General features: G+C 46.2%; 226 protein-coding genes, 7 tRNA genes, 7 pseudogenes and 1 riboswitch (3 of these 241 running past the window's edge). Of the genes and pseudogenes, 180 read left to right on the top strand and 60 right to left on the bottom strand.

The features are described from left to right. From LA360_RS08905 to LA360_RS08720, 38 genes and pseudogenes are all read left to right on the top strand, one after another. Positions 1–992, top strand: partial view of an AAA family ATPase gene (locus LA360_RS08905; RefSeq protein WP_225537475.1) — the 3' portion only. The gene continues 217 nt to the left of window position 1, outside the view; only the last 992 of its 1,209 coding nucleotides appear in the window; the start codon falls outside the window, past its left edge; its stop codon occupies positions 990–992. Next, on the top strand, positions 985–1,695 hold the full coding sequence (locus tag LA360_RS08900; RefSeq protein WP_112483017.1) for an RloB family protein: 711 nt from the start codon (positions 985–987) through the stop codon (positions 1,693–1,695). The genes LA360_RS08905 and LA360_RS08900 overlap by 8 nt, the downstream gene beginning before the upstream one ends. Beyond that, on the top strand, positions 1,661–2,158 hold the full coding sequence (locus LA360_RS08895; RefSeq protein ID WP_225537806.1) for a hypothetical protein: 498 nt from the start codon (positions 1,661–1,663) through the stop codon (positions 2,156–2,158). The genes LA360_RS08900 and LA360_RS08895 overlap by 35 nt, the downstream gene beginning before the upstream one ends. Then, positions 2,155–3,615, top strand: coding sequence for a hypothetical protein (locus LA360_RS08890; RefSeq protein WP_112483021.1), 1,461 nt, complete (start codon positions 2,155–2,157; stop codon positions 3,613–3,615). Before LA360_RS08895 ends, LA360_RS08890 begins: the two co-directional genes overlap by 4 nt. A gap of 195 nt (positions 3,616–3,810) precedes the next feature. Then, positions 3,811–6,057, top strand: coding sequence for an ATP-binding cassette domain-containing protein (locus LA360_RS08885; RefSeq protein ID WP_089775162.1), 2,247 nt, complete (start codon positions 3,811–3,813; stop codon positions 6,055–6,057). Positions 6,058–6,161: 104 nt separating this feature from the next. Further along, positions 6,162–7,052, top strand: coding sequence for a helix-turn-helix domain-containing protein (locus tag LA360_RS08880; RefSeq protein ID WP_081031236.1), 891 nt, complete (start codon positions 6,162–6,164; stop codon positions 7,050–7,052). Between the two features lie 34 nt (positions 7,053–7,086). Then, positions 7,087–7,830: an ABC transporter ATP-binding protein gene (locus tag LA360_RS08875; protein WP_207737837.1), complete on the top strand. Its 744-nt coding sequence runs from the start codon at positions 7,087–7,089 to the stop codon at positions 7,828–7,830. Beyond that, the gene (locus LA360_RS08870) at positions 7,827–8,570 is read left to right on the top strand and encodes an ABC transporter permease (protein WP_057572636.1); all 744 of its coding nucleotides are present in this window, start codon (positions 7,827–7,829) and stop codon (positions 8,568–8,570) included. Before LA360_RS08875 ends, LA360_RS08870 begins: the two co-directional genes overlap by 4 nt. Positions 8,571–8,658: 88 nt before the next feature. Continuing rightward, complete coding sequence (locus LA360_RS08865; protein ID WP_057572635.1) at positions 8,659–9,495, top strand: AraC family transcriptional regulator; 837 nt, start codon at positions 8,659–8,661, stop codon at positions 9,493–9,495. 30 nt (positions 9,496–9,525) lie between these two features. Continuing rightward, positions 9,526–10,251, top strand: coding sequence for a DNA alkylation repair protein (locus LA360_RS08860; protein WP_057572634.1), 726 nt, complete (start codon positions 9,526–9,528; stop codon positions 10,249–10,251). Between the two features lie 109 nt (positions 10,252–10,360). Further along, positions 10,361–10,735: a TetR/AcrR family transcriptional regulator gene (locus LA360_RS08855; RefSeq protein WP_243271722.1), complete on the top strand. Its 375-nt coding sequence runs from the start codon at positions 10,361–10,363 to the stop codon at positions 10,733–10,735. Next, the gene (locus LA360_RS08850; protein WP_225537474.1) at positions 10,729–10,875 is read left to right on the top strand and encodes a hypothetical protein; all 147 of its coding nucleotides are present in this window, start codon (positions 10,729–10,731) and stop codon (positions 10,873–10,875) included. The genes LA360_RS08855 and LA360_RS08850 overlap by 7 nt, the downstream gene beginning before the upstream one ends. A gap of 1 nt (position 10,876) precedes the next feature. Next, entirely contained in the window at positions 10,877–11,278 is a 402-nt protein-coding gene (locus LA360_RS08845) for an SRPBCC family protein (RefSeq protein ID WP_089775161.1), read from the top strand. 101 nt (positions 11,279–11,379) lie between these two features. Beyond that, entirely contained in the window at positions 11,380–11,958 is a 579-nt protein-coding gene (locus tag LA360_RS08840) for a TetR/AcrR family transcriptional regulator (protein ID WP_057572631.1), read from the top strand. A 54-nt stretch (positions 11,959–12,012) separates the two neighbouring features. Next, positions 12,013–12,724 (top strand): annotated as a pseudogene (locus LA360_RS31115) (thiamine pyrophosphate-dependent enzyme); the annotation flags it as partial. After that, positions 12,721–13,221 (top strand): acetolactate synthase small subunit, encoded by a 501-nt coding sequence (gene ilvN / locus LA360_RS08830; protein ID WP_089775157.1) that lies wholly within the window; start codon positions 12,721–12,723, stop codon positions 13,219–13,221. The pseudogene LA360_RS31115 and the gene ilvN, both read left to right, overlap by 4 nt. Positions 13,222–13,379: 158 nt before the next feature. Then, positions 13,380–14,060, top strand: coding sequence for a thiaminase II/PqqC family protein (locus tag LA360_RS08825; RefSeq protein WP_112483028.1), 681 nt, complete (start codon positions 13,380–13,382; stop codon positions 14,058–14,060). Between the two features lie 194 nt (positions 14,061–14,254). Next, positions 14,255–14,873 (top strand): annotated as a pseudogene (locus tag LA360_RS31110) (ABC transporter ATP-binding protein). Next, positions 14,870–16,462 carry a hypothetical protein gene (locus LA360_RS08815; protein ID WP_057572625.1) on the top strand — a complete coding sequence of 531 codons (1,593 nt, stop codon included), beginning with the start codon at positions 14,870–14,872 and terminating at the stop codon, positions 16,460–16,462. The pseudogene LA360_RS31110 and the gene LA360_RS08815 overlap by 4 nt, the downstream one beginning before the upstream one ends. 26 nt (positions 16,463–16,488) lie before the next feature. Further along, the gene (locus tag LA360_RS08810) at positions 16,489–17,091 is read left to right on the top strand and encodes a TetR/AcrR family transcriptional regulator (protein WP_057572624.1); all 603 of its coding nucleotides are present in this window, start codon (positions 16,489–16,491) and stop codon (positions 17,089–17,091) included. Positions 17,092–17,114: 23 nt separating this feature from the next. Further along, complete coding sequence (locus tag LA360_RS08805; RefSeq protein WP_057572623.1) at positions 17,115–17,861, top strand: CPBP family intramembrane glutamic endopeptidase; 747 nt, start codon at positions 17,115–17,117, stop codon at positions 17,859–17,861. Then, complete coding sequence (locus tag LA360_RS08800) at positions 17,851–18,528, top strand: HAD family hydrolase (RefSeq protein WP_057572622.1); 678 nt, start codon at positions 17,851–17,853, stop codon at positions 18,526–18,528. The genes LA360_RS08805 and LA360_RS08800 overlap by 11 nt, the downstream gene beginning before the upstream one ends. A 7-nt stretch (positions 18,529–18,535) precedes the next feature. Then, positions 18,536–19,126 (top strand): hypothetical protein, encoded by a 591-nt coding sequence (locus tag LA360_RS08795; RefSeq protein ID WP_138262828.1) that lies wholly within the window; start codon positions 18,536–18,538, stop codon positions 19,124–19,126. A 587-nt stretch (positions 19,127–19,713) separates the two neighbouring features. Beyond that, on the top strand, positions 19,714–20,862 hold the full coding sequence (locus tag LA360_RS08790) for a cobaltochelatase CobT-related protein (protein ID WP_225537473.1): 1,149 nt from the start codon (positions 19,714–19,716) through the stop codon (positions 20,860–20,862). 12 nt (positions 20,863–20,874) lie between these two features. After that, complete coding sequence (locus LA360_RS08785; RefSeq protein WP_006775503.1) at positions 20,875–21,606, top strand: hypothetical protein; 732 nt, start codon at positions 20,875–20,877, stop codon at positions 21,604–21,606. Positions 21,607–21,727: 121 nt separating this feature from the next. Beyond that, the gene (locus tag LA360_RS08780; RefSeq protein ID WP_057572620.1) at positions 21,728–21,982 is read left to right on the top strand and encodes a UPF0175 family protein; all 255 of its coding nucleotides are present in this window, start codon (positions 21,728–21,730) and stop codon (positions 21,980–21,982) included. After that, positions 21,975–22,472: a PIN domain-containing protein gene (locus LA360_RS08775; RefSeq protein WP_057572619.1), complete on the top strand. Its 498-nt coding sequence runs from the start codon at positions 21,975–21,977 to the stop codon at positions 22,470–22,472. The genes LA360_RS08780 and LA360_RS08775 overlap by 8 nt, the downstream gene beginning before the upstream one ends. 674 nt (positions 22,473–23,146) lie before the next feature. Continuing rightward, the gene (gene ltrA, locus LA360_RS08770; protein WP_002578445.1) at positions 23,147–24,427 is read left to right on the top strand and encodes a group II intron reverse transcriptase/maturase; all 1,281 of its coding nucleotides are present in this window, start codon (positions 23,147–23,149) and stop codon (positions 24,425–24,427) included. Positions 24,428–24,954: 527 nt separating this feature from the next. After that, positions 24,955–26,346 (top strand): group II intron reverse transcriptase/maturase, encoded by a 1,392-nt coding sequence (gene ltrA, locus LA360_RS08765; RefSeq protein WP_225537472.1) that lies wholly within the window; start codon positions 24,955–24,957, stop codon positions 26,344–26,346. A 116-nt stretch (positions 26,347–26,462) separates the two neighbouring features. After that, a complete protein-coding gene (locus LA360_RS08760) occupies positions 26,463–26,762 on the top strand; it encodes a helix-turn-helix domain-containing protein (protein WP_039892437.1) in 300 nt (99 codons plus the stop codon). Beyond that, on the top strand, positions 26,759–27,610 hold the full coding sequence (locus LA360_RS08755; RefSeq protein WP_057573194.1) for a DUF5688 family protein: 852 nt from the start codon (positions 26,759–26,761) through the stop codon (positions 27,608–27,610). Before LA360_RS08760 ends, LA360_RS08755 begins: the two co-directional genes overlap by 4 nt. A gap of 29 nt (positions 27,611–27,639) precedes the next feature. Then, positions 27,640–28,008 carry a hypothetical protein gene (locus tag LA360_RS08750; protein WP_089775175.1) on the top strand — a complete coding sequence of 123 codons (369 nt, stop codon included), beginning with the start codon at positions 27,640–27,642 and terminating at the stop codon, positions 28,006–28,008. A gap of 166 nt (positions 28,009–28,174) precedes the next feature. Continuing rightward, on the top strand, positions 28,175–29,056 hold the full coding sequence (locus LA360_RS08745; protein WP_089775177.1) for a phosphoadenosine phosphosulfate reductase family protein: 882 nt from the start codon (positions 28,175–28,177) through the stop codon (positions 29,054–29,056). Positions 29,057–29,348: 292 nt separating this feature from the next. Beyond that, a complete protein-coding gene (locus tag LA360_RS08740; protein ID WP_225537471.1) occupies positions 29,349–29,948 on the top strand; it encodes a hypothetical protein in 600 nt (199 codons plus the stop codon). A gap of 11 nt (positions 29,949–29,959) precedes the next feature. Beyond that, a complete protein-coding gene (locus LA360_RS08735; protein WP_002591452.1) occupies positions 29,960–30,379 on the top strand; it encodes a hypothetical protein in 420 nt (139 codons plus the stop codon). 56 nt (positions 30,380–30,435) lie between these two features. After that, positions 30,436–30,705 carry a hypothetical protein gene (locus LA360_RS08730; RefSeq protein ID WP_057573192.1) on the top strand — a complete coding sequence of 90 codons (270 nt, stop codon included), beginning with the start codon at positions 30,436–30,438 and terminating at the stop codon, positions 30,703–30,705. A gap of 86 nt (positions 30,706–30,791) precedes the next feature. After that, on the top strand, positions 30,792–31,262 hold the full coding sequence (gene tnpA, locus LA360_RS08725) for an IS200/IS605 family transposase (RefSeq protein ID WP_057571327.1): 471 nt from the start codon (positions 30,792–30,794) through the stop codon (positions 31,260–31,262). Between the two features lie 222 nt (positions 31,263–31,484). Further along, positions 31,485–31,760, top strand: coding sequence for a hypothetical protein (locus LA360_RS08720; RefSeq protein WP_002583244.1), 276 nt, complete (start codon positions 31,485–31,487; stop codon positions 31,758–31,760). Here LA360_RS08720 and LA360_RS08715 read toward each other — a convergent pair. The 6 genes and pseudogenes from LA360_RS08715 to LA360_RS08690 all read right to left on the bottom strand — a co-directional run bounded on the left by LA360_RS08715 (position 31,757) and on the right by LA360_RS08690 (position 36,432). Further along, entirely contained in the window at positions 31,757–31,969 is a 213-nt protein-coding gene (locus tag LA360_RS08715) for a hypothetical protein (RefSeq protein WP_002583243.1), read from the bottom strand. The genes LA360_RS08720 and LA360_RS08715 overlap by 4 nt on opposite strands. A 45-nt stretch (positions 31,970–32,014) precedes the next feature. After that, positions 32,015–33,220, bottom strand: coding sequence for an IS256 family transposase (locus LA360_RS08710; RefSeq protein ID WP_173876956.1), 1,206 nt, complete (start codon positions 33,218–33,220; stop codon positions 32,015–32,017). Positions 33,221–33,459: 239 nt separating this feature from the next. Continuing rightward, a pseudogene (locus tag LA360_RS08705) lies at positions 33,460–34,482 on the bottom strand (transposase); the annotation flags it as partial. A gap of 386 nt (positions 34,483–34,868) precedes the next feature. Next, the gene (locus LA360_RS08700) at positions 34,869–35,402 is read right to left on the bottom strand and encodes a permease (protein ID WP_022201206.1); all 534 of its coding nucleotides are present in this window, start codon (positions 35,400–35,402) and stop codon (positions 34,869–34,871) included. Further along, positions 35,399–35,887 carry a permease gene (locus tag LA360_RS08695; RefSeq protein ID WP_089776627.1) on the bottom strand — a complete coding sequence of 163 codons (489 nt, stop codon included), beginning with the start codon at positions 35,885–35,887 and terminating at the stop codon, positions 35,399–35,401. The genes LA360_RS08700 and LA360_RS08695 overlap by 4 nt, the downstream gene beginning before the upstream one ends. Before the next feature lie 17 nt (positions 35,888–35,904). Continuing rightward, positions 35,905–36,432, bottom strand: a complete 528-nt coding sequence (locus LA360_RS08690; protein ID WP_022201204.1) for an ECF transporter S component — start codon at positions 36,430–36,432, stop codon at positions 35,905–35,907. A gap of 103 nt (positions 36,433–36,535) precedes the next feature. On the opposite strand from LA360_RS08690, the gene LA360_RS08685 reads away from it, so the two are divergent. The 37 genes and pseudogenes from LA360_RS08685 (at position 36,536) to LA360_RS08505 (ending at position 77,442) form a co-directional block, all read left to right on the top strand. Continuing rightward, a complete protein-coding gene (locus LA360_RS08685) occupies positions 36,536–37,195 on the top strand; it encodes a Crp/Fnr family transcriptional regulator (RefSeq protein WP_089776626.1) in 660 nt (219 codons plus the stop codon). Positions 37,196–37,367: 172 nt separating this feature from the next. Then, a riboswitch (TPP riboswitch) is annotated at positions 37,368–37,473 on the top strand. Between the two features lie 276 nt (positions 37,474–37,749). Further along, on the top strand, positions 37,750–38,571 hold the full coding sequence (gene thiM / locus LA360_RS08680) for a hydroxyethylthiazole kinase (protein ID WP_022201202.1): 822 nt from the start codon (positions 37,750–37,752) through the stop codon (positions 38,569–38,571). Continuing rightward, positions 38,558–39,199 (top strand): thiamine phosphate synthase, encoded by a 642-nt coding sequence (thiE, locus tag LA360_RS08675; RefSeq protein WP_022201201.1) that lies wholly within the window; start codon positions 38,558–38,560, stop codon positions 39,197–39,199. The genes thiM and thiE overlap by 14 nt, the downstream gene beginning before the upstream one ends. Continuing rightward, positions 39,196–39,855, top strand: a complete 660-nt coding sequence (locus tag LA360_RS08670) for an HAD family hydrolase (protein ID WP_112481723.1) — start codon at positions 39,196–39,198, stop codon at positions 39,853–39,855. The genes thiE and LA360_RS08670 overlap by 4 nt, the downstream gene beginning before the upstream one ends. Before the next feature lie 78 nt (positions 39,856–39,933). After that, complete coding sequence (gene thiD, locus LA360_RS08665) at positions 39,934–40,740, top strand: bifunctional hydroxymethylpyrimidine kinase/phosphomethylpyrimidine kinase (protein ID WP_022201199.1); 807 nt, start codon at positions 39,934–39,936, stop codon at positions 40,738–40,740. Continuing rightward, positions 40,740–41,402, top strand: coding sequence for a thiaminase II (gene tenA / locus LA360_RS08660; RefSeq protein ID WP_022201198.1), 663 nt, complete (start codon positions 40,740–40,742; stop codon positions 41,400–41,402). Before thiD ends, tenA begins: the two co-directional genes overlap by 1 nt. Before the next feature lie 128 nt (positions 41,403–41,530). Beyond that, positions 41,531–42,178: an MATE family efflux transporter gene (locus LA360_RS08655; protein WP_089776625.1), complete on the top strand. Its 648-nt coding sequence runs from the start codon at positions 41,531–41,533 to the stop codon at positions 42,176–42,178. Between the two features lie 830 nt (positions 42,179–43,008). Next, on the top strand, positions 43,009–43,503 hold the full coding sequence (locus tag LA360_RS08650) for a helix-turn-helix domain-containing protein (protein WP_112481404.1): 495 nt from the start codon (positions 43,009–43,011) through the stop codon (positions 43,501–43,503). Continuing rightward, positions 43,473–44,258 (top strand): transposase, encoded by a 786-nt coding sequence (locus tag LA360_RS08645; RefSeq protein WP_112481403.1) that lies wholly within the window; start codon positions 43,473–43,475, stop codon positions 44,256–44,258. The genes LA360_RS08650 and LA360_RS08645 overlap by 31 nt, the downstream gene beginning before the upstream one ends. A gap of 46 nt (positions 44,259–44,304) precedes the next feature. After that, positions 44,305–44,511 (top strand): helix-turn-helix domain-containing protein, encoded by a 207-nt coding sequence (locus tag LA360_RS08640; protein WP_034534641.1) that lies wholly within the window; start codon positions 44,305–44,307, stop codon positions 44,509–44,511. Positions 44,512–44,525: 14 nt separating this feature from the next. Then, positions 44,526–45,719, top strand: a complete 1,194-nt coding sequence (locus LA360_RS08635; protein ID WP_022201197.1) for a site-specific integrase — start codon at positions 44,526–44,528, stop codon at positions 45,717–45,719. Further along, the gene (locus LA360_RS08630; RefSeq protein ID WP_089776243.1) at positions 45,716–46,999 is read left to right on the top strand and encodes a tyrosine-type recombinase/integrase; all 1,284 of its coding nucleotides are present in this window, start codon (positions 45,716–45,718) and stop codon (positions 46,997–46,999) included. The genes LA360_RS08635 and LA360_RS08630 overlap by 4 nt, the downstream gene beginning before the upstream one ends. Positions 47,000–47,316: 317 nt before the next feature. Next, a pseudogene (locus LA360_RS08625) lies at positions 47,317–47,586 on the top strand (DEAD/DEAH box helicase family protein); the annotation flags it as partial. 278 nt (positions 47,587–47,864) lie between these two features. Continuing rightward, positions 47,865–49,022, top strand: coding sequence for a MarR family transcriptional regulator (locus LA360_RS08620; RefSeq protein WP_225537470.1), 1,158 nt, complete (start codon positions 47,865–47,867; stop codon positions 49,020–49,022). Next, a complete protein-coding gene (locus LA360_RS08615) occupies positions 49,019–49,558 on the top strand; it encodes a hypothetical protein (RefSeq protein ID WP_225537469.1) in 540 nt (179 codons plus the stop codon). Before LA360_RS08620 ends, LA360_RS08615 begins: the two co-directional genes overlap by 4 nt. A gap of 234 nt (positions 49,559–49,792) precedes the next feature. Beyond that, positions 49,793–50,530 (top strand): DUF6577 family protein, encoded by a 738-nt coding sequence (locus LA360_RS08610; protein ID WP_225537468.1) that lies wholly within the window; start codon positions 49,793–49,795, stop codon positions 50,528–50,530. A 4-nt stretch (positions 50,531–50,534) separates the two neighbouring features. Continuing rightward, entirely contained in the window at positions 50,535–51,581 is a 1,047-nt protein-coding gene (locus LA360_RS08605; protein WP_225537467.1) for a nucleotidyl transferase AbiEii/AbiGii toxin family protein, read from the top strand. A 213-nt stretch (positions 51,582–51,794) separates the two neighbouring features. Continuing rightward, the gene (locus tag LA360_RS08600; RefSeq protein WP_225537466.1) at positions 51,795–52,052 is read left to right on the top strand and encodes a hypothetical protein; all 258 of its coding nucleotides are present in this window, start codon (positions 51,795–51,797) and stop codon (positions 52,050–52,052) included. A gap of 248 nt (positions 52,053–52,300) precedes the next feature. After that, entirely contained in the window at positions 52,301–52,927 is a 627-nt protein-coding gene (locus LA360_RS08595; RefSeq protein WP_225537465.1) for a DUF6088 family protein, read from the top strand. 187 nt (positions 52,928–53,114) lie between these two features. Further along, positions 53,115–54,929, top strand: coding sequence for a PIN domain-containing protein (locus tag LA360_RS08590; RefSeq protein ID WP_225537464.1), 1,815 nt, complete (start codon positions 53,115–53,117; stop codon positions 54,927–54,929). 220 nt (positions 54,930–55,149) lie between these two features. Then, the gene (locus LA360_RS08585) at positions 55,150–57,072 is read left to right on the top strand and encodes an ATP-dependent nuclease (RefSeq protein ID WP_225537463.1); all 1,923 of its coding nucleotides are present in this window, start codon (positions 55,150–55,152) and stop codon (positions 57,070–57,072) included. Positions 57,073–57,086: 14 nt separating this feature from the next. Further along, complete coding sequence (locus tag LA360_RS08580; protein ID WP_225537462.1) at positions 57,087–59,003, top strand: UvrD-helicase domain-containing protein; 1,917 nt, start codon at positions 57,087–57,089, stop codon at positions 59,001–59,003. Positions 59,004–59,080: 77 nt separating this feature from the next. Continuing rightward, positions 59,081–60,628 (top strand): metallophosphoesterase family protein, encoded by a 1,548-nt coding sequence (locus tag LA360_RS08575; RefSeq protein WP_225537461.1) that lies wholly within the window; start codon positions 59,081–59,083, stop codon positions 60,626–60,628. 488 nt (positions 60,629–61,116) lie between these two features. Continuing rightward, a complete protein-coding gene (locus LA360_RS08570) occupies positions 61,117–61,320 on the top strand; it encodes a hypothetical protein (RefSeq protein WP_225537460.1) in 204 nt (67 codons plus the stop codon). A gap of 336 nt (positions 61,321–61,656) precedes the next feature. After that, positions 61,657–64,155 carry a metallophosphoesterase family protein gene (locus LA360_RS08565; protein ID WP_225537458.1) on the top strand — a complete coding sequence of 833 codons (2,499 nt, stop codon included), beginning with the start codon at positions 61,657–61,659 and terminating at the stop codon, positions 64,153–64,155. Positions 64,156–64,997: 842 nt separating this feature from the next. Then, entirely contained in the window at positions 64,998–65,156 is a 159-nt protein-coding gene (locus tag LA360_RS08560) for a hypothetical protein (protein ID WP_160116316.1), read from the top strand. A gap of 2 nt (positions 65,157–65,158) precedes the next feature. After that, the gene (locus LA360_RS08555) at positions 65,159–66,223 is read left to right on the top strand and encodes a YqaJ viral recombinase family nuclease (RefSeq protein WP_112481621.1); all 1,065 of its coding nucleotides are present in this window, start codon (positions 65,159–65,161) and stop codon (positions 66,221–66,223) included. A 23-nt stretch (positions 66,224–66,246) separates the two neighbouring features. Next, positions 66,247–66,414, top strand: a complete 168-nt coding sequence (locus LA360_RS08550; protein ID WP_160116317.1) for a hypothetical protein — start codon at positions 66,247–66,249, stop codon at positions 66,412–66,414. Positions 66,415–66,418: 4 nt separating this feature from the next. Then, entirely contained in the window at positions 66,419–68,695 is a 2,277-nt protein-coding gene (recD2, locus tag LA360_RS08545; RefSeq protein ID WP_112481622.1) for an SF1B family DNA helicase RecD2, read from the top strand. A 66-nt stretch (positions 68,696–68,761) separates the two neighbouring features. Further along, positions 68,762–70,099: a hypothetical protein gene (locus tag LA360_RS08540; protein ID WP_112481623.1), complete on the top strand. Its 1,338-nt coding sequence runs from the start codon at positions 68,762–68,764 to the stop codon at positions 70,097–70,099. Positions 70,100–70,151: 52 nt separating this feature from the next. Beyond that, a complete protein-coding gene (locus LA360_RS08535; protein WP_112481624.1) occupies positions 70,152–71,780 on the top strand; it encodes a YodL domain-containing protein in 1,629 nt (542 codons plus the stop codon). Positions 71,781–71,851: 71 nt separating this feature from the next. Further along, positions 71,852–72,805 (top strand): PcfK-like family protein, encoded by a 954-nt coding sequence (locus tag LA360_RS08530; RefSeq protein WP_112481625.1) that lies wholly within the window; start codon positions 71,852–71,854, stop codon positions 72,803–72,805. A gap of 430 nt (positions 72,806–73,235) precedes the next feature. Continuing rightward, positions 73,236–74,837: a PcfJ domain-containing protein gene (locus LA360_RS08525; RefSeq protein ID WP_225537456.1), complete on the top strand. Its 1,602-nt coding sequence runs from the start codon at positions 73,236–73,238 to the stop codon at positions 74,835–74,837. 64 nt (positions 74,838–74,901) lie between these two features. Beyond that, positions 74,902–75,222, top strand: a complete 321-nt coding sequence (locus LA360_RS08520; protein WP_112481626.1) for a hypothetical protein — start codon at positions 74,902–74,904, stop codon at positions 75,220–75,222. A 116-nt stretch (positions 75,223–75,338) separates the two neighbouring features. Next, on the top strand, positions 75,339–75,965 hold the full coding sequence (locus tag LA360_RS08515) for a DUF4120 family protein (protein WP_112481627.1): 627 nt from the start codon (positions 75,339–75,341) through the stop codon (positions 75,963–75,965). 150 nt (positions 75,966–76,115) lie between these two features. Next, entirely contained in the window at positions 76,116–77,030 is a 915-nt protein-coding gene (locus LA360_RS08510) for a ParM/StbA family protein (RefSeq protein ID WP_112481628.1), read from the top strand. A gap of 4 nt (positions 77,031–77,034) precedes the next feature. Next, positions 77,035–77,442, top strand: coding sequence for a hypothetical protein (locus LA360_RS08505; RefSeq protein WP_112481629.1), 408 nt, complete (start codon positions 77,035–77,037; stop codon positions 77,440–77,442). Positions 77,443–77,455: 13 nt separating this feature from the next. Here LA360_RS08505 and LA360_RS08500 read toward each other — a convergent pair whose 3' ends face one another. Continuing rightward, positions 77,456–77,800, bottom strand: a complete 345-nt coding sequence (locus LA360_RS08500) for a helix-turn-helix domain-containing protein (protein WP_112481630.1) — start codon at positions 77,798–77,800, stop codon at positions 77,456–77,458. Between the two features lie 173 nt (positions 77,801–77,973). On the opposite strand from LA360_RS08500, the gene LA360_RS08495 reads away from it, so the two are divergent. The 4 genes from LA360_RS08495 to LA360_RS08480 all read left to right on the top strand — a co-directional run bounded on the left by LA360_RS08495 (position 77,974) and on the right by LA360_RS08480 (position 80,969). Next, positions 77,974–78,321, top strand: coding sequence for a DUF6809 family protein (locus LA360_RS08495; protein WP_112481631.1), 348 nt, complete (start codon positions 77,974–77,976; stop codon positions 78,319–78,321). A 346-nt stretch (positions 78,322–78,667) separates the two neighbouring features. Further along, positions 78,668–79,513: an RNA polymerase sigma factor gene (locus LA360_RS08490; protein WP_112481632.1), complete on the top strand. Its 846-nt coding sequence runs from the start codon at positions 78,668–78,670 to the stop codon at positions 79,511–79,513. A 13-nt stretch (positions 79,514–79,526) separates the two neighbouring features. Next, complete coding sequence (locus LA360_RS08485; protein WP_112481633.1) at positions 79,527–80,210, top strand: DUF2461 domain-containing protein; 684 nt, start codon at positions 79,527–79,529, stop codon at positions 80,208–80,210. 102 nt (positions 80,211–80,312) lie between these two features. Next, positions 80,313–80,969 (top strand): TetR/AcrR family transcriptional regulator, encoded by a 657-nt coding sequence (locus tag LA360_RS08480; RefSeq protein WP_160116318.1) that lies wholly within the window; start codon positions 80,313–80,315, stop codon positions 80,967–80,969. A 320-nt stretch (positions 80,970–81,289) separates the two neighbouring features. Here the strand turns inward: LA360_RS08480 and LA360_RS08475 are convergent. After that, positions 81,290–82,676 (bottom strand): annotated as a pseudogene (locus LA360_RS08475) (transposase). Between the two features lie 169 nt (positions 82,677–82,845). Between LA360_RS08475 and LA360_RS08470 the strand changes: the two are divergent. From LA360_RS08470 to LA360_RS31105, 12 genes are all read left to right on the top strand, one after another. Next, on the top strand, positions 82,846–83,337 hold the full coding sequence (locus tag LA360_RS08470) for a hypothetical protein (RefSeq protein WP_112481636.1): 492 nt from the start codon (positions 82,846–82,848) through the stop codon (positions 83,335–83,337). Positions 83,338–83,595: 258 nt separating this feature from the next. After that, the gene (locus LA360_RS08465) at positions 83,596–84,144 is read left to right on the top strand and encodes a hypothetical protein (protein WP_112481637.1); all 549 of its coding nucleotides are present in this window, start codon (positions 83,596–83,598) and stop codon (positions 84,142–84,144) included. Between the two features lie 291 nt (positions 84,145–84,435). Beyond that, positions 84,436–85,164 carry a hypothetical protein gene (locus LA360_RS08460; RefSeq protein WP_225537454.1) on the top strand — a complete coding sequence of 243 codons (729 nt, stop codon included), beginning with the start codon at positions 84,436–84,438 and terminating at the stop codon, positions 85,162–85,164. A 129-nt stretch (positions 85,165–85,293) separates the two neighbouring features. Next, positions 85,294–86,133 (top strand): N-acetylmuramoyl-L-alanine amidase family protein, encoded by an 840-nt coding sequence (locus LA360_RS08455; RefSeq protein WP_112481638.1) that lies wholly within the window; start codon positions 85,294–85,296, stop codon positions 86,131–86,133. A 98-nt stretch (positions 86,134–86,231) separates the two neighbouring features. Then, positions 86,232–86,642, top strand: a complete 411-nt coding sequence (locus tag LA360_RS08450; protein WP_112481639.1) for an SdpI family protein — start codon at positions 86,232–86,234, stop codon at positions 86,640–86,642. A gap of 271 nt (positions 86,643–86,913) precedes the next feature. Beyond that, on the top strand, positions 86,914–87,456 hold the full coding sequence (locus tag LA360_RS08445) for a DUF3795 domain-containing protein (protein ID WP_112481640.1): 543 nt from the start codon (positions 86,914–86,916) through the stop codon (positions 87,454–87,456). A 51-nt stretch (positions 87,457–87,507) separates the two neighbouring features. Next, the gene (locus tag LA360_RS08440; protein ID WP_112481641.1) at positions 87,508–87,984 is read left to right on the top strand and encodes a VOC family protein; all 477 of its coding nucleotides are present in this window, start codon (positions 87,508–87,510) and stop codon (positions 87,982–87,984) included. A 10-nt stretch (positions 87,985–87,994) separates the two neighbouring features. Then, on the top strand, positions 87,995–88,420 hold the full coding sequence (locus tag LA360_RS08435; RefSeq protein WP_112481642.1) for a pyridoxamine 5'-phosphate oxidase family protein: 426 nt from the start codon (positions 87,995–87,997) through the stop codon (positions 88,418–88,420). 139 nt (positions 88,421–88,559) lie between these two features. Continuing rightward, positions 88,560–89,039 carry a GyrI-like domain-containing protein gene (locus LA360_RS08430; protein WP_112481643.1) on the top strand — a complete coding sequence of 160 codons (480 nt, stop codon included), beginning with the start codon at positions 88,560–88,562 and terminating at the stop codon, positions 89,037–89,039. Between the two features lie 106 nt (positions 89,040–89,145). Then, positions 89,146–90,186, top strand: coding sequence for a MerR family transcriptional regulator (locus LA360_RS08425; RefSeq protein WP_112481644.1), 1,041 nt, complete (start codon positions 89,146–89,148; stop codon positions 90,184–90,186). Positions 90,187–90,270: 84 nt separating this feature from the next. Further along, positions 90,271–91,527, top strand: coding sequence for an MFS transporter (locus LA360_RS08420; RefSeq protein WP_112481645.1), 1,257 nt, complete (start codon positions 90,271–90,273; stop codon positions 91,525–91,527). Continuing rightward, a complete protein-coding gene (locus LA360_RS31105) occupies positions 91,524–91,610 on the top strand; it encodes an ATP-binding cassette domain-containing protein (RefSeq protein ID WP_334294058.1) in 87 nt (28 codons plus the stop codon). The genes LA360_RS08420 and LA360_RS31105 overlap by 4 nt, the downstream gene beginning before the upstream one ends. A 339-nt stretch (positions 91,611–91,949) precedes the next feature. On the opposite strand, the gene LA360_RS08410 is transcribed toward LA360_RS31105, so the two are convergent. Then, positions 91,950–92,309 carry a helix-turn-helix domain-containing protein gene (locus LA360_RS08410; protein WP_112481646.1) on the bottom strand — a complete coding sequence of 120 codons (360 nt, stop codon included), beginning with the start codon at positions 92,307–92,309 and terminating at the stop codon, positions 91,950–91,952. 562 nt (positions 92,310–92,871) lie between these two features. Here LA360_RS08410 and LA360_RS08405 point away from each other — a divergent pair. Continuing rightward, positions 92,872–93,282: a sigma-70 family RNA polymerase sigma factor gene (locus LA360_RS08405; protein WP_112481648.1), complete on the top strand. Its 411-nt coding sequence runs from the start codon at positions 92,872–92,874 to the stop codon at positions 93,280–93,282. Continuing rightward, positions 93,279–93,461 carry a helix-turn-helix domain-containing protein gene (locus tag LA360_RS08400; protein ID WP_112481649.1) on the top strand — a complete coding sequence of 61 codons (183 nt, stop codon included), beginning with the start codon at positions 93,279–93,281 and terminating at the stop codon, positions 93,459–93,461. Before LA360_RS08405 ends, LA360_RS08400 begins: the two co-directional genes overlap by 4 nt. Positions 93,462–93,613: 152 nt before the next feature. On the opposite strand, the gene LA360_RS08395 is transcribed toward LA360_RS08400, so the two are convergent. The 13 genes from LA360_RS08395 to LA360_RS08335 all read right to left on the bottom strand — a co-directional run bounded on the left by LA360_RS08395 (position 93,614) and on the right by LA360_RS08335 (position 104,282). Continuing rightward, complete coding sequence (locus LA360_RS08395) at positions 93,614–94,294, bottom strand: hypothetical protein (protein WP_174713909.1); 681 nt, start codon at positions 94,292–94,294, stop codon at positions 93,614–93,616. Further along, positions 94,291–94,671: a DUF4313 domain-containing protein gene (locus tag LA360_RS08390; RefSeq protein WP_112481650.1), complete on the bottom strand. Its 381-nt coding sequence runs from the start codon at positions 94,669–94,671 to the stop codon at positions 94,291–94,293. Before LA360_RS08390 ends, LA360_RS08395 begins: the two co-directional genes overlap by 4 nt. 21 nt (positions 94,672–94,692) lie before the next feature. Then, positions 94,693–95,223 carry a decarboxylase gene (locus LA360_RS08385; RefSeq protein WP_112481651.1) on the bottom strand — a complete coding sequence of 177 codons (531 nt, stop codon included), beginning with the start codon at positions 95,221–95,223 and terminating at the stop codon, positions 94,693–94,695. A gap of 121 nt (positions 95,224–95,344) precedes the next feature. Further along, positions 95,345–97,228, bottom strand: coding sequence for an SNF2-related protein (locus LA360_RS08380; protein WP_225537452.1), 1,884 nt, complete (start codon positions 97,226–97,228; stop codon positions 95,345–95,347). Between the two features lie 85 nt (positions 97,229–97,313). Continuing rightward, positions 97,314–98,402, bottom strand: coding sequence for an N-6 DNA methylase (locus LA360_RS08375; protein ID WP_225537450.1), 1,089 nt, complete (start codon positions 98,400–98,402; stop codon positions 97,314–97,316). A 14-nt stretch (positions 98,403–98,416) separates the two neighbouring features. Beyond that, positions 98,417–99,313 (bottom strand): hypothetical protein, encoded by an 897-nt coding sequence (locus LA360_RS08370; protein WP_112481652.1) that lies wholly within the window; start codon positions 99,311–99,313, stop codon positions 98,417–98,419. Between the two features lie 98 nt (positions 99,314–99,411). Continuing rightward, positions 99,412–99,666, bottom strand: coding sequence for a hypothetical protein (locus tag LA360_RS08365; RefSeq protein WP_112481653.1), 255 nt, complete (start codon positions 99,664–99,666; stop codon positions 99,412–99,414). Positions 99,667–99,716: 50 nt separating this feature from the next. Continuing rightward, on the bottom strand, positions 99,717–100,256 hold the full coding sequence (locus LA360_RS08360) for a sigma-70 RNA polymerase sigma factor region 4 domain-containing protein (RefSeq protein WP_112481654.1): 540 nt from the start codon (positions 100,254–100,256) through the stop codon (positions 99,717–99,719). A 101-nt stretch (positions 100,257–100,357) separates the two neighbouring features. After that, positions 100,358–101,197, bottom strand: coding sequence for a hypothetical protein (locus LA360_RS08355; protein ID WP_112481655.1), 840 nt, complete (start codon positions 101,195–101,197; stop codon positions 100,358–100,360). Between the two features lie 43 nt (positions 101,198–101,240). Then, positions 101,241–102,311: a DUF932 domain-containing protein gene (locus LA360_RS08350; protein WP_112481656.1), complete on the bottom strand. Its 1,071-nt coding sequence runs from the start codon at positions 102,309–102,311 to the stop codon at positions 101,241–101,243. A gap of 32 nt (positions 102,312–102,343) precedes the next feature. Next, entirely contained in the window at positions 102,344–103,156 is an 813-nt protein-coding gene (locus tag LA360_RS08345) for a hypothetical protein (RefSeq protein ID WP_112481657.1), read from the bottom strand. 141 nt (positions 103,157–103,297) lie between these two features. Continuing rightward, positions 103,298–103,711, bottom strand: a complete 414-nt coding sequence (locus LA360_RS08340) for a single-stranded DNA-binding protein (protein WP_112481658.1) — start codon at positions 103,709–103,711, stop codon at positions 103,298–103,300. 388 nt (positions 103,712–104,099) lie between these two features. Then, positions 104,100–104,282, bottom strand: a complete 183-nt coding sequence (locus tag LA360_RS08335; RefSeq protein ID WP_112481659.1) for a hypothetical protein — start codon at positions 104,280–104,282, stop codon at positions 104,100–104,102. A gap of 137 nt (positions 104,283–104,419) precedes the next feature. Here LA360_RS08335 and LA360_RS08330 point away from each other — a divergent pair, with 137 nt between their 5' ends. After that, complete coding sequence (locus tag LA360_RS08330; protein ID WP_112481404.1) at positions 104,420–104,914, top strand: helix-turn-helix domain-containing protein; 495 nt, start codon at positions 104,420–104,422, stop codon at positions 104,912–104,914. Further along, on the top strand, positions 104,884–105,669 hold the full coding sequence (locus LA360_RS08325) for a transposase (protein ID WP_112481403.1): 786 nt from the start codon (positions 104,884–104,886) through the stop codon (positions 105,667–105,669). The genes LA360_RS08330 and LA360_RS08325 overlap by 31 nt, the downstream gene beginning before the upstream one ends. On the opposite strand, the gene LA360_RS08320 is transcribed toward LA360_RS08325, so the two are convergent. The 18 genes from LA360_RS08320 to LA360_RS08235 form a co-directional block, all read right to left on the bottom strand. Further along, positions 105,666–106,166 carry a hypothetical protein gene (locus tag LA360_RS08320; RefSeq protein WP_112481660.1) on the bottom strand — a complete coding sequence of 167 codons (501 nt, stop codon included), beginning with the start codon at positions 106,164–106,166 and terminating at the stop codon, positions 105,666–105,668. The genes LA360_RS08325 and LA360_RS08320 overlap by 4 nt on opposite strands. A 49-nt stretch (positions 106,167–106,215) precedes the next feature. Continuing rightward, positions 106,216–106,794 (bottom strand): sigma-70 family RNA polymerase sigma factor, encoded by a 579-nt coding sequence (locus LA360_RS08315; RefSeq protein WP_112481661.1) that lies wholly within the window; start codon positions 106,792–106,794, stop codon positions 106,216–106,218. A 16-nt stretch (positions 106,795–106,810) separates the two neighbouring features. Further along, positions 106,811–107,227 (bottom strand): zinc-finger-containing protein, encoded by a 417-nt coding sequence (locus LA360_RS08310; protein ID WP_112481662.1) that lies wholly within the window; start codon positions 107,225–107,227, stop codon positions 106,811–106,813. A gap of 56 nt (positions 107,228–107,283) precedes the next feature. After that, a complete protein-coding gene (locus tag LA360_RS08305; RefSeq protein WP_112481663.1) occupies positions 107,284–107,634 on the bottom strand; it encodes a hypothetical protein in 351 nt (116 codons plus the stop codon). 183 nt (positions 107,635–107,817) lie between these two features. Further along, a complete protein-coding gene (locus tag LA360_RS08300) occupies positions 107,818–108,039 on the bottom strand; it encodes a DUF6133 family protein (protein WP_112481664.1) in 222 nt (73 codons plus the stop codon). 50 nt (positions 108,040–108,089) lie between these two features. Continuing rightward, positions 108,090–108,239 (bottom strand): hypothetical protein, encoded by a 150-nt coding sequence (locus LA360_RS08295; protein ID WP_160116319.1) that lies wholly within the window; start codon positions 108,237–108,239, stop codon positions 108,090–108,092. 153 nt (positions 108,240–108,392) lie between these two features. Then, entirely contained in the window at positions 108,393–109,271 is an 879-nt protein-coding gene (locus tag LA360_RS08290) for a hypothetical protein (RefSeq protein ID WP_112481665.1), read from the bottom strand. Then, positions 109,268–110,200 carry a type II secretion system F family protein gene (locus tag LA360_RS08285; protein ID WP_112481666.1) on the bottom strand — a complete coding sequence of 311 codons (933 nt, stop codon included), beginning with the start codon at positions 110,198–110,200 and terminating at the stop codon, positions 109,268–109,270. Before LA360_RS08285 ends, LA360_RS08290 begins: the two co-directional genes overlap by 4 nt. Beyond that, complete coding sequence (locus LA360_RS08280; protein WP_112481667.1) at positions 110,201–111,571, bottom strand: CpaF/VirB11 family protein; 1,371 nt, start codon at positions 111,569–111,571, stop codon at positions 110,201–110,203. It lies immediately after the preceding gene. Further along, positions 111,564–112,460 carry a CpaE/TadZ family protein gene (locus LA360_RS08275; RefSeq protein ID WP_330411160.1) on the bottom strand — a complete coding sequence of 299 codons (897 nt, stop codon included), beginning with the start codon at positions 112,458–112,460 and terminating at the stop codon, positions 111,564–111,566. The genes LA360_RS08280 and LA360_RS08275 overlap by 8 nt, the downstream gene beginning before the upstream one ends. Continuing rightward, positions 112,405–113,295: a Flp pilus assembly protein CpaB gene (gene cpaB / locus LA360_RS08270; protein WP_112481668.1), complete on the bottom strand. Its 891-nt coding sequence runs from the start codon at positions 113,293–113,295 to the stop codon at positions 112,405–112,407. The genes LA360_RS08275 and cpaB overlap by 56 nt, the downstream gene beginning before the upstream one ends. 67 nt (positions 113,296–113,362) lie before the next feature. Next, positions 113,363–113,890: a prepilin peptidase gene (locus LA360_RS08265; RefSeq protein WP_225537448.1), complete on the bottom strand. Its 528-nt coding sequence runs from the start codon at positions 113,888–113,890 to the stop codon at positions 113,363–113,365. Then, positions 113,832–115,457, bottom strand: coding sequence for a DUF8193 domain-containing protein (locus LA360_RS08260; RefSeq protein WP_166433697.1), 1,626 nt, complete (start codon positions 115,455–115,457; stop codon positions 113,832–113,834). The genes LA360_RS08265 and LA360_RS08260 overlap by 59 nt, the downstream gene beginning before the upstream one ends. Positions 115,458–115,542: 85 nt before the next feature. After that, the gene (locus tag LA360_RS08255) at positions 115,543–117,387 is read right to left on the bottom strand and encodes a reverse transcriptase domain-containing protein (protein ID WP_112481736.1); all 1,845 of its coding nucleotides are present in this window, start codon (positions 117,385–117,387) and stop codon (positions 115,543–115,545) included. A gap of 969 nt (positions 117,388–118,356) precedes the next feature. Then, entirely contained in the window at positions 118,357–118,935 is a 579-nt protein-coding gene (locus LA360_RS29960; RefSeq protein WP_112481670.1) for a hypothetical protein, read from the bottom strand. 234 nt (positions 118,936–119,169) lie between these two features. Continuing rightward, a complete protein-coding gene (locus tag LA360_RS08245) occupies positions 119,170–119,664 on the bottom strand; it encodes a hypothetical protein (RefSeq protein ID WP_112481727.1) in 495 nt (164 codons plus the stop codon). A 29-nt stretch (positions 119,665–119,693) separates the two neighbouring features. After that, entirely contained in the window at positions 119,694–120,128 is a 435-nt protein-coding gene (locus LA360_RS08240) for a DUF4320 family protein (protein ID WP_112481671.1), read from the bottom strand. Positions 120,129–120,449: 321 nt separating this feature from the next. Continuing rightward, positions 120,450–121,322 carry an FRG domain-containing protein gene (locus LA360_RS08235; protein ID WP_112481672.1) on the bottom strand — a complete coding sequence of 291 codons (873 nt, stop codon included), beginning with the start codon at positions 121,320–121,322 and terminating at the stop codon, positions 120,450–120,452. 404 nt (positions 121,323–121,726) lie between these two features. Between LA360_RS08235 and LA360_RS08230 the strand changes: the two genes are divergently transcribed. The 7 genes from LA360_RS08230 (at position 121,727) to LA360_RS08200 (ending at position 122,546) form a co-directional block, all read left to right on the top strand. Then, positions 121,727–121,798: transfer RNA gene (locus LA360_RS08230), tRNA-OTHER, on the top strand. Between the two features lie 43 nt (positions 121,799–121,841). Further along, a complete protein-coding gene (locus LA360_RS08225; RefSeq protein ID WP_112481673.1) occupies positions 121,842–122,096 on the top strand; it encodes a helix-turn-helix domain-containing protein in 255 nt (84 codons plus the stop codon). A gap of 51 nt (positions 122,097–122,147) precedes the next feature. Continuing rightward, a tRNA-Glu gene (locus tag LA360_RS08220) sits at positions 122,148–122,220 on the top strand. 4 nt (positions 122,221–122,224) lie between these two features. Next, positions 122,225–122,297, top strand: a tRNA-Glu gene (locus tag LA360_RS08215). 2 nt (positions 122,298–122,299) lie between these two features. Beyond that, positions 122,300–122,370 (top strand) — tRNA-His (locus LA360_RS08210). Between the two features lie 3 nt (positions 122,371–122,373). Then, positions 122,374–122,456 (top strand) — tRNA-Tyr (locus LA360_RS08205). 5 nt (positions 122,457–122,461) lie between these two features. After that, positions 122,462–122,546 (top strand) — tRNA-Ser (locus LA360_RS08200). 85 nt (positions 122,547–122,631) lie between these two features. Here LA360_RS08200 and LA360_RS08195 read toward each other — a convergent pair. Beyond that, on the bottom strand, positions 122,632–123,960 hold the full coding sequence (locus LA360_RS08195; protein ID WP_160116320.1) for an AAA family ATPase: 1,329 nt from the start codon (positions 123,958–123,960) through the stop codon (positions 122,632–122,634). A gap of 226 nt (positions 123,961–124,186) precedes the next feature. On the opposite strand from LA360_RS08195, the gene LA360_RS08190 reads away from it, so the two are divergent. From LA360_RS08190 to LA360_RS08180, 3 genes are read left to right on the top strand one after another with little or no spacing between them, the layout of a single operon-like run. Next, positions 124,187–125,131: a ComEC/Rec2 family competence protein gene (locus tag LA360_RS08190; protein WP_112481675.1), complete on the top strand. Its 945-nt coding sequence runs from the start codon at positions 124,187–124,189 to the stop codon at positions 125,129–125,131. Then, complete coding sequence (locus tag LA360_RS08185; protein ID WP_146774926.1) at positions 125,106–125,678, top strand: hypothetical protein; 573 nt, start codon at positions 125,106–125,108, stop codon at positions 125,676–125,678. The genes LA360_RS08190 and LA360_RS08185 overlap by 26 nt, the downstream gene beginning before the upstream one ends. Then, positions 125,654–126,151, top strand: coding sequence for a phosphohistidine phosphatase (locus LA360_RS08180; RefSeq protein WP_112481676.1), 498 nt, complete (start codon positions 125,654–125,656; stop codon positions 126,149–126,151). Before LA360_RS08185 ends, LA360_RS08180 begins: the two co-directional genes overlap by 25 nt. Positions 126,152–126,280: 129 nt before the next feature. Here the strand turns inward: LA360_RS08180 and LA360_RS08175 are convergent, their stop codons facing one another. The 10 genes from LA360_RS08175 to LA360_RS08125 all read right to left on the bottom strand — a co-directional run bounded on the left by LA360_RS08175 (position 126,281) and on the right by LA360_RS08125 (position 139,270). Then, positions 126,281–127,768 carry a S1 RNA-binding domain-containing protein gene (locus tag LA360_RS08175; RefSeq protein WP_112481677.1) on the bottom strand — a complete coding sequence of 496 codons (1,488 nt, stop codon included), beginning with the start codon at positions 127,766–127,768 and terminating at the stop codon, positions 126,281–126,283. 69 nt (positions 127,769–127,837) lie between these two features. Then, positions 127,838–129,811 carry a VirD4-like conjugal transfer protein, CD1115 family gene (locus tag LA360_RS08170; RefSeq protein ID WP_112481678.1) on the bottom strand — a complete coding sequence of 658 codons (1,974 nt, stop codon included), beginning with the start codon at positions 129,809–129,811 and terminating at the stop codon, positions 127,838–127,840. Between the two features lie 23 nt (positions 129,812–129,834). Continuing rightward, complete coding sequence (locus tag LA360_RS08160; protein ID WP_225537442.1) at positions 129,835–130,956, bottom strand: hypothetical protein; 1,122 nt, start codon at positions 130,954–130,956, stop codon at positions 129,835–129,837. 143 nt (positions 130,957–131,099) lie between these two features. Next, complete coding sequence (locus LA360_RS08155) at positions 131,100–131,768, bottom strand: DUF6100 family protein (protein WP_263870220.1); 669 nt, start codon at positions 131,766–131,768, stop codon at positions 131,100–131,102. A 79-nt stretch (positions 131,769–131,847) separates the two neighbouring features. Beyond that, complete coding sequence (locus tag LA360_RS08150; protein ID WP_318653983.1) at positions 131,848–132,384, bottom strand: DUF5697 family protein; 537 nt, start codon at positions 132,382–132,384, stop codon at positions 131,848–131,850. 106 nt (positions 132,385–132,490) lie between these two features. Continuing rightward, positions 132,491–135,700 (bottom strand): VirB4 family type IV secretion system protein, encoded by a 3,210-nt coding sequence (locus LA360_RS08145; RefSeq protein ID WP_112481679.1) that lies wholly within the window; start codon positions 135,698–135,700, stop codon positions 132,491–132,493. Positions 135,701–135,737: 37 nt separating this feature from the next. Beyond that, complete coding sequence (locus LA360_RS08140) at positions 135,738–137,114, bottom strand: C39 family peptidase (RefSeq protein WP_112481680.1); 1,377 nt, start codon at positions 137,112–137,114, stop codon at positions 135,738–135,740. Further along, the gene (locus tag LA360_RS08135; protein WP_112481681.1) at positions 137,115–138,110 is read right to left on the bottom strand and encodes a hypothetical protein; all 996 of its coding nucleotides are present in this window, start codon (positions 138,108–138,110) and stop codon (positions 137,115–137,117) included. A 25-nt stretch (positions 138,111–138,135) separates the two neighbouring features. Next, positions 138,136–138,846 carry a hypothetical protein gene (locus LA360_RS08130; protein ID WP_112481682.1) on the bottom strand — a complete coding sequence of 237 codons (711 nt, stop codon included), beginning with the start codon at positions 138,844–138,846 and terminating at the stop codon, positions 138,136–138,138. A 31-nt stretch (positions 138,847–138,877) separates the two neighbouring features. After that, the gene (locus LA360_RS08125; RefSeq protein WP_112481683.1) at positions 138,878–139,270 is read right to left on the bottom strand and encodes a fimbrial protein; all 393 of its coding nucleotides are present in this window, start codon (positions 139,268–139,270) and stop codon (positions 138,878–138,880) included. Positions 139,271–140,000: 730 nt separating this feature from the next. Between LA360_RS08125 and LA360_RS08120 the strand changes: the two genes are divergently transcribed. The 7 genes from LA360_RS08120 to feoB all read left to right on the top strand — a co-directional run bounded on the left by LA360_RS08120 (position 140,001) and on the right by feoB (position 148,813). Then, positions 140,001–140,216 (top strand): DNA-binding protein, encoded by a 216-nt coding sequence (locus tag LA360_RS08120; protein ID WP_225537440.1) that lies wholly within the window; start codon positions 140,001–140,003, stop codon positions 140,214–140,216. Continuing rightward, complete coding sequence (locus LA360_RS08115) at positions 140,203–141,426, top strand: site-specific integrase (RefSeq protein ID WP_112481684.1); 1,224 nt, start codon at positions 140,203–140,205, stop codon at positions 141,424–141,426. Before LA360_RS08120 ends, LA360_RS08115 begins: the two co-directional genes overlap by 14 nt. Then, on the top strand, positions 141,420–142,721 hold the full coding sequence (locus LA360_RS08110) for a site-specific integrase (protein ID WP_112481685.1): 1,302 nt from the start codon (positions 141,420–141,422) through the stop codon (positions 142,719–142,721). Before LA360_RS08115 ends, LA360_RS08110 begins: the two co-directional genes overlap by 7 nt. A gap of 259 nt (positions 142,722–142,980) precedes the next feature. Further along, entirely contained in the window at positions 142,981–144,975 is a 1,995-nt protein-coding gene (uvrB, locus tag LA360_RS08105) for an excinuclease ABC subunit UvrB (RefSeq protein WP_174713911.1), read from the top strand. A gap of 145 nt (positions 144,976–145,120) precedes the next feature. Further along, positions 145,121–146,305 carry a PspC-like choline-binding domain-containing protein gene (locus LA360_RS08100; RefSeq protein WP_022201194.1) on the top strand — a complete coding sequence of 395 codons (1,185 nt, stop codon included), beginning with the start codon at positions 145,121–145,123 and terminating at the stop codon, positions 146,303–146,305. A gap of 178 nt (positions 146,306–146,483) precedes the next feature. Continuing rightward, positions 146,484–146,720 carry a FeoA family protein gene (locus LA360_RS08095; protein ID WP_002566972.1) on the top strand — a complete coding sequence of 79 codons (237 nt, stop codon included), beginning with the start codon at positions 146,484–146,486 and terminating at the stop codon, positions 146,718–146,720. Continuing rightward, positions 146,717–148,813, top strand: a complete 2,097-nt coding sequence (gene feoB / locus LA360_RS08090) for a ferrous iron transport protein B (protein ID WP_022201193.1) — start codon at positions 146,717–146,719, stop codon at positions 148,811–148,813. The genes LA360_RS08095 and feoB overlap by 4 nt, the downstream gene beginning before the upstream one ends. A gap of 56 nt (positions 148,814–148,869) precedes the next feature. Here the strand turns inward: feoB and LA360_RS08085 are convergent, their stop codons facing one another. After that, positions 148,870–149,799, bottom strand: a complete 930-nt coding sequence (locus LA360_RS08085; RefSeq protein ID WP_002583978.1) for a DUF5688 family protein — start codon at positions 149,797–149,799, stop codon at positions 148,870–148,872. A gap of 413 nt (positions 149,800–150,212) precedes the next feature. On the opposite strand from LA360_RS08085, the gene LA360_RS08080 reads away from it, so the two are divergent. The 11 genes from LA360_RS08080 to LA360_RS08030 all read left to right on the top strand — a co-directional run bounded on the left by LA360_RS08080 (position 150,213) and on the right by LA360_RS08030 (position 161,599). Beyond that, positions 150,213–151,010, top strand: a complete 798-nt coding sequence (locus LA360_RS08080; RefSeq protein ID WP_057572883.1) for a threonine/serine exporter family protein — start codon at positions 150,213–150,215, stop codon at positions 151,008–151,010. Next, positions 151,004–151,444: a threonine/serine exporter family protein gene (locus LA360_RS08075; protein WP_022201191.1), complete on the top strand. Its 441-nt coding sequence runs from the start codon at positions 151,004–151,006 to the stop codon at positions 151,442–151,444. The genes LA360_RS08080 and LA360_RS08075 overlap by 7 nt, the downstream gene beginning before the upstream one ends. Positions 151,445–151,491: 47 nt before the next feature. Next, positions 151,492–151,563: transfer RNA gene (locus LA360_RS08070), tRNA-Arg, on the top strand. Between the two features lie 477 nt (positions 151,564–152,040). Continuing rightward, on the top strand, positions 152,041–153,414 hold the full coding sequence (locus LA360_RS08065; RefSeq protein WP_022201190.1) for an alanine/glycine:cation symporter family protein: 1,374 nt from the start codon (positions 152,041–152,043) through the stop codon (positions 153,412–153,414). A 270-nt stretch (positions 153,415–153,684) separates the two neighbouring features. Beyond that, the gene (locus LA360_RS08060) at positions 153,685–154,557 is read left to right on the top strand and encodes a hypothetical protein (RefSeq protein WP_022201189.1); all 873 of its coding nucleotides are present in this window, start codon (positions 153,685–153,687) and stop codon (positions 154,555–154,557) included. 21 nt (positions 154,558–154,578) lie between these two features. Then, positions 154,579–155,643: a tRNA preQ1(34) S-adenosylmethionine ribosyltransferase-isomerase QueA gene (gene queA, locus LA360_RS08055; RefSeq protein WP_057572882.1), complete on the top strand. Its 1,065-nt coding sequence runs from the start codon at positions 154,579–154,581 to the stop codon at positions 155,641–155,643. A gap of 19 nt (positions 155,644–155,662) precedes the next feature. Further along, a complete protein-coding gene (locus LA360_RS08050) occupies positions 155,663–156,418 on the top strand; it encodes a pseudouridine synthase (RefSeq protein ID WP_022201172.1) in 756 nt (251 codons plus the stop codon). A gap of 13 nt (positions 156,419–156,431) precedes the next feature. Next, on the top strand, positions 156,432–158,387 hold the full coding sequence (gene ligA, locus LA360_RS08045; RefSeq protein ID WP_022201171.1) for an NAD-dependent DNA ligase LigA: 1,956 nt from the start codon (positions 156,432–156,434) through the stop codon (positions 158,385–158,387). A gap of 79 nt (positions 158,388–158,466) precedes the next feature. Next, positions 158,467–159,384 (top strand): homoserine O-acetyltransferase MetA, encoded by a 918-nt coding sequence (gene metA, locus LA360_RS08040; RefSeq protein WP_022201170.1) that lies wholly within the window; start codon positions 158,467–158,469, stop codon positions 159,382–159,384. Between the two features lie 338 nt (positions 159,385–159,722). Continuing rightward, positions 159,723–160,418 carry a DUF1835 domain-containing protein gene (locus tag LA360_RS08035; protein ID WP_057572879.1) on the top strand — a complete coding sequence of 232 codons (696 nt, stop codon included), beginning with the start codon at positions 159,723–159,725 and terminating at the stop codon, positions 160,416–160,418. 923 nt (positions 160,419–161,341) lie between these two features. After that, the gene (locus LA360_RS08030) at positions 161,342–161,599 is read left to right on the top strand and encodes a hypothetical protein (RefSeq protein ID WP_225537438.1); all 258 of its coding nucleotides are present in this window, start codon (positions 161,342–161,344) and stop codon (positions 161,597–161,599) included. A gap of 348 nt (positions 161,600–161,947) precedes the next feature. Here the strand turns inward: LA360_RS08030 and LA360_RS08025 are convergent, their stop codons facing one another. Genes LA360_RS08025 through LA360_RS08015 form a run of 3 tightly spaced genes read right to left on the bottom strand, consistent with a single transcriptional unit; the run spans position 161,948 to position 165,600 of the window. Beyond that, positions 161,948–162,574 (bottom strand): CatB-related O-acetyltransferase, encoded by a 627-nt coding sequence (locus LA360_RS08025; protein ID WP_002583967.1) that lies wholly within the window; start codon positions 162,572–162,574, stop codon positions 161,948–161,950. Position 162,575: 1 nt separating this feature from the next. Next, positions 162,576–164,201, bottom strand: coding sequence for a ribosomal protection-like ABC-F family protein (gene abc-f / locus LA360_RS08020; RefSeq protein WP_089776240.1), 1,626 nt, complete (start codon positions 164,199–164,201; stop codon positions 162,576–162,578). Positions 164,202–164,217: 16 nt separating this feature from the next. Then, positions 164,218–165,600 (bottom strand): MATE family efflux transporter, encoded by a 1,383-nt coding sequence (locus LA360_RS08015; protein WP_089776239.1) that lies wholly within the window; start codon positions 165,598–165,600, stop codon positions 164,218–164,220. Between the two features lie 489 nt (positions 165,601–166,089). Here LA360_RS08015 and LA360_RS08010 point away from each other — a divergent pair, with 489 nt between their 5' ends. After that, the gene (locus tag LA360_RS08010; RefSeq protein ID WP_065551312.1) at positions 166,090–166,392 is read left to right on the top strand and encodes an FMN-binding protein; all 303 of its coding nucleotides are present in this window, start codon (positions 166,090–166,092) and stop codon (positions 166,390–166,392) included. On the opposite strand, the pseudogene LA360_RS31825 reads toward LA360_RS08010, so the two are convergent. Next, positions 166,387–168,082 (bottom strand): annotated as a pseudogene (locus LA360_RS31825) (PucR family transcriptional regulator). The gene LA360_RS08010 and the pseudogene LA360_RS31825 overlap by 6 nt on opposite strands. Before the next feature lie 298 nt (positions 168,083–168,380). On the opposite strand from LA360_RS31825, the gene LA360_RS07995 reads away from it, so the two are divergent. From LA360_RS07995 to LA360_RS07870, 26 genes are all read left to right on the top strand, one after another. Further along, positions 168,381–169,637, top strand: coding sequence for a M20 family metallo-hydrolase (locus LA360_RS07995; RefSeq protein ID WP_002583963.1), 1,257 nt, complete (start codon positions 168,381–168,383; stop codon positions 169,635–169,637). A gap of 69 nt (positions 169,638–169,706) precedes the next feature. Beyond that, positions 169,707–170,426 (top strand): DUF5058 family protein, encoded by a 720-nt coding sequence (locus LA360_RS07990; RefSeq protein ID WP_002583962.1) that lies wholly within the window; start codon positions 169,707–169,709, stop codon positions 170,424–170,426. Between the two features lie 17 nt (positions 170,427–170,443). Further along, the gene (locus LA360_RS07985; RefSeq protein WP_022202036.1) at positions 170,444–171,109 is read left to right on the top strand and encodes a hypothetical protein; all 666 of its coding nucleotides are present in this window, start codon (positions 170,444–170,446) and stop codon (positions 171,107–171,109) included. Between the two features lie 47 nt (positions 171,110–171,156). After that, the gene (locus tag LA360_RS07980) at positions 171,157–172,335 is read left to right on the top strand and encodes a M20 metallopeptidase family protein (protein ID WP_022202035.1); all 1,179 of its coding nucleotides are present in this window, start codon (positions 171,157–171,159) and stop codon (positions 172,333–172,335) included. Between the two features lie 30 nt (positions 172,336–172,365). Next, positions 172,366–172,635, top strand: coding sequence for a preprotein translocase subunit YajC (gene yajC, locus LA360_RS07975; RefSeq protein ID WP_002583959.1), 270 nt, complete (start codon positions 172,366–172,368; stop codon positions 172,633–172,635). A 255-nt stretch (positions 172,636–172,890) separates the two neighbouring features. After that, positions 172,891–173,739: a helix-turn-helix domain-containing protein gene (locus tag LA360_RS07970; protein WP_002583958.1), complete on the top strand. Its 849-nt coding sequence runs from the start codon at positions 172,891–172,893 to the stop codon at positions 173,737–173,739. Then, positions 173,732–175,852 (top strand): HelD family protein, encoded by a 2,121-nt coding sequence (locus LA360_RS07965; protein ID WP_002583957.1) that lies wholly within the window; start codon positions 173,732–173,734, stop codon positions 175,850–175,852. Before LA360_RS07970 ends, LA360_RS07965 begins: the two co-directional genes overlap by 8 nt. A 183-nt stretch (positions 175,853–176,035) precedes the next feature. Beyond that, complete coding sequence (locus LA360_RS07960) at positions 176,036–176,869, top strand: class I SAM-dependent methyltransferase (RefSeq protein WP_112481733.1); 834 nt, start codon at positions 176,036–176,038, stop codon at positions 176,867–176,869. 156 nt (positions 176,870–177,025) lie between these two features. Further along, positions 177,026–177,379, top strand: a complete 354-nt coding sequence (locus LA360_RS07955) for a YqfO family protein (protein ID WP_002583955.1) — start codon at positions 177,026–177,028, stop codon at positions 177,377–177,379. Positions 177,380–177,399: 20 nt separating this feature from the next. Further along, entirely contained in the window at positions 177,400–178,224 is an 825-nt protein-coding gene (locus LA360_RS07950) for an MBL fold metallo-hydrolase (RefSeq protein ID WP_002583954.1), read from the top strand. Positions 178,225–178,258: 34 nt separating this feature from the next. Then, a complete protein-coding gene (locus LA360_RS07945) occupies positions 178,259–179,332 on the top strand; it encodes an acyltransferase (RefSeq protein WP_112481686.1) in 1,074 nt (357 codons plus the stop codon). Between the two features lie 73 nt (positions 179,333–179,405). Beyond that, the gene (locus tag LA360_RS07940) at positions 179,406–179,813 is read left to right on the top strand and encodes an ACT domain-containing protein (RefSeq protein ID WP_002583952.1); all 408 of its coding nucleotides are present in this window, start codon (positions 179,406–179,408) and stop codon (positions 179,811–179,813) included. Between the two features lie 15 nt (positions 179,814–179,828). Continuing rightward, positions 179,829–180,464, top strand: a complete 636-nt coding sequence (locus tag LA360_RS07935) for a GNAT family N-acetyltransferase (RefSeq protein WP_089776608.1) — start codon at positions 179,829–179,831, stop codon at positions 180,462–180,464. A 185-nt stretch (positions 180,465–180,649) separates the two neighbouring features. Then, positions 180,650–181,108 carry a hypothetical protein gene (locus LA360_RS07930; protein ID WP_002583950.1) on the top strand — a complete coding sequence of 153 codons (459 nt, stop codon included), beginning with the start codon at positions 180,650–180,652 and terminating at the stop codon, positions 181,106–181,108. A 227-nt stretch (positions 181,109–181,335) separates the two neighbouring features. Then, positions 181,336–183,174: a sensor histidine kinase gene (locus tag LA360_RS07925; protein ID WP_089776607.1), complete on the top strand. Its 1,839-nt coding sequence runs from the start codon at positions 181,336–181,338 to the stop codon at positions 183,172–183,174. After that, entirely contained in the window at positions 183,168–184,745 is a 1,578-nt protein-coding gene (locus tag LA360_RS07920; RefSeq protein ID WP_089776606.1) for a response regulator, read from the top strand. Before LA360_RS07925 ends, LA360_RS07920 begins: the two co-directional genes overlap by 7 nt. Before the next feature lie 170 nt (positions 184,746–184,915). Beyond that, complete coding sequence (locus LA360_RS07915; protein ID WP_089776605.1) at positions 184,916–186,337, top strand: ABC transporter substrate-binding protein; 1,422 nt, start codon at positions 184,916–184,918, stop codon at positions 186,335–186,337. A gap of 70 nt (positions 186,338–186,407) precedes the next feature. After that, entirely contained in the window at positions 186,408–187,292 is an 885-nt protein-coding gene (locus LA360_RS07910; RefSeq protein WP_002583946.1) for a carbohydrate ABC transporter permease, read from the top strand. Beyond that, the gene (locus LA360_RS07905) at positions 187,282–188,118 is read left to right on the top strand and encodes a carbohydrate ABC transporter permease (protein WP_002583945.1); all 837 of its coding nucleotides are present in this window, start codon (positions 187,282–187,284) and stop codon (positions 188,116–188,118) included. The genes LA360_RS07910 and LA360_RS07905 overlap by 11 nt, the downstream gene beginning before the upstream one ends. Before the next feature lie 51 nt (positions 188,119–188,169). Further along, on the top strand, positions 188,170–189,411 hold the full coding sequence (locus tag LA360_RS07900) for an amidohydrolase family protein (RefSeq protein ID WP_002583944.1): 1,242 nt from the start codon (positions 188,170–188,172) through the stop codon (positions 189,409–189,411). Between the two features lie 11 nt (positions 189,412–189,422). Next, positions 189,423–190,529 (top strand): D-TA family PLP-dependent enzyme, encoded by a 1,107-nt coding sequence (locus LA360_RS07895; protein WP_002583943.1) that lies wholly within the window; start codon positions 189,423–189,425, stop codon positions 190,527–190,529. 25 nt (positions 190,530–190,554) lie between these two features. Next, positions 190,555–191,685: a M20 family metallopeptidase gene (locus LA360_RS07890; RefSeq protein ID WP_002583942.1), complete on the top strand. Its 1,131-nt coding sequence runs from the start codon at positions 190,555–190,557 to the stop codon at positions 191,683–191,685. A 9-nt stretch (positions 191,686–191,694) separates the two neighbouring features. Then, complete coding sequence (locus LA360_RS07885) at positions 191,695–192,168, top strand: RidA family protein (protein ID WP_022201073.1); 474 nt, start codon at positions 191,695–191,697, stop codon at positions 192,166–192,168. Between the two features lie 124 nt (positions 192,169–192,292). After that, positions 192,293–193,237 (top strand): 2-hydroxyacid dehydrogenase, encoded by a 945-nt coding sequence (locus LA360_RS07880; protein WP_002583940.1) that lies wholly within the window; start codon positions 192,293–192,295, stop codon positions 193,235–193,237. A gap of 7 nt (positions 193,238–193,244) precedes the next feature. Beyond that, positions 193,245–193,517 (top strand): acylphosphatase, encoded by a 273-nt coding sequence (locus LA360_RS07875; RefSeq protein ID WP_002567039.1) that lies wholly within the window; start codon positions 193,245–193,247, stop codon positions 193,515–193,517. Positions 193,518–193,533: 16 nt separating this feature from the next. Beyond that, positions 193,534–194,373, top strand: a complete 840-nt coding sequence (locus LA360_RS07870; protein WP_002583938.1) for a YihY/virulence factor BrkB family protein — start codon at positions 193,534–193,536, stop codon at positions 194,371–194,373. On the opposite strand, the gene LA360_RS07865 is transcribed toward LA360_RS07870, so the two are convergent. After that, positions 194,327–194,617, bottom strand: a complete 291-nt coding sequence (locus LA360_RS07865) for a hypothetical protein (RefSeq protein WP_225537430.1) — start codon at positions 194,615–194,617, stop codon at positions 194,327–194,329. The genes LA360_RS07870 and LA360_RS07865 overlap by 47 nt on opposite strands. A 107-nt stretch (positions 194,618–194,724) precedes the next feature. Here LA360_RS07865 and LA360_RS07860 point away from each other — a divergent pair, with 107 nt between their 5' ends. The 9 genes and pseudogenes from LA360_RS07860 to LA360_RS07820 all read left to right on the top strand — a co-directional run bounded on the left by LA360_RS07860 (position 194,725) and on the right by LA360_RS07820 (position 204,159). Then, positions 194,725–196,470, top strand: coding sequence for an ABC transporter ATP-binding protein (locus LA360_RS07860; protein WP_022201075.1), 1,746 nt, complete (start codon positions 194,725–194,727; stop codon positions 196,468–196,470). Then, positions 196,460–198,226, top strand: a complete 1,767-nt coding sequence (locus LA360_RS07855) for an ABC transporter ATP-binding protein (RefSeq protein ID WP_089776604.1) — start codon at positions 196,460–196,462, stop codon at positions 198,224–198,226. The genes LA360_RS07860 and LA360_RS07855 overlap by 11 nt, the downstream gene beginning before the upstream one ends. Positions 198,227–198,277: 51 nt before the next feature. Next, positions 198,278–199,192 (top strand): YitT family protein, encoded by a 915-nt coding sequence (locus LA360_RS07850; RefSeq protein WP_002583935.1) that lies wholly within the window; start codon positions 198,278–198,280, stop codon positions 199,190–199,192. Positions 199,193–199,311: 119 nt separating this feature from the next. Next, positions 199,312–200,649: a hemolysin family protein gene (locus tag LA360_RS07845; protein WP_022201078.1), complete on the top strand. Its 1,338-nt coding sequence runs from the start codon at positions 199,312–199,314 to the stop codon at positions 200,647–200,649. Positions 200,650–200,682: 33 nt separating this feature from the next. Continuing rightward, complete coding sequence (locus tag LA360_RS07840) at positions 200,683–201,831, top strand: sodium ion-translocating decarboxylase subunit beta (protein ID WP_022201079.1); 1,149 nt, start codon at positions 200,683–200,685, stop codon at positions 201,829–201,831. A gap of 57 nt (positions 201,832–201,888) precedes the next feature. After that, positions 201,889–202,029, top strand: a complete 141-nt coding sequence (locus LA360_RS07835; RefSeq protein WP_022201080.1) for an OadG-related small transporter subunit — start codon at positions 201,889–201,891, stop codon at positions 202,027–202,029. A 20-nt stretch (positions 202,030–202,049) separates the two neighbouring features. Beyond that, positions 202,050–202,626 (top strand): annotated as a pseudogene (locus tag LA360_RS31100) (MerR family transcriptional regulator); the annotation flags it as partial. A gap of 70 nt (positions 202,627–202,696) precedes the next feature. Then, entirely contained in the window at positions 202,697–203,419 is a 723-nt protein-coding gene (locus LA360_RS07825; protein ID WP_089776603.1) for an ABC transporter ATP-binding protein, read from the top strand. Next, entirely contained in the window at positions 203,416–204,159 is a 744-nt protein-coding gene (locus tag LA360_RS07820; protein ID WP_022201083.1) for an ABC transporter permease, read from the top strand. Before LA360_RS07825 ends, LA360_RS07820 begins: the two co-directional genes overlap by 4 nt. A 223-nt stretch (positions 204,160–204,382) precedes the next feature. Here the strand turns inward: LA360_RS07820 and ychF are convergent, their stop codons facing one another. After that, positions 204,383–205,480, bottom strand: coding sequence for a redox-regulated ATPase YchF (gene ychF, locus LA360_RS07815; RefSeq protein ID WP_022202029.1), 1,098 nt, complete (start codon positions 205,478–205,480; stop codon positions 204,383–204,385). 1,266 nt (positions 205,481–206,746) lie between these two features. Here ychF and nox point away from each other — a divergent pair. The 13 genes from nox (at position 206,747) to ftsZ (ending at position 223,218) form a co-directional block, all read left to right on the top strand. Continuing rightward, positions 206,747–208,084, top strand: a complete 1,338-nt coding sequence (gene nox / locus LA360_RS07810) for a H2O-forming NADH oxidase (RefSeq protein WP_057571586.1) — start codon at positions 206,747–206,749, stop codon at positions 208,082–208,084. A gap of 146 nt (positions 208,085–208,230) precedes the next feature. Then, on the top strand, positions 208,231–209,121 hold the full coding sequence (gene lgt / locus LA360_RS07805) for a prolipoprotein diacylglyceryl transferase (protein WP_022203321.1): 891 nt from the start codon (positions 208,231–208,233) through the stop codon (positions 209,119–209,121). Between the two features lie 365 nt (positions 209,122–209,486). Further along, positions 209,487–209,912 (top strand): division/cell wall cluster transcriptional repressor MraZ, encoded by a 426-nt coding sequence (gene mraZ / locus LA360_RS07800; RefSeq protein WP_002567056.1) that lies wholly within the window; start codon positions 209,487–209,489, stop codon positions 209,910–209,912. Then, positions 209,912–210,859 carry a 16S rRNA (cytosine(1402)-N(4))-methyltransferase RsmH gene (gene rsmH / locus LA360_RS07795; protein WP_022203320.1) on the top strand — a complete coding sequence of 316 codons (948 nt, stop codon included), beginning with the start codon at positions 209,912–209,914 and terminating at the stop codon, positions 210,857–210,859. Before mraZ ends, rsmH begins: the two co-directional genes overlap by 1 nt. Positions 210,860–210,968: 109 nt before the next feature. Next, positions 210,969–211,499 carry a septum formation initiator family protein gene (locus LA360_RS07790; protein WP_057571587.1) on the top strand — a complete coding sequence of 177 codons (531 nt, stop codon included), beginning with the start codon at positions 210,969–210,971 and terminating at the stop codon, positions 211,497–211,499. A 13-nt stretch (positions 211,500–211,512) separates the two neighbouring features. Next, positions 211,513–213,912 carry a penicillin-binding transpeptidase domain-containing protein gene (locus LA360_RS07785; protein ID WP_089774584.1) on the top strand — a complete coding sequence of 800 codons (2,400 nt, stop codon included), beginning with the start codon at positions 211,513–211,515 and terminating at the stop codon, positions 213,910–213,912. 71 nt (positions 213,913–213,983) lie between these two features. After that, the gene (locus LA360_RS07780) at positions 213,984–215,774 is read left to right on the top strand and encodes a peptidoglycan D,D-transpeptidase FtsI family protein (RefSeq protein ID WP_089774582.1); all 1,791 of its coding nucleotides are present in this window, start codon (positions 213,984–213,986) and stop codon (positions 215,772–215,774) included. Between the two features lie 70 nt (positions 215,775–215,844). Further along, entirely contained in the window at positions 215,845–216,813 is a 969-nt protein-coding gene (gene mraY / locus LA360_RS07775) for a phospho-N-acetylmuramoyl-pentapeptide-transferase (RefSeq protein WP_002583918.1), read from the top strand. Positions 216,814–216,883: 70 nt separating this feature from the next. Continuing rightward, positions 216,884–218,242: a UDP-N-acetylmuramoyl-L-alanine--D-glutamate ligase gene (gene murD / locus LA360_RS07770; RefSeq protein WP_022203316.1), complete on the top strand. Its 1,359-nt coding sequence runs from the start codon at positions 216,884–216,886 to the stop codon at positions 218,240–218,242. A gap of 13 nt (positions 218,243–218,255) precedes the next feature. Continuing rightward, positions 218,256–219,485 carry an FtsW/RodA/SpoVE family cell cycle protein gene (locus tag LA360_RS07765; RefSeq protein WP_002583916.1) on the top strand — a complete coding sequence of 410 codons (1,230 nt, stop codon included), beginning with the start codon at positions 218,256–218,258 and terminating at the stop codon, positions 219,483–219,485. A gap of 93 nt (positions 219,486–219,578) precedes the next feature. After that, positions 219,579–220,859, top strand: coding sequence for a UDP-N-acetylglucosamine 1-carboxyvinyltransferase (gene murA / locus LA360_RS07760; RefSeq protein ID WP_022203315.1), 1,281 nt, complete (start codon positions 219,579–219,581; stop codon positions 220,857–220,859). An 8-nt stretch (positions 220,860–220,867) separates the two neighbouring features. After that, positions 220,868–221,599 (top strand): cell division protein FtsQ/DivIB, encoded by a 732-nt coding sequence (locus tag LA360_RS07755; protein WP_022203314.1) that lies wholly within the window; start codon positions 220,868–220,870, stop codon positions 221,597–221,599. Between the two features lie 308 nt (positions 221,600–221,907). Continuing rightward, positions 221,908–223,218, top strand: a complete 1,311-nt coding sequence (ftsZ, locus tag LA360_RS07750) for a cell division protein FtsZ (RefSeq protein ID WP_022203313.1) — start codon at positions 221,908–221,910, stop codon at positions 223,216–223,218. Positions 223,219–223,364: 146 nt separating this feature from the next. Here the strand turns inward: ftsZ and LA360_RS07745 are convergent, their stop codons facing one another. Together LA360_RS07745 and LA360_RS07740 are read right to left on the bottom strand one after the other, a co-directional pair. Continuing rightward, on the bottom strand, positions 223,365–223,703 hold the full coding sequence (locus LA360_RS07745) for a helix-turn-helix domain-containing protein (protein WP_002583912.1): 339 nt from the start codon (positions 223,701–223,703) through the stop codon (positions 223,365–223,367). Between the two features lie 147 nt (positions 223,704–223,850). Continuing rightward, positions 223,851–224,198: a helix-turn-helix domain-containing protein gene (locus LA360_RS07740; RefSeq protein WP_089774586.1), complete on the bottom strand. Its 348-nt coding sequence runs from the start codon at positions 224,196–224,198 to the stop codon at positions 223,851–223,853. A 155-nt stretch (positions 224,199–224,353) separates the two neighbouring features. Between LA360_RS07740 and LA360_RS07735 the strand changes: the two genes are divergently transcribed. Beyond that, complete coding sequence (locus LA360_RS07735; RefSeq protein ID WP_002583910.1) at positions 224,354–224,548, top strand: hypothetical protein; 195 nt, start codon at positions 224,354–224,356, stop codon at positions 224,546–224,548. Positions 224,549–224,586: 38 nt separating this feature from the next. Then, positions 224,587–225,699, top strand: a complete 1,113-nt coding sequence (locus LA360_RS07730; RefSeq protein WP_089774579.1) for a DctP family TRAP transporter solute-binding subunit — start codon at positions 224,587–224,589, stop codon at positions 225,697–225,699. Between the two features lie 92 nt (positions 225,700–225,791). Further along, the gene (locus LA360_RS07725) at positions 225,792–226,301 is read left to right on the top strand and encodes a TRAP transporter small permease (protein ID WP_022203310.1); all 510 of its coding nucleotides are present in this window, start codon (positions 225,792–225,794) and stop codon (positions 226,299–226,301) included. Beyond that, complete coding sequence (locus LA360_RS07720; protein WP_022203309.1) at positions 226,301–227,590, top strand: TRAP transporter large permease; 1,290 nt, start codon at positions 226,301–226,303, stop codon at positions 227,588–227,590. The genes LA360_RS07725 and LA360_RS07720 overlap by 1 nt, the downstream gene beginning before the upstream one ends. Before the next feature lie 10 nt (positions 227,591–227,600). Next, positions 227,601–228,266, top strand: a complete 666-nt coding sequence (locus LA360_RS07715) for a class II aldolase/adducin family protein (RefSeq protein ID WP_022203308.1) — start codon at positions 227,601–227,603, stop codon at positions 228,264–228,266. Next, positions 228,263–229,786: a xylulokinase gene (locus tag LA360_RS07710; RefSeq protein ID WP_002583905.1), complete on the top strand. Its 1,524-nt coding sequence runs from the start codon at positions 228,263–228,265 to the stop codon at positions 229,784–229,786. The genes LA360_RS07715 and LA360_RS07710 overlap by 4 nt, the downstream gene beginning before the upstream one ends. Further along, positions 229,786–230,686, top strand: partial view of a sugar phosphate isomerase/epimerase family protein gene (locus tag LA360_RS07705; RefSeq protein ID WP_022203307.1) — the 5' portion only. It continues 2 nt past the right edge of the window; only the first 901 of its 903 coding nucleotides appear in the window; its start codon is at positions 229,786–229,788; its stop codon straddles the right edge of the window (only 1 of its three bases is visible, at position 230,686). The genes LA360_RS07710 and LA360_RS07705 overlap by 1 nt, the downstream gene beginning before the upstream one ends. Next, positions 230,685–230,686 carry a 2-nt sliver of a transketolase gene (locus LA360_RS07700; RefSeq protein ID WP_022203306.1) on the top strand. It continues 826 nt past the right edge of the window, so only 2 of the gene's 828 nt are visible here; its start codon straddles the right edge of the window (only 2 of its three bases are visible, at positions 230,685–230,686); its stop codon lies off the right edge, out of view. Before LA360_RS07705 ends, LA360_RS07700 begins: the two co-directional genes overlap by 4 nt.

Raw genomic sequence — 230,686 nt, 5'->3', positions numbered from 1 at the left:
ATAAGGAGGAACGTATATTTCTTCAGAAAAGGCTGCTCATCGAACCTTTTGCGTTCTCAAAAGAAACGAAAAGCCAGCCAACAGAGTTTGAAATTTTTTTCCGTACAGAAATCGCGGAGTATCGATATAAACTCCATATAATGAAGGATGTTGTAAATTATGAAAGTCTGGACCGTGTAAGATTGGACACGGGGCGACGTTCAGCGCTGTTCGAACGGGATACGGAAGAAATTTCTTTAAAAGGTGTATTTTCCAAACTGAAAGCCAGTGAGGACTTGTCCGCAACATTACCGTTGCTGTCTTATCTTGGGATCACTTATAAAAAAAATGAGGTAGTAAAGGATGTTCTGGATTGGTTTGAATATGGAATTGATTTTTTAAACTATGGTAATCCGATTGAAGAACTTCGTATGGCAGTGTCAAATTCAGAGGATGTGAAGCAGCTCATGCTTGACATGATACAGGAAATGGATCTGGATATCGTGGATTTTCGTGTAGTTGAAGATGAAAATGACAGAATCGATGTGTATACAAAGCATTTGGTGGATGGCTATGAGACGGAGTTAAACTTACTGGAAGAATCCAGCGGGACAAAGAAATTATTTGGCTTAATGCCATTTATTGCCGGATGTTTACTTACAGGAACCGTTTTGGTTATTGATGAACTGGATGCAAAGATACATCCCGTTTTGCTGCGCCATATTATTATGATGTTTAATGATATGAGTATTAATAAAAAGAAAGCACAATTAATCTTCACATCCCATGATTTGTCTACAATGAGCAATGAAGTGTTTCGAAGGGATGAAATCTGGTTCGTGGCAAAAGGTAATGCTCAAAACTCTAAATTGTATTCATTGGTGGAATTTAAGAACGAAAAAGGCGAATCTGTTCGTAAGGATGCCAAATTCGATAAGCAATATCTGGAAGGAAAATATGGCGCTGATCCGTATCTCAAAAGAATTATAGATTGGGAGAAGGTCAATGCCTAAAAAAGCTGGAATGGAGAAGTGGAAAAAGAAGCGCCGTCAGGAGTACCTGGAAATGAAGCGGTACAGATATTATATCTTCTGCGAGGGGCAGCAGACAGAGCCTCTGTACTTTGTGGGATTCAAAAAGCTGATTGAAGATAATCCGATTTACAAGGATATGGTTCTAATTGAAATAGAACCCTGTCAGGCAGAAACGATGCGAGTAATCGGAATGGCGGAAAGATATGTAAAGAAGAACAAAATCCAAAAGGGCCAGATTTGGTGCGTTTATGATAAAGACAGCTTTCCGGCAGATGATTTTAATGGTGTTGTCAATCGGGCAGAGAACTTAAATAAAGAAAATTCTCAACTTCAATATCATACAGCATGGAGTAATGAATGTATTGAGTTCTGGTTTCTTTTGCATTTTGCATATTATACAGCGAATAATCACAGGAGGGAATACATAGCATTCCTGAATGATAAATTCAGGGAATTGGGGATTGGAAAATATCAGAAAAATATGAAAGATATTTTTGATATTTTGACGGAAAAAGGGAATCCAAAGCTGGCAATTCGATATGCCAGACGTATCATAAATGATGGTAAAAGTAAGACACCAGCAGAAATTGCGCCGGGAACGAAGGTGTATGAGTTGGTGGAAGAACTGGTTAAGTATTTGCCGGAGCATGTTGCACAGAGATTTAAGGAAGCTTGCAATTAAAGGGGGAGAGTATTTGGATACATCAGTAAAAAACAAAAAACTACAAACTTTGCCTTGGTATGCCTTACATGATATTGCAGTAAAAAAGGGAATAGAAGAAAAAGAAGTTAATGGGAAGGAAAAGAATACAATAATAGATAAGATATTATCTTATGGGATCCTTTCGGATGAGGAAATAGAGCAATATGTAAATGATTATATTTATGGTGACCGAGTAACGTTTACGTTATGGACATTTCAATCATCGTTGAAAGATTCAGATTATGGTATTGTTAATTCCCTGGAAAATGTGGAGGAGGAATATCTTTCTGTTTCTGGATATAGAAAATTAAAAATTTTATCTGTAAAAGAATATGAGAACCGTACAGAAGTTTTATATGTTTATAGCAAAGAATATGCTTACATTAATGAGGATGGGCAAAATGCCAGTGTATGGGAACAACATAGAGGACGGCTTTTATGACAAAATACATTGCTGATTTATTTGAAAACCCGGTAACACAAATAAAGCCCCCAAAATCAGCAATTGACAAATGCACAAATTCTAAGGCCATAAGCAGAATTGTGTTGCAGGGAAAAGGTGGAGAGAAAACGATTGTGTCAAGAGCTGGGGGAATTACGCCTGTTCAGGAAGAAGAGATTAGCAGAATTCGTTCTGAGAGAATTGATACATCTGGGAGTTTTATCTCGGCAATTACCGAGAATATTGATGCTACGATTAAATATAATGTTAGAAACGGCAGTATTGGAATTTATAAACATTTGCCAGCTTCTGTCCTGTTTGAGTGGTCTGAAAATTCGATTAAAATTATTTTGGAGGAAATTGATAAATTAAAAGGGAAGCCAGCTGAAGAAATTTTTAAAGAAGTAGGACAGGAAATAAAATGGACAGGGGCAAGCGGAATTGAAATTACGCAACTGAATTGGTATTTGACACAAATTATAGCTTCTCTTGATAGAGACGAGTATGAGTTCCAGATTCCGGTAGATAAATTATCGGTATTGGATAATAGTAAATGGTTTATCAAGTTTCCGAGAATATATTGCAAAACTTGTGATTCTTATGAGACTCCATATTGCACTGAATGTGGAGCAGAGTTGAAGATGGGAAGGGGGATAATAAAAGAATGTGAGTGTGGGGCACCATTAAAAATTAAATGTGCGGATGGTCATGATACTTGTGAGATTGTAAATTGGTATGTTCCAAAATCTATATTGGTAAGTATGATCAATAAAAATATTCAGAAAATATTTAAAGACTATTCTTTAGAATATAATATCTGCATTGTAGGCGATATGGGATATATTGTTAATGGAACAGAGAATTTGCAAACAGAAGTTGAAATTCCATTTGCAACAATAGAATGCTTTAAACATGATTCAGTGGCCCTTACGCATAGAGTGAAAGCTTATGCGGTAAATATGAATGAGAAATGTGGTTCTGGAACCTGTTCATATGCAAAAATTGAAAAATGTACTGAAAATGATGGAATGGCATGTTTACCTAAAGTTTTTTATACCATTTTACCAGGCTATCGTCCACAACCTCATAAAGGCATGGAGTATGGGGATGTTGCTGCGGAAGTGAAAATTGGAAATAAAGCTTATGATTTAAAGGGTATCATAAAAAAGAATAGTGAAAACCGACCTAGAAAATCTGTTAATGATGATGAAAAAATAAGAAAACCACTATTATCAACATCAGGAGAAGGGCAGGAGATAATTCGCCAGTTTGTGGAGCAGGGAATGATAGATGCTCGTTGTCAAATAATAGCAGTAGTCGTTCCGCAATATATTGATGCAGGATTTAAAGGAACTTTGAGACACTTGGCAAGGTTGTCTGGAAAGAAAGTAACATTTATTGAATTGGACGAGTTATCCGAGCTGATTTCAATTAACAAAAAAATATTGGTATCATAATGCAATGGGAACCTTTGGAAAAATCCAGAGGTTCTTATTGTTACTATACGCTATTAAAGATTTGGCGGAGGACCCGAAAATAAAGAAGTGGGGATGAAGTTTGTCTGTTCTGAAAAGGGCAAAAAAAGTCGAGTACATTTTCCGACATGCTGTTATACTACTAAGACCAGGCCAAAGGTCAGAAAGGAGAACATCATGCCAGATCAGAATCATATCGTTATTCAAGGCTTATGCCAGAACAATCTGAAAAATATTTCCTTAAAAATACCAAAAGAAAAGCTCATTGTATTCACCGGGGTCTCCGGATCCGGGAAATCCAGCATCGTGTTTGACACCATTGCGGCGGAGAGCCAGCGCCAGATGAACGAAACCTACAGCGCTTATGTCCGGGGCAGGCTCCCGAAGTATGAGAAGCCAAAGGCGGAAAGGATTGAAAATCTCTCCCCCTCGGTCATCATCGACCAGAACCCTCTTGGGGGCAACGCCCGTTCCACGGTGGGGACCATCAGCGACATGTATTCCGCCCTGCGGCTGCTCTACTCCCGGATTGGGGAACCCTATGTGGGAACGCCCTCCTGCTTTTCCTTCAACAGTCCAGGGGGCATGTGTCCGGAGTGCTCCGGTTTGGGGAAGGTGATGACGCTGGACATCCTTCCTCTTATTAGGGAAGATAAAAGCTGGAATGAGGGGATGGTGGAACTGCCCACGTTTCGTGTGGGGAACTGGTACTGGAAGCAGTACACAGACAGCGGCCTGTTTGACCTGGATAAAAAATGGCAGGACTATTCCGAAAGGGAACGGAATCTTCTGCTGTATGGTTCGGAGGAACCGGGCGGGAAGCGGGTGTCAAAGCAGGTGGAGGGCATCCACAACATGATGAGCCGGCTGCTGTTAAAACGGGACAGCTCGGAGCTTGGGGAAACTTCCGCAGGCCGGCTGGCAAAATATGTCCGGGAATCCGACTGTCCCCTCTGTCACGGGAAACGCCTGAACGGGGCGGCTCTGTCCAGTAAGATTGCCGGGTATGACATCAGCGAGATGTGCGGGATGGAACTGACCAGGCTCAGACAGGTTCTGGAGGCGGTCACAGACCCAAGGGGCAGGTCCGTGGCCGAAAGCCTGGTTATGACCCTGACCCGCATGATCGAGATCGGCCTCCCTTACCTTTCCCTGAACCGGGAAGCGGCCACCCTGTCCGGCGGAGAGGCACAGCGCCTGAAGCTGGTGCGCTGCATGGGGAGTGCCCTCACGGGCATGCTCTATATTTTCGATGAACCAAGCACCGGGATGCACCCACGGGATGTACACCGGATGACCAGGCTGCTGCGTGCCCTCCGGGATAAGGGGAATACGGTCCTGGTGGTGGAGCATGATAAGGATGTGATCTCCATTGCGGATGAAGTGATTGATGTGGGGCCGCTGGCAGGAAAAAACGGCGGGGAGGTTCTCTATCAGGGCAGCTATCAGGGGCTCCTTGGTTCCGGCACATTAACCGGGAAGGCCATGAAGATGGAGATACCCTTTAAGGCGGAGCCAAGGAAACCCAAAGGATTCCTGCCTGTTAAACATGCCAGCCTGCACAATCTGAAACATGTTTCCGTTGATATCCCCCTGCATGTGCTGACTGCGGTGACCGGTGTGGCCGGTTCCGGGAAAAGCTCCCTGATCCGGGACGTGTTTGCCGGGCAGTATCCGGAACAGGTCATCCTGGTGGACCAGTCCCCGGTGACAGCCACCGGGCGCTCAACCCCGGCCACCTTCCTGGGATTTTTCGATGATATCCGAAAACAGATGGCGAAAGAAAACAACGTGAGCGCCGCCCTGTTTTCCTTTAACAGCAAAGGCGCCTGCCCGGTCTGCAAGGGACGGGGGGCTGTCACCACCGAGCTGGTCTTCATGGACCCGGTGACGACCACCTGCGAAGCCTGCGGTGGGAGTCGCTACAGTGATGAGGCGCTTTCCTATTTATACAAAGGAAAAAATATTGTGGAGCTTCTGGATATGAGCGCAGGGGAGGCCGAAGACTTCTTTTCCGGCTGTCCGAAAATCCGCAGGGCGCTGCACGCCATGGTGGAGGTGGGGCTTTCCTACCTTTCCCTTGGACAGCCCTTATCCACTCTGTCAGGAGGCGAGCGGCAGCGGGTAAAGCTGGCAAAATACCTGGGGCAGAAGGGGAACATCTATGTGCTGGATGAACCCACCACCGGGCTCCATGCCTCCGATGTGAAGACAATTATGAAGCTTCTGGACGGCTTTGTGGAGCAGGGGAACACGGTGGTGGTGATCGAACATAACATGGATGTGGTAAAGCTGGCGGATTACGTGATTGATATGGGGCCGGACGGGGGTACGCTGGGAGGCGAGGTAGTCTTTACCGGAACCCCGCAGGAGCTGGCGGAATATGGACAGACCATTACGGCTGATTATCTAAGGAAATGCTGATTAAATCAGCATTTCCTTAAGAAAACCTGAAAACAGCAAAAAAAGTCGAGACAAAAAGCGGGTATCATTATAAAATAGTAACTCCAAGAAGGAGGTGGTTTATTTTGAAAGAACAGACAGCGGCGGTCCAGAGGATGCAGGATTATATCGAAGCCCATCTGGAAGCGGATATCACACTGGCACAGCTGTCAGCCGTCTCCCTGTTTTCCCCCTGGCATTCCTACCGGCTGTTTAAGGAGTTTTTGGGGGTGACGCCGGCAGAGTATATCCGCAGGCTCCGGCTTTCCCGGTCCGCCATGCGGCTGAAGGAGGAACAGTGCCTTGTAACGGAGGCGGCCTTTGACTGCGGGTTTGGCAGTGTGGACGGGTATACCCGTGCCTTTTACCGGGAATTCGGCTGCAGGCCGGGGGAATATCTGAAGGACCCGGTGCCGATTGCCCTGTTTATCCCATACGGCGTAAAATTCAGAGAACTGAGGGAGGATGTTTTGGATATGGAAATGAAGAATCTGCAGAGCGTATTTGTCCAGGTAATCCGGAAACCGGAGAGAAAAGTCATCATCAAACGGGGGATAAAAGCGGAAGATTATTTTGCGTACTGTGAAGAAGTGAGCTGCGAGGTCTGGGGGATATTAAAAAGTATGGATTCCCTCTGCGGGGAGCCGGTCTGCCTGTGGCTGCCGGAGGCCTATAAAAAGCCTGGCACTTCCACCTATGTACAGGGGGTGGAGGCAGAGGCGGATTACGAAGGGGAAATCCCGGAGGGGTTTGATGTTATTTCCCTGCCTGCCGCCGAGTATCTGGCAGTCCAGGGAGAGCCTTTCCGGGAGGAGGATTATTCTCAGGCGATTCTTGCCGTACAGTATGCCATCGACCACTATGACCCGACTGTAATTGGATACGAGTGGGATGAGGAAAGCCCCCGTATCCAGTTGGAGCCCAGAGGGGAGAGGGGATATATTGAGCTTCGGGCAATTAAAAAGCAGCAAGCGTAACGGTGCATACCGTTACCGGAAAAAGGAGGATAAGATGAGCGAAACCATAAAAAAGATAGAAGAGGCTGTCCTGACAAAGGGCCTGACCAAAAGCTATCGGGGAAGAACCGTGCTGAAAGGTCTGAATCTGTCGGTCAAGGCCGGCACGGTCTTTGGCCTGCTGGGGGCAAACGGCGCCGGAAAGAGTACCACCATCGAATGCATCCTGGGAACGAAACAGGCGGATGGCGGAACTGCCCTGGTATTGGGGCGGGATGCAAAAAAGGACCGGCGCGCCGTATTTCAGAAAGTGGGCGTCCAGTTTCAGGAAGGGGATTACCAGCCGGAGATTAAGGTATCCGAGCTTTGCGGGGAAACTGCCTGCCTGTATGAGAGGCCGGCAGACTGGCGGAAGCTGTGTGAACGTTTCGGAATCGGGGATAAGATAGGTCATGCCGTGAAAAGTCTTTCCGGCGGGGAGCGCCAGCGGCTGTTTATTGTCCTGGCGTTGATACCGAACCCGGAGCTTGTGTTCCTGGACGAGCTGACTACCGGGCTGGACGCAAGGGCACGCCGGACGGTGTGGAAAATCCTTGAGGATTTAAAGGGCGAAGGGCTGACCATCTTCCTTACTTCCCATTTCATGGATGAGGTGGAAGCCCTCTGCGATGAAATCTGTATCCTGAGAAAAGGGGAGGCCGTGTTTTACGGCACTGTGGAGCAGGCGAAGGCCCAGAGCGGCTGTGAACGTCTGGAGGATGCCTATTTGAAATTTGCGGACGAGGAGGTTGTGGCATGAGAACTTTTTTCAGTCTTTTAAAAACAGAACTGAAGCTGAATATCCGGAATATGAACATGGTGATCTTTGCCATCATTATGCCGGTTGTGGTACTGGTCATCCTTGGTTTCATTTACCAGGCAAAGCCCGCTTTTCCGGGGGCGGAGTATACGTTCCTGGAGCAGTCCATGAGCGCGGTCTGCACCATCTCCATCTGCGCCGGGGGCCTGATGGGGCTGCCTCTGGTGGTAGCCGGGTACCGGGAACGGAAAATCCTCAAACGGTTCCGGGTGACGCCCATCAGCCCGGTTATGCTGCTGGGGGTGGAATTTACCATCTATGTGCTGTATGCTGCGGTTTCCATGGCTTTGGTTTTTCCGATGGCGGCTGTATTCTGGGGCGTAAGGCTTCCCGGCAGCCCGGCGGCATTCCTTGGGAGCTGGCTCCTTACCCTGGTTTCCACCTTAAGCATCGGGATGATGGTGGGCGGCATTGCGAAAAATGAAAAAATGGCCAGTGTGATCGCCTGCCTTTTGTACTTTCCCATGCTGATTTTTTCCGGGGCTACGCTGCCCTTTGAGGTGATGCCGGAGATGATGCAGAAAATCGTAGCCCTTTTCCCGCTGACACAGGGGATACAGCTTATGAAGGCGGCTTTTCTGGGGATGCATACGGAACCTGTCTGGGCACCGGCAGCGGTTATGGGGATTGTTACTATTCTGTGCGCAGGTGCGGCGGTGAAATTTTTTAAATGGGAGTGAGTTCTTTCGGGCTATCAATTCGTATCGTTCAAATGCGAGGTTTTTTGTGAGAGAATCGGCTATACTTAAAACAGCAGGAGGGAACACGATGGACTGGATAAAACGGTTGAACCAGGCGATTGATTTTATAGAAGAGAACCTGGATGGGGAACTGGATTATGAAGATGTAGCCGGGATTGCGGGCTGCCCTTCCTACTATTTCCAACAGTTGTTTTTATATATGACAGACATGACATTGCGGGAATACATACGGCGGCGCAGGCTGTCTCTGTCCGCCGTGGAACTGCAAAAAGGAAATGGGAAAGTAACGGATATTGCCATGAAGTATGGTTATGAATCTCCCACCGCATTTACCAGGGCTTTTAAGAATTTTCATGGAATCACGCCCTCTGCTGTAAAAACGGAACCGGTATCCTTTCAGGCATATCCGCCCATTTCTTTTTCCATGGCAATCCACGGAGGGGTGCCGCTGCAATTCAGGATAGAGGAAAAAGAAGCGTTCCGGATACTGGGACTGTCCTGTCCCCTGTCGAAAGAACTGACAGAGAATTTTGAAAGAATACCAACGGTATGGGATGCCGCACTGGCAGACGGAACACTTGCCAGATTAATCTCCATGGCAGAGGGAAAGCCGGAGGGACTTCTCGGTGTCAGTATCCATCATACGGAAGACTGGAAATATCTGATTGCTGTCCGTTCCGATCAGAAGCCGGGGGAATACGAAGAATATCAGATTCCGGCATGCAAATGGGCGGTTTTTGAAGGAAAGGGGACGAACCGTACTCTTCAGGAACTGGAAAGGCGTGTCATTACCCAATGGCTCCCTACGTCTGGCTACACCTACGCAGATATACCGGATATTGAGGTGTATCTCCATGCAGACCCGGAAGACGCAGTCTATGAATACTGGCTTCCTGTACGATAAGAAGGGCATGGAACCGGAAGGAGGATACCGATGGATTGTCAGGAGATGATAAATGAGCTTAGGGCACAGGCTTCTGAGAAATACAGGGAAAATATGATTCGGATGGGGATACCGGCCGAAAACAGTATTGGTGTGGCAACGTCCGTGGTAAGGGGCCTTGCAAAGAAAGCCGGGAAATCGCAGGAGCTGGCATCTGAACTGTGGAATACAAAATACCACGAGGCAAGGATGCTGGCGGTCTTGTTGATGAACCCGAAGGTGACAACGGATGCTGAGGCAGAGAGGCTGCTCCTTGATGTGGTTTCCTGGGATTTATGCGACCACCTGTGTAAAAATTTATTTTTGAAGATGAAAAACAGGGATATTTTTATTGCGGAGTGGATACAGGAACCTCAGTTATATAAAAAAAGGGCGGCATTTGTGCTGATTGCAGCTTCTGTGATACATGACAGGAAGCTGACGGATGAAACGGTGGACGGCTATCTGGAGCTGGTTACGCAGTATGCGGATGATGGACGGGAGCATGTAAAAAAGGCGGTTTCCACTGCCTTGAGAGAAATCGGGAAAAAGAGTTTTCATTATAACGAAAAGGCACTTTTGCTGGCGCATGAGTGGATGGAGGGAGAGAGCAGGACATTGAGGTGGATTGGAAAGGATGCGGCGAAGGAACTGGAAACCATGGTAAAGGCAGAAGGGCGGGGACGTCTGATTTCCGCAAATACCAGGATGGGAAAGGAATCAGGAGGTTCGGGATGAACAAGAAATTTTTTGCGCTTCCGCAGGAAAGGCAGGAACAGATCATAAATGCGGCATATGAAATGCGGCATATGAAGTGTTTTCCAGGAACAGCTATAAAAATACGTCCATGTCCAGGCTTGCGGATGCCGGCGGCGTATCCAAATCCCTGCTGTTTCATTATTTCTTAAATAAAAAGGAACTGTATCTGTACCTTTGGGAGCATGCAGGCAGGCTTTACCGTGAAAAAGTAAGGAAGGGAGATACGCAGACCACGGATTTGTTTGAGATTCTCTGCCAGAGGGTTCTGGCAGGCTGTGTCTTTATGAGGGAGACCCCGACCATATACCTGTTTATATTGAGGGCATTTTTGAGGAAAACCAGGAAATCAGGGAAGAACTTCAGAATAATTATAAGACAGCGTTTTTTCACGGAACAGAGGATATACGGGGGCCGGCAGATATGGACCTGTTCCGGCCGGGTATTGATACGCAGCTGTTGTTAGAGGAGATTAACGGTTATCTTCTCAGCTGTTACTGGAAGATGTTTTCAACCGGGGAGCTGGACCCGGATTTTCTGGAGAAGGACTTCCTGAAAAGAGTTGGACAGTGGAAAAGGGTATACCTGAAAGAAAGGAATCATTAAGATGGCAGTTTCAAATATAAGGGCAGATTTTCACGCAGAACTGCAAAAGGTTTGGGAGTTTGTGACTTCTCTGGAGGATACGGCGTGGCGCAGCGATCTGAGCAGGGTTGAGATTATAGATGATAAGCAATTCGTGGAATATACAACATCCGGCTACCAGACCATCTTTACCGTTACAGTGAGGGAAGAATGCAGGCGCTGGGAATTTGATATGGAGAATGACAATATGCATGGGCATTGGACAGGGATTTTCTCCGGCGAAGGCGGCGTGACAACGATTGATTTCACGGAGGATGTTACAGCAAAAAAATGGTTTATGAAACCGTTTATCGGGGCATATCTGAAAAAGCAGCAGGATTTATATATATCGGATTTAAGAAAAGCTTTGGAGCATACCTCATAAGAAGCCTCATAAGAAAAGCAGGAGGAATTATCTTTTCTATTGACTTTTTACAAAAAGGAGAATAGAGTGATAGCAAGCACTTGCGTGTAAGAGGTGGGAGAATGGACGAAACAAGCCAAAAAATCATTGATGCAACCATGTCTCTGATTCGTGATAAAGGGTATGTTGCCACGACGACAAAAGATATTGCACGTTTAGCCGGCGTAAACGAGTGTACGCTGTTCCGTAAATTTCAAAATAAAAAAGATATTGTACTCCATGGTGTATCTCAGGAAAAATGGAGAGCGCATGTTACGCCGGAGCTTTTTCAAAATGTGCAATGGGAGTTAGAGCCGGATTTAGAGATGTTTATGAACGCATATATGGATAAAATCACTCCGGATTTTGTAAATCTGTCCATTGGCTTAAGAGCGCCGCAGCTTTATGAAGAAACTGCCTCTATGATTATGAAAGTACCACAGGCATTTATTTCTTCTCTGACAGAATACTTCAGGAAAAAGGAGGAATTGGGGGAAATTCCCCATTATGATTTTGAAAGTCTGGCGATGACTATTTTTTCTTCCACGTTTGGTTATACATTTTTAAATGCGTCTTTGGGCCAGAACCTTACTGAGGTGGGCAGAGAAGAATTTATCAAAAACAGTGTAAAGATATTTGTGAATGGGATTGTACAGAAGTAAAAATGGTACTGTATATTCAGTGCCATTTTATCATACCTAACTACAAGCAACTATGCACATTCGGAAATGCTGAAGCTTGCAGAAATGACAGGGGTTCCTGTTATTACTACCATAATGGGAAAAGGGGCAATTCCCACAACCCATGACTTGTACATCGGGAATCTGGAAATCCATGGGAGCTACGCGGCGAATACAGCGATCAGTAATTGTGATGTCCTCTTTTCTATCGGGACGAGGTTTAATGACCGCATAACAGGAAAAATCGGACACTTTGCCACCCATGCGGCAATCATTCATATAGACATAGACTCCGCTTCGATTTCCAGAAATATAGAGGTAGATATTCCCATTGTTGCGGACGCAAAAACGGCTCTTTTGGCATTGCTTGAAAAAGCGCAGAAATTAGATACGCAGGAATGGCTGGGGCAGATCAGGCAGTGGCAGGAAATGTTTTTTTGACAGGCGTTATTCCAGCACCTGTATGCGGTACAGAAAAAGCTGCCCCAGTAGCTGTAATGCCCCGACAGAGTGCTGCCCGGAATATACGCCGGATTTCCTTAAATTGGCGGAAAGCTACGGGGCAAACGGTATCCGCGTAACAAAAGAAAATGAGATTGCCGCTGCCCTTGAAACAGGAAAAAACACGTTAAAAGTACCTACTGTCATTGAATTTATCATTGAGCCAGAGGAAAATGTTATGCCGATTGTTCCACCCGGCAATGCTTTGGACGACATGATACTGGAAAGCGGGGATAAGGGAATATGAAAAAGAGATGGATTTGTTTATTTGTTGAAAATGATATAGGGGTTCTTGCCAGAATATCGGGATTGTTTTCCGGAAAGTCCTATAACCTGGCCAGCCTGACCGTGGGAACAACCGAGGACAGAACGCTTTCCCGTATGACAATCAGCTTAACCAGTGATGACAGAACATTTGAACAGGTAAAGAAGCAGCTGGGCCGATGTATTGAGGTAATTAAGGTAGTTGATTACACGGACATTGCTATTCATATGAAAGAGCTGATGTTTGTAAGAATAAATAACTGCTCGGATCGGGATATTGACGAGATATTCAAGATTTCGCAAGTATTTCAGGTATCGATTATTGATTATTCCCCGGCGACAGTGCTGATTGAAAGTGTGCATACAGAAAACCGTAATAATGCTCTGATCGCGTTACTGGAGAAATGCTATGCAAATCGAATTGAAATTGTTCGAGGAGGCAGTGTTGTTGTTGAAACATTAAGCATAGCTGATCGATAAAGAGGAATGGGTCTTCTCAAAATTGGTCAATGGGGTGATAATATAACGAAAGTGAATCAGAGAGGGCAAGTTATTATCCTATAATTTTTTACGCCGCAGTGCGCAGTTTCCTTTAAAAGCATAGAAATGGGCAGTTAGAATACAGGAGGAGAAAGGGCATGTCATTTATGAAGGAAATACTGGAAAAGAATATCCCCATCTGGGAGGAATGTATTGCAACACCCTTTATACAGGATCTGCAGGCGGGAACAATGCCGATAGAATGTTTCAAAAATTACATGATACAGGATAGTATTTATTTAAAGCACTATGCCAGGGTTTATGGAAAAATGATCTACCATGCTCAAACCTTACAGGAGATTCAGTTATATTATTCCATCCTGAGCTTTGTTACGGACACAGAATCTGCTGTGAGGCTTCAATACCTGGAGCAGTTGGGAATGACGGATAGGGATATGGAGCATATCATGCCGTTACCGGAAAACCAGGATTACATTGACTTCCTGTTGGAAACGGCAGAGGGTGGAGATGGGAAAGAAATGCTGATGGCAGTACTCCCCTGCATGATGAGCTACAGCTATATCTTCCGCAGGCTGGCCATCAGTTCGACAAGCAGAAATTCCAGGTACTGGGACTTTATCGAGGACTATGCGGATGATTCTTATGCAAAAGGATGCCAGGAGTGGTCAGATTTCGCGGATTGGAAATGCAGGGGGATTTCCGGGGCAGAAAAAGCGAAGCTGAGCAGCATCTTTGAAAAGGCGAGCCTTCTGGTACTGGAATTTTGGAAGATGCCGTATCGGAATCAAAACACTGAAAATAGGGATGAAATGAAGTAAACATTTGAAAAAGATGTAGAGTGAAGGTTAAAACTGTGATTCATAATCAGGAGAACTGGCTATGAATGCGATATAAGAATGATACCTGTATTTTGTGACCATAATGTTTATATTGACATTAGCAGCATTGCCGTTACCTGGAATAAAATCAGCAAACATGTTGAATGAAACGGAGTTACGAAAGGAGTTTACCAATGCTTCACATTGAACATTATTCTAAAACTTATCCCGGCGGGAAGAAGGCGGTGGATGATTTGACTCTGCATGTCCGTCCCGGTCAGATCTATGGATTCATCGGCCATAACGGAGCAGGCAAAACCACCACACTTCGGGCTGTGGCCGGGGTGATGGACTTTACCGAAGGCACCATCACCATTGACGGCCACGATATTAAGAAGGCTCCTGTGCAGGCGAAACGTGTCACCGCTTTTCTGCCGGACAACCCGGACATCTATGAGTTTATGAAAGGGATTGATTACCTCAATTTCATTGCCGATCTGTATGACATTTCTGCCAAGCAGCGCACTGCCGACATTGGCAAATATTCCGATGCTTTTGAACTCACAGACAATCTGGGCTCCCCCATTGGCAGCTACTCCCATGGGATGCGGCAGAAGCTGGCTTTGATTTCCGCTTTTATCCGGCGGCCCAGCGGTATTTTTTTCCACTCATGTACTGGAAGTGGCAGAAAAGCTGTGCGATCAGATTGCCATTATCAAAAACGGGAAACTGGTGCAAAGCGGTCCCACGGCAGAGCTGGTGGGGGATTCCTCCCTGGAAAGCGTATTTTTAGAACTGGAGGGAGAGCGATGAAAAAATTTTTTGTCCTGTTGAACGTCAGCCTCCGGTCCATGCTTCTTTCCTTAACCAATTCCAGGGGACGCAGTAAGAGAAAAGCGGCTACAGGACTGGGCGCGGTCTTTCTCATTGCCTTTCTGGGGCTGTATCTGTCCGGGCTTTACAGTTATATGCTGATGAAGGCGCTGGCGCCATCCAATATGGAAGTGCTGGTATTTGTATTCATGGGCATGGCCGCACTGGTGGGCGGGCTTCTGTTTACCACCTTTGCGGTGAAGGGCGTGGTATTTGGCGGAAAGGACAATGACCTGTTGCTGAGTATGCCGGTGCCCGCAACCATGCTGATGGCCAGCCGGGTAACCGCCATTTATCTGGAGAACCTGCTGTTTGCCATTTTCGTACTGGTTCCTGCCGGGGTAATCTGTACTTTTATGACACAGAACGGTGTGGGGTACAGCCTGCTGTTCTGGATGCGGCTGGGGACCTCGGTGCTGGCCCTTCCGCTGCTGGATACGGCGCTGTCCGTATTGTTGGGGGCGCTGGTCGCCTTTCTGTCTGTTCGGGTGTCCCGCAGAGCATTGGGACAGAATATTGTGATGGGAATATTCATGGCAGCAGTGTTCTATTTCTCGTTTCACCTAAGCGGTATGATAAACAGTCTTGCTGAGAATGCCGCCGGAGTGAAAAACTCCCTTACCTGGGCGGCGCCCATGCTGTGGATGGGGGAAGGCATTATGGGAGACGGGAGGCTGCTGCTGGCCTTTGTCCTGTGCTGCGTGTTCCCTTTTGCCCTGGTGGTAATCGGCCTTGGCCGGGGATACCGTCAGGCCGTGACTGCTTTTGCCGAGCGATCCGTACAGAGCAATTACAAACTCTCGGCGCAGACTGCCTCCGGACAGAAGAAGGCTTTGCTGAAAAAGGAAATGCAGCGCTTTTTTGGTACACCCATGTACTTCTGGAATGCCGGTATCGGTCTGATTATGCTGCTGGCCGCAGGGGTAGCCTCCCTGGTTATGAGAGATAAACTGTTAGCTTATATGGAAATGGCCGGGTATCCTTTACCGCTGCTTCCTATGGCGGCAGCGGTGATTGGTTTCTGCCTCTGCACCTGTCCCATCACTGCGCCTTCCATCAGTCTGGAAGGAAAATACCTGTGGATTTTGCGGGAATCCCCCATAGAGGAAAGGTCCCTGCTCTGGGTTAAGGTTGGCTTTCAACTTCTGCTGACCCTGCCCTGTACTGTAATTGCCGGGATGTGTATTTCGATTGCTTTTGGTTTTCCTTTGTGGCAGGGGGCGGTGCTGCTCATTGCCACACTGCTTTTCGCCGTAGGGCATGCTGCCTTTGGAATGCTTATGGGCCTGTGCTTTCCGAAGCTTGACGCAGTGAATGAAACGGTCGTTATCAAGCAGTCTATGGCCACGGTACTGGCAATGTTCGCTTCCATGGCGGTACTGGGGGTGGCAGCGGGATTCTATTATCTGGGCAGTAAAACAGCTCCCTGGACTGCGCTGGCGCTGCCCATAGGGGTATTCGCCTTGTTTGCGGCGGTATGTATCGTGATCCTTACCAGACAGGGACCCTCACTGCTGAGAAAACTATAGACAAAAAACAGATACAGGGGGTTTCGATGAACGGGAAATTTTTTACGCTGCCGGAAGAAAAGCAGAAGCGGATTATAAATGCTGCGTATGTGGTATTTGCCAACAGCAGTTACAAAAAGGCATCCATGTCCCGGATTGCGGCTGCCGGCGGGATATCAAAGTCTCTGCTGTTCCACTATTTCCAGAATAAGAAAGAGCTGTATTTATACCTCTGGGAGAATATCAACAGGATATCCTGTGAAATAGAATTAAAGTATTACAGGGAAACAACGGATTTTTTTGAAATCATGACCCAAAAGATTCTGGCAAGATGTGAGTTTATGAGAACGGCCCCTGATGAATATTTATTTTCCATACGGGCCCTTTTTGCGGAACCTTTGGAAATCAGGGAGGCAACCGGGAAGTCATATAAAGAAGTATATGAAGATGCAGCAGGTGAGCTGCTGGGGTCCGTGGACCTTTCCGTGTTCCGCCCGGGTGTTGACGTGGGAATGCTGCTGGAGGAGATTGACAGCTATCTGTTTCACAGTCTCTGGCAGATGCTTTCAGCCGGGAAGCTGGACCCGGACGGCCTGGAAAGGGATTTTTTGAAAAGAGTCGGGCAATGGAGAATTGCTTATTTGAAGTAGGCTGCATTGTGGGGAGAAGAACAATGGATATCATTTTATTTGTGAGTGTAATCGTCTACCTTATTGTAACAGCATATGCAGGGTATGCGGCGATAGAAAAATTAAAAGGGGACGAGCTGTCAGAAGAAAAACGGATACAAAGATACCGGTTTTCCTTTCTGTGGAATGTGGCTTCCGGGGGTGTTGTTATGTTACTTATTGTTATGGGACCGGCTACCCTGGAGGAAACAGTCTTCCGACCGATCAGCTTTTTGCAAGGAAGCCATAGGTATCTGGCGTTTGGCACATGGATTTTATGTGGTCTGCTGGGTACGGTATTTATTTTTCAAATAGCTGTGTTTTTGATAAATCCGACCTACAGGGACTCTGTTTCGAAACAGATAGAGGAAAAAACACATTCAGGGAAAGTCTATGATCGTGTTGTAAACGGACTTATTCCAAGAACCAGGCGGGAGAAGAGCTATTTTACTGCAACGGCACTGGCAGCAGGTATCTGCGAAGAGATTGTATTCAGGGGATTTTTGTTGTATGTTTTGAGGAGAATTTTCCCGGAATTATCGCCGTTTCTCCTGGCAGCTCTGGCAGGTACCTGCTTTGGGGCAGCCCATTTTTATCAAGGTATCAAAGGCGTGATAAAAACAGGGCTTCTGGGTATATTGTTCGGATTCTTGTATATCAGCACAGGTTCATTGTATTTGTGTATGGCAGTTCATTTCCTGTTTGATATTTCAGCCGCATTTTTATGTGAGGAGGACAAATATGAGGTTTGAAGCCGTAATTTTTGACCTGGATGGTACGCTGCTTGATTCGATGGATGTCTGGGAGAAGATTGATATTTGTTTTCTACAGAAGCGTGGACTGCCGGTTCCGGCAGATTATGTGACTGAAATCTGTGCCCGCAGCTTTGAGGAAGCGGCGCAGTATACAATAGACCTGTTTGGACTTTCCGAAAAATCGGAGGATATCATCAGGGAATGGAATGAGATGGCAGTTTATGAATATGCCCATCATGTGAAATTGTCGCCATACGCCCTGGAATATCTTATCGAGCTTAAAAAACGTGGCATGAAACTGGCGGTTGCCACAGGGCTGCCAGGAGAATTGTTTCTTCCCTGCCTTGAACATAATTCTGTTTTGGAATTGTTTGATATTCTCTGCTCCACCGATGAAGTAAAACGTGGAAAAGAGTATCCGGATGTATTTGAACTTGCGGCGCAGAGGTTAGGGGCAGCCCCTCAGCACTGTCTGGTCTTCGAGGATGTTCTGCTGGCTGTCAAAAGCGCAAAGCAGGCCGGAATGCTGGTATGCGCTGTATATGACAAATATTCTGCCCGGTACAGGGTGCAGATGGAGCAGGCAGCGGATTTTTACATAGCAGATTTCAGAGATGCTCCTTTACCAGATGCAGATTTCGAGGATGAAAATGAAAAGGAGTGAACAGAAATTGAACATAGCAGGGGTTAAATTCGGGATAATCTTAATCATGACAGCCATGTGTCTGGCAGGATGTACGAAAGAGGAAGCGTTTGTTGACAGCTGTGATTCGGAAATAGCAGAGCAGGTAACCAGTATTATGCAGGAATCCCAGAAGGGATGTTATAACCTGGAGAACTGTGAGGTCTTTGTTACGGAAGAGAGTAAAAAGGATGGATATGTGGTCCGGAGAATGACATTCCAGGCAGATTGGAAGCGGGTCAGGGAACCTATAGATGATCCATTGATCCAGGGAATGCTGCAGGCCAGGGATGAACTGGAATCGCCTGAGGAAAAGGAGGCTGCAGGGAAAATCATCGATGGATATATCGTGGAAATGAATAGTGAACCGGAATCGGAAAGGATAGAAACAAAATTTGTTGCACAAATTTCTCCGGAAAACGAAACATTGGAACTGTTTTATCCGTTTGTACAGGAGGGAAAGGAAACGCTGCTTCCATTCCGGGAGTATGCGGAAGAAAACTGGTTTGAAAATGCTGAAAAGCGGATGCAGGAGGGACGCAGGCGTTTGATTGTTGAAGTCACAGGGGCAGATGAATAAGGACAATGAGTGATTAAGGAGCAGACTATGAATAAAGATTTGGGTAAAGAAAGTAAAATTGGGATTATGTGTGCAACGGCCAGGGAACTTGCCCCATACCTGTCCGTTATGCTGAATGCGGCCATCTTAGATGTTCGGATATAAATAACGTACTGGAAGATGTGTATATTGAAAGTTTTATGTGCCAGAAGTATCCAGGCAGTATTCAAAATGGAATTCAACGTAATGCTGCGCTTATCATTCATCATATTCCAACGCAGGAAGCGCGTAAGGCAGAAAAGAGCGATGGACTGACCATTATGCTGGATATGATTTTCCGCTATGCCAGAGCCGGAAGGACAGAGGCAGAAAAAGAATATGATAAACAGTATTGTTCCCGCTTAAATTCCTGCCGTAAAATCATTGATGAGGCAGTGGTAAGCGCTGACCCGGATATTCGCTTTTATGCTACGAACCGCCTGATGCTAAAGTTGTGGAAATACATCAGACAGGCCATTAAAACAGCGGCAAAGAGCCTGAAAAATGAAATAAACCGGCTTTCGGAGGAAGAACTGAGTAAGAAAATTCAGGAGTATTTAAATCGGAAAATGTTATGGGTGGCACTTTCAGAGACCATCGGTGCTTCGGAAGAACAGAATGAAGTGGAAGAGGAAATTGAAGGCTGGGACGGGGAGCTGGAAGGGGAACCGGAATCTCAAAATCAGAACGGTAAGAACGAAGAATTAGAAAATGCACTTGAGAAAATGCGAGATGGGCAGAGGCAGGAAGGAGGAGAAGAGGAAACAGAGGAAGGAACGGAGATAGATGAGACATTATCTAATCTTTTGCAGAAAATAGCAGAGGAGAAGTTTCTGCAGGATGAGGAATCGGATTTAAAAAGGAATCTGGAGGAGGAGGCAGCAGATTTTAAATTGGACGGTATCCACAAAGATTCAGTGATTGAAATGCACCGGATGACAACAGTTCCCCTGCGATTGGAAAAAGAATATAAAATGATTGCTCCAGAAATAAACCGAATCACAAAACGGCTGGAAGCATCGCTTGAAGATGTGCTGGAGCGGCTGGAGGGAGGTACGCAATCAGGTCTTTACATGGGGAAACGTTTAAGCCGTGGAAATCTGTACCGGCTAGATGATAAGATTTTTGAAAAAACAATAAAACCGGAAGATGGATTTTCAATCGCATTTGCGGTTCTGCTTGACCTTTCAGGTTCTATGTCATCCGGTGGCAGGATTGAGTCTGCACAAAAAGCGGGTCTTGTCATGTATACGTTTTGCCGGAATCTGGGAATACCGGTTATGCTGTATGGCCATACAACCCATGATACGGGATATACGGAAGTGGTAGACATTTACTCTTTTGCAGATTTTGATTCTGTAGACAATCAGGATTATTTAAGAATCATGAGTGTTAGTACCTATGATTGTAATAGAGATGGAGTAGCACTTAGATTTGTAGGACAAAAACTGCTAAACCGGCCAGAGGATATAAAAATATTATTAATGATTTCCGATGGACAGCCTTATGCCCAAGGATATAAAGGCGAAATTGCAAAAGCAGATTTGCAAGAAGCCAAATATAGCCTGGAAAAAAGAGGAGTTAAGTTGTTTTCCGCAGCAATCGGTGATGACCGTAAGATGATTGAGGAAATATACAAAGATGGATTTCTGAATATTGCAGATTTCAATACAATGCCAGTCAAACTGGCAGGTCTCATCGCCCGGTTCATCAGATAGAGGAGGAGACATATGGCAGAAAGGGAAGAACGGGACTGGTCTAACGTAGTATCCGGTCAGATTGCAGTGTATAAAACAGATAAGGCACTGTTAGAGCTCATGGATAATTTAAAACCAGCGTCATATTTATTTCCGGCTCATATCCATGCGTCCGGAGACGTGTCAGAAGTTGGGGAAAGGTCCTTAATCCGTCTTAATATGCTGGATTACAGCAAAGGAACAGGGGATAATACAGTGAGTGTCTATGCCAATATCAGCCCAGAAGAAGCTAAATACATATACTCGGCGCTCTTTAATCATCTGTGGGAATTTGATTATCCCCAGGAAAAGATTTTTGGTAATCCAGATAAGGAGGGTTACAGTATTGTCACAAAACTTAATATTGTCCGGTATGATACTGATTCCCAGGGGAATAAACGTAATTACCCATGGTTTGTAGAAATACAAAACGGACGCGGCATTGCAATGAAAAATTCCAATGGTGGTCGGTATTGTAAAAGGAACAGTTATATCTGTGACAAGAAAGCCAGTCTGTACATCAATGATAAAGACCTGTTTATCCTATTTTGCAAGACAGACGCTTATATACGCGCATTTGAGATGGAGTATGCATTTCGGGAAAACAGGATCGGAAACTTTACCAGCTTGTATGGTCTTTTAAAGAATGAGATACAGGGAGCAGCCGACAGACTGCTCACTTGTATCCATAGGGAAGATGAGGAACCTATGAAAAAGGCAGGATGATTTAGTTCTAAAGGCCCAGGCTAAAGACCCTGTAAAAGTTGTTTGCTTGAATAAGAAGGGCAGATATGATATATTAGATTTGTAAAAGCATAAATTGTCTGGAACAGAAAGGAGGGCTTCTATGTGCCAGATCTCAATCCGCATACCGGATGCAGTTATGTATGATACACATATGAGTGAGGAGGAGGCCGCTGCATTTGCCAGATGTATGGTAGCAGTAGGATATTATACGCAGAATAATGTGTCCATAGGATACTGTGCCCAGATAGCCGATATGACAGAAGAAGAATTTATTAAATATCTGGGAAAGCGGAAGGTCAGTATTTTCCAGTTTGACAATAACGCAGAGTTTTTGGAGGAACTGGAGAATGCGTAGAGTGATTGTAAATTCCACCCCCATCATTATACTTTGTAATATTGGATTATTGGATATACTGAAGGCGCTCTATGCAGAGATTTGTATCCCGGAGGCTGTGTACCGTGAGGTGACAGAGAAAGACGATTCGGCATGTCAGGTATTAAAGACTGCATTGAATTGGATACATGTGGAAAAAATTGCAAACCAGTCAGATAAAAAGATGTATAAGGCGAAGCTTCACGATGGAGAAGTGGAAGTCATGATTCTGGCCCAGGAGGGGACAGCGGACGATTTAGTCGTGATAGATGACAATGCTGCTAAAAAAACAGCAAAATATCTCGGTCTAAAAGTTACCGGAACAATCGGAGTCCTTTTGAAAGCCAAGAGAGAGGGGATTATCCCGGAGATTGCTTCCATTCTCGAAAAAATGAAAAAGAACGGATTTTATATCAGCGAAAGCCTGGAACAACTGGTACTGGAACAGGCAGGAGAACAACACAATATATAGTGCAATGAAGTTGACAAAAACTATATATGGTGGTAAAATGAGTGAGAAAGCTGATTTATGTAATCCAAAGATTACAAATGGTTTTTGTTCCGGTGTTTAACTGGAAGCATGATTTTTGAAGTAACAGAATAAGAGCAGCTATTGTGCTGCGGGAATGAAGAGACATCAAAATGAATTGTTTTGGTGTCTCTTTTGTTTGCCCAGCATGGGCGTTTTCTAATGGGTGAAAGTCCCAAGTGCGCGTAGGCAACAACGAAGCACATAGCCGAACAGCAAGGGTGTCCGCCGTGAGACGGAATCTGAAAGAAGCTGTAAGCAAACCTCTGACCTGACGGACAGGAACCGCATATAAGGCTCGGAAATACGGATAAGGTGGCAAAAGGCACTGAAGTCCAAAAGGTTGCCGGAAGTACGAGTAAATGCGGCAGGTACATGGAGGAAAAGAACACGCACCTTAACTGGGGAGGTCTCACAGGCGGTCTCATTAGCCGTAGTAACAACGAATTGTGAGAAGTCAGCAGAAGCCATAGTAGTGAGGAAGTTCCTGTAATGGGGACGGAGCGAAGGGCTGAACAATCAATCAGTTGAAGTACGTTCCACTTCGTAGCCGGAGCATACGCCTGTCGATGACTTCAAAGGCGGCAAAGGCAAAAGGGGCAGAAAGGAAACAACGCATGGACACAAGCAGTCTCATGGAGCAGATATTAAGCAGGGATAATCTAAATGCGGCGTATCTGCAAGTCGTAAGGAATAAAGGAGCGGCAGGCGTGGACGGGATGACCGTTGAAGAACTTGGCGCATATCTTTCGGAAAACGGCGAAAACATTAAGGAACAGTTGCGGACGAGGAAGTATAAGCCGAAGCCAGTCCGCAGGGTGGAGATACCCAAACCCGATGGTGGTACAAGAAATCTTGGAGTGCCAACAGCAGTAGACCGCTTTGTACAGCAGGCGGTGGCACAGGTGCTTACCCCGATATTTGAGGAGCAGTTTCACGACCACAGCTATGGATTCAGACCCAAGCGGTGTGCACAGCAGGCAGTCCTTAAAGCATTGGAAATGATGAATGACGGACACAACTGGATAGTGGATATCGACCTAGCGAAATTCTTTGACACAGTAGACCATGACAAGCTGATGACGATTTTCGGACGGACAATAAAGGACGGAGATGTCATATCGGTGGTAAGAAAGATTCTGGTCAGCGGCGTAATGATTGATGATGAGTATGAAGATACGGTAGTCGGCACACCGCAGGGTGGAAATATCTCGCCGCTGTTAGCAAATATCATGTTAAATGAGCTGGACAAAGAACTGGAAGCAAGGAGGCTGGATTTCGTCCGGTATGCAGATGACCTTATTATAATGGTCGGGAGCAGACAGGCGGCAGAGCGGGTAATGAAGAGCGTGGCTCGGTTTATAGAGGAAAAGCTTGGACTGAAAGTGAACGCGGAAAAGAGCAGGGTTGATAAACCAAAGGGCATTAAGTATCTGGGGTTTGGATTTTACTATGACTCATTTGCCAAAGGGTACAAAGCCAGACCACACCCGAAAGCGGCAGCAAAGTTCAAGGCGCAGATGAAGAAATATACAAGCAGGAGCTGGGGAGTGGGCAATGGTTATAAAATTGGGAAACTCAACCGGCTTATCCGAGGGTGGATAAATTATTTCAAAATCGGAAGCATGAAAAGGCTGTGCGCAAAAATGGACGGACAGATTCGGTATCGACTGCGCATGTGCATATGGAAACACTGGAAAACGCCAAAGAACAGGGAAAAGAATCTTATCAAACTTGGTCTGCCGCCAAATGCGGCACATGGCATTTCATATGCCAAAGGATATGCCAGAGTGTGCAGAAGCTGGAATCTCCACATTTGTATCAGTAAAGAGAGACTAGCTAAGTTTGGTCTTGTATCCATGGAAGACTACTACGCCGAAAAGGCTGTTACATGTTAAGTTGATTGAACCGCCGTATACCGAACGGTACGTACGGTGGTGTGAGAGGTCGGAAGGCGAAATAATCGCCTTCCTCCTACTCGATTTGTTGTGCGCCTGGCGGCGCACGTTTCTAACGGGTGAAAGTCCTGAATCCACCTGGTAGCGGGAAGGATATAGCCGAAGGCAAGGGTGTTGCAGGTGACTGCAAATCTGAAGGAAGCCGGATGTGGGGAACGAACCCATGGGCAAACCTCTGGTCTGACGGACAGAAACCGTATAGAAGGCTGTACATGAGGGTAAGTCTGCAACACAAGATGAAGCCCGATAGCTACACGGAATCGTGTACAGTAAATGCGGCAGATAGATGGAGGGAAAGAAACGTGTGGTACCCAGGGAGGTCTGTACGGAATGCTCTGAAAGGAGTAACCATTGCCGAGAGGTAATGCTGAGCGTACAGAAGTCAGCAGAGGTCATAGTAGCTGTTTTCAGTGAAGGACCGAATCAATAGGAGTCTTTAGTACGACAGGGAAAGGAGGAATGGGCAGATGGGTACAGAAAACAGAGAAAGCTGCTCGCAAAGAGATAGCGCGGAACGCAAAGGGTATGTGAGAGCGCACCGCTCATTCAACCGGATATGGAAGGAAAGAGACAGTGCAGAGCCAGACATCTTAAGTAAGATACTGAACAAGGAAAATCTGAACAGGGCTTACAAAAGAGTGAAGGCAAACAAGGGAGCGCCGGGAGTGGATGGAATGACCATTGAAGCGGCGTTACCATGGCTGAGGGAGAATAACTATGAACTGGTAGAGAGAATCAGGAAGGGGAAGTATACCCCATCTCCAGTCAGGCGTGTGGAGATTCCGAAGCCGGAGGGAGGGATACGAAAGCTTGGTATCCCCACCGTAATAGACCGTATCATCCAGCAGGCAATGCTTCAACAGCTCATGCCAATCTACGAACCATTGTTCTCGAAAGACAGCTTCGGCTATCGTCCGGGACGAGGAGCAAAAGACGCCATTCTCAGGATAAAGGAGTATATCGAACAGGGATACACGAGGGCAGTAGTTCTCGACTTATCGAAATACTTTGATACGCTGAACCATACGATACTGCTGAACCTGTTGAGGAAACAAGTAAAAGACGAAAGAGTGGTGCAGATGGTGAAGCGGTACCTGAAAAGTGGAGTGATGGAAAACGGTGTTGTGACAGAAACGAAGGAAGGCTCCCCGCAGGGAGGAAATCTATCCCCACTCTTAGCAAACGCGTATCTGAATGAGTTCGACTGGGAGTTCCACAGACGGGGCGTACCGTGTATCCGCTATGCAGACGACATCGTACTGCTGGCAAAGAGCGAACGGGCGGCAGAACGACTGCTGGAATCCAGCACGAAATATCTGGAGGCAAGGCTGAAACTGAGAGTGAATCGGGAAAAGAGCCGAACGGTCAGTGTGTTCGCAATCCAAAATTTTAAGTTCCTTGGTTTTTGTTTTGGGAAGAACGGAACAGGGACCTATATCCGTGTCCATGGAACGTCATGGAAGAAAGCCAAGGAGAAACTGCGCAGGCTTACTTCCCGGAGCAGGTGCGGGAGTATCATCCGAACCAAGGAAAAGATAAAAGTCTACATGAGAGGATGGCTGAACTACTATGGGATAGCGGACATGAAGAAAAACATCGAAAGCCTGAATGGATGGTTGTACCGCCGGATACGGATGTGTATCTGGAAACAGTGGAGACTGCCCAAAACCAGAATGAGGAAACTCATAGGACTGGGAGTAGACAGCCATTATGCGGCAACAATAGCCTACGACCGCAAGGGATACTGGTTCAATGCCGGAAACAAGGCGGTCAACTGGGCATTAAGTAAAGAAAGACTGATAAACTGGGGCTTTTATGACTTAGCCGCAGCCTATCAGTCTCTGCACACCAACTATTGAAAGCGCCGTATACGAGAACCGTACGTACGGTGCTGTGAGAGGACGGCGGTTAATCACCGCCTCCTACTCGATTGCAGAAAGGAGGAAGAAGCCAGAAGGCGGAAAGGAGGGAGCGGATGAGAGATTCTTACAATCCGGAGGGATATCATTGCCTTATCATTGCAATCTTAATGGGAGTCAATGCAAGGGAGGCCCGGTTTCTGTATGAACATGGCCTGAATAATCCGATTTCCCAAAAAATCTTAAAAAAGAAGCATCCCAAAATTGTGCGGGTGTCAACAAGAAAGGAGAGAAAAGAAGTTATACAGCAACTGAGAAGCGAGGGTTACAGTATAGAGGCTATCGCAGATATTTTAAACTGTGACCATTCCACTGTGAAACGAAATTCTAAATTGAAAAGGAGATTCACATCATGATGACATTAGAAAAATTTGCCGAAGCTGTCAGCTCTGAAGTAGCCAAAAGATTAGGGGCCGGTTTCCATGTGCATGTTCTGAAACCGGTTATCAACAATGGCATAGTCCAGACACAGTTGTGCATTGAAAAAGAGGGGCAGCAGTTTCGCCCCTCTATTCACTTGAAAGATTTTTTTGAGTGCTACAAAAAAGGAACAGGGCTTCAAGCGATTATTGATGAGATTCTGGAATGCTATGCATCGGCGCCAGATATACCGGCTGGTATGCAGGAGATTGTAAATGATATGAGTTTTGAGAAAATCAAAGACAAAATCATGTGTAAACTGGTAAATACCCACGACAACGCTTCTATGCTGGAGAACATCCCAAACATTCCATATCTGGATTTATCCGTTATATTTTTATCATTATGTGAAGAAACAGAAGAAATAGCAGCAACCTTAATGATAACAAATAAACATTTGAACTATTGGTCTGTGGACAAAGAGGAATTGTATCAGAGAGCATTGGTCAATATGGTAAATAAGTATCCACCAGTGCTTATGAAAATAACGGACATGATGTATGTGTTAACAAACCGGATTCACTTTTGGGGTGCCGAAGTCTTACTCTATCCCGGGCTCATGAGATACTGTGAATTACATGTGGGAAAGGATTTCTTAATCATTCCTTATAGTGTAGATGAAGTGATTCTGTTTCCGACCCTGGGTGTTGAAGATGCTGTAGTTTCTCAGGAACTGGCGGATTTGATACAGTCCATTAATGCAGAGGAAGTTCCGGCAGATGAACGGTTATCCAATCATGCATATAGATATTGTTCCGCTGAGGATAAGGTTATATGCATTTAAGGTGACTTTCATTAGGATAGGAGAGGTTTATGCATATTCATAAATTTGCAGATATCGCCTCGTTTGCAGAGATTGGGGTTGGAGGGAATCTTCCGGCAACAGAAGAGTACCGGGAATTCATCAAAAAGCTCCACCCTACACAGTTCCTGACAGGACGGCTGACAGCTCCGTTATATGAAGTAGAGTATTCCTATGTAACTGTGCGGGGAAATTACCGAAAGGCTTATAAATATATCCTGCTGCGTTTGGAGCATGATGATCTGGACCTGGAGATTGAAATGATATTCTCAGACTGGGTAGAGGAATTAAACCGTATATGTCCATACCGGCGTATTTTAAATGCACAAATTCTTAAAATAAAGCCCATAGCGTATGCAACAATCCCATTTGAAATCTAAAAAGGTTCCATTCCCTCATTTCCCGGAGAAAACTCCTGGTTGCCGTTAAAGGCCAGGTTACTGCGGACCGAGGCCTTGAAAGAAGAGCGGTTAGCGGCGTAAAAAGACACACCGGAAAGAATGGCTTTTCCGTCAATAGCAGAATAATTGCGAAGGACGGGAGAGAATGGAACAATACAGACTTTTTGATGATTTTTCAGATAAGGTAAAACGGGCAATCCAGTTGTTTCAGATGTTTGAAGATGCTGCGGTCCGGTATCATAAGGATGGTTATTACCTTGCCTTCAGCGGCGGAAAAGACAGTGTTGTGCTTTATGTGCTTGCAAAGATGGCCCATGTGAAGTTTCAGGCACATTATCATTTGACAACAGTAGATCCTCCGGAGCTGGTGCGGTTTATACGGGAGGCATTTCCAGATGTCAAGGTTGAGTATCCGGAGCTGACCATGTGGGATTTGATTGTCAAGAAGCAGATGCCGCCGCTGCGTACAGCACGCTACTGTTGTGAAGTGCTGAAAGAAGGAGGGGGCGAGGGAGCCTTTACGGTGACCGGAGTCCGCTGGGAAGAAAGCAGGAAAAGAGCCAACCGGGATTTCTTAGAGATTCATAAGAAGAAAGGGGCTATTTATCTAAATTGTGATAACGAGGAAGACCGTAGAAAATTAGAAATATGCAGCTTGAAGGGAAAAAGAATATTAAATCCCATCATCGACTGGACAGAGGAGGACATCTGGTGCTTTATCCGTAAGTATCAGGTGCCTTATTGCTGTCTGTATGACCAAGGCTTTTGTAGGATTGGGTGCATCGGTTGCCCTCTGGCAAGCATAAGAAGCCGGGAACGGGAATTTGAGCGATATCCCAAGTACCGTGATGCTTACATAAGAGCCTTTGACCGTATGGTAAAGGCTCGTACCGCCAGTGGAAAATCTAAGGGAAACTGGAAGGATGGTGAGAGTGTGTTCCGCTGGTGGATGTATGGAAATGAAAAAACAGATAAACAGGTTGCAGGTCAGATGGAGCTAAAGGATTTTATCGACATGGCGGCTTAGTCACTTCACTGGGTTCGTAAAAGACATCAATGAGTGGAGTAAAACGTATTGCACGTAAGCACCCAATACGGCCGTAATGTACGTATAACGAAAGAAGGAGGACCAAATGAAAAAACAATCGTGTAGGAACTGCCACAATATTGATCTGAATAAAAAAGAGGAAACAGAAGGAAGGCTGAGTGGACGCTACCGTTATGGCTGCACCGTACAAAGAAGCGGGTTTATATGCGGCTTTATCATCAGCGATGAGAAACTGGAAGCTTTGGTTTGTCCAAACTGGAAAGGAGGGAAGATGGAGGAGGCAGACTACGAAAGGCTGGCGGACGAATTTGGGGAAAGGCTTCAAACTCTGTATGACCGGTGGAATATGTGGAAAATAAGGGGGTGCCCGGAGGCGGATGTGCCTGACGGAGAATATTTAAATCGACTGCGCAGTGGAATAGAAGCAATGATGAGGCAGATTGAGAATACCTTCGTTGAGGCAGATTACCCAGAATGTTATTATGCTCCCCTTCCTCCGGTTATGGATGTGGATTACATGGCGAATTGCCAGCAAATTAAAGAATCCGCAATTCGTGCGCTTGAAGAATACCGAAATAATAAGGATTATTTATGGTTAGCAGACCATATCCAACATTTGGATAATGAGGACAAAGAAAACAGTGAGGCTTACCGTCTCTTGTGTCATGTACAAAGTTTGGAAGAAGCGATTTGCGAAGATGCCTACTTGCAGATGAAGAGAGTGAGCTTCCAGGAAAGCCTGTATGATGACCTGGCTAACTGTAAAAGGCGTATTTTGAAAAGAAAGCGCCGGCCATCAAATAGGAAATCGAAAAAAAATAGCCCGCAGATTGTTGGCCAGTTAAGAATCGGTGATTTGAAGGCTTCATAAGGAGGAAAAGAATGGACCATCTTATGTTAGTAAAAAATCTGTTCAATGATATGTTTGTGTTTCTTAATGGTACTCAACCGCTGCCTTTAGAATCGCTGGATGATGTCTACCAGGGGGAACCACTATTTCTGGCGCTGATTGGAGGATTGGACCAGGCACTTTTGGTTGATTATAATAGCGCAATGCAGGAAAGCTATGGATTCTATAAGAAGTATTGCGGCAGAGAACTTACTGAAGAGGAATGGGAACAAGTGGTAGAAGAAATCCAGATGTTCATTGATAAATGGAACAATAGCTGGTGTAAGGGAATGATTTTGGCGTTATTGGCGTTGATGGAACAGGAAGAGGACGAGCGGAAAGGAGAAGGAAAGATGGAGCAGGCAGAAAGTTCCGGAGATGAAGAGTTGGATAGCATAGATAATGCTGCATAAAGTCAGTATAGCCGGGGAATGGTGAATTCTCCGGCTGAATTTAAAGGAGTATGACAATGATAGAAAAATTATATAAAAAGGTTAAGAATATTCAAGATTTTAACGAGACAGCCAGTAAGTTGCGTCAAATGGGACTAAAGGATGAACTTAAAAATCTTGCCGGGAAATATAAGGTTCCTGAAGTGGATTTGAAAGAGTTCCTCTCTGGAAAGCGGTATTTCCTGATAGACGGAGGAGAGACGCAGAAAGATTATATGTCAGCCCGGAGTAAGCTGTTGGATGAAATGTTTAATCAAAAAGAAGGTTTAATCAAAAAGAGGGTTTAATTCCCCGCAGCTTGCTGCGTAACAAACTTTTTCAAGACATGGAGGAAGTGATATACTAGAGGAAAAAGGAAAGGAGAAATTGTGCGATGAGTGAAACAATACGCAAGTCACACAATGTATCAGTACTCATGTATCATTTCGTATGTCCAGCAAAATATAGAAGAGTAGTAATAGATGAAGATGTAGATAGGGTAATCAAAGAAACGTGTGAGGGAATTCAGGAAAGGTATGAAATAAGATTTTTGGAAGTAGGTACAGATAAAGACCATATACATTTTCTTATCCAGTCAGTGCCTGCATATAGTCCAAAAAAAATCATCCAAATAGTGAAGAGCATCATAGCCCGGGAGGTGTTCGCGAAATGTCCACAAGTGAAGAAAAAATTGTGGGGAGGAGAATTCTGGACAGATGGCTATTACGTAGCAACGGTGAGTGAACATGGGAATGAGCAAATCATAAGTAGATATGTGAAAGAACAGGGACAGGAAAAAAATTATAAAACAATCTATAAAAACGTAGAGAAAACAAAGCAGTATAGCATATGGGATTATATGTAGAGGTTGCAACCTTCGATGGGGCTGTGAAGAAATAGAGTAGATGAGAGTATGAAAAAAAGTCTGTAAATTGAGATCTTCTATGATAAGTTAATGAGAAAGGTAGGTGGATGTCGTGACCACCTACCTTTACTATACGGATGCTTTTGGATTCTGTCAAGATGTATTGGAAAATCCCATCAAATTATGGTACACTTCTTACAGGAAAACATCAGGAGGTGTGCCATGAAGCTAAAAACAGACGATCCCTTTGTACCTGAAGATATCAGGGCAAAGATCAATGGACTGCAGTCCCTGCTGGATCATGCAGCCGACTTATACAGTGATATCTATAGCTGGTATGACAGTGAACTGAAATCCTATGACCCGAAAGCCACCGCAGACGATGAACTGTTTGACCCTGGCACAGGGACTGTTGTGGAGGGGATCGATTACCTGTCTATCATGGAATCCCTGTCAGAGCTGCAGACAGCCAACGAATGTAAAATGCAGAGGGATTAACCTTGTGTCCCATCGGCCTGGCCTCTGGCGATGTCTTCCCGTATCAGGGCCTTGATGGCCCCTTGGACGGAAGTGTCCCTGCCATATTTGTGCTGTCTGACCCAGGCCAGGATATCTGCATCTGTCTTCATATTCAGTTTTAACTTCACCTGTACAGTATTATAGCTGTCGTACCTGTCCTGAGCATCGTATTTTGAAAATCCATACATGGAAAGCTCCTTTCCGGATAGGTGTACACCTATGCCTGTGCGCTCTTATTCCGGCAGTCTGCCTTCGTACATAATGGACAGTTCCCCATAGACCTGCCCCCAGTTGCGGATGGGCATGGTCCACTTCTTCGTCGCCTCGAACGTGGCCAGGTACAGAGCCTTTAAGAGCGCCGTGCTGCCCGGGAACACGCTCCGCTGGCGGTTGAGCTTCCGGTAGGTAGAGTTGAGGCTCTCGATCGCGTTGGTAGTATAGATCACCTTCCTGACCTCCATGGAAAACTTGAAGATGGGGGATACCACATCCCAGTTGTCATGCCAGCGTTTCATTGAGTTGGGGTACTTTGGCGTCCACTTTTCCGTCACCTTCTCCAGCGCCTCCAGCGCCTTTTCCTCGTTTGCGGCATGGTAGATGGTTTTCAGGTCCGTGGCAAATGCTTTCCGGTCCTTGTCGGAGACGTATTTCAGCGTGTTCCGTACCATATGTACGATGCAGCGCTGCTGCTCCGTCTTCGGGAATGCCGCCGTTATGGCTTCCTTAATGCCCGTGAGCCCGTCCGAGCAGAGAATGAGGATATCCTTCACACCGCGGTTCTTCAACTCGTTCAGAACGCAGAGCCAGTACTTGGAGCTTTCATTCTCCCCGATCTGTATGCTCAGGACTTCCTTTTTACCTTCCAGCGTAAGGCCGAGGATGACATAGGCGGCAAGCTTGCGGATTACCCCGTCCTCCCGCACGGAATAATGGATTGCGTCGATGTAGACCACGGGATAGACTTCCTCCAGCGGGCGGTTCTGCCAGTCTTCAATCTGCGGCAGTATCTTGTCCGTCACGTCCGAGATGAACCCTTCCGAAGCCTCAAAACCATAAATGTCCATCAAGGTATCCGAGATTTGGCGGGTTGTCATGCCTTTTGCATACATGGATATGATCTTCTGGTCAATGCCGGAAATGTCCTTCTGGCGCTTTCTTACCACCTGGGGTTCAAACGTGGACTTCCTGTCCTGGGGCACCTGGATGTCCATGCTCCCGAAGCTGCTGTTGATCCGCTTGGGCTTGTAGCCATTGCGGTAATCATCCGAATCCGACCGTTCTGACCTCCCATAGCCGAGATGCTCATCCATCTCCGCTTCCATCATCTCCTTCAGGGTGCTCCCCAGCAGGTCTTTGAGGGCTTCCTGGATATCCTCCGCAGTCTGGATGTCATACTCTTCCAGGAGCTGATGGACGATGTTCCTTTTCCCCTCCGTCATGACTACTTTGTGTACGGGCTGTTTTTCTCTTCTTGCCATAATAATAGGCCTCCTTATGATAATAGATTTTATCATAGAAGACCTAATGCTTAATAGCTATTTACAGAAAAACTTTCATACTCTCGAGTAGATGGACTCTATTTCCCACAGCCCTCCCACTTTTTGATCCAGAAGTCTGTTACTTTCCTAAAAAAGCATATACCTCCCCCTTACCCCCATAGAAAGCGGGCCCTTCTTTTTTATGCCGCAACAGCAGCCCTTTTCTTTTTATTCCTGAATTTATAGAGATTATGGCCTATTGATACCAAATATATTTCCAGACTCACTCGGTTTAGCTTTCTTCTTACCACACGTTTGTACCATTGGTCATACTTTATGATTCCAAACGTCCCTTCCGCTTGTATCGAACGGTTCATCCGCAGCAGCGCTCCCTGGATACTTTCCAGGTTTTCGACTACTTCCTGGTGCATACAGCTCAGCTCCCGGTTCATACACACCATACGGTTCTTATCTGTCTTTTTACATTGTTCCTTATAAGGACATCCTCCACAGTCCTCACATGTATAGTACTCTTCCTGGCGTCCATATCGGTTCCCTTTTACTGCTTTCCTGTATGCAAAATGGAACTTCTTTCCCCATGGGCACATCAGGGTCCCATCCGGGCCCGGCTTAAAGTTCACCGCACGAAACGGGTTCTCATGATATTCTTTATCTTTTGTCTCTTTTTTGTACATCGGAAATTTCATGTACTTTTCCATCCCGTGTTCCTGACAATAAATATAATTGTTGTACGAGCCGTATCCCGCATCTGCTACCGGATATTTCGGGTAAAACCCATACAGTTCCCTAAATTTCTCCATCAACGGCACAAAGCAGTCCATATCCGAGCGGTACTGCTTCACGTCGATGACCGCTATATATTCATCCGCTGCCCCGATCTGAATGTTATATGCCGGGAGCAGCTGGTCGTTTCCCATGTAGTCCTTTTTCATCCGCATAAACGTGGCATCATGGTCCGTTTTGGAATAGCTGTTGCGTTCCGGACCGCAGATCCGGATCTTTTTCACATATTCTTTCAGTTTCTCCGTGTATTCTTTCAGCTTCTCGTAATATCTCTGCTCCCTGGTCTTTCGGTGTCCCCTGCCGTGGACAAACGCTTTTTCGTCGATCCGGCACTGAAAAGCGTATCGTCCAAGAATCATCTCCAGACCTTGCGGAGTATATTCCGTGTTCGTCTCAACCTTCAGCCCGGTATAGGCCAGCACGCCGGACCTACTCAGTAGGAAGCAGCAGCGGCTTCCGAACCCATACCAGGACCAAAACGGGGAGCCGCCTACATTTCTAAGCTGTGTCAATGCGACCTCGACAATTTGAGCATCTCCGGCCCCCTAATAGACGAATATCTTGCTGACCAACGTGCGGGAATACATATATCCGCCCACATTGGCCTATTCCTCTGGCAGAATTCAGAGAAAAAATACTATATGATGCAGTAAAGGACGTATATTCCTGGCCCCTATAAAAGCCAGATAGAGCTTCCTTCGAGCCGGCCTCGTATTCCTGCGCAGAGAACAACAACGGCGCAAGAGAATGAATGATTAGCTATGGTCGATGCCAAAGGACGCTAGTAGTAATTTGACAATTTGTATTACAGGTTATTTGCATTTTCATAGATTTCCTTTCTATCCTTATCGGATAACAGCCCTTCAGTGATAAAGGCAATCGCAAAAATGACGAACAGATTTAGCCCAAACCGTATCAGTGTAAAGGACACACCCAAAGAGGATATTTCAAAAAGGAGTAAAGGAATGCGGATACTGGCGCTTGTGCATAGGAAAAGCAGCACGTTTGAAATCCTGCAGCCCTTTTTCAACAGTACCCCGGCAACAGGCAGCAGCGCATATATGGGAACGGCTGTTATCGTTCCAGACAATATGGCTACGGCAACACCTTTCACACCGGAATTCGCTCCCATAATTCGTATCATTTTTTCACGTTCAACCCATACGTCCATCAGGCCAATACAGATGAATACAGGCGTAAGTATAAAGAGGAAGTTGATAAAGTTCTTTCCGCTAAAGGCCAATGCTGTTTTTCCAATCTCCGGGTCATAGAGCCAAATGATGAGATTACAAAGCACCATTACAAATAAAAACCAATACTTTTTTATCGCTGTTTTCATTTGAGCAACACCCCCATTAGGTAAGCTGTGATAAAGGAAAATACAAATGCAAGCATATTCCGAAGAACGGCTATTTTCTTACCCAGATATTTTGTCTCTATCGGGATCGTGATCAGCCCAACCGTAGTGAGCGTAGAAACAAATACCGCCATTTGGATTATGCCCGCGCCGCTTTTCAGAAGTTCCGAAACAATGGGGAAAGCAATCATAACGGGTACTAACGAAAACGCACCAACAAGCGAAGCTAAGAGCATGCCGATAAAACCCGTTTCTTCGCCTATCATGCGTCTGATTGTCTCCGGCGAAAGCACCGCAAGCGCCACCCCAACAAAAAGCAGGATAGCAACAAATTGCGGCAGGACGCCTGTAAACATCTTCCACGCCTTTTTTAAGGATAATAGTGTTTTTCTTTTGTCTTTCAAAAAAGAGAAAAGCAGTAAAAGTGCTGCTAAACCATAGAACGAATAGGTAAAAACTGTGTTCAACTCTGTTCACGCCCTCCCTAGATTGCTTTTTTTAACGGCGAAAGTACCAACAGCGCAACACCGCCGCCCAAAAGGGCTGTTAGCAGCTGTGGTATAGAGAACATATTCGAAATCACCGCCGCCTGCGGAGCCGGTAATCTTAAAAAGAACGGCACGGCTATTTGCGCGATTCCAAGGTATAGGACCAAGAATTTGGCGGCTGCCGCAGCTGCCAAAGCAATCATTGGTGCGGTATATTTATGCCCCCAACGCCTGTTGCCAATGAAGTGCCAAATCAGCACGAGGGTAATGTTTCCTGCCACGATAAAGGGGATCAGGCTCCAAAGAGGGCCTATTCCAATCAGCTTCGCCATAACAGGCGAAATGACAGCAACGCAAAGTCCTGACATCATGCCGCAGGTCATAACGGAAACAATCATCAGCATATTCACAACAGACCCAGTAATAATAGTGCTCCCTAATGCTCCGGTAGCCGCCTGCAATACGACAAGTAAGGCGATAAAAACTGCTGTGCGGGTAATCCAAAGCGTTCTTTCTTTGATCATAATTTTGAGATTTCCTTTCTCTTCTCTTGTTTTTCAGATTTTATTATAGTACAATTTTGACAAATGCCTTGTTGCACACGCAACAAAAAACGAGGTTATTGTGATGCGTGAGTTTATAGAAGATTTAAAGCAGACAAATCTATTTTTCGCCATTGAACCAGAGGAAATTGATGGGCTCCTTTATTGCCTCTGTGCAAAGTATGTCCGGTACGCCAAAGGCGACTATATCATTGAGGAAGGGAACAAGGTATACGACTTCGGAATTATGCTATCAGGGCATGGACGCGCAATAAAGTGGGATCCCTCTGACAGAGTGATTCTTATTTCTCTTCTGAAAAAGGGAAGCGAGATAGGGGTTATTTTAGCGGCAAGTTTAGAACACAAAAGTCCTGTTACTGTACAGGCGGAGGATGATGTCCTGGTATTGCAAATCCCTTTTGAACGCGTATTGGCCCGGTGCGAAAAGGCCTGCCCCCGGCATGACAGGCTATTACGCAACTATATAAGCATTGTTGCCAAAAAGGGGCTTGTACTGCACGAACGTATAGATTGTCTGCTGCGTCCGACAATACGGGAGAAAATATTGACCTACTTACAGTGTATAGCCCGCGAACAACAAAAAAGAACATTTACGATTCCGATGAATAGAAACTCTATGGCAGAATACCTCAACGTGGAGCGCAGCGCACTTTCACGAGAGCTGTCCTACATGAAGCGGGACGGGATTATTGATTATCATAAAAACACGTTTAGACTGATTTGAGATGCATAGAAGCAGAGGTTCTTGTAAGCACTTTGTAGGAAGTTATGTGATTGAGGAAGAGGAATTGTTGCAGACAATGGAGGAGTGGTTTTCTAAAAAGCGCTGATACCAATCAAGTTTTCCTGCGGCCGCCACTTGCAAAGCAAAAACTGGAATGCTATAATAGCGCTAACAGAATAAACAGGGGAGCTTGTGTGACAGGCTGAGAGGAAGGTAGACCTTCGACCCTTGAACCTGATGCGGATAATGCCGCCGGAGGAAGTCGTGGAGATTGGTACTTTTTCAGGGGGCATCCTATGCAGGTGTCTCCTGTTTTTTTGCGCTTTTTGAAGGAAAGGATGTGAGAACAGCAACCGCGGTATGCCTGCGGCGGGTTGAGGGGGAGCGCCCTGAACCTTGTATGACAGCGATGGGAAGCCGTGTTCCGGCGTGAGAGGAGGCCAGTAAGCCTCGACCGAATCTTTCCAACCGGCAGACTCTAGCGGTCTGTCATCATTAGGGGAAGGCGCCGCTATACAGGGCCGTTTTCTCTCATTACAAAGGAGTATCATACTATGTTTGAACAGATTTTTGAAAGTGTCCGGCAGAAATCCCCGCTGGTTCACTGTATCACCAACTATGTCACTGTCAACGATTGCGCAAACATGCTGCTGGCTTGCGGCGGCTCACCTATTATGGCGGATGATCCGGGGGACGCTGTGGAGATTACCAGTATCTGCGGCGGACTGACCATCAACATCGGCACGCTGAATCAGCGCACCATTCCGGCCATGCTTGCCGCCGGGAAGCGTGCCAACGAGCTGGGGCACCCCGTAGTACTGGACCCGGTGGGAGCCGGGGCTTCCACGCTACGGACGGACACGGCCCTCCGGCTGCTAAAGGAAGTGAAGTTCGCGGTAATTAGGGGCAACATCTCGGAGATCAAGACCCTTGCCTCCGGCAGCGGCACCACCAAGGGCGTGGATGCTGATGTGGCGGATCGGGTGACTGAAGACAATCTGGATGGGGCAGTATCCTTCGTCAAGGAGCTTGCAAGGCGCATTGGGGCGGTGATTGCCGTTACCGGAGCGATTGACATTGTGGCGGATGAGGAGCGGGCCTTTTGTATACGCAACGGCCGTCCGGAGATGTCCTCCATCACCGGAACCGGCTGCCAGCTTTCTGCTCTGACTGCGGCCTTTGTCACAGCAAACCCGGATCAGTCCCTGGAGGCCGCTGCGGCCGCCGTGTGCGCCATGGGTCTGTGCGGAGAAGTCGCCTACAAACGTATGACAGGGCTGGACGGTAACGCCTCTTACCGGAACTATATTATCGACGCCATGTACCGCCTGACCCCGGCGGAACTGGAGAAAGGAGCAAACTATGAAATGCGATAAGCGGCATATGCTGCTCTATGCTGTCACCGACCGGACCTGGAGCGGGGAGCAGACTCTCTATGAGCAGGTAGAAGCGGCATTGAAAGGCGGCGTAACTTGTGTGCAGCTGCGGGAGAAAGAGCTGGACGAAGCGGCGTTTCTTCAGGAGGCTAAGGACATCTGCGCCCTGTGCCGCCGGTACCACATACCCTTTATTGTGAATGACAACGTGGATATTGCCGTCGCATGCGGGGCGGACGGAATCCATGTGGGCCAGGAAGATATGGTGGCGGGGGAGGTCCGCCGCCGGGTGGGGGACGCGATGATTCTCGGTGTCTCTGTCCACACGGTTGAGGAGGCCCGTCAGGCTGTCCACGACGGCGCGGACTACCTGGGTTTGGGAGCGGTGTTTCCCACAAGCACCAAGGCTGACGCGGACCAGATGACCAGCGAGACCCTACGGGATATTTGCAGCGCGGTGGATGTGCCCATCGTAGCTATCGGCGGCATCAACCGGGACAACCTTCTTAGCCTGGCCGGCAGCGGCGTGGACGGGGCGGCCCTGGTATCCGCCATCTTCTCGGCAGAGGATATTGAGAGGAATTGCCAGGAGCTTCGGGCGCTGGCAGAGAGGATGGTAAGGGCATGAGGATTTGCGGCGTGATTTTTGATGTTGACGGTACGCTGTTGGATTCCATGTTTATTTGGGATACGATTGGCGAGACCTATTTGCGCTCCATCGGATATGAGCCGCGGGAGAATTTGAACGATACGTTTAAAAATATGAGCCTGCACCAGGCGGCCTGCTATTACCAGACAGAGTATGGTGTGACGCTGAGTATTAAGGAGATTATGGCTGGGGTCAACGCCATGCTGGAGCGGTATTACCGTTTTGAGGTTCCGCTGAAGGCGGGAGTAAAGGAGCTGCTGGCACAGCTCCAGCGGAGCAAAGTCAAGCTGTGTATCGCCACTGCCACAGACCGGTATCTAGTGGAGGATGCCCTGGAGCGGTGTGGGGTGCTGTCCTGTTTTGGGGAGATTTTTACCTGCAACGAGGTGGGTCACGGCAAGGACGAACCGGAAATTTTTGAAGCAGCGCTTCGCTTCCTGGGAACAAAGAAGGCAGAGACAGTTGTGTTTGACGATGCGCTCTATGCCGTCAAAGCGGCGAAAGCGGCCGGGTTTCCGGTAGCGGCGGTGTATGACAGCCATGAAAAGAATCAGGAGGAAATCTGTACTCTGTCCGATCTATACCTGAAAGATTTGACGCAATTGGATAAACTCAGGAACTTCCTTCCGGTTTAGCGGCTGGGAGTTTTAAGCGGCAAATTGGGGGCACCACCTTTTGCCGCTCTATAAAAATAATGCAAAGGAGATATAGCAATGAGAACAGCATTATCAATCGCTGGGACAGACCCCAGCGGAGGCGCCGGGATTCAGGCCGATCTGAAAGCGATGACCATGAACGGTGTTTTCGCCATGAGCGCTATTACGGCGCTGGTAGCGCAGAACACCATCGGCGTAAGAGAAATTGTAGAAATGACACCCGATTTTCTCGGGCAGCAGATTGACGCGGTATTCGAGGACATTCCGCCTGACGCGGTGAAAATCGGTATGGTAGCCTCCTGCGGACTGATTGAGAAAATCGCAGAGCGGCTGCGCTTCTACCAGGCAAGGAACGTCGTGGTGGACCCGGTGATGGTGGCGACCAGCGGCGACCGGCTGATTTCTGAAGAGGCGGTGGACAATCTGAAAACCTGTCTGCTCCCTTTGGCGGCCGTGACCACGCCCAACATCCCGGAGGCGGAGATCCTCTCCGGCATGGTTATCCACAGACCGGAGGACATTGAAGCCGCTGCAAAACAGATCAGCAACGCTTACGGCTGCGCAGTCCTGCTTAAAGGCGGGCACAACATCAATGACGCCAACGACTTCCTCTATGCGGGCGGCGTGGGGACATGGTTTCATGGAACGCGCATCAATAACCCAAACACGCACGGAACCGGCTGCACGCTTTCCAGCGCCATTGCGGCCAATCTGGCTAAGGGCTTTGACCTGCCCGCATCTATCCGGCGGTCGAAAGAGTACCTTTCCGGCGCACTGGGGGCCATGCTGAATTTGGGGAAGGGCCGGGGACCTATGCAGCACAATTTCAATCTGACAGGTGTATACGCAAAGGAGGCAGAGTAATGAAGATAACAGAGCGGCTTTTGTCCGCAACAAAGGATATTTGGGCGTCTTATAATGCGCATCCTTTTGTGAGGGGGATCCAGGACGGCACGTTAGACCGGGAGAAATTCAAGTATTACATCATACAGGACTATCTCTATCTGGAGGAGTATGCTAAAGTGTTTGCGTTGGGCATCGCCAAGGCCAAAAGCCCTGAGGTAATCCAGCTGTTTTCTAAATATGTGACCTTACTGACAGAAGGGGAGATGGACATTCACCGTGGCTATATGGGCAGATTCTCGATTTCCTGGGAGGAACTTAAGGCCACACCCCGGGCGCTGGATAATCTCTCCTATACCTCCTATATGCTCCGGGTGGCATATGAAGAGGGAGAGGCCGAAATTCTGGCCGCTATCCTGTCTTGTGCCTACAGCTATGAGGTAATCGCCAAAAAAATCGTAGAGAACCGTCCGGCGGCGCTGGAGCATCCTTTCTATGGAGATTGGGTCAAGGGTTATGCTGATCCCCACTACAGTGAGACGAATGTATTGCTGCTGGAAACAACAGACCGGCTGACCTGCAGCTACACCGAGGACCAGATCAAGCACCTCACAGATATCTTCGTAGCCTGCTCCCGTTACGAGCTTGCCTTTTGGGAAATGGCATGGAACATGAGCAAATAGAGGGGATTCAAGGAATTGTTATTATAGGTTTTTGCTTTTTCATACACGGAATCTTGTAGATGTTCTATAAATGTGCTTAAACTGAACGCAGCAACAAAGCGGCTGTTTTACCTCTTGTCCAAAAAGCCATACCGTCCGTCATTCAACAAAGCATTCCGGCGGTAAGCACAACATTTTTAACCGCGTTAGTAAGTACATACAGCATTACTGAGATTGCGGCATATGGCATTACCGGAAAACTGGTAACTATACTTTTCTATCCGGCTATGGCGTTGAATATGGTCTTAACTGCAATTATAGGTCAGTGTATCGGTGGACAACGGGTTGATCGCGCAAAAGATTATTTAAAGTGCGCTTTGAAATATGGGTGTTTACTGCTCTTAATTCTCTCTATTGTCATAGTAACATTTTCAAGACAGCTTTCCGGCCTTTTTGTAAATAGCCCTGATGTTGCAGCTATTGTCGGTGTGTACTTTTCCATTGTGGGTATCGGCTATGTTCTAAATACAGTAACAAATAGCTTTCTTGGAGTATTGAACGGTTTTGGTAAGCCTGCAAAAAGTATGTTGTTAATGATTTTTTACTATATTGTCGTCCGTATGCCTTTAGCTTATCTTCTTTCATTTTTAGGATTTGGGCTAAACGGAATATGGGGTGCCGTACTTATCAGCCATATTTGTGCGGTAGCAGCTTCCGCTATTGTATCGATATTACGTTTAAAACACCAAAATAATTCAAACATATTTTACCGCCGTGTTTCTTTTGTATCGACATAATGTTACATTCTTTTCATCAAAAAAAGCCCGCCCCCCGGTACGGGATATTTCGGCTTCATAGATGATTACACACATCACTATAATACTGTTTATATTTCACTTGCGCCCGATTGCATTTTGCAGTCGGGCGCATTTTGTATTTTCTCAAAAGTTTTTCTATAAAATTTCTAAATAATCCCATTCTAATCCTATTTATATTATATAAGGTTTATTTTTTGTACATTGAAAATAGCATAGGTTCAGTTGTCCTATAACAAAAACTGAAATCGAGCATACGAGAGATACGCCATAGCAGAAATGCTGCGAAATATATCAAATCAAAATAAGCCCGGGCAGGGGTTTGATGGCTTGTGACGGCCGCATAAGCTGTGCGAGGATGATATCAGTTGGAAACTTGTGGGGACTGCCGCTCACCTAATGAGGGGAGGCTGCGTTAGTATGGAAACATCTGGCGTGGTTTAAGCTGTTTTGCGAACAGGTAGGACAACTCCAGATGCCGGGGGACGAGTAAATACGGCATAAAATTTGCTTTGGAGAAAGCACAACCACCTTAATGAAATATTATAAGAAGTAAAAAAATTGTGAAATGCTCTTGAGGAAACAAAAGCCAATTTTTTACAATGATTGTAGAGAAACAGACTGTTTTAAAAACTGAGCGGTTTTGTGAAATCAATATAGTATTAGCGATTAGTCTAAGATTGAACCATGTTAGGTGGCATCAATCATGCTCATGGCTAGTACAGCATTGCCAAAATAATAATGAATAGACGTTGCTTTTTTATTGTAGTCGGTGCATAATAATTCTATCACTAAAGAATGGATGTGTTATTATGCGAAGGAAAACAATTGATACTATCCCGGTTTTATCTGATGCCATGAAAAACATATTATCTGCTTTTTCAAAAAGCCGCTCCCTTCCGTCAGGACTGGTCAAAAGAGCCAGCATTGTCCTGCTTGCGTCACAGGGGGAACTCAACCAGAATATTGCACCACAGGTCGGGCTTCATTATAATAATGTTGCCACCTGGCGCAGTCGGTTCCTCGCGGCGCTCCCAGCCTTGCGGAGGATTGAAATGGACGACCCGAAAAAGCTTGAAGATGAGATACGGGCAGTCCTGTCCGATAAAAAACGCCCCGGTGCCCCGTCTGTTTTTACGCCGGACCAGATCATGCGGATCATCGACCTTGCCTGCAGCAACCCAAATGATTTTGGGTACGAAGTAAGCCAGTGGAGTCTCCCGCTGTTAGTGGCAGAAATTAAAAAGCAGGGGATCGCTGAACAGATTTCTGAGAAATCTGTCAGCCGTTTTTTAAAAATGAGGTAGATTTACATCCCCACAAAATCCGTTACTGGCTTCATTCTTCGGAAAAGACGGAAGCCCCGGAATCTTTTGCGCGGAAAGTAAACGAAATCTGCGGCCTGTACCAGAGTGCCCAGGAACAAAGCCGGGAAGGTGCACACATTGTTTCCACGGATGAAATGACCGGGGTACAAGCGCTGGAACATAAATATCCTGACAAGCTCCCATTACCCGGCCAGTGCGCCAAAATGGAGTTTGAGTATATCCGCCATGGCACGACCAGCCTCATCGGGTTCTTTGATGTTGCAACGGGCCGTATGGAAATGCCGTATTTAAACTCCACACGCACAGAAGAGGATTTTGTGGAAGCCGTGAAAGCATTGGTAGGGACAGACCCGCAAGCCCCATGGACATTTATATGCGATGGCCTAAACACCCATAAATCGGAAGCCCTTGTCCGCTTTGTGGCAGAAGCCTGTGCCCTTGGCGTGGAACTGGGCAAAAAAGGGAAAACAGGGATCCTTAAAAGTATGGAAAGCCGAGCGGATTTCCTGCATGACCCTTCCCACCGGATCCGCTTTGTCTATACTCCGAAACACAGTTCCTGGATGAACCAGATTGAGATATGGTTTGGCATCATTAACCGGAAGCTGCTGAAGCGGAAAAGCTACCTATCAATAGAAGAACTGGAAGCAAGCATCCTGCGCTTTATTGAACAATACAATCTTACAGCACACCCATTTAAGTGGACATATGCCGGGATACCATTAGTAATTTAATCACTGATATTTAAGCAATGCTGTACTAGTTGCCTTTGTAAAGGGGGTGACAGCGATAGAAGTTTTACAGAAAGATAAAAAAGTATATAACGCAGAGGAAATCCAGGAGATTTTAGGGATTGGGAGGAGCAAAACATATACCTTTTTGGACGAGGCGTATCGGAATCAAAAGCCGTTCCGGGTCCTTAAAGTTGGAAAGCTTTTCAGGGTTCCCAAACAATCTTTTGATGACTGGCTAGACGGAATTAGTTAAGGCGGGTGAGACAGTTGAAAAGAAAACCACAGAATAGTGCAGCTTTTTTTGAAAATAATTCATGGTATCACCGTACCAAGATACTTCAGGACGATGGTTCGATAAAGTACAGCAAAAAGGGCGGGTTTGCTACCAGTGAAGAGGCTGATAAGAGCTATAGGCGACACGAAGATGAGTTTAAAAAGGCGTATCGGGCCTATCATCTGGCACATCAAATCAATACAGAAGTCACGCTTAAGGATTATTTGATTTATTGGTTTGAGGAGATATTCTCTCAAAGAATTGAAACAACAACCAGAATGGTAGGCGCGTATGCGGTTTATGACTTAATCCTGCCGAATATTGAGTACGACATCAAGGTCCGGTTCACCAATGTAGAATATCTTGATGCATTATTGGAGCGGGTAGCGAAGGTCAGTGCCTCTGCAGGAAATAAAGGGCGGGAGATTCTAAATATGGCAATGAAAGAGGCAGTAATCGGTGGGTATATTAAAACCAATCCGGTTATTGGCACAAAGCCGTATAAGAGACAAAAGCCAAAGATAACAATTCTGAGTAAAGAAAAAATCAAGGTCCTGCTGAAAGCGTCTTCCGAAAATAACTGGTATTTGGAAATATTGTTAGGCCTATTCTGTGGCTTACGAAAAGGCGAGATTCTTGGACTTAAATTCAGTGATTTGGATATGGAGAAGAGGACCGTAACTATCAGAAGGCAGATTGCTTCAGATCCACTTATTAAAAAAGGGAGTGGAAGTAAAATAGACAATTACGGACTGATAGAACGTGATCCCAAAACACCAAACAGTTTCCGAGTTTTGCGGGTTCCAGCCATAATCATAGAGGAACTGGAAAAACGGAAACGACTTGTGGAGTTCAATAAGGTAGTTTATGCTGGTCAATATGATGACAAGGATTATATCAGTTGTCAGAAAAATGGAAAACTACATAGTTTGTCAGCTTTAAATAGCGCTTTAACTGGAATTTGTAGCAAGAATGGCCTTCCGCATATCACGGTACATGGATTAAGGCATATGTATGCAACGATTTTGATTGAGATGGGGGTTCCACTGATTAAGATATCTGCATTACTTGGGCACGGCTCTGTCCACACAACGTTTGAATATTATTGTGACGTGATGGATGAAAACGAGAATATTCTGGCATTTATGAATCAAGCGTTTGTTCCGGTGGAAAGGAGGGCAGTATGATAATTGATTTGAGCCTTCAGCAGTATGTGGATTGGGAAGTAAAGCCAGTGATTCCTATAAAGGGAAAATTCGGATACCGTGTTGTTTTAAAATACATAGATGGTACTGAAAGAACTCAGCAAAAGTCGGGATTTAAGACAGATAAAGAGGCTAATGCTGCCAGGGATAACACAATAGGTAAATTACATGCTGGAACTTATATTGTATATGAGAATGTTAAAGTAAGTGACTTTTTAGAGTTCTGGATAAAGGAGGATATATGCAAGAGGGTAAGAAGCGAAGAAACTTATGCTGCTTATTCCAATATTGTGTATAACCACATTATTCCAATCCTTGGAAATAAAAAGATGTCAGCCGTTAACCGTGGAGATGTTCAAAAGCTGTATAACGACCGGGCAGAATATTCTGTATCAGTCTCAAGGCTGGTTAAAACGGTGATGAATGTCTCTATGAATTATGCTGTAGAGAAAAAAATCATTGCGGAGAATCCGGCAGTTGGTATCAATCTTCCTAAAAAGGTAAAGAAGAAGGAATACCATGCCCGCAGTATTGACACACAGAAAACCCTGACAATGGATCAGATTCTGATTCTATTGGAGGCCAGCAGGGACACGCCGATACATATGCAGATCCTGTTTAATGTATTAATGGGACTTCGCAGAAGGGAAATCAACGGCGTGAAATATTCGGATATTGACTATATTAACCGAACACTAAAGCTTCGCCGGCAGTTGGGGAAGAAAATCAACACAAAAAAAGAAGACTTTCCACCTAAAACCTTTACGAAACAGGAACTTGGATTGAAGACCCCATCGAGCTATCGTGATATTCCGATACCAGATTATGTGTTTGAGGCGATTCTGCAACAGAGGGAGGTGTATGAGAGAAATAAGAGTCGCAGGAGAAGCCAGTTTCAGGATTCAGGATATGTTTGCTGCTCTAACTACGGGAAACCGCGAAGCAAGGATTTCCATTGGAAATATTATAAAAAACTGTTAGCGGATAACAACCTGCCGGATATAAAGTGGCATCATTTACGCAGTACCTTCTGCACACTGCTTTTGAAAAATAATTTTAATCCCAAAGCGGTATCCAAATTAATGGGACATGCAACGGAGCTAATCACCTTAGATGTATATGGTGATAACCGGGAAATTATTGCTGACTGTGTAGATGAAATCCAGCCGTTCATAGATGAGGTGCTTCCGATAAAGGAGGTAGACAAGCAGCTTGAGGAAGAACTGTTGGAAATCGAAGTTCCGGCAGAAGATTATGTTTAAAAATTAAGGGCAGTAGTAGTTTCAATCAAATATCAATTTGGTTCTCAAAATGAAACAAGGCGCAGGGAAAGAACAAATGTTCATACTTGCGCCTATACTTTTTCCTTCCGCTATGTTATAATTTTGGTGACATTTGGTATTACTAATTTCATTGAGTTTATATAGTGTTGCGGAGTTAAGAAAATAGCATTTTGGTGACCTTCATTCGTAAAATGGCAAAAGTTCGTCTATTAGGCAACTCAAAACGGTCTTCTTTTACGAATTTCTGCCTAATAGGCGAACTTTTTAAGTGGTCACCAAGGAAGGAAAAAGCGAAAATGGAGTTCAAATTACACTCAGAATACCAGCCCACCGGCGACCAGCCGCAGGCGATTGAAGCCCTTGTAAAAGGCTTCCAGGAAGGCAACCAATTCCAGACTTTACTAGGGGTTACGGGCTCTGGAAAGACCTTCACCATGGCAAATGTCATCCAGCGAATCCAGAAGCCTACCCTCATCATTGCCCACAACAAAACCCTTGCCGCACAGCTCTACAGCGAGTTTAAGGAATATTTCCCGGAGAATGCGGTCGAGTATTTTGTGTCCTACTAGGCGAAGGAGGATTGAAACCATATATTTAGTGTTATTTAGTCTTATCTATACCATATCTTGTGGACTACATGGACTGTATGGATGGAAAAAACAGGGTGGAATCATAGGAATTGTGAACAAAATTCGTCGTGGAAAGTGTTTTAAAAGAAATAGGAGCTAAAATAAAATCTACAGGACATAGGAAATTTGTCTTGTAGATTTTTTGTACAGATAATAAGCAAATGTCAGAAAGTCAATTTTACAACAGTAAAACTTTAAGAAATGAGGAGAAAACCATGTCAGATTATCAATTACAAATTAAGCAGATTGTGGGCTATCCACGTTGCCGGATATACAGGCAGTTTATACAGTCCTTAATCAATGACCGGAGCATTCGCACAGGCGGAAACTCCGGTCTCTTTTATTTTACGGTTCTTTGCAGCTATGCAAACTTTCGTACCTCTTATCGGCGTATCGACGGGATCGGTTATACAATCTATCCTGGTGAATGGATCTGTACCGTCAAAGAGATGTCCGTCTGGTTTCGGACACATTTCCAACGGCAGGCCATTGACATCCTGGAGGAGCTTCAAAGACGCCATCTGATTTCTTACCTTATCCTTGATCGAGGAAAGGTTATTAAATATAAGATCCGTGGCTGGAAGAATCATAATACGGTTCTGGACTATAACTGTCCCTGCCAGAAGGATACCGGATTTTTTTTCATGCCGGTGATTACCGCCACGGAACTTGTCAGTGCCGGGCGTTGCTCGGAAATGGATATTATTCTGGACTTGTGGCTATCCACCATTTACAACGATGAACAGGTGCAGGGTTCCGAAATCGGTCCCGTGGTCTATCTGCGTAATGACACCAGCTCTCCGTTGGTAAACTACAGTGAACTGGCCGTTCGATGGGGGATCTCCAAGGCTACAGTTGGAAGAATTTTAAAAAAGTTTGCTGGAATGGAATACATATCTCTTATGACCTTTCCTGGTCGGACCGGCAGCGTGATCTATCTGAAAAACTACCTGTCCACCATGTTTCAAATATCGGATGTTCTGATTGATAAAGAGGAGGTTGCTATGGTTCTGAATATTAAAATCTCTCTGCCTGATGAAGGTGAGACTGTTAAAAATACGGCTGTTATGGAGAGTGAAATCTGTGTTTCAAATGAGCTTTCCAGCGTTTCAAAATCCCATATGGAGATTATCATTGAAAAAATGGTGCAAATCCTTGATGCACAGGGCATTTCCTGTTTCCGGTGCACGAAATCCATATATAAGTTATATCCTTTATCAGACGCCTGCAGGGAAGAGTATTTATCTCATATCCCGGAGGCTGTTGTACGGCTCGGAATGACCATGTCCTGTGGGGAAGGCAAGCCCGTCTACACCTTTGAGCTGACGCTTTTCCCCACCGAAAAAGACAGGGAAGGGGGAAACATGGCATGAAAAAGAACCGGGAAGAAATGAACATTACCGATAACCCGTTGTACCATGATACCTGGAAGCTGCTGAAGAAATACCGGGATGTAGTGTGGAGTCTGGAGCTGTCTGTACAGCAGGTACGGAACCGGTTTGAGATTGAATATGGGAGTTCCATTGAAGATTTTCTGGAGTCCGTCTATGTAGCAGGGATAGATCTGTCAGACCGCAGCATTGAGCATCATGCCAAATGCATTGAACGGAGCCACCGGATGCTGAAACTTTTAGATACATCCATAGATTTGCTCCGTACTAAACACAAGAATGGAGAGAGCTATTACTGGCTGCTGTACTACTCTTTCCTTTCTCCGCAACAGTTAAGAAATGTGGAGGAGATCATAGAAAAACTGCGTCCCCATATCCGGGATATCAGCTTCCGTACCTATTACCGCAGAAGGCGGGAGGCTATTGACGCACTTAGTTCTATCCTGTGGGGATATACATCCAAGGACAGTATAGAGGTGCTGGAACGTTTTTTCCCTGATTCCGATAATTCAGAATGATAAGAGGCTTTTTAGAGAATAATAATGAGGATGCCGCGCTTGTCTGATATTGTATAATCAAATTGATTATTGGCATGATATACGAAAGACAGTAAATATAGATTTAGCATATCGGCATTTGCTGTAAAAAATGCCGATATGCTAATTGACAAATGAAAGGAAAAGATTTAGGATAGGAATAGAAAATCGGCACTTTTAAACAGAAAATGCCGATATGCTAATGGAGATGATTTTATGATCAATGAAAGCGGTATATCTTTATTAAAGGATAAGGAACCCTTTGGCAGGCAGGAGCTTTTCCAGGTTTTAGAAGAACAGTATAAAGGACTGAGCCCGGCGTCTTATAAATTGAAAATGCAGCGCTTGTTGGAATTAGGGCAAATTGCGAGAGCCGGAAGGAATCTGTATTGTATTCCGGATAATCAGATGCCAATATATTATTATGGGTATTCAGAGTTTGCAACAGAGATACAAAAAATAATCTATGAAAAACACCCTTTTTTAGAATATCGGATTTTTGAGCTGGTACAGATGAATGAATTTTTAAATCATCAGATTGCTCATAATACGGTCTTTGTGTTTGTTGAGGCAGATTTGGGTGATTTTGTTTTTGAAACATTGAAAGAAAAGTTCCCGGGAAAGATTTTATTAAATCCTTCTGTAAAGGAGTATCACTTATATTGGCAGGATGATTTTGTCATTATAGGTAAGCTGCTGACAGAAGCACCAAAAGGAAAGAAAGCAGTATGGCATACTTGCCTTGAAAAAATGCTCGTTGATATGACTGCAGAGAAAGTGATAAAGACAACCTTCAGTGAGGGAGAATATCCAGATGTACTGGAGCAGGCGTTTCAAAAGTATATTATTGATGAAAGCCAGATGTTCCGTTATGCAAAGCGACGACATGTAAAAGATGATATTTTAAAAATTATTCAGAGCCAGACAACAATAAAACTCAGAACGGAGAAATAAATTTATGCTCACTAAAGAAAACTTTGATGAATCACATATCCGGATGTTACAGAAACAAAGCAAAAAAGATCCTGCGCTTTTAGAAAGGGCAGTATTTGCATTTGGCTTGTTAGAGGCGATCAGGCAGGTAGAAATGCCGTTTGTTTTCAAAGGAGGCACCTGCCTGCTCCTTTTGTTAAAGCATCCTATGAGATTATCTACGGATATAGATATTATTGTTGCACCAGATACTGATGTGGACACATATATTTCTAAAGCATCAACAATATTTCCGTTTAAGCAATGTGAGGAACAGGTACGCATTGGCAGAAACAGCATTGAAAAGAGGCATTTTAAATTTACTTACCAGTCTCCGATTACCGGAAAAGATATTTATATTCTATTAGATATTTTATTTGCAGAAAATCCTTATGCCAGAGTGGTGGACTGTGAAATAAAAAATGATTTATTATTAACCGAGCCAGAATTCCTGTTGGTAAAAACACCAGATATCAACTGTATTCTTGGTGACAAACTGACAGCATTCGCACCACATACAACAGGGATTCCATTAAATGTTAAAAAAGATATGGAAGTGATGAAGCAGATGTACGATGTCGGAACATTGCTAGACGAATTTACAGATTTTGAGCTGGTGTATGATACATATTTTAAAGTGGCAGCGGAAGAAATTTCTTATCGGGGGAATGACATAGCAGTAGGGGATGCAATTAAGGATACCTATATGTCGGCAGCCTGTATTGCATCTCGTGGTGCTCTTTTCTCAGAAGAGTATCCTTTATATGTACAGGGGATACGTGATTTGCGGGGACATATTTATGCAGAGAATTATTCTCCGGAAACGGCCGTGGGACGAGCTGCCAAAGTCATGTATATGGCTGCATGCCTGTTGAAGAGACAGCCCTATAAGAAAATTGAGAATCCTATGGAATTCTCCACCCAAAAGTTTTGTACTGCAGATATGACAAAATTAAAATATTTGCGTAAAGTCAATTTAGAAGCATATGGGTATGCAATTAAGGCAGAACATTTGATGAATTCTCAATCATAATGGACAGGAGACTGTGAATACCGCATAAAATGTGGGAGGAGATCACAAGGGGCTACAGTAATATACATAAAGCAGATATTTTATATGACCATCTATGCTATTATGTTAGTTTGGCTATGCCTAATAAAAAGCAGAAGAAAACTATGGCATAAGTAAGGAGCTATTTAATCAGATAAATGCCTGCTATATATTATGCAGAAGGAGGTGCCTGTCATGTCAACATTACGGAATCAGATAATACAATCTTTGGAAGAGCTTTCGGATGATAGCCTGCGTTTTATTCTTGATGTGATACAGAGATTTATACTGCCGTCAGAATTAAGGAATAAGAGTGTGGATCATAGTACTGTCATGCAAGGGACAAAACGCAGGCTTGGAAGTATGAAAGGGCAGAAATTTATTGCAGACGGCCATGATATAGACGAGTGCAATGATGAAGTTGCCAGATTATTTTGGGTGGATGATGGATGAAGATGTTGCCAGATATACATATTGCAATATAGGCAGTTCCAGATTTGGAGGAACTGCCGGACACGACCAAGACAATAATACTTGATGAACAATGAAAACATATAGATTTATAGATAGCTAAAGGTATCCAATCCGTTATCCTCTCTATATAATTTTGCAAAAACATACAAACCGTATCTTGACATATATATTGACCTTTTTGGTATAAATACAGTAGTATAGGGGGAGTGGAAGGAGTGGATACTTGTATGCTGAAGGAATATCTGGAAAAAAACTATGGTTACAACGAACCGATTTTCATTAACGAGATCCGTCTGGATGGGCTTAATGACAATGCCCTGCGCCAGTATTTCAAACGGATGCTCAAATCAGGCGACCTAGCCCGTTTTGATACGGGGATTTATTATCTCCCCAAAGCGTCACGGCTACTGAAAAAAAGTTATTTAGATCCCATGAAAGTCATTGTACGCAAATATATCCAAAGTACGACAGAAACCTATGGATACTTTGCCGGAGCCACTTTTGCTAATCAGATTGGTCTGACAACTCAGATGCCGGCAACACTGGAGATTGTAACATCAAAAGAATCGACAAAAGGGCGTACTGTTACCGTAGGTTCCCAGACCGTCCGGCTGAAACGGCCTGCTACCACTATAACATCGGAAAATGCCGGCCTGCTTCAGTTTTTGGATGCCGTTTTTCAAGGAGAAAAATATTCCGAGCTTTCTGATCCGGAAACCGGGATTCTTCTGAAAAACTATGCAAAACAACAAAATTATAGTAAGGAGCTTCTTTCCAGCGTGCTGTCCGGTATTACGGGTCCGACGGCAAAAAAACTGATTGAATGGGGAATTATTTATGAATTTACATCATGACCACGAAGCATTTAGCAAGCTTAAAGTTGAGTGATAGTTGGTATATTTTCTTTAGGGCAGGATCAGAAAAACCAGCCAAGCCATTCGTATATCCGTTGAATAGTCAAATACCTATGCTGATGGTGGCAGAGGAATCATAGAAAGGAGATTGATTGCATTATCATTGATAGTTGCAATGGTGTAAAAGATGATAAAATATCCATTGAACGTTACAATAGATACTAATATATTTGAAGCAAACAAATTCGACTTTGGTACAGATAGTACGATGAGCTTACTTGTTAAAAATGTTCAAAATGGAAAAATCAAGCTCGTACTAAGCAATATTGTAATAAGCGAAGTAGAAAAACATATATGTCGACGCGTTGACAACGTATGCGGAAAAGCGAGAAAGTTAAGAAATGAATATCTGGATATACTTCCAGAACAGTACTTGACTGATATTGGGATGGGTATATATGTTCAAATACCTGATAAGAAAACTATTCATCAAAAAGCAAAAGACATATTTGCAAAATTTTTGGAGGATTGCAAGGTTGAAAGACTTGATACAGGTAGTATAAACCTTGAAGAAATTCTGGAAGATTATTTTGCTGTCCGTCCACCTTTTGAAAATAGTGAGAAAAAGAAAAAAGAATTTCCTGATGCATTTATTGCCGAAGAAATTAAAAAACGCTTCGGTGGCGATGAGATTGTAGCAATCGTTAGCCAAGATAATGGCTTTAAAAAGGCATGTACCAACAGTAAAAATCATTTGTTCTTTTCTTCTTTAGGAGAGCTTTTTAATACATTAAGCAAAAACGAAGAAGAATATATTGCTGCACTCGAACTGATAAAGAATAATAATGATTCTATCATCCAGACAATTAAAGGAATGATTGATGATAGCTGTGTTGAGGTTCATGGATTATCATATGACCAAGATGGTATTGCTGATGGGTATGATTATGATGAAACATATTTAGAACATTGCTATCTGTCAGGTATGAGGCTCCATATCATAGATGATATAGATGAAGATATAATCACAGCCTCCCTATGGATTCATGGAAATATGGCTGTAAATTGTTATTTTAAAGATTTTGACAATGCTCCTTGGGATTCTGAGGAAAAAGAATATGTTTGGGTAGAAGAAAAACACATTTTGGAAAAGCATAATGTAAGATTTGCTTGTAGAATTGAACTTAATAGCAAAACAGAAGAAATAAGAGTTTTGCCTTTCAAAATTGTGTTAGGAGGAGATTCAAGAAAAAGTAGAGTTGAAATTAACGATGAGCAAGAATCTTTTTACAAAGAACTTGAGGATATGGATAGGGAAGAATTGGGCTTTTTACCATTATCACAATATAGTGATATGTTAGAAAATGACTTGAATGAATCGAGGATGGAGCAAACAATACTTAAATTATTTGAGCAGTATAATGAGATTTCATCAAGTTATGAAGAATTAGCAATTCTGTATGATGAGATTTGTGCGCAGGTGAGAAATAAAATGGAAGAAGATGATGCGGAAGCATTTTTTACGGCCCTCTTATTTGAAATGAATATTCCGATTGATTTTATTGAAAAGGACACTGACAAATTACCAGATAAAATAAGTAAATGGTTGGATGGTAAATTTGATATGGTATCCGAGAGGATGGAGCGAAAGCTTCCTGACTGTATTGAGTATGGAGAAAACATAAGCATTTTGGGAACAAATTGTAGAGCTTATACATTGTCCTTTGATGAACTTCATGGAACATTGGAAGCTGGTTCAGAAGAACAGATAGAAGTTTCTCTTTTGTCGAACAAAGAAATAATTGCAAGAGGCTATGTCAAACTTACAGTTGGTTATCTTGATTTTGACGAAGATGGTGGAGCAACAGATGGAATTGAGGATAGTATTGATTATGAAGTAGATGATGTTTTGGATGCTTTAAAAGATTTAATCTCAGATTTAAAAGAGGAGCTTGTTAATGAGCAGGAACTTGCGAACTCTTTTGCGAACTGCTTGAAGTAGAAAAGAGTAATTAATCTGGATTATAAATCTGAAAAATTCGATGATAGTATATATTATTATTGATTGAGATATCTTCGATACTGAATACTATTTTTTCAACAGTCTTGTTATAAAATTAAAGAAAGGCGATGGTGGGAATTGAAAAATAAAGTTATATCTTTAGATAGATCCTTTGCTCCATCGTTAATTTATAATTGAAAGTGAGAGTGAAAACAAAATTATGATGATATCTGAATTAAAAGTTTATAATTTCCGCCGATTCAAATCTGTGGATGGCGCTCCTGGCCTGCAAATCACTTTTCATAAAGGACTAAATGCCTTGATTGGAGAAAATGATTCCGGAAAAACTGCAGTAATTGATGCGCTTAAGCTGGTTTTGTTAACGCAGAGTAATGAGTACATCAGACCGGTAGATGAGGATTTCTATAAGCCAACCAATGGTGATACAAGCTCTGAGTTTAAAATCGATTGCACAATTACAGAGTTTACTCAGAATGAAGCTAAGAACTTTATCGAATATCTGAGGTTTAAAAAAAATGGTGAAAAAGTTGAATATATGCTCGAACTTCATTATCGTGCTTGGAAAGAAGGGCACAAAATCTTTCAGGAACTGCGTGTAGGAGATGTAGACGATGGGATTTCGATTGACGGAAAAGCAAGAGATTTGCTGAAAGCTGTCTATTTGAAACCACTTCGGGACGCTGAACGCGAAATGAGTTCCGGACGCAGTTCCAGAATCTCACAAATACTTCTTAATCATCCCGTTTTCAAAGATAAGAAGGAACATATTGTTTTGGGTATTTTTCAAGAGGCAAACAAGAAGATAGAGGATTACTTCACGAATGATGCTGAGGGAAAGCGCATTCTCCAAACAATCCGTGATAATTTGGAATCGTTTAATGACAAGGGACAAGCTAATAACGCTGAGTTGAAGACATCAGATATTCAACTCAAGGCTATACTTGAATCCTTATCGTTAAATGCTCCGGAGATTAACCCAGGATTGGGAGAATTGAATTTGCTATTTATTGCAGCAGAACTGTTACTTCTTAAAGATGATACGGATGGAGGTATGAAACTGGCACTGATTGAGGAATTGGAAGCTCATTTACATCCACAGGCGCAGCTTCGATTGATCAGCTATCTTCAAAATGAATATAACGAGAATGATGTTCAGATTATCATTTCCACACACAGCCCAATACTTGCTTCAAAAATTAACCTTAAGAATTTGATCTTGATGAAAAATGGTGTCGGATATGATTTGACTGAGGGGATGACTGGACTTCAAAAAGGAGATTATCTGTTCCTTCAGCGCTTTCTTGATTCAACGAAAGCCAATTTATTCTTTGCTAAAGGCATTATAATGGTAGAAGGTGACGCAGAGAATATCCTAATTCCAGTAATTGCCGATATTCTTGGTTATCCGTTGGAGAAATATGGAGTATCCATTGTGAATGTGGGTAGTACGGCTTTTCTTCGATATAGTGGAATTATGGTAAGAAAAGATGGAAATACCATTGGGATTCCGGTTTCAGTGATTACAGATTGTGATGTGAAACCATATGATATTGACCCAGAGACGAAGGAAAGGAAGTTCAACGAGAAAACAGCTGAATCGGCGCAGGCTGAAAAAGAAAAAAATAAGAAATACACCAACGGTTCAGTTCATGGATTCACTTCACCGAGGTGGACGCTGGAGTATTGCATTGCCATGAGCAGTCTTTCAGAAGATTTCCATAAAGCAGTTCACTATGGAATGAAAATTTTAAATGCACGAGAATATATCTCATTAACAGATAAAAAAATCACGGAAGCAAATCAAACTGCTGAAGAAGAAGCAAAGCAGTGGTATAATTTGTCTCAAGCAGAAACTGCATATAAGATTTACAGCTTAATGCTCAATGGGGATGGAAAGAGTAGTTTAAAAGCAATTGTTGCCCAGTGCTTAGCATCTATTTTGCGTTGGAAAATATCAGTAATACCGAGCAAACTCACACAAGAGAAGATGTTTGATCTTGATTTGTATGCTCTGAAAACGGATGAGCAAAAGAAATCCGAACTGAAATCTAAAATTGAGAGAGATCAATTTTTAAGTTACATAGTGAACGCTATCAAATATGCAGCAGGAGAAGCTGTGTAAATAAGGGGGATTCCATGGTGGAATGGGAAATTTCTGATCAGGATATTGAATCGACTGAGAAACTTCTTTTACCAGAAGGAGCACACTTTCCAGAGGATGCAAGAAATGTTATACGCTGTTGGCATTCAGCTGATGTGGCGGCTTGTCCGGGTAGTGGAAAAACAACTGTTCTTCTCGCAAAGTTGAAACTGTTGGTTGACAGGATGCCGCTTGAAAATGGTGCGGGAATTTGCGTCCTTTCTCACACAAATGTTGCTGTGGATGAAATTAGAAAACGGCTTTTAGGCTATGCTGGTAAACTTCTTAGTTATCCAAATTACATCGGAACAATCCAATCATTTGTTGATAAATTTGTAACGATGCCATATTTGCGAAATATTGCAGGTCGGAATGTACAAGCGGTTGACAATCTTACTTATGCACAGCATATGTTAAACAGAATACAGAATAACGCGAAGTATAGAACTCTTGATTTTGTGACAAAGAATAGTTTTGAAACTGGCGGTCAATTTACCGAGCGGCTTGAACATATACAGGCACTGTATGTACGGGATGATGGTGCCCTTTGTGTAGGAAAACAGAAAAGAGCATTGGCTGGCGCGGACAAACCTTCTACCAAGCAGTATAATGCATTGATTGCAGATCTTTTAAAATATGAAGGTATAATGCGGTATCAAGATGCCTATTCATATGCCAAAACTGCTGTAGATGATTTATCAGAAACATATACGGATCTTTTTTCATCACGATTCCAGTATGTGTTTATCGATGAATATCAGGACTGCAATAGTATTCAGCGACAAGCAATAACCACAATATTTAACTCGGCAAAATGTACAGTAATCAAAATTGGAGATTCAGACCAGGCTATTTATAACTCTTCGGAAGACAAAACACCAGATTGGGTACCTCAAGATGGCTTTTTACCTATCATGACCTCTTGCAGATATAATCAGGAAATTGCTAATGTGATTTGCAAACTAAAGAAGGGCAACAAAAACATTGTTACATTTGCGGGAAAGACTGGTGATAAACCGGTATTACTTGTTTTTGACCCTGAGAAAATTGACAGAGTAATCAGTGGATTTATCAATGCATTGGAGACTCACGACCTCTATGATAATAAAGGCATATATAAGGCTATCGGTGCTGTTAGAAAAAAGGATTCTTCCGGGCTTAAGATAGGAAGCTACTGGTCAGAGTTTGACGGCTCTGTGAAAAAACAGGGTGAGTATAACTATTGGGTATTAGTAGATGAAATTGCTACAAGTTTAGCGGAAGGTAATTTGTATAAAGCAGAACGCATTGTTCGCAAACTTTTATGCCGTATATTCCATTATGCTCAGGTTAGAAATCCAATATCAGGCAAGGAGTATTCTATAACTACAATAAAAAGGTCGCTTGATGATGAATATCGGGAAATATATCGACAGTGGATTTACGAAATATCAAGAATGCAGAATATTGAGAGAGAAACTATTGACTGTCTAATGCGGCAAAAGATAAATGAGCTTTTGAAAATTAAGAATATTAACGTAGACGATATTTTTGACTGTCTACCAGAGTATTTTCTTGATAAGGTTGCTGTTGTAAGTCAAACTGAAAAATCTGAGAAAAATGTACTTATCGATCCAATCAGAGGTCGCAGAATAGAATTTGACACAATTCACGGAGTCAAGGGGGAAACACATGATGCAACCCTTTACCTCGAAACTGATAGGCAAGGGGCATCAGACCTAAATAGAATTCTTCCATATTACGGCGTAGGCAAACTTGGAAGCTCGGATCTGTTTGATTATAGTCGCAAGCTTGCCTATGTTGGTATGAGTAGACCTAAGAAATTGTTATGTGTGGCGATGCAAGCTAAAACTTTTGAAAAAAGCAAGGGTGTATTCGCTGATGATTGGGAAATCATTGATCTAAGGGAATAAGGATTTACATGATGTTCGATATCGACAATAGATGGCTGGCAATATAATAAATTTAGATATTAAAGGAGTGTAAAATAATGGGATATCGATTTACATTAGAATCGGCAAATACAGTTGCCAATTTGACTTTTGGAAAAGTAATGTCTTGTTATAGAGACATTTATAGCTCTCCCGAATGTTATGAAGGGTTTATGAGTTTTCTTAATCAATTCCATCATAATCTGTATTCCAATGAGATGGAGTACTATATGAGAAGTGTACGGAAAATACGCGAAACGCTCCATAGATATGAAGATTATAAGCGTCCTCTCGACAAAGCTGAGTATGATGATACTTTTTTGTTTTTTCATAAAGATGCGTTGGATGCATTAAAAGAGTTATCGAATATTTTTGATAGATGCACCACAAAATCGCTTATGCTGCCGCCGATGAAGGGTAGAGATAAGCATAGTTATGACTTTATGACTTCTCCAAAAATATTTAGGAAGTTGATCGAGTTACATAAAGGGGATTCTTGTCTTATTCTTCAGCCACAAGAACAGCCTTCCAATGCAACAATTTTTAATACGTTTCCGAATTTTGATGTTGCGCTACGTCAAGCAGATTTATGGCCAGCAGTTCTATTTTGGGAAGGTTCAGACGATTATGTATTTATACCTGTTAAACATGAGGATGAATTGCTTTACCTCTATGAAATTATTAAATACGAAAGGCATCCGATTGAGGAGATTAAAAGAATTTCGGAACGCAAGAAAAGAACAAACCACTATATTTTTCAGTTAAGCGATTTACATTTTGGAGGTAAAAATGTGGATGTTGCCGAACGGCGCTTAAAAACGTTAATTAAGTCACAGCTTTCTAAAATTGAATTGGGTGACAGTGTTAACTTTGTCATAACAGGTGATGCTGTAGACAGTCCAAAACAAACAACAGAATTTAACTATTCTAATTTTGCAGAATACATAGAAGATCGATGCGGTCAAAAACCGATTCGCGTATTGGGAAATCATGATATTAATTGTCATGGTATTGCTGTTTTTCATGGAAATCAACATATAGCCAATATCGTTGGTGAATATCCCAAAATCAAGATTATTGAAGAATCTAAAGTAATCCTTCTGTTGTTTAATTCAAACACGAACGGAAATTTGGCGGAAGGTGAAATTGGAATAGTACAAATGTCTGAAATGGGTAACTTGCTTGATAATGTAGAGAATCTGGAAAACTATTTACTTATTGCGGTTTTACATCATCATCTGTTGCCTATACCGAAACCTACCTATTATGATCAGAAATGGTTTGAAAAAATACTTCCAAATAATTTTATGGATATGTCTCTAAAGTTGCTTGATGCAGATATTTTTTTGGAGTGGCTCCATTGTCGCAATGTACGTATTGTGCTTCATGGTCATAAGCATATTCCTTTTTTTGCAGAATCAGGTGGAATCACAGTAATCGGTTGCGGTTCTTCTACTGGACAGATAGTTCATAAAGAAAAAGGTAAAACTTTTATTAGCTATAATATGCTTAAAATAAGTGAAAAAACCATCACTTGCACTCAATTTGCGGAGGAGGTTTATGGGGCCGGCACAGAGAATATTCGCACTGAAATAATAGAATTGTAAAAATAATCTTTAACTGAATTTTGGGAATTCTACAGAAATATAGAGACAGGAATCTTACTTCATTAAATCTATTGATGGTTTATACTTTTGCTTTAGTAGCAATATTTTTAGTAGTGGACTTGGCATAAAAGCATCATGTATTGAATAATCTAAAAAATCATATATGGTATTGATAACTTGATTAAATCAATATATTGTCTTGAGCTGTCCTTATAATTGATTTTTGAGTGTACCTATATGGGAAATATGGTCTGTTTAGGCTGTATACGGAGTATTTTTCGCATGGCATATGCTATTAAGTTTGTATTTAGTGTCAGTAATACCATTATACTATCCCTGCAGTTTGTTTTTAAAGGTGGCACTTATCGGCTCCTTTTGGTAAAAACACGGGATATCAATTGTATTCTTGGTGATAAACGGATGGCATTCGCACCACATACAATAGGGATTCCATTAAATGTAAAAAGGATATGGAAGTGATGAAGTAAATGTACGATGTAGCAACTTTGCTGGACGAATTTACAGATTTCGAGTTGATGTATGATTCATATTTTAAAGTAATAGCAGAAGAAATTCCCCATCGTGGGAATGATATAATAGTGGAGGATGCAATTAAGGATACATATATATCAGCCATCTGTATTGCATCTCGTGGTACTCTTTCCCCGAAAGAATATCCTTTATATGTATAGGGGATGCGTGATTTGCGGGGGCATATATATATTCTCAGGAAGCGGCTGTCAGACGGGTTACTAAAGTCATGTATATGGCCACATGCCTGTTGAAGAGACTGCCCTATAAGAAAATTGAAGATTTCATGGAGTTCTCCACTCAAAGGTTTTGCACCGAGGATATGACAAAATTAAAGTTTACACAAAATCAATATAGAAGCATATGGATATGCAATTAAGGCAGAATATTTGATTAACTTTCAATAATTAAATGGATTGCTTATTTGAATGGAAAAGGAATTATTTATATAGTACAATATATGTAAATATCATATTTTATGCTAATGAAAATTTGATATGAACAATAGAGTTGCATCACACGAAAAAATAGTGCGAAAGGGGTACGAAAGAATTATGAGGTGGTTACATATATCAGATATTCATTTTAATATGAAAGGCTATGATGCAAAAAATGTACGTGAACAACTCTTGGTGAAATTGCGTGAATTAGATTTACAAATAGACTTCATTTTAATAACAGGCGATTGCTTATTCAAATTTGGTAAAGGCTCTTGGAGCCAAAAGGATGTGATTGCTTATATTAAAGATATTGCCAATGTGTGTAGATGCTCGTGCAGGAAGGTTTATATATGCCCAGGTAATCATGATGTTAATAGGGAAGATAATGATAGAAATGAATTGATTAGTGATGTACGTAGTGCCAAAAAGGATTTTTCAGATAATTTCCAAATGTTATGTGGATATGGACATGATAGATTTCAGCTTATCCATAAAGGTGTTACCTCTTACGAATATGAGGCATATAAAGTTTTTGCGCCGAATAAAGAATTATACAGAATTATATCAATAGATTCTACATTGATTTCTAAAGATAATGAAGATCATCAAAAACTTAAAGTATTTAATGATAAGATATTCGAAATAGGTAAAAAAATTAAAAATGATAATAGGATAAATATTTTAATTATGCATCATGGGATAGAATGTTTGGAACTATCGGATGCTAGAAGATTTGAACACTGGATAGAAGACAATAATGTTGATCTTATATGTTGTGGGCATACGCATCGTGCAGCAGTAAATTCCTATGATGATTTGCAACGTGATATTAAACAGTTTACAGCTGGTGCCATTGTTGTAGATGATTATGCTATACCAAGTTTTTATATTTGTGAATATTCTGAAGTTAAAATTCAAATAGAAATGTCCTTATATACATATGCTACAAAAACGGAAAAATGGATATTAGATAATCAACTTCTTCGAAAATTTCCGGAAGGAAAATATACATATGAATTGAGCCGATTTAAAAATCAAATAGTGGAAAAGAGAAAATCGGATATATTAAAATGTAAGACAACAATAGATGAGTTCAATTTAAAATATTTAAATAAATATGGAAGTAAAAAGATTTATTCAAGTAGACATGACGGAAATGAAGATTTTAACTCATGGAAAATTATTCACTCTTTAGTAGAGATAGGTGTAAGCTATACTAAAGCTTTAGAAATAACATATGAGGTAATAGAAAAGATAACATCCAGTGAGTTTCGTAGTATAAATAGTATATTATCAAGTGAAGAATTGAGAGATACCGTCTATGAAACAATTATACATTATCCGGCATCATTAACAGAAAGTGAATATGAAATAAGTTGTTGGGCAAGTAGATATGCTAGAAAATATAGTAGAAATAAAGAAATAATGGTTATTGATAAGTATAAGCGACAAGAGAAATTAAATTATTTCTACATTAAAAATACACTTTTGAAAAATGCAATTGATTCTGTAACCAACAATAGTATTTTTTATGAAAAAATTTTTAGAAATGAATTAAGCCGAATGGCGGAAAATGTGTTGGAATTTTTAAAGAATATGGGTATTTTTGAAATACGAGAAGAGGCATTATTGGAACTTGTTAAAGAATATATAACTCAAAAACCGCATCCTTGGTTGATTAATGGAAATAGAGAGGAGATAATAGCATACCATAAAGAGCAAGGAGTACGGCACATAAATGATTTAAGAGATGAAAAAAATCAAACTAAGATTACGCAAATGGAAGCTGCGTATCATACTTGTGCAGCTCTTTTGGCACAATATGACGACTATATTGGATGTACAGAGATTTCGCCAATAAATATTTTGGCTAAAGCAATTAATAATATATCAAATAAGATTCAAGATGGAAAATTTACTTTGCCAATGCAGAAATATCAAATTATTCAAATGAAAAAGGATTTTGAAAGTCATGAAATAGATTTTACGGATTTGAAAAGAGTTATTAACGTATTGTATAAAAATATTGTTAATTCACAAAAAATATCTATGAAAAATACAAAAGAAGCTTTAATAGAATTATGGGGTATGTTACTTAAATTAGAAAAAACAACATATCAAATCCAACAAGAGGAAAAATCTCTGGAGGGGGTAAGAAATATATTTACCAGTGCGAAAGGCTTTGTAGTAAAGGCTAATTTACGTGAGTTGAAGAATTGTTTTTGGGTTGAGCCAAATTGGGAAAAATATGAAGTACGTCAACAGCGTTTGGGAAAACAGATGCTTGTTTGTGTACTAGAGGATATTGATGAAGTCGAAAAGATAAAAGGATATTTGTATGGACAAGGTAAAAATAATACTGTTACAGAAATCGCATTTGTTTTAAAAGATTATTCAGAATTTAGCAGTGAGAATAGGAAGAAGATTAGAGAAATATTTAAGGGAAAATATTTAAGGTGTATTTTTATTCAGGAAGAAAATTTTAAGAGAAATTCTTCTATACGAGATTGGAGAGCAGAATTTTATCGTGTATTGGAAATTAGTAAAATTAGTTAAGAATTAGTTTTGGTAGAGAAGTGAATATTTTTACCAGAGGAAATCGCAATTCCGGATGCTGGAAACCAGCTTAATTCTGCTTACGCGATATATGCTTGTATCAATGGTATTTGTCAAGCAGGAAAATGCAATCTGGCAAGCGGTTTCCGCTAACCGGACAGACGGTGTAAAAGCATCCAGATTATTCGAGAAGAAAGTGTGAGGTGATGTAAGTAGTTGCAGAATATTTTGTTAATAAGGACCTAAAAATATAAATAGTGAATAGAGAAATTACAAGGAATAATACTTTGGTTTTAAACAGTGTGTTCTTTTTTGACAGATGCGGATACAGAACGACCTTAAAGCTTGCAAACACGGCGTTTATAGTACTAAAAAGCTTTTTACATTATTTTGGTGGAGTTATTTTTGATATACAATAAAATATAGAATATTTTTTGCATATTTATTATGTATGAAACGATTCAAAAACACTATATATAGTATTTATAACTTGACTAAATCAATATATTGTGTTAAACTGCCCTTGTAATTGATTTTTGTGCGTACCCAAATGGGAAATACAGTCCATTCAGGCTGTATGCGGAGTATCTTCTGCATTGCACACGCTGTTAAGTTTGTATTTTGTGCCAGTAGTACCATTATGCCCTCCGGGCAGTGGTTTACTGGCTTTTTTATGTTGAGGGAACATGTTCCCTTTCAGAGTGGGAATGGCTTCGGTTCATGGATATCCGTGGACGCCAGAGATTTGGCAGACAGTCATTCCCGCTTTTTGTTGCCCAAATGCCGGTGACGGCTTTGAGGATAAATGATTTTACAAAGAAAGGAAGGTAAAAAGAATGATCATGAAAAACAGAAATGCTGGCAGGAGCTGGCAGAAACAGTCCACGGGATATCCGGACAGAGGAGCGTGTATTCAGAAGGCCAATGCAGAGTATTGGAAAAAGTGCAGTACCACGATCAGGACTGTAAACTTTTCCCGCAGGGCAAAAAGGGGGGCGTAAATATGTTTGGTATGCTATTTGAAAAGGACAGGAATGATCCACTGGTACTGGTAGATACAGAAAACCTTACCCGTAAGGAATGGTTAGACTGGAGGCGCAAAGGAATTGGCGGCAGTGATGTGGCATGTATTATAGGAATCTCACCTTTTCGTACTGCACGGGATATCTATTACGATAAGCTGAATATTGCAGCAGTAGAGGAAAATGAAGGAAACTGGGTTGCTATGGAAATGGGCCATCTGCTGGAAGACCTTGTGGCAAAGATATTTGAGCGAAAGACCGGGCTGAAAATTTATCAGGTGAAGAAGATGTTTCAACACCCTCTTTTTCCGTTCATGCTGGCAGATGTGGATTATTTTATCACTATGCCGAATGGAAGGAAAGCAATCCTGGAGATCAAGACTACGAATTATAATGCCAGAGAGCATTGGTGGATGGACGGTATGGAGATTGTTCCCTGCTATTATGAGGCGCAGGGAAGACATTATATGGCTGTCATGGACATTGACAGCGTTTTCTTTTGCTGTCTGTATGGAAATACGGAGGATGAGGTCATCATACGTGAGATCCGCAGGGATGCGGCATACGAGGAAGAAATGATATTTCTGGAACAGGAATTCTGGACGGAGTATGTACAGAAGAATGTTCCGCCGCCTTATCTGGAAGGCGGAGATGTGATTCTTTCCAGCTCCAGACAGTATGTCGGTCGGGCAGACAAGGATGCCCCGGCTGTTGAACTAAATGGAATCATGGCATCCACGCTGATGCGCTATATGCAGCTTCAGGAGGAAAAGAAGAAGTCAGAAAAATATTCAAAGAAACTGGAAGAGGATATCCAGAGGCTGAAAGCTATTCTGGCGGCAGAGATGGGAACCAGCTGTACGGCTATCTGTAATAGAGGCGGAAAGCACTATACGGTGACTTACAACCCTGTACGGAAAAATATCGTTGATAAAGACAATCTTGCACGGCTGAAGCTGCAGTATCCAGACATTTATGAGAAATTTGTAACGGTATTGGAATTTCGTAAATTTCATGTAAAAGTCAGTTCTGCAGATGCAGCCTGAAATTAAGAAAGGACAAAACAAGAATGAAAAGAAAGTTTATGTGGGTCATAGGGATACCTGCCCTTGTGATCTTTATCTGGAGATTTTTCCAGTTGGTCAGGCTTGGATGCTATATCATAGTATATCCTTTGATCAGTGCTGCCCTGGCAGCAGCTATCAGTGGCCTGATTCTGTGGATTTTATGGAGGTGATGGAATGAGTTATATTGGAACTTATGACAGTAAGATCTTTCACAATCCGTCGAACAAATTCTGTATCATTGTCGTTAAGACCTCAGATACCTCCATCCCGGAACAAGCGCGGGATAAGAGACGTTATAAAGATCATATGATCCGTTTTACTGCTGTTGGCTATGAACTGCCGTTTACCGATGCGGTGGAAGTGGAACTGGAAGGGGAATGGGTAGACGGAAAGTACGGCATGCAGCTCCAGGTGGAGCAGTGGCATGAAATCGTACCAAAGACAAAGGAAGGTGTTCTAAGCTATCTCGGCTCCGGCCTGATTAAAGGAATCGGTGAAAAAACAGCCGCAGAGATTGTGGCAAAATTTGGTGTAAACACACTGGATATTCTGGAAAAACAGCCGGAACGTCTTCTGGAGATAAGGGGAATTACAGATAACAAGCTGGAGGATATTAAGGCATCCTTTGCTGAGAGCAGGATGCTCCGGGATATTATGTCTCTTCTGGCACCTTTTAAGCTGACCCCGAAAACAGCCCTCAAGATTTATCAGCATCTTGGGCCATCTTGTATCGAGGTTTTGAAAAAGAGCCCGTTTGAATTGTGCAGAATACCTGGTTTTGGGTTTCGGCGTGTGGACACGATCATCCGGAAGACAGATAACCGTCCTCATGATCCCATGCGGATCAAAGCAGCTCTTCACTGTGCGCTGGACGATGCGAAAGGCAAGCAGAAACATCTGTATCTGGAAAAAACGGAACTATATAAAGAAACGATGAAACTTTTGAATGAGAGGATCCCTCTTCCGGAAATGCGTGTGCGTCTGGAGGAAGTAGAAAAAGCACTGGAGGGAATGATACTGGGAGGAGCTGTTGTTTCCATGAGAGACCAGATTTATCATCCTGCCGTATTTGCACAGGAGGATGAGGCAGCCTGCAGGATTGCAAAACTTCTGGTAGAAAACGGATCATCCATGGTGGATGTTTCACCAGTAATAGAAACTGTAAAGGCAGAACAGGGGTTATGCACATCCGAAAAACAGGAACTGGCTGTACAAACAGCATTTCAGTATAATCTTTCTATCATCACCGGATCGCCTGGTACAGGAAAGACAACGGTGTTGAAGATTATCCTTGAAGTTTACCGCAGGATATATCCTGATAAAAAAATTGCTCTTATGGCACCTACCGGGCGTGCAAGCCGTCGAATGGCGGAAAGCACCGGATTTGAAGATGCCTGTACGCTTCACAGTGGCCTGAGACTGGTAAGCGAAGAGGACGAAGGAGGCCGTAAAGACGAAAAACAGATGCTGGATGCAGACCTGGTTATTGTGGATGAGTTTTCCATGGTGGATATGTGGCTGGCCAGCAAATTTTTTACAGCACTGAAAAATGGGGCAAAAGCCGTTTTGGTCGGCGATCCGGATCAGCTGCCCAGTGTAGGTGCAGGGAATGTATTCAAAGAACTGATTACCTGCGGACTTATTCCGGTTACGGTACTGGATCTGATATTCCGTCAGGCGAAGGACAGCCTGATTGCTCATAATGCCAAATTTATCCATGATGGAAATACGAAGCTTTATTACGGAAATGATTTTCAGTTAATTCCCTGCAGCAATCAGGCAGAGGCGGCAGAGGCCATTATCGAAAGGTACTGCCAAGAGATAGAGAAAAACGGGATTGAACATGTCCAGATTCTCTCACCTTTCCGTACAGACGGGGAAGCATCTTCAGACCAGCTTAATGCGGTGATCCGGGAGATTGTAAATCCATTTCAGTCTATGGAGGATGAAGTTCAGACAGGAACAAAGAAGTTCCGTGTTGGCGACCGTATCATGCAGACAAAGAATACGGAGAAGGTTTCTAATGGAGATCTGGGATTTATCCGCTATATCCATGATACGCCGGATGGAAAACGGATTGGCATGGACTTTGGAAAAAACCGCGAGCTGGAATACAAAATGGATGACCTGGCAAATCTGGATCTTGCCTATGCGACTACCATCCATAAAGCCATGGGTTCTGAGTATGATGTTGTTTTAATGCCTTTATTGAAGGCGCATTATATCATGCTTTACCGGAATCTACTGTACACCGGAATTACCCGTGCCAGGAAAGCAGTGATCCTGGCAGGGAAGAAGGATGTGCTATATATGGCCATCCATCGGAATGAGATCAATAAGAGAAATACCCTTCTTGGGGAACGCATCTGTCTGTATTATAAGGCTTTTGCGAGGAACAAAGGGATTCGGGTTCCGGAATTTCTGAAAGAAAAATGGAAAGCAGCAAGTTAAAAATGGGATACAGTGCAGAAAAAGCACCAGGTATCCTTTATTTATTTTAAGAAAGGGGTTTTATAAATGAATAAGAATGAGCACACACCAACGATGTATGAGAGCATTCCCGCAGTGGCAGAGCTGAACAAGGTGCCGGGATTTAACCCGCTGAAACTGCTCCGCCGTGTCATTTCCCCTGATAATGGGGAAACCATACTGCAGCTGGATCTTCCTTATAAAAAGTTATGGTTCCGGCTGGCAAACCCGAAAGGACGCATTAAACTGAATGCTCTGCGTATTACAGAGCAGCTTGCAATTTTTGAAGCTCAGGTCTATCTGGAGCGTGGTGATGAGAATCCTGTCGGAAGTTTTACGTCCAGCTGCACAAAGGAGGAAGCTCCGGGAGGACAGTATATTCAGGCAGCACAGCAGGCCGCAATGAATGAGGCATTGTCAGATGCGGGTTATGGTGTCCAGTTTGCAGATGTAGCGATGGGGGCCGGAGGAAGTCTCTATGGGAGCAGGATTCCATTAAATGGAATTTCCAAAACCGGAGAAGCCGTTTCTTCCGCTATGAATAGTGAAAACCAGAAACAGAAACATATGCCAGTTTTGGTAGAACCTGCAGAAAAAACGCTTCCGGTAACGAATGGAACAGAGAGGAAAGAAGAAGTTATAAAACCGGTATCGGAGAAACCTTCGGAAATGGAGCTGCCTGTTCAGAAGAAGAAATCAGAAGTTCCACTGGAACAGTTGAAACATGATCCAGAGAAAGTGGCTGGTGAATCGGAGAAACTTCCGGTTCAGTCTGCCATGGTATTGGATGCATCTGCGAATGGCAGTCTGCCGGTACAGCTTAAGACTGCAAAACAGCCTGTGCATACCGCAGGAGAATTGCCTGTAAAAGCGTCTGAACCGAAAATGCTTCCTGTAACATCGGAAACAGTGGCTTCCACCGAGGAGAAAACCTCAAATGTACTTCCGATTACAGGGAAAACCATAACAGAAAAGGATACCCAAAAGGCAATACAGGATATGATGGCACTGCTGGGAGGACAAAATCAGCCTGCAGGGAAGGTGACAGCATTTGAAAATCATGCGAAACCGGATAGCGGGAAAGAATCTTCCGGAACAGAACAGGTTCTGCCTGTTTCCAGTTGTCAGACAGAAAAAGCAGACGAAACCCGTTATACACCTGACATGCCAGTGGAGGAAATCATGAAATTGATGACCTTTGAAGAGGCCGGAAAAGTTGTGGTGGATACTGGCGTCTGCATGGGTCAGACACTTACGGAGGTTGCAGAGCGACGCCCACCCAGTCTGAAATTCTATGTGTACGGCGGCTATAAGGGGGATAACAATATCCTTCGGGCGGCAGCAAAGATTATGCTGGACTCCCTTGCTGCTAAAAAAGCGGGATGAGGATGAAATCTGTAAAGGAGCAATAGCAGTTTTAAGGAAAGGAGTACAGCTAATGGCCACGAATTCACAGGAATTTCCGTTCGGGATCATGGATGTGGTGGAATTGCTGCATTTAAGAATCCGGCGCCGGCAGGCGGACAGTGTCTATACGGATTGTCCTATCTGCGGTGACCGGAGAGGAAAGATGAATGTCAATTTTGCCAAGAACGTATGGCGGTGTAATTATTGCGGTGAGCACGGCGGAATGCTGGCGCTTTATGCAAAGGTAAACAATACCACCAATTCGGATGCCTACCGGGAAATCTGTGATGCTCTTCAAACAGGTGATACTTCCTGGGGATACGGAGAAACAGAAAAAACAGGTACTTATGTAGGGGTTCCTTCCGGGAACCCCCACGCAGACAGTCAGACAGATGACGGGATCACGCAGGCAGAACGTGCCAGCCTGCAGGAGATACACCAGACTTATTCCCTTCTGTTTCATATGCTGTCACTGACTTCCGCTCATCGGGAACATCTGCGTTCGGAGAAACGGGGGCTTACGGATGAACAAATTGACCACCTGGGATTTAAAAGCACCCCTCCCTATTTTTTATGCCGTTCCTTGACGGAAAGGCTGATAAAACAAGGGTGCAAAGTGGAAGGAGTTCCGGGATTTTATCTGCATGAAGGTGGATACTGGACATTAAAATTCAGTAGCCGGACGGCAGGTATCCTGATACCGGTTGTTGGCATCGACGGGCTGATCCGTGGAGCACAGATTTTGCTGGACGTTTCTATTAAGGACAAGGATGATCCTCCGGAAAAATCAGGGACAAAGTATATCTGGTTTTCTTCCTCTACAAAGAATATGGGTATTACCTCCGGCAGTCCAGTACATTTTATCGGAAACCCTTTTGCACGGACCATTTATGTTACGGAAGGGATTTTGAAAGCAGATATTGCACACTGCCTGCTGAACCGCTCCTTTGTAGCGATTGCCGGAGCAAACAATGTGCAGCAGCTTGGCCCGCTGTTTGCGCTTCTGGCACAAAATGGAACCGAGCTGATTATTGAGGCTCATGATATGGACAAATACAGCAATGAAATGATTGCAAAAGGAAGTTCCAAAATTTATCTGCTTGCAAGACAGTATGGAATGGAGTGCCGGCGATTGACCTGGAATCCCAATTACAAAGGGATTGATGACTGGCAGCTGGCGCTTAGAAAGGAAAAACAACAGAAAGAGGGTGAAAAAAAGAATTTACGGGAAGAGTATGCGGTTTTCTGTTCGGAAGAAAAAGAATATGCAAAAAAATCTGCAGATTTTTCTGGGAAAAAGTGCAGGTTTCGTATTTATCAGCTTGTCTTTGAGGAGGGACGGGAAACGATCTCTTTTGCTTTTAAAGGGATTCAGAATCTGCATAAAGCCGGATACAGCCAACCTCCTGCTTCCGATTATCAGCTGGTATGCGAGTCAGAACTTGTGTTTCCAGAGCACTGGGATGAGAAAAAAATCCTGGAACAGATATTGGATCATTATGGGAATCATGTACCACAAGGTTACCATGGACGTCCTCTTGCATCTTCGGATGTGGTGGAATTAGACGATGAGACCGGCCGCCGCTATTTTTATGTGGATGGCAGAATATTTGAACCTGTCCGTTTCTCTCCCTTTCTTGCAAAGCCAATGAAAGGATAAGAAGCGGATGGAACGTATGGCATGGAATGGGAATGGCCTGCTCCATGCCATTTTTATGAAAGGAGATTTTTATGGATACTTTTACAAATATGGATATGGAAATGAAGATAGGAGATAACCCGTTTGAAGAGGACGGTTTTTTACCGATTACCAGAGAATTTTCAGAGAATCCGTTTAATAAAGAAACAGAAACTGCCGGAGGGCTTCCGGTTCAGGAGGCGGCCGTAGAAACAGGAAATCCGGCGGATTTATCTGAGGAAAGCGACTGCCTGGAGGAAGATGGTGCGGAAGGAAACGCCGATCTGGAAACGGATGAAACAGAGGAAACCGAAGAACAGGAGGAAACTAATGCAGAATCCTCCGGCGCAGAAAAAGAATCAGAAGATAAAAAGCGTGGGGAGCATGAAGCGGCAGAAGCCAGGCGTAAAGCAGAATGGGAGGCCAGACAGAAAGCAAAGAAAGAGGCCGAGCAGGTACAGCTTGCACGAATGTCTTTACTAAGCGATGAGGAAGTGACTGCAGAGGCCATGAAGCGTGTGGGAACGGATACTGAGAGGCTTACCCGCCGGAATATGAAGGAATGCGTGTCAGAGTATATTCAGACATTGTGTCTGGAAGATCCTGCTTTTGCCAGACTGACCATGCATCCCCGTAAGACTATGATCCACTGTTTCCATTATATCAATCGGAAAGCCAGAGAATTTGTGGAGCAGGAAATGAAAGATAATGACATAAAGCCAGAATACGGTGTCTATGGAAGCGATGTGCCAGATGACCTGTGTTATCAGTGGGCGGAAGAATATTTCCGTGACCCGGATGCAAAGGAGGACTGGCAGGAGGAAGAAAAGTTTGTACCCAAAGCCTACAGTGGAAAATCCAGTGTGAAGTCAAAACGTGCGACGGCAGCAGTGAAGAAAGGCACCGGAAAAGAAAAAAGCAGGAAGAAGGCCGAAAAAAAGCTTCAGGAAAAAGCTGTGGACAGCGGACAATTTCAGCAGATGACGTTGGCAGGTCTTGCAGGATAGGGAGGAACGGCAAATGAAGATAGATAAAAGAAAATGTCGGAAATTTGCAGATCCAGGACTGAAAATGAATCAAAATCATGGACTGCTTCATGCAGAGAAGGTGAAGTACATTGTAAGGACAGCGATAAAAAATATCGGGGGACAGAGGATTCTGGTATTGTATATCTATTTAAGAGAAAAGGCTGTAGATGGGATTTTTCTCCCCATCTGGACTATGTTCCAGAGCCGGACAGAATATATTACTTTATCCCGCAAAGAGGACGGAAGCACCAGCTGGAGTAGAGCTGCTTTTTGCAATCTGCAAAGAGATTATGATTTCAGCAGGCATTGTGCTTTTTATACGGCTAGTGATGAAGATCGTGTAACCCGATTCTGTAAACAAAAAAGAAATAAGGGTTTTACAAGCCTGTACTGCATGCAGTATGACATTATGGAGAAACGGAAGAAGGAGCGTCGGAAGAAAAAAGAAAGAGAGACTCTTGCGAGAATGAAGTCGGTTCCGGCTCTTCCAGGGAATATCAACCGGACAATAGAACGTGAGATGGTTCCCCATTATGTATTCTATACTTACAGCAGAAAGAAAAAAGGTATGGAAGGGTTCTGTACTGCATGTAATGCGGAGATACTGGTAACGAATGTAAAGCATAATAAAAAAGGAGTATGTCCTGTATGTAAAGCAACGGTGACTTTTAAGAGCCGTGGAAAACGCGGGATGATCATTGATCGGGAAACGCTGCAGATTTTTCAGCGCATTTCTCCAAATGAGATTATTGTCAGATTTCTTAAAATCTACTATCAGTATGGCGATGAAAAGATTCCTTATAAAAGTATCTATGAAAATGCCAGAACCTTTCTTTCCTGGGATGAAGATGGAAGAATTTCTGAAGAACACTTTTATTATGGTTATGGAGAGCGCGATAGCCTTACACCATGGAGATCAGGTGACCGTCCGGTATTCAGTTATTGGCGGTATAACTTTGAGGCTGACCAGACAGGATTTTTATATTACAGAAATCTGGAAAAGGTGTTTGCCGATTCGCCGTGGCAATATTCCCAGCTGAAGAAATTCTATCTGGCAGATCAGAAACCGCTTTATGCCCTTGACTATCTGGCAGCGTATAAACACTATCCTATGCTGGAGTATCTGGTAAGGCTGAAGCTGTACCGTTTGGCTGGAAACATCGCATTTGGCAACTACTATTATTATAATTCGGATTCTGGATTTAATCCAAATGGAAAAAATCTAAAGGAAGTACTGGGGTTTGATAAGAGTTATCTCCCTATGCTCCAGAGAATCAATCCCGGACTTGAACAGATAAAGTTGATGAGGGATCTGGTTTATGCGAGAATGGAATTAAATGAGGAACTGTTGATGTGGTGTGCAAAATTCGGCATCAGCAGAGCAGAAAATCTCCTTGTTCCACTAAAGTATATGACGCCTCATAAGCTGATGAAATATGTAAATGAACAGTATGCAAAATTCTGTAAAAAGAGCTTATATCAGATTGGTGGGTATTACCGTATGGAGAGTGTTTTGATAGATTACCGGGATTACCTGTGCATGAGCGAAGGGCTGGAACTGGATATGAAGAACAGCTTTGTCCTGTTTCCGGCGGACTTAAAGAAAGCCCATGATAAAGTAAATGATATTTCTGACAAAGAGCAGGCTCTGGTTTATGACAGGCAGATTCAGAAGCAGTTTGAGGAGTTGAACCAGCAATACCATTTTGTGAAATATGGGTTTGCTGTGCTCCTTCCTCATACGGCAAAGGAAATTCTGGAGGAAGGACAAAATCTCCATCATTGTGTCGGAGGCTATGTAAGGCAGGTCGTAAAAAGGGAAAGCACGATCTTGTTTGTCCGTAGAGTCGGGGAACAGGAGAAATCTCTCTGTACAGTGGAGATTAAAAATGGAAGACTGGTCCAGGCACGTTGTTATAAAAACGAGCCGCCATCTCCAGCTGTTCAGAGATTTCTGAACATATGGGAAAAAAAGATCCTGCATGCCCCGGCACTTGCTGTGGCTGCATAAGAAAAAGAACGGGTGTCCTTTTTGGGCATCCGTTTTTTAAAAACAATGAGAAAAGGAGAGCTATATGATCAAAAATTTAAACCAGTTAAAAAAGTCTTTAAAGAAGGGAAGCAGCATTGAGATTATTTCTCACTGCCGCCCAGAATATATCGGACAGAAACGCAGAATCACTCAGTCCAATACCCAGGGATTTTACAGTATCATACCAGATGAGCCAGACAATGAAGTAACGCTTGCCAACGATGGGAAGGGAAATGTCCTTTGGTGGAATAAAGCATCCTTTTGGGAGTTTGAAAATGATATCTGCAGTGCGTATTGCAATGACAGCGAGCATACGAAGCAATATCTGATTATGTCATTTCGCATTATAGAAGAGGTGGCTTAGGATAGTACAGTTTTCCCATATGGCTGACGAATAGGGAAGGAATCGTAAAATAATAGGATTTTATATATGGGAGAGAGCTTGTACAGTTCTCTTCTGCCTTTAAAGGAGGAAATCAAATGAGCAAGAGAATCATGATAAAATTGTCGGCATCTGAAGATTATGTTTATCTAAGGACATTATCAGAGGAATATCGTTCTCCACAAGGATTTACGATAACAGACAAAGAATTAGAGGAGATGGAGGAAAAGGGATATAAGATTGTATCTGATATCCATTCTTTTGCAAGACTGTCTCTACGGAAAACAATGGATGAGACAGATATTCTGGTCATAAATTTTACCTGGCTGAGTGATGCAGGTGGAGGAAAGGTTTTAGGAAGAGAAGAAACGGTTTTGCTTTCTTATGATAAATTTCAGGAGTATGTTGAGGAAAGCAGGAAAAATAATGGAGAGCAGAAAAAGCTTCTGTCTTTGGATGAAAAGCCCAGGCCAAGAATAGCATTTCAGAGCAGACGGAACCTGAAGGCGGTTACGGAGGAAAAGCTTCTTCGGAAAAAGTTGGGAAAGGTTCTCTGGAGGCATTTTGCAGGGCAAGGCAGCAGGCAGATTACAATATACGATGATTTTGAGCCGTACAGTTTTTTCTTCCGGGAACAGACGCCTTATGGAACCGGAATTTGCGGAGGAATTATTCTTCATGGGCGGGACAATATAGAGAAGGCGTATTATGGAATACATACCTGACCAGAACAGACAGGATAGGTTTTACAGGACAGAATGCAGGGCAAGGCAGCAGGATATGTTGTCTGCCCTGTATTTTTTCTTGGTTTGTTGAAAAATGCGTAATCCATGCGTATATGATAAGTATAAAGGAAAAAAGGAGATGGAAAACTTATGTTAATTGCAATTGATCATGGCAACAAACAAATGAAAACACCCCATTGCCCGCCCTTTGTATCCGGGCTGGCAGAAAGTATCACAAAACCTTTCGGCAGTGACATCCTGGAATATCAGGACAAGTTTTATACACTGTCAAACCAGAGGATTCCTTATAAAAGAGATAAGACAGAGGATGACCGCTTTTTTATTCTTACATTGTTTGGAATCGCAGAAGAAATTCTTTCCGGGGAAGGATATGGAGAGGAAGTTATGCGTATCAGCCTTGCTGTTGGTCTGCCGCCGGCGCATTATGGAGCGCAGAACCAGTCTTTTATCCAGTATTTTTCTAACCGTGGTATTGAAAAGTTTCGGTATCGTGGAAAGTCTTATACGATTTATATTGAAAATGTTCGCTGTTATCCACAAGCATTTGCGGCAGCAGTGACTATGATGGACAAGCTGATTGAAAAGCCAAGGGTACTTATTATTGATATCGGCGGATTTACAGCAGACTATCTGATGATGCGTTCCGGTCGGGCAGATCTGACGGTATGCGATTCTCTGGAAAATGGTGTGATCCTCCTGTATAACCGAATACGGACCAAAGCCAACTCTGAATTTGATATTTTATTAGAAGAGGCAGATATTGATGGTATCCTCAAAAGTGGGGAAAGTACCTATTCTCCTGCGGTTGTTTCTCTGGTAGAAAAACTGGCACAAGATTTTGTAAATGATCTGGCAAACAGCCTGCGGGAGCGTATGCTGGATCTGATGTCCGGTATGGTAGTATTCGTAGGAGGTGGAGCAATTTTGTTACGCCGGCAGATAGAAGCTTCCCGAAAGGTAGGAACCCCGTTATTTGTAGAGGATATCAGCGCCAATGCAAAAGGGTATGAATTTCTTTATAAAGCAGAAACTATAGGCAGGTGAGCCTATGAGCGGAAAAAGAAATCGGGAACGGTTCAGCATTAAATTTAATGAGAATGATCCAGCTCATGATACAGTGATACGCCTGCTGGAAAAACAAGGCCCTCATAGAAAGGCACAGTTTATTGTTAATGCAGTTCTTCATTATATAAACTGCCGGGAAACACCGGATATCCTTTCTCCACAGGCAATCTATAGAGAATCCATAGAAGAGATTATCAGGGAAATTCTTGACCGGAAGGGAAATGAGTATCCGTATCAGAGCAGTTTGGCAGATGCAGGGGCAGAAATGTTGGAAAAACAGATATCTGCCGGGCAAAAAAGTAAAAGAGGTGTGGAAGATGCACAGAAAGAAGTGGATCAGGCTACATTGGCATTGATAGCAGATACTATGTCGGCATTTCGGAATAGTTAATAAGTGGAAGGTGTCATTTCCTGCCTTGTGCTCCCCGGCCTTCCAATGCCGCAATAAAGGTGTTAATGATATCTTCCAGATAACGATAGTGCATAGGAGATAACACTGAAATTTTGGAAAGCAGGACGGAATGGTCATTGGTGTTTATTATGCCGAGCAACAGGTAATCGGTACTGATATCCAGTGCAGAGCAAACCCGTATAATGTTCTCCGGACGAAGAGCCTTTTTGCCAAGTTCGGCAGAAGAAATTGTCTGGGGTGTAACACCTGCTTTTTCAGCAAGCTCATCCTGTGTCATGCGAAGTTGTTTTCTACGGCCTAATATCCGGTTTCCAATTTGCTTTAACAGTTCGTCCATTCAGTTACCTCCATAAATAATGTTAGATTTTATGATTTTATCTGCTATGGAGCAAATTATTAAGCGATTATGGTTGATAAAACTCTTCTATGGTATATATAATGTGCAGTAAAGAGAGAAATATGAAGGAAATATTGGACAGACAAAATATACGATAAAAAGGAGAAACGGAAATGTTAAATGATGCATGGATGAAAATGGCTCAGTTTCTGGGGAGTCTGAACCGGGAAAATATGAACCGAAAAAGCTATGTACGGACCTCGGAATATGAAGAGGCGCTTGCAGTCTGGAAGCAGACAGAACCAGAATGGGAAAAGTTTCTGGAAACCTTATCCGCTGAGCAGCAGGATAAGGTGGAAAAAATGAAAGATTGCCTGGAGGATTTATCCTCTGCCCAGGAAGGGAGAGCTTATATTCAGGGATATGCCGATTGTATTCAGGCACTCTATCATATGGGGCTTCTAAAAGAGAATGAAGGGTTAAAGTGGGCTGAAAAGGTTGAATTTGAAGAAATACGATAGGAACAGCAAGATAGTCAGATATATATTTTTAGAAGTAAATAGTTTGAAATATAGAAAAGCCGTGGACTATGTTTTGCGGTTTTTTCTATATCCAGAGTCTTCCGCAAATCGGTTAATGGTATGATAATAGAGTAAATGTTTTCTGGAAGGACAAATTCAAAATATTGGAACAAAACGAAGCCAATGGAAAAATAAATTTCCCTGTCACACAGCAAAATGATAACAGTCTAATGAAATATACGGAATAATTCTGTTAAGAAGTGCCGCAGAATTTACCGGCGGGAATCAAAAGGTTTCTGTCCACACGCCGTAACAAATACCATTTGCACTTCAGAAAAGAGGAACCATGAACTCATTTACCAACGAAGAACTGATGGACCTGATCCAAAAAGCGACTGCCGGTGACAAGCAATCTCTGGAAACAGTGATGACCGGCATACAAGATCTGGTATTCAACCTGTCCCTGCGTATGCTTGGAACGTTCCCGGACGCAGAGGACGCATCCCAGGATATCCTTTTGAAGGTCATGACACACCTATCCTCCTTTAAGGGAGAGAGTTCTTTTTCTACTTGGGTATTCCGCATTGCGGTCAACCATTTGAAAGACTACAAAAAGCATATGTTTGCCAACGTGCCCTTAAGCTTTGAATTTTATGGAAGTGATATCCAAAACGCAAAGACAGAGGACATACCGGATCTGACCCAGAATGTGGAAAAAGCAATCCTTGCCGAAGAATTGAAGATGTCTTGTACAAATGTAATGCTCCAGTGCTTGGATACGGAGAGCAGATGTATATTCATCCTGGGAACCATGTTTAAGGTGGACAGCCGGATTGCCGGGGATATTCTGGGGATCACGCCGGAGGCATACCGCCAGCGTCTGTCAAGGGTGCGGAAAAAAATGGCGGATTTTCTGACAGAATACTGCGGTGAATATGGAAAAGGGAAATGCCACTGTGAAAACAGGGTAAATTATGCTATTCAGAGCCACCGTATTCACCCGTCACAGCTCTATTTCCAGACAGCGGTGCCTGCCCAGGTGATGCTGGATGTGAAAGAAGCCATGGAGGAGATCGATGATCTGTCGCAGGAGTTTTCTTTCTGTAAGACCTACCAGTCTCCGGAAAACCTGAAACAGTTTATCGAGGAATTTTTAAGCGGAACTTCCTTTTCCGTTGTCGGGAATGGTTAGAAAGGGGAACGATATGGATACACAGATTATTTTAAATTACTTAAAAGAATTAAATCAAAATAATAACCGGGAATGGTATCATGCCCATAAGACAGAGTATAAAGAGGCAAATGCCCAGTTTGAGGCACTGGTGGAAACGTTGATCTTCCGGATTGGGGAGTTTGACAGCCAAATCCATCCAAGGGATGCAAAGGAGCTGACCTTTAAGCTGACAAGGGATACCCGGTTCAGTCATGATAAGTCACCTTACAATCCGGCGTTTCGGGCACATATCGGTCCGGACGGGAAACTGCCGGTTCCGGTTGGGTATTATCTGATGATTAAACCGGGCGGAGGGTCCTTTCTTGGCGGCGGATTGTTTGCGGATATGTTTAAAGACGCAACTTTGATGATCCGGGATTATATTGCAGCAAATGGTGAGGAATGGGAGAAAATTATCAGCGGGCCAGAGTTTCAGAAAGAATTTGCCGTACAGGGAACAGCACTGAAAAAAGTTCCGGCCGGATATGATCAGGAGCATCCGCAGGCAGAATTTTTGAAGTTTAAAAGCTGGTATCTGGAATATCCAGTGAAGGATGAAACGATTGCAGATGGGGAGAATTTTTTGTCAGAGGCGGTAAGGCTGTTCCGGATCATGAAACCCTTCAATGATTTTTTGAACCGCGCACTTGTCGGCTTTCAGATGCCGACAAGATAGAAACCTTCCGAAACTGTCAATTTGATATGGGGGAGCCTCTGGCTATCAGAGGCTCTGGCTTTTACCAAATAAATGAAATACAGGGCAGGAAGGAGGATTCGGATGAATGACAGATTTTTTGCACTTCCAGAGGAAAGACAGATGCAGATTGTAAACGCTGCATATGAAGTCTTTTCACAGAACAGCTATAAAAATGCATCCATGTCCAGGCTCGCAGATGCTGGTGGTGTATCCAAATCCCTATTGTTTCATTACTTCATAAATAAAAAAGAACTGTATCTATATCTCTGGGAGCATGCATGCAGGCGGTTCCATGAGGCAGTCATGGAGTGCCATATACCAGTTACAGACTTTTTTGATGTTATATATCAGAGAGTAAGAGCAATGTGTGTATTTATGAGGGAGGTTCCAAGCATATACATATTTACATTGAGGGCGCTTTTTGAAGAAAACCAGGAGATAAAAGAGATACTCCGGCACAACGATATGTTTGTATTCGGCAACGGAACGGATGATATCGCATTTCTGGCAGATAGGGATTCATTTCGGCCAGGCATCGATACACAGCTATTATTAGAAGAGATCAATGGCTATCTGCTTAGCTGCTACTGGCAGATGTTTTCATCGGGGAAACTGGACCCGGATTGTTTGGAAAGAGATTTTCTAAAAAGGATAAAACAATGGAAGATGGCATATCTGAAGGAGGATATTGTTCAGAAAAATGAAAAGATTGAAGGTTCAGACTTTCTAATTTCTTAAGGTTCCATAGAAGATTTTTAGAGAAGCGTTTGCTAAAATTTATTTAAGATCAGCAGAGAGGAAATACGCTGCGGATCATTCTATTTTTAAATAGGTAATTGCGAAACAAGTAGGAAATCTTGATTCCAACAAGACAAAAATCTGGCATAGCCGGATTTTCGGGAGGTGTGTGTAAAAAACAGGATTTTCGGGTGCGAAAATAAAACAGATACGGGTATCTGACAGTAAAGGAATATGAACCACGGATACTTATGCGATCAAAGGTTTCAAGCTGCGGATATATTGATGTTTATGGATTTTATCCGCAACCATTACGGTAATCAGCTGGGCAATTCCGGCAAGGAGCAAATCCGCATGGAGTGTTTTCTCATTCTGTGTTTTACGCCCGGCAACACAAAAGCTGTCCTTAAAGTGGTTAATGGATTTTTCTACATTCACCCGGATTTTATATGTGGAGTCCCATTCTGATGTGCCGCGGATAGTCCCTGGATAAGCACGGAGGTTCTGTTCCGGATAGATGTAGATCATTCTTCCGCAGGAAGATGCTGTACACGGGTTGTCACAATGGCATACGCGTTTGGTTTTCTTTGTAATGTTGTCTCGTTCCCATTTCATTTTGGGACAGACAAATTTCATGGTTGGAAGACCACAGCGCAAATGAGATTTACTTCCTTCCCGTTTCATTGGGAGTGAAGCATCATGCGGGCAACAGGGAATGCCATCAGCATTTACGGTGTAATCGACTCCTTCGATTTTGAGTTTGTTTTTCAGGGGAATATACGCTTTTTCAAAGGATGTTTCCTGCAGTAGGTATTTATAAATCTCGATGGAATCGAAAGCGGCATCCCCCAGAAACGTTTTGGGGTTGATAAGCGGATGTTTCCGGAAGAAATCCTTCAGAGTCGGGATTAGCGCTTTGGAATCTGCAAGGCTTTTGTCCTCATCCGGAGAGTCAGATTTCTTTTCCACGATGATCTCAGGATGGGATACGAGAAAATCTTTGTTGTAAAAGGAAATATGTCTGACGATACCCAGCCCGTTTGTAACGATGCCGAATTTAAAGGCATAACAGAAATGCCCGTTAATGTACATCTGCTGAATCGCAGGATTAGCGGCAGCATGAGGCGGCATGGAACCATAGGCGGCTTTATAAGGGTCAAAGGAATCATCCAGCCCGTTCGCTTTTTTTAAAGATTTTAGCTGTTTGATGATACGGTTGGCGTATTTGGGATTATTTTCTGTTACCCATGCTTCAATACCGGAGGTATCAAAGAGAAGCATAGATGCTTTTTCCTTATCAATCCGTTGGCATATCGGTTCGGTCAGGTCAACCAGCCTGTCAAACATCGATTGTAAGTCCAATAAGAAATCCTGTTTGAAGCGTGTGAATTTAGACGCGTCAGGAACAACATCAAAGCCACAGAAATCCCGTAATTCCTGAGAGTATTTCAAAAATACAATCAGGAGGGAAGTAGTAGGAATCGAGAAAATAAGCTGTAATAACAGAGCCTTGAGCATTGGATAAAGAAGGTGCTTTCTAGGTCTGCCGGTGGCGGCGTGGAAATGGGAAACAAAAGACGTCGGGACAATTTCATCGAGGTTGATGGTTTCATCAAGCAAAGAAAGGAACTCATATTTATCGTTATCAAATTTATTTTGGCAATCGGTAAAAATATCTGCCAAAGAAAGCTGTTTGTATGTTATCATATAGGTACAACTCCTTTCTTGGTGGATTGGTAGATAGTTTCTGGACAATTCTATTTTACCATAAACCAGTGAGGAGTTGTTTTATTTTGTAAGAAAAAGAATCCCGTATTTATATGGGTTCTGGCGTTTCGCAAACGCCTATATTTTTAAAAGCTGAAAGGAGAACTAAATGAAAAAGAGAGCAAGAAAGTTGATTTTAATGTCAGGAATGGTGTGTGCCATGAGCGTTTCAGTATGTGGGTATGGATATGCAAAGGAAATGCCTGCAAATGTATCTGTGGCGGCTCCTGTAGACCAGACGACCACAGTCAACACAGCCGGCGAATGGGCAGACAGCATCCCGAACCTGGAAGGAAGTACAAAGGATGTCCAGGATGGTTCGTTTACAGTGGTGGAGGCTGTTAAGCAGAAGTCGGATAACGGTGGGGATATCTATGTATCAGCCGGCAGCGGCGATGATTCCGCATACAATAAGATTTCTGTTACCTATGATGAAAATACCCTGTTTATGGTAAAAACAATCTATGACGGCGGAGCAAGATCAGAGCTTTCTGCAGCGACATCTGCTACCTTGGACTCCGGGCAGACAGTAGCAGTATGGGGAACTCCATCGGATAATGGACTGAAAGCAACTCATATCTGCATCATAAAGGTAGAATAAATATCTGATGAAGACAGTGGAGTAGAAATAAGCAGCCTCTTTTGATAAGGATAAAACCCTTATCATGAGAGGCTGTTTTATTGAATACTGATTATCTGGTTTAAAATGCCTGTATGTTTACATGAAATCTTAAACTTCAGACTTATTTAAGGTGTCTTAGAGGCTTTTTAGAGATAGGAATGGTAAAATTTACTAAGAATTAGCAGAAAAATTAAACAAACTGCTGATATTATCTTTATAAAAAGAGAGGAGAGCAACATGAAAAAGAGAGCAAAAAAGTTGATTCTTATGGCAGGGATATTATGTGCCATAAGTATTACAGTATGTGCCTGCGGAAGCACAGAGGACGAATCGTCAGATGCCGTTGTTACGGCTCCATCTGATCAGCAAGCGGAACTTGAAGACGCAGTTCCGAAGGAAGATGCAGCTGATCAGAAACCGATTGCAGAAACCGACAGCATGCCTGGCAAATGGGAAGAGAGCGATCCAAACCTGGAAGGAAGCATTAAGGAGATACGGGATGGACAGCTCACGGTTGTAGAGGCTGTGATAGAAAAATCAGACGATGGCGGAGATATCATGGTAGCACCGGGCAGTGGTGATGACTCGGATTTTAATAAAGTTACAGTTACATATGATGAGGATACTATCATTGCGATACAGACCATCAGGAATGGAGGTGCCAGCTATGACATGTCAGAGGCAACGGCGGATTCTCTGGCGGAAGGACAGACTATAAGAGTGTGGGGAGTTCCGTCAGACGATGGGTTGAAGGCAACGCAGATCTGGATTATATTAGTGGAATAGAGGTTACCCTGGCTATTGTAGAACCGGTATAGTCGGCTTGTCAGGGTAGCAGGAATAAAAGAATACCCTCTTTTGATAAGAACAAAAACCTTGTCAGAAGAGGGTATTCCGTTTTATTCGTTAATATGTGAGATATGCCTTTCAGTACAGTAATGAGAGTATAAGTAAACTTCAGACTTTCTTAAGGTGTTTTAGAGGTGTTTTAGAGACTGTTTTGGTACAATCAACTAAAATCGGCAGAAAAACACAAATGCCTGCTGATAAAAGCTATGTAGCAGAGAGGAGAACAGAATGAAAAAACAAAAATTAGTTTTATTAACTGGTATACTGTGTGCTGTGAGCCTTATGGTATGCGCCTGCGGCAGCAAAAAGTATGAGCCTATAGAAGTAATTGCCCCGGAGGTGCAGCCGCTGGATACAGAAGAAGATGCTGAGAAAGAAACACCTGTCACAGAACAGGATATGGAAAATGAGGAAACAGATACAGAGGCTGATAAGGAAGAAGCCGGATCTTCTGCGAAACAAGGGAATGATGAAAATACGGCCGATACAGAAGGCGCCCAGGAAAATAAATCAGCAGCAGGAGGTTCTCCATCCACGGAGGAGCCGAAAAATACGGAAAATATATCTGGCACAGAAAGTGTTCAGGAAAACCAGCCGACATTACAAAGTGCATCCAGCGAATGGGTGGACAGTACTCCCAATCTGGAAGGTGATGCAAAGGATGTTCAGGCCGGACAGTTTACGGTCGTGGAGGCCGTTAAGCAAAAATCGGATAATGGTGGAGATATTTATGTGTCAGCCGGCAGTGGCGATGATTCATCATACAACAAGATTATGGTTACATATGATGAAAATACCCTGTTTGCAATTAGAACTATCTATGACGGAGGGGCGAGATCGGAGCTATTGGCAGCAACATCTGCTTCCCTGTCTTCTGGGGTACAAGTGCAGGTATGGGGGACATCATCAGGCGGAGGATTGAAAGCAACTCAGATTTGTATCATCAAAGTGGCGTAAATGTCTGATAAAACTGCAGTAAGGAAAATAGGCCCCTCTTTTGATAAGGACAAAGGTCCTTGTCAGAAGGGGGATTTTCTTTTTTCTAAAGAAAATGGTCTTAGGGCAGTCTGACAAACAGGAGGGGATATGGAGCAAAAGAGAAGGCAGGTGGCCTGGCGGGATGAAAGACCAAGGCGGCAGAAAAAGAGAGTTGCCAGACGCAGAAGAATTATGATTGCCTATATGGTAAGAGGAATCGTAGCGGTTATTTTGGCAGTCATGGTTTTGCTGATGATATGCGGCTGTCTGTATATTAAAGATTTTTTTCGAGGGGATAAAGATACCGACAGAAAAGCAGAATCAGACAAGGGAACTGTTTCCCACGTAGAAGAAGAGACCGAGACTATCGGGGAAATTAAGGAGGACACCAGATACAAAATAATGCTGGATGCCGGCCATGGCGGTACAGACGGAGGAACAGAGAAACAGGCAGCAGTCGAGAAGGATATCAATCTTGCGATTGTGCTGGAAATGAAAGAGCTATTGGAAAATAAAAGTATCCGTGTAGCACTTACAAGGGACAGAGATGTTTTTATGTCACTGGAAGATCGGGTACGGGCAGCAGAAGAAGCGGGTGCAGATCTGTTTCTGAGTGTCCATTGCAACTATTACGAAAAGGATAGTTCTATCAGCGGTCTGGAGTGCTATTACTGCAAAGGAGCCAGTGAGGGAAGAGATTATGCGGAGAAGATCATCACGGAAATAGAGGAACGTGGGAATATCGTATCCCGTAATGCAAAGCCTGCAGATTATTATGTCCTGAAAAATACGAGTATCCCTGCTGTTCTGGTGGAAGTGGGGTATCTTTCCAATTATAACGAAAGAACGAACCTGATGACAGAAGAATATCAGGAAAGGATTGCTATAGAGCTTGTAGAAGGGGTCGTGAAAGGGTTTGAAAGCAAAAGTAATCATTTGTCAGTCTAAGGTCTTCTCAGAATCGGTCAACAAGGCGATAATAAAAAGATAATGGATTTGGTGTATATCCATATTTTAAAAATACAGTATTAGGAAAGGAACATTTTATGGGATTTTGGTTATTCATGCTGGCTATGGATATTCTTATTCCGATTACCATGATCGGTTTTGGCTGGATGTTTATGCATAAAGTACCACAGAAAATAAATCATGCATTTGGTTACAGGAGTTATATGTCCCTGATAAATAAAGATACCTGGGCATTTGCACACAAGTATTGTGGAAGGATATGGTATATCTGTGGTATTTATATGATTCCAGTGTCGGTAGTTTCGTTACTCTTTGTGATTGGAAAGAGCGTTAATATAATAGGAAGAGTAGGGGGTATCTTGTGTGCTGTCCAGTCTTTGCTGCTGGCAGGTGCGGTGATCCCGACAGAGATTAAGTTAAAAAAAGTCTTTGATTGCAATGGAAAACGGAGAGAGCTGAAAAATGAAATACAGGGAATGCGGCGATAGATAAATTAAAAGGGAACGAGTTGCCAGAAGAAAAACGGATACAAAGATACCGGTTTTTTTGAAAAAGCAGCAGGTATTATATGTTTAAGATTTGGAAAAGGCATTATTATGAGATGATTGATAAGAACTTTTGGGGCATGGAATAGGTCGAGTGTTGACAATAGCTTGTATAGAATGTATAAAAATTATTGGATATTCTCAACTGGAATTAGACCGACAAGTTACCACGAACTTGTTCAGGAAATAAGTGGAAAATTGTGAAGGAGATATAGTGAAAGGGTTTAAGCGCGAAAATCAGTTATTATCTCTCTGCGGATTAAATTGTGGTTTATGTCCCATGCTTTTAGGTAATTACTGTGGTGGGTGTGGAAATGGCAATCAATCCTGCAAACTTGCCAGGTGCAGCATGGAGCAAAAGAATATAGAGTATTGTTTTCAATGTAGGGATTATCCATGCGGAAAATATGAGCATTTTGATGACTATGATTCTTTTATTACACACCAAAGTCGAAGGACAGACTTTGAAAAGGCCAGGCAGTACGGATTAGAAGCATACAATGCGGAACAGACGGAGAAAGTAAGAATACTAAATACTTTCCTAAATGAGTATAGTGACGGTCGCAAGAAGAATTTCTTTTGTGTTGCGGTTAATCTTTTAGAACTGCAGGAATTGCAAAAAGTGCTTGAGCAAACCAGGAATAAATCCGGTATAGAGATGCTTCCACCTAAAGAAAAGAGTGCTTTTGTGACGAAACTGCTACAGGATGTGGCAGCTAAGAATAAGATTAGTTTGAAATTACATAAGAAAAAGTGAGTATTTTAAGTAGGGTATTTTCCAATGTAAGGTAAAGAAAAGAGGATTTGTATGAAGTATATAGGTACCGTCATATCGGTGGCAGATATTTATAGTGCAAAAAAGTTTTATATGGATTTATTTGGATTAGAAGTATATCAGGACTATGGAAAGAACATTATGTTTACCTGTGGACTTGCGCTACAGCAGGATTTTGACTGGCTTGTAAATTTGCCGAAAGAAAAAATTTTAAGGAAATCCAATAATGCAGAAGTTGTTTTTGAGGAACGAAATTTTGATGATTTTTTGAAGAAACTGGAGGAATATTCCAATATCGAATATCTGGGAAGAGTCATTGAGCATAGTTGGGGCCAGCGTGTAATACGGTTTTATGACTTGGACGCACATATTGTAGAGGTTGGAGAAAGTATGAAAATGGTTATCAGGCGTTTTCTTGATATAGGAATGACTATGGAAGAAGTGTCCGTAAAAATGGATGTTTCCATGGAAGATTTGATTAAATTATTGCATAGTGAAAGCGCAATTTAGGAGGATATTTATGAAAAAGAAAATTTCGGAAGAAGCAAAAAGATTAATGGACGAAAGATTTGGGCATGATACATTGATTGCTCTTGCTACGACTGCGGATGATATTCCTAATGTCCGGGCGGTCAATGCGTATTATGAAAATGGGGCATTTTATATCATTACACATGCACAATCCAACAAGATGAAACAAATAGCAGAAAATCCCAATGTTGGATTATGCGGGGAATGGTTTACTGCTTATGGGATAGGTTTAAACCTGGGCTGGTTTTGCAAAGAAGATAATAGGATTATCGCAGAAAAATTGAAAAACGTATTCCGTGAATGGATCGATAACGGTCACAATAATTTTGATGATGAAAATACCTGCATACTTTGTGTAAGATTAAAAGATGGTGTACTATTTTCCCATGGAACGCGGTACGATATTCTTTTTTAAGTAAATTCTTCCATATGTTGACTTTGATGTAATCATGTAAACTATTAGGCATGAGCCACTTTGACGAATAGTTTGGAGAATAGAGCATTAGAAACACGAATTTAAAAATGCAGATAATGTATATTTAGGAGAAGATTAGATGAAATTAGAAAGATGCAAAAAAGATTCCTTTGTTGTAATCGGAAAGGAAGGATCATCCCTAGACGGAGAAAGGTTTATCCAGAATCTATGGAATGATGCAAATTCTCATTTTGAGGAAATTCAGCATTTGGCAAAGAAAGATGCAGATGGAAACATAAGCGGAATATGGGGGGCCATGTCCGATTTTTCCCGCTCGTTTCACCCGTGGGAAGACTTTAATAAAGGACTTTACCTTGCGGGGGTGGAATGTAACGAAGGTGCAGAAGCTCCGGCTGGATGGACAAAGTGGATCGTTCCTGCGTATGAGTACATTTATGTGGAATGCGATGAGGAAGATATCTTTTCAAAGACAATAACATATCTAAAAGATAGTGGAATCTCATTAGCAGGAGCGGTTCATGATTTTACTTGTCCGCAGACAGGGAAAACTTATATGTTCTTTCCAATCAGGAAATTACAAGCAGATGAAAAGATATAGAAGTCTGTGAATATAAGAAAACATGGAATTTTATAAGGCATTGACAGAAACAAAAAACAAGGTTATATTTCAGATATCTGAAATATACTAAAGTGGAGGCAGGGCGATGGATTATCTGACCGCTGTGGAAACAGCAAAAAAGTGGAATGTATCAAGCCGTATGATTGCCTACTATTGTGAAAAAGGACGAATTAAGGGTGCCGTAAAGAAAGGAAAGAGCTGGCTGGTGCCCGTTTCTGCTGAGAAGCCTATGGATAAACGCCATTTTAAAAAGATTGTTAAAACAAAGGATGACAGGATTGAAAAGGGCAATGAGGACCTCTTTACAGCGGATGACGGGAGATTGGGTTCTGCGTCTGCAGTCTACCATACAAAAGATGTTTTTCGGCATTTGGGGTTTACCAGGGAGGCCCTGCGCTATTATGAGGAAATTGGCCTGCTCAGCCCCAAAAGAAGTCAAGGGAGCCAGTACCGTGAATTTGATCTGTATGACATGTCCCGCTTGATGTCCATAGACTTTTATAAAAAACGAGGTTTTTCTCCTGTAGAAATGAAAGAACTGTTAAAGGAGTCTGGAGCCGAAAGATATGATCGAATTTTTAAACAACAGCTTGACTGTCTGCAACAGCAGATTGAACGGCTCCAGGAAATGCAGGAACAGCTGAAAGAAACAAGGGGGTTCTGCCGGGAGGCTGTTTATGGAGAGGGAAAGTTTGAGGTCAGGGAGCTGAAACCCTATTATGTCAGGGGAGCGTTTCCGGAAGTAGGTTCTTTTGAGGAATACCAGAAAAAGGTACTGTGCTATCTTGATCCAGAGAAGGAGGATATTCTTTCCAACGTGGTCAGGGCGATTACCTTTGATGATTCTGGATATAAAGGATCTGAAATGTATGTGGTAACACCTGCTGAAAAAGCGGATAACACGGGGCGGGGAATGTTTCTGGAGCATGGGAAATGTCTCTATACTACGCTGCTGGCGGATAATAATGACCCGTCCATTCCTGAAAAAATGTTCCGTTCCTGCCATGAATGGGCGCTATGGCAGCAGGCAACCTTCCGAGGAATGGTCTATATTTTTGTCCGTCTGGTCATGCTGAATGAGAAGGCGGACAAGCATTTTTATGAGGTATGGGTTCCTTTGAAATAAGAAACTGATAAGTTTTTAAAAACCCCCTATTGACTTGGGGGTTCCCACCTGCCTTACTCTGTATGGAGAAAGGAGGTGGCTGTAATGGATCATAGAAAAACATGCTACGGCAGAGACTTTACGCTGGTTGTTGTGGGGCAGATTATCTCCCTTTTTGGTAATGCAATCCTGCGTTTTGCTCTGCCACTTTATTTATTGAAAGAAACGGGGTCATCTGCCCTGTTTGGTACAGTGACGGCTTGTGCGTTGCTGCCGATGATTCTGCTGTCGCTTTTGGGAGGTGTGCTGGCTGACCGGGTGAATAAACGCAATATTATGGTTGGGCTGGATTTTTTGACTGCCTTTATAATCACAGTATTTTATTTTCTCGTTGGCACGGTTCCGGTGATTCTGCTGTTTATTGTCACACTCATGTTGCTGTATGGCATTTCCGGTACATACCAGCCTGCCGTCCAGGCCAGCATACCGGCGCTTGTGCCAAAGGACCGGATATTGTCTGCAGGTGCTATCGTAAACCAGATTGGTTTCCTGGCGAATTTTACTGGGCCGATAATTGGAGGCATGCTGTATGGCTTTTGGGGGATTGGGAGTATCCTCCGGGTCAGTATTCTGTGCTTTATTCTGTCTGCTACAATGGAAATTTTTATTGTAATCCCTTTCTGCAAACAGCCGGAAGAAAAAAAGATACTCTGTGTTGTAAGAGAGGATATGAGAGAAAGCATACGGTTTTTGAGGAAGAAAAAGCCTGTATTCATCCGTATTTGTTTTGTCATAGCAGGGTTGAACCTTTTTTTATCATCCATGATAACGATTGGCATCCCAGTCATAATCGTGGAAAGACTTTCTATGGCAGACCAGCTGCTGGGCGTTACGCAGGGACTGCTGGCGGTAGGAGGGATGATCGGTGGGCTGTTTACCGTGCTTTTTGCAAAAAAACTCAGACCTGGAAAAGCCTGGTTGTTTCTTCTGTTGTGTGTGTTTTCCGCCTGCGTGATGGGAGTGGGGATGCTGCTTGCAGAACAATTCCGGTTTTTAAAGTATCTGATTCTTTCCGGGACAGGACTATTGGTAATGGTCTTTTCTACGATGTTCAGTATACAGATGCTGGCGGTTGTGCAGACACAGACGCCGGCGCGGCTGACAGGCAAAGTGATCGCCTGCATCATGGCGTTTATCATGTGTGCCCAGCCAGTCGGACAGCTGCTTTATGGGCTGCTATTTGAAGAGATTTCCAGGGAAATGCCTTTCATTATGATTGGAACAGGCGTTGTTTCCTTTTTTATTGCACTGTATGCAAGAAATATTCTGAAAGAATTAGAAGGGGATGAAGACCATGAATGAGGCAGCGGCTGGCGATTGCGAGAGCCATCAGCCATTCACCAAAACTTTTGGTACTGGATGAGCCCATTAAAGGAAAACTATAAATCAATTTGACCTCTTCTTTGAATCGGTCAACGAGGATATAATCTTATTAAGCTATAGTAGGCGATTGTAAAATTGTCATGAGAATAAATCTATAACAAAGCCTGAGAATGGATTTGGGAAAGGAGTAAAATATATACAAAGCGAAAGCTGATATAATCCGATATACAATGCGGCACATAATAGAACTGTAAAATGCCATATGTGACTATCCTATATAATCTTCTGTTTGTGGAACTGACTGTGACAATTATGATCGGAGCAGAAAAGAAAAGCCAGCGGTACAGATAGACCATCTGTACTGCGGGCTTTTTTTCTGCTTTTTAGCATATGAAATTCATTTAAAGTTCATTTGTTGATTCTGTGTTTCGGTCTGCCATTACCAGGGCAGAGGCAGTGGCCAACAGTACAGACAGTCCTTTCTCATCACATTGGGAAAGGAGCCGCAAAAGCTCATGGTATGTAGAGCCTGTTTTATGACTGTCGGAAAAGATACAGTCATCTGCGGAGATATTTAGTGTCCTGCAGATATGGTAAAAACCTTCAATACTGGGGGAACAGCGGCAGCGCTCCAAATCTTTCTGGAAGGAAAGGGAATGGCCAAGGAGTTCTGCGCATGTAGCCTGTGTCAGACGTTTTTTTGCCCTTGCTGCTTTTAGTGCATTTTTAAAAATCTGGGCATCCTTGATTGATAGAGACATTGTCGTCACCTCCTTGTTAGTAGTGTAATAGCATACCTTTTAAAAGTAAAAATGGTATAGACATCACTATATAGTAGCGTATAAAACTACCAAGCATCCATATTTCTGGTGAATAAAAAAAACATGGTTCATCAGAGATCTATTTGGGTGCTTTTTTGTGACCATGGGAAAGGTGCATGGTCCTATTGAAAAACAGGTATAAACCAGATGCCGGCGAAAGAATTTCGTTAAAAAAATCATATCTTCTTATGGGGATAATTATACCTATAATAGTAGTGTAGTACGCTACTTTTTAAAGATAAATGTAAAAATGAGAAAAAAGGATGATTATTTTGGTCATGCACCGGATAATAATCCTTTTTCTGCTGTATGGAAAAAGACAATACGGGAGGCGTTTCTTACTGCTATCCGTGGACCACCTTTCGCATCTTGAACAATTCAAGGTGTAAAAGGGAGGATTAAAAAGATAGCAGAAAAAGTATATTTTGAACATCCCCGCTGCCGATCTCCTACGATTTCGGATTTTTGTAGCCAAAAGTCTGGAATTATAGGAGGAAAAGCCATGTGGCAAAAGAACAACGGAAAAAGTGAAACAGATATTATACAGAATCAGTTTACAGCATATCTGACAACTGCAGTGAAACGCCGTAAAAATGATTATATACAGCAGATAGACAAACGCCAGCAGATAGAAAGCCTGACTGAAGATTTTCTATTTATGCCGGAATGTGGCATAGAGCGGGACATGCTTTTTGGACTTCCTGTTCTCATGCAGTTGGAAGACAGTGCGCTTCTCCGGGCACTAAAGGGACTTAGTGAGCGGGAACGGTACATATTTCTTGAAAGGGCATTAGACGGGAAAAGCTTTGAAATGCTTGCGGAGGAAACGGGACTGGCTTATAAAGGCGTAGCAGCTGTTTACTACCGTGCGATACAGAAGATTAAAAAGAAAATACGAGGTGATGAAAAATGAATTTTAAGGAATTACTGTTGCAGGCGAAGGAGGGAAAGGAACCAGCAGCCGTGGCTTTACTGGAAATGTATAAGCCACTTTTGGTAAAGAACGCTATCGTAAACAGCAGGTTTGATGAAGATCTTTATCAGGAACTTTGTATTATACTGCTGAAATGTATTGCCCAGTTTAGGATGTAACGTATCAGATAAGAAAATCTCTATATAACAGCAAAGAAAGCGTCAGGCGGTATATGCCAGACGCTTTTCTCTTATGCATCCTATTTGCGGCGCACAATGAAAAACAGTATAGCCAATAAGCCACACCGTTTTTCAGATACTTCTATCATGAACTAAGATAACTCTTTCTGATAATAATGTACATAGAGGTTATAATTCTTTGGCTGTGTGAGCATCCGGAGCCAGATATAAAGGTGTGTTGTTTCTGAAAAGAGATTAAATTCGGAATCGCCCACCGGCGCTGCAATTATACACAGTTTCTGCATCGTTCCCAGTGTTTTAAACTCTGGCATACAAAAGAGGGCGTTCTGAAACTGGTCAATCTCTTTGCTCAGGTTCTCAGGTATCGGCTCCTGCCGACAGTGAAACCAGGTGGTCCACCATCTGTAGCCGTCATAATCAGATCGCGAATAGGCAATCTCACAGTCCGGCCTTCCGCTTTTACTTTTATCTGGAGCAACTGTGCTTGGAAAAATATCTAAAAAGGAGCAGACCGTAGTAAGAGGCAGGCTTCCACTTTTCGGTAATTCTTCTACTCGTTTGCTGGTCACACCATACCAGCTCTCAAAGGGCATGACTATTTTTGCATAATCACGCATAGCTTCATCCGCTCCGCATTGCTGGCAAATATAAATTTTGGCGTGGCGACATAAAGAGTTGACCATTAACTGCTCATCCAAAGGGTTTCCACAGCGTAAGCAGATTGGTTTCTGACCAATACCGTCAGAAAACCATTTTTTATCCTTTTTCCAGAGTCTTTCTAACATACTTTTAGGGTACAATTCGATTTTCATTCTCCATACCTCGCTTTCCAGTTATGCAGGTAAGAAGAATATCCATCCGGGTCAATTTCCTGAAGGATGTCCGAACGGAAATGGTATTCCGGATATTTGCAGAAACCGCTGCATCCATAAGTGCCGGTAGGCACTGCCAGGCCATGTCGGACAATCCATGCAAGAATTTCGTTCCCATTGTTATTGGTATCAATAAATGCACAGTTTTGGGGCCGAATGGAATCCAGATTGACTGTCAGAATATTCCATGGTTCCGGTGTTCCATCTTCCCAGGAGGTCATCGTAATGGCAAGGTTGCCTTCCAGGTACGAAGTGACATTTAATTGAATTTTATGTATGATTCCGTATTTTTCCAAATCAAAAATTTTCTTATTCATTTTGCTTTCCTTTCTGTAATCTTAAGCTGCTTTTGGTTTATCCAGTGCCGGAAGAAGGACTGCTTTATTATCAAGGTCCATGGGAGTCCATGTGTCATTCCTCCAGATACATCCGGTTGCTTCATTATAAAATTTAGGTGCTTTGGGCGGATTCTCAAAACATGCCTCATCCAGATACAGACGGATATGCCTGTCGTAGAAAGGCAGGAGCGCCTGATGAATCTGTTCTTTTAAATCAAAGGCCAGTCTGTCAATTTCCGTTATATCCTGCCTTTTAAAAGCAGCAGCAGAGATTTGCTTCAGGATACCAGACTGATCAATAGTTGACTGAATCAGCGGCTGGGCTTCCTGCATAAAGTCTGCACGGATACGAATATTTTCCAGTGTGACTTGTTTCACATAGGCCGTGGCCGCGGCGCTTATATTGTGCCGTAGCTCATCATAGGGCCTTTTGTATTTGGTCTTCAGCTCTTCGACAGATACTACTTCCAGATTCTTTTTCAAAAGTTCAAGATATCCTTCCAAAGTTTTTCGTAATACAGTGCTTTCCATATAAAATCCTCCAATCATATTAGATAAAATTCATTTCAAAAATTCTCTTTCCAGGGTGAACCGTCATTCTCTGCAGGAGTTGCTGACCGGATTGTTCTCAAAACTCACTCGTTGTTTCCTTTTATGCAATTTGTTGTTCACCCCAGTGGATATGGAGGATTCCGTTCTCATCCTTCTCTTGACGCATCAGGAGAGACAGCAGATCGTAGTCCACATTAAATCGGTCATAAATTTCATCCAGATCCACATCCTGACCTTTCATAAACAAGTTCAGCTTTTCTTTTGCCAGAACCATCTGCATCAGATTGGATTCAATACTGCCTGCATAAGTGAGAAAATAGATATCCTTTTGTTCCGTGGAGGTATACCGGATGAACCGGAAATAAAACTGGCTCATACCGGAGTTGTTGTAGTGTAATTCAGGGATAATGATTTTATTGACATATTCAAAATTGACACTGGATGGCAGGCTCTGCTGGGTACATAAGAGTATTCCGTTTCCGCTGTCTTTCAACGTCTGCCGAAGTGCCCGCCTTTTAGCAAAGCTGGTATTCGCACCTGTCACTACGAACAAAGGGCGGTCTGGCAGGTATTCCTGCAGTGCCCGTTCATAAGACTCCAGCACTGCATTATGGCGTACTCCGATAGCCACGATCTCATTTTTCCATGCAGCTGCCATTTCCACAGCGGTCATGACTTTTACGGGGGTATCTCCGGTATATTCTTGTACGGTGTCTGGTGCAGCGCCAATACGCAGTAGAAGAATGATCTGCTGTACCAGGCGCATCATGGAATCTTTTCTTGAATTACCAGTGGAAGCGAAATAATTGTTCCGCATCTGGTGGAATTCGTGGATTGCCTTTTGATAGACCTCTTTTTCTTCGGGAGGAAACCGCAGCAGTACCTGATGGATCTGTTTGATGTCCTTACAGGACACCTCCTCAAAGGTTCTCGTGATTACAGTCTTCCCCAGAATGCTGTTAAGGGTGTCTGCATTATAAATATCCTGAGTGCGCTTTTCCATACCGAATACCGTTATCTTTTCCGGAAGGTGGGAAGCGGCAAACAGAGCATATCCTTTTTTATAGGCAGGGATTGGCTTGCCTAAATAGGGATTAAGGTCCCAGTCAGGATCTCCGTCTGAAGCGTTGTCTTTGCTGTGATGATAAACATACTGATTCCAGGAGATCATGTTGACGGAATTGTTGTAGAGCAGTTCCAGTTGTGGTGCAAATTCCGAAATGTTATTCCTGGTGCTGGTTCCTGTGGTAAGCAGTTTCATCCGACATCGGCGGAAACAGGAAAGTACCGCCTGACACCGGGCACTTCCGGGATTGGAGATCTCATCGCTTTCGTCCAGTATGAGCTGGATATTCTGGTTTAATCGTTTGACATATTTTTTTAGATGTTTTTTATAAGAACTTACTTTGTTCAATGTAATAAGGACAAAATATCCGGGCTGTATGCGTTCCAGATCGGCAAGCCGCCGGATTAGGATACAGGGCAAGTCATAGTTTGCCAGCACCACATTCCAGTTATTCCGGATGGAGATAGCCGAAGATACTACCCAGGTGCTGTGTATATTTTGATTCTGCATCCGGTACAATCCCGTTGCAATGCCGGCCAGTGTTTTGCCGCTTCCTTGTTCCCATTGCAGGAGCGCATACCGCTTCTGGAGGGTGAGATTGATGTCATGTCTCTGGATCTCATTCAGCCGGATCTGTTCCATGAGGGAGGAATCCCACAGAGAAAAGTCTTCCAGCCAGCCTGCAATCCCCGGATCTTCGTCCATCTCTTCAAAAGCCTGATTCTGCCTTTCGTATTCCGCCCGTTTTCGGCAAAGCAGTTTTTCATAGCCAGGATAATCCTTCAGGGCATTTTTATAAACTGCCTGATAGATCGGTACAGGTATACGCTGGTTCTCCTTGATCAGTCGGCGAGAGGCTGTACTGTAACCTTTATAGACGAAATCACCTTCCCGCTTGATAAGGCAGATTTTATCCACTTCTGGTACAGGGTTTTGTTTTTTCAGAGCTTTCTGCAGGTAAGAGAGTACCTTTTTTTCCGTAAGCTGTGTTTTACACCATTGCTCATAGCTCATACCTCATACCTTCAGGCATGCGCTGGGTATAAAAGCGATGCAGATATTCACAGCATCTGGCATAGGATGGCCGGGTAACTGGATGCACCTTGATATGGTACAGAAGTTTTTGGGTTTGGTATTTAAAGTCACCGGATGTACTGCTTGATTTTGCCAGTTCCAAAAGGATTTTTGACTGGTTATTTTCCAGTGCTGATTTGGCAAATGCTACAATCTTTTTATGGATATACTGAGATTCCTCTTGAACATTAAAATCTCTTGCCAGGGTATGTTCGGCCTCTGTCCGATAGGGGTGAGACTTCCAGCCATTTGCAGCAGTTTTTTTCTGCCAAAATTGTAGCTTTGTGGGGAAACGGCTGACCCCCAGGTAGGAGAATGCATCCTCTGGAAGCAACACCTGTCCCAGAAAACTGTAATGCTTTTCCATTTCCCGGATTTGTCCACTGTCAGTAAATGTATCTGACAGATAGGATTTGGGAACAATCAGGGCAAGAATACCAAGGGGTTTTAAAACCTCTGCAGCCTTCAGGCAATAGTACATTTGTGAGGATAATTCCCTGCCATTTTGAGTCCACCACTTTAAATGGAAAGGGGGATTCCCAATCACATAGTCAAACCGTGTGTCCGGCTGACAAGTGCGGATATCCCTGCATTCAATGGTTGCAGCCGGATAGAGAAATTTTGCCACTTTAACAGCTCTTACATCCAGATCACAGCCATAGATATTCGTCTCTGCTGGTATAAAGTTAAAAAAGCTTCCCATACCACATGTAAGATCCGCCACCAGATCATACTCAGACAACTTCAGGCATGCGGTTACAAAGTTACATATACGGGGTGGGGTAAAGAACTGACCGTTTTCAATTTCTTTTTTCGCCTCGCTATAAGCATGATAATTTTCGTAGTCATCCCGTTCCAGACCATGCAGGCCGCCATCACCAGTATAGGCATTGTAGATATCCGCTGGGCTGATAGAGCAGGAATCAGAGCTGTCGTTGTCGATCAGATATAGAACTTTTTCGTTTAAGCTTTTTCGTTTATCTTGAGGAATGGGTTCCTCCTGATAAGAGTATTTCAATCATATTCCCTCCTTTAACATATGGTTTTCAGGTATTCTTCCACAAACTGCAGAGCATAAGTTTCGCTGGAAAATTTCAGATCCACCCGCCCATTCTTGAACATTTTCAAGGACTGTACTTTTTCACAATCTGAAAATTCACATTGACTCGAATTGAGCTCACGTATGAGAAGTCTGGAGAGGCTGGCTGGAGTGTAATCAAATCCGCCAGTTTCAAAATGAGAAATCCCACGTATGATATCCTTCATTTTGCTGGTTAGTTCCCAGGACTCGCTTCTGTGCCAGCTGTGAAAACGGCAGGCATAATTGGTAAACTGTAAAACACTTTTTTTCTGTTCAAATTTTGCCCGGCCATCGTCCGAATTCCAGGCAGCGTTATGGCAGTTTTCTTTGAGTTCATGGAGTGCCTGCTCAAAAAAGGCCCGACCACCGGTCTGAATAAATATCTGTTCCAGGACATCTGAATAACAGAGCGAGAGATTTTCCAGCTCCTGTGTATGCCTTTTAGCCAGTTCTTTATAATCATCCACCAATCTGTCCGTAGGTTTCTGAGGAATGAGGTTGCATTCCACTTTACTCTTATCAATAGAAAAATGATAAGTTGCAGCAAAGTACGAAACCAGATGGTCTATAAACATGGCATGCAGAGAGCGAATCTGTTCCCGAATCTTTCTACTGGAAAGCTCAAGCCCACCATATGTAGTAAGATAGGTATCAGCAGATGCTTCGGTTGGCGCCAGCAGTTCCCTGTGCTGACTTCGCATATCTTCCCAGAAGAATTCCAGCTCTGCTAAAGTGCTTTTGGCATGTTCATAAGCTGCCTGGTGAGCCTCGCAGAATATCCGGTCAGCTTGGGAAATACGGGTATCTGCTTTAACCTCAATGTTTTCAAATTTTTTAAGTAAATCCATAGCAATCTCCTTTAGAAAAGGCCGCAGTTTGAATAAACCACGGCCGGAATGTGAAGGCGGACAGCGAAGTGCTGCCGCCACAGTTACTTAAAGTCCATTTACGCACATGCGGCCAGACTCACAGGGAGCGGACTCATGACCGCCAGCGGAAAAGGGCTCATGGACAAATGGTAATGGGTATTCATAGTTTCAAAATGAATCTCTTCCATGGTCTGCCTATGCAGTGCCACAACACGGGAGGTACGGTAGAGATTTCCTTCGGCTGCAAAAACAGCAGGCTTTCCGATTGTAACAGGACAGATAAGCTGACCGCAAAGCATTACTTTCTTTTTTTCTTCTTTTTTCTTTCTCATTCTTTCTGACCTCCATTCTATTTTGGGATTGAAGTGTAGAGTTTACAGCATCACTCGCAGCATATTTCGATCAGTATATGGCGCACATTTTTCAAAATATTCTGGATGTGATGTAGAGTAGTATTTTGGTTACGGGCAATATCGTGGTCATCATAACCACAGGATTTTAGATATACAACATCCATCTGCTGCTTTGATAATCGTTTCGCCAGATCATGAAAAAAAAGCCGATCTTCCAATTGACGCATAAGCGGATCAGGAGCAGCGATTGTTTCCTCTAATGATAAATTGTTGGGATAAGGTCTTGAATGAAGACTGTATACGAAGGCATTGTGTTTTGGACTTCTTTGAGAACGATAGTAATTATATACTGCGCTGTTCATTGCTTTCCAGGCAATAGTAGTAAATGAGTAATTTTCTAATGCAGGTTCTGTTAAATATCGGCGAACAGAGCGGAGATAAGCAAAAATAATAACATCATAAAATTCATCTATAGATAACTGCCTTTTGTGAAGATATTTATAAACTAAATCATGGTGTTCAGCCGCAAATAAACGTTGCTCCATGGTTAAAGGTATTTCATTTTTCATTGTGATTTCCTCCTAAACGGGAAAAGGATTCCGCTGGCATAGAACCAGAAGAATCCCTTTTCAGACATTACATATGATATTTTATCATAACAGCTATATTATCAGGCAGGCAGAGCTTCACGCTCTCCGTCAAGAGGCCGGCCATAGGCAAATCTTCCACTTGCATCAACTGGAAGGACTTCTACATTGCCGTTACCATAATCACAGCCATCGTCATGCTGTGTTTCATTGACGGTTGCACGCTGCTGGAGCATCATACGAGCTTGTTCTTTAAAGCCATCTGCATAAGCGCGAATCTGCGCCAGCTCTTCACCACTGAAATCATGCAGGCGGCGGAAGGTTGCAACGCTGTAATCATCCTTTCCGTTGCTCATTTTCTTGAGACCAATCTGTACAACGCTGCCGTAAGCTGCACGGCGGCGAAGCATAAAGGACTGGTTCATAAATTCACGGAACGGCTTCAGGCTGGTAGGCGGCAAAGTTACCTGAAGAGGCATAAACTCGCCGCTGCGAAGCAGATAGAGTACACGCATGTTCTTGCAGGCTTTTCCGTTCCCTTCTGCAGCAGAGCCAAACTGATTCAAAGCACAGACGGCGCAGGAGCCTCCCGGTTCGCCGATTCCCAGCTTGCCATCTACAGAAGAGCACAGCGGGGTGGCATTATCATCATACTCACTGCCTTCCGGCCAGTAAGCATTATTGGGGTGATGAAAAAGGATAACTCCAACCAGGGTTTTCGCATAATCCGGATTTTCGGGGTCATCCGAGGGAATCTCAAACTGCAAGGCGCCGCCGGCCGGAATCTTGACCCGGGGGAAGCTGATCTGAAGGCCATCCATATCCTCAGCCAGTTCTTCCTGAGTGAATTCGGCTTCGGGCATAGCCGTCGGGAGCATAAATCTTTCCTGTTCTACCAAAGTGTTGTTTTGATTGTTATACATATTGTTTCCTCCTTAAGATTTGTAATAGTGTTGGGATGACTGATCAGGCGGCCATCTGGTTGATCCGGTTCCACTGCCGTGACGGCATGGAAAGGATATCATAACCAATGCTCTCCAGCTGTGTAGCACGGTCATAGTTTTCTACATCCTGGCTGTGACGGGTAACCGCATTGGAAAGCCCATACAGGGTCAGGTCTTTTCCTTCAATCAGATGCTGAAGGATTCCTTCTCCCTCATCATCCGTGATATGGAATTCCCGGCTGGCCAGCTTGACAATGCCAGGAACGTCCTTGGTGTTCATTTCTGCCTGTGTGGCATTCTGCATCAGGCCAACGACCTGGGAGAAACGTGCTTCTTCTACCGCAGCTTTTACGGTATCCTGAATTTTCAGGATAAAAGCTTTATCGTCTGCTGCCAGAGTTTTTTCCGAGTAAAGCTGAAAGCTTTCCTCCATATCATTAACCCGGCCCACATGATTTCGGCGGGTTTGTGCATCATTGACAATCATGCCATTACTACATACCAGGCGATACACAAGGGGCTGGATATTGACAGCACCCATACCGGTTTCACTGTTGGATATGATGACTCCGGCCTGTACAATGTCTCCGGGAACGACCTCTGCCTCCAGGCGGGTATTGACGATCTTCATATACATTCTGCTGTCTGTGATCTGACAGCTCTCAAAACGTGCGCCTTCCATACGTCCGATAATAGGCAGGACTGCCTGGGCTATCTCCATATTGTCGATCCGGCGGTAGCGATTGCTTAAGAATGCTCTTGCTGTGCCACCCATAGTACGCAGAAGACGTTTAGACGGGGCATGCTGGAACCAGGTATTGACATTGGCAGCAAGAAGCTCGGGTTTTTCCGCAAGCATCCGGTCATAGTAGGATGCGGGAATCTTTAAGTAGGTTCCCAGTTGCCGGTGAGCGATGGTATTAATCTGCATAGGTTCCACCGGTTCGGTTTTTCCGTCAAACATGTGGAGATAGACCTGAGAACCATAGGATTCCATCTGCAGGCTTCTGGTATCCACTAGATAATCTTCTTTTAATTTACTCTGCCGGGTGATCTCGGCGGCCATTTCTTCCAGAGAAAGACCTTCTTTCATTCTGTTTCACTCCTTTCTTATTGTTTGCGCATTTACCAGGAAACCTGGATGCCTTTTGCCGTAATCTCTGCCGCCAGTCCGTTGCGTTCCAAAACCTGTACCAGCCGTGACCAGTATGTTTTTTCCGGAAAGTTGATAAGATGCTCTTTTGAGACCTCCACAGCATCTTCTTCGATACAGACATCCCCGTCCTCATGAATCGTCAAATGGCTATGTCCGCGGGAATTTAAGTCGGTTACAAGAGTTTCCAGGACATTTCTTCCCTGAACTTCATACCAGATCTGGGGATCTACCGGCTGTCTGTTCGGCGGAACTGCATTCTCCGGTTCCGTTCCATTAACGGCCGAAAGAGGAACTATCTTGACCATGCTGCATTGGATATTGGCCTGCTGGTCCATCGTGACATCCGCATGATCAAAATCGGAGATACCAAAGACACGGATACGCCCGGTGCCTCCTGTCAGGATCAGCCTTTCTGGCTTCTTTTCACACCATTCCCACGTTATATCAGGATAAGCAGCCTGAAGATAAGCAGAAATACGGTGGTTGACATGGTGGAGCAGAAGAGTTTCTGCTTCTGCCTGGCCGACTGACAGCATTTCAAATGGAACCTCTTTAGCGATTCCCTCTGCCTGACGTTTCTTAATCAGCTGGCTGCGGAGTCTGCGCCGCTTGGTCTGCTGCATGTAGGGAAGCAGGAGAATTGTTACAACCCACAATCCCCAGAGAGTAAATACTCCGAGAAGGAGCCATGTCTGCCATGCGCCTCTTACCAGCGCCAGTATGGCGATGACAGCACCTATAAGGATGCTGATGCTGCTCCAGAGAGCTTTGTCACTTTTCATTGTTTAAACCATCCTTTCTTTGATTGTTATGAAATACACCCAGTATCTCTTGGTGTGATGCATAAAAAAAGAGGAACCATACCGGTTTTTCAGTATCATTCTGAAAACCAATATGGTTCCTCTTTGCAGCCGAAGTAAAGGCTACTCCGGCAGAGACTCACGCTCACCGTCCAGTATCTCCATAGAGGGAGAAGACGGGACATTTGCTGTCTCGGTGTCATTTGGAAAATCAGTGGATGTTCCTTTAGGAAGAGGACCTGGAAGAAATCCAAAATCAGAAAGATATACCTTCAGAATCTTTGTCTTATTCTTCCCATGACTGGAAGTACAGTCAACCAGCTGTAGCCTGCCGGTAATCCATAAACGGCTGCCTTTTTTAATCCTATGTTGTATGAGGCGTGATACTTCATCATCCCATGCCCATACCTGGTAATACTGGTACTGTCCCTTGCCTGCCTGCTCTGTAAAGCCAAAGCCGGCATAGGTGGAATCATTCTGGCTTTTTTTAGGAACCAGATCATTTTCCACACGTCCAAATGCAAAAATCTGTGCCATAACGCTCCTTTCTGCCACTGGCCTTAATATCTATAAAAAAGTGCCAGATGGTTCCGGCTCAAACGGGCACAGAAATACCACTGACACTGAAATACAAACTTAACAGCGTGTGCAATGCGATTGCTTATCGCTATACAGACATTTTTGTCTGCAATCCTGTAAGGATACGCACAAAAATCAATTACAAGGTAAGTATAACACTATATATTGTAGCTGTCAAGAATATAAACACTATATATAGAGTTTTGGAGTGGCATAATACAAAATATGGTGGTACATTAAATGCAGAAGCCATGAAGAAGGTTTCTTCTATAATAAAATAGGAGACCGAACACGGCTATTCTGCAGGAATCTATTCTTTTTTACATTTTTATCAGGCAGATCAGAATCATATCCTTTCAAAAATAATCTGCTGCCGCAGATACAGATTTGCAACGGCAAGAGTAACTGTCTGGCTGCTGGCTGCACTCTGCATGAGACAGCTAATATTATCGCTTGTGATATCCGGGTTATCATAAAGTCCGTCCAGAATGCTTTCTTCTGTGGGAAAAGAGTGGAGATTTTTTTCCATGCACCGGATTAGTTCTGCTGTAGAGAGCAGAGCCTGTTTGGCTAGTACAGCATTGCCAAAATAATAATGAATAGACGTTGCTTTTTTATTGTAGTCGGTGCATAATAATTCTATCACTAAAGAATGGATGTGTTATTATGCGAAGGAAAACAATTGATACTATCCCGGTTTTATCTGATGCCATGAAAAACATATTATCTGCTTTTTCAAAAAGCCGCTCCCTTCCGTCAGGACTGGTCAAAAGAGCCAGCATTGTCCTGCTTGCGTCACAGGGGGAACTCAACCAGAATATTGCACCACAGGTCGGGCTTCATTATAATAATGTTGCCACCTGGCGCAGTCGGTTCCTCGCGGCGCTCCCAGCCTTGCGGAGGATTGAAATGGACGACCCGAAAAAGCTTGAAGATGAGATACGGGCAGTCCTGTCCGATAAAAAACGCCCCGGTGCCCCGTCTGTTTTTACGCCGGACCAGATCATGCGGATCATCGACCTTGCCTGCAGCAACCCAAATGATTTTGGGTACGAAGTAAGCCAGTGGAGTCTCCCGCTGTTAGTGGCAGAAATTAAAAAGCAGGGGATCGCTGAACAGATTTCTGAGAAATCTGTCAGCCGTTTTTTAAAAATGAGGTAGATTTACATCCCCACAAAATCCGTTACTGGCTTCATTCTTCGGAAAAGACGGAAGCCCCGGAATCTTTTGCGCGGAAAGTAAACGAAATCTGCGGCCTGTACCAGAGTGCCCAGGAACAAAGCCGGGAAGGTGCACACATTGTTTCCACGGATGAAATGACCGGGGTACAAGCGCTGGAACATAAATATCCTGACAAGCTCCCATTACCCGGCCAGTGCGCCAAAATGGAGTTTGAGTATATCCGCCATGGCACGACCAGCCTCATCGGGTTCTTTGATGTTGCAACGGGCCGTATGGAAATGCCGTATTTAAACTCCACACGCACAGAAGAGGATTTTGTGGAAGCCGTGAAAGCATTGGTAGGGACAGACCCGCAAGCCCCATGGACATTTATATGCGATGGCCTAAACACCCATAAATCGGAAGCCCTTGTCCGCTTTGTGGCAGAAGCCTGTGCCCTTGGCGTGGAACTGGGCAAAAAAGGGAAAACAGGGATCCTTAAAAGTATGGAAAGCCGAGCGGATTTCCTGCATGACCCTTCCCACCGGATCCGCTTTGTCTATACTCCGAAACACAGTTCCTGGATGAACCAGATTGAGATATGGTTTGGCATCATTAACCGGAAGCTGCTGAAGCGGAAAAGCTACCTATCAATAGAAGAACTGGAAGCAAGCATCCTGCGCTTTATTGAACAATACAATCTTACAGCACACCCATTTAAGTGGACATATGCCGGGATACCATTAGTAATTTAATCACTGATATTTAAGCAATGCTGTACTAGTGCCATCACCTGTTTTTCGCTGTCTGTGCGCTTGTCTTTGAGAAAAAGCTTTTTTGCTGCTGAAAAAGGAACATGGTTGAGCAGCGTCAGCTTCAGGAAGGAAAAGGCACGCAGTACCATGGAACCATCTGTGGGGATAATGTACATAGAAGAGAGAAGATCATAAAGTGCATCGTATTCCGTTTCCCCCTTTCCACAGACCAGAAGCCCACGCATCAGAAGCCGTTCCACACAGTCTTCCCATGGACGGTTTACAATATCTTCAATAGTGGGTGTGATTTGGGCGTAGAGCGTTCCGATCTCTTCCAGGTGGGTAATCCGCCAGTTCAGGCATGTCCAGATAATCATTTCCTGGATATCGACCATATATTCCTTTCCGCCAAGGATGATGACTGGGCAGTAACGCTGACATCCATTTGTCCTGCGTTCAAAACGTCCGACTGCGGTATATAAAGTTTTTATAGACATAAGAAGTCCTCCTTCCTTCATACATGATAAGAGATATTTTTGATATTACTTATGAAAGTCCTGATAAAAATGTGGGGTCCTTTCTGAGCTTTTGGCTGGCACGGGAAATCCAGGCACCTATGTAAGTTGTGGGTACATGATAAAGCTCGGCAATTTCTTTTATGCTTAAACCCTCGAGTCTTAGCTTCATAGCCCCAATCCCAAGCCTTGCCACACCTTTGTATGTTTTTTCAACAGATGCAAGGAGATCCAGCGTTTCTATGATACTGACCTGAGCCTCAAAGCTGTTATTATCAGCCTTTACAGAAAAAGAATCATTAACAATCATTTCTCCGTCTGTACCTATGGATAAATGACTGCATGGATGTCGGCACATCTTGCGGCAATAGGTAAGAAGACCGTTGTATACGACTCTTTTGGAATAGGTAGAGAACATCGCACGGCCAGGATTATAGGTCCTGGCTGCATGGCACAACAAGAGACAGCCTTCCTGATATAAATCCTCATATTCAAATCCAAATATAGTTTCATTAACATGAATACTTTCTGTGATGACCCAGCCGACAATATATAGATGGGTTTCCACCAGCTTCTGTTGTTCTTTGGTCAATAGAACCGTTTGCTTCATATGTACTCACCTCTTTTCATGCAGCCAGGTTGCGGCTGGATTCTGCCGGTGAACGGCACAAGGAAATGACCCGATCACACATTTGCTCGGAAAACATGGCAATATGTGCCTGCCTTTCATCCAGGTTGAACTTTGTCTGAAGCCAGACATAGACAGCCCATTTATCCATATGGCGCTCTTTTTGCAGCTTTTGCAGAGCACGGTGAGCAAGGATGCGTTTATGGCGCAGTTCACCGTTCGCCATAGTTCCCATCGGTCTGCGATCCTTTTTGTGTGCGCTCACATACGCATCGCATGCAGGCCAGCGGGAACAAAGATACAGATAGCTTTTGTGGTCAATGGTTTCAGAACCATAAACTATGCTGGAGGGTCTGCAAACGGCGGGTGCCCCGCAGTAAGGACATTTCATACTGTGTTTTTTTATGTTTTTCATTAGTCACCTCCGTTAAAGTTATTTTTTATATAGGATATTTTTGTGATCATCCGCTTTTAAAGGCAGGCATTGCCATCAGATAGCTGATAAAGTTCCAAAAGAGGGCAGTCTGCAGGAGAAACCGTATGCCACTCAATATAGAGACCATAAATAGCTTCAAAAGATTGTTTGCTAAGTACAGCCCGACATTCTTCCGACTCGATAGATTCTCCGGATGACTGTTGTAAAATTTTTACTGGCATCAGAATCGGAGTGCCATCTGCATCAATGGTCAGTAGGAATCCCTTGCAAGTGGGGAACTGATTATGAGGGCAAACATCATAGTCACATTTGATAAACAGGGCATTGTGCCAGTTCCCACGTACTGCCTTTAAAAAGGGATACATTTTACATTTTTTGCTTTTCACTTGTTTTCATCTCCTCTTACGCTCATTTCCTCATCATTGAATGACAAATAAATTGAATTTTTTTCTTAAATTTTTCTAAAATACGGTATGTCTCTTGAAATAAATTCCCTACAAATAGAAAAAAGGAGAACCAGACGCAAATTTCTGCAATCTGGTTCCCCTGATTTTTTAAATTGCCGGATATCAGCCAAACAGTCCCTCAATCTCCCGTGTAATTCTGGGGATGACCGTATCATTGAAGATAAGAGTCAGGGCGGCCAGCAGCAGCGCACCCAGTACAACGGCAATGATGATCTTTACTGCATCGGAGATATAGAAATCCCCACGCTGGTTGCAGATTGCCATCCGGGCACGGTTAATGACACGATCTGTTTTGTTGCGGATGCAAGTTGTAATTTTTTTCATGGAAAACCTCCTTAAATTGATGTACGATTTTAGTTATATGCGACATCCGTTTAGGGACGCCGGATTGGTCTTGTGCGGCTGCTTTTTTGGGTCTGCGGTCTGTCCGGGTAGGGTACAGGGCGCTCATGGAGCAGCCGGTGAAAGCGCTTCTTTTCTGTTTCTGCCAGTAAAGGCGGGGTATATTTTTCACGTTTTTTCATGGAAACTCCTGTCTGTATCCGCTTTTTAGCAATGGCGGAACAAAAGTCTGCTGATAAATACAGTCTGCTAAGGGAAGCCGCTGTGGTACAAGTTACCGCCTCCTTTTTCCTTATGGTCACTTTGTAAAAGCCTTATAAAAGGCGATTCCACTTTTATCCAAAGAAGGCTCCAAGGGAACTTAAGACTTCTGTACACAGGACTACCAGATAAATAATCATGATACATATGAGCATCATCATGGAGTACCGCTGAATCTTTTTGGGTCGTTTGGCTGCCTCTTTTTTTAAATTGTTTTGCTCGATCTGCCTCATATCGAAACAGATCATTTTAAAATACATCCTCTGGTCATCCCCTCGAAGGACACCTACCAGACCGCGTACCACATCCGAGAGCATAGGACTTCCGATACGGGTTTCAAAACGGATAAGGGCATTTTCGTAATTTCCGGTCTTCATATCTGCTATGGTTTGATCCAGTTCAGCACCAAAATCCCGGCCAGCCACTCTGCGGTAGGAAGTCAGTATTTTCAGTACATCCCGGTCGTTTTCCAGATTCTGCCCAATGGTCAGGGCAAAGCGCGGAATTTCCGTTTCAATGAGCTTACGCCGCTTTTTTACAAAATCAAATGCCGCATAATAGGTAGAAAACCATAATGCTACGGCCGTTCCGATCAGGACCGGCACAAAAAGCGGCATCAGGAACGCTAGAGGAATGGCACTAAACCCAACGGATCCAGCGGTTATCCATGCTCTGGCTGTGTAAACCTCCGGAGTCAGCTCCAGTCCGGCAATGTTGAGTGCTGCCTGCAGTTTGTTCCTCTTTAACTTGTCCAGCCGCAGGTAAGGGGCAAACAGTCTGGCGACTTTCGTGATATACACATCCAGAAGCTGTTCTTTTTTCGTGCCCTGCTGTTTCCGGGCCAGCATCATCATTTTTGATGTTTTGCTGGTAGGAATATCTGCGAAGGCTGTGGACAGATTGTAGACAGCGAACCCAAAAAGGATGATGGCAATCAGTGCTAACAGTGTCATGTGCCGTCACCTCCGTACTCAATAGGCTTGCTGAGCTTCATAATCTGTGTCAGTGCAAACAGGATAATGGCTGCACAGATCGCCAGAGCAATCTTGCCTGGTGTGGTATAGATCAGAGTATGAAACCAGTCCTTGTTGAGGAAATACAACAGGGGGACATTGGCAATGACCAGAAACATCATGGTAATGGCTTCCCGCCTGGGTCCCTGCATCATGGCTTCCAGTTCCGACTGCACCACACGAACATCGGAAAATTTCTGCACAATGGTCGGCAGCGTATTTTTCATGGAACGGTCCGACTGGCATTGGATCAGGATATTGGCCCATTCGTGAAAGACCCGGTTGGGAATTTTCATTTTCAGGGAGTTGATAGCGCTGGTCATATTGGCATTGATCAGCTCGCTTTCGTATACAAATGCCTCAAAGTTCGCCTTGATGGGCTCATTGATATAAGACAGGTTCTCTCTTACGGAGCGGAGCAGATCCTCTGTTCGCAGATAGGAAGTGGTGATGATGGAGATCGCTGTTTCCAGTTCCTCATTCAGGTGCTTTTTGTAGCTGGACGCCGCGCTGCGGAGATACCACATGGGCAGGAGAGAGAAGCCGATGCCCAGGATAGGAACCAGATATACATTGTTGATCAGCAGTGCCAGGACTGCGCCTACTGCGAAAAGGATAAGCGTCAGCTGTGTGACTGCTTCATAGCGGTCAGCTTTTCCGGTATCCTTTAAGATCTGCTTGATCTCATAGTCCTGATTGAAAAATCCTCCGGTAGGAGTTCCCATCAGTACATTTAGTTCATCCGAAAGCGTAGCGGTATGTCTTTTGGAATTAAAAATCACATCTGTAAAGTCTTTTAGGCGCACCTGGAACAGAGCCAGAAGCCCTGCGCTGATCAGGATAAAACAGATAAGATAGATCCACTGCAACTAACCTTCCTCCTTTCCCAGAAATTCCTGCAATTCCTTGTAGGATATGCCGTTATCCAGCAGCCGTTTTTTCAGCGTCCCGGATATGGTATCCATCTTTCGGTGGTGGCCGACTACTTTGGCAGCCCCCCTGTCGTCAATTACATTGTCAATCACTTCATATTTGTACAGAGAACGGTATAAAAGTTTTCCGTCCAGATAGTCTTCTCCCTCGATAATCTCCATGATTTTCCGGGATCGGTCCTCCAGCTGTTTGGTGAACACGACAACCGGATATGCCTCTACCATGATCTGCATCAGGATGGAATCATCCATGTTGTATTTCCGCTTGGCAAGTGTCATCATCCTGCGGTAGGTACTTTCACAGGAATTGGAATGGATAGTCGTGCAGACCGTATGACCGGTACGGGAGCTTTCTGCTGCCGACAAGCTTTCCGCTGCTGACCGCATTTCTCCTACACCGATCACATCCGGATGCTTTCGTAGTACCCGTTCCAGAAGGAAATCCTGATTGATGTTCATGGAGGGATTCTCATGGGGTCTGGTAAGGAGATGTACCACGGAGTTGAGGATGTTTCCCTCTTCATCCCGTTTCACCAGGTCAAATTCCCGGCTGCCCTCTTCTATGGTGATAAGACGGCGGTTGTCCGGCACATTGGATAAGAGCCAGGCCATAATGGTCGTCTTTCCGGAGCCGGTAGAGCCGGCAATACATACAGATACCCCATAGCGGATACAGGCAGTCAGGAAATGGAGCATTTCCTTGGTGGCGCTGCCGGAGTCCAGCAGCTTCTGTTCGGACACGGTATTCTGATTGACAATACGGATGGAGGCATTTATTCCCACCTCCGCATCTACAATGGGCGTTTTATCCACAGAGATACGAATATTTTTGTCGAGAAAACCGATTACGGAGGGCATGGTATCATCAATGACCATGCCGCAGGCGTTCAGCATACGCCGCACGACATCAATGGCATGCTGAGGGGAAGAAAACTTATCAGGAATCTTGATGCTGCGTCCGCTGTTCATAATGACTTCAATATCGTTATAGGCATTGATGTTTACTTCCTCCACGCCAGGCTGGTAGATCCATTTTTTAAGGAAGGAATAACCAGCCATGTCCTCATAAAGTTTGGCGCATAATTCCTCTGTGGTGAGTCCTGCGATAGCATATTTGCGCTTTACCAGATATTGCACCATCAGTTCTTTCAGGACGCTGACTGCGCGGTTTGAGTCTGTTTCTCCGACACCTGCAATCGTAGAGGCATGATTTTCTGAAAAATAGCGCTGTACGTCCTCCAGTACCTGGTCATAAGTCAGGGTGCCGTTTTCAACTGGAGCAAAAAAGATGTCGTTTAAATTATTCATCCTCATTCTCCTCCCCGAATTCATATTCCTCATATCCGTCTTCATAGCTTTCCTCTTCCTGCTGTTCGGCAAGCTCCATTTCTTCCAGGACATCCAGAATCCTATTCAGAGAGGCAGTATACTTGGAGTTGCAGTATTTGATAGCCTGGAACATACCGCCTTCCGTAGCGCAGCGGTCGATCTCCTTCCCATAGGGCAGCAGGCCGTCAAACCCGCCGATGATATAGCCCATTTCGTCAAAAGCATGAAAAGGACGGGCCATGCCGGCAAAGGTCATATGCTCATGGTAATGGAAACGTCCGTCTACTAACAGAGCCTGATGCGCCTTCAGGTAGTTGATTCCTTTTAAATCCGGCGTCAGGATACGGAGTACCAGATCTCCGGATTCGATAGAGGCAGGCGTGAATACATTGGTCATGGCAGAACTGCAGTCCAGGATAACAAAATCCACCAGCCTTTTTGCAGAAGATATCAGCTGCAGAACCATGTTATAATCAGTTTCCGGGTAGCTTAAGGGATTTTCGCCTGCGCTGTAGCCCATGAGACCGATATAAGGATAATTTTTCAGTACTGTTACATGGCTGGCCACCAGAGAAGTATCAATCTCTACACTGCTTAAAACCTGCCCGATAGAAACATTCGTGGTAGTGATCTGTTCCGGAATCCATACCGGGAGCATGGGGGTACCCGGTTCTCCGCTTATAATGATGGCTTTACGTTTATCACGGGTCAGTGCTTTGGCAAGAATGCAGCAGAACATGGATTTGCCGCTTCCAGGGCTTCCCCAGACAGTGATTACTTTGGACATGGAAATCATTCCTCCTTTCCGGTCGTTATCCGGCCTTATTTCCTTCTGTGTCTTTTCCGCTTTCAGGGTTATCTTTCCCATCTTCCACAGCCCCCTCAAATTTTGTTTCTTCTGTGGATGCAGACTCGTCCTCAGATTTTTCTGCACCGTCAGATTCCTGTTCACCGAATTCGCTTTCTGTTTCTTCCTCTTCCGGTTCCGGGAAATAGATCTCCTGCAGGAACAGTTCCTGTGCTGCAAGAAGTTCCTCCGCCAGTTTGTCGTTGTTGCGGGAGATCAGGGCCACATGGGCAACGCCGTCATTTTCCAGGGAAGTGATGACCCGTGCCTGCTCCGGACTTGCCAGGACGGTAATGGTTGCTGACTGCTGTTTTTCTTCATCCTCCACAGGGTCTTTCGTATTGTCCACATTAACGCCTTTGGCATCCGTGACAGACAGCACCTTGACAAAACGCAGTTCCGGAACCTCCTCTGCCACATCAAGGAAATGGTAGACACGGATGATATCGTTTGGCTGCAGCTTATCAGATAGGCCGGAGGCCAGCGTTTTTACGGTCAGGGAGATCGCAACCTTTCCGGAAGGGATGCTGTTCAGCGCTACATCTGAGGATATTGGGGTGGCGCTGGTCTTGGAGGTCAGAATATAATCTCCTTGGGAAAGATCTGCTGTAGCATAGAGTCCTTTGACATCTGCAAGAGAGTGGGCAATGTTCGGAGGCAGGTTATAACTTCCGACTTCCACGATTTCCGTGTTGCCCGCTGTGATCTGTTCGCCTTTAAGTATAGGTTTGGAGATACGGACAATTTCCGTCTTGCCGTTGGTCTGTTTTGCAATGGTGGGCAGGGCGACAAAAGCAATTACGGCCGCCAGAAGGATGCTGAGCAGGCCGAAAATAAAGCGGTTGTTTAATTTCATGATTTTTATTCACTCCTATTCTATATGTAGTGCAAACAGCGCATGGTATTCTATAAAAAGAGCGCTGTTATAGGATCGCAGCCAGTGTGACAGTCAGGCTCCCGGCCATAAGGAAGGGAACAAAGGGAAGGGAAAGTTTCTCTTCCTGGTGTTTCCTTCCTACTGCAAGGGACAGACCAGTAGCAAGGCCGGAGGCAATCAGAAGAACTGCCAGCATGCGGGAGGGGCCATAGATAAATCCCATGACTGCAGCCAGTTTGATGTCTCCTCCGCCTATTCCTGCGCCGTCCAAGGATAGCATTGCCGCTGCCAGAAGAATCAGAAAGCCGGCTGCGGCCCCGCCAAGAGAACAAAAAAGGGAGATCAAAAGCAGTGGCTGATTCCAAAAGAATCCTATATGGACAAAAGGTGCCAGAAACGCAAGCGGGCAAAAGAAGAAGAGTGCCCGATCAGACACCCGCTTCTTTTTCAGGTCATATGCTGCAAATCCAGCGATGCATGCGAAGACCAGTGGTTCATAGAGAGAAAGTATCCGGCTATTCACGGTTCGTGTACCAGTCGTCAAACACACTTTGATGAATGGTGACAGAATCATCAAGGTTTACCGACAACATCCCGTCTGGCGTCCAGGTATCCCATACCTGTGTATACACAGTATAGCTGGTGTTGTCCGGGAACCACACGGGGGTAAAATGTACCGTTCGCCCGTAAGTGGAAAATTCATTGGGCCGGAAGATAAATTTTGCACTGCGTCCGCTGGAAACGCGCTGCAAAAGCCGGAGATACGTCTTGTACTGAAATTCTGGGAACACAGAGAACGCTGTCTGGGGATTGGTATGATGTCCGTCCGGTGAATCGGTGGAAAGCACTGCCCGTACCTCAGTCTTGACACCGTATCCGCTTTTCATATCTTTTCCGTTTGCTGTTGGCACAATATCATCCGGCATCAGTGTCATAACTCCGCTGATGGAGGCCGAGTAGCCGGTATAATCATATTCCCAGTCACCACGGTCAACCCAGTGTCCGCCATCCTCACCATGGTCGCACCATTGCCAGTCCGGAACCCAGTAGCAGTTCCATACGCCCCAGCTCGCACTGAGTTTCTGTGGATTTACTGGGAGTGAGGGAACAGAATAACCAGGATTGATGTCGGTTGCCAGCGGGTCGGGCGGGATCTTTTCATTTAAGTCCACTATTTTTGCCACAAAGGTATCTTGGGCAGTAAATCCGCTGCTTAAGTTCACAGTAATCGTGATGGTCTGAGGAGTGTCAGGCGTGTGCCATTTCACCCACACCAGCTGGGAGTCATTCGCAGGAATGACAATGTTGCGGACGGTATAAGCCTTTCCCAGGATGTGGAACGTGACTGTTGCTGGGTTATCCGGTGTCAGACGTCTGTTGGTCCGAAGACGGATGGCAGTGATCACATCCGTGTTTACCCGGTATTCTACATCGGGCGCCTCAATCTCCCCACTGGGTTCTTCCACACCCTCGAACCATACAATACCAATGCCCAGTGTATTGATGATATCTGCATTGGACTGTATTCCCCGTCTGCCTCCGGTCCAGGCCGGGAATCCCAGATCACTATATTCGAGGAACAAGGCAAGGGGCAGGTTTTGAAATGCCACAGAGGGAAGCTTACTTCGTAAGGAGCCAGCGGAGAGTTGATCATAAAGAGCAGCTTCTGTTGCGGTAAAACAGTATTTGACACCATTGAAGGTTACATAAGCAATCGGCTCCAGCATGATCTTATAGTCTCCGGCCAGCATTTTGTCATAGTTGACGCCGGTGGCATCTGCCACCATCATGCAGGCATATTCCGAGCAGAAGTAACGCTTAATAGCTTCAATAGTAGCAGGCCGGCTGTTGCTGGTCATGATAGCCGGCATGGAATAGGAGGGCTGAAGACAGTTATAAGGAACACCGGACTGCATGGAAAGAGATGCTCCGTTTTTATATTGAATCTTATTTACTTTGCCAAAATGAAGGATCGTGGAGGACTGGCTGCGGTTGGCAAAGTCTACCGGTGCGCTGACGGCGGAACCGGACTGGGCATCTACAACGGTGACCCGTACTCCGTCATTACCGGGAGACCAGAAGTTGGTGGAAGTGCCCTGGTTCATGCTGCCGCACAGGGTAAGCGCCCAACGCCTTGCCATATTGCTATGGTAGGTTTTCAGACACTCCCCTCCGAACCGTACGGACATCTCTCGATGTATACGGCTCTCCGTTTATCTATCAGTTTTAGTCTAATTTACCTGCGTGCAATTTTTGATGGCAGTCCAAGCAGAGTACCATCGTTTTTCTTTTCATAGCAATCATGTGACGCTCCCAATTTTTCTTGCCTTTGAGGTTTTTCAGCTTTTTGACATGATGAATTTCCATGGGTACATTTGTTGCCCCACAGTATTCACACATATTCGCTTTTAATCTTGCAATTAACCCCGAACGTCCATATCTTCTACTAATTGACGGAACATTGTCAACACTGGCACTGGTTATCACCTTAATATTTTGCTTGGTGAACCCCTCGTTGTACAAAAACATTTTTTGTTTTCCCTGTTTCGTTTCGTACTCTATGCCAAATTTCTTATCATACCCAAACTGCTTTCTGATTTGACCTATGCGCTTTTGATACTTTCTGCCATAGGTCTTAAACAGGCTAAACTTCATCACATAAAAGAAATTGTTCAGCACGCTCACATTGTCCGCAATCCGATAATAATTGTAGAATCCACGGATTTCAGAATTATACTGCATGAGTATTTCAAGGTCATCATTGTTGACTAAATAGTTTCTGTGAACAGGTTTGTAGATTTCTTGGTTATTGTTATTCTTGTCATATTTGATTTGCAAAGCACCGTAGTCCAACAGTTTACCCAACCACTTTTCTTTTGGAACGTAAAGCTGTATTCTGCCCATGCGTGTACGTCTGGTCTGACCGTTTTTGTGACGCTTAATGCTTTCGTCTTTGGTGGTGTAGATTTCATATCCCAAAAACTTAGCTTTGCTGTCACTACTATGCGTAATGAGCGTTTTTTCTTCGGATAACTCCAATTTCAGCGTTTCAGCCAGATACTTTTTAATATCCGCCTTGATATTTTCCGCATCTTCTTTGCTTCCGATTACTCCGCACAACCAATCATCTGCATAGCGTACATACACAAGTCGCTTGTAGCCCTCGTCCATTGGATTTGAGTAGGGCAGGGAGTGCATTTGTTTCTTTAGACTTTTTGCATATTTGATAACAGGTTTCTTTTCTTCGGCGGTCATACATTCCCATTTGGCTTTGGGATATTTCTTGTGACGAATGTATTTTAGTTTGTATTCCCATTGCCTGTATTCCGGGTTGTTTTCCTTACCGTTACCTTGGTCAAAGCCATTTTTGTAGTTTTCCATGTACTTATCAAACTCATCTAAATAGATGTTTGACAGTATCGGACTAATGATAGAGCCTTGCGGGGTGCCAGAATACGTTTTGTGATATACCCAGTCCTCAAGATACCCTGCTTTTAGGAATTTCCACACCAATGCCAAAAAATATTCGTCCTGTATTCTCTTACGCAGTAATGCCACCATGATTTGATGGTCAATGTTGTCAAAGAAACCTTTAATATCCCCCTCAATGAACCATTTCACCGCTGTAAATTCACACTTGATTTGCTTTAGGGCTGTGTGACAGCTGCGATTTGGCCTAAAACCGTGGGAGCGTTCACTAAAACTGTCATCATAAATACTTTCCAAAATCATTCTGACGATTTCCTGTACCAGCTTGTCATCAACTGACGGTATGCCCAATGGGCGCAATTTACCGTTTTTCTTTTTGATGTAGGTTCTGCGTGCTGGTTTTGGCTGATAGCTGTGGTTTTTCATCTGCGCTATCAAGCCGTTAATCCTGTTCATTCCCATTCCGTCAATGGTTTTGCCGTCTGCTCCTTCTGTCATATTCCCCTCGTTGGCGTAGATATTTTGGTATGCCAACAGGTAAAAGTCAGGGTTGTACAGATTGCGGTACAGCCGTTCAAATTTGTAGTTTTCATTGCAGGATTTTGACTTCAAACTGTTTAATACATCAATCGGATTTCTCAATGCCTCACGCACCTTTCTTCAATTTGTATTAAAAGATAAACTGTCCCCCTTCGCCGCGAGGAATTTCACCTCATGTAATTGGCATTACCCAATCGCAGACTACTATGGGGACTCTGTTACCATGTCGGATATTCAGTGTCATCTTCCTTGACTTTTTACATCTTGGAATTTATCCCCTTTCGGCATTACACATAGCTATTTACATAGCGTTCCGATTTAGGCAATCTCCGCTTAGACCATTAAGAACACAGCTTGTTAGATTGTCGGATATGACGTTCGCCTTTTCCCATTTACAATGGGTGGTTGATGCTAGTATCACGAACTCTTGCACGCGGGCGGGTATGCAACTTCAACATCACTCTGACTTTTCAACTATCCTTACATCAGCGGCTCGACTATGCCACCTCAGACTGTCATTCAAGTAATAAAACTTTTATCCTCATATCTAACCTTTTACCTTGCCATTACATCTAAGCCATGATAGTTAGGCTCATTTACGGCGTTACAGACATGCTACACTCCCTGCGTTGTTTCCATTGCAGATAAGTCTGTTGGTAATCGTGCGGTTAATTTAATAACCTTTGATACTTTTACACGACTGTCTTGCCAAAGACAGATTTCTTAATAGTCCACATGCATAGTATTTCTACGCACTTACGGACGCAGCGCCACCGTCAATATTGCCCTGACCGGAGGCGAAAACCTGTACCGGGAACAGGCACATAAAAAGTGCGGCAGCACACAGAAGGGCATAAAAGCGTTTCAAACAATATCACTCTCCAATCTTTTTCAGGGAACAGAAAACATATCACAAGTATGTTCTCTGCCTGTTGAGACATACAGAAGACACGTCACATGCGTGTTTTGCATATTGAGGCATAAAAGAAAACCGCCAGTAGCGACGGCTTTCCAGGTTCCATATTCAGTTGTATGTAGTACAGCCAATGGCTGATATCTGGCAGGATACCATCAGTTTCCCATATTTCCTACCATTTTGTTCGGGTCACCGCTGCTGTCTATAGAAGACTGGTTGATCTGACCGGGAACCACCCAGCCGAACACCGGATCATATACAGCACCGTTTTCGTTAGTGGAGCCAGCAGAAGGTGTACTATCCTTTCCAGCATCAGCAGAAGAAGCGTCTGCTTCCGGAGTCGGTTTCAAAGGATGATCTTCTCCGGGATTGGCCATGATTGTCTTGCCCTCCGGCGGCGGTGGGGAAGCAGATTCCTCTTTTGTTTCTGCCGGGATAAAGTCAAAAACGACTTCCTGCTCATTTTCTTCCGTCATTTTTGGATATTCCTCCAGTTTTCTGTCTGTATCTTCCTGAGTGGGTTTGCTGCTTTTTGGGGGATTCCAGGAGTTGCTTTCCGTAACAGACTCCGGTGTATCCGTCCAATTTTCCTGGGCAGTATCGGGTGGCGGTTCATCAGGCAAGAAAGCAGTCTTTGTATCTCTGCTTACCCAGAAACAAGCGATTAAGATAGCAATGCAGGATACAGAAAGGACAGTGACAAGGAATCCTTTGGATTTTAAGATTTTTTTCATATCATGATCATCTCCTTTACTCTTCTATATATCCTATACGTTCTGGAAAACGGTTTTTCAACAGGTGATCAAAAATTTTTGCTTTCTGTCCTGCGGTGCCCAATAAAACGGATGGCCAAAAAACCTGCGACTGCTGTAAAAAATGTGGTGAAAATGAATTTTTTGGATTTCAACAGTTTCTTCATAAATGTGGTAAGCTCCTTTCATAGTTCGCACTGCCGTTTGTCCGGCAGCTCAGAATTTGGTGTTGTGGTAGCCGGTCAGTTCTACACGCTGGGTAATAGCAGGGTAAGAATGGCCGAACATGTAGACATAGAATTCGACGTTGCAGGTGAAGACATATTCCACACGGTCGCCAGTCACATGGAAGGCAAGACTAATATCCCTGACCCGGTAGTCATCCGTGGAAAGAGGGATTTTGTTTGCAAGACCGTCTGTCACCATGTCTTCCAGCATGGCGGTATAATCGCTGCTGGAATAGAGGGTATTCAGATATTCACTGAAATTGGTTTCTCTCTGGGAACGGTAAGTGTCTGCATAGATGCTGGCGCTTAAGTTGTTCAGCTCCATCTTGGCACCATTACGGATGTTGATGCAGGTAATACGGATGGAAGCGTACAGCAGCAGGAAGGAAACCAGCATCACGATCCCTACCACAAAAAAACAGGTAAAAATAGAAATATCCCCACGGTCATTTCCGAGAGGATTCCTGCCTGTGCTGCTTTTCATACGTTGGAACGGTTTCTTCATGCGCCACCTCATTTCCAGTAATGCTCACTGACGCCCGCTCCTCTGGAAACAACCGTGATATTTACCAGATTGAAGTTCCAGAAGCCGCCCAGCTTTGCCCGCCCTTTGATCGTGATGTAGAAGGGGGTACCCAACTGGATAGCTCGGCTCATACCGGACGGAGTGGGTGATTTGTAGGAAGCATCAATGGTATAAGAGATGCCTTCCGCCCCTTGGATCTGAGAGCAGAGGAAGTTAAAAAGCTGGTCTGTTTCTCTGTTGACGCCCCCTGAGAGCTGGATCTGTTTTACCATCTGGTCTGCACAGTGGTCCAGTTCCTGCTTGGTGGAGATAATGCTGAACAAGTTCAGGATGAATGCCAGCAGGAGTACAGCAATGAAAATGAACACTACAGTACTGAAATAGTTGACATCCCCATTCTCATTTTTCAGTATGGATGCCATGTTTCTTCTAGGTCTGTCCTTATGAGGAGAGGCCCGACCAGATGCTTTGGACATTGTTTGGAACAAAGTAAAACCACCGCCTTTCTGACGAAAACAGCCGCTTCCCTGGATGGAAAACGGCTGCTTTACATATTTTTGACTGTACCAAGTATAGCATGGATGCCTTTACGGGGAAAGAGCAGAACTGTGCCAATATTGTGCCAATTTGTTTTGCTTTTATGAATTATTGATATTGTTAAATTAAGTTGTTTATTGTAGTAGAAATGCGTTTTAAAAATGTGACTTTTTAGAGCCTGCATTGAGCTTTGGGTATTTCTTTTCTCATTCAGGAAATAAGTAGTCATAAGTGATTCCTTTTGATTCAAGATATTTAAGAATACCCTGTTTACATTCTTTAGCGATTATAAGTTTTACCAAAGTATGTCCATTTTTTAAACCCGATGGAATGACTGCAGAATGAGGATAAAAATAATTTTTACCAGCATGCGAAAACCAGCGTCTAGTTGAAATGAGTTCTGGTTCAAATTCAACACCACATATAAAAAAGCACCCTTGTTGTCGTTTTAGTCGTAAGTTCTCATTCAAACTTTCATTATCGGGTAAAACCATAAACCCATGGTCAAGAAATGATATTATTCCTCCATTCAGTTCTTCTATGGTATTGAAGCGGTTGCTTAAATCAGGATTATTTTTCAAAACTTGTTCTGCTAAATACTGAACTGTGATTTTGTCATTATTTTCTAACCGAGCCAATTCTGATAAAACAACTGATGTATACCATTCTGCCTGATGGGGTGCATAATCATATAGAAAAACTGCTCCGTCTGTATTATCACTACCTAAACAAGCAAAAAAAATAGCTACATCTGGATTGGTTGTAAAATCAATAAATCGCGTTCCGGTTTGGTGATGTTGTATATATGCGATTGTTCCAAAGAGAGACATTCTTTTGTTGGGATTAAAATTTTTTAATATTTGTGGCTCTGACATTTTAGTCCGTAATAAGCTGGGGGAAATATCCCATTCGCTATTGTTTTGTCCTCTATAAAATCCTTGTAGCAGAGGACCATCTTCAGTAAAAGCATGACGTGGGAGATTACGAAATTTATTATACTCAACAATAGTATTGTATATTTCTTCTACAGTAGTGACATGGACTTCTTGATATTGATCGATTTTCTTATATATGGACATTTTAACACTTCCTCCTTATTAAGGAGATTTTAGGAGATTTTGAGAAAAACGTCAATTAAAGATTTTATTATGGATTATATTACCAGTATAATGACAAATTCACAAATTGGTGTTATAGTGATTACAGTTAAGAACAAAGCGGACCGGATGAGTCCAGAAAGGAAAAATCATGGCAACAGTTAATTTCGCTGCGAATGGTTTCGCATATTATCTGCATAGTGAACATTATGAGGCACTGTTCAGTAAAGAAAAAGAACAGAGTCTGGTTAAAATGCGCTCATGTAAGGTAAGGAAAAGGCGAAAAACTGTGTGACATTCGGAGGGCAGAACGGTAAAAAGGCTGCCGGAAGCAGAACATGGATTTATGTACCGCTTATCTTGTATGAGGTAGGCGGTATTTTTATGCTCCATTAGCTCAGATGGGAGAGCACTCGACTTTTATCGAGTAGCCATGGGTCCGAGTCCCATATGGAGCATGACCGCCTGGGTATTGAATTTTGATAGCAGGAGGTGAAAGACATGATGAGTCTGCCAACCATAGATATGACGGGAACAGGACAGAATATCAACAGACTGCGGAAGCAGGCAGGATTGTCAGTAAGGGATTTGCAGGATATTTTTGGTTTTGCAACACCGCAGGCCATATACAAGTGGCAACAGGGTGTAGCTCTGCCAACCATCGATAATCTGGTAGTGTTGGCTGCTGTCCTACAGGTACGACTGGACGATATTCTGGTTATAGATGCAGCGGCCCAAATACAGATTGGCGCATGAATAGAAAAGAAAGAGAGTGATTGATTAGCAGGCTGAAAATGCTTGCAGTAAGGTCCCCTGGTCTAAAGGTCAGGACACCAGCCTTTCAAGCTGGAGGTATTGGGTTCAAGTCCCATGGGGATCATTATGGCTCCTTAGTCTAAAGGTCAGGACACCGGCCTCTCAAGCCGGAGATGATGGGTTCGAGCCCCACAGGAGCTACTGTGGCTATAGGACAATGGTAGTCCGGCAGATTGTGGCTCTGCTTATGGGGGTTCGATTCCCCCTGGTCACCCATGGATGGGTATGCCTAGTGGCGAGGGCAGCGGACTGTAAATCCGTCACAAAGAAACACCGCAGGTTCGAGTCCTGCCCCATCCATTTTCGTTTGCGTGTCCGAGTGGTCTATGGTGCCACCCTGCTAAGGTGGTGTGCAGCAACGCACCGAAGGTTCGAATCCTTCCGCAAACGCTTTAAACTGAATTTTTCAATTACCTTCCAAAAAAGAGATTGAACCATTAAATGCAAATTTCTTAGACAGAAAAGATTTCTTTTATTAGTTGGTTTTTAAGCCTAACGTGGATAGAAGTGTAACAAAATTTATGGCTATCGGTTCTGGAATCCCTTGATATTTTCCACTCATATATTGGTCTCTAATGTTAGTATTTACATGTATTTTACTGTCATAATAAGTTATACATTGGATTTCTTTATTTCCATCTTCTAATTCGTTTATCACATAAATGCACTCCTTCGGTAGTCCAGATTCCATAAGCAAGGTATTATGAGTAGTCATGATTAATTGACCTGAAAGATTCTCATAAAGTGAATTTACAAGGCTCTGCACCAATAAATCATGTACACCAGTATCAAATTCGTCAATTATTGCGACAGAGCCTTTAACGACTACGAGCATAAATGGGAGTAATTGTAAAAGAGATTGTGTGCCCGTTGATTCCATAGAAAATTCAATTGATCTTTCATGTCCAGCTATTAACTTTGTTTGCATTAACTGATAGTGAATAGTATTTTCTTTAGCAGTACGTTTGTAAAAAACCTTTTTGATATCGCGATTTGTACTTCTGAAAAATATATTAAGCATGGCCTCGCTTCTATCTAATAAAATTTCATCCTCTTTAGAAATAGTACCTTCATCAAAGTCTCCAAATATTTCATGTGGCAATCCAATGATACCTCGCTCTTGCCGACTACCAAATTTAACTTTACAAGATATCCGAGAAAGAAATTCCATAATATAGTCAAAATTGTCGGTTAACTGTTCTTTGATATATTCGTCTGCTTTATCGTCAGACTCATGCATTAAAATGGAAAGTAAAGAATGTTTGCCCCAGTATTTGGAACAAGCTAATTTAATTTCTTGATATGCACTTTTTTCAAGAAATATTTTGGGGCTGATAATAATTTGTTCTGGAGTAATATCAAAGTATACTCCCTTATTTTTAGTAAGGATGTATTCCAAACGTTCATGTATAATTTGGGAATCATTAGTTTCTAATAAATAGCGGCCGCTTTTTCCATGTATACAGAATCCAAATTCCATGGACATAGGATCTTCCGAAGCAACCATTTTATTTTCACGAATCAACGTTTCAATATCCTTGTATCGCATCTTAAAAAACCGTGCAAATTCTTCATTGCTTAATGAATCTGGTTTCTCAGAAAGGATTGATTGCATGATATCTCTAACGTCCATAGTTCTTAGGGTTTCAGATAACATAAAAAAAGCAGAGGCTAAGTTCGATTTGCCAATGCCATTTTCACCATATAGTAAAATCAACTTTTTAGGATTACCCTTCTTGTCAAGAAGATTAAATTCTATATTTCCAAAAGATTTGAAGTTTTTTAGTTTTATATATTCAAACATGGTATATACCTCCACTATCATTATACCATAAAAGAAATAATAATCAAGCATGTTTTTTCTATATGTTCGAAAAAATTACGAATACAAGCAAAAAATATATTGCAATATTTTATATGGTGTGATAATATATGATTGTTAGCAAACCATGACGTCGAGTGCTAATTGTTAGAAAACTAATTATAATATCCATATAGGATGTTTTGTTTTTGCAGAAAGGAACTAATATATGAAGTTAAGAGCATTAAGTAGTTATGATGGAGATAAAGACACAAGATTTGGAGATTGTATTCTTATTTTTGACAACAATACTTTGGTTGTATATGATTGTGGACATGAACGGCATGCAAATGAAGTTAAAAATTTTTTACAAAAGAACCGTTCGATAAATCGGATACATATCGTAATATCGCACAATGACAGCGACCATACCGATGGGGTAATTAACCTATTGGATTATCTTTATGAGAACAGATATGAAGTAACATTGTATTCATCCCTATATTTAAAAAATACTAAGGAAGTATTAGAAATTTTGGATGATAAGAGACGTACTCCAAAAGCTACACGAGAGCATATCCTCGAAATATTTGATAAAATTTGTGATATTGTTCAAAAAGCAGAAGAATACAATTTTAGTGTGGTAAATGCAGAAGTCAATACTTCAGTTTCGTATGGAACAATAGTTGGCCCCAAAGTGGACGAGTTTGCAGGTGTTGTTGCGGCAGCAATAGACGCAAATAACGCAGGGGCAAAGATTGATGGTGAAACAGTAATGAATGCAGCAAGCGTACAGCTAAAAATAAAACTGGACAATGCGCAAATTGTCCTATTATGTGGAGATGCCACACCTAAGTATCTGCATAATCTGCATATGTATGATATTATCCAGCTTCCTCACCATGGGAAATTAGAAAGTGCGAAATTGATTTTTGAAAAATTGGATGATCCATATAGTAAAATATATCTTGTATCAGATAATACAGGTTCAGGGATGACTAGTGGAGGTTCTGACAAACTGGCTGATTACATGGAAAAAGAAAATTTTGATTCTGCAAAAAATACAAAGAATGGTATAGTTAATATACCTGAAAATACTGTAGGGGTTATTGGAAGTAGTATCAGAGAATCAAAAGGGGTTCGATTAGGTGAAGTGGATTATAGGGGCCGGTAAGGATATTATTCAAAGTACAGAACAGCTTTCTGCACGAAGTAGATATATTAGAAAGATAACAGGAGCTGATGTGACACCATGGCGTAATCTATCGATAAAGAATTCTAGTTCAAAATTTTTGATCTGCACTTCTTTAGATGAAAAAAATGGAAGTTTTATAACAGCTCATATATATGATATTATATTGTTAAGTACTACGGAATTGTTGGCTAACAATGAGTTTGTAGTTGCTAATACTTGCATATGGAATCGATTGTCAGATAAAAAAGTTTTAAGTAATTTGATGATTAGTAATCCTCATGTACGCCTTTGGTTTGCAAAGCAAGAATTATCAGTAATAGGGAAAGAACATGAATTAAGAGAATCGAATTTATTAAGTTTGGTTGGAAATTTTGGATTCTTAACGTCAAAATCAGAAAGAATACTTTTTGCAAATCGAAAAAGGGGATTTATACAAGCATTATCTATGGCATTTGAACCTGTTTCGCCGGTTTTTATGCCAAAGGACTTCGGAGGATTAGGATGGGAAAGTTTATTGAAAAATTAGATTCTTATGAACTTATGACAAGTCTGTTACCAGGAACTTTTTTCTGTATATCACTTAGAATTTTTTGTGGATTAGAATTCTCAATAGAAAATATAGTGGAAGAAATTGTTATATATTATTTTGCAGGACTAATTATTAATAGAATAGGGTCCATTATAGTAAAACCTTGTTTATTAAAAGTTAATGCTATAAAAGAGGTTAAATATGATGAATATGTGAAAGCAGAAAAAAAAGATTCTAAAATCAAAGTTTTAATGGAGACAAGTAATTATTACAGATCCATGCTGAGCGGTTGTTTGTTGCTACTAATTGTGAAATTTGTAATTTGTTCTTCCATAAATATAGGCTGGTTTCAAAAAAACTGGAAAGAACTTTTACTGTTAGGAATTATAGTGTTGTTTTTATTAGCATATAGAAAGCAAATGAAATTTGTTTGTGATCGCGTAAAAATTAACAATCTAAATGATTCATAAAAGAGAACGGAACATGTTGTTTATGACAAAATATTAATATGGCATCATTTCAATATTAAACATTTTGAAAATTTTATCCCTTGTCCGCTTTAATATGATTATTATAGAATGGACAAGGGATTATTTTGACTATAGATTCTGTCGGATAATACGGGTAATGATCCCCACGGCCACGCCACGTTCTTCATCAATCCGGGTGACAGCAAAGCTCACATCATCCTTCTTTCCGGGAGTCCGGTAATCATAGCAGGAGTGGGCCACAGCGTTTACGCCATTGGACAGCCGGATATAGACCACGCCCTTATGTACGTCTGTGACTTTGCCAGCATACTTACTCTGGATGCGGCATTTTTTCAGATTATCATGGTTGGTGTTCTGGGATACGCTCTTGATATCAGCCCTGATCCCCATATCCTCCAGACTGTCACGCCGCACGTTCAGGATACGCACGAGTACCTGATCGCCTACGGAAAAACGCTCATGGGCATCCCCAATCCACTCCCAGGCCAGGTCGCGTGCCATAATAGAGCATTCCACTCCAAATACCTCTACTCTGATGACTTTTTCTGCCACAGCAATCACACGGGCCTGAGCGATACGCCCCTCATAAATACGATACATGCCTGCTGCGTCTGTATCCAAGTAAAAGATCTGCCGTTTTTTGAGCATAGCTTCTTTCCGGCTGGCGACTACACTGCGGCTTTTGGAATCAATCCCTTTTACGATAAAGTCGATCTCTGCCCCCAGCATATTGCCAAGGATCTTGTTCTGGCGTAGCATCAGTTCTGTATATTCCTGCCCGGAAGGACTGCGGCCGATATTGATCATCATTTCCTTTAACGGGATCACGATCCGGAATCCTTTATAATCTACGATAGTAATGGTCTTGCCATTATCTGTCTGCTCGATTCCGCCAAGCTGGCCGGTAAGGATATGCCGGGTACGGTAAGCATTGTGGATCTCGTGCCAGATGGCATCTTCACGGGATTCTTCCGTTTCCACTTCTCCACGAACTTCCAGTGTCAGTACAGGGGTATCTTCTTTTCTGACCTTGGCTGCAGTGCGCCGGGGAGAGGCTGTGGCAGGGGCTGCAGTTCCTGATGTATCTTCTTGTGGAATGGATCTCTCCATTTCCTCTGCGGCATCCTCTGCCAGTCCGTCCTGAGCAGCGGAAACACTGTCAGGAATGGCTCCCGGGGTATTCGGTGTTTCAGTTTCTTTCTTCTGTGTTCCTTCATCAGTCTCTTCAGAAGTTTTATTTTTCTTCCTGCGTGTGGTGCGTCTGGTTTTCGCAGGAGGGTCACCAGCTTCAGGAGAAGATATAGATTCCGGCGATGTTTCATCAGAATGGTCGGCATCCTCCGGCGATTCACCAAACATTTCTTCCTCTGTAAGTTCCGGAAGTATTTCTTCCTCCATATCAGGTTGTTCAGACGGTTCCTGATCCATGCTGCCAAGCAGTTCATTTAAGTCCATACCATCTCCATCAGATTCCGTTGGTGTACCATCTTCTCCTTCACCGAGGAACCCTCTGGCTTCTGTAACTGCTTCATCCATAGAGTTGTTCTCCTTCATAGAAGGGCTTTCCTGTTCCATAAATTCTTTTTTTATTGCCATGTGTTTACCTCCAAATTGTTGTTTTTTATTTTACTGCCTGAAAATGTGTTGCTTCATAGCAGTTATGTTTTAGGACATGATGGAATCCTTGTCCGCAGATACGATTCCGGCAGGGACAGTATTTCCCGTTTCAGATGCCGGAGGCTTCTGCGTTTTCTGCTGTGTGCCGCGCACCGGCGGCTTCGCAGTTCTTTTTGTAGCAGGTCTTGCCCCAGGTTCAGGAGCTGCCTTAGCTCTGGTTTTTGGTGCCGGCTTTGCGGCCGCCCCTGACGGTTCTTGTTTTGCTGTCGGGTCCGGTACGGCAGCAGCTTCCATTTCCAGACGGCGCCATTCCGGGATGTGGGCAGATGCCTTGCAGGAGCGTAGCAGGGAATACTCTGGATGTTTGGAATAATCCATCTTGTCCACCTTTAAGGCCTTCTTTCCACGGATGATGACCAGCGCCTCATCAATGGGCAGGCGCAGTACTTCATCCGGTGTCAGCACGGGGCGTTTTCCCACGCCGCTGGTCTCCCGGTACTCCGGCGTGTAGTTGGATATCCGCCAGGTTCCCAGCTGTTTGGACTTACTGGAGACTGCCACGCTTGCGAGGCCGGTACGGGAAGAGACAAATTCCGCTGTCAGGGGGTCAGTACATCCTAAAAAGAGCTGGACGTCACAATTCCCTAAGATCTCCTGCCAGAGATTTAACGGATACCGGTTCTGCAGTCCGGCAAGGTTCTGGAATACGCAGGACATGGAGATGTTCCGGGAGCGGATCACGCTCAGACGCCGGGAAAGGTCCGGGATGGTACCGCAGGCAGTTAGCTCTTCGCCTAATACATGGACGGGCACAGGAAGCCGACCGCCCTCACAGTTCTTGTCCGCATACCGGACCAGCTTGATAAAGACAAAGGATAAGAACAGGGATGCCAGAAAGTCAAAGGTGCTATCCTGGTCGCTGGTCACAAGGAAATAGGCACAGGGCTTCTGGCCCAGTAATTCCAGGTCGATCTCATCCCTTGCGGTGATCTTTTTGATCAGCTCGGACTGGAACACCTGCAGGCGGCTCCCCAGGCCGATGATGACACCGCTGCGCACCGAGTCGGATGCCTGCTTAAAAAGGCTGTAGGGTGCCTTTGCCGGATGATTGATGGGCAGGACTTCAAAGAGGCTGTTCAGTGCAGTTTCTGAATTTAAGGTAATGAGTTGATAGACCTGGCCCATGTTTCTGTTTTCTGGAGGATAACCCTTATCCACATACAGCACCAGCGCTTTTAACAGGTTCATTTCAGCGGAATCCCAGAAGTGGTCTCCCTTGCCGCCCCCTGTGGTATTTTTGATGATGACGTCCACAAAAAGCTGTGCCATCAGTTCCTGTCCTTCCACTTCAGAGAGACAGTTCCAGGAATCCGAGTTTTCCGGATTGACCAGATTGAACACCCGGACTGTATAGCCTTTGTCACGCAGATATTCACTGGATTTTTCGTACAGCTCCGATTTCGGATCGCAGATGACCAGAGACTCTCCGCGGGATACCCCCTGTAAAATACGGTTCATGCAGAAAGAACGGGTCTTCATGCTGCCGCTGGCACCGTAAACCGCCAGGTTGCTGTTAAGCCGTGTCTTCTCCGGTACGCAGACCGCTTTCCGGTCCAGCATGCCCAGCACGATCCCCCGATATTTATGCAGGTCAGGTACCAGTTCCAGGACGCCGGCCATCTCTTTCTGGCTCATCCACCCGGATGTACCATAGGTTCCCTTGGCGGAATAGGTAAAGTTCCTGTCCTCGTCATATTCCCCAGTGTCGCTGTATCCGATCCGCATGACCATAAGGAGCAGCACCGCTAAAAGCCCGATACAGATAAACACACCATAAACCCCATAGGGAGGGCGAAGTGCTGCATGAAGACAGACGGACAAGACAGGAGAGGCCAGAATAGGGGAGGTTCCATCTCCCGGATAGCCACCGCCCTGTTTCCAAAGGACGTAGTTGCCGATGAACTGTGCCAGGTAGCCGCCTGCATACAAGATAGCGAGGATGGCAACCGGTGCGGTGATCAGTCCCTTTAGTAATTTTCTCTTATCTATGGAAAAAACCTCCTTTCAAATTTTTCAAAGCTGATAGTGGAAAACTCTACCCACCTGCCACAGAAACGGTGGAAAACCTCTTTCTGGAAATCGAAGCAGATAAGGATTCCGGTTCGCTCCTGAAGCTGGAGGGCCGTGTGGAATCGGTTGATGCGGGGAATATCCGGTAAATATCCAAACAGCACCGGAGTACCGGTCTGGTCCAGGGCATCATGCTCTATAGGAAGTCCAGGGTTTTTTGTACTGAACCCCTGCATCAGCATGTGATCCAGTTCCTCTCTTTTCTCCGGATTACACAGAAGCCTTAGTAGAATTTCTCCGTAGTGATTATTGGTCAGGTAGTAAAAATGTTCATAGTTCCCGTCCAAAAGAAAGAAACAGCGGGTTTTGCTGTCACCTTCTGACAGGATCTGATAGAAATGTTCCAATGTATCACCAAACAGGAGGCCGTAGATATTGAATGAAGCGTACTGGGCAGGTAAGCGTTGATGGCAGAGTACAATCCTTAAAAGAGCTTGTGCCCGCAGCTCCGCCCGATAGTCCCATTTCGCCATATAAGGGCCGCTGTTGTAGGTTAGAAAAATGCCGGATGGAGCAAGAAGCACACCGATCATCCGGGAGCTTTTGATCTTTACCATTTCTATTCCCATTTCCTTGACCTCACGGGAACCATAAAAAGCGGATGCATCCAGTAAAGGAACCGGGGAGCCTTCTGGAGAAAATACTGGAGGCTTTTTATCCCGGAATACGGCTACACCTGCATTTAACATGGTAACATAGGTTTCTGCTGTCCGGTGCAAACGCAGGCGGCGGGTAATTTCGCTTCTGATCCGGTTCGTTTCTGCGTTCCCAATAAGATAAAAAGAAAAACGTTCGGGCTGCTCTGCCAAAAGGATGTCCTTTGCCCGCCGTCCCAGCCGGAATCCCCGCAGCTTATCCTTATAGAAAGTCCGCAGCAGACCTTTTTTCTTTAATGAGGTCACGACCGCCTCCTTGTAGCTGGTACTGCCGGGAATACGGGCAGGAAGACCAGATGGGAATTCGCCGCATACAGCAGCCAGCTCAAGCATATAACGGCCTAATGTATCTTGTTTTGGAAATGTGTCCTTATCGGCCACAGAAAACTCACCTCCTTTCCCGGTTTTTACCGGGGCGGCTAAAGACTTTGGTAAAATTCGTCTTAGCAAATATTGGGGAAATGCCCTGTTTACAGGAACTTTATATATTTCAACCATATGGGAAACAAAAGTACTTAAAATAGTCAAAAATCCGATATGGATTTTAACTGATTTTCCCGTTCCAGAAGCCATCCAGCAAAGCGGCTTTTTTCCATGATGTAAATATGGGTGCCGTCTGTGTCTCCAAGTTCCGTGGTATTGTAGGCATCACATAAAAGGCCGCTGTCATCCAACATCACATACAGGGCAATGGCATCCAGGATCTGTTTTTGCTGCAGGTTGTCATAGTCTAAAAGGCACCAGTCCGGTAGCTCATGGTCATAGACATGGGAAATGCAGACCACACATTCCCGGAAACGGGGCAGAGGGTGTTCCTTTATGTACTGATCCAGAACCGCATGGAGCGGGTCGATCAGGAATAGGCTGCTCTGACGCATTTTCTTTTTGGGCAGCAGGCGGGGCATCGTTATCTTAAGGATGCCGTTCTCAAAACTGACCTCAATGCTGTGTGCCTCTCCGGCTTTTACAAGGTATTCCGCCTTTGGGAGCGAGGCAGAGGCATAAAGGAGGCTCCTGAGCTGACAGGCAATCCCTTCTGCCCGCAGAGCCGCTTCGGTTGACATGGTTTCATAGTTTTCCGGATAACGTTGGATATCCAAGGAGTCCATGGCACAGATATTGTTGTGCAGTCGTGACAGATTATTCTGGATATCCGCAATCCGGCGTGAAACGATCTTTCGATCCACACACATTCCTCCTTCTGATGATTGTTTTAATGGTATTATCAGCATGGTTTCAGTCAGATAGATACCATACAAACAATGGGATGGTTTAAGATGTTTTCTTGTAGTAGCTTACGTTCCCATCAGTATCCACGGTGCAGAATCCGGTGATTCCCGGAAATTCCAGCAGTGGAATCTGTCCGGGATCGTCCACCAGAACAATACGGTGGTTTTCATTAGTATGGTTCTGATGAAGGGCATGGGTGACAAGGGCTTCCTGTCCGGCAGTAACCTGTACAATCTCGTAAAGCTCGCCGCCTGAAAAGAAAACAATCTTTACAGGAAAGTCGCTGGACGAGTGATATTCTGCTTTTTCTATAAAGTCCAGAAGAACCCATACTGCTCGTATTATGCCATTGTCTGTTTCCTTTCTGGTATTTCCATAAAGAAAATAGTGTTCGGAGTCGGACAGTATGATGCGCCCCTGTCTTTCCAGATGGGAGAGCAGGTTTTTAATGATATCCGTTCTGCCCGGATAAAACTGACAGAGTTGCTTTTGGGACAGCCCCGGATACATGGAAATGATTCGGAGCAGTTCCGTGGCCTCATGACCGTAGATATCCGCTCTTGTCTTTATAGGTATCACCTTCCTTTCTTGGTATTCGCGGCAAATGCGTAATCCATACGTAAAGAAAACGTATTTCAAAATGTAATGCGTAATCTGTGCGTATGTCATGCGTAATCAATGGATCTTACCCGGTCACATTCTGCTGGCGCATACGTTCCACGATATTCTTCAGTTCCCTCCGGTCTGTGGTGATCAGGTCTTTTTCCAGAGGGCTTGCCTTGAATTCCACCATGATGTTATTGTTGTTGGTGCTGATCAGACCGTTGCCGCGCTCAAAATGGGTGACTTCCATGATTTCCGCATCAGAGAGATGGAGCGTACTCTGCACACGCATGGCCTCGTCGTCCTCCAGGTTCAGGATAATCTTGGTCTTGGAATTGTTAATGATCCCCTTTCCGAATCGTCCTTCATCCAGATTGAAAAAGTCGTTTAAGTCCTGGCTGGCACAGACCGCAGAGCCGCCGTAACCTCGGATCGTCTTGAAAATCTCCAATACAAAATCACCGGCAAGGCGTGTGCCAGTAGCGCCAGCTCCCGAAAGGAGCTGCCAACATTCATCGATAAAGATGGTCTTTTCTTCCGTACGGTCTTCCTTTGCCCGATCCCAGACGAAATCCAGTGCCACAAACATTCCCACTGTGAGCAGGTCACCGGTCAGGGAAGAGATATCCAGCACCGTATACCGGTTATCCAGAGATACATTGGTCTGCTGATTAAAAGTGCTGGCAGAGCCGCCCACCAGACGGTTTAAGATATTTGCCAGCCGTCTGGTAGGGGCTGATTTCTTTAAAATCTCATACAGATCGCCCAGGACTGGCATTTCTTTGTAACACTGAGGATTTTCGGGATCTGTCAGGGATACATTATCATGGGTAATCCCCTTTTTATTGTAAGTACGGATAAGGGCTTCGTCCAAAAGCTGGCGTTCCTCATGGGTTATGTCCGGGATCAGCAGGCTGAAAAAGATATGAAGCCGCTGAATCTTTTCCGCCAGTTCGGAAAGCTGAATACCAGGACCGTCCAGCAGTTCATTCACAGTACGGTCTACCTGCCGGATCTCCATCACATTGATACAGTGAGGGCTGGCTGGGGAGATCTGGATAAATTCGCCTCCCACGTTGGCGCAGGCCCGATGGAATTCATGTCCTTTTAATGGAGCAATAATAAAAATGGGAATCCCCTTGCGCCGCATCCGCAGGGCCATGAGCTGCATTGTAAAGGTTTTCCCGGCACCGGAGGTGCCCAGAATTGCCATGTTGGCATTTTTGTAGACCGCAGAATTGAAGATATCCACGATAATCAGGGAACTATTGTATTTATTCACTCCTAACAGAATGCCGTTGTCATCACACATCTCATAGCTGGTAAAGGGATAACAGCTGGCCGCACCGCCTGTAAGAAGGTTCCGCTTGCTGCGTTCATACAAGCCTTTTTCCACGGATACCAGCGGCAGGGAGGTGAGAAATGCCTGTTCCTCCCGGAAGTGGCAGGAAACTGCCCGCATGTCCTGGGAGAGCAGCAGCTTTTTCATTTCACTGACTTTCCACTCCAGATCCTCTTCATTGGGAGCTGTGATAGTGACCAGAAGATTCATAAAGTAGAAATCCTCATTATTGGCAAGTCCTTCTTTTAAAAAATAGCCGCTGCGGATTGCACTGTCGATATCATCAAAATCCGTATTCGTATCGCTGGCATCCTTGATGCGGGAGCGGTTGATACGCAGCTGCTGGCCCACTTTCTGGATGATGTGCTCTTTGGGCTGGCGGGAAAGGAACATGTCCAGGTCGATCCCGTCGCCGGCATTGACCATCAGGCTGAGCCAGCCGGCAGGAACCTGGGTTTTATAGCCATCCGAAGGAATCAGCAGATAGGCATAGTAAAGCCCGTCAATGCAGATATACCGTCCGTGGGTGAAATCAATGCTTTCTGGGGAAATGAACTCCCCGGCAGGGATGTGGTCTGTCTCGCTTTCCCTTCCGTTTGCCAGATACTGTGCTACGACCTCCTTTGCCCGGACAGGGAGAGGTTTTACAGCACTTTCGTTTCGGCACAGCAGGTTATAGAGCACATCTATGGTAAATTCATCCTCATTGTCCGGTACAATGACTTCATTTCCGCACTGGCGCAGGTAATTGGAGGCTGTATGGACAGCGGACTGCAGAGAGCCGACAGCCTCCCCTTCTTCATCGGTACGCCGATTGCCGCTCCATGGTTCATATTCAAAGATCAGGAAGAACCGGCGTGTAACAGCCTCTCGGGAGCCAATCTGCTGGATAAACTGCAGATAGTCCTCCTGCATGAGTCGGCACTGTTCGTTGGTTTCCTGTGACATTTCCCTGCGGACGGTATCTATGTGGCGGCTGATATCTGCCCGTCGGGTCAGCACCTTGAACTGGAGCTTTACAGGGCTGATTTTTAAATAGGAAACAAAGGAATAGATAATGCTCCTCTGTTCCCGGGCACTGCGGAGCAGAAAATTGATGGGGATTACTTCCACCACTTTTACATAACGGTGGTCTTTTGTGTAGATGATGCCGTTTTCTACTTTCGTAATAGGAAGATATTCCGCTACGGGGTTCAGGAAAGTAAACAGGGGCTCTTGAGTACGCAGTATTTTTTTCTGTGCCGGATTCTTTTTCCGTTCCGGTTTTCTCATGTCGGCCCGTCTGGACTTTACAGATGCTCTTTTTTGCTTTTGGTGGTGGGAAGGATTTTTGCCAGTCTGGGCAGGCTTTCGGCTTTGGGATTTTGCGGCCTGCTTTTTGGAGGCTTGTTTGGGACGGAGTTTCTGACGGATCTCATATCCCTTTATCTGATCAAATTCTGCCGGGAAGTCATCCTCGCCTTTCCGGTGCCAGCCAGATATGTTTCCTACACTGCTGTTTTTTTGGGAGTTGTCTTTTCTGACTGACCTTTGATTTTGGTCTGCATCATTCGATACTGCTTTTTCACCAGACGCAGCGTTTTCCTTTCTATTAGATTTTTTATTTCTTTTTACCGCAGTAGTATTCTGCCTGCCTTCCTGTTCCTCACCGCCGCCCACGATACGACGGTTTTTTATATATTTCAGGAAGATAACCAGAAAAGACGACAGGCTCTCGCCCGAAACGCCGATTAATGCAAAAAGGGCAAGGGGAAGGGCAGTCAGGCACAGCACGATAATCCGTGCAGTCAGGCTGAAAGGAAGAAAAAGAAAGATCGGCAGCCCGGTAGCTGCAGCCAGGATGCCGGCCTCGATCACATTCCGTGCCTTGAACATGCCGCCGAAAAAGGTGCCTGTGTCTATAAAATTCGGCGGTATGATATAAGTATCGTGGTCATTTTGATTGTTCATGTATTACCTCGCTTTCATCTGGACCGCGACAGATTTTTTATCCGATGATCCAGAAGGGGCCGCCCGCACCTGCGCGCTGGCTGGCTTCATTTAGTATAATTGACAGGTCCCAGAGCTGGCCGCTCCGTTTATAACTGCCGGGGTCTGCTACAAGGATTTTTCCGCCCTTTACACCACGCAGCACGATAAAATGCCCGCCATTGGTAAAATGTCCTTTTGACATGATGGCCACTACCAGCTTTCCTTCCGCCAGGGCATCCAGTATCCGCTGGGGTTCTGAGGCGGAGCATCCGGAAACTGCAAGCCCCCAGTGTGCGGCGGCTCCGGGGATAAGCGCATGGTAGGAGCCGCTGCCCTTGCACCAGTAGCCGTTTTCATAGGCCCACTGCGCCATGCGTTCCGGGTCAACGATTTCTTCCGACAAAGAAGAGATAACAATCGCCATGGAAGTCGGGCCGCAGCCGGAGCCGCCGATATAGTCTGTGCCATAGGGTTTACTGGAATAGCGTTCATCCATCTGATTGAAATAGACAACTTCTGTACTGCCATCTGTAAACCGTACATTGCCAAGAGACGGGATACTGTTTCCTTCCCAGCCTTCCAGGTTCTGGATCAGGCCGTCACCAAGAAAAAGGCTCAGGTTCTGTGCATAATCAGAGACAAGGCTTTTCTGTTCATCCGTAAGAGCAAATACCTGGTCGGCAAAATAAGCCTCCCCATTATAGGTAATGGTATAGAGCATCCATTTCTCAGATACTGTAGTTTCTTCTCCGGTATCCGGGTCTTCTACGATTTTTTTCCGTATTTCCTCTGTTCGTTGGTAGGAATAAAGGTAGGATTTCCCACGGCGCATGACAGTTGCCATATCTGCAATGGAGATATCCGCGAATTCCTTTTCTTTTGCCGCACAGTATTGGGAAACAAAAAGATTGGCATTGTATATAGGGCTTATCTCATAGGGATTGATCACTTCCATCCCATCCCCGTCCGAGGCGGCAAAATCTCGTTCGATCCGTTTTATGACATCCTCCATGCCTTCGCCCAGGATGCTGCTGATGGTGAAGGTTATGGTGTTGGCATTTTCTATGATTGCAGTTTCGCTGTTGAGAACAGGAGTTTCCGGATCAGCAGGAGAGAAGGCAGACGTAAAACCGTTAAAAATCAGTCCAGGGAGCATTAGCACGAAAAGGACAGGGATCAACAAAAGAGCCACAACAGCGGCAGCAATCCTGCCAATGTGTTTTCTGCCCTCCCACAAAGCCCCGGCGACAGCACCATAAGGACCACCGGCGGCAACACCCTTTGCAGCGCCAGAAACTGTTTTTCCGGTTTTTACGGCACCATGGATCAGATACGTTGTAGATGCTCCGGTTTCAAAGGCTTCGGAAAGCCCATTTCTTTGTTCATCAGCCATCTATATCCTATCCTTTCTTTTGGGTGCCGGGGGAAGCTTTTTCACAATCGTTTCATTATAGGCAATGGAACCGTCTGCCGCCATATAAGGGGATTTTTCCACTGCATCCTGTGCATACTGCTTGTACCAGGAAGTACCGTCTACGGCCTGTACCGTCGCATAAGCACCTTCAGGGGCGGTATATTGGGCAGTGTGATACATTCCAAAGGAAATCCCTTCCGAATGTTCCTCGGAAATCTCCGTGCCGGTGATACGGCCTCCGCCAATCTCTACGTTGGTAAAGGACGGAACATGCCCGGTGCCTTCTTCCAGTGCGGCATAGCCCATGTAGGAGTGCAGAGCCTGGACCGCCTTTTCTCCGGTTATGGAGCCTGCGAATGCGATATTTCCTGTGGCAACCGTTCCAATGACACCATTTGCAAAATCACCGCCTTTCACGACAGAGGTGGTATACATATGCCCTCCGATTCCTTCTGATACAGCAGCAGCGAAACCTCTGGTCCTACCGCCTTCCCTTTTACTGTGGCTTTCCGTATGGGAAGTCGCTGTCTGTATAGCGCTGTTTGTGACCTGGCGGCTGACAACGCCTGCGAGGCCGCCTGCCATGAACCCACTGGAGCTTCCCTGATGATTGGAGGTATGGTTTACATGGGAGGAGTTGTTGCTGTGTGCGCCTCTAAAATGCTGCCGTGAGAAGTTCCGGGCAGCGCCGATCCCTCTCGCTGCAATCATAGCGTCTGCAATCATGGAGCCTCCGGTGTGTCCCACGTTGACACCCAGGCTTGACATAAAGGAATCGATCTTTTGCGATACCTTTAAGAATGCAATCGCACAAAGAAACCAGACCAGGACATTGCCGGAAACTGCTGCCTTGCCTGCCGCATCCACCTGGGCCTGTGCGTCACTTTCTGAAAAAGCAAAGACTGTCTGACAGGACAGGCATAAGAGAAGTGCAGTCAGAAAAATCATGGTAAGTATCCGTTTATTTTTTTTCATAATAATTGCCTTTCCTTTCCTTAATTTATAATGACAGCGGGTTTGCAATAAAAGCTCCGACCATGGATGTGAACAGGCGCAGACACCAGGCATTCATGAGCAGAAGGAATATCTGTCCGCCGAACATCCGGCACCACGACTTAAAGATGTTTGAGGTGGACTGGGATGCACCCATGGAAAAAGCTATCGGAGCTGTGTAGACCAGAACACCCAGAAGGACATACCGTTCCGCTGCTTCGAAAAGGAGCTTCAGATAGTTCCATGCCAGCACCAGCACCATGATTAGTGCGATCAGTGCTACAGCACCATTGGCACAGACGCCGATAATGGCAAGCATGACGGAGTTAAAATCCGCAAAACTTAATGTTGGCAGCTCTGAATCCATGATCCAGTGGTAGGGGGGTCCGCCAATCTTTAAAACCGTGTCAACAATCCCATCGGAGAAGTATGCCAGAAGGATGAAAAGGACGGAACGGAGGCTTAAGCGCACTGGGTCCTCTGCCTCGATACCGGCTCCCAACCCAAAGTTTTTAAACAGCTGCCATACCCAGTTTAAGAGTATGATGCCGATGGAAAGTGCTACAAAAACCTTGTACATGGTTTCAGCGGCGGGAAAATAGCGGAGAAACACCGTCATATCACAGCCGAGAGTACCCAGTACGGAGGTGGTTATCAGGTCAAGAATATTCATTACCTGTTCGGCAATCCATTCCACGATGCCGTCTAAAATACCCAAAAAAGATCACTCCTTTCTTTCAGGATGCGGGTCACCCGTTCCATTTGCCGTCAGCAAAAAACGGGGTAACATAAGCCATGATAAATCCTAGGCCATTTAAAATCGCCCATGTGATACAGATCCGTTTTAACCATGCCCGACTTTCATCCACTGTGCGGCCGGAACGGGAGAAGTTCATCATCAGAAGGGCAACAGAGGCAGTAACGATAGCAGCCACCGTGGAAATGAGTACAATCTGGTTGTAAACATCCTTCATGATCTCCGTTGCTTTTGACCACACATCCGCAGCGAAAACCGGCTGGGTGGATATCAGAAACATCATGAAACACAGGTAGAGATAATAGGCCGCCTTTGCAATAGGAAATCTGCGGCGGGGGTTCTTTCCTGCCGTGGCAGGTGTCTGCAGTTTGGTTTTCAGTTTCAATTTGTGGACCTCCTTTAAATATGATTGGTGGGAAAGAAAAACCATGCCACAGGTGGGCATGGCCGTCTTTCTTCCGGGCTGTTAAGGTGAGAAAATCCGGATTGCGGTGAAAGGCGCAAAAAAAGCACCTTTTTGGAAAGGTGCGTATCAGCCCGGATTGCTTTTGGGTGCAGTTTTAAGCATATTTAGTGTAACATATCCTTATTTACGGGGAAAGAGCAGAACTGTGCCAATTTTGTGCGGGATTGTGCCAATGTTGTGCCAGATTTTCAAGTATAAAAAATAATGATTCATTTTAATAACTTGCAGAAAAAGGAGGGAGCCTCCTTTATTTATATAGCATATGGGTTAAATCCGGAATATGGAAAACCCAGTGCACCTTGATAATTTTAGAGCACCATTCAGGAGTTATACAGGTACAGACGGATAGTATGCGATGACCATGTGTGAGCCCGCCCTCTGTTTAAAAATTGCATAGCAATACCTGAAATACGCGGCAAAAACATTGGCGCAGGAAGTGACCTGATCGAGTGTGCCCCAAATACACTTCTTTTATTTTATAGAAAAAATATGCTAATTACAGTTGAAAAACAGGGTATTAGATTCGTATAAGATATATGAAGAGACTTTATATCCAATCCTATACTGAACCACTTCAGCTGTAAGAAAAATCATTTTATGATAGCGGGAATGAAAGATGCTAAAAATAGAGAAAGAGAGGAGATAGACAATGGTAGAAGATGTAGATAATGAAGTGATGGTTGATCAGCAGGTATACCTGGCAGCTGATATTCAGTGTATGCTTGGAATAGGAAAAAGTAAAGCCTATTCTTTCCTTGAAGAAGTGTATAAGCAGAAAGATCCACCGTTTAAAGTTCTTAAAATTGGTAAGCTCTTTAGAGTGCCAAAGAGAGGATTTGATGAATGGCTAAATGGTGGTATATGAGCGAGGTGATTTAGTGAAGCAACCAGCAAAAAAGAACGGAGTTGCCTTTTATGAAGGAAATGCCTGGGTTCACAGAGTGAAACTGCTGCAGCCAGATGGTTCTGTAAAGTATAGTAAACGTGGAGGTTTTCAGAGCGAGGAAGAGGCAGAAGCCAGCTATTACCGATATGAGAAAGAATTCAAGAAAGCTTCCAGAGCCTATCAGATGTCGGCAAAGTCAAATTCAGATGTTGATTTAAAAGATTATCTGCTTTATTGGTTTGAAGATGTATTTTCCCAGCGGATTGAGAATACAACCCGTATGGTATGTGCCTATGTGCTGTATGACTTGATTCTTCCGAATATGCAGCAGAATATAAAACTACGATATGCCAATGAGGAGTATTTTGATTCCCTGCTGGCCGTCGTATCAAAGACATGTGAGTCCGCTGGTAACAAGTCCAGAGAGTTCTTAAATATGGCAATGAAAGAGGCCGTAATACAAGAATATATCAAGGCTAATCCGATACTGGCAACGAAGCCATATCCGAGGAAAAAGCCGACCATCATTGTTTTAAACAAAGCAAATGTAAAAAAGCTCCTGAAAGCTGCTTACAATAGCGGATGGTATCTGGAGATTCTGCTGGGGTTGTTTTGCGGACTCAGAAAAGGTGAGATTTCAGGATTGAAATTTGGAGATTTTGATACTGAAAACAGGACAATCTATATTCAGCGGCAAATTACATCGAACCCTATGATTCCGAAGGGGGAAAGAAAAATTCAATCGTATGAGGTTATAGAGAAAGCACCGAAGACAGATAACAGTTATCGGCTGTTGCGGATACCGGAGGCTGTTGTGAAGGAAATTGAGAAAAGAAAAGCTTTGGTTGAAGTAAATAAGCAGCAGTATGGCGAACAATATTTTGACCACGATTATATCTCGTGCCAGGAAAATGGCTTGCCGCACTCCACTGCCGCAATGAACAGTGCTTTGACAAAATTATGCTCCAGAAATGGTTTACCCCACATTACGGTTCATGGGTTGAGACATATGTATGCGACGATATTGATAGAGCAGAAAGTTCCTTTGATCAAGATATCTGCCTTGTTAGGACATGCAAGTGTCAATACAACGTTTGAATATTATTGTGAGGTCATGGATGAAAATGAGCAGATTATTACTTTTATGAATCATACTTTTATTCCAGAAGGGAGTGTTTCTGCATGTTAGATTTGAGTTTAAAAAATTATGTCGATTGGAGAGTGTCACAGGTAATGCCTGTGCGCTCCGACTTCGGTTACAGAGTATTTTTGAAATATCCGGACGGAAGCGAAAAACCACAGCAGAAGTCCGGATTCAAAACAGAGAAGGAGGCAAATAAGGCAAGAGAGAAGACGATTGCAGAATTATATAATGGTACGTTTGTTGTATATTCAAAGGTTAATGTTGCCGATTTTATGATGTTCTGGCTTGAAACAGATTTGAAAAAACGCACAGACAGCCATGAAACTTATTATAATTATTGCGGAATAGTAAAGAATCACATTATTCCCATTCTGGGTAAGAAAAAAATGATGGATGTTACCCGTGGAGACATTCAAAAGTTGTTTAATACCAAGGCAGACTATTCGAGGCCGGTAGCAGAGCTGGTAAAAACAATCATGAATGTCTCTTTTCGTTATGCGGTAACGAACAAAGTAATCCAGGCCAGCCCGGTGGATGGGATAGGGCTTCCCAAAGCAGAAAAGACGCAGAAGAAACCAGGTCTCAGAACCCGAAATATCGACACGCAGAAAACGCTGACGATGGAGCAGATACAGGTTTTGCTGGAAAAAAGTAAAGATACGCCGATTCACATGCAGGTGCTGTTTAATGTGCTTATGGGGCTTCGCAGATCCGAGATCAATGGTGTCAAATATTCAGACATTGATTATATCAACCGCACCTTAAAGGTAGAACGCCAGCTAGGGAAAGTACATAACGCAGCAAAAGAAGACTTTGCTCCAAAAACTTTTACAAAGCAGGAGGTAGGGTTAAAGACAAAATCCAGTTACAGAGAAATTCCGATTCCTGATTATGTCTTTGAGGCAATCTTAAAAGAACGCCAGGTGTATGAGAAAAACAGAAACCGCAGAAAGAGAGAGTTTCAGGATCTGGACTATATTTGTTGTTCCAACTATGGAAGAGCAAGGAGTAAAGGATTTCATTGCCAGTATTATAAACGGCTCCTTTCTGAAAATGGCTTACCAGACATTCGCTGGCATGATTTGCGCAGCACCTATTGTACACTCCTGCTGAAAGAGGCATTTAATCCAAAGGCGGTATCAAAACTCATGGGACATGCCAAAGAACTTATAACAATGGACGTTTATGCGGATAATAGAGGTATCATAGCAGATGGCGTACCAGAAATGGAAGAGTATATGAGAGAAGTATTACCGAACCTGGAAGAAACAGAGCTTTTTAAAAAGGAACTGCTGGATATCGTGTTGGATGTAACAGAATTTCTCCCATACATAGGATAAAAAGAACAAAAGTTCGATTTCGCATCTATACAAATTTGATGATTTGTGATAAGATAAAAAAGTTCTTTCAGTGCTGTCCGGTCCGTATAGAATTACGGAGGTACGCTGAGTAGCAAAAAAGGCAAATTGTGAACAGCATTCGTCAAGGGCTTGTTTTGCTCCAATTTGAAAAAATCTCTTGACGAAAATGAAATATTCCTTGACGAATTTTTGGTTGACATGCGTCTTTTTTTCACTATGAAATCAGAGGTGAGTATTTGTGCAAAATGAACAAAAAATCTTCAAACTCCACTCGGAATACACCCCTACCGGCGACCAGCCGCAGGCGATAGAAGCCCTTGTCAAAGGGTTTCGGGAAGGCAACCAATTCCAGACTTTACTGGGGGTTACAGGCTCCGGAAAGACCTTTACGATGGCAAATGTGATCGAACAACTGAATAAGCCGACTTTGGTAATAGCGCACAATAAAACATTAGCGGCTCAGCTCTATGGTGAGTTCAAAGAGTATTTTCCGAGTAACGCAGTAGAATATTTTGTGTCCTACTATGACTACTACCAACCTGAAGCCTACGTCCCGTCCACGGACACCTACATTGAAAAGGATTCGTCTATTAATGATGAGATAGACAAGCTGCGCCATTCCGCCACCGCCGCCCTGTCCGAACGGGAGGATGTGATTATCGTGGCTTCCGTATCCTGTATCTACGGTCTGGGCAGTCCTATTGATTATAAGGAGATGGTTATTTCACTGAGACCCGGTATGATCAAGGACAGGGACGAGGTCATTCACAAGCTCATCGACATTCAGTATGACCGGAATGATATGGACTTTAAGCGGGGAACCTTCCGTGTGCGGGGGGATGTACTGGATATTTATCCGGCATACTCCGATGGGGTGGCCTACCGGGTGGAATTCTTTGGGGACGAGGTGGACCGGATATCGGAAATAGATTCTCTGACAGATGAAACCAAAGCTCAGCTGGGTCATGTGGCTATTTTCCCGGCATCCCATTATGTGGTGCCAAAGGAAAAAATGATGGAAGCCACAGAGAACATCCTGGCAGAGCTGGAGGAGCGCGTTACATTCTTTAAGAGTGAGGATAAGCTTCTGGAGGCCCAGCGCATATCGGAACGGACTAACTTTGATGTGGAGATGATGCGTGAGACCGGATTTTGTTCAGGCATAGAGAATTATTCCAGGCATCTGACCGGAGGCCTGCCCGGGGAACCGCCCTGTACGCTGATTGACTACTTTCCGGAAGATTTCCTGATTATTGTGGACGAGTCTCACATAACTCTTCCTCAGGTGCGCGGAATGTATGCCGGGGACCGGTCCAGAAAGACCACGCTGGTGGATTTTGGGTTCCGCCTGCCGTCTGCCCTGGATAACAGACCTCTGGCGTTTCCTGAGTTTGAGTCTAAAATCAATCAGATGATGTTTGTTTCAGCGACTCCGTCTGCTTATGAGGCAGAGCATGAGCTTATGAGAGTGGAACAAATCATACGTCCCACCGGACTTTTGGATCCGGAGATATCGGTGCGGCCTGTGGAGGGTCAGATTGACGATCTGGTTTCTGAAGTAAACAAGGAAGTGGCGGCTCGTCACAAGGTGCTTATCACCACTCTGACCAAACGGATGGCAGAGGATTTGACCGACTATATGAGAGAGGTGGGTATCCGGGTAAAATATCTTCACTCGGATATCGATACGCTGGAACGGGCTGAAATTATTCGGGATATGCGTATGGATGTGTTCGACGTCCTGGTGGGCATCAACCTGTTGAGGGAAGGACTTGATATTCCTGAAATTACACTGGTGGCTATCCTGGATGCTGATAAGGAGGGATTCCTGCGTTCGGAGACATCCCTGATTCAGACCATTGGACGTGCTGCCCGCAACAGCGAAGGCCATGTTATCATGTATGCGGACAAGGTGACGGACTCCATGGCTGTGGCGATTGAGGAGACCAACCGAAGGCGCCAGATACAGCAGAGGTACAACGAGGAACATGGAATTACTCCAACCACCATCAAGAAAGCTGTCAGGGATTTGATTGCCATATCCAAGGCTGTGAATGCAGATGATAAGCACTTTAAGAAGGATCCAGAGTCCATGGACGAGAAGGAATTAAAGAAGCTGTCAAAGGAACTGGAGAAGAAGATGCACCAGGCCGCCGCGGAGCTGAATTTCGAGGAGGCGGCAAGGCTGCGTGACAGAATGGTAGAAATCAAGAAAATGCTGCAGGATATGTAATTTTATGTAACTCATGGAACATTATACCTAAAAATGTAATATTCTTTTAAGGATTATTAAATTGTACTATAGATGCCACTACTTTATAATAAAGATAGGCAATAATCACAACTGGTTGCAAATATAGACGAGGAGGATAAGTTTTATGAGGAGAAAAAGAGGGCTATGTCTGCTGCTGGCAGCATCCATGGTATTGGGCAGTAGTTTCACGGCATTGGCAGCAGATAAGAAGATTGACACGGTGAAGCTGAGCTTTTCCTATTCAAAGGCGCCTGAGAGCGGAGATGAGATAGGGGATATTACAGTTAAGGCGGGCAGCAGCGGATTTGAAGTGGACTCTGCCGAATATACTAATATAGAGGACCAGGATACCTGGACGGTGGGAGATATACCGGAGGTAAAGGTGGAGCTGTCCGCCAAGGACGGATACAAGTTCTCCTACACATCTAAAAGCCATTTCTCTCTTTCCGGATGTAATGCGGATTTCAAGAAAGCAAAGATTTATGACGATGGCCAGTACATTGAGGTGTATGCTGAGCTAAAACGTATCGGCGGTAAGCTTCAGGGCGCGTCGGATCTGGAGTGGAGTGACACCACGGCTGAGTGGGAGGAGATTGAGGGCGCTAAGAGCTACGATGTGAAACTCCTCCGTGACGACAAGACAGTCACTACGGTCAGCACCACAGGAACCTCCTATAACTTTGCAGGCTATTTTAACCGGGAAGGAGACTATACCTTCCGTGTAAGGGCCATTTCCCGTTACAACAATAAGACAGGTGAATGGTCCGAGGATTCCAGCTCCCTGTATATTGATGAGGATGAGCTTGGCCGCTATGGCGGAAGCGGGCATTGGGAGCAGGACGGTACAGGCGTGTGGTATGCTTATGATACAGGCGGATATCCGGCATCCTGCTGGAAGCAGATTAACGGCGCATGGTATTATTTCAATAACAAGGGCTATATTCTCACCGGCTGGCAGAAGCTGGACGGAACCTGGTATTATCTGAATCCGTCCAACGGCATCATGATGACCGGCTGGCAGGCCATCAACGGCAAATGGTATTATATGAACGGCAGCGGTGAAATGCAGACCGGCTGGCAGGCCATTAATGGAAGATGGTATTATCTGGACGGCAGCGGCGCTATGCAGACCGGCTGGCAGAGGCTGGGAGGACAGTGGTATTACTTAGACCCCAGCGGCGCTATGCTCACCGGCTGGCAGGCCATCAATGGCAAGTACTACTATCTGGGCACCAACGGAGCCATGTATTATAATACATGGACGCCGGATGGAAAATATGTGGATGGTTCCGGAGCCTGGGTGCAGTAAAGCCTAAAATCAATATTAATAGAACCGAAACGTATAGAAAGGATGCAGCGGAGAGATTCGCTGCATCCTCTTTTTTGAAATTGAGTTTGTCATAACAAACTCTTTTTATTGACATTTTTTCGCAATAAGCATACAATGAATATGGTTAAAATGTAACTACAAAAGGAGACAGGCAGCAATGCAGAAAAAGCTGAACGAGTGTGAAATCGGCGGCCGGTATGTTGTATCGGGCGTGCAGGTGGATGAGAGTATTACCAGACGTCTTGAGGCCCTGGGGGTCAATGAGGGGACGCCGGTGAATATATTGAATAAGAAAGGCAGCGGAAGCGTTATCATCAAGGTGCGCGGGACACGTCTGGCCCTGGGAAAGCGCTTGTCTGAAGGTATTACGGTCAGGGAGGAACAGGCATCATGAGCGGACATGCAAGGGCAAATGGTACGGATACATACGGCAGTGTGATTCTGGGAGACAGCAGGGAGAAGAAGCTGGATTCTTCAAAGCAGCATGAGGATGACAGGACGCCGATTACAGTTGGATTTGTGGGCAATCCCAACTGCGGCAAGACCACGTTGTTTAACGCCTTTACCGGCGCTAAGCTTAAGGTGGCAAACTGGCCCGGTGTTACGGTGGAGCGGGTGGAAGGAGAGACCAGCTATAAAGGGCGTCCCATCAAGGTCATTGACCTGCCGGGCATCTACAGCCTTACCTCCTATACCATAGAGGAAAAGGTTACCCGCAAATGCATTGAGGACGGCGGCGTGGATGTCATCATCAATGTGGTGGATGCGTCTTCCCTGGAGAGAAACCTGTATCTGACCATGCAGCTCATTGAGCTTAAGAAGCCGGTAATCCTGGCTTTGAATATGATGGATATTGTGGAAGAACGGGGCATGGAGATAGATATGCACCGTCTGCCCGAGATGCTGGGTGAGATACCCGTAGTCCCCGTATCAGCCAGGAAACGGACAGGACTGGATGTGTTGATGCACGCAGTGGTCCACCACTATGAGGAGGGGCCTCAGGGTGTGGTTATACGCTACAGCCAGGAGGCGGAGGAAAAAATCAGGCTGATTGAGGAAGCGCTGTTTAAAAAGTACGGTGAGATGGATAACATGCGCTGGCATGCCATTAAGTTCCTGGAGTTTGACCAGGTGGTGATTGACGATCATCCCCTGGACGATGTGAGCCGGATTCTTCCGCGCAATTATGAAAAACAAATCATCAACGAGAAGTATGACTATATAGAAGAGGTCATAAAGGAGTGCCTGTTTAACAAGGATGAAAAGGCTGCCACCACGGACAGGGTGGACCGGCTCATGACCCATCCCGTGTGGGGTATTCCTGTGTTCTTAGGTATCATGGCTCTGGTATTTTTCCTCACGTTTACAGTGGGTGATTTTTTAAAGGAGTATTTTCAGATGGGGCTGGATATGTTTTCCGGCGCAGTCCTGTCACTTCTCACCAGTGTGCACGCGGCCCAGTGGATCACTTCCCTGATTGTGGACGGTATCATTGCGGGCGTGGGCGGCATACTTACATTCCTGCCCAATATTTTTATTCTGTTCCTGGCCCTGGCTTTCCTGGAGGACAGCGGTTATATGGCAAGAGTGGCATATGTGATGAATGAAACCATGGGCATGGTAGGATTGTCCGGCAAGGCGTTTTTGCCCATGCTTTTAGGGTTTGGCTGCACGGTTCCCGCGGTCATGGCTACCAGGGCTCTGGAGAGTGTGAAGGACAGAAGGAGGACTATATTAATCACGCCCTTTATGTCCTGCTCCGCCAGACTGCCGATTTACGTATTATTTTCGGAGATGTTTTTTCCGGACAGGGCCCTGATTGTGGCCTATTCCCTTTATATCATCGGCCTGTGTATGGCAATTCTGGTGGCATTTATCGTACATATCCATGGTAAGAATGACAGCGCCCAGAACGCTCTGCTGATAGAACTGCCTGAGTATAAGACGCCTAACGGCCGTACGGTGGCCATCTATGTATGGGATAAGGTGAAGGACTATCTCAGTAAGGCCGGAACCACGATTTTCATTGCTTCCATCGTGCTCTGGTTTGTACTAAACCTTGGTCCGGAGGGATTTGTGTCGGATGTGTCCGACAGCTTTGCGGCAGTCATCGGTCATGTTCTGGTGCCGGTGCTGAGACCGGCTGGTCTGGGGCAGTGGCAGGTGGCGGTGGCCCTTATTTCAGGTCTTTCCGCAAAGGAAGTGGTTGTCTCCAGTTTCAGCGTCCTTTACGGAATCAACAATGTAAACTCCGCTGCCGGTATGACAGCACTTTCCTCACAGCTTGCCATGGCTGGTTTTGGGGGGGTAAACGCCTATGCCCTGATGATATTCTGCCTCCTGTATTCGCCCTGTATCGCGGCAGTGGCAACCATTAAGCGGGAGACGGGTTCCTGGAGATGGACCATTGGAATGGTGCTGTTTCAGCTGGCCGTGGCCTGGGCAGGGGCCATGCTGGTATTCCAGCTGGGCAGTCTGATATTTTAATAATATCTGGATAATGGACGTATCGGGATCAGCCGGGGCAGTCTGTAAGTTTAAAGTCAGCAAACGGAAGCGGGGCCGGCGGATGCCATGGTGATGTCCCCGGTATTCCTTGAATAGAGATATACCTGATTGGACAGGCGGTCTTCCTTGGGGACCTCGGACCGGTTAATGTGAGTTACCAGCCGGCTCATCTCCGCATAGGAAATATCGCCGTCGTCAGGCAGCAGCAGGACTTCGTGGATGCTGGATGGAAGGATGATCAAATCCTTTTCCACCCCCTCCGCGAAGTTTTTTAATACGTCCTCATACAGGAGACAGGCAGCGCCGTTGATGCCGGAGCGGTTGCTGAGAACGTAAAACGGGGCAGGGGTTTCCGGCCTTGGTCCGGTTTCCTGAAAATGGGGATTCAGTTGGCGGTTCAGCTCCTCGATGATACAAGCCATGCTGGAGATGACAGGAGGAAACAGCCGTGGAGAATTGGCAAGGGCAGAGGTTTTTAAATCTTCCAGGGAAATGTTCCAGATACGCAGATGGCTGTTGTGAATCATGGCGGTCATGAGGCCGGTATCGTCCTCATGAATACAGAGGTAGAATACTATAGCCAGATCCATCCAGAGAATATGAGGGATGTCCTTCAGAATGGCTTCATTGGAGGCGGCATGTATCAGTTTGCAGGCAATATGAGAGCGTATGCCCTCATAATCGGACAGCATCTGGTAGTCCAGGGGCGGCGGTGTACCGTTCCGGCGGTACAGGGCCAGAAGTTCTGCCACAATCTGGTCTAAAGGCATTCCCTCGCGGTACTGGTCATAGCAGGGATTCAGGTAGATGGCAGGAGCGATATGGGTATTCCCTCTGGTGATGCACAGTCCATCCAGAATGAGCCCGTTGTTTTTGGGAACCTTGCGCAACTCCAGCTCATAGTCGTCTCCCAGGGCCGCTTTCATGCGTTCTTTTACAGCAGTTAAAAATTGTTCGTATACCAAATGTATACCCCCTTTAATATTATTTATGTAAACTGAATAACAGTTCCATATCTTCCTGAATGGAATAATAAGGGAAATTCCGGTGAAATCGCCTTGGATAATTACCAGATGGATAAAATGAATATCAAAATATAAATGAATATCAGAAATTAAATGAATTGACACCAGCTTAATCCATAAGGACATGTTTGTCAATAGAGGGGAACGGGATTTTTTTGGCCGCCAGGCTGTCTGGGAGAGTCTCAGGGCGGAAAACGCTATATTTTATGGGGGGTTCAAGGATGTATTGTCGTTTTATAGACTACACGGGCGGGAATGGCGGGGATATCACAGGAAAATGGCAAGAAATGAAATTGACGGATGGCCATGGGACTGATATACTCGATTATAGTTTCAGAAAGGAATGGGGACGAGTGGACGAACATCATTGGAGCGAGGACCATCTGATAGCCAGTACCGCTGTCCTGGCCGGAGAAATTATGCTGATAAGCGGAGCCGAGATTGCCAGGATAGAGGGAACCATACATTATATACTGGGGTGCTGCCATGGAAGGAACGCACAGACCATGGTATTCAGCACAGGCATATTTGTGAGTCTGGACAGCCCCGATGGGGAGGCGCTGACCCTGGTGCGAAGGGTGGAGGCGCGCTCTACCAACCTGAACCGGATATACCGTGTGAATGAGGTGTCCAGGAAGCTGTGCGGCGGCCTCATGAGCCCTAAGGAGGCATACCGGGAGCTGGAAGAAATAAAGGACAGCTGCCAGTATAAAAGGGAGTTAAAGGCCCTCAGTTATGCGTTTATCGCCGTATTCTTCGGCGTGGTCCTTGGCGGGAGTCCTGCGGACTGCCTGGGGGCTGCTGTAATCGGCGGAATTCTGGGACTGGTGGTATACGCCATATCAGGTCTGGGATTCAATGATTTCTGCGTCAATGGGCTGGGGGCGTTTACCATCGGTATTGCTGCCCTGGCCATGAATCGGTGGATTCTGACAGGAGCCAGTAATGACGTGGTTATCATCAGCGCCATCATGCCTTTGCTGCCCGGTGTTATCTTTACCACGGCGGTAAGGGATACTCTGAACGGGGATTATTCCTCAGGGGCGGCCAGGATGCTGGAGGCAGTGGTGACTGCTCTGGCGGTGGCTGCCGGAGTGGGTGCAGGCATGGCCCTGTTCCACCAGATGGCAGGAGGAGGCGGAATATGGTAGCTGCGATTCAGGTGGCAGGTTCGTTTATGGCAGTACTCAGCTTCGGGCTGGTGCTGGAGATGCCGAGGAAATATCTGGGGTGGTCTGGGCTGACCGGCGGAGTGTGCTGGCTGGTATATCTGCTGGTAAAGGCAGGCTCCGGCTCCATGATACTGGGAGCATTTCTGGCCAGTCTGTCCGTGGCCCTTATGGGGCACCTGTTTGCCAGGATTTTCAGGGCTCCGGTCAGTGTGTTCCTGGTGCCGGGAATCCTTCCCCTGGTGCCCGGTACATCCATCTATAACAGCGTGTATTATGTTATCCGCAACAGCAGGGAAGAATCCATGTATTATCTGGTGGAAACCCTTCAGATTGCGGGCGCCATTGCCCTGGCCGTGTTTCTGATGGATTCTGTGTTTAAACTGGTAGGAAAGAAGAAAAGGATAAAAGTGTAAAATTAGGACTTGAAGTTTCAGGAAAAATATAGTATCATAATGGGGATGCGTCTGTAGCTCAGTGGATAGAGCAGTGGCCTCCGGAGCCGCGTGCGTAGGTTCGATTCCTATCAGACGCATTTTAAATTGCATATTTTTAATCGTTGCGGATGCCGCAGAGTCAGGTCAAAGCTTGATTCCGCGGCTTTTCCTGTTTTGTCTGCCGGTTAAAACCAGTCAGTTATTCAATAATATGTGCCGGTGAGAATGAAAACATATTCAAACAGGGGAAATAAAGAGTGTTAAAAAAACGTTTATTTTCATTAATTTTCACACAATCTTAACGCCAAATCGGGATTCGTGAATTGATTTTGGAAATTTTAAGGAGTATACTGTTACTATAGTGAAATATATGATAACGTATGCATAATAACGTATACATAGAGTCATTCCATCCAGTATTAAAGAAAGAGTGTATTTATATGTATACCGGACTTCAAGGAAGCCCAAAGGGAAGTCTTTGAATATATAGTATTTTGGTATAGCACATTCCCCATTGCCATTATATATCTTGGGGACTAAAACCCTACACTTATATATTTAGGAGGAGACATTATATGCTGCAGATAGTTAACACAATTAATTCATACCTTTCTGATTACATTCTTGTATTTCTTTTGGTGGCTGTGGGCCTTTGGTATACAATCAAAACGAAATGTGTCCAGAGGTATCTTTGGAAGGGATTGAAACAGCTTTTTGGCGGTTTTTCACTACAGGGCGGTTCACAGGGAGGCGGAATGAGCTCATTTCAGGCGGTTGCAACAGCAATCGCAGCACAGGTTGGCACCGGGAATATTGTCGGTTCAGCCGGAGCGATTCTTGTCGGTGGACCCGGAGCTATTTTCTGGATGTGGATTATCGCATTTTTGGGCATGGCTACCATTTACGCAGAAGCAACATTAGCGCAGAAGACACGTGTGACAGATGCGGAGGGCAATATTCAGGGCGGACCGGTGTACTATATCCAGACAGCCTTTAACGGTAAATTCGGAAAATTCCTGGCAGGCTTTTTTTCGATCGCAATTATTCTTGCTCTTGGATTCTTTGGATGCATGGTACAGTCGAACTCAATTGGTTCCACAATTCAGATGGCATTCGGGATTCCATCCTGGGTTGTTGGTATCATCCTTGTTATTATTTGTGGATTTATCTTCATGGGAGGTGTAGACCGGATTGCTTCCGTTACCGAAAAATTAGTTCCGGTCATGGCGGCATTTTTCCTGATCGGCGGTTTGGGAGTACTCGTGGTGCGGTTTCAGTATATTCCGGAAACATTTGGTCTGATCTTTAAATACGCATTCCAGCCACAGGCAATTATTGGCGGCGGATTTGGTATGGCAATTAAGACGGCTATTAGCCAGGGAGCAAAAAGAGGCCTGTTTTCAAATGAAGCCGGTATGGGTTCCACTCCGCATGCCCATGCACTTGCAGTGGTGAAAAATCCGCATGAACAAGGCTGCGTGGCAATGGTTGGTGTATTCATTGACACCTTTATCGTTCTTACACTGAATGCATTGGTTATTATTTCCACACTTTATGCAGGAAATGGTCCTTTGGCAAATGGTTATGCAGGAGAAGCGGCGGAGACATTAAAAAATACAAACCTTGCCCAGGCAGCTTTTGGGATTGTGTACGGAAGCAGGGCCGGCGCTGTTTTTGTAGCTATTTGTTTGTTCTTTTTTGCATTTTCCACAATTCTTGGTTGGAACTTATTTGCAAAAATTAATGTGACTTATCTATTTGGGAAAAGAGCACAAAAACCATTCGTGCTTGTTGCTTTGGTATTTATCTTCCTTGGAACAATCGGGGAAAGTGATTTGGTATGGTCATTATCTGATATGTTTAACCAGTTAATGGTTATTCCCAATGCGATTGCGCTGTTTGCATTGACGGGGGTGGTTAAAGAGATGCTTAAGAACCGAGACAAATAAAATTATATACATATGCCTGAGAATGGAAGGCGGTTGGCAGATGGCCGCATACATTTTCAAGGGACGATTACAGGATAAAAGAATGAGTCGCTCTGCCGGATGATGGCATACCTTGTCAGGATATCGCAGATAATCTGTTTCAGCTTTGGATTATCTGCGGTATTTTTTTGGTACAGATTGCAATTTGAACCGCTTTTTGCTAGAATAGAGCGGAGATACTTGAATACTAACATACTCCGGGCTTCGCAGTCGGGACAGGAGGACTGAATCATGAGACAAAACAGAAGAAGGACAGGCAGCAGACGTTCCGCGGACGATAAGATAAAATATATGCGCATGGCGGCAATCCCGCTGGTTATTGTGCTGGTGCTGGTGGCAATCATACTGGTGATGGACAGGAAGCCGTCGGATAAGGAAGCATCCGCCTCAACTGACGTATCACTTTCCACGGATGAGGATATCAATATAAGCAGCGACAGCTCCGCCTCGCCGGAGGATGGAGGGGTGGAGCCGGACAATAACCAGTACACCACGGATTTTTCCCAGTATGAGCTGAAAAAGGACGAGATACCCCAGGTAAACCAGCTGATTAGCGAGTATTTTCAGGCAAAGGTGGACCAGGACGCCCAGACGCTGTACCGGATATTCGGGAAAAGCGATGATACCGGGCTGGATGCGCGTAAGGAAGAACTGAAGAATGAGGCGGTATACATTGAGGATTATGTGGATATCGTCTGCTATACCAAGCCGGGGCTTACAGCGGATTCCTATGTGGCCTATGTCACCTATGAGGTGAAGTTCAGGCGCGTGGAGACATTGGCGCCGGGCCTTATGTGGTGTTATGTGGTCAAGGATGACAACGGCAATTTCATTATCCGCGAGAATGTAGTGGGTGATGAAGCGGATTATGTGGCAAAGCAGAACCAGTCTGAGGATGTGAAGCTGCTGTCCAACCAGGTCAATGAGAGGCTGAGACAGGCCATTGAGAGTGATACGGTTCTTGCGGGAATTTACAAGGATTTAAGGAACGGGGCAGTGGTCCATTCCTCCGAGGAAGAGACCGGGACAGGAGACAGTACGGTTATTCTGGAGGAGGAAGGCGGTTCCGGCACAGCAGGCGGTTCCAGTGTGAAGATAGAATAGGCTTGGAGGATAAGATTGACCATGGATGTAAAGGATTTTGATTATGAACTGCCGGAAGAACTGATTGCCCAGGACCCCTTGGAGGACCGTTCTGCGTCGAGGCTGATGGTGTTGGATCGGGAAACAGGGGAGATACAGCACAGAATTTTTAAGGATATCACGCAATACTTGCGGCCGGGTGACTGCCTGGTGATTAACGATACAAAGGTCATACCGGCCCGGCTTTTCGGGGTGAAGAAGGATACAGGGGCAAAAATAGAGATACTTCTGCTGAAGCGCGGGGAGAATGATATATGGGAGACACTGGTGCGCCCGGGCAAGAAGGCAAAGCCGGGGACTGTCATCGAATTCGGCGAGGGCCTGCTGACAGGAACCGTGGTGGATACCGTGGATGACGGAAACCGTCTGATTCAGTTCTATTACAAGGGGATTTTTGAGGAAATCCTGGACCAGCTGGGCCAGATGCCCCTGCCGCCTTATATTACGCACCAGCTGAAGGATAAGAACCGCTACCAGACCGTGTATGCCAGACATGAAGGCTCCGCGGCAGCGCCTACGGCGGGCCTGCATTTTACACAGGAGCTTTTGGATGAGATCGAGGGCATGGGAGTGAAGATTGCCCACGTGACCCTCCATGTGGGTTTGGGTACATTCCGCCCTGTTAAGGTGGAGAATGTTCAGGACCACCATATGCATTCCGAGTTTTATATTGTGGAGGAGTCCGAGGCAAAGAAGGTGAATGACACCAAGGCGGCCGGAGGCCGGGTCATTTGCGTGGGCACTACCAGCTGCAGGACCGTTGAATCAGCCTCCACAGAGGACGGCGTGCTTAAGTCAGGAACCGGCTGGACAGAGATATTTATTTATCCGGGTTACCGTTTTAAGGTATTGGATGCCCTGATTACGAATTTCCACCTGCCCCAGTCCACACTGGTGATGCTGGTCAGCGCGCTGGCCGGACGGGAGCATATTTTAAACGCCTACCGGGAAGCAGTGAAGGAACGTTACCGTTTCTTCTCCTTTGGGGATGCTATGTTTATCGCGGCCCATCCGGCTGCTGAGAAGCGGCAGGGATTGTGGGAATGACAGAAGAAAGCGGGAGAAAATGGAAGAACGTTTAAATAAATGGCTGAGCCGGATGGGAGTCTGCTCCAGACGCGAGGCGGACCGTCTGATTGAGGCCGGCAAGGTGCTGGTGGACAACCGTCCTGCCTCCATGGGGCAGAAAGTAACACCCGGACAGAAGGTGGTCTGCAATGGAAAGATGGTCCGGGTAGACAAAAGCCACAAGCCCAGACCGGTGCTTTTGGCAGTGAATAAGCCAAGGGGCATTGTATGTACCACCACCGACAAGGACAGAGCTGAGAACATCGTGGACTTTTTGGGGTATCCTGAGCGGATTTACCCCGTGGGAAGGCTGGATAAGGATTCAGAGGGACTGCTTCTCATGACAAACCAGGGGGATCTGGTGAATAAAATCATGAGAAGCGGAAATGCTCATGAGAAAGAGTATATTGTCACCATAGATAAGCCGGTGACGGAACATTTTCTGGAACAGATGGCAGGAGGGATCCGGCTTCCTGAACTGGACCAGGTGACCAGGCCCTGCAAGGTGAAAAAGGTGGAGCGGAATACATTTTCCATCATTCTCACCCAGGGCCTGAACCGGCAGATACGGCGAATGTGTGAAGTCTGCGGCTGTCAGGTAAGGCGGCTGGTGCGGGTGCGTATCATGAACATACGCCTGGGCAATTTGAGGACTGGAGCTTACCGTCAGATAACGAAGGAGGAGTATGAGGAGCTTACAGGGCTTCTTAAGGACTCCTCCAGTCTGTCCATTAAGGAGAGAAAGAATCGATAATCAGGAGAGCGGAATGGAAGACAGGATTCAGAGAATGAAGGAACTGGTTTCCGTCCTGCGGGAAGCAGGAAAGGCTTATTATCAGGAAAGCCGGGAAATCATGAGCAATTTTGAATATGACAAGCTGTATGACGAACTGGTATCCCTGGAAAAGGAAACCGGGGTCACCTTGTCAGGAAGCCCGTCGCAGCAGGTGGGATATGAGATATTAAGCGAGCTGCCTAAGGAGACCCACGGTTCTCCCATGCTTTCTTTGGACAAGACGAAGAGTGTGGAGGATTTACAGGAATGGCTGGGAGACCAGAAGGGGCTGCTGTCCTGGAAGATGGACGGCCTTACCATTGTGCTTACCTATGAGGAGGGAACCCTGGCAAAGGCGGTTACCAGGGGAAACGGAGAGATTGGCGAGGTCATTACGCCCAACGCCAGGGTGTTTGTCAATATCCCCCTGAACATTTCATACAGGGGACAGTTGATTCTCCGGGGAGAGGCTGTCATCACCTATTCGGAATTTGAGCGTATTAACAGCGGAATCGAGGATGTGGATGCCAAATATAAAAACCCCAGAAACCTGTGCAGCGGTTCTGTCCGCCAGCTTAACAGCCAGATCACGGCGGAACGGAATGTGCATTTTGAGGCATTTGCCCTGGTGAAGGCGGAAGGAGTGGACTTTTGCAATTCCAGGAAATCCCAGTTTGAGTGGCTGAAAGGACAGGGATTTGAGGTGGTCCACTATGAAGAAGTGGATGCGGGAAACCTGCCTGAGGCAGTGGAGAGGTTTGCGAAGGCAGTGGAAGGAAACGATATTCCCTCTGACGGTCTGGTGCTGACCTATGATGATATTGCTTACGGCGAATCCCTTGGACGTACAGCTAAGTTCCCGCGCAATTCCATTGCTTTTAAGTGGAAGGATGAAATCAGGGAGACGACTCTTTCCTATATTGAGTGGAGCGCTTCCAGGACAGGTTTAATCAATCCGGTGGCTGTGTTTGAACCGGTGGAGTTAGAGGGAACCACGGTCAGCAGGGCCAGTGTCCACAATCTGAGCATCATGGAGGGGCTGGAGCTGGGCGTGGGAGATACCATAACCGTGTATAAGGCCAACATGATTATCCCTCAGATAGAGGAAAACCTGACCCGGAGCGGCGTAAAGGACATACCGGAGGAATGTCCCGTATGCGGAGGCAGGACGGAAATCCGCAAGGTAAATGATGTAAAGAGCCTGTACTGCACCAACCCTGACTGCCAGGCCAAGAAGATAAAGAGCTTTACCCTGTTTGTCAGCCGCGATGCCCTTAACATTGACGGCTTGTCCGAGGCTACCCTGGAGAAGTTTATCCAGGCAGGTTTTATTCACGAATTTGCGGATATATTCCATCTGGAAGAACACAGGGATGCAATCGTGGAAATGGAGGGTCTGGGACAGAAGTCTTATGATAACCTGATTGCATCCATAAAGACAGCGTCCAGTACCACCCTTCCCAGGATGGTGTACGGCCTGGGAATCGCGGGAATCGGACTGGCCAACGCAAAGATGCTGTGCCGTGAGTTCAAGTATGATTTTGATAAAATGCGTCATGCCGGGGAGGAAGAACTGGTGGCAGTGGACGGTATCGGCGGTGTTCTGGCCCAGGCCTGGATGGATTACTTTGCTTCCGAGAGAAACAACCAGATGGTAGACCATCTGCTGGCGGAGCTGAACATTGAAAAGGAACAGCCGGAGGCAGAGGGCGAGGCGGTCTTTGAGGGGATGAACTTTGTGGTGACCGGGTCCGTGGAGCATTTTGCAAACCGGAAGGAGCTCCAGGAGCTGATTGAAAGCAAGGGCGGCAAGATCACTGGTTCCGTCACGGCAAAGACAGCGTATCTGATAAATAACAATGCAGCCTCCAATTCGTCCAAGAATAAAAAGGCAAAGGAACTGGGAGTTCCCATCATCTCAGAGGAGGAGTTCCTGCGAATGTTGTAGCACAGTATCTGCCGGTTTTGGCAGACGCTGTGCGGTTTCCGTGTGAAATTCAGCCAACATTTGAAAGGAGAGAGCGAACATGCCTATAAAAGTACAGAGAGATTTGCCAGCAAAAGCGATTCTGGAGGAAGAGAATATATTCATTATGGATGAGGACAGGGCCATGAGCCAGGATATCCGTCCGTTGGAAATCCTGATTCTGAATCTGATGCCTCTCAAGGAAGAAACAGAGACCCAGCTTATGCGGGCATTGTCCAATACACCCCTCCAGGTGGACTGTACCTTCCTGATGCTGTCCACCCATGTGTCGAAAAACACGTCAGCCAGCCATCTCAACAAATTTTATGTCACATTTGATGAGATAAAGAAGAAAAAGTATGACGGAATGATTATAACCGGGGCTCCGGTGGAGAATCTGGAGTACGAGGAAGTGAACTACTGGCCGGAGCTGTCCATGATGATGGAGTGGAGCAAGACCCATGTGACCTCCACCATACATATATGCTGGGGGGCCCAGGCAGGGCTTTATTATCACTACGGTATTCCCAAATACCCTATGAAGAAGAAACTGTCGGGCATTTATAATCACAGAGTCCTGGACCGGAAGGTTCCGCTGGTGAGAAGCCTTAATGATTTTTTCCTGGCTCCCCACTCCAGATATACGGAGGTGAGGAAAGCCGATATCTTAAAGCATCCGGAGCTGGCTATCCTGGCTGAATCCGATGAAGCCGGCGTGTTCCTGGTTATGAGCCGGGACGGACGGCAGGTATTTGTCCAGGGCCATCCTGAATATGACAGGATGACGTTGAATAATGAGTACCACAGGGACTTAAATAAGGGGTTGGATCCGGAGGTTCCTTATAATTATTATGAGGACAACGACCCGTTTTCAGCGCCACCGCTGACATGGCGGAATACTTCCAATACGCTTTATACCAACTGGCTGAATTATTATGTGTATCAGGTGACGCCTTACCTGTTAGAGGTGGAGGAGTAGGGATACCTGGGGAAACAAGGATATCTGAATAAGTCCGTGAGTATGTGGCTGCGCCGCATATTTATGGGCTTATTTTCGTAATATTGCTGTAAGCTGTAAGGGAAATTTCATAAAAAGATTATTCCGGTATAATAAGATGTTGGGGTCAAAAGCCCAACTATAGCACCTTGATAAGCGGTTCTACTGAAACCGGGAAGAAATTCTTTACAGGTACAGGTGTTTATGTAAGATATGAACTGACGGTAGAGATTTTAAACGGTACAGATCTTTGGATTGATAATGAACGTTATGTTACAATTCCTTAGATAATATAATCTACTTTTGGTTAGGAGTATTCGATGCTAAATATATGCTTTTCGTCATCGGCTTATGTGATGATTAAGATGATTAAAATGGAGTCAGACCAGGATATATTGTTTTTACTTGATGATTTGTCGGTCGGACATATTAAAAATCAAAACTATGAAAGTCGTTTTGATGAATTTTTTAGTATGTATGGCTATAGGTGTCAAGATAAGCAAAAGGAGAGGAATTTATTTCTACAAAATTACCAAACTCTTGTCGAAGAGATTGGCCGGAATGATGTAATACGCATTTGGTATTCAAATTCTTCTTCAGAATATTTTGGCATGTTATATCTCTGTTCTATCATCGATTACACGAAAAAAGTATATTTAACAAATTGCTCCGATTATGTCAAAGATTGCATAGCGGTATCTCTTCTTGAAGACTATGAGTTAGCCACGTGTTCACAGCACCATAAAGTTTTAAACCAAAAAGAGCTTAAGGAATACAAAGAAACTTGGGAGCAATTGGCACAAGAGAATAGCAAACTTAGAGTATATGAGAATGGAAGAATAATTACTTCTGAAGCTTATTATGATAAAGATATAAAAGAGCTGCTAAGTAAAAGAATGAGTCTGCTTGATATAAGTACTGAAATATACCTAATAAACTTAAGAAAACGTATGCTGGTAAGTGATGGATACATACATGTAAGAATTAACCAGCTAGTATTGGGTACACTCCCATAAAATGAATAATATGAGATGTTTAATACCGGAGTATCATCTAAAAAAAGATGATACTCCGATTTTCTAGTGCGACCGGCGGGCACACGTTCTAACGGGTGCAAGTCCCGAATCCACCCGGCAGTGGGAAGGATACAGCCGAACACCAAGGGCGTTGCCGTGAGGCTGGGTCTGAAGGAAGGTGTAAGCAAACCTCTGCCCCAACGCACAGAAACCATTTCAGGCCGAGCATGGGGGATAAGGCCGCTAGACAGGTCGAAGTCCAATAACTGCACGGAACCCAGCTAGGTAAAGATGGTGAGGACATGGAGGGAAAGAACGTGTGAGTACCCGGGGAGGTCTCACGGACGTGGCAGGAGCAATACAACATTTGCTGTCACGGAGTAAAGCTTGCCGTTAGAAGTCAGCCGAGGCCATAAAGCCGGTAGTTGCAAATACCGGATGAAGGGCTGAACAATATCGATTATCCTGATATGACAGCCCACTATCTGAAAGTACGTGTAAACTATTGAACCGCCTTGGTACCGAACGGTATGCCAGGTGGTGTGGAAGGGGGACTTATAATTCCCCTATCCGATTTAAGGTCTATGAGTTAAAGTATACTGACAATAATAAGTATTTATCCGGATGAATCCCTTCATGTATCTTTGCTTGGATGTTACACATTGTTGACGCGGCTCCCAATCGTTTGTCATCTCTTCACAAGGTTATTTCACAGTTGCGGGATGTGGAATTGGGAACAATCAAACATGTTGTATGGATAGATAAGATGGAATGCCGGCAGCCGTGCTCTGGCGATTTAATACAATGGATTACATAAAATGTAACAACGGGCCGCCCTATTCATATCCTTCACTGTCTTTGCTGAGTAGGGTTCATGTGGGGGTATGAGCCACGAATTTAGACTGGAACATATTCAGTTAAAAATGCTGGCCGAAAGTCTGAACATTCAGCCGCCGTCGCTTTACAACCATATCAGCGGGCTCAATGATTTGCACCATGAATTAATGCTCTATGGCCGGAAAAACATGGAAGAATGGATGGTGGAGGCCGCGGCCGGCACCAGCGGATATGCAGCATGGGAGGCGCTCCGCGGAGGGTTTTATGCCTATGCAACCGCCCTCCCCCCGGCGTGTTCAGCGCTATGCTCTGGTATAGCAAGTACCAGGACCATGAGACAATGATGGTTACGGGACAGATTTTCTCCATTTGTTCTGAGGCGACGGCCTCGGTGGGAATTTCAGAAGAAAACTGCAATCATCTGATCCGCGCCTTCCGGGCGTTTTTAGGGGGGACTTTCCCTGCTCGTCAACAACAATGCCTTTGGCCATTCGCTGCCTGTGGGGGACAGCTTCGAGTTCTCCTTAAAGCTGCTGATTGCCGGCATGAAGGATCTGGAGGGCAAATAGCTTTGGATAAGAGAATATATTATCAGACAGAAAAGGCTCCACAGGATCTTTCACAATCTTGCGGAGCCTTTTCTATGCGAAACAGCGGAGCGGAAATAATCTGAACACACAAGAGGTATTTCTTTATATTAGTTCATTTAATTGTCCTGTCTGTATTGCATGGATGTTTTTTGTTATCCGTTCCTCGGGCCAGTCCCACCATTTAAGCTCTAGCAGGGTGGCAGCCGTTTCCCCGGAATACCGTTTCCTGATCGGTTTTGCAGGAACGCCGCCGGCAATTGTGTACGGAGGAACGTCCTTTGTCACGACGGCCCGGCTTCCGATTATGGCTCCGTCACCAATCGTAACCCCTGCCATAACGACGGCCTCATATCCAATCCATACATCGTTTCCGATGACGATATCCCCTTTATTGTCCCAGGAAGCGCCCACATTCCCCTTTTCCAGCCCCCATTCCTCAAAGAAAAGGGGAAACGGGTAGGTGGAGAGAGAGGAAAGGGTATGATTTGCACTGTTAAAGAGAAACTTTGCGCCGCAGGCAATGGAACAGAATTTTCCTATAATAAGATGATCATGGTTTATGGGGTAATGGTACAAAACATTGTTTTTCTCAAACCCAACCGGGTCATTGACAAAATCATTGTACATCGTATAATCTCCAACCATGATGGATGGGTCTGTAATGGCGTTTTTTAAATAAATTGTTTGTTTATCTCCGGTCCTGGGATATAATTTTTTTGTATCGGTCATTTTATAATTCCTCCTCTGAATTTAGTCCGTAATAGTATTCTAACAATTCCCGGGAATAATCAACGATTCTGCCGGAAGGCAGGATCAGTACCCGGTTGACGCCAATCTGCTCCACAAACCAGGGATTATGGCTGACAACCATAATGGTGCCTTCAAAAAGATGAAAGTTTCCTCCAATGATGCTCTGCGTCTCGGGGTCCAGGTGGTTTGTGGGCTCGTCGAGAATGAGAAGGTTCGCCCTTTGCAGTAAAACTTTGCACAGTGCAATGCGGGCCTTTTCACCGGGAGATAAGATTTCTGCCTTTTTATGGATATCGTCCGCATAAAAAAGAAAGTTGCTTAAAACAGAGCGAAGCTGCTTTTCCGTATATCCGTCCGTCCAGGCGTTTTCCAGTATCGTTTTCTGCAGGTCAATCTGTTCCAGCTCCTGGGCGTAATAGGCCACATCGGTTTTTGGATGAACATGGATGCTTCCCGTATCCGGAGAATGTATCCCCATAATCAGTTTGAGCAGTGTTGACTTACCGGCCCCATTTTCTCCAACAATCAGGAAACGTTCTTTTTCATGTATCTGAAATGATAAGTCACGGTAGAGAAGGGACTGGTTCGGGTAATGAAAGGACAGATGCTCCACTTCCAGGGGAATCCCGCCGCCCTCACGCATGGGGCGGAGGTCCATTTTTACACGCTTATAGATCCGGTCGCGGGTCTGTTTCATGCTTCGCTTTTTTTCCAGCCGGAGAGCGCGTTCCTGCCCCATACGCTTGAGCGCGTGGTTGGTCCGGCTTGCCTGGTTTGCCCTCCGGACAAATTCCTCCAGCTCCCGGATTTCTTTTTCTTCCTGCGCAATGGCCTGTTCCCGCAGGCGCTGTTCCAGGGCATACTTCTTTTTGTAAGTATCATAGTTGCCTTCATAGACGGATATTTTGTGTGTGGCTTTATGAATGAACAGGATTTTGTTGACAATCTGGTTCAGAAAGCTGACATCGTGGCTGATAATCAGCACCATACCTTGATAGCCTTTCAGAAATTCAATGACAAATTCTCTGGCTGCCGCGTCTAAGTGGTTGGTCGGTTCATCCAAAAGCAGAATGTCAGATTTTGAATACAGGACACGGCCAAAGGCTATTTGCGATTTCTGCCCGCCGGACAGCCTGTTAAGGGGCATGTCCAGCAGGCCGCTTGAAATCCCCATACGGTCAATGATATGGAGCAGAATGCTGTCTGCCTCGTAATAATCGTAGGATTCTAAATGGGACTGGAGCTTTTCCATTTGCTTAAACAGCATGGCATGTTCCGCTGTGCCGGCGCTTTCCAGCTTTTTATAAATCACGTTCAGCTCTGCCTCCAGTTTGTTTATTGGCCGCCCCCTTTTCAGGTATTCAAGCACGGTGCGGGATTCGTCCTCAATGGTGATTTCCTGCGGAAGATAACCAATCCGCGAATTGCCGGTGGATATGGTGCCGCTGTCTAATTCCTGTTCATGCAGCAGCACGTGGAACAGGGTAGTTTTTCCGGCGCCGTTTACACCCACAATGCCAACTTTGTCGTGAGTGTCTATATAAAAATCGGCATCCTCGTAGATGACTTCTGTGCCGAAGGCGAGATTTATCTTTGTTCCTTTCATAGCTGTATCAGCCTCCTTAAATTTTTGTATGATAGGTCCGGCTGTGTTGTCGGAGAATCCGTTTGTTTTCCCAGCCCTTACTTTTAAAATAGAGCAGTCCCACAACAGCAGGCAGCAGTGGGGAAAGAGCCTGCCCAATATACACGCCCGGAAATCCAAGGCCGCAGGGAAATGCCAGAAGCCAGCTTACCGGCAGCCTGACAATCACCGCGTCTAAAAGCGCGTTGATCATGGCGATATTTGCAGAGCCGATGCCGATGGCAAAGGAATCGAAGGTATACATGGCTGCATATACCAGGCTGTTTACGCTGCAGCATATCCTCAAATACAGGATTCCCCCCGTAGTCATTTCCGGGCTTGCCGGAGTAAACAGGAGAATCAGCTGCTCCCCGAAAACCTGTACCAGCAAAACCATGGTAAGCGTAATGAGCAGATTGAGACAAAGTCCTGTTTTTGTTGTTTTCCTGACCTGTTTTGTATCGCCTGCTCCAATATTCTGGCCAGCCATGGCTGTTACAGCCTGGCCAATTGCCCAGCAGGGCATACCGGCAAATGTATTGATCTTAAGTCCCACGCCGGAGGCTGCGGCCACGGATACGCCAAATTGATTCAGCATTCCCGTGATCAGGAGATAGGAGAGGTTGACGACAACCATTTGCACCGCAGTAGGCAGCCCGACCTTCAAAATGGCAGCCAGTTTATGGGTTTTTATGGAAAAATGCGGTAACTGAAAGTCGAAAACAAAGTTCTTCCTTTTTAAATGTATCACAGCAATTACGAAAGAAATGCCCTGTGAAAAAATGGTTGCGCAGGCGGCGCCTTTGGTACCCATGCCAAAGGGGCCTACCAGAAGGAGGTCCAATACGATATTGACGGCCGTGGCGACCGCAACAAAATAGAGCGGGCTTTTGGCATCTCCCAAACCTTTGAGGATGGAACAGACCGCGTTATAGCCAAAAACAAATACGGTTCCGAAGCAGATGATTTTCATGTATCCGCAGGCGTCCTCCATGGCTGCCGCAGGTACATTTAATATCTGAAAAAGCGGTCCATAGGCTGACAGGCCCGCTGCGGTAACAAGGACTGCCGCGATAAGGGAAATGGTGAATAAAGTCCCGATGGTTTCAATTTGTCCACATTCATCCTTTGCCCCTTTATACTGGGCGGTCAAAACCGTGCCTCCCATCGTAATGCCGATACAGACAGAGCTGATGATAAAACTGATCATGGAGGCGCTGCTGATTGCGGCAAGCCCATTTTCTCCCACGATTCTGCCCACGACCACCATATCCACTAGGCTGTAAAAGGACTGGAGGAGATTTGCAGCCAGCAGCGGGAGCGCAAAGACGATTAATTTTATGGGAACGTTTCCTGTTGTTAGATTTTGATTGTCATTCATTTTTGTGTTTCCTTTCAGCATACAAAAAACAGAGGTACGGTACAAAAACCTGCACGCCCTCTGCTCTTAAAGATATATATATTTGTCAATAAGGGTATTCTGAACGCCGTGCGCACAGACCACCGTATTCTGACGATTAGCCCGCGTTTTATGCAGAATCATCGCCATCATTTGACAAAAAGGCGGCAGACAAAACACTGTCCGCCGCCGCCAAAAACAAACCGCTGTTTATTGGAAAACACGAAAACAAAACCCCAAACTAATGATTTGGAATAAAATATCTGCTGACGATTGTCTTCGTATTTTCAGGCTCCGTACAATGTTTTGAAGTATCAAATTGTCCGGAGCTGTAATCAATGCAGAACTTACCGAATAACATTGCACTCACCCTTTCCTTTTCGTATTATAAGTCATTATAGACACTCATGGGCGCTCTGTCAAGCGTTTATCAAATGATGCTATTTTTCAATAGGCTGGCAGGAAAAGGAGATGGTGGAAATTTGTTTATCTGGAGAGGAAACTATAGTGGAACGGCTTGACAAAACTAATTTGATTAGTTACCACCGGGAGAGAATAAATTTAAGAATATCAAAGGACGGTTTCGGGGGAGATGCGGTAATCTCTGCGGCTGTAAACAGTGATGTCAGAATCAGCGTCCTTGAATTCCTGCAGCTGGAGGAAACACCAGGGCTGGGTATGAGAGCCGTAAAAAGAGGCGTGAGACAAAAGGTTCCCCGGGCGATATTTCCAGAGGAACCTTTTCGTACGTATAAAGCTTCTGTAAATCTATGATTCATTCTGTTTATCCAACAAATACATTGCGTGTATGCCTATTTGCAGCTTCAGTCTGTTTTCCGGCTGCCCGATATTGTAAGGGAGTAATTCCTGAATCCGGGCCATATAATTCATCATGGTATTGCGGTGTATATGCAAATCAGAGGCAGTCTTACTGATGTTATAATGATTTTCTATGTAGGTCCTCAATACCTGCACGTAGTTAACGTCGGCATTGCTGGCTCTGCATAAAGGCTCCACTGTTTCCATGTACATTTCCATCAGGTTTTCCTGGGGCATCGTGGAGAGCCATTGATAGACCTGAATGGTGCGAAACAAAAACACATATTCTGCCGGATAGAGCTTCTGTCCCAGATTGATCGCGTCAATCGCCTGAAAGAATGCCTTTGAAATCTGCTGTGGGTCAGAAGCATACAAGCTAATGCCGATCAGTGTGGAAATGTTGTCCCGGCCGAAAAATTGATGGATTTTTTTAGCCGACTCTGCGGCCTGATATTCCGCTGTTTCCTGGGACACATCATTGGAAAAGAGCAGATACAGAACATAATGGGTATGGGTTTTCAGAAAGAAAACCTTACATCCATAGGTGTTCGTGATCCACGACGTGATGGAAGCGAAGATATCCCGGATTATATATCTGCGGGTCGATGAGATGGACATCGAATTATTTAATTCAACAGCTAAGCAGATACGTTGTTTGGCATAATCAAAATTATACATCTTACAATAGCGCAGAATCGTATCGGTTGAATTGGATTGTGCCATAATTACCGATGCCGCAAAGTCCTGGGTGTTTATTTTATTGCAGGCCGTTAATTGGAATAATGCGGAGATATCTTTTATGACTTTGTAATGCCAGTCTTCCAGTTTGTTTATTTCCGGAATGACCAAAAAAGCAGCATCTCCGTCAATGTTTCCGGAATACAGCATGGTACAGTTTGTTTCTCCATTTGACCCGTCAATGGAAAAGTGGTGGAACTGGTAAGGCTGCTGCTGGTATTTTTTTAGGAGCTTTTGGCGCATATTCTCATCAAGACCTGTCCAGCTCTCCTGGGGATTGGATTTGGGTGGCGGGGATTTTTTTGGGTTGGGGATTGGGATTGGGTGGGGGGGGGGGGGTATGCGAAGAAAAATTGTCATTTGGACCATATGAGTAATCTATTAGCTCAAACCGGGAATTTGTAAGAAAAACAGGATTTTTAAGCACCAGGCTTAATTCGGACAACATTCTCTCAGGCACCTTGTACTTGCTGAGTGAATCAACAATATCTTTGTATGCGATTGAGACATGGTACATCTCATCTAACTGTTCTTCAAACATACGCTTATGAATCGTATAGGCAAAGTCACAAAAATAGAGATTATAAGGCAGTTCATATATAGGAAAATCAAGCTTGTTTCCGTCCTCGAGTATAATGTTGGGAATTTCGTTGTGGTAACGGTGCAGCTTCACGCCAAGAGCGGCGCAGCCCTTTTCTTTCAGCGACGCAACAAAACCTTTCAATATGGACGGATTATGAAACGTAATATACCCGGAGTCAACGACAAATTCCCCTCCATGAAGCCAGTCCAGGATTTCAGGTGTATCGATTATGCTGAAAGAAGTAATCTTCCTGTTTGTCCCACGGAAGCCGGCAACACATCGGATTTGCTCAAGGTCTGATGTGAAATTTGCAACTGTAACCATTTTGTCTCAACTCCTTCTGACGATTTTTATGTAACCATATCAGTTACCACATCATTATATCAGTTACCACATCATTATATCAGCTACTGTATAATTAAACAATATGCACTTTTTTGATTTTTCTTGAAAAAACTGTGCACATTGACAAGGAAACATGGAGTGATAAATGATAATATATAAATAAATATTTGAATTTGCAGAAAACAAATGGAATATACTGGTAAAAGTGCTGCTGACAAGCTGGAAAAAGCGGAGCGAATTTTATAAATTTTAAAAAGTCCAGAAAGGAAAAACAGTAATGTTATTAAAGGCAAATAAGGATCGGATATATGATAATCTGAACACATTAAGCACTTTTAACAGCTGTCCGGAGCAGGAGGGAATAACGCGTGCCCTGTTTTCAGAGGCAGAGATCGGGGCACGCAGTTATGTGAAGGAACTGATGACGCAGGCGGGCCTGCTTGTCACCGAGGATGCAATAGGCAATATCTTCGGAACCCTGGTTGGCGGCTGCCCTGACTTGGCGCCTGTATGGAGTGGTTCACACATTGACACGGTCCGTAATGGCGGGATGTATGATGGAATGGTGGGGGTGATTGGCGCAATTGAAGCGTGCAGGATTATAAAGGAAAATAATATCAGCCACCAGCGGAGCATAACCGCGCTGGTATTTACATCCGAAGAGCCCACCCGTTATAAATTCGGGTGTATCGGAAGCAGGGCATTGGCCGGCCATCTTTCTCTGGAGGAGACAAAGGGCCTTGTTGATGAGAACGGAATATCACTATATGATGAGTTGAACCGGCTTGGATATACGGAAATGGATTACAGTAAAGTTATGAGGAGAAAGGGGGATGTTTTTGCGAGCGTCGAACTGCACATTGAACAGGCGCCTGTTCTTGAACAGCTCAATTGTCCCATTGGAATCGTGGAAGCTATTTGTGCGCCTACATATATAAATGTGGTGTTGGAAGGACAGCAGGAACATGCGGGCTCCACGCCGATGAATGCCAGGCATGATGCGATGACGGCTGCCTGTGAGATTGTGCTGAAAATAGAAAGCCTGGCTCAAAGCTATGGAAACAATTATACGGTAGCTACAGTTGGGAGGATGCTTCCGTTTCCTAATTCGTCCAATGTCATTGCGGGGAGAGTTGAATTTTCAATCGACATAAGAGATATCAGTGAAGATAGAAAAACAGACATGACTCAAAAAATCTGCTCATACATTGATACGATTGCAATGCTCCGCGGTTTGCGGGCCTCACATTGTGTGACAGCTGATGATTTACCTCATTCTTCTGACAAAAAGATAGTGGCGGTAATAGAAGAAAGCTGTACGAGGGAGGGGATATTCTCAAATAAAATGGTTAGCGGCGCATATCATGACTCTTTATTTATCGCTGAGTTTGCGCCTATGGGGATGATTTTCGTGCCAAGCCGCAAGGGTATCAGCCATGATCCGGCTGAGTATACAGACATGGATGACATTGTGCTGGGAACGGAGGTCCTGACAGATACGCTCCTGACCCTGTCTAATTCAAAAGAAATATAGTCAAATAAAGTAACTTATCAACCAGGTAGCCGCACCGGCTACACCAGTATTACGTTAGGAGGTTGCAGAATGAGCAATATTGAGCAAGTCCAACATGTTTCAAATTCACCTATCTTGTGGCTGCTATGTGGTATCACAGTCATCATATCTGCGATACAGACCGTGCTGTACATGAGGCAGTGCAGCAAGACCACCAGAGTGGCAGGGCTGGATCCCAAGATTCCCAAAGAGGCTTTCAGGGTGGGACTGATATCCGCCATAGGCCCTGCATTGGGTGTGTTTATCGTAATGGTTGGACTTATGGCTTCCATCGGAGGCCCCATGGCATGGCTTCGTCTTTCCATTATCGGCGCCGCGGCCACAGAGCTTTCGGCGGCAAACATTGGAGCGGAAGCATGTGGGGTGACGCTCGGGACAGAGCAGTATACCTTGATATGTCTTGCGGTCTCATGGTTTACCATGGCTTTAAACGGCGCAGGCTGGCTTATCTTTACCGGTATTGCAACCCCATCTTTAGAGACACTTCGCAATAAAGTGTCTGGGGGAGATATGAAATGGCTGGTTGTCTTAAGCGGCTCGTGTTCCCTTGGCATTTTCGGTTATTTGAACGCAGGTGAAATCTTAAAGGGTATGGGCAATACACTGGCGGTTCTGGCAGGCGCGGTTTCAATGGTGCTCCTCGTTAAAACCGTGTGCAGGAAATACCCGAAACTGATGGAATATTCCCTGGGTATCGCCATGATTATAGGCATGATATTCGCATTGGGATATGATCAGTTATTCAAATAGACCAGGAGGGATGATAAATGACTGATAATGAAATCATGAAAGATTGGAAGAAAAGCAGCATTGTAATTGGGTCACCTACAAATATCCTGGCCGCCCTGACCTCATTTATACCGGTTATATGGCTCTGTATTACCTATAACTGCTGGCCGCCCATCAGCACGGTTCTCACCGCCTGGGGCATGGTTGCAGCTTCCTTTGGAGCATTTTATTTTGTAGAGCCGGTTTCCTACTATGCCGCTCTCGGCATGACAGGAACCTACCTCAGCTTTTTGTCGGGAAATATCGGCAACATGCGGGTTCCCTGCGCGGCGTTGGCCCTTGACGTGACACATTCCACACCGGGAACCGTTCAGGCAGAGGTGGTTTCCACCATGGCTATCTGCGGATCCATCATCACCAACCTGATAGGCACCACTTCCGCTGTTATCGTGGGCGGCGCGGTTCTGTCCGTGCTTCCGGAGTTTATCGTGGTTGGCCTTACGAAGTATGCCAGTTCCGCTATTTTTGGAGCCACCTTCGGAAATTTTGCAGTTAAATATCCAAAGGTCGCGGTGTTTGCATTGGCAATCCCGGTTATCCTGAAGATGACCACGGGACTTCCGGCGGCAGCGGTTATCGTATGTACTGTATTCGGCACATTGTTTATTGCAAGGGTGTTCTATAAAAAGGGACTTGTCAAATAACCGTGGATGGGGATAATTCATTTTGAGGAAAGGAGCAGTATAGTATCATGTGGGAGAAATGTAAAGAATTACAGGAAGAACTGGTTAAGATGCGCAGGGAACTGCATCAGATTCCGGAGCTGGGCGGAAATTTACCGGAGACCAGAGCATATGTAGAGGCAAAATTAAATGAGATGGGGATTCCTTTTGTGGAAAATGAGACTGACAGCGGCCTCATTGCAACCATCAGGGGAGGAAAAGAGGGAAAGACAATCGCGCTCCGTGCGGATATGGACGCCCTTCCGATTAAGGAGGCCAATGAGGTCGATTACATATCCAGACATGAAGGGTGTATGCATGCCTGCGGACATGATACACATATGACCATGCTGCTGGGAGCGGCAAAGATACTAAATGAATACAAGGACCAGATTCCGGGAACGGTAAGGCTGTTCTTCCAGACGGATGAGGAAGGCTCCAAGGGGGCTCAGAGGATTTGCGCGGAGGGAGCCATGGACGGCGTTGACGCAGTGTTCGGAACCCATATCGGAACCATTGTCTCCAAGGATATCAAGGCTGGAACCGTGATCTGTGTGCCGGGCTGCTGCATGGCGTCCTTTGACAAATTCGTAATTAAGGTAAAAGGAATCGGCTGTCACGGTTCCACCCCGGAAAAAGGTGTGGACCCGGTCAATATTGCGGCCCATATCATCATCAATCTCCAGGAAATCATTGCACGCGAGATTCCGGCAGTGAAGCCGTCGGTACTGACCATCGGCCATGTGGAGGCGGGATTTGCTTATAATGTTATTCCATCAGAGGTTCTGATTGAAGGCACCATCCGGGCTTTGGAGGAGGATGTGCGTCAGGAATTGGCAAAGAGAATAGGCGAGATTGCCAAGGCAACGGCTGAAGCCTTCCGGGGTGAAACAGAGTACGAGATGATCTGGGGAGCTCCACCTGTTACCAATGATGCCGGTATGGCGGAGCTGGCAGCTGACTGTGCACGGGATGTGGTAGGGGACGATATGGTTATCGGCCATCTGGATGCCCCGAACATGGGAGGTGAGGATTTCGCTTATTATCTTGAGAAGGCGCCGGGAGCATTTATGTTCTTAAGCTCATCCAATCCGCAGAAGCATACGGATGTACCACATCATAATCCGCGCTTTAATGTGGATGAGGATGTATTCTGGATTGGTTCTGCGGTATTTGTGCGGATTGTTGAACGGTTCTTCCAGATTTAATGATTAAGACTCAGAAAGGACTTCTAAGATATGTCACCAGGTTTATTGTTTCTCGCATATGGAGTCATTGTTGTAGCGGCAATGTACGGTTTTGTGTACATCCCCAATAAAAAGAAGCATAAGAAAATGCAGGAGCTGCATGATTCCGTCAAGGCCGGGGATATGGTCGTCACCATCGGAGGGGTAGTAGGTAAGGTAGCTAAAAAGGAAGGGGAATACCTTACGCTGATTATCGATGAGGAAAAGAGTGTGACCATGAAGATTGTACTGTATGCAGTCAATCAGAAGATAGAGAAGTGAGAAAACACCTGGATTGGAGAAGGATAATTCAGGGATCACAGCGAATGATGAGCGGTGGAGCACCCGTCCGGGTGTTCCACCTTTGTGGTATGACGGTTAAGAGCCGGCGGACAGGGTCCGGTATAATTTCATGTAAATTGCGCAAGATTTCTTAAGACATACGGATTGGTTTTGATTATACTATGGTAGAATACACGGCACCCGGTGAACCGGAACACGGTCCCGACGTGCCGGCGGCAAGGAGGCAGTTTTGTGATGAGCAGTATGGATGAGGTAATCCTGGCAATTAATTTTATTGAAGCCAATCTGACGAAAAAAATGGATTTGGACATGATTTCCGGCGCGGTCCATTATTCCAAATATCATCTTCACCGTGTGTTTTCCGATACAGTGGGTCTTACCATTCACGATTACATTCAGCGCAGGCAGCTGACAGAGTCGGCCAAGCTGCTTGTATTTTCCTGCAAACCGATTGTACAGATTGCATTTTTATCCGGTTATCAGAGCCAGCAGGCATTTACCAATGCTTTTACAGCCATGTATAAGATGCCTCCCAACATGTACAGGGAAAATGAACGGTTTTATCCCTTGCAGCTCAAATTCAATTTTGAAGGGAGTTATGAAATGCTTGACAGAAAAGAAAAGGCATCATGGGAAATCTCGTTTGCGTCGGATGAGGATATTCCGGACTGGATGGAACTGGTGGGACTTGTGATTGACGGTTTTCCCCATCTGAATGAGGAGGAATATATCCGGGTCTTAAGACAGAAAATCAGTACCAGGCAGGCGCTTATCCTGAAGGACGGAGGAACCGCCATCGGCATCATGCTGTTTTCCTATGAAAACGGCAGTATTGATTTCATGGGAAGCCATCCGCTTTACAGGAAAAGAGGTGTTCCAAAGGCCATGCTGGACAAGGTCATGAGGGAACTGCTTAAGGGGAAGGAAATCAGCATTACAACCTACCGGGAAGGCGATAAGGCAGATACCGGATACCGGAAGGAAATAATGGGGATGGGCTTTGCGGAGGCGGAGCTGTTGGTGGAATACGGCTACCCCACCCAGCGTTTTATTTTACAGCAGGAGGAACGGGACCATGAGTGATTATCCGGCCATTCCATTTCCCGATGAGTTAGTACACCTGGAACAGGTGAGCGCCAGGCTGTCAGACGCCCTGCAGCAGGCGGAGGCATCTGTCAGGAGGGCGGACAGGGAATATGCGGATACAAAAAAATACATGGCGGACCACAGGGGAGAAATCGATCCCCATGAGATGTTCCAGAATGAACTGCTGTTAAAACAGACAGACAGGACAGGCGCCTTTGCTGTGGAGATGCGGGATCGGATTGCGAAATTAAAGGATTCCCCGTATTTTGCCAGAATTGATTTCAGGGAGGAGCAGGAGGAGGAAGGGCAGCCGTACTATATCGGACGATTTGCCTTTCAGTATGAAAATGAACCGTTGGTGTTTGACTGGCGCGCGCCCATATCCGGCATGTTTTATGACTGCGAGGTTGGAGCGGCCGGATTTATGGCGCCGGCCGGGTGGACAGCCGGAGAGCTTACCAGAAAACGGCAGTTTAAAATCAGGAACGGAGTCATGGAATATGCCCTTGAAAGCTCTGCCAATGTGCAGGATGATGTTTTGCAGAGGGAGCTGAGCCATACCTCTGATGAGAAGATGAAATCCATCATTTCCACCATTCAGAGAGAGCAGAACCAGATTATCAGAAATGAGAAGGAGGGGACAATGATTATCCAGGGAGTGGCCGGTTCCGGTAAAACCTCCATTGCCCTCCATCGTATTGCATTTTTGCTGTACCGTTTGAAAGACAGGCTGACCGCCAGGAATGTTACGATCCTCTCGCCCAACAAGGTGTTCGGGGACTATATCTCAGGCGTGATTCCTGAGCTTGGTGAAGAACCTATCTATGAGATGAGCTTTGGGGAACTGGCTGAAATCCAGTTGGAGGGAGTCATTGGCTTTGAACCGGACAGGGATCCCTTTGAGACGCAGGATGAGACATGGAGTGAGAGGGTGCGGTTTAAGTCAACCCTGGACTTTGTTTCCCTGATGGATCAGTACATAGAGCAGCTGCCGGAGTTTATTTTTATTCCTACGGATTATGTGTATGGCAGCTTTTCGGCTAAGGGGGAATGGATCCGGGACCGGTTCCTGGCCTATGGAACCTGTCCGGTAAAGAAGCGGCTGGCAATGGTTGCGGACGATATTCATGACCGCTTTGAGACAGATAATATCATGGAACAGGAGGTGCCCCGGCCCCGGACAATACTGAAACAGCTTAATTCCATGCTTACCATGAAGGACACGCTGGCTGTCTATAAGGATTTCTATAAACGGATGGGAATTCCGGAATATTTTGTCATGGCCGCCAGGAAGACATTGGAGTGGGCGGATGTGTACCCGTTTTTATATCTTCATTCAGCCTTCCAGGGATTAAAGGAAAGCCATATCACCAGGCACCTTGTGATTGATGAGATGCAGGATTACACGCCTGTCCAGTACGCTGCCTTAAACCGTATGTTTCCATGCCGGAAAACTATTTTGGGGGATTTCGGCCAATCTGTTAACCCTAACCATCTACACGGTCTGGAGGATTTGCGGACAATCTATGACAGGGCCCAGTTTGTGGAATTGAATAAGAGTTACCGTTCTACCTATGAAATCATGCGATTTGCAAAGAAAATCCATCATGTATCCGCCCTGGAACCGGTGAAGCGCCACGGGGAACCTCCGGCGCTGATCCCGTGCCTGGACGCTGCAGATGAAATCAGGAAGATAAGGGAAGCGATCCGCTGCTTCAGGACAGGGAAAAATGTGTCGCTGGGGATTATATTAAAGACGGACGCGGCGGCAAAGGATATGTATGAGGTGCTGGCAGGGTATGACGGGGTGGAAGAAAACCAGGTGGAAGAAAACCAAGTGGAAGGAAATGGAGAGGAAGCGTGTGATATAAGCCTGCTCACCCGGGAAAGTACCAGCTTCCAAAACGGGATTTCCATTACATCGGTCCGCATGTCGAAAGGTCTGGAGTTTGACGAGGTCCTGATTCCTCAGGCGGATTGCAGAACCTATACCTCTGATTTTGACCGCGGTCTGTTATACATCGCATGTACGCGGGCCATGCACAGGCTTACGCTTACGTATAGCGGGAAGGAGACGGAATTTATTTCCGGGCAGCCGCCTTTTTTATAAACGTTTAAGGTTGACAGAAATCAAGTGAATCAGTGACAAACGGCTGAGGCGTCAGCTTGGTTTGTGTACCTGATATTTGATTTTATTTTTACTCTTAAGGCCATTCATCTGACAGGGCTGAGCCGCGGAGTAAAATCTGCGGCTTTTGTTTTGCCTTTTTCAAACGCAGAGGAGGAAATAAGAATGTTTGAATGTATCAGTAAAATGTTAGAGCGTCCCCAGCTTTTCCAGGAGACGAAGGTTCCCTTTTGGAATGATAAATACATTTCAAAGCAAATGCTCAAGGCTCATCTGGACCCTGATTTCAACGGGGCTAGCAGAAAGCTTCCGTTCATAGAATCGTCCGTGAACTGGATAAAAGAGACCATACCGCCTGCGGACTACGCTGCACTTTTAGACCTTGGATGCGGTCCGGGCCTGTACGCGGAACGGTTTGCCAGGGCGGGCTTTCAGGTGACTGGCGTAGACTTTTCAGAAGGTTCCATTGATTATGCCAGGGATTCAGCAAAGAGGAGCGGCCTGGATATCCGTTATATATATCATGATTATCTGGACTTGGAGCTGAACCGCTGTTTTGATTTTATTACCATGATTTATTGTGATTATGGAGCGCTGTCGGAGAGAAAGCGCCGCACTGTCATGCAGACAATGTTTCACCATCTGAAACTGGGCGGAAGGGTACTTTTGGATGTTTTTTCCATGGAGAAGTATAAGGCATTCCGGGAAGGGAATACCTGGGAGCTGAATCCGGGCGGAGGTTTTTGGAGGGAACAGGGATATGTGGTATTAAACAGGTACAGTAAATTCACAGAGGACGTCACATTAGAACAGATTGCGGTGCTTTCAGAACGGGATACGGCGGTCTATTATCTGTGGAATCAATATTTTACGATGGAGACGTTGGAGAGGGAAGCGGTTCAGTGCGGATTTCGCGTCAGCGGTGTATATGGGGATGTGGCGGGAAGGGTTTATGATGGGACAGGGGATACGATTGCGGTTTTATTGGAAAAACTATGACAGGATAAAGGGATTCCAATGGCGGGAACCCCAGAACCTTGTAAACCTGGTCCGTTTCCTGTATACTAACATTCAGACACCTGAAGTCCAGGCAGCTCACCAGATGGCGGTCCAACGAGTGAAAATGGAATTCAGGGCAGAGAAAGGCGGGATGTCATGGAGCCATTTACCTGTTGTAAATTGGAGATATTTATACCGGAAACACATTTAAAGGCGCTGCAGAAAGCATTGCAGGATGTGGACGCAGGGCATATAGGAAATTATGACAGCTGCATGTCATACAGTCCGGTGACAGGCTGCTGGAGGCCCCTGAAGGGCAGCAGCCCGTTTATCGGTACATGCGGCAGCATCAGTGCGGAGCCGGAACTGAAGGCAGAGGTAACCTGCAGGACTGAACGGTTAAAGGAAACCCTGGCTGCCATAAAGAAAGTCCATCCCTATGAGGAGCCGGTCATCAATGTGATTCCTCTGTATATGACTGGTATGGACGCGGATGAAAAGGAAATTTGAAGAAGGCAGGTACGGCTGGGATGAAATTAAGGGTATTGGTTGATAATAACACTTACATAGACAGATACTATCTGGGTGAACCGGCGGTCAGCTACTACATTGAATGTGACGGCATCCGGCTTTTGTTTGATGCGGGGTATTCGGATGTGTTCCTTAAAAACGCGGAGGCTCTTGGAATCGACCTTGGCCTGGTCACCCACATGGTGTTCTCCCATGGCCATAATGACCACACCAGGGGACTCAAGTTCATGAATGAGCGCCTGGATATGTCGGGGATGGAGGTTATAGCCCACCCGTCCTGCTTTGATGAAAAGGTGTTCGGTGAGGAATCCATCGGCGCGCCCTATTCTGCTGCGGACATGGCTGCCATTTGCAGATACAGGCCGTGTGACAGGCCGTGGGACATCTCAGAGCATCTGGTATTCCTGGGGGAGATACCGGACAGGGCGGCCTTTGAGAAGAGAAATGCCATTGGCAGGACAAGGATAAAGGGGAAGTGGCAGGATGACTATGTGAGGGATGATTCCGCCCTGGTCTACAGGGGAGAGGAAGGCATTTTCATCATAACAGGGTGTTCCCACAGCGGTATATGCAATATAGTCCGATATGCGCAGGCAGTATGCGGCCGGAAGCGGATTCTTGGCATCATAGGGGGATTTCATCTCTTTGAAGCGGACGAACGGCTGGCTCGGACAATTGACTATCTGAAATGCAGCGGGGTGGAGCAGCTCTATCCCTGCCACTGTGTATCCCTGCGGGCGAAAGCCGGAATGATGGAGGCTTTGCCTGTGAAGGAAGTAGGGGTGGGAATGGAGCTTTGCCTGGACGGACAGACCGTGCTTTAAATCATAGATTTTGCAGCAGAGAAAGGTTTTACATATGATACAGACAAAAAAGGACATGAAGAAACCAGGGAACCATAATTCAAAAGTAAGGGATCCAAGATATGACTGCCTGCGGGCAGTCGCGGTCATGGCAATCATCATGGTGCATGCCATGCCGGTGGAGACAGTGAGCCCCCGCCAATGGTGGTTTAACAGCATCATGACCCCCTTCCTGCTCTCCTTTGTGGGAATCTACTTCATGCTCAGCGGCTGTTTTCTGCTGGAACATGGAACGGAGCGAATCGGGGAGTTTTACAGAAAGCGTCTTATTACGGTGGGAATTCCGTTCCTGGTTTACGGTCTTATTTACTATTGTTATAATGTCCATGTGGACGGAGTGGTTCTGCCTCTCTGGAAGCATGCCGGGCGTTACCTGGGGCAGGTGCTGACAGCCGGGATTCCCAGGGCGGGCCACATGTGGTTCATGTATGCCATTGTGTCTTTTTATATCTGCGCGCCCTTTCTGTCCAGGATGGTAAAGAACATGACGGACCGGGAACTGAAGGTGTTCCTGCTCCTGATGCTGGGAATCCATGTGGTGGAGGCGGCGGGAGAAATCCTTGGTCTGGATGTGAAGCCATGGGCCCAGTTTGTGCTGTATACAGGATGGGTCTACTATTTTCTCCTGGGATATGGCCTTAAGCGTTTATGCAGGAAGGAACAGTTTCCTGTATTCGCGGTCCTGGCAGTGCTTGGCCTGGCCATGGATGTGGCTGCGGACATCGGCCTTTCGTGGTGGGTTCCCCAGAATCCCCATAAATCACCTGCCATGGTGTTCATCTGCGCCGGAGTATTTCTCCTGTTTGAATATTATGGCGGGGAGGCGCCTGCGTGGGCGGGAAGGCTGGGAATATTCATCAGCAGGTACAGCTTTTCCATTTACCTGATTCATTTCCTTATCCTGAGCTATTATGTGAATCCGGTACTTTTAAAGGATATGCTGACCCGCCATTATATATTAGGCACCCTGGTGTCTGCCGCCGTCACCTTCTTTTTATCCCTGGCATGTTCCATGCTGGTGGATCATCTGGCAGTCAGGCCGCTGGAACGGCTGGCTGAGAGAATATAGAGAATAAGATTCAGGCGGGATACAAAAGCGGGATACCGCGGATATCATTCAGAGGAAAAGGAGACGCGGGAGCATGGAAATAAAGGTAATAGAGGGAGCATTTTCAGTATGCAGGCTTAAGGACCTGGGACAGGCCAGGATGGAGGACGATCTGTATTTTCTGGGCAGGACCGATGAGGAGATATCCCTGGTGTGCAGGACAGAGAGCGTTCCCGAGGATACGGTTTCGAGGGAAGACGGATGGAGGGCGTTCCGGATTCAGGGAGAGCTGGATTTTTCGCTGATAGGCATACTGGCCGGAATATCAGCCATATTAGCTGAACACAAGATTGGGATTTTCGTGGTTTCCACGTATAATACGGATTATATTTTGACAAAAGCAGTTGATTTTGAGCGGGCAGTGGCACTTCTGGAGAGTCACGGTTATGGTATTGCGGGGCAGGGCCCGGAGGAAAAGAGGACAGGTCCGGCCGGAAGGTGAAAGGAGCATGTTAGAATGATTAAGATACGAAACGAAAAGGAATCAGATTATAAGGTGGTGGAGGATATTACCAGGAAGGCGTTTTATAACCTTCATGTGCCGGGATGCGGTGAACATTACCTGGTCCATATCATGCGCGGGCATGAGGATTTCATACCGGAGCTGGATTTTGTCCTTGAGCTGGACGGCCGGGTAATCGGAAACATCATGTATACAAAGGCCAGGCTGGCTGATGAGTCCGGGGCTGAAAAGGAGATTCTTACATTCGGCCCTGTTTCCGTTGCGCCTGAATACCAGAGAAGGGGCTGCGGAAAGATGCTGATGGAGCATTCTTTTGAGCGGGCGGTGTCCCTTGGATATGATGTGATTGTCATATTCGGAAGACCGGCAAATTATGTGAGCAGCGGCTTTAAAAGCTGTAAAAAGTTTAATATCTGTCTGGAGGACGGAAGCTTTCCGGCGGCGATGATGGTCCGGGAGCTTGTACCCGGTGCGCTGGACGGCAGGAGATGGATTTACCACGACAGTCCTGTTATGGCCATTTCTGAGGAAGAGGCGCGTCTATACGACGACGGTCTGGAAAGGATGGAGAAAAAACACCTTCCAAGCCAGGAGGAATTTTATATCATGAGCCATTCATTCGTTAAGTAAGGCGCTTCCGGTAAAGCGGTGGCATATGTTGGCCTGCGTTTCATAAAGACGGATGAGGCATTGGGGAATACCTGAAATGAAGGAAGGATATATGACATACTGATGTCTTGTTTTGTATGATAACATGTCAGAAATAGGATCCGCGTCAAACGAATATCAGCGGAGCTTGGAAAGGAATGGGTGCCATGGCATACAGTTTAAAGGAAGTAACGATACGGACGGATAATTCAGGGGAGGGAATGGAGCGCATAGGGGAACTCTGGCGTCATATTATGGACGGCCGTCTGCCCATTCTCTTTGACAGCGGGCATCAGTTCCGGGCAGGAATATCCCCTGTTTCCAGGTACAGCGGCTATGACGGTGACGAGACAGGCAGCTATGACCTGACCGTCATGGCGGTTACAAGCGACTTCTTCACCCAAATGGATGAAAAGGTGAAAATGGGGCAGTACCGGAAATATGATGAGTGGGATGAAAACGGCGACCTGGGCGCCTGTACCCAAAAGGCGTGGGAGACCGTGTGGAGCCAGCAGAAGGATGGGACCATACGCAGGAGCTTTACAGAGGATTACGAGAGCACGGTTCCCGCAGAATACACCAAGGACGGCAAGGCACATTGTTATCTGTACATTGCCGTCGGATAAGAAGCGGCTGAAGAAATGGAGTTGTATTAAGGGCTTGCTGCCGGCAATGGCGGCCGGCCTTTTTGTTTTTCCTCTCCGTCCGCAATCTACATACAGGTGGGGGTAAAACTGCACAATAGAAAGTGCTGAAATAAAGGGAAATTCATCGAAATAAGTTGACTATGTAAAAGGGCCTATTTATAATTTTCATGGTAAAGCGCAGTGCAGGGTCAGGGGGTGTCAGTTTGATGAAGGAAATGAAGGTAAATCTGCGGATTAAAATTATATACACATGTATTATCGCTGTATTTGTCAGTGTTTTCCTTATCATGCAGTATTCCTTCAACCGCAGCAGAAACCTGCTGATCACCCAGGAGGCGGGTATCATATCACAATATATGAACCGCAATGAGCTGGCGCTTACGGAGGTGACGGATTCCATCCGTAAGCTGTCGGCTGCATCCAGCACCAACAAGCAGGTGGCATCCTATCTGAACCAGTCCTGTGATGGAAATGTATATTCGTCGGAGAATGTCAGCCGTATCCGGGCTGTGGAGGAGACACTGACCTTTTACCGGAATATATTTTTTGATTACCGGCTTCATTATATTATCCTGGGAGCCGACAGCACGGTCTACAGCGTGGCGGACGGAATTGACAACAGCAGCTATTTTGGGGAGAAATTTGCCCAGAGCGTCAGGGAGCAGCCATGGTACCGCCAGTTCCTGGAAGGAAAGGAAGTGTCCGGGTGGATTGCCCCATGTATTTACAATGATAAGGGTGTTTTCAAGGACAGGATTGAGTCCGGGAAGGATGAGGAGTTCATCTTATTCATCCGGCGGATTAAGGATTATAATTCACTTAAATTTCTTGGGGTGTCCTTTGTATCCTTTCCCACTGAAAATCTGTCACAGGTGCTGATTCCCTATGACGGGGCGGCGCTGGCCCTCTTTGATAAGGGAAACCATCTGATTTACACCACGGAGCAGAGCGATATACTGGATGATATATCTGCCGGCCGTCTGGCGGAGGATTTACAGGAGGACCAGGATTATTTCCATTATACAAAGGACGGTCAGGAGTATCTGGTGAACCATGTGACCATGGCCGGTACAGGATGGAGCATGGTGAACCTGGTGCCCCTGTCCCATATTACCCAGGCAGTGGACAAGCTTCACAGCACCGTAACCTCCCTGACGGTCCTCATGGCCCTGGGAGCCTGTATGGTCTGCCTTGCCATGTATTTCTATGTCAACGCGCCCCTCAACCGTCTGATCCATAAGGTGAGCGGGGTAAATATCGGAGGGACAAAAATCTCTGATATGGAGGATGCAAAGGGCAGACAGATGCCTGTGTTCGGAATCGTGGAGGCAGAGCTGGAAATCAGCAGGATGGTGGATTATATAGAGAAACTCTCTGCCCAGACTATCAAGCAGAAGGAAATAGAGCAAAATCTCCGCTATGAAATGCTCCGGGCCCAGATTAATCCCCATTTCCTTTTTAACACATTGAATGTAATCAAATGGTCTGCCATGATATCCGGGGCAGGCAATATAGCGGATATGATTACCTCCCTTGGAATCCTTCTGGAGAGTACCATGAACCGTAGGGAGGAAGAGGTGCCCTTAAAGGAAGAAATACGTGTGGTGAAGGCATGGGTGGAAATCAAGAACTGGGGCCTTAAGAACCGGATTGAACTGGTGACAGACATTCCTCAGGAGCTGGAGGAGTTTAAGGTGATTAAATTCTTCCTTCAGCCGTTGGCGGAAAATGCGGTGTTGCACGGCATGGGAGAAGCAGCCCACGGCACCATTTGGGTTGCGGCTGAACAGTATGGGGAGCGGGTATGCGTCACGGTACAGGATAACGGAGTGGGTATGGAACAGGGAAAGCTGGATGAGATACTGAAGGAAATGGATGAGAACAGTAAGAAACGCCATGTAACCGGAATCGGGCTTACCAGCATCCATGAGCTGATGAAAGTCAGGTACGGGCCGGATTACGGGCTTTATATTGAATCCAGGGTAGGATACGGAACCAAGGTTTTTGCGGTTTTTCCATATAGGAGAGGGAGTGGGACATGCTGAAGGTAATGATTGTGGATGATGAAATCATAGTGAGGGTGGGATTTCAGTCCTGCATTAACTGGGAGGCCCACGGATGCCAGGTGGTGTCCACCTGTGAATCCGGAGGGGACGCAGTGGAGTACATGAACCGGGATGTGCCTGATATTGTGTTCACAGACATCATGATGCCCGGCATGGACGGAATCCAGCTGGTGAAGTATATAAGTGAGAACCACCCGGATACAAAGGTGGTGGTCTTAAGCTGTGTGGATGAGATTGATTATGTGAAGAAGGCAATCAAGCTGGGGGCAGAGGATTATATACTTAAGCTGTCTTTTACCCAGGATACGCTGGTGGAGCTCATCACAAGGTTAAAGTCCCTGATTGAGGAGGAACGGCAGAAGGCGGGCAGGGGCAGCCCGGATATGAAGGTGCAGTCCTTTAACCGGGAGGAGGACTTAAAGACACTGCTGCTGGGAAATCACGGACCGGGGGACAATGAAATGCTCCTGGACCGGCTGGGATATACATATAATCCGTTTGAGTCCTACAGGGCAGGCTGTTTTCTGGTGGACAACGAAAGGATGAACCGGCCTGTCAGCGGTGCGGACTCCCATATCAGAAAGTATGGTCTTTTGAACATTGTCCGTGAATATCTCGAAAGCCTGCCAAAGTCAGACCTGGCCTTTACCGGTGAAAATGAAATCGTGGTTTTGTTCAGGAGAGAAGGGGGAAAGAGCCCGGACTGCTTTTTTCCGGACACCCTGGATTTGCTCAACCATGCCTTAAAGACCCATCTGAACCTGACTCTTTCCATGGGGATGGGACAGGAGTGCTCCAGCCGGATGGACATTCCGGCCGGATTTGCGCAGGCCAGAAGGATGGCGGCGCTGCGTTTCTTTGACGGTCCGGCTGCCTTTCACTGCGGGAAGGAGGATGGAGGGCGCCCCTTCATCGCAAAAAGGAGTGTCCAGCGGAGCATGCAGGAGGCCATATTCAGGCAGGATGCAGGGGAGGCATTCCGGCTGATTGACGGCTGGTTTGAGGAGATGGCCGGGTTCCGGTCCTACGACCAGATTCAGGCCATACGCCGGGGCGTGGTGGAGACCTGGGTGTTTATATCAGGATACTCCATTCCCGAGGGAGCGGATGTGCCTGAATATGACGAGATATATTCTACCGGAGATTTTTGGGGAGCCGAAACGCTGACAGAGCTAAAGGGATGTTTTAAGGACGCGGTCCGGTCTGTTGTGGATTACCTGATGGCCAATAAGAACGCGAACCCGGAGATTACAAGATTTCTCCAGTATCTGGAGGACCATGTGGATGAAAATATAAGCCTGGAGGAAGCGGCCGGATGGTGCGCCCTGGGAAAGAGCCAGTTCTGTATTCTGTTTAAGAAGGCTGCCGGCGACACCTTTGTAAATTATTTCAACGGGCTTAAGATGAAAAAGGCATTTGCCCTTCTGGGAAGTTCCAATATCCAGGTGCAGGAGGCTGCCAGCCGTATAGGCATACATGACATCTCCTATTTCAGCCGCCTTTTCAAAAAATATTACAATATGAGTCCAAGTGACGTCCGTAAATTGTGAAAATCATACAATAATTAAAAAGAATCATACGATAATTCAGATAAAAAATAGGGATTATTTTGGGTGGACGATAATACCAATAATCCCTATTTTTTTAAATTCCAAATCAGGGATGTAACATTTATACTATGCTTACAGTTAACAAAAACGTGTATAGAAGGAGGGTATTTATGAAACGTAAGTTATGTCTGGCTTTAAGCGCAGTAATGCTGGCGGGTTCACTTGCGGGCTGCTTTGGGGGGACCAGCGGACTGCCGGGAGATACGTCTAAGGCTTCGGAGGCTCCGGCCGGTAAGGAAGCGGAGGGAACATCAGGGGAATCGGCCGCAGGGGAGGCCGGTGAAAAGACCTATACGGGGACAACAATCCGTGTCCTCAGCATGACAGGACAGATATCAGATGCCATTGAAGCGTATCTGGATGATTTTGAGCGGGAAACCGGCATTAAGGTGAATCTGGAGCTGTACGGGGAAGCCCAGCTTCGTGAGAAGATAACCACGGAATTTCTGGCGGGCTCCTCCACCATTGACGCATTCCTCATGAGCCCTCTGCAGGACATGGCGGCTTACAGCAATAACGGATGGATTGAACCGCTGGATGAATATTTGAAGGATCCGGATTTTGACTGGGATGACTTTTCATCAGCGCCCATGGAACAGATTAAGATTAAGTCTGACGGAGCCGTCGGAGCGCTTCCGCTGTATTCTTCCGTGCAGCTGATGTTCTACCGGAAGGATGTATTTGAGGAAAAGGGAGTGAAGGTTCCCACAAATTACGACGAGCTGCTGGATGTATGCGGAAAAATCAATGACCCGGCTAATAATTTTTACGCGATTGCCTGCCGCGGCGAGAAGATAGCTCTTACATCCCAGTTCTCACCGTTCCTCTACGGATTTGGCGGCGCTTATTTTAAGGACGGAACATGCGCCTTTAACACACCGGAGAATCTGGAAGCAGCCAGGTTCTATGGAAAGCTGCTGGGTGATTATGCTCCGGAAGGCATACTGACCGCAGGATATTCACAGATGACCCAGCTGTTTAACGCAGGGCAGGTAGGCATGTGTGTGGACGCAATTGCACTGTATCAGACCCTGATTGATCCCAATGAGTCTTCCTTCTACGACAAGGTAGGGGTTGCTCCCATTCCGGAAGGTCCTGCGGGACGCCAGTCCTATAAGCAGGTTGTGTGGGGCGCGTCTATTTACTCAGGCTCAAAGAACAAGGAAGCCGCATGGGAATTCCTCAAATATGCGGCAGGCAAGGACATTGCCGCCGACATCACTCCAAAGGGAATGCCTACCTTCAGGGCTTCTGTTTGGGAAGACGAGCGGGTGACGGCTGCCATGCCGGAAGATTACATCCAGGCTTACAATGAAGAGATTCAGGCTGATACCACCAACCAGTACGGACTTCCGCGTATGACCGCAGTATCCGAGGCCAGGGACGCCATGGGCGAGGCCATTGTGTACTCCATCGAGACAAAGGGAGAGGGAACGGATCTGGAAAGCAAAATGAATGCGGCGGCGGGAAAGGTAGACCAGCTTCTCAAGGATGCGGGAGAGTACGGCGCGGATTATCCCTATGAGGATTAGTGTATGTCTGAAAGCAATGGAAAGGAGCCTGTAACAAGGCTCCTTTCTAACAACAGAGAGGGATGTATATATGAACAATTTTGTCAACAAACATATTAAATGGGTCTTTTCACTGCCTGCCCTTATATTCATGATGGCTATGATTGCGGTACCTATTGCAATGACCTTCCTGTTCAGCCTGAGTGACTGGAACCTGCTGACGGGAAACGGGATGCTTTTTAACTGGGGAAAGAATTATCCGGATGTGCTGGCCAGCAGGGAATTCTGGCAGTCCCTGGGAATCACATTTTACTATACGGCCATTGCCACGGTGGCGGAAATGCTTTTGGGGCTTGCCATCGCCCTTGTGCTGAATAAGGATTTCAGGGGCAAGAACGGGGTGAAGGCAGTGGTGCTGCTGCCGTATATGATGGCGCCGGTGGCAGTGGGACTTATGTGGATGCTGTTTTACGAACCATCCTCCGGCCTGCTCAATTACATATTCACAACCGTGGGTCTCCCCAGGTCAGCCTTTGTATCGGCCAAACAGACAGTTATACCCGCTATCGCGGCGGTGGAAACCTGGCAGATGACCCCTATGGTGGTGATTGTATGTCTGGCAGGACTTTCCTCTCTCCCGGCAGACCCCATGGAGGCTGCCAGGGTGGACGGGGCGACACCCATCCAGACATTCTTCCAGGTAACCCTGCCCCTTCTCACCCAGACCCTGTTCTCCATCGGTCTGCTGCGGTTCATAGACGTATTCAAGTCCTTTGACCTGATTTACGCCATGACAAAGGGAGGGCCGGCCAACGCCTCCAGGACACTGAACCTGTTTGCCTATGAAACGGCATTTTCCTATTACAAATTCGGCCTTTCATCTACAATGCTTATGATATTGTTTGTGATTGTGCTGCTGCTCAGCGTTTTAGTCATGAAAATACAGAGAAAGCTGGTGGCGTATTATGGCGGTTAAAAAATACAGGGCAAAGAAAATCATATCAAAATTATTATTCGGCATCCTGGTGCTGGTCATTATCATACCGATTCTTTTCCCGCTGTATTTCGTGTTGATTTCATCCTTTAAGAATATGGCCCAGGTATATATCATGCCTCCCAAGCTCTTTGGATTCAAACCGATTTTGGATAACTATATTTATATATTTAAGACCCAGCACTATGGAACCTATATGATGAATTCCACCATTGTGGCGGTGGCGTCAACGGCGCTGTCCCTGCTTTTGGGGGTACCGGCTGCCTATGCCATAGCCAGATATAAAATGGGGAAGGCAAATACGGCTATCCTTACGGCGCGCCTTCTGCCCAACATATCCATTTTGCTGCCATATTACTTCATATTTTCCAAGCTGCGCATGATTGACACCTACGGTGTGCTGATACTCAGCCACATGGTGCTGTCCCTTCCTCTGATTGTGTGGATTATGGTGGGATTTTTCAGCGATTTGCCTCTGGAACTGGAGGAGGCAGCCATAGTGGACGGCTGCACCAGGCAGAAATGCTTTAAAGATGTTCTCCTGCCCGTCAGCGCGCCGGGGCTGGTAACCTGCTCCACCCTTTCATTCCTGGGGTCCTGGAATAACTTTCAGTTTGCCCTTATACTCAGCGGTGAGAAGACAAGGACCCTTCCTGTCTCCCTGCAGTATTTCGTGTCAGGCGCGGATATACGCTGGGGGCGTATGCTGGCAGCCACCATTGTTGTCATCGTGCCAACCATCATTCTGACCATGCTACTCCAGAAGTACATTGTGCAGGGCATGACGGCCGGCGCGGTGAAAGGATAGGGCAGGGTCAATGGCCGGAACAGGCCGGAAGCGGTGACAGAGGAGGTAAATGTGGTGATACCGGTGCTGGTTCATGGAAAGGGAATCTATGATTCCGATGCCATGAAGATGAAATATACAGGGATGGTCCTGGAAGGAAGCCGGATTAAGGAGATGGGCCGCTTTGAGGAACTGAGTCAGGCATATCCCGATGTCCGGGTCATGGATTTTTCGGACAGCTATATCCTGCCTGGTCTGGTCAATACCCATGTACATCTGGAGTTTACGCCTTGCCGGGATACCTATGGCATCTACCGGAGGGAGGACAGGAAAGCCCGTCTGGCCAGGGCTGCGGAACACGCCAGGACACTTCTGCGCTCAGGCGTGACAACGGTCCGGGACGCAGGAAGCTCCATGGACCTGGTAGGAGCTCTGTCCGGCAGGGAGGCAGGATCGGAGCCGGGAACAGAGCTGCCAAGGATTCAGGCAGCGGGTATGCCCCTCACCCCGGACGGAGGCCATCTGGCCTTTCTGGGAAAAACGTCCAACAGTACGGAGGAATTGATACAGGCTGTAAAAGAAAGAAAATCAGCGGGCTGCGGCTGCGTCAAGCTGATTGTCAGCGGAGGCCAGCTTACACCGGGCTCTGTACCGGAGCATGACACCTACAGCAGAGGGGAAATACGGGCAGCGGTGGAGGCGGCCCACGAGCTGGGACTTCCCACGGCAGCCCATTGCCTGACAACCAGTTCCTATGTGAACGCCATGGAGGCTGGGGTGGACAGTGTGGAACACTGCGCCTGTTTCAGGAGAAACCGCCGCCTGGGACTTTTAGAACGGTGTTATGAGCCGGACGTGATGGAAGCCTTTCGCGGAGACCACCGGTATTTCATGATTGGGATATCCAACAACTACCATCAACTGGACCAGGTCAGGGAAGGCGTGAGAAAACCGGATGAGAGGGAAGCCTTTCTGCTGGAACAGGAAAAGCGGGAATGTGAAATATTCGGCCGTTTGGCGGACCTGGGAATGCGTCCTCTGGTGGGAACAGACGCCGGATGCGGATATACCTTTTTTGACGAAACCTGGCTGGAGATGGAGCTTTTATGCAGGCGGTGCGGCCTTACACCGGAGAAGGCGATTCACGCCGCCACCCTGGAGGGCGCCAGGGCATTGGGGTACGGGGATTTCCTGGGGCGGCTGGCTCCCGGGTATGAGGCGGATTTCATTGCCGTAGCACAGAATCCCATCCAGGATATAGAGGCGTTCCGTCACATAAAACATGTTGTGTGCAGAGGAAAAATCATAGAGTAGGGAGAATGGATATGGAACATATGTATGAACTTAAGGGCACAGAAGCAATCATATCACCCAGCCTCATATATTATGAGGAAATCATCAGGGAAAACATAAAGAAGACAATAAGGACAGCGGGAAGCCCCGAACGGCTGTGGCCTCATGTAAAGAGCCATAAATCCATGGATATGGTGCGGATGCAGATGGAGTACGGCATAACAAAGTTTAAGACGGCCACGGTGGCAGAGGCCGAGATGGCCGCAATGGCAGGTGCGGAAAGGGTAATCCTGGCCTATCCTCTGGTTGGTCCGAACATGGAACGCTTCGTGAAACTGGCAAAGGCTTATCCGGATACTATATTCTACGGCGTGGAGGATGACCGGGCCCAGTTTGAGGCCCTGTCCAGGGTGTGTGTGGAACACGATGCCGTGCTGCCAATGCTGGTGGATGTAAATATGGGAATGAACCGTACCGGCGTTCCCATTGAAGGGCTGGAGGAGCTCTACCGTTTTGCTTATTCCCTTCCCGGGCTTCGCCTGTGCGGAATGCACTGCTACGATGGAAACCACAATAATAAGGATGCAGCCGTAAGACGGGCCGAAGTGGATGATACGGACAGAAGGGTGGCGGACATCATGGAACGCCTGACCGGGGATGGAATCTGCTGCGAGCTGGCAGTGGCAGGCGGTACCCCCTCCTTTCCTTGCCATGCGGGCTGTACCCGGTGGTATCTGTCTCCGGGCACCGCATTTATCACGGACGCGGGGTATTATATGAACCTGCCGGATTTGGATTTTATACCCGGCGCCGCCGTGATGACCAGGGTTATCAGCCACCCTGCCGAGGGCGTGTTTACCACGGACCTGGGATACAAGGCGATTGCGTCAGACCCGGCGGGACAGCGGGGCTTTATCGTGGGTCTGGAGGATGCGGTGCCTATCATACACAGCGAGGAGCACTGGGCATTCCGGCTGGAGGATAAAAGCAGGATACCGGCCATAGGAACCTGCCTCTATGTGATTCCCACCCATATATGTCCCACCACGGCTTTGTATCCGGAAATTCTGGTGGCTAAGGAGGGACGGGTGGCGGCCAGATGGCAGGTGACCGCAAGAAACCGCAGGATTACTTACTGATTGTGCTGGAACAAGGAGGTATTTTGTGGATTGTATTGAACTGTTGAGGGAGCTGATACGGTTTGACACCGTCAATCCTCCCGGAAATGAAAAGCCGGCAGCCCAGTATCTGACCGGACTCCTGCAGACTGCGGGGTTTAGGTGTGAAGTGCAGGATTTAGGCGGAAACAGGGCAAATCTGATTGCTGTTCTGGGCGGAGGGGATGGACCAGAGCTCATGCTGACCGGACATCTGGACGTGGTTCCGGCCGTGGGAGCGTGGGACAGCAGCCCCTTTTCCATGGCAGAAAAGGATGGCAGGCTCTACGGCAGGGGAACCAGCGACATGAAAGGCGGGATAGCCGCCATGTGTGAAGCCGCCATGGGCTGTGCCGCCAGGAAAGAGCCTATGAAGGGAAGTCTGAAGCTTTTATTTGTGGCGGATGAGGAGTGCTCCAATCTGGGTACATTAAGCTATCTAAAGACCCATGGAGGAAGCGGTTATGCCATCATAGGAGAACCCACCCGGCTGGAGGTGGCGGTTGCCCACCGGGGAGTGTCCAGGGATTATATTGATATAAAGGGGGCTCCCAGGCATGCCGCCCTCCCCGCAGGGGAGGAGGATGCCGTGATGAAGGCATGCAGGGCAGTTCTGGCCGTAAATGACATGAATGAAACGCTGCGCCATGTCACACATCCGGTCCTGCCGCCTCCCGGCATTGCGGTTACCATGATAGAGGGATATGAGAAGGACAATGTGGTGCCGGGAAATGTGCGCCTCCTCCTGGACTTTCGGATTCACCCGGGCATGGACCATGAGCAGGTGGGGCGGTTTCTGGACAAAGGCTTTGAACAGGCCGGGATTGACGGCTGCCAGAGGACGCTGCGTTATTATATGCCAGGCGGGGAGATACGCCAGGATGACCGGTTCGTGAAGCTGTGCCTTGAGGAGCGGGAACGTCTGCTGGGAATCAAATCATTCCCACAGCCCTTCGAGGCATCCTGTGAACAGTGTTTCCTGACAGAGCAGGGAATCCGGACTGTTATCTGCGGTCCCGGTGATATTGCCCAGGCCCATACGGTGGGGGAATTTACCCGGGAAAAGCAGGTGCGGGATGCCGTGAAACTATATGGGAGAATCATAGACAGAATTCTGTACAAAACAAAATATAATTAAGGAGAGATAATGATGATGAAAGACGTATATGAGATTTTAAAAGAAAAAGGAATCACTTTGCCGCAGCCCCCTGCCAAGGGAGGAGTGTACACGCCGGTACAGGAGTTTGGTGACAAATTTCTTTATTGTTCAGGCTGCGGTCCGGACCTGGGAAACGGAAATACAGTAGTGGGCAAGCTGGGAAAGGATCTGACAGTGGAGGAGGGCCAGAGAGCGGCATATAACTGCATGCTGAACCTGCTGGCAAACTTAAATGATAAGACCGGGGATTTGAACCGGATCAAACGGTTCGTGAAGGTTCTGGCTTTTGTGAACAGCGCGGATGACTTTGGGATGCAGCCCCAGGTGGTGAACGGGGGATCCAACCTGATTGCCGAGCTGTTTGGAGAAGAAGCAGGACTTCCGGCACGTTCAGCCATTGGAACCAATGCCCTGCCGGGTGGAATCGCATGCGAGATTGAGGTTCTGGTGGAGCTGAAATAGAAGCGCAGGCAGCAGCGGAAATCATGACTTGTAAAAGCCGGTCCCCTGCTATATAATTGATAGCATAAAAAGTCAGTAAAGCCCCTGAAGGGGAAGCTGACAACAGGATACGGAGGAAGATACAATGAAAATGGTAATCATTGAGCCGCTGGGCGTGGAAGAGGGAAAGCTTTTGGCTATGGCAAGGGAGGCCCTTGGGGACCGGGTGGAGATTGTGTATTACAACACAAAGACAACGGACACCGCAGAGCTCATAGAGCGCGGAAAGGATGCTGAAATCATTGTGGTATCCAATCTGCCTCTGAATGTCCAGGTCATAGAGGGATGCAGAAACTTAAAGCTTCTGGCCGTGGCATTTACAGGCGTGGACCACATTGCCATGGATGTGTGCAGGAAGAACGGTGTCATGGTGTGCAACTGCGCCGGATATTCCACCTGCGCTGTGGCGGATCTGGTGTTCGGCATGTTAATCAGCCTGTACAGGAATGTGATTCCCTGCGACAAAGTCTGCCGGGAGGAGGGCACCAAGGACGGCCTGGTGGGATTTGAACTGGAAGGCAAGACGTTTGGCGTGGTGGGAACCGGGGCCATCGGCCTTCGTGTGGCAGCCATAGCCCAGGCATTTGGATGCAGGGTATTGGCTTACAGCAGGACTGCCAGGGATGTGCCCGGCGTCCGCTATGTGGATTTGGAGACACTGCTGGCTGAATGCGACGTGGTTTCCCTCCACACCCCTCTCACGGAGGAAACCAGGGGACTGATGAATGAGGAGCGCATCGGATTGATGAAGAAGAACGCGGTGCTCATCAACACGGCCAGAGGGCCTGTGGTGGACAGCGATGCCCTGGCAAAGGCCCTGAAGGAGGGCAGGATTGCGGGCGCCTGTATTGATGTGTTTGAAAACGAGCCGCCGGTCAGGAAGGACCACCCGCTGTTTTCAGCGCCAAACACCATAGTGACGCCCCATGTGGCATTTGCCACCAGGGAAGCCCTGGTAAAACGGGCTGTCATTGTGTTTGACAATGTGGTAAACTATCTGGATGGAACTCCGGGAAATGTGATTGGGTGATATCTGTATGAAAAAAGTCAGGAAGCATATCATATTTTCCGGCAGGGTGCAGGGGGTGGGTTTCAGGTACACCTCCTGTTACCTTGCCCGCCCCCTGGGCCTTACCGGGTGGGTGAAGAATCTGTGGAACGGCGATGTGGAGATGGAGGTCCAGGGAGATCCTCTGGCGATTGGCCGATTCTTAAGGAATCTGGAGCAGGGTAGGTTCATACACATTGAACATATGGAAGCAGAAGACATTCCGGTGATTGAAGAGGGCAGTTTCAGGGAAATATATTAATATCAGTGGAGGTTTTATGTTTGGGATAATAGTGGCGGGAAAACGGGTATATGATAAATTTGCTGAGGATGAGATGACGGTCTACGCGGCCCAGGTCTCCTTTTTTATCATACTCTCCGTGGTGCCATTTATCATGCTGCTTTTGACAGCGGTCCAGATGATTCCGAGCATCAGCAATGCCAGGTTCATGGAATTGATTGTGGGCCTGGTGCCGGTGGATTATAAGTCTCTGGCATTTCGGTTGGTAAATGACCTGTCCTTAAAGTCTCCGGCAACCATGATCTCCGTCACGGCCGTCACGGCACTGTGGTCCGCGGGCCGCGGTATGTTCAGCGTGGCCAGAGGCTTGAACCGTGTAAACGGCTACGGGGAAAAGCGCTGGTATGTGATTAACAGGCTGATTTGTTCAGGATACACCATTGTGTTCATCCTGGTGTGTATCCTGTCCCTGGGCCTGCTGGTGTTCGGCAACATGATTCAGGAGTTTATGGTGAACCGTTTTCCCATCATAGCGGATGTGACCACCCACATCATTAGTTTCAGGGCCCTGTGGGCGATGATGATACTGATTATATTTTTCCTGGGAATCTATACCTTTGTGCCGGATAAGAGGCTGAAGCTCAGGGACCAGCTTCCGGGAGCCGTGTTCTCCACGGTTGGGTGGATGGCCTTTTCCTTTGCCTTTTCCCTGTATTTCAGCCATATAGGGGGAAAGAATTACTCTTATATGTACGGAAGCCTTACAGCCATTGTGCTGCTGCTTCTGTGGCTTTATTTTTGCATGTGCATCCTGTTCTTCGGGGCGGAAATCAATTATTTCTGGAAGGAACTGTTTCCCGGGGAAACCGCGGAGTGACCGGAGCATGCCTGTCTCTTGGATAAGGGGCAGGCTGTTTTTGTCTTTTTGGTGAAACGGTCAGGCGGCTGGTCCTGGCATCGTCGCTGACGCACAGATAATCCGGGCTGTCCGGGGCAAACAGGCGGTTTGGCACGCCTTCCCACCTGCGGTACACAACCAGGGGACAGGAGCACAGTTCCTTAAGGGAAATAGAATTCGCCCCGAGATGGGGAAAGAAACAGCGTTCCCCCACAGCCATCATGATTTCACCGGATAAAAACAATATTTTATATATGGTTGATTCTATGTTATAATACCAGGCAGTGTGAAAAAATACAATGGATTCCGGCAGAGGAGTGAAAGACAATTATGAAACGATTGTTCAGTTATATGAAGGATTACAAGCTAGAAAGCATACTGGGGCCGCTGTTTAAAATGCTGGAGGCCAGCTTTGAACTGTTTGTGCCCCTGGTGGTGGCCCGCATGGTGGACGTGGGAATCCGGGGCAGGGACAGCGGATACATCCTTAAGATGGGAGGCGTTCTGGTGCTTCTGGCTCTGATTGGCCTGGCATGCTCCCTGACGGCCCAGTATTTTGCCGCCAAGGCAGCCACGGGGGCAGCCACCTCCCTGCGCAACGACCTGTTTTCCCATATAGGAAGATTGTCCTACACAGAGATAGACACAGTGGGCACGGCTGCGCTTATCACGAGGATGACCAGCGACATCAATCAGGTGCAGAGCGGTATCAACATGACGCTGCGCCTGCTGCTGCGATCACCCTTTGTGGTATTTGGCGCCATGGTCATGGCCTTTACCGTGGACGTGCGCTCGGCCTTTGTTTTCGCAGTCACCATACCGGTGCTCTGCGTGGTGGTGTTCGGCATCATGGCAGTCAGCATGCCGCTCTATAAATCCGTGCAGAGACAGCTGGACAAGGTGCTGTTAACCACCAGGGAAAACCTGTTGGGGGTCCGGGTTATCCGCGCCTTTAACAGGCAGAAAAGCGAGACGGAGAAATTTGACCGGGAAAACGGAAGTCTGGTCAGGATGCAGGTGTTTGTGGGAAAGATATCCGCCCTGTTAAACCCTGTGACCTATGTCATCATAAATATAGCCGTGGTGGCAGTCATATGGGTGGGAGCTGAACAGGTGGACAGCGCAGTGCTTACCCAGGGCAAGGTGATTGCCCTGGTGAATTACATGTCCCAGATTCTGGTGGAACTCATAAAGATGGCAAACCTGATTATCATTATATCCAAGGCCGTTGCCTGCATGAACCGGGTGGACGGCGTATTCCAGGTGGAGAGCAGCATTGAGGACAGAGGAACGTCCGGAAGACGGGAGCGCAAGTCCCAGGCTCCCAAGGTAGAGTTTAAAGAAATGGAATTCGTTTATGCAGGGGCCAAGGAGCCGGCCTTGCAGGGCATTTCCTTCCGTGCCATGGCCGGACAGACCATAGGCGTCATAGGCGGAACCGGATCCGGAAAGTCCACCCTGGTGAATCTGATTCCCAGATTTTACGATGCAGCCTCAGGGCAGGTGCTGGTGGACGGGACGGATGTAAAGGACTACCCTCTGGACGGGCTGAGGGAGAAAATGGGGGTGGTTCCGCAGAAGTCCGTACTCTTTAAGGGAACGCTGCGCGACAACATGCGCTGGGGAAAACAGGATGCGTCGGATGAGGATATCTATAGGGCCCTGGATACGGCCCAGGCACGGGAATTCGTGGATTCCAAGGGCGAGGGCCTGGACCTTTACATTGACCAGGGAGGCCATAACCTGTCGGGGGGCCAGCGCCAGAGGCTGACCATAGCCAGAGCCCTGGTGAGAAAGCCGGAAATACTGATTATGGACGACAGCGCTTCGGCCCTGGATTATGCCACGGACGCCAGGCTGAGAAAGGCCATACGGGAGAATACCGGGGATATGACCGTATTCATTGTATCACAGCGGGCAACTACCATTAAGGGCGCGGATACCATCCTGGTGCTGGACGAGGGACGTCTGGCCGGCATGGGCACCCATAAGGAGCTTCTTAAGGACTGCCAGGTATACAGGGAGATCTGTCTGTCACAGCTTTCAAAGGAGGAGGTGGAACGGGATGAGCAGTAAGAAGGGATTGGACAATAAAAGGAGCAGGGAGACCCTGAAACGAATTCTTAAATATATCAGCCAGTACAAGTGGAGCGTCATCCTGTCTCTGCTCCTGGCCTTTATCACGGTGGCCCTTACCCTGTACGTGCCTATCCTGACAGGCCGGGCCGTGGACCATATAGTTTCAGCCGGGCATGTGGATTTCGCCGGGTTAAGGGGAATCCTTATGAGGATACTGGGAGCAGTGGCTATTACGGCCGTTTCCCAGTGGCTCATGAACCATATCAACAACATCATCACCTACCGGGTTGTGAAGGATATCCGGACCAGGGCTTTCAACCATCTGGAGGTGATGCCTCTAAGCTATATAGATGTCCACCCATCCGGTGATATTATAAGCCGGATTATAGCGGACATAGACCAGTTCTCAGAGGGCCTTCTCATGGGATTTACTCAGCTGTTTACAGGCGTTCTGACCATAGCGGGCACGCTGCTGTTCATGCTTTCCATCCAGCCTGTCATCACGGCGGCGGTGGTGGTGCTGACGCCTATATCCCTGTTTGTGGCCAGCTTTATCGCCAAAAAGACGTTTGTGATGTTCCGCAAGCAGTCAGAGACCAGGGGCGAGCTGACCTCCCTGACCGATGAGATGCTGGGCAATATGAAGGTGGTTCAGGCCTTCGGATATCAGGAGGAGGCACACAAGCGGTTTGAGGAGATTAATACACGTCTGGCCAGATACAGCCTGAGGGCAACCTTTTTCTCATCCATAACCAACCCGGCCACCCGGTTTGTAAACAGCCTGGTCTATGCTGCCGTGGGTATCACAGGCGCCTATGGGGCTATCCGGGGATTCATCACAGTGGGACAGCTGACCAGTTTCCTGAGCTATGCCAACCAATACACAAAGCCCTTTAATGAGATATCAGGTGTGGTGACAGAGCTGCAGAATGCCCTGGCGTCCGCTGCCCGCGTGTTTGAGCTGATTGATGAGAAAACCATCATAGAGGACAGGGAGGACGCAAAGGTACTGCGCGACGCAAAGGGCAGCGTGGAGCTTAAGCAGGTTTGCTTCTCCTATACGCCGGAGAAAAAGCTGATTGAGGATTTTAACCTTTCGGTACGGCCCGGACAGAGGGTTGCCATCGTAGGACCGACCGGCTGCGGCAAGACCACCATTATCAATCTGCTGATGCGTTTTTACGACGTGGATTCCGGAGCTATCAAGGTGGAGAGAACCGACATACGGGATGTGACCAGGGAGAGCCTGAGGACCAGCTACGGCATGGTGCTTCAGGACACATGGCTTAAGTCAGGTACCATCCGGGACAACATTTCCTATGGACATCCGGAAGCATCTGAGGAAGAGATCATCCGGGCAGCCAGGCAGGCTCACGCCCATGGATTTATCATGCGGATGCCGGATGGATACGACACCGTTATCAGCGAGGACGGAGGAAACCTGTCCCAGGGACAGAAACAGCTGCTCTGCATTGCCAGGGTCATGCTGTGCCTTCCGCCTATGCTTATACTGGATGAGGCCACATCCTCCATTGACACCAGGACGGAGATAAAGGTGCAGAAGGCCTTCGCGCAGATGATGGAGGGCAGAACCAGCTTTATTGTGGCTCACAGACTGTCCACCATCCGGGAGGCGGATGTGATTCTGGTCATGCGGGACGGTAAGATTGTGGAAAAGGGTAAGCATGAGGAGCTTCTTGGGATGAATGGTTTTTACGCGGATATTTACAATGCGCAGTTTGCGAGAGAGTAGTACGCAGGGAATGATGTGAGAGAAGGGGGCGGGCATATGGGAGACGGGCATATGGGAGAGGGACAGATGATGTCTGAATTGTATCAGGAGAATATGAAGCGGCAGAACAAAAACAGGAGATGGAAGGACGGGTTGGCCTTCCTATGTATCCTGCTGGGAAGCCTGATTGTAGCTGTCAACATGAACACCTTTGTGGAGCAGGGAGAGCTGGTGCCGGGAGGGTTTACCGGTCTGGCCAAGCTGATTCAGAGAATCGGCCTCAGCTTCTATGATGTTCAAATATCATTCACATTTCTGAATGTGCTTTTTAACGCGGTTCCGGCCGTGTTCGCCTACCGGCTGGTGGGAAAGAAATTTACTATCCTGTCCTGTATCTGCCTGCTGACAGTGTCAGTTCTGGTGGATGAGCTGCCGGTGGTTCCCATCACCGGGGATATCCTGCTGATATCAGTCTTTGGCGGTATCTTAAACGGCCTGGGGATGAGTCTGGTGCTCAACAGCAGGGCATGCGGCGGGGGAACGGACTTCATCGCCATGTCGCTGTCGGCAAAATACAAGGTCTCCACCTTCAACTATATGCTTTTATTCAGTGCGGTTATCATACTGATATCAGGAACCATTTTCGGAATGGATAAGGCACTATATTCCATTATTTTCCAGTTCTGTAATACTCAGGTTATCAATACCTTTTACAAGAAATATAAGAAAAAGACGCTTCTTATTGTGACGGATAACCCGGCGGCCGTGTCCGCGGACCTGCTGGAGCTGACCAACCACAGCAGCACGATTTTAAAGGGCTTCGGCTCCTACTCAGCCAATAAGAAATACCTGATTTATACGGTGCTCTCGGACAGTGATGTGAGGAAAATGAAGAAACGGATAAGGGAACAGTACCCGGATACCTTTGTGAACGTTATCAATTCCAGCGACGTGGTAGGGAATTTTTACATACAGCCCCTGGAGTGATCGCTCTCTGGGATGGGCTGCATCTTAATGGAATCTTTAGCTGACATTTTCCCAATCTTTATGTATAATAGTCCTTGAAACAAATCAATCTATGTAATATGAAGGAGGAATCATTTACCATGGAATCTGACCCTGAAGCGGCCAATATTTTATTCCAAATCACAATCTTAGTCATCCTGACATTAATCAATGCATTCTTTGCAGGCTCGGAGATGGCTGTGGTATCTGTCAACAAGAACAAGATCCACCGCCTGTCCGAGCAGGGCAGCAAAAACGCAGCGCTCATAGAGCGTCTGATGAAGGACTCAACGATATTCCTGTCCACCATCCAGGTGGCTATCACCCTGGCGGGTTTTTTCTCCAGTGCGTCGGCGGCTACCGGTATCGCCCAGGTGCTGGCGGTGCGGATGGCCCAGTGGAACGTACCCTACAGCCAGACCCTGGCAGGAGTTGCGGTGACCATCATCCTGGCTTATTTTAACCTGGTGTTCGGTGAGCTGGTGCCTAAGCGGATTGCCCTGCAGAAAGCGGAGGCCTTCAGCCTGTTCTGCGTACGACCCATTTATTATATATCACGTATCATGAATCCCTTTATAAAGCTGCTTTCACTGTCCACCAGCGGCTTCCTGAAGCTGATTGGCATGCACAATGAGAACCTGGAGACAGATGTGTCCGAGGAAGAAATCAAGTCCATGCTGGAGACGGGAAGCGAGGCAGGCGTGTTCAATGACATTGAGAAGGAGATGATTACGTCAATATTTTCCTTTGATGATAAGAGGGCCAAGGAAGTGATGGTGCCCAGACAGGATATGGTGGCCCTGGATATCAATGAGCCCCTTGAGGAATTCCTGGATGAGATTCTGGAATCCATGCATTCCAAGATTCCTGTGTACGAAGGGGAGATTGACAACATCATAGGCGTTTTGTCCACAAAGGCGCTGACCATTGAGGCCAGGAGGACTTCCTTTGATAAACTGGATGTCCGCGCTCTTTTAAAGCCGGCCTGTTTTGTGCCGGAGAACCGCAGAACAGACGCCCTGTTCCGGGAGATGCAGGCAAATAAGATTAAACTGGCGATTCTGATTGACGAATACGGCGGCGTGTCCGGCATGGTGACTCTGGAGGATCTGATTGAGGAGATCGTGGGTGATATCCATGAGGAATACGAGGAGGAGGAGCCGGAGCTTACGGAGTTGGAGCCTCATAAGGTTTACCGGGTGTCAGGCGGCATTACCCTGTTTGATTTGAAGGAGGAAATGCATCTGCATATGGACAGCTCCTGTGATACCTTGTCCGGGTACTTAATGGAACAACTGGGGTATATACCGTCCCGGGAACAGCTTCCCCTGACAGTGGTTACACCGGAAGCTGATTATGAGATATTGGAAATGGAAGACAGAGTCATAGAATGGGTGAAGCTGACCCTTAAGGAGACAAAGAAAGAACAGGAAGAATGATGTACAGGGCATGGTACAAAGGAGGGAAAGTGAATGAGTTTTCTGTTGGAAGGCATTACGGCGGTAACCTGGCAGCAGGCAGTCATGTATGTGGTGGGAATTATCCTGATTTGGCTGGCGGTTAAGAAGGAATATGAGCCTTCGCTTCTTCTGCCTCTGGGCTTTGGCGCCATACTGGTAAACCTGCCGTATTCCGGCGTGGTGGACCAGATGGTACAGGGAAAGATACCTGCGGCCGGAATCATAGAATGGCTGTTCAAGACAGGTATCGAGGCCTCGGAGGCCATGCCAATCCTGCTTTTTATCGGAATTGGCGCCATGATTGATTTCGGACCATTGTTGAGCCAGCCGGTACTGTTTTTGTTCGGGGCGGCGGCCCAGTTCGGAATCTTTGCAGCCATCCTCATTGCGTGTCTTATGGGGTTTGATCTGAGGGATGCCGCCTCAATCGGCATCATTGGAGCTGCGGACGGACCCACCTCCATCCTGGTATCCCAGGTTCTGGGGTCCGGGTACATCGGCCCCATAGCGGTGGCGGCCTATTCCTATATGGCCCTGGTTCCCATTATCCAGCCCTTTGCCATACGGCTGGTGACCACCAGGAAGGAGCGCCGCATCCATATGGAGTATAATCCCAAGAGTGTGAATAAACAGCTGCGCATTGCATTTCCCATCGCCGTGACTATCATAGTGGGCCTGATATCACCCCAGTCCGTGGCCCTGGTGGGCTTCCTCATGTTCGGAAACTTACTTCGGGAATGCGGCGTCCTGGGAAGCCTGAGCCAGACGGCCCAGAATGAGTTTGCCAATATAATTACCCTGCTCCTGGGCATCACCATCTCGTTCAGCATGAGGGCGGAGCAGTTCGTGAACCCGGCCACATTGATGATTATGGTCCTGGGTCTGGTGGCCTTTGTATTCGACACCGCCGGCGGCGTGCTTTTTGCCAAGCTGATAAATGTATTCCTCAAGATGGCGGGTAAGAAACCAGTGAATCCCATGATTGGAGGCTGCGGCATATCCGCATTCCCCATGTCCTCCAGGGTGGTACAGAAGATGGCTGCCAGGGAGGAGCCGGGCAATATCATACTGATGCAGGCTGCCGGCACCAATGTATCAGGCCAGGTGGCATCGGTTATTGCCGGCGGACTGGTCATCAGCATCGTGTCCCAGTATCTGTAGGGCGGCAAAAATGAAGTTTCAAACAGGCTCTGGAGCCGGCAGCAAAGGAGGAGGCGTATGAATATGGAACACGTAGGGATTGCCCTGGAAATTATGGGAAAAGGCATGGGCGGAATCTTTGCGGCCATTATCATCATCATGGCCGCGGTGATGGTATTGGGCCGAATAACGAAGGACCATAAGGACGATAAAGAATAGTTGTCCGGGAGAAGAGAATATTTCAAGTAGAGATATTGCAGAATGGATTAAGAAAGAAAATAGCTCAAATGATTACAGTTGCGGCAACAAAAGATTTTGATACTGCAATCATACTCACAAAAGACTACTTAAAACAACTTCAACAGGAACGCAATCATGCTGAGGAAGCGATTGAGATTGTAAAAACAATTTTGGCGGGGGAATGAAAGTGAAAACACACAATGTCTGAAACGTAAGGAAGTATCGGAAATCCTTGAGATTTCTATGGACGCTCTGAGAAATTGGGAAATGAATGGCTTGCTTACCGTCAAGCGAAAAGATAACGGGTATCGTGTATATACGGATGGGGATATACAGCGTCTAAAAATTATTCGTTCATTAAGATGTGCAAACTATTCTTTAGAAGCAATCTTACGATTGCTGCAACAATTATCCAAAAATCCCGATACAGATATTCGTGTTGCGCTGAACACACCAAAACAGACAGATGATATTATTTCTGTCTGCGACAGGTTAATCGTATCTCTTTTATCAGCGGAAAGAAATGCAAACACTCTTTTACAAATGCTTAAAGAAATGCAGATAAAATTTTTATAACCCTACACTTTGCCACCAATGTTCCCATTGGTGGTATTCTTTTTTCACGAAAACAAAGGAGGTCTTAACTATGCAAACTGCAATCAAAGTAGAGCAGTTGTCAAAAGCCTATGAAAATCTGCTTGCAGTAGACAAAATCAATCTGTCCGTCAAGTGTGGCACTGTTTACGGGCTTCTTGGTGCAAACGGTGCGGGGAAAGGCACAACGATAGAATGTATTTTAGGCACAAAAAATGCTGATAGTGGAACAGTGTCCGTATTGAACTGCAATCCCCAAAAAGATAGATGCCGCCTGTTCCAAAAAGTTGGTGTCCAATTTCAAGAGGGAGATTATCAGCCGGAAATTAAAGTATCAGAGTTATGCGGGGAAACCGCCTGCCTGTATGAAGCCCTCGCGGATTGGAAAAGCCTTTGCGAACAATTTGGCATAGGCAGCAAGATTGGTAATGCAGTAAAAAGTCTGTCCGGCGGCGAGCGTCAACGGTTATTTATCGTGCTTGCCTTAATTCCTAACCCGAAGTTGGTATTCCTTGATGAACTTACTACCGGACTGGACGCAAAAGCCCGTCGTGACGTTTGGAAAATCCTGCAAGAGCTGAAACATGGAGGATTGACTATTTTTTTAACCTCTCACTTTATGGACGAGGTAGAAATCTTATGTGACGAGATTTGTATTTTGAAACAGGGAAAAGCAGTATTTTACGGAACGGTTGAACAGGCAAAAGAAGTAAGCGGCTGCAAAAAGTTTGAGGACGCTTATCTCATGCTTTCCGGTGAGGAGGTTGGAGAATGAAATCATTCTTGATACTTTTGAAAAATGAATTAAAACTTAATATCCGAAATATGAATATGGTTATTTTTGCTGTCATTATGCCGCTTATTGTCTTAGTTATTCTTGGCTTTATTTACGGAACAAAACCCGCCGTAGAGGGAACGGCATACACCTTTATGGAACAGTCTTTCGGCGCGCTCTGCTGCATTTCCATTTGCGCGGGTGGGCTTATGGGGCTGCCCCTTGTGGTTTCGGAATATCGGGAACGAAAGATTTTGAAGCGTTTTCAAGTTACCCCTGTCAGTCCTACAAAATTACTTGCTGTTGAATTTGCAATTTACATGATATATTGTGTTGTATCAATTCTGACCCTTTTCCCTGTCGCTATGCTGTTTTGGAAAATCAAAATACATGGTTCTTTTCTCTTGTTTTTGGGAAGTTGGTTTTTGACTATGGTATCAACGTTAAGCATTGGTCTGTTAGTTGGGGGAATTGCTAAAAACATGAAAAGTGCAAGTGTGATTGCCTGTATTTTGTATTTCCCCATGCTTATTTTTTCAGGGGCAACACTTCCTTTTGAAGTTATGCCATCTGCCATGCAGAAGATTATCAGCATTTTTCCTTTAACACAGGGCATTCAGTTAATGAAAGCGACGTTTCTTGGGTTGTCAGTTGACAACGCATTGCTTCCGGTTGTTGTTATGTGCGCTGTTACAATAATCTGTTTTGGTATTTCCATAAAATATTTCAAGTGGGAATAAAAATACACCTATAAATAAATATAAAAATCTGCCGGACGACGGCAAAAGAAAAGAACCGTCGTCACGCAGATGTTTTGTCATGCTGTTTTTTTAGAAGCGGCGGTTTTGAGAAATCAGAGCCGCCGTTTCATTTTGGAATAATTTTGATTGTTAACGGCGGCATCAAGGAGGTATTGCCGTTTTGCTGTTATATATTTATTCACAGCTGCGAGGCAATGGCTGCTTATACATTAAAGCGGAACAGCACAACGTCGCCATCCCTCATGACGTATTCCTTGCCCTCGGAACGTACCAGGCCCTTTTCCTTGGCCGCATTCATGCTGCCGCAGGCCATCAGGTCGTCGTAGTTGACTACCTCGGCGCGGATGAATCCACGCTCAAAGTCGCTGTGAATCTTTCCTGCTGCCTGGGGTGCCTTGGTTCCCACCTTGATGGTCCATGCACGGCTCTCCTGGGGACCTGCTGTCAGGTAGCTCATAAGGCCCAGGATGCGGTAGCTGGCCGCAATCAGTTTCTCCAGACCGGACTCTGTAAGGCCCAGGTCGTCTAAGAACATCTTTTTCTCATCGTCATCCAGTTCAGCGATTTCCTGTTCAATCTCAGCGCAGATAACAAATACTTCACAGTTGTTCTCGTCGGCAAATCCCCGGACTGACTGGACATACTGGTTGTCCGCGCCGTCGTCTGCAAGGTCATCCTCGGCCACATTGGCAGCAAAGATCACGGGTTTCCATGTAAGAAGGTTCAGGGTATTGATGAACTCCCTGGCATCATCGTCATCCGGCTCAAAGCTGCGGGCCAGCTTTCCGTCTTCCAGGTGGGCCTTGATGGCTTTTAACAGCTCCACTTCCTTTGCCAGATCCTTGTTGTTGAACGCACCCTTGGACTGCTTGGCAATGCGTCGCTCCAAAATCTCAATGTCGGAGAAAATCAGCTCCAGATTAATGGTCTCAATGTCGCGGAGGGGGTCAATGCAGCCGTCCACATGAATCACATTGGGATCGTCAAAACAGCGTACCACATGTACAATGGCGTCCACCTCACGGATGTTGGACAGGAACTGGTTGCCCAGACCTTCACCTTTGGAAGCGCCCTTTACCAGACCTGCAATGTCCACGAATTCGATGACAGCTGGGGTGGTCTTTTCTGAGTTGTACATGGCGGTAAGTTTGTCCAGACGGACGTCGGGAACCGGAACCACGCCTACGTTGGGGTCAATGGTACAGAACGGGTAGTTGGCTGATTCCGCACCTGCCTTTGTCAAGGAATTGAAGAGGGTACTCTTGCCGACGTTGGGGAGTCCTACGATACCTAATTTCATATGATTACCTTCCTATCTGTATGTGTTATATGATGGTTCAAATACGCCCGGGCTTTGGGCGGGGACGTTCTGATTCTATTACAGCTTTATTATCATATCATAAAAAGGGGGGAAATTAAAGGGGAAAATGTGAGTGGGTTATGGGGGTGAGGGGACGCGGACGGGGCGGGGGATCGGGAAAATGAACGGACGGGGGCGGGGAGATTTGGCTCATGGTTCCCTCGGGTGCTGTCTCTAAGCCGTAACCGGGGACAAAGCAGGGGAACAGTGGCAAATTCCGGAGAAATCTTGATGATTTCTCCTCCATGTGCCATCGGCTTCGGGCCGTGTAGGCCCTCAGCCGCCCACTGCTTTGCCCCCGGTTACGGCTAAGTGACAGTTGCCCCTCGGAAAAAATCGCCAAATCTCCCCGCTTCCGTCTGTTCATTTTCCGGCTGCTCTTTCCCTCGTCCGCTGACACATCCTCCCATAAGGAGAGAAGAGGGATGAGTTGAATGTAAGGATGAATATATAATGTGAGATTTTTTCTCCGTCACATAAGGGGCCGATGGAAGGGAATATGGGAAGAGAGGAGGTGATAGGAACAGGCAATGACATTGTATATAGTCATAGCACAATGACATGACATAAGGACATGGTGTAAGGATATGGCATAGAGATATGGTACAAGGATATAGTATAAGGGCATAGTACAAGGACATAGTAAGAGAACATAGTAAGAGAACATAGCCCAAGGATGTGGTGTGGTGGAAAGGGAACTTTTGAATACATGAAGAATTTTCTCATGAAAATATTACATATGATATATGTATTTGGCAGAGGAGTGAATGGTAATAAGGAGGAGTTTTCTCATATTGAAAGCGATACGGATTTATAGGTTATCAGAAATGAGAAGAACTTTGAAAGCGAGATTTTTTCTTCGCCAATTAAGAAGGGCGTTGACATATACTGAGAGACAAATAACTGTTTGATGAATTTGTTAGATAAGGCTTGTCAATTTAGATAGGATTCCTTCTTAATATATAATACATAGGGCATCAGCTGTTCTCCGAACTTACTAAAAAAGATGGAAACGATGGTACATGATGAGTGAGGCGGGTTGATTGATAATATTGGCTTTTCTGGCAATAATAGTCATGATTGTATTTTTAAATACAGGCCACATGATGTTTAGTTGAGTGTTTAAATATTTAAGTATTTATGCATTTAAGTATTTCGGCAGTCAGGTGAGATTTGAAATTTCAGGATAGCAGGAGGTTATTAGATATGGAAGAAACAATTGTCGTTATCGGGGCCAACCATGGGGGGACGGCGGTTTTGAATACGATATTGGACCAGTTTCCGGGGAAAAGAGTGGTGGCGTTTGACAGGAACTCAAATATCAGTTTTCTGGGGTGCGGTATGGCGCTTTGGATTGGCGGGCAGATTTCAGGGCCAGAGGGGTTGTTCTATTCCAGTAAGGAGGCTTTTGAGGAAAAGGGCGCTGTCATTCATATGGAGACAGAGGTTACCAGAATTGATTTTGACGGGAAGGTTGTATATGCCAGGGGAAAGGGCGGGGAGGACTTTGTGCAGGAGTATGATAAACTGATTCTGGCTACCGGGTCTGTTCCGCTGCGCCCTGAGATTGAGGGGATGGAGCTGGATAATGTGCAGTTTGTGAAGCTGTATCAGAATGCCAGGGATGTAATTGAAAAGCTTAAGGATACTTCTGTTAAAAAAGTGGCCGTGGTGGGCGCCGGATATATAGGTGTGGAACTGGCTGAGGCGTTTAAGAGGAATGGCCGGGAGGTGGTTTTGATTGATCTGGCGGATACATGCCTGTCGGGATACTATGACAGGGAGTTTTCCGACAGGATGGCGCATAATCTGCAGGAGCACGGCGTGAAGCTGGCTTTTGGTGAGAAGGTGGTGAGACTGGAGGGCGGCAGACGGGTGGAACGGGTGGTTACGGACCAGGGGTGTTATGAGGCGGATATGGTGGTGTTCGGCATTGGGTTTAAGCCTAACACAGCCCTTGGACAGGGAAAGCTCAGGACTTTTGGAAATGGGGCATTCCTGGTGGACCGCAGGCAGGAGACAAGCGTACCTGGGGTGTATGCGGTGGGGGACTGCGCTACGGTTTACAACAATGCCATACAGGCCGCGGATTATATTGCCCTGGCTACCAACGCGGTGCGCTCCGGAATCATCGCGGCCCATAACGCGTGCGGTAAGGTTCTGGAATCCGTGGGAGTTCAGGGCTCCAATGGAATCAGCATATGGGGATTTCATATGCTCAGCACGGGAATCAGTCTGGCCAGGGCGGAGCGGATGGGGTATGACGCGGCGGCGGCTGATTATGAGGACTGGCAGAAGGCTGAGTTTATGGAGAACGGAAACCATAAGGTGAAGATACGCATTGTATATGACAGGAAATCCAGGATCATATTGGGAGCCCAGATGTGCTCGGATTATGATGTTTCCATGGGCATTCACATGTTCTCCATGGCAGTGGAGGAACAGGTGACCATAGATAAGCTGAAGCTGTTTGATTTGTTCTTCCTTCCACATTTTAATAAGCCCTATAACTATGTGACTATGGCGGCGCTGGGGGCTGAGTAAGATGGATTCCGGGAACCGGATGAAATTGGGAACCGGAATGGGGCCGGCAAACAGGGGGGATTGGGGCTGGTAAATACCTTCTTGCTTTTTATACTGCTTCGGGGTAAAATGGGAAAGTATATCACTAAGGAAGGAGATTTTTCTTTATGGAAGCAGTTACGGGAGCGGATTTGAGTTTTGTGAATCTGGGCATTACCATAGAGCATCTGCCTAACAGTATCACTGTGTTTGGGTTCAGGATTGCGTTTTACGGTATCATCATAGGGCTTGGGATACTGGCCGGCATGGCCATTGCGTGCTCAGACGCCAAGAGAAGAGGGCAGGACCCGGATATTTATCTGGATTTTGCGCTTTACGCCATTATATTCTCCATCATGGGGGCCAGGGCCTACTATGTTATTTTCGACTGGGCTAATTATAAGGATGATTTGCTGCAGATATTTAACCTCAGGGCAGGCGGACTGGCTATTTACGGGGGTGTCATTGCGGCGGCCCTGACCCTTATCGTATTTACTAAGAAAAGGAAGCTGTCCTTTTTCTCCATGGCTGACAGCGGCGTCCTGGGCCTGATTACAGGACAGATGATCGGCAGGTGGGGGAATTTCTTCAACTGTGAAGCCTTCGGCGGGTATACGGATAACCTGTTTGCCATGCGAATCCGGAAAAGCCTGGTGAATCCCGCCATGATATCCCAGCAGCTTGTGGACAATGAGATTGTGGAGAATGGGATGGCCTATATCCAGGTGCATCCCACCTTCCTGTATGAATCCCTTTGGAACCTGGGCGTGCTGATGTTCATGCTGTGGTACAGGAAGCGTAAGAAGTTTGAAGGGGAGATGCTGTGGGTGTATTTCTTTGGGTACGGACTGGGAAGGGTTTGGATTGAAGGTCTGAGGACGGACCAGTTAAGGATTCCGGGAACGGAATTTGCCGTGTCGCAGCTTTTATCGGCTGTGCTGTTGGGCGTGTCGGCGGCAGTGATTGTTTACCGCCATCGTCACCCGAAAAAGGGGGACAAAGTGGAGGAATCCGCCTAAGATACGCACTCATCCCCCACTTTTGGGAAATCGGCAGGAAAGTGGTGGTGAAAATCATGGGATTGTCCCCCACCAGGGGCATGAAAGGCTGGAAAAATCAATATTTTGTGTCTGCTGCGGGACTCGTCCCACATATAGAGGCAGTTGCGGAAAAGCCCGCAGCTGCCTTATTTTTTCGCAATTTTTTTATGAGATTTCCGTAAAAACTTCTTGCCATTTCCCAAAATCTGTACTATGATGGACATACAAGTGGTAGAAAGTGGTGCAAAGTGGTAGAAGATGGTTGTTAAGTGGATGAAGTGGGGGATTTCGGATGTCTCCCACAATCCTCCACTACCGCTCCGGTGTACGGCAGGTGATAAGTTATGTTCATGGGTGAGTACAATCATACAGTCGATGCGAAGGGACGGCTTATCGTACCTTCCAAATTCAGAGAGCAGTTAGGCGATGAATTCGTTGTTACGAAGGGCCTTGATAACTGCCTTTTTGTGTATGAGAATTCAGAATGGGCTGCCCTTGAAGAAAAGCTTCGCACACTGCCCCTTACCAATGCCGCCGGACGTAAGTTTTCACGTTTCCTCTTAGCAGGAGCTACCACCTGTGAAGTAGACAAGCAGGGAAGGATTCTCCTTCCGGCTGTTCTTCGGGAGTTTGCCGGAATCGAGAAGGATGCTGTACTGGTAGGTGTGGGCAGCCGCATTGAAATATGGAGTAAGGATAAGTGGCTGGATGCAAACACCTTTGATGATATGGAAGAGATTGCAGAACATATGGAAGGTTTGGGAATTTAATGGAGGAATCAACATTTGTACATAAGTCCGTACTTTTATATGAGACAGTGGGAAGTCTGAATATCAAGCCGGGAGGTTTGTATGTGGACGGCACCCTGGGCGGCGGCGGACATGCCTATGAGGTGTGTAAGCGTTTGGGCAGCGGTAAGCTGATTGGCATAGACCAGGACGCGGACGCCATAGAGGCGGCCGGGAAACGGCTTCTGCCGTTTCAGGACAAGGCGACCATTGTCAGAAGCAATTACGCCAATATTAAGGAAGTACTGAAGGATTTGGAGATTGAAGGAGTGGATGGGATTTATCTGGATCTGGGAGTATCCTCCTATCAGCTGGATACGGCTTCCAGGGGATTTACCTACCGTGAGGACGCGCCTCTCGACATGAGAATGGACCAGAGGAACGATGTCACGGCCGCCCATATCATTAATACCTACAGCGAGATGGAGCTGTACAGGATTATCCGGGATTACGGAGAGGATAATTTTGCAAAGAACATAGCAAAGCACATTGTAAGGGCAAGAGGAGAACACCCCATAGAGACTACCGGGGAGCTGGCGGAGATCATAAAGGGAGCCATTCCGGCCAGGGTAAGGGCAACGGGAGGCCATCCGGCCAAACGGACCTTTCAGGCCATCCGGATTGAGTGTAACCATGAACTGGAGGTTTTAGAGCAGTCCATTGATACCATGATAGACCTTCTGAATCCGGGAGGCCGTCTCAGTATCATTACCTTCCATTCCCTGGAAGACAGGATTGTGAAGAACCGGTTCCGGTTAAATGAGAATCCCTGTATCTGTCCTCCTGATTTTCCTGTCTGTGTGTGCGGACGAAAGAGCAAAGGGAAAGTGGTGTCCAGAAAACCCATATTGCCGTCAGATGAAGAACTGGAGGAAAACAGCCGCTCTAAAAGCGCAAAGCTGCGCGTCTTTGAGCGGGGACAGTCTTAGTCAGAAGACAAGACCTTTTTCCGGTCATTGAGATTACGAAAGACAGCAGGCAGCAGGAAAGACCGGCCGGTGCCGGCTGCCGGATTCAGACAGAAGGGAGGATAAGGTTATGGCTGCAAGGGCGCAGGCGTCGTCAGGACGCAGGAATACACGTAGAAATACCAGACCCATGTACGGCAATGATTATGTACAGGGTTCTGCCGCACCAAAGCTAAGGCCCCAGAGCGCTCCAAAGCAGGAGACCAGGCAGGGGAAACCATCAGGCAGCCAGTCGGTCCGGAGTAATCACCGGATCCGCCGCAATCAGGAGCGTGCCATGTATATGGACCTTCCATATGTCATCATGCTTACCATTGCGTCTGTATTTACCTTATACCTCTGTATCAACTACCTCCATGTGCAGTCCTCCATCACGGCCAGGATGCACCATATTGAGCAGATGGAGGCAGAGCTGGAACAGCTTAAGGCGGAGAACGACGCCCTGGAGACCAGCATCAATACCAGCATCGACCTCAACAAGATATATGAGATTGCCACCAAGGAGCTGGGAATGGTGTATGCCAAGAAGGACCAGGTGCTGTTATATGACAAGACAGAAAGCGAGTATGTAAGACAGTATGAAGACATCCCAGAACACTAAATCCGGGGGCCGTATGGGGAAAGGCAGCAGCGGCAGCAGGAAGGACAGCACGAACGGCCCCAGGGATCAGGAACAGTACAGAAATGAACAACGGAACAATCAACGGGGGAAGTATTATTATCCCAAGTATATTCAAGAGAAGCTGGCAATCACCGTCCTGGTGATTACGCTGGCTTTATTTGCATTAGTCATGATTTTGTACCGGATCATAAAGGACAACAACGAGCAGTACAATAAAATCGTGCTCTCCCAGCGCCAGCAGGAGTATGACAGCCGTATCATCCCGTACCGCCGGGGAGACATTGTGGACAGGAACGGCACCTATCTGGCTACCAGCGAGAAGGTTTACAATCTGATTATTGATCCGGGCCAGATCATGTCGGACCCGGAAAACTATCTGGAACCCACGATACAGGCCCTGGTCACCAACTTTGGTTTTGACGCGGGGGAACTGCGGACCCTGATTGAGGAGCGGCGGGAATCAGCCTATCTCAGATACAATAAGGGACGCCAGCTCACCTATGACCAGAGGGTGGCCTTTGAACAGATGGCAAAAGAGACAAATGAAGCCTACCGCAGGAGCGATAACGACGCGGAGGCTAAGAAGCGGGTTAAGGGTATTTGGTTTGAGGATGAATACAAGCGTATTTATCCCTATAATTCCCTGGCCTGCAATGTCATAGGCTTTACCAGCAGCGACGGAAGCGTGGGTACCGGAGGCATTGAGCAGTATTATAACAGCAGCCTGATCGGAGTAAACGGACGTGAATACGGATACCTGGACCAGGATTCTAATTTGGAGGGCGTGGTGAAGCCGGCCGTGGGCGGTAATACTGTGGTCTCTACCATTGATGTGAACATCCAGAACATTGTCCAGAAATATATTGACGAGTGGCAGACCAATGTGGGAAGCAAGGTCACGGCTGCCATTGTCATGAATCCCAACAACGGGGAGATTCTGGCCATGGGAACCAGCAATAAATTCGATCTGAATAATCCCAGGGACGTATCCGGCTATACGGAGCAGGATTTGTTTGACCTGGGGAAAAAGGAGGCAGTGGCTGTGTACCGGCGGGAAAATGACGGCGCGGTCATTACCGAGGACCAGGTGCTGGAGCATTTTTCCAGGGAAGATGTGATTTCCTACGGGCAGCAGGTGGCGTGGAACCAGATATGGAGGAATTTCTGCGTCAGCGATACCTATGAACCGGGTTCGCCTTCCAAGATATTTACCGTGGCCACCGGCCTGGAGGAAGGGGTGCTTAAGGGAAATGAAAGCTTTGAGTGTACCGGTTACCTCCATGTGGGAGACAATGATATCAAGTGTACGGCCTGGCGCAGGGGCGGCCATGGATGGCTGAACCTCCAGGAATCCCTGATGCAGTCCTGCAATGTGGCCATGATGCGCATTGGAGCCATGATAGGAAGAGAGCGTTTTACCAAATATCAGGGCATCTTTGGGTTTGGCGACAAGACAGGCATTGACCTGCCAGGCGAGGCGGACACCAGCGGACTGGTTTACAGCGCGGACAACATCGGGCCTACGGACCTGGCGACCAATGCCTTTGGACAGAACTACAACTGTACCATGGTGCAGCTGTCAGCGGCCTTCTGCTCTGTCTTAAACGGCGGTTCCTACTATGAACCTCATGTGGTGAAGCAGATTCTCAATGAACAGGGGTCTGTGGTGGAGAAAAAAGAGCCTGTGCTGGTGCGGGAGACCGTATCCCAGTCCACCTCTGATTTCCTGAAGGAGGCCATGTTCCAGACGGTTGAGGCAGGTACGGGAAAGGCGGCCCAGGTCATTGGCTACGATGTGGGCGGCAAGACGGGTACGGCTGAGAAGCAGCCCCGAAGCGCCAAGAATTATCTGGTATCCTTTGCCGGGTTCGCGCCCATTGAGGATCCCCAGGTGTTCGTGTACGTGGTCATTGACACGCCAAATTATCCGCCGGGAGAGCAGCAGGCTCACAGTTCCTATGCAAGCGCTGTTTTCTCCAAAATCATGACAGAAATACTTCCTTATTTAAACATATTCCCCACCAAGGACCTCCCCGAAAATGAGGCGCTCCAGGAGAGTCTGCCGTCCTCAGAGGGCATTAATGAGCCGGCTACAGAGGCGGAAGGCGCAGAGGGAACCGAGGAGACTCCGGCTGAGACAGAGAAGCAGTATGAGACAGATGAATACATGCCGGGCGGGGATGAAGGGGAGGGCGCGGGCAGCGGCGTGCCGGATGCAGTACCCACCGCGGCTGAGGACGGGAGCGGAGCGGGAACAGGTCCCGAATCCCTTCCCGCGCAGGCCCCGCCCCGCAGACCCAATGAAAGCAGCGGCCAGGCAGGTCCCGGCCGGGAAAGCAGCCAGGCAGCAGAACCTTCCGCAGCGGAGGAAACTGCCGGGCAGTCTGAGTAATCAGGAGAAAGATTCATAAAATGTGACGGGCTCCAATATATTATTAACAATGATGGACACCGGAGCTGCTCATGTATTCTAATTTAACGAAACACAGAAAGAATATAGCCGTCCTGGCACTGCTCATAGCCATTGTCATGGTGAGCCTGTCAGGACGGCTTGGCTTTCTTATGCTGTTCTGCTCCGAGCACTACAGCGCCATGGCGGAGGACCTTCACCAGAGGGAGCGTACCATTAAGGCGGCCAGAGGGCTTATTATTGACGCCAATGGGGTGGTTATTGCGGATAACAGGACGGTGTGTACCATTTCCGTTATATACAATCAGGTAAAGGACCGGGAACAGGTCATACGGGTACTGTGTGATGAACTGGACCTGGATGAGGAACTGGTGAGAAAACGGGTGGAGAAACGCAGTTCAAGGGAAATCATCAAGACCAATGTGGACAAAGAGCTGGGGGACCAGATACGGTCCTACCGGCTGGCGGGCGTCAAGGTGGATGAGGACTACAAACGGTATTATCCCTACGACAGTCTGGCTTCCAAGGTCCTGGGGTTTACCGGGGGAGACAACCAGGGTATCATCGGCCTGGAAGTAAAGTACGAGAAATATCTGAAAGGGATGAACGGAAAGATACTCACCATGTCCGACGCCAAAGGCGTGGAGATAGAGAATGCCGCAGAGGACAGGATTGAACCCATACCGGGTAATGACCTTCACATCAGCCTGGATGTGAATATACAGAAATACGCGGAGCAGCTGGCCTACCAGGTGCTGGAGAAGAAAAATGCCAAAAAGGTATCCATCATTGTCATGAATCCACAGAACGGAGAGCTGATGGCCATGGTCAATGTGCCGGAGTTTAATCTGAACGATCCCTTCACACTGAACCAGAACCTTCGAAGCCAGAGCCTCCAGGAGATGGCTGCCGGGAACCAGGGGGCCACGGGAGCCGGCAAACAGGAGCTGTTAAACCAGATGTGGAGGAATACCTGCATCAATGATACCTATGAGCCTGGTTCCACCTTCAAAATCATCACGGCGGCAGCCGGTCTGGAATCCGGCGTGGTAAAGCTGACAGACCAGTTCTCCTGCCCCGGATTCAGGGTGGTGGAGGACCGGAAGATAAGGTGCCATAAAGTGGGGGGGCACGGGGCCGAAACCTTTCTGCAGGGAGCCATGAACTCCTGCAACCCGGTGTTCATTGATGTGGGGCAGCGCCTGGGCGTGGATGGCTATTACAAGTATTTTACCCAGTTCGGTCTGAAGGGAAAGACGGGAATCGACCTGCCCGGCGAGGCAGCCACCATCATGCACAAAAAAGAAAACATGGGGCTGGTGGAGCTGGCCACGGTTTCCTTTGGACAGTCCTTCCAGATTACCCCCGTCCAGCTTATTACTACGGCAGCCTCCATTGTCAACGGAGGGAACCGGGTAACCCCTCATTTCGGCGTGGAGACCGTGAGCGCCGACGGTACATCGGTCCATAAGCTGGATTATCCCTCCGGAGGAAGAATCCTGTCAGAGGAGACCAGCGCCACCATGCGGTATGTGCTGGAGCAGGTGGTATCGGAGGGAAGCGGCAAGAAGGCAAAGTTAGAGGGATACCGCATAGGCGGCAAAACAGCCACGTCGGAGAAGCTTCCGCGAAGCCTTAAAAAATATATTTCGTCCTTTATCGGCTTTGCTCCGGCCGACAATCCGCAGGTTATGGCGCTCATTACCATTGATGAGCCGGAAGGGATTTATTACGGCGGAACCATAGCTGCCCCGGTGGTCGGAGATTTATTTAAGAATATACTTCCTTATCTGGGAATTGAGGCAGTACAGGAAGAAACTGCTGTGCACCTTTCCAATCCATAGTTGATTATTCCCGGAAAAAGACGTATACTAATTACCAAATAAGACATACATATGAGATTGAGGTGCCTTTATGATTCATGAAACCATACTAGCTATTATCATTGCATTTGCCATCAGCGCATTGCTTTGCCCCATTATCATCCCCTTCCTGCACAAGCTTAAATTCGGGCAGCAGGTCAGGGACGAAGGACCACAGAGCCATCTGAAAAAACAGGGAACGCCTACCATGGGCGGCCTGATTATACTCAGCAGCATCATCATTACATCTGTCTTTTATATCCCCGGTTATCCTAAAATCATTCCCGTGCTGTTTGTTACGGTAGGATTTGGCATTATCGGTTTTCTGGATGATTATATCAAGATTGTGATGAAGCGCTCCGAGGGGCTGAAGCCCATGCAGAAGTTAGTGGGCCAGTTCATCATCACAGGCATCTTCGCCTGGTACCTGCTTAACAGCGGGGAAGTGGGTACGGATATGCTGATTCCTTTTACGGGCGGTTTTGACGGGGGCAGCTTCCTGTCTCTGGGAATTTTCTTTGTTCCCGCACTGTTCTTCATCATGCTGGGTACGGATAACGGAGTGAATTTTACAGACGGCCTGGATGGTCTCTGTACAAGCGTCACCATACTGGTTGCCACCTTTCTTACCATTGTGGCCATCGGCGAGGACATGGGCATCAGCCCCATAACGGGAGCGGTGGTGGGAAGCCTGCTGGGATTTTTGCTGTTCAATGTATATCCGGCCAAGGTGTTCATGGGCGATACCGGTTCCCTGGCCCTGGGCGGCTTTGTGGCTGCTTCCTGCTACATGATGCGCATGCCTTTGTTTATTCCCATCATAGGACTCATCTATTTGGTTGAGGTGCTGTCCGTCATCATCCAGGTGACCTATTTTAAGCGCACCGGCGGCAAGCGTATTTTTAAAATGGCGCCCATCCACCACCATTTTGAGCTGTGCGGATGGTCGGAGACAAGGGTGGTGGCTGTATTCGCCATCGTGACTGCCATCCTCTGCATGGTGGCTTACCTGGGGCTGTAGATATTAGTATCGCACGTAAGAGACCAAAATACGGTCTCTGAGTGTTCATAACGAGGAGGTTAGTTGACAAATGAACCAAAGTCAGAGAGTTTTAGTGGCTGGAACGGGAATCAGCGGCATTGCCGCTGCGAAGCTGGTTCTGGAACGGGGCGGCGATGTGGTGCTTTATGACGGCAATGCCGCCTTGAAGGAAGAAGATATCAAAGAGAAATTTGACAGGGGTGCAAAGGTAAACGTGGTCCTGGGGGAGATCAAGCGTTCCGACCTGCTGGGAGTGGAGCTGTGTATTATCAGCCCCGGTATTCCTCTTGACAGTCCTTTTGTGGCCGTGGTGGACGATGCCAAGATTCCCATTCTGGGAGAGATTGAGCTGGCCTACCAGTGCGGCCTGGGGAAGCTGGCCGCCATTACGGGAACCAACGGAAAGACCACTACCACAGCCCTTACAGGGGAGATATTAAAGGCCCGCTATGAGGAGACATTTGTGGTGGGAAATATTGGCGATCCCTACACCTCCAAGGTTTTGGAGATGACTGAGGATTCCGTGACCGTGGCAGAGGTGTCCAGCTTCCAGCTGGAGACCATCATGGATTTTAAGCCAAATGTCAGCGCGATTTTAAACATCACGCCGGACCATCTGAACCGGCATGGCACCATGGAAAACTATATCCGCATCAAGGAGTGCATTACCCTGAACCAGACAAAGGAGGATGCGGTGGTGCTCAACTACGACGATTCTGTCCTCAGGGAGTTTGGCCAGAATCCGGAGCTTAAGCCCAGGGTTATCTGGTTCTCCGGCAGGGAAACCTTAAAGGACGGTTTCTGCATGGACGGGGATAATATCGTGTACTGCCGGAACGGCCGTCAGACCGTTGTGGTCAATGTTCATGACATGCAGCTTCTGGGACGCCATAATTATGAGAATGCCATGGCGGCGGCAGCCATTGCCCTGGAGATGGGGGTTCCCATGTCTGACATTACAAGGGTCATTGAGGGCTTTCATCCGGTGGAGCACAGAATCGAGTTCGTAAGGGAGCGCACCGGGGTCAGGTATTATAACGATTCCAAGGGAACCAACCCGGATGCCGCCATCCAGGCTCTCAGGGCCATGCCGGGCCCCACCCTTCTCATTGCGGGAGGCTATGATAAGAACAGCGAGTATGATGAGTGGGTGTCCGAGTTTGAGGGCAAGGTGAGATATCTGGTGCTCATAGGACAGACCAGGGATAAGATCGCGGAGTGTGCTAAGAAGCATGGTTTCACGGAAATCATGTATGCGGAAGATATGCAGGAGGCAGTGCAGGTATGCGCCGTGTATGCGGACATCGGAGATTATGTACTGTTAAGCCCCGCCTGCGCCAGCTGGGGTATGTTTAAAAATTATGAAGAGCGGGGACGCGTCTTTAAGGAGTGCGTCATGGCTTTGTAGGAGGTAAATGCGTATGGCGGGAAAGGTGCAGACGGCAGCCGGACCCTCTGGCCAGATGAGACGGCCGGCCGGGAACGGGGACCGGGTGGAGCAGCAGATGCCAAAGAAAAAGAAGAAGGCAAAGCGTTTTTATGATTACAGCCTTTTGTTCTGCATCATTTTCCTGACAGCCTTCGGGCTGGTAATGATTTACAGCGCCAGTTCCTATTCAGCGCAGCTGAGTAAGGCATATAACGGAAACGGTGCATATTTCATGCAGAGGCAGGCGGGAATCGCGGCGGTGGGACTGGTGGCCATGCTCATCATTTCCAAGATAGATTATCATATATTTGCCAGGTTCTCCGTGTTTGCCTATCTCATGTCATACATACTTATGATTGCGGTGAGCCTGTTTGGCCGTGAGGTCAACGGCAAGAAACGCTGGCTGGGAGTGGGGCCATTAAGCTTCCAGCCCACGGAGTTTGTCAAGATAGCCCTGATCGTGCTTCTGGCTGCGGTGATTACCACCATGGGAATGAAGATTAATAAATGGAAAAATATGGGATATATAGTGGCTCTGACCCTGCCCATAGCAGGCCTGGTAGCCATGAACAACTTAAGCTCCGGCATCATTGTCTGCGGGATCGCTTTTGTCATGCTGTTCGTGTCCTGTAAGGTGAAATGGCCTTTTTTCTCCATCGGTGCCCTGGGACTCACCACTTTGGCCTTTGCCGGGCCCATTGGCAAATTTCTGACCACGGTGGGACTTCTGCAGCCGTATCAGTACCGGCGAATCGAGGCGTGGCTCAATCCGGAATCCGACCCTACGGACAAGGGATTCCAGGTTCTCCAGGGACTCTATGCCATTGGATCCGGCGGACTGGTGGGCCAGGGGCTGGGGGAGAGCATACAGAAGCTGGGCTTTTTGCCGGAGTCCCAGAACGATATGATATTTGCCATTATATGCGAGGAGCTGGGGCTGTTTGGGGCTGTGTCCATTATCCTCATATTCCTGTTCATGATCTACAGGTTTATGATTATAGCCAATAATGCCCCTGATTTGTTCGGGGCCCTGCTGGTGGTGGGCGTCATGGGACACATTGCCATTCAGGTTATCCTGAATATAGCGGTGGTGACCAACACCATTCCCAATACGGGAATCACCCTTCCATTTATCAGTTACGGGGGAACGTCGGTGCTGTTCCTTTTGATGGAAATGGGAATCGTCCTGAGCGTGTCCAACCAGATAAAACTTGAAAAGTAACAGCAAGAATACCGCACAAGCGGGCACGTCCCGGCATATGCTTTAAGTAGAAGGTGTTTTCTACGGAAGGCATAGATACCAGGAGGTGCCCCATTGTCTGTCATTCAGGTTTGTGGTCTTACTCCCTTAAAGGGAGAGATATCCATACAAGGTTCTAAAAACGCCGTACTGCCCATGATGGCTGCGGCTTTACTTCACAGAGGGGTTACGGTGCTGACCAATGTCCCGGTCATACGGGATGTGACCTGTATGCTGGACATACTGGAAAGCCTGGGCTGCCGGTGCTGCCGCAAGGGGGACTGCCTTGTGATGGATGCCCGCGGCGTCACGGGGACATCCATCCCCGAAGAGTACGTCACTGCCATGCGTTCCTCCATCGTGGTGCTGAGCGCCCTGTTAGGACGTATGGGAGAGGGCAGCAGCTGTTATCCGGGCGGATGTCTCATAGGGGCCAGGCCCATTGACCTGCATCTGATGGCGCTGAGGGCCCTGGGAGCCGATATCAGGGAACGGGACGGGACCATAGAGGCCAGCTGCAGGAGGAAAGGCGGCCTTAAGGGCGCGGAAATCCACCTGTCCTATCCAAGCGTGGGGGCCACGGAACAGGCCATACTGGCTTCTGTCCTGGCAGAGGGGGTGACCATCATCCGCCAGGCTGCCAGGGAACCGGAAATCAGCCAGCTGTGCCGCTTCCTCAATAATATGGGGGCTGTTATCTGCGGCATGGGAACAGACCATCTGATGGTGCAGGGAGTGGCCGGGCTTCATGACAGCAGCTTCCGGGTGGAGGGAGACAGGATTGTGGCCGGCACCTATGGAGCCGCCGCAGTGGCGGCTGGAGGAGAGGTCCTTTTACGGGGCATTTGCCCGTCTGATCTTAAGGTGCCTTTGGAGGAATTTCAAAAGGCCGGCGCAGCGGTGGATGCTGATGAAGAAAACTGCCAGATTCGGATATGTATGAGGAAACGTCCCCTTCCCCTTCTTATTAAAACAGAGCCATATCCCGGATTTCCCACGGATTTGCAGTCGCCCTTTATGGCATTTCTGGCCACTGCCCTGGGAACCAGTTATATAGAGGAGCAGGTCTTTGAGGGAAGATTTGCAACGGCAAAAATCCTGGAGCAGATGGGTGCTGTCATACGCACGGAGAACCAGAGAGCCGTGATTGAGGGGCATTATCCCCTGAAGGGAGCTGCCGTCAATGCCTGTGACTTAAGAGGCGGGGCAGCCCTGATGGTGGCGGCCCTGGCTGCGGAGGGGGACACATTCATCGGGGAATGCCATCACATTGAGCGGGGGTACGAGGACATATGCAGGGATATGGCAGCTTTGGGCGCCCATATCCGCTGGGTGGAGAATGATTTTACCAGGTGAGGTACTGTATGAGAAATTATGGTAGTAAACATCACATAGGGGCAGGTATTGCCGTGGCAGTGGTGCTGCTTCTGGCAATCCTGCTTTTGTCTGTACAGATTCAGAATGTGACGGTGACTGGAAGCGACAGGTATTCCGCCAAACAGGTGGAAGACCTTCTGTTCACCGGCAGGTGGGGGAAAAATTCGGCCCACGCTTATTTTTCGGACAGGTTCCGCCCCCACATCCAGATTCCTTTTGTGGAGGATTATAAAATTGTATTCCACAATCCGTTTAACGTGGAGGTGATCATATATGAGAAGAGTATTGTGGGATACGTGTCCTACATGAGCAGCTTCATGTATTTTGACAAGGACGGCATTGTGGTGGAAAGTTCGGGAAGCCAGCTGCCCGGCGTTCCGTGGATTACAGGCATGGAATTCGGCAGAATTATACTGCACCGCCCCCTTCCGGTGGATGATAAGAACATTTTTGAGGAGATACTGAACCTGACACAGCAGCTGTCAGTCTATGATATTGCCGTGGACCGCATCCAGTATGATTCCCACGGACAGGCCACCCTGTTCATCGGAAAGATGGAGGTTACCATGGGAGATCACACGGATATTGACGGAAAGATATCCACGCTCAACGATATCCTCAAGGCCCAGCCCCAGCTTACCCAAATCAGCGGGACCATGAAACTGGACAACTATTCGGAGTCCAACAGCGGGGCGGGGATTACATTTAAAAAGAAGTGATTTGCTATTAATTAAGGAAGAAAGTCAAAAAATAAGCTCTTTCCGGTTAACGTTTTCCTTTCTTAGGCATTTATTTATGTCTTAGAAAATAGTGGCATGAATCAGGTGTTGTAAAGTAAGCCGGAATTTGGTACAATGTCCATGAATGTTTCTAAAAATATTAGGAAATGTAAAAAAAGGTGTTGATATTTTTTGTGAAATCAAATATAGTATTAGTTAGACCAGAAATCGATGAGAAATTGATATTGATGATAGAATGAAAGCATGGCTTGAAATGGTAGTAAGGGAATAAAAGGAGGATATGGATCTTGTTAGAGATTAAGATAAATGAGTCAGAGAATGCCGCCAGGATTATAGTCGTAGGCGTGGGCGGCGCAGGAAACAATGCAGTTAACCGCATGATTGACGAAAACATTGCAGGGGTGGAGTTTATTGGCATTAACACTGATAAACAGGCCCTTCAGTTTTGTAAAGCCCCCACTGCCATGCAGATTGGAGAGAAGCTGACCAAGGGACTGGGAGCAGGCGCCAGGCCTGAGGTGGGAGAGAAGGCTGCTGAGGAGAGTTCAGAAGAGATTTCACAGGCATTAAAGGGCGCTGATATGGTGTTCGTTACCTGCGGTATGGGCGGCGGAACCGGAACCGGAGCAGCTCCTGTGGTTGCTAAGATTGCAAAGGATATGGGGATTCTTACCGTAGGCGTGGTGACAAAGCCCTTCCGTTTTGAGGCCAAGACACGTATGAGCAATGCCCTGTCCGGTATCGAGCAGCTGAAGAACAGTGTGGATACCCTGATTGTGATTCCCAATGACAGGCTTCTTGAGATTGTGGACAGGCGTACCACCATGCCGGATGCCCTTAAGAAAGCCGATGAGGTGCTTCAGCAGGCGGTTCAGGGTATTACGGATTTGATTAATGTTCCAGGTCTGATTAACCTGGATTTTGCTGATGTCCAGACTGTCATGATTGACAAGGGCATCGCGCATATCGGTATCGGCAAGGCCAAGGGCGACGATAAGGCCATTGAGGCGGTTAAGCAGGCAGTATCCAGTCCTCTGTTAGAAACTACCATTGAAGGCGCAAGCCATGTCATCATCAATATTTCCGGCGATATCAGCCTGATCGAGGCCAATGAGGCTGCCAGCTATGTTCAGGAGCTGGCCGGCGATGAAGCAAATATTATTTTTGGCGCCATGTTTGATGAGAACGCTCAGGATGAGGCCACCATCACTGTCATTGCCACTGGTTTGGACGAGCATGGAGCCAATGCTTCCGTGGCAAAGGCCATGACCGGCTTTACCAGTTTTAAGACAAAGGTACCGGCAGCAGGAGCTCCGGCCGGACAGCAGGCACATGCGGCAGCACCTGAGGCAGCGGCAACCGCGTCCGCGCCTTACACCAGCAGACCGGCATCCCAGGGATATACGACCCACGGCTATAATCCGGCCGGAGGCGGCCAGGGATACGCGGCGCCTAAGTATAACCCCAACCAGGGATATGCCGGCGGCAGTCAGAATTCCAACCCGAATTCCGCGACTGCGCCAAGCCAGCCTTTCAGACCGGCCACTAATAAGGAGATGCAGATCAACATTCCGGATTTCCTGAAGAATAAAAGATAGGCTTTAACCATATTTGGATATTTGTTCCGGCTGTCGTGAGACAGCCGGTTTTTTCGGTTATAGGCAGGTTGGCACCAATAAAAAAGAATGCCGGGACGATATCTGTTAAAGTACGTTCCAACATTCATTATAGATTCATTTCTTAGCTATTCTCCGCTCTTTTCCTGTAAATCCAGCAGCAGGGCCACCAAATCATCCACTGTCTTTTTTGAACGTTCGCTGAGCTTCCCATAGGAGGCCATAAACTCATGACAAGTCTCCTGGCCTGCCTGACATGTGTCACGGACGGGCTCTGTCTCCAGAAGAAAGCTGCCTGTGGTGTTCAGAATCCGGGCCAGCTGCTTCAGCTTCGCCACATCCGGCTGGCGTTTGCCTGTTTCGTATCCGCAGTAGGTGCTGGCTGTAAGGCCTAAGGCGTCCGCAACCTGCTGCTGCGTGTATCCCATTGTATTTCTGGCTATTTTCAGTTGTTCGGAAAATCCCATTATCACACCTCATTTCAGGGCCTATTTTTGGTTGGCGAATTGCCAATTTTTTGATAAAATTCATTGACACAGTGGCAATTCGCTGATATTATAATTATATGTTTGCGATTCGACAATATAGATAACAATACGCCAAAGACAGGCAGCCTACTGCCGCTTGCCCAGACGCAGTTTCAGCGATTTGACTGTGTCCAGAAGAAACAGCTGCTCATCCTCCGACAGCTCCTTGGCTATGTCACAGAGCTCTTTCAGCAGCTTTGCGCTTTGGAAGGCCTGATTTCCGGCTTCCATGTCTCCTGTGCCGTCGGTGAGCCATTCTTTATTAATTTTCAGTACCTGGCAGACTGCATTGATGACAATGGCCTGCGGTTCTGTCTTGTTTTTTTCCAGGTTGAAGATGACTCCTCTGGATACGCCGATGGTCTGGGCAAGGGAATCCTGGGTATATCCCTTTTGTTTCCGCGCATAGTTGAGTCGTTCTCCCAATGTATTCATTTTATCACCCCCGCAATCAGTATACAATGAGCAAAATTCATTGTCAATGATTTTTTGGCGGTGCGGGTACAGAAAAAATATAGCACGTTTCATTGACAGTGAATTCCTTATCTGCTATAATTCATTAATAGAGCAAAAAGAAAGGAGGGATAACATTGACAATGCAAAAGGAAGAAGAACGGCAAAATAGGGTATTAAAGGAAATCATTGACAACGCAAAGGAGCTTCCGGTGGAAAGCCAGAACCTGCTGCTTATACTTGCCAGGGGAATGGTGTTTACGCGAAACTGTATGATGCGGCAGAATGCCGCGGACCAGCCGCGCATGCCGCCGGACAAGCATTCTGCATGAATTATAAAACTATATAATGAAAAAGGAGAGATAAACGTATGAAAAAAAGACTTATATCACTGTTTCTGGCACTGACCATGACATGGGGGCTTACGGCCTGCTCAGGCGGTTCTTCCGCCCCGGCTACATCGGCTGCCCCGGCCTCGGACCAGGGGGAGGCAGAGGATTCCAGGACGGAAAACAAAGACACGGATGCCGGCAGGGGCGCGCAGGACCAGGGCGCGCAGGCGGGCAAGGCCGCCTATACGCTGAATATCGGATCTGCCATGAGCTCCACCAACCCCTCCAGTGTTGCCCTCCAGAGCTTTAAGAAGGCGGTGGAGGAGAGGACCGGAGGCGATCTGGCTGTAAACATCTACACGGACTCTGCCCTGGGCGGCGAGGCCGACCTTTTGGAACAGGTCACGTCCGGTACGGTAGAGGGAATGATGCAGATGGGCGCAGCCAACTGGGAGCCCTATAATTCGGAGGTGAACGTGGCCCTTCTGCCGTTCCTGTTCACATCCCTGGACAATGCCAGGGATGCCTGGGCCGGTGAGTTCGGACAGCAGTTCTGCGAAAAGCTCCTGGAGCCAACAGGCGTGACCATCCTGTCTGTATGGGAATCCGGTTACCGCCACATGACCAACAACACCAGGCCTATCCTGGCTCCCGGAGATATTGCGGGCATCAAGTTCCGCACCAATGAAAACAGCATGAAGGTCAAGATGTATGAGGCCGTGGGAGGCTCGGCTGTCATCATGGCATTTTCCGATGTGTATACAGGCCTTCAGAACAAGACCATTGACGGCCAGGAGAATCCTCTGGCAAACATCTACACCTCATCCCTCCAGGATGTGCAGACTTATCTGTCCCTGACCGGCCATATGTATGATGCTGCTCCTCTGGCAGTCAACACAGCATGGTTTGAAACCCTTCCGGAAGAATACCAGATCATACTGTTTGAAGAGGCTGACCATGCAAGGGAAGCGGACCTGCGGGAAAATGATGAGTCCAAATACCTGGAATTACTAAAAGAGGCAGGTATGGAAATCAATGAGGTGGATAAGGATGCGTTCCAGGAGGCCATGTCGGGCATCTGGGAGGAGTTTGCTTCCCAGTACAAGGACGGACAGTATTGGATAGACCTTGCCACTTCCTTTAATAAATAGATATCTGCGGTACCGGGGTATGGACCCGTCCATGCCCTGGATCCGCCATAGAATCGTTTGCCGCAGAATAATATGAAAAAGGAGGGTAAGAAATGGTTCTGAAAATAACGGACAAGGTAAAATTCCTTCTGCGCATCTTAAGCTGTATCACGGTGTGTACCCTGACCATCATCATAGGAATACAGGTGGTGAACCGGTATGTGTTTGGTACATCCTTTACATGGGTGGAGGAGCTGGCCGGCATGGCTATGATCTACATTACATATTTCGGCGCAGCCATGGCCACCGTCAATAACAGCAACACGCGAATCGACTTCTTTATCCGCAAGCTTCCCGGACCTGTGTACCGCGGTTTTGAAATCCTGGATGACTGTATCTGCGTTGCGTTTCTCCTGGTAATCTGCCGCTATGCTGTAAAACTGGTGGGCACCAATCTCCACGCCCTTTCCGCGGCCATGAAGATACCGCTTGCCGTCAACTATGTAGGTGTACTGAGCGGATGTGTGCTGATGATTGTTTTTTATTTGCTGCGTCTCTGGATTGATGTGGAGAAGTTCCGGGGAAGAAACATGGATTATGTGGAGGAGGAGCTGAGCCGATAATGAATACTGGATTGATTGTTTTGTTTGTTGTGTTGGGAATCTGTCTGCTGATTGGATTGCCCGTGGCTTTTTCCATCGGAATCAGTTGTATGGCACTGCTGACCGTCAATGGTTACCCGCCTCTGGACATTGTTGTCCAGCGCATGGCCAGCGGCGCCAAATCCTTTAATATGATGGCAATGCCCATGTTTATCTTTGCCGGTTCCCTGATGGTATACGGCAGTACGCCCCGCCTTATGAAATTTGCCAACATGATGCTGCGGAAAATGCCGGGCGGACTGGGGGCCACGGCGCTTGCGGCCTGCGGATTCTTCGGCGCTGTCTCAGGGTCCGGCGTGGCAAGCGCCGCGGCTATCGGCAAGATCATAGGTCCTGAGATGCTGGAGCAGAAATATCCAAGGGGGCTGACCGTGGGACTGATTGCGGCCGGAGGAACCATGGCCTGCATCATTCCGCCAAGCATTGTAATGGTGGTTTATGCGTCCTCCTCCGGGGCGTCGGTGGGAGATATGTTCCTGGCCGGTTTTGTGCCGGGATTTATCTGTATCATTGCCCTTATCGGACTCAATACCTTTTTCGCCGTCAAAAGGGGAAACAAGGAGAGTGTTGAGAAAACAGATTATACGGCAAAGGAGAGGCTCAAGATTACAGGTGATGCCCTGCTTCCTCTTTTAATGCCTATTTTCGTGCTGGGAGGTGTATTTTCAGGTATCTGCACCGCCACAGAGGCATCGGTGGTGGCTGTAATCTATTCCTTCATTCTGGCAGTGTTCGTGTACCGGGAGCTGACGCTGCGGGAGTTCTATAAGGTGGCGGCGGAAAGCGTTGTCACCACAGGCGTCATCATGCTGATTATCTCGGTTGCCACGCCTTTCGGATGGATTATGTCCATACAGAATGTGCCTGCCCTGTTTGCCAACTGGCTGCTGTCCATTACATCCAGCAAGTTTTTAATCATGGCATTCATATTCCTGCTTCTTTTGCTGTTGGGGACCTTTATGGAGACCATGTGCATCATCATTCTGGTGACGCCCATTCTTCTGCCCATCGCCCAGACACTTGGAATGGGAGTGGTCCACTATGGGGTTTCCATGCTGATGGCACTGATGGTAGGCTCCCTGACCCCGCCTCTTTCTGTGAACCTGTTTACGGCCTGCCGGGTGCTGAATGTAAAGTATGACGAGGCGTTTCCGGATACCCTGTGGGTCATTCTGACAGTGACGGCCTGCGCCCTTCTCACCTTTGCGGTGCCGGAAATCACGGAGCTTCTGCCGGCTGTCTTAAAGTAAGGAGAACCATATGGATATGGATAAAAAGGACATGCTGGAACGCGTGGCAAAAGCTGCCCGCAGGGCGTACATGAAAGGATTTGCCGCAGGAAGCGGCGGCAATGTGAGCATACGGATTCAGGGACAGGTGTATATATCTCCAAGTGGAAGCTGCCTGGGGGACCTGACGGCGGAGGACATGATTATGCTTGAGGCGGATGGTTTTGTGCCGCCCGCAGGCGGGCCGGATTACGGGGGCCGGCGGCCGTCCAAGGAGGCCGGGATGCATCTGGCGTGCTACAGGAGCCGTCCCGACATACTGTGTCTGTTTCATCTGCATTCCCCCTATTCCATTGCCGTGGCCTGCCGCAGGCAGGAGGACAGAGGTCCGGCCATGGGGATGCCTGCCTACACTCCGGGATACGCCATGCGTGTGGGAAGGATTCCCGTGGTTCCCTATTACCGTCCGGGAAGCAGGGAACTGGCTGAGGCTGTCTCCGGGGTGATATGCAGGCGGGACAGCCTTCTGCTGGCAAATCACGGCATGGTGGCTGCGGGCAAAAGCCCGGAGGCAGTGCTGGCCGCCGCGGAGGAGATCGAGGAGAATGCGCATCTTGCCATACTTTTGGGGGAACAGGGAATTCCCCTTGACGAAGAGCAGACAGAGGCACTGTTTCAGGCCGGAGGAAAGGTATGAGGGATAAGGACCTATTATTAGGGATAGACATTGGCACCACCGGAACAAAATGCTCGGTATATGATTTTCGCGGGATACGGGTGGCTTCTGCCTACCGGGAATATCCCATGATCCATCCGCGGCCGGGATGGACCGAACAGGACCCTTCCCGGTGGTGGGATACGGTGTGCTGTAACCTGCAGACCATATTTAAAAGCCAGAACATAGATAAAAACAGGATTGCGGCGGTGGGAACCAGCAGCACCAACGCAGTGGTCCTGGTGGACCGGCAGGGACAGCCTGTGTGCAATGCCATCAGTCTCCACGACCAGAGAAGCGGTCACCAGGTGGAATGGCTGAAGGAGAATATCGGGGAGGAGCGTATCCGCGGTGTGGCAGCAAACCGCATTGCCAACGGCTCCTTCTGCCTTCCGGCCCTGCGGTGGCTGGTCGAGAACCAGGCGGATTTGATTAAGGGCGCGTATAAACTGATGGTGCCCTGCGGCTATGTGATTCAAAAGCTGACAGGGGAGTTTACCATGAACCGGCCGCGCATGAGCCTGACTCTTATGGGGAATATCCGCACCGGCCAATGGGATACGGAGATCGCAAAACAGTCAGGACTGCCGCCCAGGCTGCTGCCGAGGCCCTGCGGCTCCACTGAAATCGTGGGAACGGTGACGGAATGGGCGGCCTTGATGACAGGCCTGGCGGCAGGAACGCCGGTTACAGGCGGAACCATTGACACGGTAGCGGCCACCATAGGGGCAGGCGCCGTGGCGGAGGGAGATTTCTCCCTGACCATAGGAAGCAGCGGAAGGCTGTGCAGCATTGGGGCGCGGCCTATGGAGGACCCCAGGCTGCTGAACATATGCGGAGCTTATGACGGACAGTATATCATTGTCCAGTCCACCAACAATGCCTGTGTGTCCCTGCGCTGGTTCAGGGATACATTCGGAAGAGAGGCTGCCCGGGAAGCACGGGCAGCCGGGTGCGGTATATACCCATATCTGGATCGCCTGGCGGCCGCTGCCCCGGCAGGGGCGGGAGGCCTCATATGGCTTCCCTATCTGGCAGGGGAGCAGAGCCCTGTCTGGGATACACAGGCCAGAGGCGTGTTCTATGGAGCAGGGCTGGAGACGGATTACCCGTCATTCATAAGGGCTGTCCTGGAGGGGGTGGCATTTTCACAGCGCCACTGCCTGGAGGTGGTCCTGGACCGGGCTGCCAGGCCGGATATCATACCCCTTGGAGGCGGCGCGGCCAACAGCCCTCTGTGGTGCCGGATATTTGCCGATGTGCTGGGGGTGCCTGTGGCCCGGCTCCGGTCCAATGAGACAGAGACCCTGGGAGATATCATCATCGCTGCCCAGGCAATGGGAATCCAGGAGATTGCGCCGGACTTTGGAAAGGTGCTGGCGGCGGAGGGCGAGGTGTTTTGGCCCGATGATGTCCGGGCTTCTGTATATGACAGACAGTACCGGGTTTACCGGGAACTGTACCAGGCGTTAAAGCCTGTATTTGCGGGAGGAGGAGAGTGATGAAATTATGTTATCAGGCGGCCACGCCCGACGTGGCCATAGCGGATTCGGTGACAGCATACCAGGGGCCTCTGGCAAAAACCTTTGGGGACCTGGGCGCCCTTGGATACGACGGGGTAGAGCTGATGACCCTGAATCCGGGAAAGCTGGACTGGGGGGAAGTGAAGGAAACAGCAGAGGAAAACAACCTGTCCGTGGTGCTGGTGTGCACAGGCGAGATTTTCGGACAGTTGGGCTTAAGCTATACCCATCCCAGCCGGTCCGTGCGCAGGGAGGCCGTGGAGAGGACAAGGGATATCATTGATTTTGCCGGTTACCTGGGGGCCAATGTAAATATAGGGAGGATACGGGGACAGTACTGCGGGGAACTGGACAGGGAGGAAACGAGCGGACTGGCTCAGAGTGCGTTTGCTGAGCTGGCTGACTATGCGGCCCCTAAAAAGGTGGACATTGCCCTGGAGACAGTGACCATCATGCAGACCAACTTCGTCAATACCCTGGCAGAGGGAGCGGCCATGGTGGACCGGGTGGGAAGACCCAATTTTCGGCTCATGATGGATATTTTCCACTTGAATCTGGAGGAAAAGGATTTGTATGAGGCCATCCGCGCATACAGCAGTTACAACATCCATGTGCATCTGGCTGACAATAACCGGCGTTATCCGGGACAATGCGGTCTGGATTTTGAGAAAATTCTGACGGTCTTTAAGGAGTGCGGTTATGACGGCAATTACTGCACCGAGATATTCCAGCTCCCGTCGATGGAGGAAGCCGCCAGGGAATCCATCCGGTATCTGAGACCCATTGCAGACAGGGTTTACGGCAGAAGCACACATTGCGGTCAAATAAGCCGGAGCAGGGATGACAGCGGCAAAAGCCGCAAGGAGGGGATACAGATAT

This window comes from Enterocloster clostridioformis (assembly GCF_020297485.1).
GTDB classification, from domain to species: domain Bacteria; phylum Bacillota; class Clostridia; order Lachnospirales; family Lachnospiraceae; genus Enterocloster; species Enterocloster clostridioformis.
Note: the sequence above shows the minus strand (reverse complement) of the source record. Positions and strands in the feature narration are given on the sequence as shown.

Bases quoted from the DNA above. Each gene is read 5' to 3' on its own strand.
- LA360_RS08240 (WP_112481671.1), bottom strand. From the start codon at position 120,128: ATGGCATCCATACTGAAAAATGAGAATGGGGATGTCAACTATTTCAGT.
- LA360_RS08190 (WP_112481675.1), top strand. From the start codon at position 124,187: ATGAAGTTAAGAGCATTAAGTAGTTATGATGGAGATAAAGACACAAGA.
- LA360_RS08155 (WP_263870220.1), bottom strand. From the start codon at position 131,768: ATGTGTGTGGATCGAAAGATCGTTTCACGCCGGATTGCGGATATCCAG.
- LA360_RS07915 (WP_089776605.1), top strand. From the start codon at position 184,916: ATGAAACGTAAGTTATGTCTGGCTTTAAGCGCAGTAATGCTGGCGGGT.
- rsmH (WP_022203320.1), top strand. From the start codon at position 209,912: ATGGAGGAATCAACATTTGTACATAAGTCCGTACTTTTATATGAGACA.
- LA360_RS08670 (WP_112481723.1), top strand. From the start codon at position 39,196: ATGAGGATTTGCGGCGTGATTTTTGATGTTGACGGTACGCTGTTGGAT.
- LA360_RS07960 (WP_112481733.1), top strand. From the start codon at position 176,036: ATGTTTGAATGTATCAGTAAAATGTTAGAGCGTCCCCAGCTTTTCCAG.
- LA360_RS08580 (WP_225537462.1), top strand. From the start codon at position 57,087: ATGGTGGAATGGGAAATTTCTGATCAGGATATTGAATCGACTGAGAAA.
- LA360_RS07935 (WP_089776608.1), top strand. From the start codon at position 179,829: ATGATTAAGATACGAAACGAAAAGGAATCAGATTATAAGGTGGTGGAG.
- LA360_RS08615 (WP_225537469.1), top strand. From the start codon at position 49,019: ATGAAAAAGAACCGGGAAGAAATGAACATTACCGATAACCCGTTGTAC.
- LA360_RS08775 (WP_057572619.1), top strand. From the start codon at position 21,975: ATGCGTAGAGTGATTGTAAATTCCACCCCCATCATTATACTTTGTAAT.
- LA360_RS08320 (WP_112481660.1), bottom strand. From the start codon at position 106,166: ATGTCTATAAAAACTTTATATACCGCAGTCGGACGTTTTGAACGCAGG.
- thiD (WP_022201199.1), top strand. From the start codon at position 39,934: ATGAGAACAGCATTATCAATCGCTGGGACAGACCCCAGCGGAGGCGCC.
- LA360_RS07930 (WP_002583950.1), top strand. From the start codon at position 180,650: ATGGCATACAGTTTAAAGGAAGTAACGATACGGACGGATAATTCAGGG.
- LA360_RS08590 (WP_225537464.1), top strand. From the start codon at position 53,115: ATGATAAAATATCCATTGAACGTTACAATAGATACTAATATATTTGAA.
- LA360_RS08600 (WP_225537466.1), top strand. From the start codon at position 51,795: ATGTCAACATTACGGAATCAGATAATACAATCTTTGGAAGAGCTTTCG.
- LA360_RS08300 (WP_112481664.1), bottom strand. From the start codon at position 108,039: ATGAAAAAAATTACAACTTGCATCCGCAACAAAACAGATCGTGTCATT.
- LA360_RS08425 (WP_112481644.1), top strand. From the start codon at position 89,146: ATGGATTATCTGACCGCTGTGGAAACAGCAAAAAAGTGGAATGTATCA.
- LA360_RS08730 (WP_057573192.1), top strand. From the start codon at position 30,436: ATGATAGAAAAATTATATAAAAAGGTTAAGAATATTCAAGATTTTAAC.
- LA360_RS08120 (WP_225537440.1), top strand. From the start codon at position 140,001: ATGGTAGAAGATGTAGATAATGAAGTGATGGTTGATCAGCAGGTATAC.
- LA360_RS07860 (WP_022201075.1), top strand. From the start codon at position 194,725: ATGAAACGATTGTTCAGTTATATGAAGGATTACAAGCTAGAAAGCATA.
- LA360_RS08050 (WP_022201172.1), top strand. From the start codon at position 155,663: ATGGAAGAACGTTTAAATAAATGGCTGAGCCGGATGGGAGTCTGCTCC.
- LA360_RS08840 (WP_057572631.1), top strand. From the start codon at position 11,380: ATGGACGAAACAAGCCAAAAAATCATTGATGCAACCATGTCTCTGATT.
- LA360_RS08115 (WP_112481684.1), top strand. From the start codon at position 140,203: ATGGTGGTATATGAGCGAGGTGATTTAGTGAAGCAACCAGCAAAAAAG.
- LA360_RS07880 (WP_002583940.1), top strand. From the start codon at position 192,293: ATGAAAATGGTAATCATTGAGCCGCTGGGCGTGGAAGAGGGAAAGCTT.
- LA360_RS08455 (WP_112481638.1), top strand. From the start codon at position 85,294: ATGGAGCAAAAGAGAAGGCAGGTGGCCTGGCGGGATGAAAGACCAAGG.
- LA360_RS08295 (WP_160116319.1), bottom strand. From the start codon at position 108,239: ATGAAAAAACGTGAAAAATATACCCCGCCTTTACTGGCAGAAACAGAA.
- LA360_RS08865 (WP_057572635.1), top strand. From the start codon at position 8,659: ATGGACTGGATAAAACGGTTGAACCAGGCGATTGATTTTATAGAAGAG.
- LA360_RS08010 (WP_065551312.1), top strand. From the start codon at position 166,090: ATGGTGGAAATTTGTTTATCTGGAGAGGAAACTATAGTGGAACGGCTT.
- LA360_RS08870 (WP_057572636.1), top strand. From the start codon at position 7,827: ATGAGAACTTTTTTCAGTCTTTTAAAAACAGAACTGAAGCTGAATATC.
- LA360_RS08485 (WP_112481633.1), top strand. From the start codon at position 79,527: ATGGATACACAGATTATTTTAAATTACTTAAAAGAATTAAATCAAAAT.
- yajC (WP_002583959.1), top strand. From the start codon at position 172,366: ATGTCACCAGGTTTATTGTTTCTCGCATATGGAGTCATTGTTGTAGCG.
- murD (WP_022203316.1), top strand. From the start codon at position 216,884: ATGAACCAAAGTCAGAGAGTTTTAGTGGCTGGAACGGGAATCAGCGGC.
- feoB (WP_022201193.1), top strand. From the start codon at position 146,717: ATGAGCGGACATGCAAGGGCAAATGGTACGGATACATACGGCAGTGTG.
- LA360_RS08630 (WP_089776243.1), top strand. From the start codon at position 45,716: ATGATAATTGATTTGAGCCTTCAGCAGTATGTGGATTGGGAAGTAAAG.
- LA360_RS08370 (WP_112481652.1), bottom strand. From the start codon at position 99,313: ATGGATTTACTTAAAAAATTTGAAAACATTGAGGTTAAAGCAGATACC.
- LA360_RS07850 (WP_002583935.1), top strand. From the start codon at position 198,278: ATGGGAGAGGGACAGATGATGTCTGAATTGTATCAGGAGAATATGAAG.
- LA360_RS08650 (WP_112481404.1), top strand. From the start codon at position 43,009: ATGCGAAGGAAAACAATTGATACTATCCCGGTTTTATCTGATGCCATG.
- LA360_RS08440 (WP_112481641.1), top strand. From the start codon at position 87,508: ATGAAGTATATAGGTACCGTCATATCGGTGGCAGATATTTATAGTGCA.
- LA360_RS08735 (WP_002591452.1), top strand. From the start codon at position 29,960: ATGGACCATCTTATGTTAGTAAAAAATCTGTTCAATGATATGTTTGTG.
- LA360_RS08890 (WP_112483021.1), top strand. From the start codon at position 2,155: ATGACAAAATACATTGCTGATTTATTTGAAAACCCGGTAACACAAATA.
- ltrA (WP_225537472.1), top strand. From the start codon at position 24,955: ATGGGTACAGAAAACAGAGAAAGCTGCTCGCAAAGAGATAGCGCGGAA.
- LA360_RS08075 (WP_022201191.1), top strand. From the start codon at position 151,004: ATGGTAGCTGCGATTCAGGTGGCAGGTTCGTTTATGGCAGTACTCAGC.
- ligA (WP_022201171.1), top strand. From the start codon at position 156,432: ATGGAAGACAGGATTCAGAGAATGAAGGAACTGGTTTCCGTCCTGCGG.
- LA360_RS08620 (WP_225537470.1), top strand. From the start codon at position 47,865: ATGTCAGATTATCAATTACAAATTAAGCAGATTGTGGGCTATCCACGT.
- LA360_RS08430 (WP_112481643.1), top strand. From the start codon at position 88,560: ATGAAATTAGAAAGATGCAAAAAAGATTCCTTTGTTGTAATCGGAAAG.
- LA360_RS07835 (WP_022201080.1), top strand. From the start codon at position 201,889: ATGAATATGGAACACGTAGGGATTGCCCTGGAAATTATGGGAAAAGGC.
- LA360_RS07855 (WP_089776604.1), top strand. From the start codon at position 196,460: ATGAGCAGTAAGAAGGGATTGGACAATAAAAGGAGCAGGGAGACCCTG.
- LA360_RS08350 (WP_112481656.1), bottom strand. From the start codon at position 102,311: ATGAAAGAAGGTCTTTCTCTGGAAGAAATGGCCGCCGAGATCACCCGG.
- LA360_RS08855 (WP_243271722.1), top strand. From the start codon at position 10,361: ATGTCCAGGCTTGCGGATGCCGGCGGCGTATCCAAATCCCTGCTGTTT.
- LA360_RS07895 (WP_002583943.1), top strand. From the start codon at position 189,423: ATGGAACATATGTATGAACTTAAGGGCACAGAAGCAATCATATCACCC.
- LA360_RS08555 (WP_112481621.1), top strand. From the start codon at position 65,159: ATGTTTGGTATGCTATTTGAAAAGGACAGGAATGATCCACTGGTACTG.
- LA360_RS07710 (WP_002583905.1), top strand. From the start codon at position 228,263: ATGAGGGATAAGGACCTATTATTAGGGATAGACATTGGCACCACCGGA.
- LA360_RS07730 (WP_089774579.1), top strand. From the start codon at position 224,587: ATGAAAAAAAGACTTATATCACTGTTTCTGGCACTGACCATGACATGG.
- LA360_RS08560 (WP_160116316.1), top strand. From the start codon at position 64,998: ATGAAAAACAGAAATGCTGGCAGGAGCTGGCAGAAACAGTCCACGGGA.
- LA360_RS08095 (WP_002566972.1), top strand. From the start codon at position 146,484: ATGCAGAAAAAGCTGAACGAGTGTGAAATCGGCGGCCGGTATGTTGTA.
- LA360_RS08385 (WP_112481651.1), bottom strand. From the start codon at position 95,223: ATGGAAAGCACTGTATTACGAAAAACTTTGGAAGGATATCTTGAACTT.
- LA360_RS08480 (WP_160116318.1), top strand. From the start codon at position 80,313: ATGAATGACAGATTTTTTGCACTTCCAGAGGAAAGACAGATGCAGATT.
- LA360_RS08520 (WP_112481626.1), top strand. From the start codon at position 74,902: ATGATCAAAAATTTAAACCAGTTAAAAAAGTCTTTAAAGAAGGGAAGC.
- LA360_RS08900 (WP_112483017.1), top strand. From the start codon at position 985: ATGCCTAAAAAAGCTGGAATGGAGAAGTGGAAAAAGAAGCGCCGTCAG.
- LA360_RS08845 (WP_089775161.1), top strand. From the start codon at position 10,877: ATGGCAGTTTCAAATATAAGGGCAGATTTTCACGCAGAACTGCAAAAG.
- LA360_RS07905 (WP_002583945.1), top strand. From the start codon at position 187,282: ATGGCGGTTAAAAAATACAGGGCAAAGAAAATCATATCAAAATTATTA.
- LA360_RS08355 (WP_112481655.1), bottom strand. From the start codon at position 101,197: ATGTATAACAATCAAAACAACACTTTGGTAGAACAGGAAAGATTTATG.
- LA360_RS08195 (WP_160116320.1), bottom strand. From the start codon at position 123,960: ATGTTTGAATATATAAAACTAAAAAACTTCAAATCTTTTGGAAATATA.
- LA360_RS08815 (WP_057572625.1), top strand. From the start codon at position 14,870: ATGAAAAAATTTTTTGTCCTGTTGAACGTCAGCCTCCGGTCCATGCTT.
- LA360_RS08575 (WP_225537461.1), top strand. From the start codon at position 59,081: ATGGGATATCGATTTACATTAGAATCGGCAAATACAGTTGCCAATTTG.
- ltrA (WP_002578445.1), top strand. From the start codon at position 23,147: ATGGACACAAGCAGTCTCATGGAGCAGATATTAAGCAGGGATAATCTA.
- LA360_RS08335 (WP_112481659.1), bottom strand. From the start codon at position 104,282: ATGGAAAAAAATCTCCACTCTTTTCCCACAGAAGAAAGCATTCTGGAC.
- tenA (WP_022201198.1), top strand. From the start codon at position 40,740: ATGAAGATAACAGAGCGGCTTTTGTCCGCAACAAAGGATATTTGGGCG.
- LA360_RS08260 (WP_166433697.1), bottom strand. From the start codon at position 115,457: ATGGCAAGGCGTTGGGCGCTTACCCTGTGCGGCAGCATGAACCAGGGC.
- LA360_RS08690 (WP_022201204.1), bottom strand. From the start codon at position 36,432: ATGATCAAAGAAAGAACGCTTTGGATTACCCGCACAGCAGTTTTTATC.
- LA360_RS08685 (WP_089776626.1), top strand. From the start codon at position 36,536: ATGCGTGAGTTTATAGAAGATTTAAAGCAGACAAATCTATTTTTCGCC.
- LA360_RS08700 (WP_022201206.1), bottom strand. From the start codon at position 35,402: ATGAAAACAGCGATAAAAAAGTATTGGTTTTTATTTGTAATGGTGCTT.
- LA360_RS07845 (WP_022201078.1), top strand. From the start codon at position 199,312: ATGGAATCTGACCCTGAAGCGGCCAATATTTTATTCCAAATCACAATC.
- LA360_RS08265 (WP_225537448.1), bottom strand. From the start codon at position 113,890: ATGATTCTGTCACCATTCATCAAAGTGTGTTTGACGACTGGTACACGA.
- LA360_RS08860 (WP_057572634.1), top strand. From the start codon at position 9,526: ATGGATTGTCAGGAGATGATAAATGAGCTTAGGGCACAGGCTTCTGAG.
- LA360_RS08750 (WP_089775175.1), top strand. From the start codon at position 27,640: ATGCATATTCATAAATTTGCAGATATCGCCTCGTTTGCAGAGATTGGG.
- LA360_RS08400 (WP_112481649.1), top strand. From the start codon at position 93,279: ATGAATTTTAAGGAATTACTGTTGCAGGCGAAGGAGGGAAAGGAACCA.
- LA360_RS07740 (WP_089774586.1), bottom strand. From the start codon at position 224,198: ATGAATACATTGGGAGAACGACTCAACTATGCGCGGAAACAAAAGGGA.
- LA360_RS08740 (WP_225537471.1), top strand. From the start codon at position 29,349: ATGGAGGAGGCAGACTACGAAAGGCTGGCGGACGAATTTGGGGAAAGG.
- LA360_RS08410 (WP_112481646.1), bottom strand. From the start codon at position 92,309: ATGTCTCTATCAATCAAGGATGCCCAGATTTTTAAAAATGCACTAAAA.
- tnpA (WP_057571327.1), top strand. From the start codon at position 30,792: ATGAGTGAAACAATACGCAAGTCACACAATGTATCAGTACTCATGTAT.
- LA360_RS08825 (WP_112483028.1), top strand. From the start codon at position 13,380: ATGTCATTTATGAAGGAAATACTGGAAAAGAATATCCCCATCTGGGAG.
- LA360_RS07940 (WP_002583952.1), top strand. From the start codon at position 179,406: ATGGAAATAAAGGTAATAGAGGGAGCATTTTCAGTATGCAGGCTTAAG.
- LA360_RS08800 (WP_057572622.1), top strand. From the start codon at position 17,851: ATGAGGTTTGAAGCCGTAATTTTTGACCTGGATGGTACGCTGCTTGAT.
- LA360_RS08885 (WP_089775162.1), top strand. From the start codon at position 3,811: ATGCCAGATCAGAATCATATCGTTATTCAAGGCTTATGCCAGAACAAT.
- LA360_RS08315 (WP_112481661.1), bottom strand. From the start codon at position 106,794: ATGAAGCAAACGGTTCTATTGACCAAAGAACAACAGAAGCTGGTGGAA.
- LA360_RS08390 (WP_112481650.1), bottom strand. From the start codon at position 94,671: ATGAATAAGAAAATTTTTGATTTGGAAAAATACGGAATCATACATAAA.
- LA360_RS08395 (WP_174713909.1), bottom strand. From the start codon at position 94,294: ATGAAAATCGAATTGTACCCTAAAAGTATGTTAGAAAGACTCTGGAAA.
- LA360_RS07920 (WP_089776606.1), top strand. From the start codon at position 183,168: ATGCTGAAGGTAATGATTGTGGATGATGAAATCATAGTGAGGGTGGGA.
- LA360_RS31105 (WP_334294058.1), top strand. From the start codon at position 91,524: ATGAGGCAGCGGCTGGCGATTGCGAGAGCCATCAGCCATTCACCAAAA.
- LA360_RS07840 (WP_022201079.1), top strand. From the start codon at position 200,683: ATGAGTTTTCTGTTGGAAGGCATTACGGCGGTAACCTGGCAGCAGGCA.
- thiM (WP_022201202.1), top strand. From the start codon at position 37,750: ATGTTTGAACAGATTTTTGAAAGTGTCCGGCAGAAATCCCCGCTGGTT.
- LA360_RS08405 (WP_112481648.1), top strand. From the start codon at position 92,872: ATGTGGCAAAAGAACAACGGAAAAAGTGAAACAGATATTATACAGAAT.
- LA360_RS29960 (WP_112481670.1), bottom strand. From the start codon at position 118,935: ATGAAAAAAATCTTAAAATCCAAAGGATTCCTTGTCACTGTCCTTTCT.
- LA360_RS08340 (WP_112481658.1), bottom strand. From the start codon at position 103,711: ATGGCACAGATTTTTGCATTTGGACGTGTGGAAAATGATCTGGTTCCT.
- LA360_RS08550 (WP_160116317.1), top strand. From the start codon at position 66,247: ATGAAAAGAAAGTTTATGTGGGTCATAGGGATACCTGCCCTTGTGATC.
- LA360_RS08345 (WP_112481657.1), bottom strand. From the start codon at position 103,156: ATGAAAAGTGACAAAGCTCTCTGGAGCAGCATCAGCATCCTTATAGGT.
- LA360_RS08875 (WP_207737837.1), top strand. From the start codon at position 7,087: ATGAGCGAAACCATAAAAAAGATAGAAGAGGCTGTCCTGACAAAGGGC.
- LA360_RS08135 (WP_112481681.1), bottom strand. From the start codon at position 138,110: ATGAAAAAAAATAAACGGATACTTACCATGATTTTTCTGACTGCACTT.
- LA360_RS08755 (WP_057573194.1), top strand. From the start codon at position 26,759: ATGATGACATTAGAAAAATTTGCCGAAGCTGTCAGCTCTGAAGTAGCC.
- LA360_RS08140 (WP_112481680.1), bottom strand. From the start codon at position 137,114: ATGGCTGATGAACAAAGAAATGGGCTTTCCGAAGCCTTTGAAACCGGA.
- LA360_RS08360 (WP_112481654.1), bottom strand. From the start codon at position 100,256: ATGAAAAATGAAATACCTTTAACCATGGAGCAACGTTTATTTGCGGCT.
- cpaB (WP_112481668.1), bottom strand. From the start codon at position 113,295: ATGAAATTAAACAACCGCTTTATTTTCGGCCTGCTCAGCATCCTTCTG.
- LA360_RS08585 (WP_225537463.1), top strand. From the start codon at position 55,150: ATGATGATATCTGAATTAAAAGTTTATAATTTCCGCCGATTCAAATCT.
- lgt (WP_022203321.1), top strand. From the start codon at position 208,231: ATGGAAGCAGTTACGGGAGCGGATTTGAGTTTTGTGAATCTGGGCATT.
- ychF (WP_022202029.1), bottom strand. From the start codon at position 205,480: ATGAAATTAGGTATCGTAGGACTCCCCAACGTCGGCAAGAGTACCCTC.
- LA360_RS07885 (WP_022201073.1), top strand. From the start codon at position 191,695: ATGATGATGAAAGACGTATATGAGATTTTAAAAGAAAAAGGAATCACT.
- LA360_RS08465 (WP_112481637.1), top strand. From the start codon at position 83,596: ATGAAAAAGAGAGCAAAAAAGTTGATTCTTATGGCAGGGATATTATGT.
- LA360_RS08595 (WP_225537465.1), top strand. From the start codon at position 52,301: ATGCTGAAGGAATATCTGGAAAAAAACTATGGTTACAACGAACCGATT.
- LA360_RS08760 (WP_039892437.1), top strand. From the start codon at position 26,463: ATGAGAGATTCTTACAATCCGGAGGGATATCATTGCCTTATCATTGCA.
- LA360_RS08330 (WP_112481404.1), top strand. From the start codon at position 104,420: ATGCGAAGGAAAACAATTGATACTATCCCGGTTTTATCTGATGCCATG.
- LA360_RS07925 (WP_089776607.1), top strand. From the start codon at position 181,336: ATGAAGGAAATGAAGGTAAATCTGCGGATTAAAATTATATACACATGT.
- mraZ (WP_002567056.1), top strand. From the start codon at position 209,487: ATGTTCATGGGTGAGTACAATCATACAGTCGATGCGAAGGGACGGCTT.
- LA360_RS07825 (WP_089776603.1), top strand. From the start codon at position 202,697: ATGCAAACTGCAATCAAAGTAGAGCAGTTGTCAAAAGCCTATGAAAAT.
- LA360_RS08065 (WP_022201190.1), top strand. From the start codon at position 152,041: ATGCTGCAGATAGTTAACACAATTAATTCATACCTTTCTGATTACATT.
- LA360_RS08710 (WP_173876956.1), bottom strand. From the start codon at position 33,220: ATGACGGAGGGGAAAAGGAACATCGTCCATCAGCTCCTGGAAGAGTAT.
- LA360_RS07985 (WP_022202036.1), top strand. From the start codon at position 170,444: ATGACTGATAATGAAATCATGAAAGATTGGAAGAAAAGCAGCATTGTA.
- LA360_RS08610 (WP_225537468.1), top strand. From the start codon at position 49,793: ATGATCAATGAAAGCGGTATATCTTTATTAAAGGATAAGGAACCCTTT.
- LA360_RS08310 (WP_112481662.1), bottom strand. From the start codon at position 107,227: ATGAAAAACATAAAAAAACACAGTATGAAATGTCCTTACTGCGGGGCA.
- nox (WP_057571586.1), top strand. From the start codon at position 206,747: ATGGAAGAAACAATTGTCGTTATCGGGGCCAACCATGGGGGGACGGCG.
- LA360_RS08030 (WP_225537438.1), top strand. From the start codon at position 161,342: ATGCTGGCCGAAAGTCTGAACATTCAGCCGCCGTCGCTTTACAACCAT.
- LA360_RS07955 (WP_002583955.1), top strand. From the start codon at position 177,026: ATGGAGCCATTTACCTGTTGTAAATTGGAGATATTTATACCGGAAACA.
- LA360_RS08100 (WP_022201194.1), top strand. From the start codon at position 145,121: ATGAGGAGAAAAAGAGGGCTATGTCTGCTGCTGGCAGCATCCATGGTA.
- LA360_RS07980 (WP_022202035.1), top strand. From the start codon at position 171,157: ATGTGGGAGAAATGTAAAGAATTACAGGAAGAACTGGTTAAGATGCGC.
- LA360_RS08245 (WP_112481727.1), bottom strand. From the start codon at position 119,664: ATGAAAAGCAGCACAGGCAGGAATCCTCTCGGAAATGACCGTGGGGAT.
- LA360_RS07745 (WP_002583912.1), bottom strand. From the start codon at position 223,703: ATGGGATTTTCCGAACAACTGAAAATAGCCAGAAATACAATGGGATAC.
- LA360_RS08420 (WP_112481645.1), top strand. From the start codon at position 90,271: ATGGATCATAGAAAAACATGCTACGGCAGAGACTTTACGCTGGTTGTT.
- LA360_RS08495 (WP_112481631.1), top strand. From the start codon at position 77,974: ATGTTAAATGATGCATGGATGAAAATGGCTCAGTTTCTGGGGAGTCTG.
- LA360_RS07755 (WP_022203314.1), top strand. From the start codon at position 220,868: ATGAGAAATTATGGTAGTAAACATCACATAGGGGCAGGTATTGCCGTG.
- LA360_RS08780 (WP_057572620.1), top strand. From the start codon at position 21,728: ATGTGCCAGATCTCAATCCGCATACCGGATGCAGTTATGTATGATACA.
- LA360_RS07870 (WP_002583938.1), top strand. From the start codon at position 193,534: ATGTTTGGGATAATAGTGGCGGGAAAACGGGTATATGATAAATTTGCT.
- LA360_RS08460 (WP_225537454.1), top strand. From the start codon at position 84,436: ATGAAAAAACAAAAATTAGTTTTATTAACTGGTATACTGTGTGCTGTG.
- metA (WP_022201170.1), top strand. From the start codon at position 158,467: ATGCCTATAAAAGTACAGAGAGATTTGCCAGCAAAAGCGATTCTGGAG.
- LA360_RS08365 (WP_112481653.1), bottom strand. From the start codon at position 99,666: ATGAGAAAGAAAAAAGAAGAAAAAAAGAAAGTAATGCTTTGCGGTCAG.
- LA360_RS08895 (WP_225537806.1), top strand. From the start codon at position 1,661: ATGTTGCACAGAGATTTAAGGAAGCTTGCAATTAAAGGGGGAGAGTAT.
- LA360_RS08530 (WP_112481625.1), top strand. From the start codon at position 71,852: ATGGATACTTTTACAAATATGGATATGGAAATGAAGATAGGAGATAAC.
- LA360_RS07965 (WP_002583957.1), top strand. From the start codon at position 173,732: ATGAGTGATTATCCGGCCATTCCATTTCCCGATGAGTTAGTACACCTG.
- LA360_RS08490 (WP_112481632.1), top strand. From the start codon at position 78,668: ATGAACTCATTTACCAACGAAGAACTGATGGACCTGATCCAAAAAGCG.
- LA360_RS08435 (WP_112481642.1), top strand. From the start codon at position 87,995: ATGAAAAAGAAAATTTCGGAAGAAGCAAAAAGATTAATGGACGAAAGA.
- LA360_RS08025 (WP_002583967.1), bottom strand. From the start codon at position 162,574: ATGACCGATACAAAAAAATTATATCCCAGGACCGGAGATAAACAAACA.
- LA360_RS07875 (WP_002567039.1), top strand. From the start codon at position 193,245: ATGAAAAAAGTCAGGAAGCATATCATATTTTCCGGCAGGGTGCAGGGG.
- LA360_RS07780 (WP_089774582.1), top strand. From the start codon at position 213,984: ATGTATTCTAATTTAACGAAACACAGAAAGAATATAGCCGTCCTGGCA.
- LA360_RS08510 (WP_112481628.1), top strand. From the start codon at position 76,116: ATGTTAATTGCAATTGATCATGGCAACAAACAAATGAAAACACCCCAT.
- mraY (WP_002583918.1), top strand. From the start codon at position 215,845: ATGATTCATGAAACCATACTAGCTATTATCATTGCATTTGCCATCAGC.
- LA360_RS08235 (WP_112481672.1), bottom strand. From the start codon at position 121,322: ATGTCCATATATAAGAAAATCGATCAATATCAAGAAGTCCATGTCACT.
- LA360_RS08570 (WP_225537460.1), top strand. From the start codon at position 61,117: ATGTACGATGTAGCAACTTTGCTGGACGAATTTACAGATTTCGAGTTG.
- LA360_RS08180 (WP_112481676.1), top strand. From the start codon at position 125,654: ATGGGAAAGTTTATTGAAAAATTAGATTCTTATGAACTTATGACAAGT.
- LA360_RS07785 (WP_089774584.1), top strand. From the start codon at position 211,513: ATGGGGAAAGGCAGCAGCGGCAGCAGGAAGGACAGCACGAACGGCCCC.
- LA360_RS07720 (WP_022203309.1), top strand. From the start codon at position 226,301: ATGAATACTGGATTGATTGTTTTGTTTGTTGTGTTGGGAATCTGTCTG.
- thiE (WP_022201201.1), top strand. From the start codon at position 38,558: ATGAAATGCGATAAGCGGCATATGCTGCTCTATGCTGTCACCGACCGG.
- LA360_RS07790 (WP_057571587.1), top strand. From the start codon at position 210,969: ATGGCTGCAAGGGCGCAGGCGTCGTCAGGACGCAGGAATACACGTAGA.
- LA360_RS07820 (WP_022201083.1), top strand. From the start codon at position 203,416: ATGAAATCATTCTTGATACTTTTGAAAAATGAATTAAAACTTAATATC.
- LA360_RS08525 (WP_225537456.1), top strand. From the start codon at position 73,236: ATGGAGAAACGGAAGAAGGAGCGTCGGAAGAAAAAAGAAAGAGAGACT.
- queA (WP_057572882.1), top strand. From the start codon at position 154,579: ATGGATGTAAAGGATTTTGATTATGAACTGCCGGAAGAACTGATTGCC.
- LA360_RS07715 (WP_022203308.1), top strand. From the start codon at position 227,601: ATGGATATGGATAAAAAGGACATGCTGGAACGCGTGGCAAAAGCTGCC.
- LA360_RS07765 (WP_002583916.1), top strand. From the start codon at position 218,256: ATGGCGGGAAAGGTGCAGACGGCAGCCGGACCCTCTGGCCAGATGAGA.
- LA360_RS08785 (WP_006775503.1), top strand. From the start codon at position 20,875: ATGGCAGAAAGGGAAGAACGGGACTGGTCTAACGTAGTATCCGGTCAG.
- recD2 (WP_112481622.1), top strand. From the start codon at position 66,419: ATGAGTTATATTGGAACTTATGACAGTAAGATCTTTCACAATCCGTCG.
- LA360_RS08715 (WP_002583243.1), bottom strand. From the start codon at position 31,969: ATGTATGGATTTTCAAAATACGATGCTCAGGACAGGTACGACAGCTAT.
- LA360_RS08540 (WP_112481623.1), top strand. From the start codon at position 68,762: ATGAATAAGAATGAGCACACACCAACGATGTATGAGAGCATTCCCGCA.
- LA360_RS08805 (WP_057572623.1), top strand. From the start codon at position 17,115: ATGGATATCATTTTATTTGTGAGTGTAATCGTCTACCTTATTGTAACA.
- LA360_RS08790 (WP_225537473.1), top strand. From the start codon at position 19,714: ATGTTATGGGTGGCACTTTCAGAGACCATCGGTGCTTCGGAAGAACAG.
- LA360_RS08505 (WP_112481629.1), top strand. From the start codon at position 77,035: ATGAGCGGAAAAAGAAATCGGGAACGGTTCAGCATTAAATTTAATGAG.
- LA360_RS08450 (WP_112481639.1), top strand. From the start codon at position 86,232: ATGGGATTTTGGTTATTCATGCTGGCTATGGATATTCTTATTCCGATT.
- LA360_RS07865 (WP_225537430.1), bottom strand. From the start codon at position 194,617: ATGATGGCTGTGGGGGAACGCTGTTTCTTTCCCCATCTCGGGGCGAAT.
- LA360_RS08035 (WP_057572879.1), top strand. From the start codon at position 159,723: ATGCTAAATATATGCTTTTCGTCATCGGCTTATGTGATGATTAAGATG.
- LA360_RS07995 (WP_002583963.1), top strand. From the start codon at position 168,381: ATGTTATTAAAGGCAAATAAGGATCGGATATATGATAATCTGAACACA.
- LA360_RS08720 (WP_002583244.1), top strand. From the start codon at position 31,485: ATGAAGCTAAAAACAGACGATCCCTTTGTACCTGAAGATATCAGGGCA.
- LA360_RS07945 (WP_112481686.1), top strand. From the start codon at position 178,259: ATGATACAGACAAAAAAGGACATGAAGAAACCAGGGAACCATAATTCA.
- LA360_RS07990 (WP_002583962.1), top strand. From the start codon at position 169,707: ATGAGCAATATTGAGCAAGTCCAACATGTTTCAAATTCACCTATCTTG.
- LA360_RS08605 (WP_225537467.1), top strand. From the start codon at position 50,535: ATGCTCACTAAAGAAAACTTTGATGAATCACATATCCGGATGTTACAG.
- LA360_RS07950 (WP_002583954.1), top strand. From the start codon at position 177,400: ATGAAATTAAGGGTATTGGTTGATAATAACACTTACATAGACAGATAC.
- LA360_RS08015 (WP_089776239.1), bottom strand. From the start codon at position 165,600: ATGAATGACAATCAAAATCTAACAACAGGAAACGTTCCCATAAAATTA.
- LA360_RS08535 (WP_112481624.1), top strand. From the start codon at position 70,152: ATGGCCACGAATTCACAGGAATTTCCGTTCGGGATCATGGATGTGGTG.
- LA360_RS08060 (WP_022201189.1), top strand. From the start codon at position 153,685: ATGAGACAAAACAGAAGAAGGACAGGCAGCAGACGTTCCGCGGACGAT.
- LA360_RS08470 (WP_112481636.1), top strand. From the start codon at position 82,846: ATGAAAAAGAGAGCAAGAAAGTTGATTTTAATGTCAGGAATGGTGTGT.
- LA360_RS08290 (WP_112481665.1), bottom strand. From the start codon at position 109,271: ATGACACTGTTAGCACTGATTGCCATCATCCTTTTTGGGTTCGCTGTC.
- LA360_RS08110 (WP_112481685.1), top strand. From the start codon at position 141,420: ATGTTAGATTTGAGTTTAAAAAATTATGTCGATTGGAGAGTGTCACAG.
- LA360_RS07910 (WP_002583946.1), top strand. From the start codon at position 186,408: ATGAACAATTTTGTCAACAAACATATTAAATGGGTCTTTTCACTGCCT.
- LA360_RS07970 (WP_002583958.1), top strand. From the start codon at position 172,891: ATGAGCAGTATGGATGAGGTAATCCTGGCAATTAATTTTATTGAAGCC.
- LA360_RS08500 (WP_112481630.1), bottom strand. From the start codon at position 77,800: ATGGACGAACTGTTAAAGCAAATTGGAAACCGGATATTAGGCCGTAGA.
- LA360_RS08745 (WP_089775177.1), top strand. From the start codon at position 28,175: ATGGAACAATACAGACTTTTTGATGATTTTTCAGATAAGGTAAAACGG.
- LA360_RS08565 (WP_225537458.1), top strand. From the start codon at position 61,657: ATGAACAATAGAGTTGCATCACACGAAAAAATAGTGCGAAAGGGGTAC.
- LA360_RS08225 (WP_112481673.1), top strand. From the start codon at position 121,842: ATGATGAGTCTGCCAACCATAGATATGACGGGAACAGGACAGAATATC.
- abc-f (WP_089776240.1), bottom strand. From the start codon at position 164,201: ATGAAAGGAACAAAGATAAATCTCGCCTTCGGCACAGAAGTCATCTAC.
- LA360_RS08175 (WP_112481677.1), bottom strand. From the start codon at position 127,768: ATGGCAATAAAAAAAGAATTTATGGAACAGGAAAGCCCTTCTATGAAG.
- LA360_RS08810 (WP_057572624.1), top strand. From the start codon at position 16,489: ATGAACGGGAAATTTTTTACGCTGCCGGAAGAAAAGCAGAAGCGGATT.
- LA360_RS08145 (WP_112481679.1), bottom strand. From the start codon at position 135,700: ATGAACAATCAAAATGACCACGATACTTATATCATACCGCCGAATTTT.
- LA360_RS08280 (WP_112481667.1), bottom strand. From the start codon at position 111,571: ATGAATAATTTAAACGACATCTTTTTTGCTCCAGTTGAAAACGGCACC.
- LA360_RS08515 (WP_112481627.1), top strand. From the start codon at position 75,339: ATGAGCAAGAGAATCATGATAAAATTGTCGGCATCTGAAGATTATGTT.
- LA360_RS08275 (WP_330411160.1), bottom strand. From the start codon at position 112,460: ATGGGAAAGATAACCCTGAAAGCGGAAAAGACACAGAAGGAAATAAGG.
- ilvN (WP_089775157.1), top strand. From the start codon at position 12,721: ATGAAAAAGAGATGGATTTGTTTATTTGTTGAAAATGATATAGGGGTT.
- LA360_RS07725 (WP_022203310.1), top strand. From the start codon at position 225,792: ATGGTTCTGAAAATAACGGACAAGGTAAAATTCCTTCTGCGCATCTTA.